At 60.4% G+C, this 213,332-nt stretch carries 210 protein-coding genes, 7 pseudogenes, 3 riboswitches and 1 other annotated feature; of the genes and pseudogenes, 94 read left to right on the forward strand and 123 right to left on the reverse strand.

The features are described 5' to 3' along the window. A pseudogene (locus HHL25_RS23775) lies at positions 1-173 on the reverse strand (MFS transporter); the annotation flags it as partial. Between the two features lie 234 nt (positions 174-407). Here HHL25_RS23775 and HHL25_RS18765 point away from each other — a divergent pair. Further along, positions 408-1,121, forward strand: coding sequence for a cyclic nucleotide-binding domain-containing protein (locus HHL25_RS18765; RefSeq protein WP_169594561.1), 714 nt, complete (start codon positions 408-410; stop codon positions 1,119-1,121). A gap of 480 nt (positions 1,122-1,601) precedes the next feature. On the opposite strand, the pseudogene HHL25_RS18775 reads toward HHL25_RS18765, so the two are convergent. Beyond that, a pseudogene (locus HHL25_RS18775) lies at positions 1,602-1,895 on the reverse strand (integrase core domain-containing protein); the annotation flags it as partial. A gap of 199 nt (positions 1,896-2,094) precedes the next feature. Further along, positions 2,095-3,057 carry a hypothetical protein gene (locus tag HHL25_RS18780; RefSeq protein WP_169594563.1) on the reverse strand — a complete coding sequence of 321 codons (963 nt, stop codon included), beginning with the start codon at positions 3,055-3,057 and terminating at the stop codon, positions 2,095-2,097. 896 nt (positions 3,058-3,953) lie between these two features. On the opposite strand from HHL25_RS18780, the gene HHL25_RS18785 reads away from it, so the two are divergent. The 9 genes from HHL25_RS18785 (at position 3,954) to HHL25_RS18825 (ending at position 12,941) form a co-directional block, all read left to right on the forward strand. Then, complete coding sequence (locus HHL25_RS18785; RefSeq protein WP_315853095.1) at positions 3,954-6,116, forward strand: TonB-dependent receptor family protein; 2,163 nt, start codon at positions 3,954-3,956, stop codon at positions 6,114-6,116. Between the two features lie 174 nt (positions 6,117-6,290). Next, entirely contained in the window at positions 6,291-6,764 is a 474-nt protein-coding gene (locus HHL25_RS18790) for a hemerythrin domain-containing protein (RefSeq protein WP_169594565.1), read from the forward strand. A 102-nt stretch (positions 6,765-6,866) separates the two neighbouring features. Further along, on the forward strand, positions 6,867-7,907 hold the full coding sequence (locus HHL25_RS18795; RefSeq protein ID WP_205927930.1) for an ABC transporter substrate-binding protein: 1,041 nt from the start codon (positions 6,867-6,869) through the stop codon (positions 7,905-7,907). 10 nt (positions 7,908-7,917) lie between these two features. Further along, on the forward strand, positions 7,918-8,727 hold the full coding sequence (locus tag HHL25_RS18800) for an ABC transporter permease (RefSeq protein ID WP_169594567.1): 810 nt from the start codon (positions 7,918-7,920) through the stop codon (positions 8,725-8,727). Next, positions 8,724-9,473 (forward strand): ABC transporter ATP-binding protein, encoded by a 750-nt coding sequence (locus HHL25_RS18805; RefSeq protein WP_169594569.1) that lies wholly within the window; start codon positions 8,724-8,726, stop codon positions 9,471-9,473. Before HHL25_RS18800 ends, HHL25_RS18805 begins: the two co-directional genes overlap by 4 nt. Further along, complete coding sequence (locus tag HHL25_RS18810) at positions 9,470-10,690, forward strand: NnrS family protein (RefSeq protein ID WP_315853096.1); 1,221 nt, start codon at positions 9,470-9,472, stop codon at positions 10,688-10,690. The genes HHL25_RS18805 and HHL25_RS18810 overlap by 4 nt, the downstream gene beginning before the upstream one ends. Positions 10,691-10,692: 2 nt before the next feature. Then, complete coding sequence (locus HHL25_RS18815; RefSeq protein WP_169594571.1) at positions 10,693-11,910, forward strand: NnrS family protein; 1,218 nt, start codon at positions 10,693-10,695, stop codon at positions 11,908-11,910. Between the two features lie 139 nt (positions 11,911-12,049). Beyond that, on the forward strand, positions 12,050-12,355 hold the full coding sequence (locus HHL25_RS18820) for a hypothetical protein (RefSeq protein WP_169594573.1): 306 nt from the start codon (positions 12,050-12,052) through the stop codon (positions 12,353-12,355). A gap of 103 nt (positions 12,356-12,458) precedes the next feature. Beyond that, positions 12,459-12,941, forward strand: a complete 483-nt coding sequence (locus HHL25_RS18825; protein ID WP_169594575.1) for an RrF2 family transcriptional regulator — start codon at positions 12,459-12,461, stop codon at positions 12,939-12,941. A gap of 181 nt (positions 12,942-13,122) precedes the next feature. Here HHL25_RS18825 and HHL25_RS18830 read toward each other — a convergent pair whose 3' ends face one another. Next, positions 13,123-13,785 (reverse strand): Crp/Fnr family transcriptional regulator, encoded by a 663-nt coding sequence (locus tag HHL25_RS18830; RefSeq protein WP_169594577.1) that lies wholly within the window; start codon positions 13,783-13,785, stop codon positions 13,123-13,125. A 234-nt stretch (positions 13,786-14,019) separates the two neighbouring features. After that, positions 14,020-14,149, forward strand: a riboswitch (cobalamin riboswitch). Positions 14,150-14,232: 83 nt separating this feature from the next. Between HHL25_RS18830 and cobT (HHL25_RS18835) the strand changes: the two genes are divergently transcribed. Then, the gene (gene cobT / locus HHL25_RS18835) at positions 14,233-15,294 is read left to right on the forward strand and encodes a nicotinate-nucleotide--dimethylbenzimidazole phosphoribosyltransferase (protein WP_169594871.1); all 1,062 of its coding nucleotides are present in this window, start codon (positions 14,233-14,235) and stop codon (positions 15,292-15,294) included. Between the two features lie 227 nt (positions 15,295-15,521). Here the strand turns inward: cobT (HHL25_RS18835) and HHL25_RS18840 are convergent. Then, a pseudogene (locus tag HHL25_RS18840) lies at positions 15,522-16,718 on the reverse strand (cytochrome P450). A gap of 138 nt (positions 16,719-16,856) precedes the next feature. Here HHL25_RS18840 and HHL25_RS18845 point away from each other — a divergent pair. Next, on the forward strand, positions 16,857-17,570 hold the full coding sequence (locus HHL25_RS18845; protein WP_246701894.1) for an MOSC domain-containing protein: 714 nt from the start codon (positions 16,857-16,859) through the stop codon (positions 17,568-17,570). Between the two features lie 204 nt (positions 17,571-17,774). Here HHL25_RS18845 and HHL25_RS18850 read toward each other — a convergent pair whose 3' ends face one another. From HHL25_RS18850 to metB, 4 genes are all read right to left on the reverse strand, one after another. After that, positions 17,775-18,218 (reverse strand): CBS domain-containing protein, encoded by a 444-nt coding sequence (locus HHL25_RS18850; RefSeq protein WP_169594581.1) that lies wholly within the window; start codon positions 18,216-18,218, stop codon positions 17,775-17,777. Between the two features lie 51 nt (positions 18,219-18,269). Beyond that, on the reverse strand, positions 18,270-18,653 hold the full coding sequence (locus HHL25_RS18855; RefSeq protein ID WP_169594583.1) for a hypothetical protein: 384 nt from the start codon (positions 18,651-18,653) through the stop codon (positions 18,270-18,272). Between the two features lie 140 nt (positions 18,654-18,793). Next, positions 18,794-19,465, reverse strand: a complete 672-nt coding sequence (locus HHL25_RS18860) for a 5-formyltetrahydrofolate cyclo-ligase (RefSeq protein ID WP_390624526.1) — start codon at positions 19,463-19,465, stop codon at positions 18,794-18,796. A gap of 14 nt (positions 19,466-19,479) precedes the next feature. Further along, positions 19,480-20,652, reverse strand: a complete 1,173-nt coding sequence (gene metB, locus HHL25_RS18865; protein WP_169594587.1) for a cystathionine gamma-synthase — start codon at positions 20,650-20,652, stop codon at positions 19,480-19,482. Positions 20,653-20,769: 117 nt separating this feature from the next. Here metB and HHL25_RS18870 point away from each other — a divergent pair, with 117 nt between their 5' ends. Further along, entirely contained in the window at positions 20,770-21,612 is an 843-nt protein-coding gene (locus tag HHL25_RS18870; protein WP_169594589.1) for a LysR family transcriptional regulator, read from the forward strand. Positions 21,613-21,641: 29 nt separating this feature from the next. Here the strand turns inward: HHL25_RS18870 and HHL25_RS18875 are convergent, their stop codons facing one another. The 3 genes from HHL25_RS18875 to HHL25_RS18885 all read right to left on the reverse strand — a co-directional run bounded on the left by HHL25_RS18875 (position 21,642) and on the right by HHL25_RS18885 (position 24,128). Beyond that, positions 21,642-22,724 carry a tellurite resistance/C4-dicarboxylate transporter family protein gene (locus HHL25_RS18875; RefSeq protein WP_169594590.1) on the reverse strand — a complete coding sequence of 361 codons (1,083 nt, stop codon included), beginning with the start codon at positions 22,722-22,724 and terminating at the stop codon, positions 21,642-21,644. Between the two features lie 462 nt (positions 22,725-23,186). Further along, complete coding sequence (locus tag HHL25_RS18880; protein ID WP_169594592.1) at positions 23,187-23,534, reverse strand: DUF488 domain-containing protein; 348 nt, start codon at positions 23,532-23,534, stop codon at positions 23,187-23,189. Between the two features lie 3 nt (positions 23,535-23,537). Next, the gene (locus HHL25_RS18885) at positions 23,538-24,128 is read right to left on the reverse strand and encodes a carbonic anhydrase (RefSeq protein WP_169594594.1); all 591 of its coding nucleotides are present in this window, start codon (positions 24,126-24,128) and stop codon (positions 23,538-23,540) included. A 237-nt stretch (positions 24,129-24,365) separates the two neighbouring features. On the opposite strand from HHL25_RS18885, the gene HHL25_RS18890 reads away from it, so the two are divergent. Genes HHL25_RS18890 through HHL25_RS18920 form a run of 7 tightly spaced genes read left to right on the forward strand, consistent with a single transcriptional unit; the run spans position 24,366 to position 29,286 of the window. Continuing rightward, positions 24,366-24,836 carry an RrF2 family transcriptional regulator gene (locus HHL25_RS18890; RefSeq protein WP_169594596.1) on the forward strand — a complete coding sequence of 157 codons (471 nt, stop codon included), beginning with the start codon at positions 24,366-24,368 and terminating at the stop codon, positions 24,834-24,836. Continuing rightward, positions 24,830-26,488, forward strand: a complete 1,659-nt coding sequence (gene ccoN, locus HHL25_RS18895) for a cytochrome-c oxidase, cbb3-type subunit I (protein ID WP_169594598.1) — start codon at positions 24,830-24,832, stop codon at positions 26,486-26,488. Before HHL25_RS18890 ends, ccoN begins: the two co-directional genes overlap by 7 nt. Positions 26,489-26,490: 2 nt before the next feature. Continuing rightward, positions 26,491-27,225, forward strand: a complete 735-nt coding sequence (gene ccoO / locus HHL25_RS18900; protein WP_169594600.1) for a cytochrome-c oxidase, cbb3-type subunit II — start codon at positions 26,491-26,493, stop codon at positions 27,223-27,225. 1 nt (position 27,226) lies between these two features. Then, positions 27,227-27,397, forward strand: a complete 171-nt coding sequence (locus HHL25_RS18905) for a cbb3-type cytochrome c oxidase subunit 3 (RefSeq protein WP_169594602.1) — start codon at positions 27,227-27,229, stop codon at positions 27,395-27,397. Positions 27,398-27,399: 2 nt separating this feature from the next. Next, the gene (ccoP, locus tag HHL25_RS18910) at positions 27,400-28,278 is read left to right on the forward strand and encodes a cytochrome-c oxidase, cbb3-type subunit III (protein ID WP_169594604.1); all 879 of its coding nucleotides are present in this window, start codon (positions 27,400-27,402) and stop codon (positions 28,276-28,278) included. Continuing rightward, entirely contained in the window at positions 28,275-28,484 is a 210-nt protein-coding gene (locus HHL25_RS18915) for a hypothetical protein (protein ID WP_169594606.1), read from the forward strand. Before ccoP ends, HHL25_RS18915 begins: the two co-directional genes overlap by 4 nt. Before the next feature lie 16 nt (positions 28,485-28,500). Next, positions 28,501-29,286 (forward strand): DUF2189 domain-containing protein, encoded by a 786-nt coding sequence (locus tag HHL25_RS18920; RefSeq protein WP_169594608.1) that lies wholly within the window; start codon positions 28,501-28,503, stop codon positions 29,284-29,286. A 37-nt stretch (positions 29,287-29,323) separates the two neighbouring features. Here the strand turns inward: HHL25_RS18920 and HHL25_RS18925 are convergent, their stop codons facing one another. The 5 genes from HHL25_RS18925 to HHL25_RS18945 form a co-directional block, all read right to left on the reverse strand. Continuing rightward, positions 29,324-30,697 carry an ATP-binding protein gene (locus tag HHL25_RS18925; RefSeq protein ID WP_169594610.1) on the reverse strand — a complete coding sequence of 458 codons (1,374 nt, stop codon included), beginning with the start codon at positions 30,695-30,697 and terminating at the stop codon, positions 29,324-29,326. After that, complete coding sequence (locus HHL25_RS18930) at positions 30,694-31,356, reverse strand: response regulator (RefSeq protein ID WP_169594612.1); 663 nt, start codon at positions 31,354-31,356, stop codon at positions 30,694-30,696. Before HHL25_RS18930 ends, HHL25_RS18925 begins: the two co-directional genes overlap by 4 nt. Before the next feature lie 122 nt (positions 31,357-31,478). After that, positions 31,479-31,952, reverse strand: coding sequence for a hypothetical protein (locus tag HHL25_RS18935; protein WP_169594614.1), 474 nt, complete (start codon positions 31,950-31,952; stop codon positions 31,479-31,481). Positions 31,953-32,316: 364 nt separating this feature from the next. After that, on the reverse strand, positions 32,317-33,846 hold the full coding sequence (locus HHL25_RS18940; RefSeq protein WP_169594616.1) for a class I adenylate-forming enzyme family protein: 1,530 nt from the start codon (positions 33,844-33,846) through the stop codon (positions 32,317-32,319). A gap of 71 nt (positions 33,847-33,917) precedes the next feature. Then, positions 33,918-35,564, reverse strand: coding sequence for an isovaleryl-CoA dehydrogenase (locus tag HHL25_RS18945; protein WP_169594618.1), 1,647 nt, complete (start codon positions 35,562-35,564; stop codon positions 33,918-33,920). A gap of 62 nt (positions 35,565-35,626) precedes the next feature. Between HHL25_RS18945 and HHL25_RS18950 the strand changes: the two genes are divergently transcribed. Further along, positions 35,627-36,472, forward strand: a complete 846-nt coding sequence (locus HHL25_RS18950; RefSeq protein ID WP_246701895.1) for a PaaX family transcriptional regulator C-terminal domain-containing protein — start codon at positions 35,627-35,629, stop codon at positions 36,470-36,472. Between the two features lie 113 nt (positions 36,473-36,585). On the opposite strand, the pseudogene HHL25_RS18955 reads toward HHL25_RS18950, so the two are convergent. Both HHL25_RS18955 and HHL25_RS18960 read right to left on the reverse strand, forming a co-directional pair. Further along, positions 36,586-36,858, reverse strand: a pseudogene (locus HHL25_RS18955) (DUF1419 domain-containing protein); the annotation flags it as partial. Between the two features lie 224 nt (positions 36,859-37,082). Then, positions 37,083-37,541, reverse strand: coding sequence for a DUF3991 and toprim domain-containing protein (locus HHL25_RS18960; RefSeq protein ID WP_390624527.1), 459 nt, complete (start codon positions 37,539-37,541; stop codon positions 37,083-37,085). Between the two features lie 160 nt (positions 37,542-37,701). After that, a riboswitch (cobalamin riboswitch) is annotated at positions 37,702-37,831 on the forward strand. 81 nt (positions 37,832-37,912) lie between these two features. Here HHL25_RS18960 and cobT (HHL25_RS18965) point away from each other — a divergent pair. Next, positions 37,913-38,965 carry a nicotinate-nucleotide--dimethylbenzimidazole phosphoribosyltransferase gene (gene cobT / locus HHL25_RS18965; protein WP_169594620.1) on the forward strand — a complete coding sequence of 351 codons (1,053 nt, stop codon included), beginning with the start codon at positions 37,913-37,915 and terminating at the stop codon, positions 38,963-38,965. Between the two features lie 78 nt (positions 38,966-39,043). Here cobT (HHL25_RS18965) and HHL25_RS23715 read toward each other — a convergent pair whose 3' ends face one another. From HHL25_RS23715 to hutW, 9 genes are all read right to left on the reverse strand, one after another. Further along, positions 39,044-41,359: an FTR1 family iron permease gene (locus HHL25_RS23715; RefSeq protein WP_169594622.1), complete on the reverse strand. Its 2,316-nt coding sequence runs from the start codon at positions 41,357-41,359 to the stop codon at positions 39,044-39,046. After that, entirely contained in the window at positions 41,356-42,906 is a 1,551-nt protein-coding gene (locus tag HHL25_RS18975) for a multiheme c-type cytochrome (RefSeq protein WP_169594624.1), read from the reverse strand. Before HHL25_RS18975 ends, HHL25_RS23715 begins: the two co-directional genes overlap by 4 nt. After that, positions 42,903-43,430 carry a hypothetical protein gene (locus HHL25_RS18980; RefSeq protein ID WP_169594626.1) on the reverse strand — a complete coding sequence of 176 codons (528 nt, stop codon included), beginning with the start codon at positions 43,428-43,430 and terminating at the stop codon, positions 42,903-42,905. Before HHL25_RS18980 ends, HHL25_RS18975 begins: the two co-directional genes overlap by 4 nt. A 58-nt stretch (positions 43,431-43,488) precedes the next feature. Further along, the gene (locus tag HHL25_RS18985; protein WP_169594628.1) at positions 43,489-44,544 is read right to left on the reverse strand and encodes an imelysin family protein; all 1,056 of its coding nucleotides are present in this window, start codon (positions 44,542-44,544) and stop codon (positions 43,489-43,491) included. 268 nt (positions 44,545-44,812) lie between these two features. Next, entirely contained in the window at positions 44,813-46,969 is a 2,157-nt protein-coding gene (locus HHL25_RS18990; RefSeq protein WP_169594630.1) for a TonB-dependent receptor plug domain-containing protein, read from the reverse strand. Between the two features lie 49 nt (positions 46,970-47,018). Beyond that, positions 47,019-47,393 (reverse strand): hypothetical protein, encoded by a 375-nt coding sequence (locus HHL25_RS18995; protein ID WP_169594632.1) that lies wholly within the window; start codon positions 47,391-47,393, stop codon positions 47,019-47,021. Between the two features lie 8 nt (positions 47,394-47,401). After that, positions 47,402-48,091 carry an NAD(P)H-binding protein gene (locus HHL25_RS19000; protein WP_169594634.1) on the reverse strand — a complete coding sequence of 230 codons (690 nt, stop codon included), beginning with the start codon at positions 48,089-48,091 and terminating at the stop codon, positions 47,402-47,404. Continuing rightward, entirely contained in the window at positions 48,081-48,614 is a 534-nt protein-coding gene (hutX, locus tag HHL25_RS19005; protein WP_169594636.1) for a heme utilization cystosolic carrier protein HutX, read from the reverse strand. Before hutX ends, HHL25_RS19000 begins: the two co-directional genes overlap by 11 nt. Before the next feature lie 29 nt (positions 48,615-48,643). Then, positions 48,644-49,918, reverse strand: a complete 1,275-nt coding sequence (hutW, locus tag HHL25_RS19010; protein WP_246701896.1) for a heme anaerobic degradation radical SAM methyltransferase ChuW/HutW — start codon at positions 49,916-49,918, stop codon at positions 48,644-48,646. Between hutW and HHL25_RS19015 the strand changes: the two genes are divergently transcribed. From HHL25_RS19015 to cobT (HHL25_RS19025), 3 genes are all read left to right on the forward strand, one after another. Next, positions 49,917-50,153, forward strand: coding sequence for a hypothetical protein (locus HHL25_RS19015; RefSeq protein ID WP_169594558.1), 237 nt, complete (start codon positions 49,917-49,919; stop codon positions 50,151-50,153). The two genes, hutW and HHL25_RS19015, sit on opposite strands and share 2 nt — an antisense overlap. A gap of 328 nt (positions 50,154-50,481) precedes the next feature. Further along, a complete protein-coding gene (gene ric / locus HHL25_RS19020; RefSeq protein WP_169594640.1) occupies positions 50,482-51,138 on the forward strand; it encodes an iron-sulfur cluster repair di-iron protein in 657 nt (218 codons plus the stop codon). 1,424 nt (positions 51,139-52,562) lie between these two features. Beyond that, positions 52,563-52,692, forward strand: a riboswitch (cobalamin riboswitch). An 83-nt stretch (positions 52,693-52,775) separates the two neighbouring features. Further along, complete coding sequence (cobT, locus tag HHL25_RS19025) at positions 52,776-53,837, forward strand: nicotinate-nucleotide--dimethylbenzimidazole phosphoribosyltransferase (RefSeq protein ID WP_169594642.1); 1,062 nt, start codon at positions 52,776-52,778, stop codon at positions 53,835-53,837. Positions 53,838-53,997: 160 nt separating this feature from the next. Here the strand turns inward: cobT (HHL25_RS19025) and HHL25_RS19030 are convergent, their stop codons facing one another. Continuing rightward, the gene (locus HHL25_RS19030; protein WP_169594644.1) at positions 53,998-55,194 is read right to left on the reverse strand and encodes a cytochrome P450; all 1,197 of its coding nucleotides are present in this window, start codon (positions 55,192-55,194) and stop codon (positions 53,998-54,000) included. A 307-nt stretch (positions 55,195-55,501) separates the two neighbouring features. On the opposite strand from HHL25_RS19030, the gene HHL25_RS19035 reads away from it, so the two are divergent. Next, positions 55,502-55,981 (forward strand): RrF2 family transcriptional regulator, encoded by a 480-nt coding sequence (locus HHL25_RS19035; RefSeq protein WP_169594646.1) that lies wholly within the window; start codon positions 55,502-55,504, stop codon positions 55,979-55,981. Between the two features lie 610 nt (positions 55,982-56,591). On the opposite strand, the gene HHL25_RS23785 is transcribed toward HHL25_RS19035, so the two are convergent. Continuing rightward, positions 56,592-56,849 carry a DUF6455 family protein gene (locus tag HHL25_RS23785; protein ID WP_390624528.1) on the reverse strand — a complete coding sequence of 86 codons (258 nt, stop codon included), beginning with the start codon at positions 56,847-56,849 and terminating at the stop codon, positions 56,592-56,594. A gap of 1,201 nt (positions 56,850-58,050) precedes the next feature. On the opposite strand from HHL25_RS23785, the gene HHL25_RS19040 reads away from it, so the two are divergent. Both HHL25_RS19040 and HHL25_RS19045 read left to right on the forward strand, forming a co-directional pair. Further along, on the forward strand, positions 58,051-59,031 hold the full coding sequence (locus tag HHL25_RS19040) for a sugar-binding transcriptional regulator (protein WP_169594648.1): 981 nt from the start codon (positions 58,051-58,053) through the stop codon (positions 59,029-59,031). Positions 59,032-59,089: 58 nt separating this feature from the next. Further along, positions 59,090-61,144, forward strand: a complete 2,055-nt coding sequence (locus HHL25_RS19045) for a bifunctional aldolase/short-chain dehydrogenase (RefSeq protein WP_169594650.1) — start codon at positions 59,090-59,092, stop codon at positions 61,142-61,144. A gap of 117 nt (positions 61,145-61,261) precedes the next feature. Here the strand turns inward: HHL25_RS19045 and HHL25_RS19050 are convergent, their stop codons facing one another. From HHL25_RS19050 to HHL25_RS19060, 3 genes are read right to left on the reverse strand one after another with little or no spacing between them, the layout of a single operon-like run. After that, complete coding sequence (locus HHL25_RS19050; protein WP_169594652.1) at positions 61,262-62,305, reverse strand: substrate-binding domain-containing protein; 1,044 nt, start codon at positions 62,303-62,305, stop codon at positions 61,262-61,264. 51 nt (positions 62,306-62,356) lie between these two features. Next, entirely contained in the window at positions 62,357-63,406 is a 1,050-nt protein-coding gene (locus HHL25_RS19055) for an ABC transporter permease (protein WP_205927931.1), read from the reverse strand. After that, positions 63,403-64,920: a sugar ABC transporter ATP-binding protein gene (locus HHL25_RS19060; protein WP_169594654.1), complete on the reverse strand. Its 1,518-nt coding sequence runs from the start codon at positions 64,918-64,920 to the stop codon at positions 63,403-63,405. The genes HHL25_RS19055 and HHL25_RS19060 overlap by 4 nt, the downstream gene beginning before the upstream one ends. Positions 64,921-65,066: 146 nt before the next feature. Between HHL25_RS19060 and mtnK the strand changes: the two genes are divergently transcribed. From mtnK to HHL25_RS19085, 5 genes are read left to right on the forward strand one after another with little or no spacing between them, the layout of a single operon-like run. After that, on the forward strand, positions 65,067-66,338 hold the full coding sequence (gene mtnK, locus HHL25_RS19065; RefSeq protein ID WP_169594656.1) for an S-methyl-5-thioribose kinase: 1,272 nt from the start codon (positions 65,067-65,069) through the stop codon (positions 66,336-66,338). Next, positions 66,335-67,429, forward strand: a complete 1,095-nt coding sequence (gene mtnA / locus HHL25_RS19070; protein ID WP_169594658.1) for an S-methyl-5-thioribose-1-phosphate isomerase — start codon at positions 66,335-66,337, stop codon at positions 67,427-67,429. The genes mtnK and mtnA overlap by 4 nt, the downstream gene beginning before the upstream one ends. A 4-nt stretch (positions 67,430-67,433) precedes the next feature. Beyond that, positions 67,434-68,369, forward strand: coding sequence for a transketolase (locus HHL25_RS19075; protein ID WP_169594660.1), 936 nt, complete (start codon positions 67,434-67,436; stop codon positions 68,367-68,369). 2 nt (positions 68,370-68,371) lie between these two features. Beyond that, complete coding sequence (locus HHL25_RS19080) at positions 68,372-69,373, forward strand: transketolase family protein (protein WP_169594661.1); 1,002 nt, start codon at positions 68,372-68,374, stop codon at positions 69,371-69,373. After that, positions 69,373-70,491 carry a RuBisCO large subunit C-terminal-like domain-containing protein gene (locus tag HHL25_RS19085; protein ID WP_169594663.1) on the forward strand — a complete coding sequence of 373 codons (1,119 nt, stop codon included), beginning with the start codon at positions 69,373-69,375 and terminating at the stop codon, positions 70,489-70,491. The genes HHL25_RS19080 and HHL25_RS19085 overlap by 1 nt, the downstream gene beginning before the upstream one ends. Before the next feature lie 360 nt (positions 70,492-70,851). Here the strand turns inward: HHL25_RS19085 and HHL25_RS19090 are convergent, their stop codons facing one another. The 3 genes from HHL25_RS19090 to HHL25_RS19100 all read right to left on the reverse strand — a co-directional run bounded on the left by HHL25_RS19090 (position 70,852) and on the right by HHL25_RS19100 (position 72,887). Then, a complete protein-coding gene (locus HHL25_RS19090) occupies positions 70,852-71,265 on the reverse strand; it encodes a hypothetical protein (RefSeq protein WP_246701897.1) in 414 nt (137 codons plus the stop codon). Positions 71,266-71,852: 587 nt separating this feature from the next. Beyond that, a complete protein-coding gene (locus tag HHL25_RS19095) occupies positions 71,853-72,473 on the reverse strand; it encodes a hypothetical protein (protein ID WP_169594665.1) in 621 nt (206 codons plus the stop codon). A 114-nt stretch (positions 72,474-72,587) separates the two neighbouring features. Continuing rightward, positions 72,588-72,887 carry a hypothetical protein gene (locus HHL25_RS19100; RefSeq protein ID WP_169594667.1) on the reverse strand — a complete coding sequence of 100 codons (300 nt, stop codon included), beginning with the start codon at positions 72,885-72,887 and terminating at the stop codon, positions 72,588-72,590. 328 nt (positions 72,888-73,215) lie between these two features. Here HHL25_RS19100 and HHL25_RS19105 point away from each other — a divergent pair, with 328 nt between their 5' ends. The 3 genes from HHL25_RS19105 to HHL25_RS19115 all read left to right on the forward strand — a co-directional run bounded on the left by HHL25_RS19105 (position 73,216) and on the right by HHL25_RS19115 (position 74,930). Next, complete coding sequence (locus HHL25_RS19105) at positions 73,216-73,707, forward strand: helix-turn-helix domain-containing protein (RefSeq protein WP_169594669.1); 492 nt, start codon at positions 73,216-73,218, stop codon at positions 73,705-73,707. Between the two features lie 172 nt (positions 73,708-73,879). Then, positions 73,880-74,524 carry a hypothetical protein gene (locus HHL25_RS19110; protein ID WP_169594671.1) on the forward strand — a complete coding sequence of 215 codons (645 nt, stop codon included), beginning with the start codon at positions 73,880-73,882 and terminating at the stop codon, positions 74,522-74,524. A 67-nt stretch (positions 74,525-74,591) separates the two neighbouring features. Next, complete coding sequence (locus HHL25_RS19115; RefSeq protein WP_169594673.1) at positions 74,592-74,930, forward strand: hypothetical protein; 339 nt, start codon at positions 74,592-74,594, stop codon at positions 74,928-74,930. On the opposite strand, the gene HHL25_RS19120 is transcribed toward HHL25_RS19115, so the two are convergent. Further along, positions 74,894-76,125, reverse strand: a protein-coding gene (locus tag HHL25_RS19120) for an IS3 family transposase (protein ID WP_112830825.1) whose coding sequence is annotated in 2 segments (ribosomal slippage) — positions 74,894-75,834 and positions 75,834-76,125 — 1,233 coding nt in all. Because the reading frame shifts where the segments join, the coding sequence is not laid out codon by codon here. The two genes, HHL25_RS19115 and HHL25_RS19120, sit on opposite strands and share 37 nt — an antisense overlap. Continuing rightward, positions 75,725-75,841: a sequence feature (AL1L pseudoknot), on the reverse strand. (Overlaps the previous gene by 117 nt.) Positions 76,126-76,347: 222 nt before the next feature. Between HHL25_RS19120 and HHL25_RS19125 the strand changes: the two genes are divergently transcribed. Continuing rightward, complete coding sequence (locus tag HHL25_RS19125; protein ID WP_169594675.1) at positions 76,348-76,821, forward strand: hypothetical protein; 474 nt, start codon at positions 76,348-76,350, stop codon at positions 76,819-76,821. 318 nt (positions 76,822-77,139) lie between these two features. On the opposite strand, the gene HHL25_RS19130 is transcribed toward HHL25_RS19125, so the two are convergent. Together HHL25_RS19130 and HHL25_RS19135 are read right to left on the reverse strand one after the other, a co-directional pair. After that, the gene (locus HHL25_RS19130) at positions 77,140-78,945 is read right to left on the reverse strand and encodes a ThiF family adenylyltransferase (protein ID WP_169594677.1); all 1,806 of its coding nucleotides are present in this window, start codon (positions 78,943-78,945) and stop codon (positions 77,140-77,142) included. Next, the gene (locus tag HHL25_RS19135; RefSeq protein ID WP_169594679.1) at positions 78,938-80,158 is read right to left on the reverse strand and encodes an adenylate/guanylate cyclase domain-containing protein; all 1,221 of its coding nucleotides are present in this window, start codon (positions 80,156-80,158) and stop codon (positions 78,938-78,940) included. The genes HHL25_RS19130 and HHL25_RS19135 overlap by 8 nt, the downstream gene beginning before the upstream one ends. A gap of 21 nt (positions 80,159-80,179) precedes the next feature. Between HHL25_RS19135 and HHL25_RS23565 the strand changes: the two genes are divergently transcribed. The 6 genes from HHL25_RS23565 to HHL25_RS19160 all read left to right on the forward strand — a co-directional run bounded on the left by HHL25_RS23565 (position 80,180) and on the right by HHL25_RS19160 (position 83,843). Further along, complete coding sequence (locus HHL25_RS23565; protein WP_246701898.1) at positions 80,180-80,389, forward strand: hypothetical protein; 210 nt, start codon at positions 80,180-80,182, stop codon at positions 80,387-80,389. A 17-nt stretch (positions 80,390-80,406) separates the two neighbouring features. Beyond that, entirely contained in the window at positions 80,407-80,940 is a 534-nt protein-coding gene (locus tag HHL25_RS19140; RefSeq protein WP_246701899.1) for a YfbU family protein, read from the forward strand. 109 nt (positions 80,941-81,049) lie between these two features. Continuing rightward, positions 81,050-81,757, forward strand: a complete 708-nt coding sequence (locus HHL25_RS19145) for a hypothetical protein (RefSeq protein WP_169594681.1) — start codon at positions 81,050-81,052, stop codon at positions 81,755-81,757. 123 nt (positions 81,758-81,880) lie between these two features. Then, positions 81,881-82,312, forward strand: a complete 432-nt coding sequence (locus HHL25_RS19150) for a LexA family protein (protein ID WP_246701900.1) — start codon at positions 81,881-81,883, stop codon at positions 82,310-82,312. Continuing rightward, positions 82,309-83,610: a Y-family DNA polymerase gene (locus HHL25_RS19155; RefSeq protein ID WP_169594683.1), complete on the forward strand. Its 1,302-nt coding sequence runs from the start codon at positions 82,309-82,311 to the stop codon at positions 83,608-83,610. Before HHL25_RS19150 ends, HHL25_RS19155 begins: the two co-directional genes overlap by 4 nt. Next, complete coding sequence (locus HHL25_RS19160; RefSeq protein ID WP_169594685.1) at positions 83,607-83,843, forward strand: hypothetical protein; 237 nt, start codon at positions 83,607-83,609, stop codon at positions 83,841-83,843. Before HHL25_RS19155 ends, HHL25_RS19160 begins: the two co-directional genes overlap by 4 nt. A 258-nt stretch (positions 83,844-84,101) precedes the next feature. On the opposite strand, the gene HHL25_RS19165 is transcribed toward HHL25_RS19160, so the two are convergent. From HHL25_RS19165 to HHL25_RS19185, 5 genes are all read right to left on the reverse strand, one after another. Continuing rightward, positions 84,102-84,266, reverse strand: a complete 165-nt coding sequence (locus HHL25_RS19165; protein WP_169594687.1) for a hypothetical protein — start codon at positions 84,264-84,266, stop codon at positions 84,102-84,104. 618 nt (positions 84,267-84,884) lie between these two features. Then, positions 84,885-85,187 (reverse strand): I78 family peptidase inhibitor, encoded by a 303-nt coding sequence (locus HHL25_RS19170; protein ID WP_169594689.1) that lies wholly within the window; start codon positions 85,185-85,187, stop codon positions 84,885-84,887. Beyond that, positions 85,187-85,519 (reverse strand): hypothetical protein, encoded by a 333-nt coding sequence (locus HHL25_RS19175; RefSeq protein ID WP_169594691.1) that lies wholly within the window; start codon positions 85,517-85,519, stop codon positions 85,187-85,189. The genes HHL25_RS19170 and HHL25_RS19175 overlap by 1 nt, the downstream gene beginning before the upstream one ends. Beyond that, positions 85,516-86,406: an abortive infection family protein gene (locus HHL25_RS19180; protein WP_169594693.1), complete on the reverse strand. Its 891-nt coding sequence runs from the start codon at positions 86,404-86,406 to the stop codon at positions 85,516-85,518. Before HHL25_RS19180 ends, HHL25_RS19175 begins: the two co-directional genes overlap by 4 nt. A 13-nt stretch (positions 86,407-86,419) precedes the next feature. Then, the gene (locus tag HHL25_RS19185; RefSeq protein WP_169594695.1) at positions 86,420-87,103 is read right to left on the reverse strand and encodes an SOS response-associated peptidase; all 684 of its coding nucleotides are present in this window, start codon (positions 87,101-87,103) and stop codon (positions 86,420-86,422) included. Between the two features lie 113 nt (positions 87,104-87,216). Between HHL25_RS19185 and HHL25_RS19190 the strand changes: the two genes are divergently transcribed. After that, the gene (locus HHL25_RS19190) at positions 87,217-88,107 is read left to right on the forward strand and encodes an SMODS domain-containing nucleotidyltransferase (RefSeq protein WP_152342079.1); all 891 of its coding nucleotides are present in this window, start codon (positions 87,217-87,219) and stop codon (positions 88,105-88,107) included. Here HHL25_RS19190 and HHL25_RS19195 read toward each other — a convergent pair. Continuing rightward, the gene (locus HHL25_RS19195; RefSeq protein WP_169594697.1) at positions 88,104-89,048 is read right to left on the reverse strand and encodes an IS481 family transposase; all 945 of its coding nucleotides are present in this window, start codon (positions 89,046-89,048) and stop codon (positions 88,104-88,106) included. The two genes, HHL25_RS19190 and HHL25_RS19195, sit on opposite strands and share 4 nt — an antisense overlap. Positions 89,049-89,078: 30 nt before the next feature. Here HHL25_RS19195 and HHL25_RS19200 point away from each other — a divergent pair, with 30 nt between their 5' ends. Next, positions 89,079-89,627 (forward strand): hypothetical protein, encoded by a 549-nt coding sequence (locus HHL25_RS19200; protein ID WP_169594699.1) that lies wholly within the window; start codon positions 89,079-89,081, stop codon positions 89,625-89,627. Between the two features lie 520 nt (positions 89,628-90,147). After that, on the forward strand, positions 90,148-92,133 hold the full coding sequence (locus HHL25_RS19205) for a heme lyase CcmF/NrfE family subunit (RefSeq protein WP_169594701.1): 1,986 nt from the start codon (positions 90,148-90,150) through the stop codon (positions 92,131-92,133). An 85-nt stretch (positions 92,134-92,218) separates the two neighbouring features. Here the strand turns inward: HHL25_RS19205 and HHL25_RS19210 are convergent, their stop codons facing one another. The 4 genes from HHL25_RS19210 to HHL25_RS19225 all read right to left on the reverse strand — a co-directional run bounded on the left by HHL25_RS19210 (position 92,219) and on the right by HHL25_RS19225 (position 95,801). Continuing rightward, positions 92,219-93,181 carry an arsenic resistance protein gene (locus tag HHL25_RS19210; RefSeq protein ID WP_246701901.1) on the reverse strand — a complete coding sequence of 321 codons (963 nt, stop codon included), beginning with the start codon at positions 93,179-93,181 and terminating at the stop codon, positions 92,219-92,221. A 370-nt stretch (positions 93,182-93,551) separates the two neighbouring features. Beyond that, positions 93,552-94,106 carry a DedA family protein gene (locus HHL25_RS19215; RefSeq protein ID WP_246701902.1) on the reverse strand — a complete coding sequence of 185 codons (555 nt, stop codon included), beginning with the start codon at positions 94,104-94,106 and terminating at the stop codon, positions 93,552-93,554. Between the two features lie 347 nt (positions 94,107-94,453). Next, complete coding sequence (locus tag HHL25_RS19220; RefSeq protein WP_169594708.1) at positions 94,454-95,155, reverse strand: L,D-transpeptidase; 702 nt, start codon at positions 95,153-95,155, stop codon at positions 94,454-94,456. A gap of 31 nt (positions 95,156-95,186) precedes the next feature. Beyond that, positions 95,187-95,801, reverse strand: a complete 615-nt coding sequence (locus HHL25_RS19225) for an SCO family protein (RefSeq protein WP_169594711.1) — start codon at positions 95,799-95,801, stop codon at positions 95,187-95,189. 79 nt (positions 95,802-95,880) lie between these two features. On the opposite strand from HHL25_RS19225, the gene HHL25_RS19230 reads away from it, so the two are divergent. From HHL25_RS19230 to HHL25_RS19240, 3 genes are all read left to right on the forward strand, one after another. Further along, complete coding sequence (locus HHL25_RS19230; RefSeq protein WP_244712779.1) at positions 95,881-96,441, forward strand: disulfide bond formation protein B; 561 nt, start codon at positions 95,881-95,883, stop codon at positions 96,439-96,441. Continuing rightward, complete coding sequence (locus HHL25_RS19235) at positions 96,438-97,100, forward strand: DsbA family protein (RefSeq protein ID WP_112590890.1); 663 nt, start codon at positions 96,438-96,440, stop codon at positions 97,098-97,100. The genes HHL25_RS19230 and HHL25_RS19235 overlap by 4 nt, the downstream gene beginning before the upstream one ends. Positions 97,101-97,194: 94 nt before the next feature. Then, positions 97,195-98,046 carry a cation diffusion facilitator family transporter gene (locus tag HHL25_RS19240; protein ID WP_315853097.1) on the forward strand — a complete coding sequence of 284 codons (852 nt, stop codon included), beginning with the start codon at positions 97,195-97,197 and terminating at the stop codon, positions 98,044-98,046. Between the two features lie 2 nt (positions 98,047-98,048). Here the strand turns inward: HHL25_RS19240 and HHL25_RS19245 are convergent, their stop codons facing one another. The 3 genes from HHL25_RS19245 to HHL25_RS19255 all read right to left on the reverse strand — a co-directional run bounded on the left by HHL25_RS19245 (position 98,049) and on the right by HHL25_RS19255 (position 101,137). After that, positions 98,049-99,107: a flavin-containing monooxygenase gene (locus HHL25_RS19245; RefSeq protein ID WP_169594714.1), complete on the reverse strand. Its 1,059-nt coding sequence runs from the start codon at positions 99,105-99,107 to the stop codon at positions 98,049-98,051. Between the two features lie 200 nt (positions 99,108-99,307). Beyond that, on the reverse strand, positions 99,308-100,390 hold the full coding sequence (locus HHL25_RS19250; protein ID WP_169594716.1) for a L,D-transpeptidase family protein: 1,083 nt from the start codon (positions 100,388-100,390) through the stop codon (positions 99,308-99,310). A 213-nt stretch (positions 100,391-100,603) separates the two neighbouring features. Next, the gene (locus HHL25_RS19255) at positions 100,604-101,137 is read right to left on the reverse strand and encodes a hypothetical protein (protein WP_169594718.1); all 534 of its coding nucleotides are present in this window, start codon (positions 101,135-101,137) and stop codon (positions 100,604-100,606) included. 679 nt (positions 101,138-101,816) lie between these two features. Here HHL25_RS19255 and HHL25_RS19260 point away from each other — a divergent pair. The 3 genes from HHL25_RS19260 to lspA (HHL25_RS19270) all read left to right on the forward strand — a co-directional run bounded on the left by HHL25_RS19260 (position 101,817) and on the right by lspA (HHL25_RS19270) (position 103,488). Next, positions 101,817-102,026 (forward strand): hypothetical protein, encoded by a 210-nt coding sequence (locus HHL25_RS19260; protein WP_169594721.1) that lies wholly within the window; start codon positions 101,817-101,819, stop codon positions 102,024-102,026. Between the two features lie 73 nt (positions 102,027-102,099). Further along, positions 102,100-102,705: a transglutaminase-like cysteine peptidase gene (locus HHL25_RS19265; RefSeq protein ID WP_244712790.1), complete on the forward strand. Its 606-nt coding sequence runs from the start codon at positions 102,100-102,102 to the stop codon at positions 102,703-102,705. A gap of 252 nt (positions 102,706-102,957) precedes the next feature. Further along, entirely contained in the window at positions 102,958-103,488 is a 531-nt protein-coding gene (gene lspA / locus HHL25_RS19270) for a signal peptidase II (RefSeq protein ID WP_315853098.1), read from the forward strand. A gap of 54 nt (positions 103,489-103,542) precedes the next feature. Here lspA (HHL25_RS19270) and HHL25_RS19275 read toward each other — a convergent pair whose 3' ends face one another. Then, positions 103,543-104,052 carry a hypothetical protein gene (locus HHL25_RS19275; RefSeq protein WP_169594725.1) on the reverse strand — a complete coding sequence of 170 codons (510 nt, stop codon included), beginning with the start codon at positions 104,050-104,052 and terminating at the stop codon, positions 103,543-103,545. Positions 104,053-104,175: 123 nt separating this feature from the next. Here HHL25_RS19275 and HHL25_RS19280 point away from each other — a divergent pair, with 123 nt between their 5' ends. Further along, on the forward strand, positions 104,176-104,592 hold the full coding sequence (locus HHL25_RS19280) for a MerR family transcriptional regulator (RefSeq protein WP_035228718.1): 417 nt from the start codon (positions 104,176-104,178) through the stop codon (positions 104,590-104,592). Positions 104,593-104,821: 229 nt separating this feature from the next. Here HHL25_RS19280 and HHL25_RS19285 read toward each other — a convergent pair whose 3' ends face one another. Then, the gene (locus HHL25_RS19285) at positions 104,822-106,147 is read right to left on the reverse strand and encodes an Nramp family divalent metal transporter (protein WP_169594728.1); all 1,326 of its coding nucleotides are present in this window, start codon (positions 106,145-106,147) and stop codon (positions 104,822-104,824) included. Positions 106,148-106,427: 280 nt separating this feature from the next. Between HHL25_RS19285 and HHL25_RS19290 the strand changes: the two genes are divergently transcribed. Next, positions 106,428-107,597, forward strand: a complete 1,170-nt coding sequence (locus HHL25_RS19290; protein ID WP_246701904.1) for a DUF882 domain-containing protein — start codon at positions 106,428-106,430, stop codon at positions 107,595-107,597. Positions 107,598-107,671: 74 nt separating this feature from the next. On the opposite strand, the gene HHL25_RS19295 is transcribed toward HHL25_RS19290, so the two are convergent. The 9 genes from HHL25_RS19295 to HHL25_RS19335 all read right to left on the reverse strand — a co-directional run bounded on the left by HHL25_RS19295 (position 107,672) and on the right by HHL25_RS19335 (position 118,613). Continuing rightward, positions 107,672-108,256 (reverse strand): hypothetical protein, encoded by a 585-nt coding sequence (locus HHL25_RS19295; RefSeq protein WP_169594730.1) that lies wholly within the window; start codon positions 108,254-108,256, stop codon positions 107,672-107,674. A 129-nt stretch (positions 108,257-108,385) separates the two neighbouring features. Then, positions 108,386-108,883 (reverse strand): copper chaperone PCu(A)C, encoded by a 498-nt coding sequence (locus HHL25_RS19300; protein WP_279874811.1) that lies wholly within the window; start codon positions 108,881-108,883, stop codon positions 108,386-108,388. Between the two features lie 119 nt (positions 108,884-109,002). After that, positions 109,003-111,609, reverse strand: coding sequence for a heavy metal translocating P-type ATPase (locus HHL25_RS19305; RefSeq protein ID WP_169594733.1), 2,607 nt, complete (start codon positions 111,607-111,609; stop codon positions 109,003-109,005). Positions 111,610-111,868: 259 nt separating this feature from the next. Then, positions 111,869-112,324 carry a DUF411 domain-containing protein gene (locus tag HHL25_RS19310; protein ID WP_113465185.1) on the reverse strand — a complete coding sequence of 152 codons (456 nt, stop codon included), beginning with the start codon at positions 112,322-112,324 and terminating at the stop codon, positions 111,869-111,871. Positions 112,325-112,338: 14 nt separating this feature from the next. Continuing rightward, positions 112,339-115,500: an efflux RND transporter permease subunit gene (locus HHL25_RS19315; RefSeq protein WP_169594736.1), complete on the reverse strand. Its 3,162-nt coding sequence runs from the start codon at positions 115,498-115,500 to the stop codon at positions 112,339-112,341. Then, positions 115,497-116,924 (reverse strand): efflux RND transporter periplasmic adaptor subunit, encoded by a 1,428-nt coding sequence (locus HHL25_RS19320; protein ID WP_169594738.1) that lies wholly within the window; start codon positions 116,922-116,924, stop codon positions 115,497-115,499. The genes HHL25_RS19315 and HHL25_RS19320 overlap by 4 nt, the downstream gene beginning before the upstream one ends. Beyond that, on the reverse strand, positions 116,921-117,277 hold the full coding sequence (locus HHL25_RS19325) for a FixH family protein (protein ID WP_246701905.1): 357 nt from the start codon (positions 117,275-117,277) through the stop codon (positions 116,921-116,923). Before HHL25_RS19325 ends, HHL25_RS19320 begins: the two co-directional genes overlap by 4 nt. Positions 117,278-118,053: 776 nt before the next feature. Continuing rightward, positions 118,054-118,365: a type II toxin-antitoxin system RelE/ParE family toxin gene (locus HHL25_RS19330; protein WP_080843318.1), complete on the reverse strand. Its 312-nt coding sequence runs from the start codon at positions 118,363-118,365 to the stop codon at positions 118,054-118,056. Continuing rightward, the gene (locus HHL25_RS19335) at positions 118,362-118,613 is read right to left on the reverse strand and encodes an antitoxin (protein ID WP_080843319.1); all 252 of its coding nucleotides are present in this window, start codon (positions 118,611-118,613) and stop codon (positions 118,362-118,364) included. The genes HHL25_RS19330 and HHL25_RS19335 overlap by 4 nt, the downstream gene beginning before the upstream one ends. A 50-nt stretch (positions 118,614-118,663) precedes the next feature. Here HHL25_RS19335 and HHL25_RS19340 point away from each other — a divergent pair, with 50 nt between their 5' ends. The 3 genes from HHL25_RS19340 to HHL25_RS19350 are packed head-to-tail and all read left to right on the forward strand — an operon-like array spanning position 118,664 to position 120,797. Then, the gene (locus HHL25_RS19340; RefSeq protein WP_169594740.1) at positions 118,664-119,986 is read left to right on the forward strand and encodes a multicopper oxidase family protein; all 1,323 of its coding nucleotides are present in this window, start codon (positions 118,664-118,666) and stop codon (positions 119,984-119,986) included. Between the two features lie 31 nt (positions 119,987-120,017). Then, on the forward strand, positions 120,018-120,494 hold the full coding sequence (locus HHL25_RS19345; RefSeq protein ID WP_169594742.1) for a cupredoxin domain-containing protein: 477 nt from the start codon (positions 120,018-120,020) through the stop codon (positions 120,492-120,494). 18 nt (positions 120,495-120,512) lie between these two features. Beyond that, complete coding sequence (locus HHL25_RS19350) at positions 120,513-120,797, forward strand: copper-binding protein (protein WP_169594893.1); 285 nt, start codon at positions 120,513-120,515, stop codon at positions 120,795-120,797. A 38-nt stretch (positions 120,798-120,835) separates the two neighbouring features. On the opposite strand, the gene HHL25_RS19355 is transcribed toward HHL25_RS19350, so the two are convergent. The 10 genes from HHL25_RS19355 to HHL25_RS19400 all read right to left on the reverse strand — a co-directional run bounded on the left by HHL25_RS19355 (position 120,836) and on the right by HHL25_RS19400 (position 128,492). Continuing rightward, the gene (locus HHL25_RS19355) at positions 120,836-121,204 is read right to left on the reverse strand and encodes a hypothetical protein (RefSeq protein ID WP_052821447.1); all 369 of its coding nucleotides are present in this window, start codon (positions 121,202-121,204) and stop codon (positions 120,836-120,838) included. A 125-nt stretch (positions 121,205-121,329) separates the two neighbouring features. Further along, positions 121,330-121,761, reverse strand: a complete 432-nt coding sequence (locus HHL25_RS19360) for a c-type cytochrome (RefSeq protein ID WP_037094849.1) — start codon at positions 121,759-121,761, stop codon at positions 121,330-121,332. Between the two features lie 141 nt (positions 121,762-121,902). Next, entirely contained in the window at positions 121,903-122,337 is a 435-nt protein-coding gene (locus HHL25_RS19365) for a c-type cytochrome (RefSeq protein ID WP_077546207.1), read from the reverse strand. Then, positions 122,334-123,818: a multicopper oxidase family protein gene (locus tag HHL25_RS19370; protein WP_037094843.1), complete on the reverse strand. Its 1,485-nt coding sequence runs from the start codon at positions 123,816-123,818 to the stop codon at positions 122,334-122,336. The genes HHL25_RS19365 and HHL25_RS19370 overlap by 4 nt, the downstream gene beginning before the upstream one ends. A 75-nt stretch (positions 123,819-123,893) precedes the next feature. Beyond that, positions 123,894-124,295, reverse strand: coding sequence for a hypothetical protein (locus HHL25_RS19375; RefSeq protein WP_115672697.1), 402 nt, complete (start codon positions 124,293-124,295; stop codon positions 123,894-123,896). Positions 124,296-124,365: 70 nt separating this feature from the next. Next, positions 124,366-125,505, reverse strand: coding sequence for a YVTN family beta-propeller repeat protein (locus HHL25_RS19380; RefSeq protein WP_225246839.1), 1,140 nt, complete (start codon positions 125,503-125,505; stop codon positions 124,366-124,368). Between the two features lie 1,001 nt (positions 125,506-126,506). Further along, positions 126,507-127,220: an IS6 family transposase gene (locus tag HHL25_RS19385; protein ID WP_037095196.1), complete on the reverse strand. Its 714-nt coding sequence runs from the start codon at positions 127,218-127,220 to the stop codon at positions 126,507-126,509. A 22-nt stretch (positions 127,221-127,242) separates the two neighbouring features. Next, positions 127,243-127,605 carry a hypothetical protein gene (locus HHL25_RS19390; protein ID WP_205927935.1) on the reverse strand — a complete coding sequence of 121 codons (363 nt, stop codon included), beginning with the start codon at positions 127,603-127,605 and terminating at the stop codon, positions 127,243-127,245. Beyond that, the gene (locus HHL25_RS19395; RefSeq protein ID WP_080843343.1) at positions 127,602-128,006 is read right to left on the reverse strand and encodes a FixH family protein; all 405 of its coding nucleotides are present in this window, start codon (positions 128,004-128,006) and stop codon (positions 127,602-127,604) included. The genes HHL25_RS19390 and HHL25_RS19395 overlap by 4 nt, the downstream gene beginning before the upstream one ends. A 123-nt stretch (positions 128,007-128,129) precedes the next feature. Then, positions 128,130-128,492, reverse strand: coding sequence for a hypothetical protein (locus HHL25_RS19400; RefSeq protein WP_225341520.1), 363 nt, complete (start codon positions 128,490-128,492; stop codon positions 128,130-128,132). Between the two features lie 204 nt (positions 128,493-128,696). Between HHL25_RS19400 and nadE the strand changes: the two genes are divergently transcribed. Then, positions 128,697-129,515, forward strand: coding sequence for an ammonia-dependent NAD(+) synthetase (gene nadE / locus HHL25_RS19405; protein WP_230175143.1), 819 nt, complete (start codon positions 128,697-128,699; stop codon positions 129,513-129,515). Positions 129,516-129,537: 22 nt separating this feature from the next. Here the strand turns inward: nadE and lspA (HHL25_RS19410) are convergent, their stop codons facing one another. After that, positions 129,538-130,029 (reverse strand): signal peptidase II, encoded by a 492-nt coding sequence (gene lspA, locus HHL25_RS19410; RefSeq protein WP_080843345.1) that lies wholly within the window; start codon positions 130,027-130,029, stop codon positions 129,538-129,540. Next, complete coding sequence (locus tag HHL25_RS19415) at positions 130,026-130,892, reverse strand: cation diffusion facilitator family transporter (RefSeq protein WP_225341519.1); 867 nt, start codon at positions 130,890-130,892, stop codon at positions 130,026-130,028. The genes lspA (HHL25_RS19410) and HHL25_RS19415 overlap by 4 nt, the downstream gene beginning before the upstream one ends. A 69-nt stretch (positions 130,893-130,961) precedes the next feature. On the opposite strand from HHL25_RS19415, the gene HHL25_RS19420 reads away from it, so the two are divergent. Next, positions 130,962-131,357, forward strand: a complete 396-nt coding sequence (locus tag HHL25_RS19420; protein ID WP_097143401.1) for a MerR family transcriptional regulator — start codon at positions 130,962-130,964, stop codon at positions 131,355-131,357. Between the two features lie 547 nt (positions 131,358-131,904). Here HHL25_RS19420 and HHL25_RS19425 read toward each other — a convergent pair. The 5 genes from HHL25_RS19425 to HHL25_RS19445 form a co-directional block, all read right to left on the reverse strand. Beyond that, the gene (locus tag HHL25_RS19425) at positions 131,905-134,376 is read right to left on the reverse strand and encodes a S8 family peptidase (protein WP_097143402.1); all 2,472 of its coding nucleotides are present in this window, start codon (positions 134,374-134,376) and stop codon (positions 131,905-131,907) included. Further along, the gene (locus HHL25_RS19430; protein ID WP_097143403.1) at positions 134,376-135,380 is read right to left on the reverse strand and encodes an AAA family ATPase; all 1,005 of its coding nucleotides are present in this window, start codon (positions 135,378-135,380) and stop codon (positions 134,376-134,378) included. Before HHL25_RS19430 ends, HHL25_RS19425 begins: the two co-directional genes overlap by 1 nt. Before the next feature lie 173 nt (positions 135,381-135,553). Further along, a complete protein-coding gene (locus tag HHL25_RS19435; protein WP_205927936.1) occupies positions 135,554-136,687 on the reverse strand; it encodes an RHE_PE00001 family protein in 1,134 nt (377 codons plus the stop codon). A gap of 252 nt (positions 136,688-136,939) precedes the next feature. Further along, positions 136,940-137,371, reverse strand: a complete 432-nt coding sequence (locus tag HHL25_RS19440; RefSeq protein ID WP_169594744.1) for a plasmid maintenance toxin (PemK-like) — start codon at positions 137,369-137,371, stop codon at positions 136,940-136,942. Then, entirely contained in the window at positions 137,358-137,636 is a 279-nt protein-coding gene (locus HHL25_RS19445) for a type II toxin-antitoxin system Phd/YefM family antitoxin (protein ID WP_148657803.1), read from the reverse strand. The genes HHL25_RS19440 and HHL25_RS19445 overlap by 14 nt, the downstream gene beginning before the upstream one ends. A gap of 77 nt (positions 137,637-137,713) precedes the next feature. Between HHL25_RS19445 and HHL25_RS19450 the strand changes: the two genes are divergently transcribed. The 3 genes from HHL25_RS19450 to HHL25_RS19460 all read left to right on the forward strand — a co-directional run bounded on the left by HHL25_RS19450 (position 137,714) and on the right by HHL25_RS19460 (position 141,333). After that, positions 137,714-138,877 carry a site-specific integrase gene (locus HHL25_RS19450; protein WP_169594746.1) on the forward strand — a complete coding sequence of 388 codons (1,164 nt, stop codon included), beginning with the start codon at positions 137,714-137,716 and terminating at the stop codon, positions 138,875-138,877. Between the two features lie 667 nt (positions 138,878-139,544). After that, positions 139,545-140,801: a hypothetical protein gene (locus HHL25_RS19455; protein WP_169594749.1), complete on the forward strand. Its 1,257-nt coding sequence runs from the start codon at positions 139,545-139,547 to the stop codon at positions 140,799-140,801. A 283-nt stretch (positions 140,802-141,084) separates the two neighbouring features. After that, positions 141,085-141,333 (forward strand): hypothetical protein, encoded by a 249-nt coding sequence (locus tag HHL25_RS19460; RefSeq protein WP_148657800.1) that lies wholly within the window; start codon positions 141,085-141,087, stop codon positions 141,331-141,333. A 261-nt stretch (positions 141,334-141,594) separates the two neighbouring features. Here HHL25_RS19460 and HHL25_RS19465 read toward each other — a convergent pair whose 3' ends face one another. Further along, positions 141,595-141,804, reverse strand: coding sequence for a LytS/YhcK type 5TM receptor domain-containing protein (locus tag HHL25_RS19465; protein ID WP_154722741.1), 210 nt, complete (start codon positions 141,802-141,804; stop codon positions 141,595-141,597). Positions 141,805-142,223: 419 nt separating this feature from the next. Between HHL25_RS19465 and HHL25_RS19470 the strand changes: the two genes are divergently transcribed. Next, the gene (locus HHL25_RS19470; protein ID WP_148658743.1) at positions 142,224-142,427 is read left to right on the forward strand and encodes a cold-shock protein; all 204 of its coding nucleotides are present in this window, start codon (positions 142,224-142,226) and stop codon (positions 142,425-142,427) included. A 249-nt stretch (positions 142,428-142,676) separates the two neighbouring features. Here HHL25_RS19470 and HHL25_RS19475 read toward each other — a convergent pair whose 3' ends face one another. Continuing rightward, entirely contained in the window at positions 142,677-142,907 is a 231-nt protein-coding gene (locus HHL25_RS19475; RefSeq protein ID WP_148658742.1) for a hypothetical protein, read from the reverse strand. 416 nt (positions 142,908-143,323) lie between these two features. On the opposite strand from HHL25_RS19475, the gene HHL25_RS19480 reads away from it, so the two are divergent. Next, positions 143,324-143,719, forward strand: a complete 396-nt coding sequence (locus tag HHL25_RS19480; protein WP_148658741.1) for a hypothetical protein — start codon at positions 143,324-143,326, stop codon at positions 143,717-143,719. 397 nt (positions 143,720-144,116) lie between these two features. Here the strand turns inward: HHL25_RS19480 and repC are convergent, their stop codons facing one another. From repC to repA, 3 genes are all read right to left on the reverse strand, one after another. Beyond that, complete coding sequence (gene repC / locus HHL25_RS19485) at positions 144,117-145,361, reverse strand: plasmid replication protein RepC (RefSeq protein ID WP_148658740.1); 1,245 nt, start codon at positions 145,359-145,361, stop codon at positions 144,117-144,119. 156 nt (positions 145,362-145,517) lie between these two features. Beyond that, entirely contained in the window at positions 145,518-146,513 is a 996-nt protein-coding gene (gene repB / locus HHL25_RS19490; RefSeq protein ID WP_169594753.1) for a plasmid partitioning protein RepB, read from the reverse strand. An 84-nt stretch (positions 146,514-146,597) separates the two neighbouring features. Continuing rightward, positions 146,598-147,788 carry a plasmid partitioning protein RepA gene (gene repA / locus HHL25_RS19495; RefSeq protein WP_169594756.1) on the reverse strand — a complete coding sequence of 397 codons (1,191 nt, stop codon included), beginning with the start codon at positions 147,786-147,788 and terminating at the stop codon, positions 146,598-146,600. Positions 147,789-148,178: 390 nt separating this feature from the next. On the opposite strand from repA, the gene traI reads away from it, so the two are divergent. The 14 genes from traI to HHL25_RS19565 all read left to right on the forward strand — a co-directional run bounded on the left by traI (position 148,179) and on the right by HHL25_RS19565 (position 159,741). After that, complete coding sequence (gene traI / locus HHL25_RS19500; RefSeq protein WP_169594758.1) at positions 148,179-148,802, forward strand: acyl-homoserine-lactone synthase; 624 nt, start codon at positions 148,179-148,181, stop codon at positions 148,800-148,802. Positions 148,803-148,814: 12 nt separating this feature from the next. Next, on the forward strand, positions 148,815-149,792 hold the full coding sequence (gene trbB, locus HHL25_RS19505; protein ID WP_037094120.1) for a P-type conjugative transfer ATPase TrbB: 978 nt from the start codon (positions 148,815-148,817) through the stop codon (positions 149,790-149,792). Then, on the forward strand, positions 149,782-150,165 hold the full coding sequence (locus HHL25_RS19510) for a TrbC/VirB2 family protein (RefSeq protein WP_037094119.1): 384 nt from the start codon (positions 149,782-149,784) through the stop codon (positions 150,163-150,165). Before trbB ends, HHL25_RS19510 begins: the two co-directional genes overlap by 11 nt. Then, positions 150,158-150,457: a conjugal transfer protein TrbD gene (locus HHL25_RS19515; RefSeq protein WP_037094117.1), complete on the forward strand. Its 300-nt coding sequence runs from the start codon at positions 150,158-150,160 to the stop codon at positions 150,455-150,457. The genes HHL25_RS19510 and HHL25_RS19515 overlap by 8 nt, the downstream gene beginning before the upstream one ends. A 9-nt stretch (positions 150,458-150,466) precedes the next feature. Beyond that, positions 150,467-152,923 (forward strand): conjugal transfer protein TrbE, encoded by a 2,457-nt coding sequence (locus HHL25_RS19520; protein WP_169594760.1) that lies wholly within the window; start codon positions 150,467-150,469, stop codon positions 152,921-152,923. After that, positions 152,895-153,698, forward strand: a complete 804-nt coding sequence (trbJ, locus tag HHL25_RS19525; RefSeq protein WP_148658733.1) for a P-type conjugative transfer protein TrbJ — start codon at positions 152,895-152,897, stop codon at positions 153,696-153,698. Before HHL25_RS19520 ends, trbJ begins: the two co-directional genes overlap by 29 nt. Continuing rightward, a complete protein-coding gene (gene trbK / locus HHL25_RS19530) occupies positions 153,692-153,868 on the forward strand; it encodes an entry exclusion protein TrbK (RefSeq protein ID WP_113134573.1) in 177 nt (58 codons plus the stop codon). The genes trbJ and trbK overlap by 7 nt, the downstream gene beginning before the upstream one ends. Positions 153,869-153,872: 4 nt before the next feature. Further along, entirely contained in the window at positions 153,873-155,054 is a 1,182-nt protein-coding gene (trbL, locus tag HHL25_RS19535; RefSeq protein WP_113134574.1) for a P-type conjugative transfer protein TrbL, read from the forward strand. A gap of 21 nt (positions 155,055-155,075) precedes the next feature. Further along, positions 155,076-155,738 carry a conjugal transfer protein TrbF gene (locus HHL25_RS19540; protein WP_113134575.1) on the forward strand — a complete coding sequence of 221 codons (663 nt, stop codon included), beginning with the start codon at positions 155,076-155,078 and terminating at the stop codon, positions 155,736-155,738. A 17-nt stretch (positions 155,739-155,755) separates the two neighbouring features. After that, on the forward strand, positions 155,756-156,568 hold the full coding sequence (gene trbG / locus HHL25_RS19545; RefSeq protein ID WP_169594762.1) for a P-type conjugative transfer protein TrbG: 813 nt from the start codon (positions 155,756-155,758) through the stop codon (positions 156,566-156,568). A gap of 3 nt (positions 156,569-156,571) precedes the next feature. Further along, a complete protein-coding gene (gene trbH, locus HHL25_RS19550; protein WP_169594765.1) occupies positions 156,572-157,009 on the forward strand; it encodes a conjugal transfer protein TrbH in 438 nt (145 codons plus the stop codon). Between the two features lie 12 nt (positions 157,010-157,021). After that, a complete protein-coding gene (gene trbI, locus HHL25_RS19555) occupies positions 157,022-158,323 on the forward strand; it encodes an IncP-type conjugal transfer protein TrbI (protein WP_169594767.1) in 1,302 nt (433 codons plus the stop codon). Between the two features lie 97 nt (positions 158,324-158,420). After that, complete coding sequence (locus HHL25_RS19560) at positions 158,421-158,642, forward strand: hypothetical protein (protein WP_143150183.1); 222 nt, start codon at positions 158,421-158,423, stop codon at positions 158,640-158,642. 385 nt (positions 158,643-159,027) lie between these two features. Further along, positions 159,028-159,741, forward strand: coding sequence for an autoinducer binding domain-containing protein (locus tag HHL25_RS19565; protein ID WP_169594769.1), 714 nt, complete (start codon positions 159,028-159,030; stop codon positions 159,739-159,741). Here HHL25_RS19565 and HHL25_RS19570 read toward each other — a convergent pair. Next, on the reverse strand, positions 159,734-160,051 hold the full coding sequence (locus HHL25_RS19570) for a transcriptional repressor TraM (protein ID WP_148658729.1): 318 nt from the start codon (positions 160,049-160,051) through the stop codon (positions 159,734-159,736). The genes HHL25_RS19565 and HHL25_RS19570 overlap by 8 nt on opposite strands. Positions 160,052-160,248: 197 nt before the next feature. Between HHL25_RS19570 and HHL25_RS19575 the strand changes: the two genes are divergently transcribed. From HHL25_RS19575 to HHL25_RS19585, 3 genes are all read left to right on the forward strand, one after another. Further along, entirely contained in the window at positions 160,249-160,461 is a 213-nt protein-coding gene (locus HHL25_RS19575) for a helix-turn-helix domain-containing protein (protein ID WP_037094533.1), read from the forward strand. Positions 160,462-160,633: 172 nt separating this feature from the next. Next, positions 160,634-161,266 carry a DUF433 domain-containing protein gene (locus HHL25_RS19580; protein ID WP_148658749.1) on the forward strand — a complete coding sequence of 211 codons (633 nt, stop codon included), beginning with the start codon at positions 160,634-160,636 and terminating at the stop codon, positions 161,264-161,266. Next, on the forward strand, positions 161,263-161,640 hold the full coding sequence (locus HHL25_RS19585) for a DUF5615 family PIN-like protein (RefSeq protein WP_037094536.1): 378 nt from the start codon (positions 161,263-161,265) through the stop codon (positions 161,638-161,640). The genes HHL25_RS19580 and HHL25_RS19585 overlap by 4 nt, the downstream gene beginning before the upstream one ends. A 17-nt stretch (positions 161,641-161,657) precedes the next feature. Here HHL25_RS19585 and HHL25_RS19590 read toward each other — a convergent pair whose 3' ends face one another. From HHL25_RS19590 to traA, 4 genes are read right to left on the reverse strand one after another with little or no spacing between them, the layout of a single operon-like run. Next, positions 161,658-162,272: a TraH family protein gene (locus HHL25_RS19590; RefSeq protein WP_037094537.1), complete on the reverse strand. Its 615-nt coding sequence runs from the start codon at positions 162,270-162,272 to the stop codon at positions 161,658-161,660. Positions 162,273-162,288: 16 nt separating this feature from the next. Then, positions 162,289-163,452, reverse strand: a complete 1,164-nt coding sequence (locus HHL25_RS19595) for a conjugal transfer protein TraB (RefSeq protein ID WP_169594771.1) — start codon at positions 163,450-163,452, stop codon at positions 162,289-162,291. Continuing rightward, positions 163,442-164,008, reverse strand: coding sequence for a conjugative transfer signal peptidase TraF (gene traF / locus HHL25_RS19600; protein WP_169594774.1), 567 nt, complete (start codon positions 164,006-164,008; stop codon positions 163,442-163,444). Before traF ends, HHL25_RS19595 begins: the two co-directional genes overlap by 11 nt. Further along, entirely contained in the window at positions 164,005-167,316 is a 3,312-nt protein-coding gene (gene traA / locus HHL25_RS19605) for a Ti-type conjugative transfer relaxase TraA (protein ID WP_169594776.1), read from the reverse strand. Before traA ends, traF begins: the two co-directional genes overlap by 4 nt. Before the next feature lie 256 nt (positions 167,317-167,572). On the opposite strand from traA, the gene traC reads away from it, so the two are divergent. From traC to HHL25_RS19640, 7 genes and pseudogenes are all read left to right on the forward strand, one after another. Beyond that, positions 167,573-167,869 carry a conjugal transfer protein TraC gene (gene traC, locus HHL25_RS19610; RefSeq protein ID WP_169594778.1) on the forward strand — a complete coding sequence of 99 codons (297 nt, stop codon included), beginning with the start codon at positions 167,573-167,575 and terminating at the stop codon, positions 167,867-167,869. Positions 167,870-167,873: 4 nt separating this feature from the next. Continuing rightward, positions 167,874-168,089 carry a type IV conjugative transfer system coupling protein TraD gene (traD, locus tag HHL25_RS19615; RefSeq protein WP_169594780.1) on the forward strand — a complete coding sequence of 72 codons (216 nt, stop codon included), beginning with the start codon at positions 167,874-167,876 and terminating at the stop codon, positions 168,087-168,089. Continuing rightward, a complete protein-coding gene (gene traG / locus HHL25_RS19620; protein ID WP_169594782.1) occupies positions 168,082-170,055 on the forward strand; it encodes a Ti-type conjugative transfer system protein TraG in 1,974 nt (657 codons plus the stop codon). The genes traD and traG overlap by 8 nt, the downstream gene beginning before the upstream one ends. A gap of 148 nt (positions 170,056-170,203) precedes the next feature. After that, positions 170,204-170,359: pseudogene (locus HHL25_RS19625) on the forward strand (IS110 family transposase); the annotation flags it as partial. Between the two features lie 2 nt (positions 170,360-170,361). After that, a pseudogene (locus HHL25_RS19630) lies at positions 170,362-170,649 on the forward strand (transposase); the annotation flags it as partial. A 663-nt stretch (positions 170,650-171,312) separates the two neighbouring features. Then, complete coding sequence (locus HHL25_RS19635; protein ID WP_169594784.1) at positions 171,313-171,894, forward strand: thermonuclease family protein; 582 nt, start codon at positions 171,313-171,315, stop codon at positions 171,892-171,894. Between the two features lie 196 nt (positions 171,895-172,090). Beyond that, positions 172,091-172,348: a WGR domain-containing protein gene (locus HHL25_RS19640; protein WP_169594786.1), complete on the forward strand. Its 258-nt coding sequence runs from the start codon at positions 172,091-172,093 to the stop codon at positions 172,346-172,348. 33 nt (positions 172,349-172,381) lie between these two features. On the opposite strand, the gene HHL25_RS19645 is transcribed toward HHL25_RS19640, so the two are convergent. The 6 genes from HHL25_RS19645 to HHL25_RS19670 all read right to left on the reverse strand — a co-directional run bounded on the left by HHL25_RS19645 (position 172,382) and on the right by HHL25_RS19670 (position 176,309). Beyond that, the gene (locus tag HHL25_RS19645; RefSeq protein ID WP_169594788.1) at positions 172,382-172,555 is read right to left on the reverse strand and encodes a hypothetical protein; all 174 of its coding nucleotides are present in this window, start codon (positions 172,553-172,555) and stop codon (positions 172,382-172,384) included. A 332-nt stretch (positions 172,556-172,887) separates the two neighbouring features. Beyond that, positions 172,888-173,298 carry a hypothetical protein gene (locus tag HHL25_RS19650; protein WP_169594790.1) on the reverse strand — a complete coding sequence of 137 codons (411 nt, stop codon included), beginning with the start codon at positions 173,296-173,298 and terminating at the stop codon, positions 172,888-172,890. A 354-nt stretch (positions 173,299-173,652) separates the two neighbouring features. After that, positions 173,653-173,817 carry a hypothetical protein gene (locus HHL25_RS19655; RefSeq protein WP_169594792.1) on the reverse strand — a complete coding sequence of 55 codons (165 nt, stop codon included), beginning with the start codon at positions 173,815-173,817 and terminating at the stop codon, positions 173,653-173,655. 323 nt (positions 173,818-174,140) lie between these two features. Then, entirely contained in the window at positions 174,141-174,449 is a 309-nt protein-coding gene (locus HHL25_RS19660) for a DUF736 domain-containing protein (RefSeq protein ID WP_169594794.1), read from the reverse strand. 347 nt (positions 174,450-174,796) lie between these two features. Next, positions 174,797-175,852, reverse strand: coding sequence for a Fic family protein (locus HHL25_RS19665; protein ID WP_169594796.1), 1,056 nt, complete (start codon positions 175,850-175,852; stop codon positions 174,797-174,799). 148 nt (positions 175,853-176,000) lie between these two features. Further along, complete coding sequence (locus tag HHL25_RS19670; protein ID WP_011427400.1) at positions 176,001-176,309, reverse strand: DUF736 domain-containing protein; 309 nt, start codon at positions 176,307-176,309, stop codon at positions 176,001-176,003. Between the two features lie 441 nt (positions 176,310-176,750). Here HHL25_RS19670 and HHL25_RS19675 point away from each other — a divergent pair, with 441 nt between their 5' ends. Then, positions 176,751-176,927: a hypothetical protein gene (locus HHL25_RS19675; protein WP_169594798.1), complete on the forward strand. Its 177-nt coding sequence runs from the start codon at positions 176,751-176,753 to the stop codon at positions 176,925-176,927. A gap of 6 nt (positions 176,928-176,933) precedes the next feature. Here the strand turns inward: HHL25_RS19675 and HHL25_RS19680 are convergent, their stop codons facing one another. From HHL25_RS19680 to HHL25_RS19710, 7 genes are all read right to left on the reverse strand, one after another. Further along, a complete protein-coding gene (locus HHL25_RS19680; RefSeq protein ID WP_205927937.1) occupies positions 176,934-177,857 on the reverse strand; it encodes an ArdC family protein in 924 nt (307 codons plus the stop codon). Positions 177,858-178,160: 303 nt separating this feature from the next. After that, positions 178,161-178,748, reverse strand: a complete 588-nt coding sequence (locus HHL25_RS19685; protein ID WP_169594802.1) for a hypothetical protein — start codon at positions 178,746-178,748, stop codon at positions 178,161-178,163. Positions 178,749-179,102: 354 nt separating this feature from the next. Next, complete coding sequence (locus tag HHL25_RS23425; RefSeq protein WP_246701906.1) at positions 179,103-179,522, reverse strand: hypothetical protein; 420 nt, start codon at positions 179,520-179,522, stop codon at positions 179,103-179,105. Next, the gene (locus HHL25_RS19695) at positions 179,519-179,875 is read right to left on the reverse strand and encodes a hypothetical protein (protein WP_169594805.1); all 357 of its coding nucleotides are present in this window, start codon (positions 179,873-179,875) and stop codon (positions 179,519-179,521) included. The genes HHL25_RS23425 and HHL25_RS19695 overlap by 4 nt, the downstream gene beginning before the upstream one ends. Continuing rightward, entirely contained in the window at positions 179,875-180,753 is an 879-nt protein-coding gene (locus tag HHL25_RS19700; protein ID WP_169594897.1) for a DUF7007 domain-containing protein, read from the reverse strand. Before HHL25_RS19700 ends, HHL25_RS19695 begins: the two co-directional genes overlap by 1 nt. A 2-nt stretch (positions 180,754-180,755) precedes the next feature. Then, positions 180,756-181,232, reverse strand: coding sequence for a hypothetical protein (locus HHL25_RS19705; protein ID WP_169594807.1), 477 nt, complete (start codon positions 181,230-181,232; stop codon positions 180,756-180,758). A 95-nt stretch (positions 181,233-181,327) separates the two neighbouring features. Further along, positions 181,328-183,070, reverse strand: a complete 1,743-nt coding sequence (locus HHL25_RS19710) for a ParB/RepB/Spo0J family partition protein (RefSeq protein ID WP_169594809.1) — start codon at positions 183,068-183,070, stop codon at positions 181,328-181,330. A gap of 374 nt (positions 183,071-183,444) precedes the next feature. Here HHL25_RS19710 and HHL25_RS19715 point away from each other — a divergent pair, with 374 nt between their 5' ends. Both HHL25_RS19715 and HHL25_RS19720 read left to right on the forward strand, forming a co-directional pair. After that, complete coding sequence (locus tag HHL25_RS19715; protein ID WP_169594811.1) at positions 183,445-183,711, forward strand: type II toxin-antitoxin system ParD family antitoxin; 267 nt, start codon at positions 183,445-183,447, stop codon at positions 183,709-183,711. Beyond that, complete coding sequence (locus HHL25_RS19720; protein ID WP_169594813.1) at positions 183,708-184,004, forward strand: type II toxin-antitoxin system RelE/ParE family toxin; 297 nt, start codon at positions 183,708-183,710, stop codon at positions 184,002-184,004. The genes HHL25_RS19715 and HHL25_RS19720 overlap by 4 nt, the downstream gene beginning before the upstream one ends. Before the next feature lie 39 nt (positions 184,005-184,043). On the opposite strand, the gene HHL25_RS19725 is transcribed toward HHL25_RS19720, so the two are convergent. From HHL25_RS19725 to HHL25_RS19770, 10 genes are all read right to left on the reverse strand, one after another. After that, positions 184,044-189,143, reverse strand: a complete 5,100-nt coding sequence (locus HHL25_RS19725; protein WP_169594815.1) for a helicase-related protein — start codon at positions 189,141-189,143, stop codon at positions 184,044-184,046. 144 nt (positions 189,144-189,287) lie between these two features. After that, positions 189,288-189,893, reverse strand: a complete 606-nt coding sequence (locus tag HHL25_RS19730; RefSeq protein ID WP_169594817.1) for a DUF1419 domain-containing protein — start codon at positions 189,891-189,893, stop codon at positions 189,288-189,290. Positions 189,894-189,957: 64 nt separating this feature from the next. Beyond that, a complete protein-coding gene (locus tag HHL25_RS19735; RefSeq protein ID WP_169594819.1) occupies positions 189,958-190,989 on the reverse strand; it encodes a DUF3991 and TOPRIM domain-containing protein in 1,032 nt (343 codons plus the stop codon). Positions 190,990-191,180: 191 nt separating this feature from the next. Next, the gene (locus HHL25_RS19740; protein ID WP_169594822.1) at positions 191,181-191,351 is read right to left on the reverse strand and encodes a hypothetical protein; all 171 of its coding nucleotides are present in this window, start codon (positions 191,349-191,351) and stop codon (positions 191,181-191,183) included. Between the two features lie 327 nt (positions 191,352-191,678). Further along, positions 191,679-191,879: a hypothetical protein gene (locus HHL25_RS19745; protein WP_169594824.1), complete on the reverse strand. Its 201-nt coding sequence runs from the start codon at positions 191,877-191,879 to the stop codon at positions 191,679-191,681. A gap of 100 nt (positions 191,880-191,979) precedes the next feature. Then, a complete protein-coding gene (locus HHL25_RS19750) occupies positions 191,980-192,681 on the reverse strand; it encodes an ATP-binding cassette domain-containing protein (protein WP_169594826.1) in 702 nt (233 codons plus the stop codon). 9 nt (positions 192,682-192,690) lie between these two features. Continuing rightward, on the reverse strand, positions 192,691-193,863 hold the full coding sequence (locus HHL25_RS19755) for an FtsX-like permease family protein (protein WP_169594828.1): 1,173 nt from the start codon (positions 193,861-193,863) through the stop codon (positions 192,691-192,693). After that, complete coding sequence (locus HHL25_RS19760; protein ID WP_169594830.1) at positions 193,860-195,074, reverse strand: HlyD family efflux transporter periplasmic adaptor subunit; 1,215 nt, start codon at positions 195,072-195,074, stop codon at positions 193,860-193,862. Before HHL25_RS19760 ends, HHL25_RS19755 begins: the two co-directional genes overlap by 4 nt. Before the next feature lie 186 nt (positions 195,075-195,260). Continuing rightward, positions 195,261-195,752, reverse strand: a complete 492-nt coding sequence (locus HHL25_RS19765; protein ID WP_169594832.1) for a cytochrome b — start codon at positions 195,750-195,752, stop codon at positions 195,261-195,263. Between the two features lie 60 nt (positions 195,753-195,812). Then, the gene (locus HHL25_RS19770; RefSeq protein WP_169594834.1) at positions 195,813-196,334 is read right to left on the reverse strand and encodes an EF-hand domain-containing protein; all 522 of its coding nucleotides are present in this window, start codon (positions 196,332-196,334) and stop codon (positions 195,813-195,815) included. Between the two features lie 173 nt (positions 196,335-196,507). Between HHL25_RS19770 and HHL25_RS19775 the strand changes: the two genes are divergently transcribed. The 3 genes and pseudogenes from HHL25_RS19775 to HHL25_RS23430 all read left to right on the forward strand — a co-directional run. Further along, a complete protein-coding gene (locus HHL25_RS19775) occupies positions 196,508-197,233 on the forward strand; it encodes a response regulator (protein ID WP_169594835.1) in 726 nt (241 codons plus the stop codon). After that, positions 197,233-198,636, forward strand: a complete 1,404-nt coding sequence (locus HHL25_RS19780) for an ATP-binding protein (protein WP_246701907.1) — start codon at positions 197,233-197,235, stop codon at positions 198,634-198,636. The genes HHL25_RS19775 and HHL25_RS19780 overlap by 1 nt, the downstream gene beginning before the upstream one ends. A 366-nt stretch (positions 198,637-199,002) precedes the next feature. Then, a pseudogene (locus tag HHL25_RS23430) lies at positions 199,003-199,206 on the forward strand (transposase); the annotation flags it as partial. A gap of 176 nt (positions 199,207-199,382) precedes the next feature. Here HHL25_RS23430 and moaA read toward each other — a convergent pair. The 10 genes from moaA to HHL25_RS19830 all read right to left on the reverse strand — a co-directional run. Then, entirely contained in the window at positions 199,383-200,420 is a 1,038-nt protein-coding gene (gene moaA / locus HHL25_RS19785; protein ID WP_169594839.1) for a GTP 3',8-cyclase MoaA, read from the reverse strand. Beyond that, positions 200,410-200,958, reverse strand: coding sequence for a DUF2478 domain-containing protein (locus HHL25_RS19790; RefSeq protein ID WP_169594841.1), 549 nt, complete (start codon positions 200,956-200,958; stop codon positions 200,410-200,412). The genes moaA and HHL25_RS19790 overlap by 11 nt, the downstream gene beginning before the upstream one ends. Further along, entirely contained in the window at positions 200,955-202,229 is a 1,275-nt protein-coding gene (locus tag HHL25_RS19795) for a molybdopterin molybdotransferase MoeA (protein ID WP_169594843.1), read from the reverse strand. Before HHL25_RS19795 ends, HHL25_RS19790 begins: the two co-directional genes overlap by 4 nt. Then, on the reverse strand, positions 202,226-202,882 hold the full coding sequence (can, locus tag HHL25_RS19800; RefSeq protein ID WP_169594845.1) for a carbonate dehydratase: 657 nt from the start codon (positions 202,880-202,882) through the stop codon (positions 202,226-202,228). Before can ends, HHL25_RS19795 begins: the two co-directional genes overlap by 4 nt. A gap of 79 nt (positions 202,883-202,961) precedes the next feature. Continuing rightward, positions 202,962-203,876, reverse strand: coding sequence for a peptidylprolyl isomerase (locus HHL25_RS19805; protein WP_169594847.1), 915 nt, complete (start codon positions 203,874-203,876; stop codon positions 202,962-202,964). 3 nt (positions 203,877-203,879) lie between these two features. Beyond that, on the reverse strand, positions 203,880-204,599 hold the full coding sequence (gene narI / locus HHL25_RS19810; protein WP_169594849.1) for a respiratory nitrate reductase subunit gamma: 720 nt from the start codon (positions 204,597-204,599) through the stop codon (positions 203,880-203,882). Between the two features lie 10 nt (positions 204,600-204,609). Continuing rightward, a complete protein-coding gene (gene narJ / locus HHL25_RS19815; RefSeq protein ID WP_169594852.1) occupies positions 204,610-205,323 on the reverse strand; it encodes a nitrate reductase molybdenum cofactor assembly chaperone in 714 nt (237 codons plus the stop codon). Continuing rightward, on the reverse strand, positions 205,323-206,861 hold the full coding sequence (gene narH / locus HHL25_RS19820; protein ID WP_169594855.1) for a nitrate reductase subunit beta: 1,539 nt from the start codon (positions 206,859-206,861) through the stop codon (positions 205,323-205,325). Before narH ends, narJ begins: the two co-directional genes overlap by 1 nt. Beyond that, positions 206,858-210,616: a nitrate reductase subunit alpha gene (locus tag HHL25_RS19825; RefSeq protein ID WP_169594857.1), complete on the reverse strand. Its 3,759-nt coding sequence runs from the start codon at positions 210,614-210,616 to the stop codon at positions 206,858-206,860. The genes narH and HHL25_RS19825 overlap by 4 nt, the downstream gene beginning before the upstream one ends. Before the next feature lie 17 nt (positions 210,617-210,633). Then, a partial coding sequence (locus HHL25_RS19830) for a nitrate/nitrite transporter (RefSeq protein WP_169594859.1) occupies positions 210,634-213,332 on the reverse strand: 2,699 nt, incomplete at its 5' end.

Below are 213,332 nucleotides of genomic sequence, written 5' to 3' on the forward strand. Positions count from 1 at the left end.
GGCGTGCCGACCAGCAGACCGAACTGGGTCTCTGTGAGATTCAACTCCTTGCGGATCTGGATGCCGATGATCGCGAAGATCGTCCAGACAGCGAAACAGACGGTGAAGGCGATTGTGCTCATCGCCAATGCGGTCTTCTGCCCCTGCGGATTGCCATCCAATGCGTTTGGCATAGCCATGCTCCTGGTTCGGATTACACGTATTTCGAAGCATAAAAGACCAGTCGCCGATTGTTTTTGTTGATCTGTGTCAAAGGCATTGCGTTTTTACAATATTTAACTCGATCGCTTCTGGGAAGCTCTTATTTTTTGCCTATTTCGGCTTCCAGATTTACTTATATCGCCTCCCTATTTGACATTTTTCGCTCCATGGATTGATATCCGCGGCAACAAGCCAGGACCCATGCAATGCGCGCCGAAGATACCGAAAAGCTGAAATGTCTGAACTTCTTCAGGGGGGTGAAGGAAAACACCTTCCGACGAGCAATAGCCCCCAGTTTCCTGCAATCATTCCCTGCCGGAACGATACTCCTCGAGGAGAATAGGCCCGCAGATTTTCTCTACATCGTCCTCGATGGACTGGTCGAAATGTCGTCGTCTGCAGCTGGTGACGAAACGGTAATTGAAATCCTCGGGCCTGTAAATCTGTTCATACTTGCGGCCGTGCTCAACAACGACATCTGTCTTCAATCCGCCAGAACCCTGACGCCCGCCCGGATCTTGATGATCCCCGCCAACCTCATTCGCGAGCTGCTCAGCGAGGATCACGATTTCATGAAGGCGGTGGTGTTCGAACTGGCAAGCGCCTATCGGCGTACGATCAAGGAACTGAAGAATCAAAAGCTGCGCAGCGGCACGGAACGGCTGGCCAACTGGCTGCTCCGCGAAGAGCGCGGCCAGGGCGGCGAAGGGCGTCTGACCATTCCGTACGAAAAGCGGATTCTGGCCGCCTATCTCGGCATGACGGCGGAAAACCTCTCGCGCGGGTTTTCGGCCCTGTCCGCGCATGGCGTCCAAATCAAGGGACTGCAGGTCGACATTGTCGATATCGGCAAGCTCTCAGACTATGCCCGGTCTTCGCCGCTGATCGATGACGGCGAACCGCCATTGCCGCGAAACTAACTTTCCGCCGCGAGCCTTCGGTTACGAACGCATTGACCGCCACGCAACAGCGGCGATGGTTGCCCACACCGCCGTGCGCAGCAGCATCGCTCCGACGGTGCGCATCTCATAGAGCCCACCGCCCGCGACATGCAGGCCGAAAGCCGCCAGTACCAGAGCCGTGGCGAGTGCAATTGCGATCGACAGCCGCACGGCCCAGCGCGCTTTCAGCAACAGCCCCAGGCCGGCAATGACATATAAGAAGCCGGCGATAAAATTGAACCACAACACGAACGGAACGGCATTGCCCACGGCCGCCCGTGCCGCCTCGCCGCCGAACAGCGCTGTACCTCCGGAAAAGACCGTCAAAAGGCCAAAGACCAAGCCGATGGCACCTGCCGTCTTCAGACCCCAGCCGCCGTGCTCAATCGTGTTCATGTCTTGCTCCCTTTGAACCGGCCCGGCTCTACCGGAGACCGTTTGGTTTAAATCATGCGGCCATGCTGGTGTGTCCAGCATGGCATAATATCGTTCTTTGGCTTCGGCGGGCGGCATATTTCCGATGGGCTCCAGAAGGCGACGTTTGTTGAACCATTCGACCCATTCCAGCTTGGCGAACTCTATAGCTTCGAAGTCACGCCACGGCCCCCGCCGATGGATGACCTTGGCCTTGTAAAAGCCGTTGATCGTTTCGGCGAGAGCGTTGTCGTAACTGTCGCCAACGCTTCCGACAGACGGCTCGATGCAAGCCTCCGCCAGCCGCTCGGAATAGCGAAGGGATACCTGACAAGCGCCCACCGCCATCGCCAATGACCACAAGCAGAGCCTGATTGGTAGTTACTTTCAAACTGCCATTGCGCTGGTCATGTTCAGGCGGCAGAAGCATTACCGTAATAACAGCAAAATATTCGGCTTAAAGAACAGTATAGCCATGGTTGGTCGTAATACCACGGCGCACTTGCCTAAACATTTCTCATGCCCTAACAATAATAGTCTATCGCAATCTTGTCCATTTGCTTTTCTGCCCTTCAGGATATCTGTTCGAACGAGCATAACCTGCAGCCACTTTACTATTTAGGCGGTCTCTACAGATCTCTATGGTAAGAGGTGCATACCCAGTAGACGAATAGCCACCGCAATCCAAATCGCAACCGTCAGCAAGAGTGAAGCCTTCCACCGCCAACAGGAACTCTCCCAAGAAGACGTTGAGCTGCATTCGAGCAAGAGCAGCCCGAGGGCAAGTCTCAATGCTGGCCCGTGAGATCAAGCGCCGCACGTCGGCATCAGAACCATCCGCATCTGAAAAGCCCAAGTCACGGATATCGCCGTCAGGCCAGCCAGCCCCCCCCGCTATCCCGTACCATTCTACCAAGCGCCGCCCACCAAGAGCCCCTGAAAGGGGGTCGGTTCGTCGGTCGCGAACCAGCTGGCCCTGCAGCCGAATTATCTCTGCTGTCGCTACGGGCAGCGACTGAAAATTCTGACGTAGCTCAGACTGCACAGCAAGATTGGTCGCAAGAAATTCGACGGTGATCCTAATGGCGGTTTCGATCGTTGCAATCTCTTCCGCCACCCAGTCGCTCAACACGCGACAAATCTGCGAATCATCCAATTGCAGTCCAAATGCTGACTGATGAATGAGTGTGGTGGTGAGATCCGCTGGGGCAGCCAAGCCTGAGCGCCTGCGCCATTCCAGTTGCGGCAGAATAAGATGATAGAAATCGCGCCTGAGCGAGTTCAAGACCTTGGCGTCCAGTCTGGGAGCCTCTGCACGGTATTTCAGAACCCAATCGAGAAGAGGCACCTGAAATGAGGCGGGCCAACCGAACTTGGCGCATTGGATGCGTGCAGCAAAGGGCAGCGCCAAGGCGCCAATGATCTCGATAGATTGGACCTTTTGCACACCTTCCACGAGATCGCATACAATTTTCCGGCAAGCGGGTTCAAGACGCTGCACGCACTGGGGTTCGAAGTGTGGCTCTATCATCGTCGACCAAGCCACACATTCTTACAGACAGAGACCCATTGAAGATAAGCGGTTGAATCAAGGCAACGCCAAATGGTTGCGTTTCTCAACAACCGTCGAAAGGCGGCATGATGGAAAGGCAATAGAGTGGGTATAGACCCTTTCGCCCTGCAGCAGGACGCAGCCCCTCGATCAATGTGCAAATCATGTCGAGGATGCCGGCCGGAACGTCGTTCGTAGATATCTGTTGCTTGCGCTTCTGCGGTGAGTTCCAACGCGGTCCATTTCCTTTTCTTGCCAACGACCATTCAAATTCCAGAATTTGTCATTGTTCTTTGTCGCCGATCAAAGAGTAGATCGGCGCTCAGGAGACACTTGGCTTGATGCGGCATACTGGCCACCGGCAGAGGCCTAGCTTCTGAGCGACGGCTGGGCAACACGTTCAGCTATCTACGATATTGGGAGAATGAGGGGGTCAATCCATCTCTGCCCCATGGAGTAACGAATTCCTTGCGTACGTTGATATCCATGCACGATTACTTTGTTCTAGCTCAAAGAAATAACGGCTATCCTCGGCTATGAGCGGGACATGTGTCCATCTGCCTCGCTGACCAAGCTGACCTCCCGGCTGTTCCGTTCGCTTTATCCCCTCTGTCGGCAGTCGACGGCACCGGGAAACGGCGGCCCGTTGGGCTGAACCATCTTATTTCCGGATGCCGGAACGACCTTGCCACCAAGCACCTTGGGGGAAAGGAATCAGCATGTCTCGGACACGGGAAATACAACAGCGCGGTTTCGCGCGCGCACGGCGATCGGTTGATCGCAACGACTTTCGGCACGGCATCTCGCTTGCCGTTCTCATGACATCGCCGGCGTTCGGCGGAGGCATGGCACTTGCCCAATCAGCGGCACCCGGCGCAGTGACCCTGCTCGACCCGATCGTGGTCGAAAGCGGCTGGGACACGTCGCTCGGCTATATCGGCGACCGCCTGAAGCGTTTGCCCGGTGGTGTCGCGCTGGTTTCCGAAGACGACTATGCCTCGAGCACGTCATCAACGGTATCCGACGCGCTTGCCGGCGTGCCCGGCGTGATCGTCCAGGACTTCTTTGGCGGCCATGACCAGCCGCGCATCCAGATCCGCGGCTCTGGCCTGCAACAGAACCCTGTCGAACGCGGCATCCTGATGATGCGCGACGGCCTGCCGATCAATCGCGCCGACGGCTCTTATATCGCCGGCTTTGCCGACCCGTCCAACGCCCAGGCCATCGAGGTCTATCGCGGCTACCTGGCCAACCGTCTCGGGGCAACCGTCATCGGCGGCGCCATCAACTTCATGTCGCCCACCGTGGCGACTGCGCCCGGCACCGAGATCACGGTGAGCGGCGGCAGCTTCGGCCAGGTGGGCACCTCCGGTCGCACCGGCTATGACGGTGAAGGCTTCGATGCGTCGCTGCATTTCGATCTCTCCCGGCGCGACGGTTTCCGCGACTACAACGGCTCCGAGCGCGTCTCCGTCGGCGGCAATATCGAAGCCGAGCTTTCGGACACGCTCACTACGCGGCTGTTCTTCGGCTACACCGATCTCGGCTTCGACGTTGCCGGCCCGATCAACAAAAACGCCTTGGAAGACGACCCGTCGCAGGTGTCGAGCGGCCCTGTCGTCACCCCGTCCGGCGTCATCAATCCCGGTCCTAATGTCGATCGCGACAAGCCGCGACGCGACGCCAGCCAATATCTGATCGGCTCGCGCTCGACCATCGACCTCGGCGAGCACCAGATCGACATAGGTCTCGGCTATACCTATACCGACGATACCTTCCGCTTCCCGATCTCCTCGGGCATCCGTGAAACGGTCGGCGGCGATGCGACGGCGCTTTTACGCTACGCCTACCAGCCCGATGCCGACAGCCTGCTGCCGCTGTTCGAGGCAAGCGCCCAATATGCCTTCGGCTCGGCCGAGCGGCGCTACTATCTCAACGAGTCCGGCCGGCGCGGCGCCCTGTTTGGCGAAAACGACCTGGACGCGACAACGCTCTCGCTCCATTCGGCCTTCAATATTCCACTCGCCAAGACCTGGACCATCTCGCCCGGCCTGTCCTTCGCCCACGCCACCCGCGCCAGCGACGACACCTATTCGGCAGCGACCCGTCCAACGATTGGCTATAATCCCGCCAACCCGACCGTGCGTTTGCCGAACGGCGTCGTGCCGACGGTGAGCACCGACTACGATCATAGCTACAATGCCTGGAGCCCCAGCCTCGGCATCACCTTCGAGCCGGCGCCTGAGCAGGTGCTGTTCGCAGCCGTCAGCCGCAGCTTCGAGCCGCCGACCCATGACGACCTGCTGGCCACGGTCAACGGCACGCCGAACAGCAGCCCCGGCCGCCCGGCGCCGGGCAATCCGGGGCTCGCCGCCGCCACTTTCTCGACACCCGATCTCGAGGCCCAGACGGCCACTACAATCGAATTCGGCTGGCGCGGAAACCATGGCGACCTCGGCTGGGACATGACGACCTATTATTCCTGGATCGACAACGAACTGCTCAGCCTGCGCGATGCGACCGGCGCTTCCCTCGGCGCGATCAATGCCGATGAGACGACCCACTTCGGCATCGAACTCGGCCTCAATGCGGAGATCCTCGACCGCCTCACCGGGCGTCTGGCCTATACTTACCAGGACTTCCGCTTCCGCGACGACCCGTTGCGCGGCAACAACCGGCTGGCGGGAGCACCGCATCATGTGATCAATGCCAGCCTTTCCTACCAGGCCACCGAGGACTGGTCGCTCGGCGCCAGCCTCAAATGGGTGCCGGACGAGACGCCCGTCGACAACATGAACACGCTCTGGGCTGATCCCTATGCCGTGGTCGACCTGAAGACCGAATACCGGATCAACGACCATGTTTCGCTGTTCGGCGAGATCACCAATCTGTTCGATGAGAAATACGCCTCATCGACCCTGGTCGTCGATCAGGCCACCGCCGACCAGGCGGCCTTCCTGCCCGGCGACGGCCGTGGCTTCTATGTCGGGGTCAAGAGCCGCTTCTGACGAACCGCCATGCGACGCGCCGCGAACCGGCGCGTCGCAAAATTCCTTGCGTCACGACAAAGAGAACCCGCGTGACATGACGCAGGGTGGGATTGCAGTCGCAGCAGTGCCGCGCGTCGGACCGGCCATCTGTTGACACCGTCAAGCCTCCGGCTGCTCCAGGGAGAAACGAACATGTCCTTGACCATTGATCTCGATGCCGCGGGGATCGTCGAACTCGAGCGCAGTCATGCCAGGCTGCTTGGCCTTTGCCTCACGCTCGAGGAGATTGCCGATTCCATTCCCTTCGACGTCGATAGCGCCACGTGCCGCGAGGTCAGCGAAACCCTCGGCCCACTGCTGACAGAGGCGCACAGGCGCGAAGAGCAGATCCTCTTTCCCGACTTCGACAAAAACGCCGGCTCCTGCTTTGCCGCCATGATGATCGAACGGCTGAAGGCCGAGCATCGCTGCGACGGATTGGCCTGTGAGGAGATGGCCAAGACGCTGGAAACCCTGGCCGAGGGAAAATGCCCGCTGCCGTCCGAGACGGTTCGCTACATGCTGCTCGGTTTCCTCGAAGGCCTGCGCCGGCACGTGTCTTCTGAGAGGCTGATGATCGAGACGCTGCTGGCCGCCAAGGCGGAGGGGCGGGAAGTCTTCGCCTAACTCTCAACGGGCCGCCGAGGTTGTTTGTCCTGGCACAAAGAAGAGCGATGCGGCACGCCCTATTACATGACTAATCTAATCATGTTTACGCGAGGCGCCCCGATGAATCCGAACAGCAAGCAAGTGCGCGAAATGGCGGTGACCGACATCAACACGGCGGCGCAACCGACCATGCTTTCGCGCCGCGCGGTCTGCGCCGGTCTGGCCGGCACACTCTCCCTGCCCTGGATCCGACGTGCCGAGGCGGCCTCTCTCGCCGAACTCATCCTGTACGGCCCGCCGGCCGGGCCTTCGATCACGCTCGCCTATGCCGTCGGCGCCGGCCTGTTGCGCGACGTTGCCGACAAGGCTTCGTTCAAGGTCTGGCGGACACCGGACGAAATGCGGGCAGGCCTCACCTCCGGCCAGATGCAGGCGGTGGTGATGCCGATCACGGCGGCGGCCAACCTCCACACCCGCGGGCTCGGCGTGAAGCTCGCCAATGTCATGACCGACGGCCTTCTCTACGTCATCACCACCGACGCATCGATCCGGCAGATCACCGATCTGAAGGGGCGTCGGATCACCGTCCCCTTCCCCAATAACACCCCGGAGCTTGTCTTCGATGCCGTCCTGGCACAGAACGGCATGGCCGAGGACGTCGAGGTCGACAGGGCCGGCACGCCGATCGAAGCGATTCAGATGCTTCTCGCCGGCCGCATCGACATCGCGCTTGTGCCGGAACCGGCGGCAACAGCCGCCATGGTCAAGGCAGCGACCTCCGGCAAGACCGTCTATCGCGCCATCGACATGCAGGTCGAATGGGGCAAGGTGACCGGGCTCGGGCCGTCCATGCCGCAGGCAGGCCTTGCCTTCGCGCAGAGCTTTCTGAACCAGCATGCGGACAAGGCCGCACCCCTGCTCGCCGCGCTCGAAAAGGCGACGGCCGCCGTGATCGCCAACCCCGCGGAGGCCGCCAGCCACGCGGCCTCCGCGCTCGAACTGCCCTGGCCGGTGATCGAGAGGGCAATCCCCTATTCCAATCTGGTTGCCACGCCGGCAAAGGCCGCCCGGCCCGCCATCGACGCCCTGCTCACGGCGATCGCCAAGGTCAATCCGCAGATGATCGGCGGCAGGATGCCAGACGACACGCTCTATCTCTGAGGACAGGTGGATGTTGTCGATAGCCGATCGCACCGGCCGGGCCGGACGGTTCCTGTGGTCTGCCTGGGCAGGCCTTGCCGGATTGTCCGTCTTTGCCGCCGCCTGGCAACTCGGCCACGAGGCCTATGGCAGCTTCATCCTGCCCTCGCCGGCAGAAACCTTCACAAGCCTCGTCGCCCTACTGACGAACGAGGAGAGTTGGGCGCTGGTCGGCGCAACTGCGATCCGGGCACTGGTCGGCTTCTCAGCCGCTGCCGGCATCGGAACGCTTGCCGGGGTTATCGCAGGCTACCATCCCGCCGTCATGCGGCTGGTTCGGCCGCAGATCACCCTGCTCCTCGGCGTGCCGCCGATCGCCTGGATCGTTCTCCTGATGATCTGGTTCGGCACCGGCACCGGCACCGTCATGGCAACGGCGACCATTGCCTGCTTGCCGATCGTCTACATCGGCGCAGCGGAAGGCGTGGCAACCCGTGACCGCGCCCTCGACGACATGGCGCGCGCCGCCGGCGCAGGGCCATTCACCCGTCTCTTCCGCGTCGTGCTGAGGCAGATGCTCCACACCCTGTTTCCCGCCCTGGTGATGGCGCTCGGCACCGCGTTCAAGGCCGCTGTCATGGCCGAACTGCTGGCCAATGCCGGCGGTGTCGGCGAAGAACTGGCCATTGCTCGCGCCAATCTCGACGTGGCCGCAGCGCTCGCCTGGATCCTGCTGTCGGTCGCCGCACTGATTACCGTCGAATACGGTCTGCTGCAGCCGCTGCGCGCCGAGTTCGAGACCTGGCGCGAGGCCGCAAGGCCTTGGGGAGTGAAGCGATGACCATGCTCCATCTCGAACGCATCGGTCATTCCTTCCTTGGCCGCACCGTATTGGACGGCATCGACCTTGAGATCGCCCCCGGCGAACTGGTGGCTCTAGTCGGCCCCTCCGGCTCCGGCAAGAGCACACTTGCCCATATCGCCGCCGGCCTCGTCGAGCCCCGCCAGGGCCGTGTCACCCGCGCCTATCGCCAGCATGCGGTGATCTTCCAGGAACCCCGGCTCCTCCCCTGGGCCACGACCGCCGACAACATCGCCTTCGGGCTCAAACGTCAGCGCTTATCGCGGACTGAGCGCCGCGAAAGGGTGCTGACCGTCGCAGCCCGCGTCGCTCTCGAGCCCGCCGACCTGAAGAAATACCCTGCCCAGCTCTCCGGCGGCATGCGCCAGCGCGCCGCGATCGCCCGGGCACTGGTGGCAAAACCGGATTTCCTGTTCTTCGACGAGCCCTTCACCGCCCTCGATGTCGCACTCAAGCGCCGGATGCAGGATATCGTCATCGACACGGTGGCCGCGTCCGGGCACTGCGGCCTGTTCATTACCCATGACCTGAGTGAAGCGGTGCGTATCGCCCACCGGATCGTCGTCCTCGACGGCAATGGACATGGTATTCTCGGCAGCCGCAGCGTGCCACTGGTCCCTGGAACCCGCGACGACGCCATGGTCTTTGAGACCGTGCAAGCCATGCTCGGGCATGACCGGCTGTTTGCCCATGTCAATGATTGCGACGAGCGGAGTGTGGCGTGACTACGATCCTCCTTGATCCCCCTGCAACGCGCAATCGCCTCATCGCCGCCATGACCGGCGAAGGACTGCGGCTGTTCTTCCCGCTTGCCGCGCTGCATGCGGCGCTCTGGCCTCTGCTCTGGGTTTTCCTATGGAGCTTCGGCCTGCCGCTGGCGAGCGTAACCACGCCGGGACAATGGCATGCCCAGGAAATGGTCATCGGCTCCTTCGGCGCGGCACTCATCGGCTTCCTCACCTCGGCGCTGCCCGAATGGACCGAGACGCCGCGCCTGCATGGCCGGCCGCTCTTCGTACTTGCTGGCCTCTGGGGCCTGGCCCGTATCGCCGGCCTTGTCGGCTTCGAGCCGACGATCGTCGTTGCGGCACTTACCGATCAGGCCTGGCTTCTTTTTCTGCTGGCCTATGTCCTTTTACTCTCATGGCGTCGCCGCACCACGGGTTTTCTCGGCTTCGCCGCGTTGCTCGGTGCGCTCGCGCTTTCCGCCGGCGGCATGCGACTGGCCATGCTCCAGGGCGACTTCGACGCCGGAGAGACGGCGATTCGCTTCGGCGCATTCGCATTTCTCGGTCTGCTCGGCCTCGCCTTGGCCCGCATCACGGTACCGGTCACCAATCTCATCCTTGATCCGAGCGAGACGACCTCCCCCTACCGCCCCCATCCCGGACGCGTCAATCTGGCGCCCGGCCTTGTCGGGCTGCTCTTGATCGCGGAGTTGGCCGGTTTGTCTGAACCGGTACGCGGCTATCTGATGATCGCCGCCGGCGCAGCCTTCCTTGATCGCGTCGCCGAAGGTTTCGTCGGGCGAGAGGCGTTCAGGGCCGAACTGGCCGCCCTTTGGCTGTCCAGCGCCCTTGCCGGCGCCGGGCTCCTGCTGGCCGGCCTGTCCCATATCGGCCTGCCTCTACCCTTTGTCGGCGCCCTGCATCTCATGCTCATGGGCGGGTTGGGTCTCGGCGTGCTCGCCGTCCTGTCGATCGCCGGCCTTCTCCACACCGGCCAGCCGCTTGTCTTCGCCGCATCGACCCGGATTGCTATTCTCCTCATGCTGGGCGCCGTCCTCCTGCGCGTCGCACCGGAATTCATCCCCGGGCTTTCGCTTCCTGGCGGTCAACACGGCCTTGCCGCGACAGGCTGGGCCCTTTCGCTGGCGCTCTGGCTGAAGACCTACCTCCCCTTGCTCTGGTCGAGCGCAACCCGTGCCTCCGAAAGCTGCTAAAAATGTCCCACACCATCGATAAACACTCTCCCTCGCTGATCGCCCATTTCTTCTCCGGTGGTTTTCGCCCCTTCTTTCTCGCCGGTGCCCTGCATGCCGCGCTGATGATCGCACTCTGGGTGCCGTGGTTTCTCGGCTTCATCCACGTTCCGACGGCCCTTTCGCCGGTCGTCTGGCATCAGCACGAACTGCTGTTCGGCTTCGTCCCCGCCGTGATCGCCGGTTTCCTCCTCACCGCCGTGCCCAACTGGACCGGTCGCAAGCCGCTTGGCGGCTGGCCCCTCGGCCTGCTGTTCGGGCTGTGGCTTGCGGGGCGCCTGGCGATCGCCGGCTCGGAGACGATCGGCCTTCATGCCGCCATGACCGTGGCCGGCGCCTTCCTTCCGGTGCTGGCAGGTCTGATCCTGAGAGAGCTCGTCGCCGCCCGCAACAGCCGCAACTACAAGGTCGTCGCCGTGATTGGCATACTCTTTGCCGCGCAGCTCGTCTTCTTCCACGAATTCGAACGCTACGGGCGCATCGATATGGCCGACCGGATGGCGATCGCCACGATCATCTTCCTGATCGCGCTCATCGGCGGCCGGATCATCCCGAGTTTTACCGGAAACTGGCTGCGCCAGAACAATCCGGGACCGATCCCTCCGGCCTTTAACCGCTTCGACCTTGCGGCCACGGTGCTTTCCGGCCTGGCGCTTGCCGCATGGCCGACCGCCACCGGCATCACCGCGCTGGTTCCTTTCGCCGGCCTTCTGCTGATCATCGCCGGGATCGCCCAGTTTCTCCGCCAGCTCCGCTGGAGGCCGGAACGAACGCTGGCCGAACCGCTGGTGACGATCCTGCACATCGCCTTCTTCTTCATTCCGCTCGGCTTCCTGATGACGGGAACCGCCCTGCTGCTCGATGATGCCGGACTTCGCACCGCCGGGGTCCATGCCTGGACATCCGGGACGATCGGGGCCATGACGCTCGCCGTGATGACCCGGGCCACGCGCGGCCATTCCGCCCAAGCGCTTCGCTCGCCCTCCTCAACCACGTTCGGCATCTACCTGCCGATCGTGCTGGCGACCCTGCTGCGCATCGGCGTGGCCCTTGCCCCTCAGTACACCATGTTCCTCTTGCCACTCACCGGCCTCTTATGGATCGTCGCCTTCCTCGGGTTTCTTGTTCTTTACGCCCCATTCGCGTTGCAACGAAAATTCCGTCCAAATCCGTCAGTCTAGGCACAGGGCTTTGTTCCGCGCAGCTGGTCTGACGAGCTCGTTATCCCGTGCTGCGGCCGGAAGGTGGAGGCAGTATCCGAGGTTATTGCCGCTTGCGTTTACTTCCCGCGATCCGCGGCTACTATTGTGAGGTAAATTGTTGAAACCGTACCTGCTATCTCTAACCATCGCGATGGGCTTCAGCTGGGCCGACTTTGCCTCCGCTTACGCCGAGACAAGAGGCCTTTCGACCGGAAAAGCAATCCGGACAACCATTGCTTCGGGACTGTTCCTGAGCTCGCTAGCGTTTATTTTTATTGAATGCGGACCTGTTGATGCCGCGCTTCTGCTATCTATGGGGTTTGGTATCGCGTTACTGCGGCGCAGCGTGATTTCATCAAATATCGCACTACCCACAGCTACTTTGAGCTTTGCATTCTATCTGGACGAACGGTTGTTGTCGTGAGTTCCCTTAGCTCAAGAGGCGAACCGATTGTAGACCGACGCATCTGGGTCATAGCGCTCAGGCAGATCGTAGCAGCGCACCCGGCTTAGCGGAACCTTGAATAATGCGGCTCACTACACGGACTAATCTGGCCATAAGGACCTTGATGTTTTGCGCAGTCAATGCCCACATCGTTGTGCGCAAGAGCGATATCGCTGCAGCCTACAACGCCTCGGAAAATCATCTGGGCCAGGTGATCCGCATCCTTGGCCAGCACGATCTCATCGCCACGATACGCGGCCGCCACGGCGGGCTCCAGCTAATGCGCGCCCCTGCTGACATCAATATCGGCTCGGTATTCCGGCTTTTTGAAGCCGATGTACCCTTCGCAGAGTGCTTCAGCCCAGCCAATACATGTCCGCTGGTCCAGGCCTGCAGGTTACGCAATGCCATCCGCGACGCGGTGGAAGCCTTCTATGCCTCACTCGACAAGGTGCGACTGTCCGATCTGGTCGAGTGCAATGACCGCCTTACAGCACTATTACACTTCCCTGCCGCGCAGGTATGCACTCTTCCGAGACGCAATAGCCGATTGCCCAGCAGATAGCATCGTTTACAGAGGGCCGGAGTCGGCCAGTCTTAAGTGCCAGCAAGCCACTACGCCAAAACGTAACGCTGATTGTAGAACTAAATTCAGAGCACGAATAGCAGCGGAACAGAAAGCCCCTACAAGTCATCTACGACTCGTCATCCGAATCAACGAGTCAAAGATCGTGCACCCGCTATAGCTAGATTGCCATCGCCCTGCCAATGCATCGGTCAACACCATCGGCGATGCAGGAAAGTGTTTGCCAGTTCTTGACGCAAAGGCGGCGATTCGTGTCGAGGGATATCGCCCTCTGCCGGATCAACTCACTGAAAACGCGTGAAACGGTCTCGCCTCTCAAACCGAGCCAATCGCCGATTTCGGTCCGCGTGAGAGGTAGAGTCAGTGTAGCGCTTGTAATCGGATCAGCACCGAACTGTAACGCGAGATCGATTAGGACCGTCGCGATCCTCTGAACAGCCGTTTTTCCGCACAAGAGCGCGACATGCCGGTGAGCACGGTCAATGTTCTCCACGAGAGACTCATGAATCATCCGGGCGTGTCTGCGAAGGCTTAGCACTTCGTAGCGGCATTCCATTCGCACTTCGGCCAAGCTCGGCGCACTGGGATGGACGAAGACGTCGCCGGGACCATAAACGTCAACAAGTTGGGCGATGCCGTTCGTCGCCAGCCGGCTATATACGATGCATCCCTCATGAATCAGATAGATCGGGCAGCCAGAAGGATCCGACGCACAGAGGACGGTACCGACTGGGAAGAGCTCCAATACTGCTGTGCCTATCCGCCGTTTTTCCGCGAATGGACGGGAAACAGTGCGGCGTTCCGGGGTTACCATCAAGTTCATCGTCGAAGACCTTCAGTGACCGCAAAGTAGCGTCGTTAAGAGGAGGCTGGAATTACCAGTCCAAGCCAGCGGCCTCAAACTTCGTTCATAGGAGGCGGACTTGACAGCCGCTTCTTTGAGCCAGCGCAAGCACTCACGAGATTTCGCCGGAAAAGGTCGTCTGCCGCCTGATCAAAATCACCCTTCGGATTGTCGGTCGGGAGTGCATGCCCTACGAAACCTGTTGCAACTAACGGAACCCGGTGAGAATCCGGGGCGGTCCCGCCGCTGTAACCAGATACGTGTGTCAGGAGGCATTGGCCGCCACTGTCCGCTTGCCGGATGGGAAGGTGCCTGCACCCGGTCAAGCTGGAAGTCAGAAGACGCGTTGCCACATCCTGAAACCGTCCGATGGCAAAGGGCGGGGCAATTGCTCATGCGAGCTTCGGTGTCACGTGGAGGACCCGTATGTCTGACCCAAACAGCCTTCCGACAAGGCAAAAGTCCCTTGCACCCATAAAAGACCTCTCAGCCTTGCGCAGAACGCTGCAGGCACTGCCGGCCGGAGACGAAAACGCGGCAAGCACGGCGACAGCGCGGGAGGAGATCCTGACCAAACCGCCAGGCAGCCTCGGCAGGCTCGAGGAAATCGTCGCCTGGCTGGCCCGCTGGCAAGGACGCTATCCCCCTGTCATGGATGATCCGCAAGTATGTGTCTTTGCGGGCAATCACGGCGTGGCGGAAACCGGTGTGTCGGCCTATCCTCCGGTTGTCACCGAGCAAATGGTGCAGAACTTCGAGCGCGGCGGAGCGGCTATCAATCAGTTGAGTGCCGAACTCGGCGCCAAGGTGACCGTCGTGCCGCTCGAGCTGGCTCGTCCCGTCAACAACTTCCTACATGCCCCGGCCATGACCGAGGGCGAGTTCCTCGAAGCATTCCAGTCCGGGATGCATGCGGTTCGACCGGGCGCCAGCGTGCTTTGCCCCGGCGAGATGGGCATCGGCAACACCACTGCTGCCTCGGCCATATGCTTCGCCCTTCTGGGCGGCAACCCAGCGGACTGGTGCGGGCGAGGGTCCGGGATCTCGATCGGAACGGTAGAGCGCAAGATCGAGGTTGTCTCCGAGGCAGTTAGACTGCATGGAAACGCCATAAGCGATGGGCTGGACGCCTTGCGCATCCTGGGCGGACGCGAAATCGCCGCGATGGCCGGATCGATTGTCGCGGCGCGCCTGCTTGCCATACCGGTCATGCTCGATGGTTTCATCTGTTCGGCAGCCGCACTCGCGCTCCACTGCAGCGGACCTGGAGGCCTAGCGCACTGCATGGTTGGTCACAGCTCGATGGAGACCGGGCATCGGCGGCTTCTCGCCCAACTCGGATTGCGGCCGCTTCTCGATCTTGATTTACGATTGGGCGAAGGAACCGGCGCGGTGTTGGCCGCCCTTATGGCAAGGGCAGCGCTGAGATGCCACCTCGGCATGGCAACTTTCGCCGAGGCCGGTGTAAATAGCGGCATCGCGCGGTAACAGAACCCCGGCGGGACGCGAGAGAAATCAGTTAGCCGACTCGCGTCCCCGTTTCGGGTCAGCGGTGCGAGGTTCGTGGCGAGCACTGCCGAGAACCCGACCGGGGATCGCATTTCTGCTCTCCCGGTCGACATCCAACCACGCCGTCATATCTCCAATCAGATGCAATCGGGGCCCGGCTTGGTGGCTCCCTCCGACGATTCCCATCTCCTCTTCGTCGCAAGCCCCTAAATGTCGACCTGCAGGAAAACTGACGCGAAGCCGCTTGCGGGATAGACGGCTGGCAATGGCTCGGCTCCCGTCACCAGCGAAAAGGGCCCGATCGTATCAAGCAGTTCATTGATCATCACTTTCAGCTGCATTCTCGCCAGGGCAGCGCCCGGGCAAATGTGGATGCCCGCGCCGTAGAGCAGGTTTGGCATCTGGTCGCGGTCGGGACGATACGCATCAGCAGCCTCGAAGGCTTCGGCGTCTCGGTTGGCCGATGCCCAGATCACTGTCATCCTTTCCCCAGCCTCGATCCGACGCCCGCCTATCTCCACGGACCGCACTGCCGTTCGCCGATTGGATATCAGCGGTCCGTGCAGACGCAGGATTTCCTCGATCGCCGGCGAAAGGCCTGACCGGTCGAGGCGTAGCCGCCTCTGGATCTCGGGATTCTCGGCAAGAAAATGCACGATGATGCCGACGCAGGCCGCAATCGTACCCAACTCCCCCACCGTCCAGTTGCGCAAGATGCTGACGATTTCGCCGTGACCGAGCTGCTTGCCGTCCACCGTCTGGCGAACGAGGCTGGTGGTGATGTCGTCCGGCGCGGCGTCACCGGCCTCTTCTCGCCATTGGAGCTGGGAGCGGATATGCCCGTCGAACTCGAGCGCAATGGCGGCCATGGCGTCAGTATCACGGGCAAGCGTCGCTTTTCGATTCTTGCGCACCCATTGAAGCAATGGCTCATGCAGCGACGTCGGCCAGCCGAGAAAACTGCACTGGATTCTGACGGCATAGGGCTCGGCAAGGCAGGCCATGACTTCGAAGGACGGGGCATTGCTGAGCGCCTTGAGAAGATCGCCGGCGATCTGTCGACACTCGGGCTCGAAGGCCTCGACCCGTTCCTGGGTGAAATAGGGATCGATCATCCGTCGATAGACGGTGTGTTGCGGCGGATCCATGCCGTTGGGCACCGCCGGGTGCCGTCAGACAATATTGCTGAACGTCTCGTGATCGGTGAGAACCCGCAGAATGTCGGCGTGGCGGAAAAGGGACCACCCGAGATAGTCGCTGTAGGCAACCGGACAGGTTTGGCGCATATGATCATAGGCCCGGATCTGGTCGTTCTGGACCTCGCCGCTACGGGGATCCCAGTCAGGGCAGCGCTCTGCCAAGCTTGCGTCCACGTCCGATTTCTTCCCATTTGCCGAGAGCATATGTCCTATTTCCCCTTCCACAGGCTAGCGGCTACAATGCAGCACTCGGGAGCAGGGTCTTTGTCTTCACGCAAAGAACTCAAATGCCGGTTCCTGCAATAATCGACTGTGTGTTCACAAATGACCGGAGGGACTGAATTGCCCGACCAGATAAGGCAGTTTGCGATTGCTGAAGTCAGATTAGGTCGGGCGAAGCCCTTTGGTCCGGGTACGGCACGGTCGGCGATTGACAAACACCCCGTCACAACCTCGCTTCTGGCCACTGCACTTGGCCTGGAGGGTGACGAACAGGCAGATCTTCGCCACCACGGCGGTGCGGATAAGGCAATCCATGCCTATAGCGCGGAGCATTATCCGAAATGGGCGCATGATCTTCCCGAAGCCGCAACGCAATTCCGAACCGGCGGCTTCGGAGAGAACCTGGTGGTCGAAGGCGCAACCGAAGCTGACCTTTGCCTGGGAGATCGATGGCGGGTTGGAAACGCATTGTTGGAAGTCTCCCAAGGCAGGCAGCCGTGCTGGAAGTTGAATATCCGCTTTGACGTGCCCGACATGGCACGTCGGGTACAGGCGACCGGTCGCTCCGGTTGGTATTTCCGTGTGATAGAACCGGGCCACATCAAGGCGGGCGACCATGCTTCACTTGAAGAGCGTCCCGCACCTGACTGGCCTCTGACGAGGGTCACCGAGCTATTCTACAAGGACAGGCTCAATCGTCCGGCTCTTATCGCTTTCGTCGCCCTTCCCGGGCTACCGGAAAGCTGGCGCACGCTGGCCGAGCGCCGTCTGCGAAGCGGTGAGGTGGAAAACTGGGATAGCCGCCTGAACGCGCCGAGGGAAGCGCTTGCCTGAACAGCCGCAGACATGTCCTGCCGAACAGCCACGATCACGATATCGCCGGCACCATTGATCCTTGCGCGGCACTGAAGGCCAACACCAGGCAATGGAATCTGGCGGCGACCAAGACGGCCAGATAAGCATTCGGACGCGGCTATATGGCCGGCTCCGATCTGGGAGTGAGTTCGGCGTCGAAACCGGTTACGCGGCTCATATTCCCTATCTATAACCGACGCCCATCACGTAATCATGAAGCATCTTCTCTTCATGTTCGACATCTTGCAGCAGCGACTGAAGCACATCTCTCGCATTGGCAACACCGATCGGGGCCGACTGCTGATCCAGGACCGGAACGTTCTTCAAGCCACGCACCTTGAGTGCAGACCATACCTCGCTCAACAGGTCACTTGGTCGGCAAGACACAATGTCCGTCGTCATCACCTGGGTCGCCGGCATTGAGCAACTGCATCCAGTGCAATAGCTGATCCTGCTGACCACGTCGGTCTTTGTGATTACCCCGACGGCCTTGCCGCTGCCATCGCATACGACAACGAGATTGAACTGCGGGCCGTTCAACAGTCTGGCGGCGTCTATCAGCAGGGCGTTGTCCGCGACGGTAGCGAGCCGTCGCTGCGCTACCTCCAGTATGCCTTCGACTCTCATTGCACCCTCCCTTCTTCCGGTTTCACGGATTTCAGCCAGAGAAGCTCCTGCCTACCCTTGCGCATAGCGCAACAGCAGATCGAACTGCAAAAACAGCAGGATGAACGCGGTGTTCAACCCCCAAGCCACATTCAACCACCTGACCATGGTGGCCCAGAAGGGAGAAGCAATGTCCGCGCAGCGCCAGATCGCAACGAGAACCCAGGGCGTATAGAATCCGAACGCAAGGATAAGGGTTTGCTGAACCCATATCTGGTCGAGGTAGAGGGCGATCACATACAGCATTGCGAGCTCTGCGCTCACGAAAACGCCATAGACCCAGAAGACCCCGGCCAAGGACATCTCTCCCCGCCAGGCCTTGCGCTCCGGGAGGAGATGGCGCTCGATGAACAGCTCGCTGATGGGACCCAAAATCCTGGCCTCTCTCGTCTGCATCCGGACTTGTTGAACTAGCGAGCCGGGTGTTGTTCGCCGGAGCAACATCTTGATCAGCCGGTCGCGTCATCGGTCTGATCCGCGCCAATCTTCGCATCGCGAGAACGGGTGGCAATCGCACGATCGAAAAGATCGAACGGTTAGCGCCGCGCTATTGCGGCCTCTGTCACGACCAGATCCATCGGGATGTCATGCTCTTGCGGATAGATTGTCGAAAGCTTCGCCGCACTATAGCCGACGCCGATGACCTTGGGCCTGGGCTGCATCGCAGCAAGCGTTCGATCGAAATAACCGCCGCCATAGCCCAGCCGATAACACCCATGATCGAACCCAACGACCGGCGCGATCACCACGTCCAGAATGCAGAGTTGCTTTTCAGCCGGGACCGGGATGCCCCAGATCCCTCGCGACAATGGCTGTCCGGCCTGCCACAAATGAAATTCCAGAGGCCGTCCTTTTTCCACCACCACGGGCAACGCGGTGCTGCCGCCCAACCGGGCGATCTCCTCCATCAGCGGGCGAAGGTCCGGCTCCCCCCGGAACGGCCAATAGGCGCTGACGATGCGACCCTCTACATCACCGATCTCGGCCAGGACACGGGCGGCGATCGCTTCCCCCGCCGCAATGCGAACCTCGGCGGGGACAGAAAGTCGCCCCGCGATCAGGCGCTCACGCTCCTTCGTGCGCCAAGGTTTGATATCGGCCCACGTGGTCATGTCCGATGGAGCGGCCAATCCCGCGTAAACGGGGTCGATCTCGTGCAGAAAGCAGGCCGGTGAAGCGAAGGAGCGTGTAGCATCATCGTCAACCATCAAGCGCCCTCCGATCAGCCGTCTATCGCCTGCAGGCCGGCTTCGAGGCCCGCCAGAAGGTCATCGATGTGTTCCAGACCGACCGAAAGCCGCAGAAGCCCGTCGCCAATGCCGGCATTGGCCCGTGCCTGCGGCCCCATGTCGGCATGGGTCATCGTCGCCGGGTGGGCAACCAGGCTCTCGACACCGCCGAGAGATTCGGCGAGCGTGAAAGCGCGCACCGCCGCCACAAAGCGCCGCACGGCGGGAACGCCGCCAGCAAGCTCGAAGCTCATCATTGCGCCAAAGCCGCGCTGCTGCCGACAAGCCAGAGCATGGTCCGGATGATCGGCGAGACCTGGATAGTGCACGCGGGCGACCGCGGGATGGCCTCGCAGCCGTTCTGCGACCGCCATGGCATTGCGTTCCTGCCCTGCCATGCGCGCAAAGAGTGTTCGAAGGCCTCGCAACGTCAGCCAGCAATCGAAGGGTGCCGCGATCGCGCCGGTCACGTTGGCCCAATGCTTGAGCTTTTTCGCCTCCTCCGGGTCTGCGGCGATGACGGCGCCGGCGATCACGTCGGAGTGGCCGTTGAGGAATTTCGTCGTCGAGTGCAGCACATAATCGGCGCCGAGCGAAAGCGGTTGCTGCAACGCAGGAGACAGGAAGGTATTGTCAACCACCACCCGCGCGCCTGCATTCTTCGCAAGCGTCGACAGCGCCGCGATATCGACAACCCGAAGGAGAGGGTTGCTGGGTGTCTCGATCAGCACCAGCGCCGGGTGGTCGCGGAGTTGCCCCTCGAAGACCTCCGTGTCGGACTGGTCGACCAGCGCGAGCCGGATCTGGCCAAGCTCGGCCCGCGCCTTCAGGAGCCGCATCGTTCCGCCATAGCAATCGTGCGGGGCGAGAACCAGGCTGCCGGCCGGGAGGCGGCCTATGAGAAGATCAAGCGCCGCCATGCCGCTCGGTGTCATCACCGCACCGGCGCCACCTTCCAGCCTGGCGATCGCCTCGGCCACGAGGTCCCGGGTGGGATTGCCGACCCGGCCATAATCGTAGGCACGGGGCGCATCGAAACCGGCAAATTCGTAGGTGCTGGAAAGGTAGAGCGGCGGCGCAACCGCGCCAAAGGCGGTATCGCTGGCAACGCCATATGCCGCGGCGACGGTTTCCGGGTGGAATTCAGCCGGCGTTCGCTCGGACATTCTTGGCTCTCCTCATGTTGCAGTCGCAAAAATGGCCGGATTGATTAATTGTGACAAATGAAATTTATTGCTGTTTATCCGCAATTTTCTTGCAGTCATTCTGGTGGACGGCAGCTGATGGACCACGCAATCGCTCGAACATTCCTCGAAGTGGTGAAAGCTGGCAGCTTCGTCGGCGCCGCGGAGGCACTCAACATTTCGCAGACGGCGGTGAGCGCGCGCATCCGCGTGCTGGAGGAGCAACTGGAGCGCCCCGTCTTCGTGCGCAACAAGGCCGGCGCCAGGCTAACGCCGGCCGGCGAGAAATTCCTCCCCTTCGCCTCGAGCCTGGTGCGGGTCTGGGAAACGGCTCGCAATGTCGTGGCGCTGCCGCCCGGCCGGTCCCTGCTGGTCAGCCTGGGCGCCGAGCTCAGCCTGTGGAGCCCGCTGCTCTCACGCTGGCTGCTCTGGATGCACCGGGAATGCCCGGAGATTGCGGTGCGCACCACGATCGACACTGGTGAACATCTGCTGGCGCAAATGCAGGAAGGCGGGCTCGATGCCGCCGTCATCTACGGCGCCCAGCGACGACCCGGACTGGTCGCCGAACTGCTGTTCGAGGAGCGCCTGGTATTTGCCCGAACGCCGGCGCACACAGGTTCAAATGAGATCATCGGAATAGACTGGGGTGCCGATTTCGCCGCGAGCCTCCGTGCCACATTTCCCGAGAACGCAAGCCCGGCCGTCTCGATCGGCTACGGCCCGCTCGCCCTCGACTACATCCTTGCAATCGGCGGCGCCGGCTACTTTCGAGAGGGATTTATCCGGCCCTACCTGGAGGATGGCCGGCTGCAAATCGTGCCTAACAGCCCAACCTTTGCCTATCCCGCCTATCTGGTCTTGTCCGAGAAGACGGATCCGGCCCTTGTTCTGCGCCTACGGGAGGGCTTGCGCGCGGCAGCAGCTGGAGCGCGACCCTAGCCGTTCGCAAGCCGCAGAGGCTCCGGAGACTAGCAACGAAAGAGCGACCGGCCGATACGTCGCAACAGTCCACCCATGCCAAGGAGCCATACAGCCAGCGCAACAAAAACCAGCACCCTCGGAACCGGATCGAGGAACCCGTAACCCATGGCGCGGCCGAACTGGTAGGTGCTCGTGCAGTACATGCCCATTGGGAACACCATTCCCCACACCGCAGGTTCGTAGGTGAACCGGTCCTTCATCCAGATATAGCGCCAAGCCATTAGTGCAAAGAGGAAGGGGATCCACCAGCTCGCGACAGCCCAGAAGAAGAAGGTAAAACCTTTCAGGAACGGCAAGAGCGGGGTGATCATCGGCCATGTTTCACCGCGAAGGACCAGAATGGAGCCGGCCAGAGCCGTGATCGCCACAGCGCCCATGTTGATCCAATAGGGCGGACTGAAGTCCTCGCGACTAAGCGATATGAAAGTGAGACGGTAGAAGATCAGCGGGATGATCGCGAGATAGAGCATGCACCCGATCAGGAACATGGTGAGGACCTGGAACTGAATGAGCTCCGCCGGTGCCCCTGCAACATCGATTACGCCCCTCAGAACGACCACGGACTGGGTGGAAACCGCGGCGATCAGCCAGGCGCCGTTGATGCCGCGTGCAAGTGTCGGCTTACCTTTTCGCACCGTGACGGCCGTGAAGAAGGTGTACATAACGACGAACCACAAAAGCAGTCCGAACCACCACAGCACGGTCGCGATCCCGGTCGCGCCGACGACGATCATGTTCTGCGTTCCCAGAACACACGTGCTGGCCACGATCGTGAAGAAACCGGGCGCTCTCTGGTGGTCCGAAATATCACGCAGCAGCAGGTCGCGAAACCGCAACGCTCGAACGAGCGTCAACGCCCAGAGTACTGGATAGGCAATCCAGTTGACCGTCACCAGCGCGAGCGCAAGGCCGTGCATCCCCAGGAGATGGCAGGCGATGGAAACCACGCCGGTCGCCATGACCAATGCGAAATAGCCAGGAAACAGCGTGGCTGCCGCTTCGAGGATCGGATGCTGCGGGACGCTTGTCGCAACGCTGCGGCGAGCCTCCTCCGTCCGGTGTCTATCCATGTCCATATTGCACCAGCAGATCGATTTGTAAAAAGTGCAGAATAATAAGGTATTGACCACAAACCATGGTCAGCCGTCCGGCCATCGTCCCCCAGAACGCGTCGGCGAGCGACGGTTTCGCTCAGCATACCCCTTCCCGTGACAATAATCCCGGCAAAATCGCGCGTTTGGGGCCAACCTCCTTCGCAATGACCCGGATGACCAGCCCGTCGATGCCCTTGCTTGTTTGTCTTGACTGGAGTGGGCGGCACCTCTCCTTGAGTTGCTGGAAACAACTGAGACCAGCAGGCGTGCGGTCAAGGCGTCTGTCCTGCGTGTCTTACCTGGAGGATGGCCGGTTGCAGATCGTGCCCAACAGCCCAACCTTTGCCTACCCGCCTATCTGGTCTTGTCCGAGAAGACGGATCCGGCCCTTGTTCTGCGGCTGCGGGAAAGCTTGCGCGCGGCAGCAGCTGGATCACGTTAAGACGGATCGGACAACAGCTCGGCAAGAACGACGGCCTGGTTGAGCTTTCGGTCTCGCGCGCCGTAGAGCAAGGTGACGGTTCTGGTCGCGCTCCGTTCTCTCAGGTCGTTGACGGCCGCGTTGCCTTTCAGCTCCAGAAGGTAGCGCTCCCTGAACTGCGCCCACCGCTCCGGCTTGTGGCCGAACCATCGGCGCAGGCCCGTCGACGGAGCGACATCCTTCATCCATTCATCCAGTTTGGCCTGCTCTTTCGTACAGCCGCGCGGCCAGACGCGGTCGACGAGAATGCGGTCGCCATCTTCAGCTTCCGGGTCGTCATAGATCCGTTTGATCCGCACAGGCATTGTCTAGCCTCCCTGGCTTACCGTGCAACCGAGGTTCGAAAGCAATCCGTCCTGCAGGCCGTAGATCCAGCCGTGAATGGACACCTCCTTGCCCGAGGCCCAGGCCGTTTGCAAAGTCGGGGTTCGGGCAAGGCGCTCCACCTGTGCGGCAACTGAAGCCTCGCAGAGACGATCGAGTTCCGGCTCGCTCCAGCATTCGCGGCACTCAAACTGACTGCGCGCCAATTCACGGACTGGTTGCAGCCAGTGGTCTATCAGCCCGAAGGACCGGCCGCTGACCGCAGCCCGAATACCGCCGCAGCCGTAGTGCCCGCAAACGATGATATGCTTCACGCCCAGCTGGTGCACCGCATATTCAACCACGGAAAGCATGTTGAGATCGGTCGGGTGAATGAGGTTGGCGACGTTGCGATGCACGAACACTTCCCCCGGCTCCAGCCCCGCGATCACATTCGCCGGCACACGGCTGTCGGAGCAGCCGATCCAAAGATATTCCGGCTCCTGCAAGGTTGCCAGGCGCTCGAAATAGTCTGCCTTTTCGGCCTTGCGCTCGCTGGACCAAGCCTTGTTCCGGGTGAAGAGCTCTTTGATCATGGCTATCTCCGCTTCCTGGGGTTCTGCAGGCCTCTCGATCAATAGTTGGCTTTTGTCAACTCAGCGGCCTGTCACAGCACCGGCAATGAGCCCTCGCCGGACGCCTCCTCCCGGCAACTTGGCCCTCGGTGAGGACCTGCGACATTTTTACATCTTCAAGCGAGATCATAATGGAGTCAAAGTGGCATTTAATATACCTCTTTATTTTAAGCCTTTGACCAGTTGCAGGGATCTCGCATGCGAATGACGCTTCACACCGACTATGCACTGCGAATGCTGATCTATCTGGCAACGCGATCAGACGGGGTCTGCACGGTCAACGACGTCGCCGAGGCCTATCAGCTGCCCCGCAACCACCTTCTCAAGGTGGCCCAGACGCTGCGCGACCTCGGTTTTGTCGAAACGACCCGCGGCCGGGCGGGCGGTATCCGATTGGCGAAGCCACCAGCGGCGATTGGCGTGGGCGCACTGGTCCGCGCGACCGAGGAGGAGTTCTCACTCGCCGAATGCATGCAGGCTCAAGGTCGGCCCTGCGCCATTTCGCCGGCCTGCAATCTCAAGGGCATGCTGCACGAGGCGCTCGCTGCCTTCCTGGCGGTCCTCGACAAATACACGCTCGCCGACATCGTGAAGAACCGGACCATCCTTGGCTCGTTTCTCGGGATCGGCGGCCCCGTCAAATTGGAAGAAGGAACGCAACCATGGTGACAGGATTGACGCTGGCCGAGCGCCAGCTTGCGCTGGTCGTGCTGGGTATTCTGGCGCTCGCCGGCCTTGCGATGGCGGTCGCCGGCCGCGGCGATCCGCTGGCCGTACATGGCTACATCGTGCTTTTCTTCAGCCTGGGTCTCGGCTTTTTCGTGCTTTCGGCCGTCTTTGCACCGGAACCGCCGGAAAGTCGTCATGCCGAATACTATGACGACCCCACGCGCGTCGGCATCATCCTGGCGCTCGCATGGGCTGTCGTCGGCATGTTTGTCGGGGTATGGGTGGCATCATTGCTGGCCTGGCCGGAATTGACCTTCGTGGACTCGGCCTGGGCAAGCTTCGGACGGCTCCGGCCGGTCCACACCAGTGGAGTGATCTTCGGCTTCGGCGGTAATGCGCTGATCGCAACCTCGTTCCATGTTCTCCAGCGCACCTGTCGCGCCCGGCTTCCGGATCAGTTCAGTCCCTGGTTCGTGCTGATCGGCTACAACCTCTTCTGCCTCGTCGCCGCCACCGGGTACCTGATGGGCATGACGCAATCCAAGGAATATGCCGAGCCGGAATGGTACGTCGACATCTGGCTGGTGGTCGTGTGGGTGGTCTATTTCGTGACTTACATCCGCACGCTCCAGCGCCGCAAGGAGCCGCATATCTATGTGGCCAATTGGTACTACCTGGCGTTCATTCTCGTCGTTGCCGTGCTGCACATCGTCAACAATCTTGCCATTCCCGTAACCCTCGGTCACGCCAAGAGCTACTCGCTGTTTGCCGGTGTGCAGGACGCAATGACGCAATGGTGGTACGGTCACAATGCCGTCGCCTTCTTCCTGACCGCGGGCTTCCTCGGCATGATGTATTACTACCTGCCGAAGCGCGCCGAGCGGCCGATCTTCTCCTATCGGCTCTCCATCATCAGCTTCTGGGGCATCACATTCATGTACATGTGGGCCGGTGCGCACCACCTGCACTACACGGCCCTTCCGCATTGGGTGCAAACACTCGCGATGACGTTCTCCATCGTGCTGCTGGTTCCCTCCTGGGCATCCGCCGGCAATGCGCTCGCGACCCTCAACGGCGCCTGGCACCGGGTGCGCGACGACGCGACCCTGCGCTTCATGATGGTCGCCGCCGTGTTCTACGGCCTTTCCACCTTCGAGGGCTCGTTCATGGCGATCCGTGCCGTCAACTCGCTCTCCCACTACACCGACTGGACCGTGGGCCACGTTCATGCCGGAGCCCTTGGCTGGGTCGCCATGATCACCTTCGGCTCTTTCTACGCCCTGGTGCCGTGGATGTGGAAACAGGAGCGGATGTATTCGCCCAGGCTCGTCGAGTTGCACTTCTGGCTCGCGCTCGCCGGCACCGTTGTCTACGTCTTTGCCATGTGGAACTCCGGCGTCATCCAGGGTCTGATGTGGCGAACCTATAACGACAGCGGAACCCTCGCCTATTCGTTCATCGACAGCCTGGTCGCCATGCACCCCTACTACATCGCCCGCGCTTTCGGGGGGCTGCTTTTCCTGGCGGGTGCCGTCGTCTGCTCGTTCAATGTCGCCATGACCATCCGCATGGCCCGCAATGCGCGCAAGGCCGAAGTCGGTAGCGATGTGCCTCTGGGCGGCAGAACCGGCGCGGTTCAGGCAGGAGAGTGATCATGAAGGAATTCTTCCACCGCAAGATCGAACGCAATGCCATCGGCTTCGTGTTGGCGATCATCGGCGTGGCATCCATTGGCGGCTTCGTCGAAATCGCTCCGCTGTTCACCATCCACGAGACGGTCGAAGAGGCGCCCGACATGCGCCTTTATACGCCGCTGGAGCTTGCCGGTCGCAATCTTTACATCCGCGAGGGTTGCTACGCCTGCCATTCGCAGATGATCCGCACGCTTCGCGACGAAGTGGAGCGCTACGGCCCCTTCTCGCTTGCGGTGGAATCGAAATACGACCACCCGATGCTGTGGGGCTCCAAGCGCACCGGACCGGACCTTGCCCGCCTCGGCGGCAAGTATTCCGACGCCTGGCACGTCGCCCATCTCGTCAATCCGCGTGACGTCGTGCCGGAATCGGTGATGCCGCGCTACGGATGGCTGAACAAGAATGCGCTCCGGGTTGACGATCTCGGCGAACATCTGAGCGCTCAACGCGCCGTCGGCGTCCCGTATACGGACGCGATGATCGACAACGCGACCGCCGACGCCCGCGGCCAGGCCGCGCCCGACAGCCCCGAATCGTCCGGCGTCACGGAGCGCTACGGCGAGGCAACCAATGTGCGCGCCTTCGACGGAAATCAGCGTGCACTGACCGAGATGGACGCGCTGGTTGCCTATCTGCAGATCGTCGGTCAGCTGACGCAAGCTGCTCGACAGGAAACCGCAGCGAAGGAGGAGTGACGTGGAGATCGACCACAACAGTGTCGTCGCCTTTGCCAAGAGCTGGGGGCTTTTCTACCTCGTCGCAATGGCGCTCGGCGTCGTGATTTACGCGCTCTGGCCCGGCAACCGAAAGCGCTTCGACCGCGCAAAGACAAGCATTCTCGACAAAGACGATCGGCCCGGAGATTGAGCATGGCCGAGGAAAGACACGATCCCGCCACCGGGCGCAGCACTACGGGACACGAGTGGAACGGCATCGAGGAGCTTGAAACGCCGATCCCGCGTGTGGTGCTGTTCTTCCTTGCCGCAACCACGCTGATTGCCATCGGCTACTGGATCCTCATGCCGGCTTGGCCCATAGGCGTGACCTACACCAAGGGCCTGCTCGGTCTCGACCAGCGCGCCATCGTGACGAAGCAGGTCGAAGACGCGGCAGCCGCCCGGGCTTCCTGGACCGACCGCATTGCCGAGGCGAGCCTCGAGGAGATCGCTGCCGATCCGGACCTGATGCAGCGCGTGCGCGAAACGGGCCGCACGCTCTTCATCGACAATTGCGCCGCCTGTCACGGCACGCGAGGCACGGGTGGCCCCGGTTTCCCGAACCTTGCCGCCAAGGCCTGGCTTTGGGGCGGAGAGCCTGAAACGATCCTCGAGACGATCCGCGTCGGCATCAACTCCACCCATGCGGAGACGCGTGTCTCGCAGATGATGGCCTTCGGCCGGGACGGGACACTCGAGCGAGAGCAGGTCCGCGCTGTTGCGGCTTACGTTCGCTCTCTTTCCGACCTGCCGATGAGCGCTGACCACAAAGCCCTGATCGAAACCGGCAAGGAGGTCTTTTCGGCCAATTGCGCCGCCTGCCACGGAGAGGACGCACGTGGCAGCACCGACATGGGCGCACCGAACCTGACCGACAAGACCTGGATCTACGGCGGCGATGCGCAGACCGTCTTCGATACCATCTATTCCGGAAGACAGGGCCTGATGCCAACCTGGGAAGGGCGGCTCTCTGCGGTCGATATGAAATTGCTGGCACTTTATGTCGGCACGCTCGGAGAGGAGGCCAAGTGAGTACGACGATGGAAAAGACCAACCTGCGGAAAGGCCTCAACTGGCGGGTCGTGTCCTGGCTGCTTGCGGGCATGACTGCGCTCACGGTTATCGGCGCGAATGTCCATCTCGTCCACGTCGCAACGGGCAGCCAGCCCGAATGCGTCAATCACCTGAAGGCGGAAGGTCGCGACGGCACCTATCGCGCCGCGGCATCGTCCTGCTGAGAGGAGCAAGGTCACAATGAGAACGACCGAGAAATCCGGCGATACGAACATACCTCTGGCCGAACGGCGTCGACGTCACTTGCCCGCCAGCGCGGCCTTCGGCTGGCTTTCCGCCGGTTGGCGCGACCTCTGGCACAATCCGCTGCCGAGCCTGCTTTACGGGCTTGCCGTCTTCCTGCTCTCGCTCGCCGTCGTCTGGTTCCTCTTTCGCCTCCAGCTCGACTACATCCTGTTTCCGGCGCTTGCCGGCTTCATGGTGGTGGGGCCACTGGTCGCGATCGGGCTCTATCGCAAGAGCCGGGACATTGAAGAGGGTATTCGGCCAAGCCTCTCACGCATGATCCTGGTAAAGGCTGCATCCGGCGCCCAGGTCTGGTTTACGGGTGCGATCCTCTGCCTGCTGATGCTGGTCTGGATGCGCGCGGCGGTGATAATCTATGCACTTTTCATGGGCTTGAGACCGTTTCCAGGGCTGGACCGCATCGTGGCAATTCTCTTCACCACGACCGAGGGCTGGGGCATGATCATCGTCGGCACGGCGGTCGGTGGGCTCTTCGCCGCCTTCTCCTTCGCCGTCAGCACCTTTGCCATCCCGATGCTCCTTGCGGAAAGAACGGACGCCTTCACAGCCATGGGCACCAGTATCTCGCTCGTCTTCCGCAACCTGCCGGTCATGCTGGCCTGGGGCGCGATCGTGCTTGCGCTGACCGTCATCGGCATCGCGACGGGGTTCCTCGGCCTCATCGTCATCTTCCCGCTGCTCGGCCACGGCACCTGGCACAGCTACAAGGCGATCCGATGACCAGCGGGTACCGGATCACCCAGAGGCCGCCATCGGATCAGGCATGGGGGTCCGGACTGTTCTGACTGCTTGCGCTGCGCATCTTCCACAATGGCAGAGAAACGTCGGCAATCAGTCCCGACCCATCGGCTCGTTCTGCGAGCACAAAGCTTCCACGATGGCTTTCGACGATCTCCGCAACGATTGCCAATTCCAGGCCGCTTCCGGAGGTGCCGCTGCCGCCAGCCCGGACGAAGCGATGCAGGACCCGTGCGCGCAGCTCCGGTGGAATGCCGGGCCCCGAATCCTCGACACGCAGGAGCAAATTCCCCTCGCTTCTTGCGAGGCGAACAGACACCCAGGCCCCCTCGGGAATGTAACGCAACGCATTGTCGACGAGGTTCCGCAACATCGCCGCGAGAAGATCGGCATTGCCGCCGACCCTTGCATCGAGGCCCGGCTCCACCTCCAGCCCCAGATCGATATTGCGCGCGACGGCCTGCGGCGCCATGAGTGCGATCGTCTCGCGTGCGAGTTCCGCCAGATCGACCGGCTGTGCCTCTTCTTCTATGGCGTCATGCTCGACCCTTGCCAGCGCCAGGAGTTGTTCGACGACGCGGGTGCCACGCTCGACGCCGACGAGGACATCCGAGATCGCCTGATTGCGTTCGGCGGCATCCTTGGCGTGACTTGCCACCTGCGCATGCGCGCGTATCGCCGCAAGCGGCGTGCGCAGTTCATGCGCGGCGTCCGCGGCAAAGCGGCGGTCCCGTTCGCGGGCAAGCGCGATCCGCTCGAAGAGGCCGTTGAGCGCGCCCACCAGCGGCAGAACCTCGGTCGGCGCAGATTGCGGACTGAGTGGCGAAAGATCTGCCGGCGACCGCTGCTTCACGCCTGCCGTCAGTCGCTCGAGAGGTCCAAGCCCCCATCGCACCAGACCCCAGATGAGGGCGGCGAGCAACGGTGCGGCAATCCATACAGGGTGAAGCATATGGGCCGCGACGCGAGCGGCAAAACTCGTGCGCACCTCCTGTCGAACTGCCACCTCGACCCAGGTGCCGGTCGCGTTCGACGCGCCATAGACGCGCCAGCCCTCGCCCTTGTCGATGACGTCGCGATATCCGGCCCGCCATTCCTCAACCGAAGGGTTGAAATCGCCTGAGCGTCCGGATACGGCGGCCGGGGTCAGGATGCGGTAGGAAAGGCGCTGATCCGGCTGGCGTTCCCGCAGCAGGTCGGCAGGCAGCGCATCCGCTGGCAGTTGTCCCACGAGCCCGAGTACTATCTCGGCGGATTGCTGCAGGTGTTCATCAGTCACCTCGTCAATCAGGCTTCTCGTATCGAAATAGGTAAAATAGGCTGTCGCGAGCCAGGCCGTAACCATGCTTCCGCAGAGCGATAGGACGAGACGGCGGCGCAGCGAACCGGTCATGGCTGGGCCGGTACGATGTAACCCACGCCGCGCAGGGTTCGGATGACATCCGGAAAGAGCTTGCGGCGCAGGTTGTGCACATGCACTTCGACGGCATTGCTGTCGATTTCCTCACCCCAGCCATAGAGTTGTTCCTCCAACTGGCTTCGGCTCAGCACCCGTCCGGCATGCATCATCAAGCCCTGCAGCACCGCGAATTCACGGTTCGAAAGGGTAACAGGCACTCCGTCCAGCGTTACGCTATGGGAGGCAGGATCAAGGGTGACACGACCACTGTGGAGGACCGGCACCGCTTCGCCCCTGGAGCGACGCAGCAGTGCCCGCAGCCGAGCCTGCAATTCCTCCAGATCGAAAGGCTTGATCATGTAATCGTCGCTTCCCGCATCCAGACCCGATACGCGCTCGGCAATCGTGTCGCGTGCGGTCAGCACCAGAACCGGCGTCTTGTCTCCCGCGGCACGCCTGTGCTTCAGGAGGCTGATCCCATCCATGCCGGGCAGGCCGAGGTCCAGCACGACGGCATCATAGGTCGTGGTCGCAAGCGCGGAATCGGCATCTTCGCCATCACGCACCCAATCCACCGCAAAGCCCGACTGGCCCAGTCCCGCAACTAGGCCACGACCCAACAATGTGTCGTCCTCGACCAGCAGAAGTCTCATCGCAGCCGCCCATCGGCAATCTTGGGAACGCAGGGAATACACGCCCGGCGAAGCCGCCGGGCAGGTATCATGTCAGTCTGGCATCTTCGGTGAGCAGGAACAATCCCGCGCAAACCGCCGGTCTACTCGAGCGGCTGCCAGTTGGCGTGTTCGAAATGGGTGCCGTAGGCGTTCAGTGCCTCGACGACCAACACTGCCCCGGCGCGCGGATCGGTCTCGCCCTCGAGCCCAGACACACCATCGAGCACATGGCCGAGCACGATGTGGAATTGCTCGTCCACCTCCGGAGTGAGCTTGCAGTTCTCGACCATGAAATCGACCTGCGTCTGGACTTCCCCGGCAAGCGCCTTGTAGTCCGACAAGGGCAGCGTGCCGTCGTGGATAGCGGAAAGCCGTGTGGCGAGCGCACCGCGGATGGCGTCCATGCCCTTCAGCATGTTTTCATCGCCTTGCCACTTCGCCTGGCCATTAAGCGTCAGTTCGATTGCGGCACCCTGGTGCTCTTCATGGCCTGCCGTCTCTGCCCAGGAGACGCCGGTCGAGAGACCAAGACCGAGGACGAGAACAGGAAAAATAAGGCTTCTACGGATGTGCATTTTCGTCATTCCCTTTCAAGACGAGAGGAATTTCTCTTCGCCCGGTGGGATTAGCCTCCCCACCTTATGGCTCGCTTAAGTGCCGAAAGAAAATTGAACAGCAAGATCGACGATACGCCCTCGACGCAGGAGCGTAGATCACAATTGATACCTCACCCACTTTGGGCAATCCAAACGCCCAACCGATCGTAACTGCCTGGCGATGACCGCACAGGAGTCTCAGGCTTGTGAGCGTGGTTGCAGCTCTCCTTCGGTCGACCCATCAGACGCGAAATGAACCGCTCCGAGTTTACCGGAGGATGTTTGGTTCAAGTCATTGAGGCCGGCCCGGGAAACCGGATCGACCAATTTTTGTTATACTCCGTCAGACATTTACCACCAATTCGGCGACCATCTTTCGCAGTTCAGGTTTGAGAATCTTGCCGATGCCACTGCGCGGCAGGGCGTCGAGAAAGATCACAGCCTTGGGGCATTTGAAGTGGGCAAGGTGGCTACGGCAATCGTCGATGATGTCCTGTTCGGCAACAGCGACGTCCGACTTGCGCACGGCGAAGGCGACCGGCACTTCGCCCCAACGCGCATCGGGCCGGCCGACGACCGAGACCTCGGCAATACCGCCATGGGCAAGGATGATCGCTTCAACCTCGACCGGGTAGATGTTCTCGCCGCCACTGATGATCAGATCCTTCAGGCGGTCGACCAGATAGAGGAAGCCTTCATCATCGAGATAGCCGACATCGCCAGTGGCGAACCAGCCGTCGCGCAGGGCGGAGTTGGTGGCGTTGGGGTTGTTCCAGTAACCGGCGAAGACTACCGCCCCCTGGCACATGACTTCTCCTGCGACCCCGCGCGGCACCGGCTTACCGGTCTCGATGTCGACAATCCTCACGCGATTGAGGAAAGCGGGTTTTCCATGCGAGGTGCCCTTCGACGCATCCATTCCGGCCTTCCAGAAGGAAAGTGCTCCGGTGACTTCGGTGAGACCGTAGACCTGCTGGATGCTGACGCCCATTGCCGCCCAGGCCTCGATCAATGGCTTCGGTACGACCGAGGCGCCACAGGTGATATTGACAAGGCTCGAAGCGTCGGCTTCGACCCTCGGCGCGATCGCCAGCAACGCGTTCAGCATCGCCGGCACCGACATCATGGTGGTGATCTTCTCGTGCCGGATGACACCCCACACCGCGACGGGATCGAAATCCGGCAGGAAATAGACGGTGGAGCCCTTCTGCACGCTGGTGGTGAGCGGCATCAGCCCGCCGATGTGGAAGATCGGCGCCACCAGCAGAAAGCGATGGCTGTCGTACCAGTCAATGGTGCTCGATGTGCCATGGCCGGCGGCGAGGAAATTGTCATGGGTCAACATAGCCCCCTTCGGCTTGCCGGTGGTGCCGGAGGTATACATGATGATGGCGGTGTCGCCGCCTCGGCGCACGGCCGGAGGTCCAGGCGGCAGGCTTTCATCGGCCACGATGCCGGCATAATCCGGGTCTGTGGCCGAGACTCCGTTGCAGATGAAAATCTCAAGCCCGGTGCGGTGGCGCAATTCCTCCACAATCGGGGCAAAGGCGGCGTCATAAAACAGGGCCCGGGCGCCGCTGTCGTTGAGGATATAGACGAGTTCCTCCACCTGCAGGCGCCAGTTCAGGACGACAGCGATGCCATCAGCCTTGGCGGCGGCGAAGATGGTGGTGGCAAGGGCTTCGGTGTTCTTGCCGCACACGGCGATCCGGTCGCCGGGCTGAAGACCCGCTTGCCGCAGCCACGAGGCAAGCCGCTCGCAGCGCCGGTCGACCTCGGCATAGCAGTAGCGATAGTCCGGGCCGATGAAGCCTTCGTGGCGTGGGGCCAGATAGGCCCGGTGTGCGAGCATTTCGCCGAGATTATAGGTCAAGCGACTCCTCCCAAAGCGTCAAGACTGGATGTGAATGAAGGGGTCGTCGTCCGCAGACGACGGCCTCAGGATCAGGCCGCCACGCTGGCGCGATCGATCAACCGCGCAACCGGCGCATCGGGGCCGAGCGTACCAAAGGCAAGCCCGTGCTCGCCTCCCAGCCGCGAGCGGCCGAAACAAGCCGCAATCGGCGCCTCGGCCGATTTGATCAGGATCGAGGCCTGCAACATCAGCGCCGTGCGTTCGACGATGAAGCGGCTGCGATATTCGACCGTTTCCATGTCGTCGAAGGCATGGCCCAGACGGGCGAGTTCGGCGTCGTAATGCTTGTCCTGACCTCTGGCGCTGGCCAGTTCGGCAAACAGCGCGTCTCGCGAGGCGGGCTCCTTGCGCAGTGCACGCAGCACGTCCAGGCACTGCACATTGCCGCTGCCTTCCCAGATCGAATTGAGCGGAGCCTGCCGGTAGAGCCGCGGCATCATGGTCTCTTCCACATAGCCGATGCCGCCCAGGCACTCCTGTGCCTCATTGACCTGCGATGGTGTACGCTTGCAGATCCAGTATTTGCCGATCGCGGTGGCGATGCGGGCAAAGGCGGCTTCGTTCTCGTCGTGGCCTGAAGAATCGATGGCACGGGCGATGCGCATGGTCAGCGCGATGGCCGCCTCGCTTTCCAGCGCAAGATCGGCGAGCACATTGCGCATCAGTGGCTGGTCTATCAGGTGTCTGCCGAAGGTCTGGCGCTGGCGGGTGTGATTGAGGGCCTGCACTGTCGCCTGGCGCATTTGCGAGGACGAGCCAATCATGCAGTCGAGCCTCGTCAGCGCAACCATCTCGATGATGGTGGCAACGCCGCGCCCTTCGCCGCCGACCAGTTCGCCGAAAGCGCCCTGGAACTCGACTTCGGAGGAGGCGTTGGCCCAGTCGCCGAGCTTGTCCTTCAGCCGCTGTACTTCGACTGCATTGCGGCTGCCGTCGGGACGGAAGCGCGGCACGAGGAAGCAGCTCAGGCCCGCTTCAGTCTGGGCGAGCACCAGATGCGCATCGCACATGGGTGCGGAGAAGAACCACTTGTGGCCGACCAGTTCATAGCTGCCGTCCGGCTGACGGATAGCCCGGGTGGTATTGGAGCGCACGTCCGAGCCGCCCTGCTTTTCCGTCATGCCCATGCCAATGGTGCAACCGGTCTTGTGCTCCATCGGCAGGCTGCGCGGATCGTATTGGGTGGAAATGAGTTTCGGGATCCATTTTTCGGCAAGCACCGGGGCGTGGCGCAGTGCCGGAATGGCCGCATAGGTCATCGACATCGGGCAGCCGATACCGGCTTCCGCCTGCGAGCCGATATACATCACCGCCGCGCGCGCCACATGGGCGCCTTCCCGGTTGGCGTTGCGCCAGGCAAAGCCGTTCATGCCATATTCCATCGCCGCGCTCATCAGCGCGTGATAGGCCGGGTGGAATTCCACTTCGTCGATGCGGTGGCCGTAGCGGTCGAAGCTTCGTAGCTTCGGCTTGTTCTCGTTGGCGGCAAAACCAAGGTCGATCAGGTCGCCGCCGGCACGCGCGCCATACTCGCCCAGATGCTCGCCCGCCCAGGCCGCCCCCTCGCGCGTCACCGCCTCCCGCAGCGCGGTATCCGTCGCCCAGACATTGTAGTTCTTCAGCGGTTCCGGCTGATTTTGCACTTCGTGGGTCGAGAATTGGCTGGTAAGTGACATTTTTCCTCCTCGTGCCGGCTGCCGCCTTGTGCGGTGGGGCACATGCCACGAGAACATTACGTATGACGTCAAAAATTGTCAAACGGAGTAATTTTGAAGATTCGCCGACTGTGACGACGGAGATGCCCAATGCGCGGCGGCTCGTTCTCAACCTGCTGGGCGCCGCCGAAAGTGGCCGGCTAACCGTTGGGGAAGCGCTCGCAGCCTGCGCTTTGTTCGACATTTCGGAGAACAGCGTCCGTGTCACGCTGGCACGTCTGGCGCAGGCCGGATTGGTGGAGCTCGCCGAGCGGGGCGTCTACCAGCTGGGGCCGGAACGGCGGCGGATCCAGGATGAGATCGCAGGCTGGCGAGGGATCGAAGAACGGCTGATCGTCTGGACAGGCCAGTGGATTGCCGCCTCGACCGGTGGGCTGCCACGCAGTGATCGCAAGCAGCTTCGAGCGCGCGAGCGCGCATTGTCGATGATGGGCATGCGTGAGCTGGACCACGGGCTCTATATCCGCCCCGACAATCTGGCCGGCGGAGCGGAAGACGTGCGGCAGCGATTGACGGCGCTTGGCCTCATCGAGGCGGCGGCGGTGTTCCGCGCAACCGACTTCGACAGCGCACGAGAAAAGCAGGCGCATCGCCTTTGGGAAGGGGCCGCTCTGGTCGAGGGCTATCGACAGGGAGAAGAGCGCCTGGAAGCCTGGCGCAGGAGCGCGGGCGGCTTGCCTCTTGATATCGCCGCCCGCGAGAGCTTCCTGCTGGGCGACGCGGCGATCCGCCAGATCGTATTCGACCCTATGCTGCCGGCGCCGCTGGTGGACGAGGCGGCGCGCCATCTGTTTGTCGAGGCTGTGAAGCGGTTTGACGACGAAGGCCGGAGAATCTGGATGACTTTTCTCGGAAAGGTCGGTGACTGATCATCCCTGCGGTCGCGGGACGCGACCCTGGCGCAAGCGGACCGGGGCGCGGCTTTGCCGTGACGAGTAGGTCGGCCAGCCGGAATAAGGATGCGCGCTCGTAGAGGATTATGCCCATCGATCCTCAGGGCGAAGAAGATGGAGGTGATCGTACCGGTCAGGAATTCGCGCATGGCGAACATCTCACCCCGCATCCAGAGCGGCGGCAGGTTCTCGAACATGTAATCGTGCGCGGCCTCCGATATCTCGAACCATTCGCCGCGATAGAGCGCGCTGTCGTCGCCCTCCCATCGGTTCGGGCGCTGGGCATGGCGGTCGAACATGCGGAACATCTGCCGGCGATCGGCGATGCCCTGATAGACCTTGCGTATTGCAGAGAGGGTCATGGGCGGGGCTCCTTGTGGCTTCGTCGGACCGAAGCGCGGCTCATCCCTCGCGGACAGCCATCTTCTCTTCAGCCCTTCCTGACCCCTCCCCCGCGGCCGCCTCTCCGTCCGGCCGGGTCAAGGGCAGGCGAAAGCCTGGCGAAGCTTCAGCCTTGACGCGGCCGGCGGGCATGCGGCAGGTCTCTTCTCCCTCCCCTTCTTTCCTTCTCCTTCAATACCTTTGCCTACCAGGCATCGTTCCAGTCCTCGGCCGGCGGCGTGAGGCGGAACCAGTCGCAACCCGCCTGATCGGCGATGTCACGCAGACGACCGGCGAACGTCTCGCCCCGGCTGTTGGCATCGGTGGCGGCAACGAGCTCAGCGCCCGGTCGCCCGACAAGAGCACGAAACGCTGCCTCGGTCGTCGGAGACCAGCCACCGCCCGTGCTGAGATAGAGGCTCCCCTCCCGCAAGCCCTCGAAGGCTGCAAGGCTCATGGCGCCGATCGCGGCTTCGGTGACGCAGAGCCGGAAAGCCTCGGTCGAGCCGAGACGAAAAAGAACCTTGGTGCCACCTGTCGAAAAACCGCGCCAGTCGGGGCCGCGTTCTTCCCAGCCAGTGACCGAACCGCTGTCATCGACGTGGGCTGCCCACTGCCATATCTTGATCGCGATCCCAGTAATTCGCTCATGAACATAAATCACCGTGCAAGCCTGAAGAAACCGATATTTCCTCCCTTGTCATTTGCGCCAGAACAAACAGATGACCGTCTCGTTGTTGATGACCCCGTCGTCGAGATCGTTCGACCGAGCGCGGCCGATTGCGGACGTCGCGGTACGCCGCTAGCTTGTCCGGGCAACAAACGGAACCCGGTGGAAATCCGGGGCGGTCCCGCCGCTGTAACCAGATACGAGTGTCAGGAGGCATAGTCCGCCACTGTCCGTCAGACGGATGGGAAGGTGCCTGCACCCGGCCAGGCTGGAAGCCAGAAGACGAGTTGCTCCAGATTGAAACCGCCCGATGGCAAAGGGCGGGGCAATGGCCATTGCGCCCCGGTGTCACGTGGAGGACCCGTATGACCGATATGACTGACCTGCCTGCCGCGCAGGCGGAGAGACCGCGCTTTGACAGCATGACCGCCCTTCGCGGTTCGCTGCGCCACCTTCCCGAAGGCGATGAGGATACCGGACGCGCGGCCGCCGCGCGCGAGGCGATGTTGACGAAACCGCCCGGCAGTCTCGGCCGGCTTGAAGAGATCGTGGCCTGGCTCGCCCGCTGGCAGGGGATCTACCCACCGCGGATGGACAGGCCGCAGGTTTGTGTCTTTGCCGGCAATCACGGGATCGCGCAGGCCGGCGTGTCCGCCTATCCGCCGGTTGTCACCGAACAGATGGTGAGGAACTTCGAACGGGGTGGCGCCGCGATCAACCAGCTCAGCGTCGCGCTGGGCGCGCGCCTGGCCGTCGTGCCGATCGAGCTCTCCCGACCCGTCGCGAATTTTCTTGACGGGCCCGCCATGGATGAAGGGGAATTCGTCGACGCCTTCAACATCGGAATGGCGGCGGTTCGACCGGGATCGAGCCTTCTGTGCCCTGGAGAAATGGGCATTGGCAACACCACGGCGGCGGCGGCGATCTGCCATGCGCTTCTGGGAGGTTCGCCGATCGAGTGGTGCGGTCGAGGCTCGGGGATCGAGACGGAGGGCGTGGCACGCAAGGCGGAGGTCATCCGCCTCGGCGTGACGCGCCACCGCGCCGACATCGGCGACGGACTGGACGCGCTTCGCATTCTCGGCGGGCGCGAGATCGTCGCGATGGCCGGCTCCATCCTCGCCGCGCGCCTGCAGCGCATCCCCGTCATGCTGGACGGCTTCATCTGCACCGCCGCGGCACTGGCCCTTCATGCCTCGGCGCCGGGCGCGCTGGCGCACTGCATGGTCGGCCATGTCTCGATGGAACCGGGCCATCAAAGGCTTCTCGCCCATCTCGAAAAGCGGCCGCTGCTGAGCCTTGATCTACGCCTTGGAGAAGGAACCGGTGGCGTCATTGCCGCGATCCTCGCCCGAACGGCCCTGCAATGCCACCTCGGCATGGCGACCTTCGAAGAAGCCGGCGTCTCGACGAGCTGATCGGCCAACGGCTTGGGCCGGAGCGGCAAAACGTTCCGGCCCAGGCAAGCATGTTCGGGTCATTCCTGCCCCTTGTCTTCACCTGGCCACAGACGCCGCGTGGGAGCGGACGGCCAGCAGCCAGATGATGGAACCCAGCAGAAGCAGGGCGATCACGAACTGCGCGAGCAGGGCTTCCGCGACGGGGTAGAGGCCCAGATAGAGCTGCAGCCAGGTCTGGTCGGGAAACCACGACACAGGGGTCGCGGGCAAAACGGCCGCGGTTTGCAGCCCCCGGATGCCGCTGCCGACAAGTGTGACGCTCATCAGGGCCAGCAAGGCGCCCGTCACCCGGAAAAATGCCTTCACCGGCAATCGGGCCTCAAGGCCGAGCATGAGGTAGGCGACCGCGACGGCCAGGACGGAGCCGGCCACAAGGCCGCCCAGAACAGGCATGGCCGGGGCGTCCGCCAAAAGGGCTTCGTAGAACAGAACGGTCTCGAAACCTTCGCGAAAGACCACGAGAAAGGCCAGTCCGAAGACCGTCAGACCACCGAACATGGTTGCGATTTCCCTCGGCCCGGACGCCATCTCCGCCTTGCGCCGGATGTGCGCCAACCAGTCGCCGACATAGGCCTTGCGGAACATCCAGTGGGTCACATAAAGCAGCACGCCCGCCGCAAGCAGGGCGGTCGCGCCCTCCAGCAATTCACGCTGCAGCGTGCTCATGTCGAACAGTTGACCAACCGCCAGCCAGAGGGCGAACGAGGCAAGCAGGGCGGCCGAAACGCCGCCCGACACCGGCAGGCGCCAGCCTCGCAAACCGCCGGCCGGTGTTCCTCCGGCCTTCAGGGCGCCGATCATGCAGGCCAGGACCAGAACGGCCTCCAGCCCCTCGCGCACGAGAATCGCGAGCGATTGCAGGAAGGCCCCGAGAGACGAGAGCTGACTGTCGAGGATCGTATGCGCCTGCGCGGTCGCGGCCTTCATGCGCTCGACCACCTGCCGCAGCGCCTCTGGCGGACCCTTGTCGGCGATCAGGCGTCCAAGACCCGCTTCCGATGCGCTGCCCTCCCAGAAGCCGGCCTCCATCTTCAGGGCCAGCGCCGGCGCTCGCGGCATCAGCCTCTGTTCGATGTCGGGATCGAACAGCGCATAGGCCTCAAGCCGCTTTAGTTCGGCCTCTTCCCAATCGCCGGCTTCGGCCACCAGAAGGATTTCGTCGAAAAGATCCGGCAGCATGCCGAGGGCAAGCCTGTAGCCGCCTTCGTTCGACAGGCCATAGGTGTCCGCGATGGTCTTTGTCGCGGCTTCCGACAATGCCCGGACGCGTTTCTCATCGCCCTTTGCGTCAATCACCGTTTCTATCTCGGCCAGGATGGCACCGAGCCGTTCGAAGGCCTGCGGCGAACGGGCGGCGAGATCCGCGCCGAGGTCGCCGAACAACATCGCCGCCCGATCGCGAAATAGGCCGGCCTCGAAATACTCGAACGGAATGGTGACCGCGCCATCCCGCACACCCTTTTCGTACTCCACCGGAACCAGGCCGATGAAGCGCGACAGCAGCCTCACGCGGCGCTCGCGGTCCTCGGGCGACAGGCTGGTCGGGGAATAGATCGCAAGACTTGTCTCCAGCCGTGCCAGAACCGAATCCGCGCTGCCGGATGGCCGGGATCCCGCCTCGGCGAGGGCGGTTTTGATCGCTTCAGCATGCTGGTGCCCGATCCGGGCGGCGATGTTGTCGGACAGAAGGTCGCGCAATCCACTCGCCCGCGCCAGGGCATGGGCAAACTGCACGGGATATCCCGAGGCGAGATGCGACCGGCTCTCGGCGATCGAGCGGCGCAACTCGCCGGCATAAACTCCGAGAAGTTCCGCCTCTATCACCTCCCGCGCCTTCGCCGGATCCAGGCGCCGGGCCAGGACTTCCCGCATGGCGATGGTGGCGGCGGTATCGCGAGACGTGCGCGCATATTCGCGAATGTTCAGCCACTGAGCCGCGTCTTCGGATCGCCCTTCGTCGAGCGCGGTGAGCGTGGCATCCATGGCTCCGTCGAGCAGGGTCGTCCACAGCCGTGCACGCGCCGCCGCCGCCGCCGCGGCATTCCAGCCGGAAAGAGCGGCCGCGAAGTCGTCGACGGCGGCGTCGATCGGCGCGACGGCATCCGCCGCGCCAAGCCGATAGGCGGCTTGCAGCCGGTCTGCCCACAAGTGGCGTACCCGCTCGATGCGCGCCGACATGTCCCGCCGGGCCAGGTCGTCCGGCGCGCGGAACAACAGGCGCTGGGTGGCCGCGGACTCGCTTCTGAGCGCCTCGGCATCCTGCCAAGGCACCGCCGCCGCGCATGGCGGGGCGAAAGCACCGACGAGTGCCAGCAGCATGATCACGAACGCGGGGCATCGGCCAATCTTCACGGGCGCACCTCTTCTGTCGCGGGCAGGACGAACCGTTCCGCCGCCAGTTCGAATGGAGGAATGACGAGGTCTGTCTTCAGCGTGTTGTAGGCAAATTCCTGGGTGGCAACGCGGTACCAGAGCCTGGCCTCCAGGCTGAACGGGCCTTCCGCGTCGGGCGGGACATCTGTCTCGTAGGAAACCACATCCTCGCCCTTGGCCGGAACGCCGGCGCGCACATGCGAAATCTCGGCGGTGATGAAGGTAAGGTGATCGGGGATGCGTTTGCCCTTTGCGTCGATGAAATCCTCGCGCCAGACCACCGCGTCGGGATCGGTTTCTCCGCGCACGGGGTCGAACGCGCCGGAATGAAAGATCTTCCGGCCCGCGCCATCCCTGACGACCACCTCCAGCCACATGTATTTCTGATCGATCACGCCGGTCGGCAGATTGTGGCCAGCCCCCAGATTCTGGACGGCGACGGCAAAGCTCAGGCGATCCTTGTCGAGCGAGCTGCGCCGGAGCGAAAGTCCGGCGGCCGAGCGTAACAGCGCCCGCGTCGCCTCGCCCTGCCGGGCGATCAGTTCGGTGTTCCTGGCATCCGACAGGCCCGGGACGATGCCTCCACGCAGGAAGGTGAGATTGCCACCGAGACCGGTATCGAACATCAGATAATTCGATCCGACGAAGTTGTGGGCATAGCGCTCCGGCTTCGCGAGGTTGCCTTCCCGGATCTGCCGAACATAGGCAGCGGGATCCGGCGCCATGTGGCAATCCTGGCAGGTGACGTCATTGCGGCCGTACCAGCTGTTCTTCCACTCACGGAAGGTCGTCTGAACATGCTGCCGGCTTTGCGCTTTCGACATCGACGTGTCGTAACCTTCGGTGTGGCAGGCGCCGCAGAAATCGCCGCTGGCGATCAGCGCGTTCGTCTTCGCCCCGCCATAGGCGCGAGCATGATCGCGCGGCGCGGCAAGAAGCATGGCATTGGAGAGCTGGTCCACGCCGGTATTGACCGCGAGTGTCAGCGCGCCATTGCCCTCCTCCGGATCGGCATGCGTGGCCGTGTGGCACATGACGCAGGTAATACCTTCGGTTTCGGCCGCCGATGGCATCACCGACTTGAAGCGATTGGTCCTCCCGGCCAGCACCTCGCCGGGCGCGTGACAGCCCTCGCAGAAACGGGCCTTTTCGACACCGTCCTTGTGCAGGTCCTCGTTCGCCTCGACCGCCTTCTCGTAGACAGTGTCACGCCCGGCGATGGCGTGCAGGGAGGGCGCCCATTCCTCGAATTCGCGCTGGTGACAGGTGGCGCATTGCGCCGCCGACGGAATGACGGCGGGATCGACCATCCTGCCATTCTCGGTGTTCAGCCGCGAGGGCCAGAATGGCCTTGGCCGGCCCGCTTCGTCCGGACCGAACGGCAGTTGGTAGAACGGAATATCGGCGAGCGGAACGCCGGGTTCGGCGGCTTTCTGCCCGAACAGCTCGGCGCCGACGATGACCAGAAGTCCGCTCAGCATGCCGAGCGCCAGAAGCGGGAGATGGGCCTTGAACTGGTATTTCATGACGAAGCCCCGCGCCTCACGGAGGCCGGCTTGCGCCAGTGCCGAAGAAGGAGATGCAAGAAGAGGCCAGCGGCGGCCGCGAAAGCGCTCCAGAGATGCAGGAAGGTCAGCACACCCGTCGTATCAAATTGAAAGAACCAGACCCTTCCAGCGAGATATGATGCCAGGGGAATGATCATCACCAGGCCGGTTCCAAACACCAGCAGGTAGCTGGCCAAGAGCAGCCAGCTTAGCCATGTGAACAGGGGGCGCTGGCTCTTCGGCAAACCATGAAGCACATGCGGGCCGATCCAGGAGGCGAACACGGCGACGCAGACCAGCCCCAGAACGATGTGCAGCACGAGCACCGCCTCTCCGGCATTCCAGTTCCGCGCGGCGAGGAATTCGATGTAGATTCCCGTGCCCAACAGAACCGCGAACAGGATCGTCAGGAGGGAGGTCCGGCGAACGGCCAGCCTGGTTGGGCCGCGAACCGTGACGGCGTACGGCATCTGCGCATGTGTCGGGGATTGAAGGCTCGTCATCGATGTCCGGTCCCGGCGGCCGACGCAAATGGTCGGCCGCACTCTGCCAATCGCCTGGTCAACCGTTGATCGTCACGCCGGACTTCGCTGCCGCCTGCAGGATCATGGCGACGATCCTGTCGGCGATATCCTGCGCCTCGTTGCCGAGCGCGTCCGCTTCCTCAACTCCGAATTTGGCCCCGGCGGCCTCGCGCGCATGCGTGTCGTCGACCAGCGTCAGCAGTTCCTTGAAACCGGCCGTGATCCGCTGATCGAGGTCCGCGTCGGCGGCCGCCACCACCGGCGAGATCGCCTCGGAATACATCTTGCGGCAACCGTTCATGATGCCTTGCACGTCGGTGAGCCGGCTCTGGGCGACGAAGGCGCCGATCTCGCCGGTGATGAATTGCGATTCCTTCCACTCGCCGAAATAGTCGCCGACCGTCGGCGTCATGACGACGACCGAGGTGAAGGCATCCTGGCGATTGGGAGCCCAGGCCGACATGTCGGTCTCGAGCGCCTTTGCCCATTGGACGAGCGCCTGGGCGGCACCCTGGCCGAGATTGGCGTCGAACAGCATTTCGCCCCGAATGATCTTGCCGTCCGCGTCGAGATCGACCGGCAGCTTCACACCCTTCTCGTCCATGCCCCAGAACAGCGGTTCGGTGATGCCGTGGAACAGATTGCCCGGACGCTGAAGCACCGTTCCGTCAGGCAGCTTCAGGTCGTATTCCGCGACATCCTCGGCTTCCGAACCTGAATTGCCGGCATCGAGGATCAGATCGTATTTTGCCGTCGAAGGAATGCCGGCGACGATGCCCTCGATCGTCTCGTACTGGTTCGAGGTCTCCAGCCACAGAGTGCGAATTGCGGCGATCTGACGGGAGAGGCGCGCGCCATCGGCCTCCCAGGCTTTCTCGTAGTCACCGCCGTGACCGGCGATCACGCCGGCATAGTCAGCGACGGCGGCCTCCAGCAGTTCGGCCTGGGCCACCAGCCGGCGATTGTGATCCAGCGTGAACTGTTTGACATTCGCAAGCCCCCGGCTTTCCGCATCGTCCGCTGCACTGGCCGCGCACGGCGCCAGGAAGGTCGAGGAAAGCAGAAGGATGAGGACCGGCTTGCGCATGTTCATGGCGGTTTCCTTTTGTGAAAGTTCTCTTGCGTTGAATGGAGTAGCAGTGACGCGTCAGGCGCGAAGCGTCAGTTGCGAATGCCTATCAGTTGCGACACTCCAGATCTTTGCGTCAGCGCAAATCTGGACAATTATTGGAAGGTATACCTGTTGGTACGGCACATTGCCCCGTGAGCAATCGAGTGTGCCGTGGAGCGCCAGCTCCTGGCGCGCGAAAGGATCATCCCGAGCCCGCTTATACTCGGGATGCCGAAGTTCCGTATGTGTGTCAGAAGGCCACGCGCGCCGACACCTCAATGCTCCGACCGTAGCCGGGCAATTCTCCGAACGAAGGGCGGTACTCCTCGTTGAAGATGTTGTTGAAGCGAACAGCATAGGTCACGTTGTTGTCCTCGCCGAGGTTACCGCCGAATGCAAAGTTCAGCGTTCCCCAGCCGGGAAGCGTTTCGGTCACCAGGCTCGTTCCACTCTGGTAGGTCTGCTTGTCTTCGCTGGCGACGCGGACAAAAAGATCGGCCCAGATCGGGTGATCCTGCCACGCGCCTTCGTAACGAAGGCCTACGCGGCCGGACAGTGCCGGCGTGTCGCTGTTATAGGTCGTGAAGTCGGCGTATTCGAGTTCTCGTCGGATCCAGGTACCGCTGACGTACGGGGTAAAACCACTGTCTTGGAGCTCATACTCGGCAAGCAATTCAATGCCGAATGTATTGGCCTCGTCCGCGTTGACATAGATCGATGATGGAGACGAGGCGGTTCCAGTAGTCAAGCAATAGGTCGTCACCGCCACGCACCGCGTCGTCGTGATGTAATCCTTGGCCATCGAATAGAAGGCCGCCGCATCAAGTGCAAAGCCAGCATTCTCATAGCGTGCGCCGATCTCGAAATTCTGTGACTGCTCCGGGTCCAGTTCTGGATTGCCGTAGGTCGTGCCCTGTCCGCCAGCAGTTGTCGAACTGAACATCTGCAGAAGCGTCGGTGTGATGTAGCCTTGCGAATAGCTGGCGCGAAGCGTCGTAGTCTCGACCGGCTTCCAGGTCGCGCCGAGCGAAGACAACAGCCGTGTGTCGGTCTGGTCATCGAAATCGCTGCGAGCCGCCACGGTGGTTTCATCCAGACCAATCTGACTGTGATAAAGACGGGTACCGGCAGTCAGCATTACCGTATCTGTCAATTGCCACTCGTCCTGCAGATAGACGGAATAGGTATTGATGTGGGCCTCATCGAAGGAACTGCTGCTTACCGTGACCGGGAAGGGAGCATATCCCGTCATCGTAATGTCGGAAGTCTTGTCCGTCTCAAGGTTGTCAGAGAGATACTGCAACCCTACAATTGTGTGATGGCCGTCGCTGACGTCGAGATCAATCTGTGCGTTCAGACCATAGTCCGTGATCGTATCTTCGGACGTCGATGTCACAGCTACTGTCCGGCCCGTGCCTGCCGACGTGGTGACATCGTTGACAAACAGCCGGTCAATGGTCTGATAGAAGATGTCAGCATGGATCTTGGCGATCGTGTCGCTGATCTCATCACCATCATAGTAAAGCCCGACCTTGCGCCTGTCTCTCTTGGGCAGGTCGATCTTGAAGGCCTCGACAGAGGACGACAATTCGCCCGGCCACCCCTCGCTCTCCAATCGATGCTGCTCGAATTTCAAGGCGAGATAATGGTTCTCTTTCTCTCCGAAGCGATAGCCGAGATGGCCGTAGAGATTGTCGCTACTGTAGGACGTGCCGTCCAGTTCCCCGGTGGAGGAATACTGCCCGTTGGGGACCGTGCGGTCACCGTTTTCATCGAAGGAACCAGACAATCGGTAGTCAACGCTGTTCTTGCTTCCCGACACCGCAGCCCAGCTCTGCCAACCATCGGAAGCCGAGGAATAAGAACCTCCGGCCTCGACTTCTATCGGCTTCTCAGCGCCGCCCTTGGTGGTGATGTTGACCACGCCTCCGATTGCCTTTGCGCCGTAGAGGACCGACGAGGGACCACGAACCACCTCGATGCGCTCGACGGTCGCCGGGTCGATCAGAAGGGGCGTGCCATAAGTGCTGTGATCGGTGATTTCCTGGCCGTCCACGAGGATTGTCACCCGCCGAGAACTCTCACCACGAATCCGCAACCGCTTCATCCCGGCAACGGAGTCGTCCGCAACCTCAACACCTGGGACATCCCTGAGCAGTTCGGCAATTCCGCTGGTGGTTTCACGTTCGATATCTTTGGCGGTGACAACTGTTACGGATCGCGGATTGTCTTTGACGGATCGCGCAGTCTTCGTACCCACCACGGTGATGGTGTCGAGCCAAGTCGTGCCGTCCTCATCGGCCAGAGCCGGCTCCAACGCCAGAAGAGAGCAGGTTAAGAAGAAGCAGGCCCGCCATCCGCCTCTACCTCCGGGCCCAGAGTCTAGATTCGTCCTTGAAGAATTCATGAAATGTCTCCCTGATGAAAAACGAGGATTAAAGTCGCCAGCGTCCCGGCTATTGCCCGGTTGAGATGAGTTCCTGCGTGGAGGTGGCGCAAAGCGCGAAAGCCATCTCACCTCGGTTCGCGCCCGAGCTATCGCAATCATCACCCTCCGCGAGTCGCCGGACCTCTGCGGATGCACCCTTGATCGTGATCTCGTAAGGGAATCGCGGCGCATCGACCGGTGGATCGTGATCGAACAACGAGAATTGGGCCGTGCTCAAATGGCAGCCAGCATGCAAAAGCGTGTCGCTCGCCTGTTCGAGGACAGGTCTAATCCGCCCCAAACGCGACTCGCATTCTTCAAGAGCGTCGACATTGACGAAACTGGCCGACACACCGCCTTGAGGCAGTGCGATCAGGATAACCATCAGGATATTGGCTGGCATGGCACGCCTTACGAAAGTTGGAGTGGAAATGGGTCAAGAGGATTGACGCTGTGCGCGGCGTCCTGATCGACTGCGGCGAAAGCCCTGCCGATCGTGGCGGGATCCCGCAGGATGCGTTGCGACAACTGCGCGACGTCGAACCGGTTGATGAATCCGTGTAGTGCGGGATCCGTCGAGAGAACACCTCGGCCGGTGCCCGGCTCCGATCTCAGACCGCCGGGACGCAGGATCGTCCACGAAAGGCCGCTCACGCGCAGATAGTCTTCTGCCCGGGTCTTCGCATCAACTGCAGCCCCGAATGCTGCGATTGCCCGCTCTGAGCGGAAGGGCGCCATATCCCCGCAACCGATCGATGTGACGAGCAAGAACCGTCCGCGTATCCCCGCCTTAACCGCTGCATTGATGAGATTGATGTTTCCCTCGTCGTCCGCCCTGCGTCCGTCGGCAGAGATACCACCGATCATGGACACGACGTCGCAATCGCTACGGCACTCCTCAAAGAGACGGGCCGCGTCATCCGGTGACAACGCGTCTCCTGGTACGATTGCAATGCCGGCCTCCCGCAATTGGGCGACGTCGGACGAAGGGCGCACCAAAGCCACGACCGGACGCCTGATTGTGCTTTCCTGTTGGGCAAGCATGAATCCGACCCCCCGGCTTGCCCCGGCAATGATCAATGGCGACGTTTCATGACGCATCAGTGGTCACCATCTCTGCACGCAGCCGCACGAAACGGTCCACCTGATCGGCTCGCAGCTGACGCTGCTCGTCACGACCGACATAGATCTTGAACATGGCCTGGCCATCAGCGTTGAAGAACTGGATCGACATTGTTTCGAGGCCCATGAACGGTCGACGAACGAAGTAGATCGCGGCGCAACGCTCCGGCCGCAGATGACCGCTCAGGCCGGTCTTGGCACCCTGAAGATTATACATGCCATGGCCCATGCCCCCCTTCGGAAACGGGCCGCAGAATTCGACGACGGCATCCTTCGAATGGCAGATGAAGGTGATGTCGCCCCAGTCGGCAACATCACTCAGGATGTCGATGAAGCGAGAGCCGGCTACCGCCGTGGCGCTATCGTCGGGCAGGCAATCAATGACCGCCCTGAGCGAAACACCATGCTCCTCCGCCAGATGCTCCAGAATCCCGTCAGGTTTAGCCAGGATCGCATCCCTTATCGTTTCCGTCGTATGCGTTGTATGTTGTGTCAGGCTCATGGCCTATCCTCTCCTTGCTGGGACAAACGTCAGGCGGCTGCGCTTTCCGGCAGTACCCTTGCTTCGATGAAGTCGTGGAGTGCGGTGATAAGGTTGGCGTACCAAAAGCGGCCGGCGACGGTGAGATCGATCGCCGACCCCGATCGGGTCAGCAGGCCGGCAGAGGACCACTGCTCCAGCAATGGGTGCAAGTCTGAGCTAAAGGCTTGCCCTGCGGCTTGATCAAGGGCCGGCAGGTCGAGCCTGCCCATCTCAAGGTCTCCGATAATCAGATTTCTCAGAGGGCGCAGGCTATCCGACGAGGCAAGCATGCCGATGGGCTTCTGACCCGCCAAGACAGCTTCCGAGAATTTCGACAACTCCCCCATCAGTCCGAAACTCAGATTGCCCAGTGTTCCACCGGCACCCGAGCCGTAAGCCAGGCAATCCGCTCCCTCCTTGATCATCCGGTTGTAGCGATTGCGCTCCAACGGCGTTCGTGCCCAGTGATTGTTGCTAACCTGCCGCCATGATCGTTCGTTCAGGAAGTCGCTGCCGATGCGGTAATATCGTCCGAGATCGGCAAGGCTGGGCGCGGTTACGAATTTGCCAGCCTGGATCGCGGCGAAGAGCGGCGTGCCGGGAATGAGGTTGAGACCATAGAGATCGATTCCGTCCGGCGCGATGGCTGCTGCGGTGGCGAGGTCACGCTGCCAGACATCGAGCGACTGGCCGGGCAGGCCATATATTAGGTCGATCACAACCGCCGCGCCGTCATGCCGCTTCAGCCGCTCAAGGAAGGTGATCGCTTCCTCCCGGCTCGCGCGCCGCCCCTGACGGCGACGAACCTCGGTATCGAAGCTTTGGACGCCAATCGAGAAGCGGTTCGCCCCCGCCTCCAGGCACGCGACGACCTTCTCGTCGTCGAAATGGATGATCCGGCCCTCGACCGTTATCTCGCAGCCGTCCGCTACAGGCAGATGGCGGCGCAGCGTCAGCAACAATCGTGACAATTCGGCTGCCGTGAGCGCACTTGGGGTGCCACCACCGAGATAGATCGCAGTGATCTCCTCACTCTGCGTCGCCGCATACTGCGCTTCCCGCTCGATATCTCGCATTAGCAAATCAACATATTCGCCGACCGCAAGTGCTGTATAAGCGTTGCGATAGAAGCCGCAGAACAGGCAGTGATTGGCGCAGAAGGGTATGTGGACATAAGCGAGCCGACCTCTCCCAAATGACCCGTCGACATGATTCGCGAGCATCTCCTGCCAACGAGACGGGACCATATCGGATTCCACCCGCCTTTTGCCCCGAAACGGCATGACCGCCCTTCTCGCGGTGAAGGCCCTCGACAGGGGGTCATTGGTGACGTTTGCAAAATACGGTGCGAAGTCTATTGTCATGAAACCGACAAGCCCTGCTTGGCTGCAAATGGGGATAGTTGGCTTTTTGGTTTATCGGCGCGATAAGTTGACTTATTTGCTCCACATCAAACATGAATCATTTTATCAACTTTTATCTCTTTATAATCATTATAGAAAGTTTATTGGGCCTTGATGCAAGGCTGTCCCGGACAACGGCCCTGCCAACGTTAGAATGGTCATGAGAATGCTCCCCGCCGCCGTTCTGGGCAAAAGGGGACATAGCTCAACCTGCCGGCCTGCCTCACGGCTTTCACCAAAGGTAGATAGTCGTAGAAGGGAACTTGCCGCTGACAGACCTCGAGTTCTCGCGCGCCGACCGTTGTCGATCCGCATCGCGCTGGTGACGTCCGGCCGTTGCGCCGTGTTTGCGACGGCGCAACGACCAGACGAGGAAACGCCCGCAAGTTCACCGACATGATCCAGCCTGAAGGCTCGATAAGTCCATGAACAAAGGAACGGCCATGACGGATATCGATTTCAGCCAGACAGTCGGAAAGGTCGCAACGACAGTGCCAGGAGCAGCCGACCTGTTCCGTCGCCACGGGATAAGCTTCTGCTGCGGCGGCGCTGAACGGATCGACACAGCCGCAGAAAAAGCCGGCCTCTCGCCCGACGCGCTGCTGACGGAGTTGAAGACGCTGATGCTTGCCAGTCATCGAGAGGCTCCGGAGGGAACGGTGGAACTGATCAACCACCTGCGCAGCCGCTACCACGAAACACATCGCAGTGAACTGGCATGGCTGATCCCGCTTGCACAGAAAGTCGAGCGTGTTCATGGTGCCCATCCTCAAGCCCCTGTAGGCCTCGCCGATCTTCTGGAGCACATCCACGCCGATCTCGAGGGCCATATGAGCCGCGAAGAGGCTGTTCTATTCCCCTTGATGGAGCGGAACGACAAGGCGGTGCTGACACAACCGATCGCGCAGATGCGCCATGAGCATGACGTGGAGGCCCGGCATGTGGCCGCACTCGAACATGTCACAGGCGGTTATACTTTGCCGGATGGCGCCTGCAATTCGTGGCGTGCTCTTTACACCAGCGCGAAGAAGTTCTCGGAAGATCTCGTGGAGCATATGCATCTGGAGAACAACGTGCTTTTTCCTCGTTTCGCCGGCTGACGGCCACGCGATCGTGCAAGGAGAGAATAATCGTGAAGAGCAGTGGAGAATACGCCCCTTCAGCCGAGGGCCTGCGCCGAACCCGTCCGCATAGCACGCGTCCTTCTAAGAGAAGTATCCTCGATTGCCGACAGGATGACCCGGACTGCAACTGGTTGTGCGACGCCTTCGAATGCATGGCGGTGTGCTGCGGCAGTGACGTTGTCGGTTATGTGATGGACCGTTTTTCCACCTTGGGCGATGCGCGACACGAAGGTTTGCGCCAAGGGTGGGGCCCGGCCGAATAAGGCTTGCGTCCCAGCCGAAGAGATAGATGCGCCAGCAGACCCACAACGATGCCACTGCGACCCCGAGATGGAGCAGGCAAGCAAATGCCTGCCAGCGTGTAAGAGCCGAATCCGACCGCGACGCGGGAAGGCGACGTGAAGCATCCCCAGACCTGTCACGACGATGATCGTATGACGACGGAGGACCTCCACATCTTGTTGACCTGTGGAATTGGGCGAACCAAACATGTCCGTCACATGACCCATAGGGCACTCGCCCTGCCAATGCACCGGTCGACACCATCGGCGATGAAGGAAAGCGTTTGCCAGTTCTTGGCGCAAAGGCGGCGATGGCTATCAAGGGAGATAGCCTTCCGCCGGATCTAAAGGCTGAAGACGAGGGAGACGGTCTTACCTCTCAACCCGAGCCAATCGCCGATCTCGGTCCGCGTGAGTGGCAGACTGAGCGTCCTGCGTGAAATCGGGTCAGCACCGAGTTGCAGGCAAGATCCATAAGAACCTGGCGATCCTTAGAACGGCCGTCTTTCCGCATAAGAGTGCGGCATGCCGGTGGGAACGGTCAAGGTTTTCGACGAGAGCTTCGTGAATCATGCGGGCGCGCTTGCGAAGGCTGAGCACCTCGCACCGGCATTCTATGCGCACTTCGGCTAAGCTCCGCCTACTGGGATGGACAAAGATACGGCCCAGACCATAGACTTCAACGACCTGTGCAATGCCGTTGGCCGTAAGCCGGCTATGCACAATGCATCCCTGGTGGATATGGTAGACTGGTTCATCGGCGCAATCAGAAGCCGTGAGGATCGTGCCGATTGGGAAGATTTCCATCGCTGCCGCGTTTTTCCGCCGATTGTCCTCGATTGGCCAGGATACCACACGGTGTTCTGGGGACACCATCAGGTTCATCGTCGAAGACCTTCAGTGACCGCAAAGTAGCGTCGTTAAGAGGAGGCTGGAATTACCAGTCCAAGCCAGCGGCCTCAAACTTCGTTCATAGGAGGCGGACTTGACAGCCGCTTCTTTGAGCCAGCGCAAGCACTCACGAGATTTCGCCGGAAAAGGTCGTCTGCCGCCTGATCAAAATCACCCTTCGGATTGTCGGTCGGGAGTGCATGCCCTACGAAACCTGTTGCAACTAACGGAACCCGGTGAGAATCCGGGGCGGTCCCGCCGCTGTAACCAGATACGTGTGTCAGGAGGCATTGGCCGCCACTGTCCGCTTGCCGGATGGGAAGGTGCCTGCACCCGGTCAAGCTGGAAGTCAGAAGACGCGTTGCCACATCCTGAAACCGTCCGATGGCAAAGGGCGGGGCAATTGCTCATGCGAGCTTCGGTGTCACGTGGAGGACCCGTATGTCTGACCCAAACAGCCTTCCGACAAGGCAACAGTCCCTTGCACCCATAAAAGACCTCTCAGCCCTGCGCCGAATGCTGCAGGACCTGCCGCCCGGAAACGAACACGCAGCAGGCGCAGCGGCAGCGCGAGAGGAGATATTGACAAAGCCGCCGGGAAGCCTCGGCAGGCTCGAAGAAATCGTCGCGTGGCTGGCCCGCTGGCAAGGACGCTATCCCCCTGTCATGGATGATCCGCAAGTGTGCGTTTTCGCGGGCAATCACGGCGTGGCAGAAACCGGTGTGTCGGCCTATCCTCCGGTTGTCACCGAGCAGATGGTGCAGAACTTCGAGCGCGGCGGAGCGGCTATCAATCAGTTGAGTGCCGAACTCGGCGCCAAGGTGACCGTCGTGCCGCTCGAGCTGGCTCGTCCCGTCAACAACTTCCTACATGCCCCGGCCATGACCGAGGGCGAGTTCCTCGAAGCATTCCAGTCCGGGATGCATGCGGTTCGACCGGGCGCCAGCGTGCTTTGCCCCGGCGAGATGGGCATCGGCAACACCACTGCTGCCTCGGCCATATGCTTCGCCCTTCTGGGCGGCAACCCGGCGGACTGGTGCGGGCGAGGGTCCGGGATCTCGACCGGAACGGTAGAGCGCAAGATCGAGGTTGTCTCCGAGGCCGTTAGACTGCATGGAAACGCCATAAGCGACGGGCTGGACGCCTTGCGCATCCTGGGCGGACGCGAGATCGCCGCGATGGCCGGATCGATTGTCGCGGCGCGCCTGCTTGCCATACCCGTCATGCTCGATGGTTTCATCTGTTCGGCAGCCGCCCTCGCGCTACACTGCAGCGGACCAGGAAGCCTGGCGCACTGCATGGTCGGTCACAGCTCGATGGAGCCCGGGCATCGGCGGCTTCTCGCCCATCTTGGATTGCGACCGCTTCTCGATCTTGATTTGCGATTGGGCGAGGGAACCGGGGGAGTCTTGGCCACCCTCTTGGGAAGAGCCGCGCTGAGATGCCACCTTGGCATGGCAACATTTACCGAAGCCGGCGTGCATAGCGGCATAGAGCGGTAACAGAACCCTGCGGGACGCGAGAGAAAGCGGTCTGCCCTCTCGCGTCCCCGTTTCGGTCAGCGGTGCTAAGGTTTGGGGCCATTGCGGCCGAGAACCCGACGCGCGCTCGGTGGCGTGGCTTTCCCTCCGACAATTCCTATCTGCTCTTGCCCAAATGCCCCTATCGGTCGATCTGCAGAGAGACCGAGGCGAAGCCGCTTGCGGGATAGACCGCACGCAATGGCTCCGTGCCCGTCAGGAGCGCGAACGGCCCGATCCTATTCAGCACTTCATCGATCATCACTCTTAACTGCATCCTGGCCAAGGCAGCACCCGGACAAATGTGGATGCCCGCGCCGTAAAGCAGATTTGGCCCTTGGTCGCGCATGGGACAATACCGTTCAGCAGCCTCGAATGCCAGGGCGTCGCGATTGGCCGACGTCCAGATTACCGTTATCCGTTCCCCAGCCTCGATCCGACGCCCGCCGATCACTACGGGCCTTAGCGCCGTTCGCCGATTCGATATCAGCGGTCCGTGCAGACGCAGGATCTCCTCGATTGCCGGTGAAAGGCCCGTCCGGTCGAGGCGTAGCCGCCTTTGAACCTCGGGGTTTTCGGCAAGAAAATGCACGATGATGCCGACGCAGGCCGCAATCGTACCCAGTTCCCCCACCGTCCAGTTACGCAGGATGCTCACGATCTCGCCGTGATCGATCCGCTTGCCGTCCACCGTCTTGCGGACTAGGCTGGAGGTGATATCGTCCGGCGCGGCGTCACCGGCCTCTTCTCGCCATTTGAGCTCGGAGCGGATATGCCAGTCGAACTCAAGCGCTATGGCTGCCATGGCGTCGGTATCGCGCGCAAGCGTGGCTTCGCGATTCTTCCGCACCCACAGAAGTAATGGCTCATGCAGGGACGCCGGCCAGCCGAGAAAACCGCACTGGATTCTGACCGCATAGGGCTCGGCGAGACCAGCCATGACCTCGAAGGAGGGGGTATTCCCGAGCGCCCCTAGAAGATCGCCGACGATCCGCCGACATTCGGGTTCGAAGGCTTCGACCCGTTCCCGGGTAAAATAGGGATCGATCATCCGTCGATAGACTGTGTGTTGCGGAGGATCCATGCCGTTGGGCAGCGAAGGATGCCGTGACACGACATTGCTGAACGTTTCGTGATCAGTGAGAATTTGCAGAATATCGGCATGGCGGAAAAGGGACCAACCGAGATATTCGCTGTAGGCAACCGGACAGGCTTCGCGCATCTGGTCATAGGCACGGATCTGGTCGATCTGGACCTCAGCGCTGCGAGGATCCCAGTCAGGGCAGATCTCACCCGAAGACGCGTCCACGACGGAGTTCTTTCCATTTGCCGATTTCATATGCTTGGTTCCCCTTCCATGGATCAGCAGCTACAATGCGGCAGTTGAGAGCTGGGTCTTTGTCTTCACGCAAAGAACTCAAATCCCGTCTCCAGCAAAATCGACTACCACTGGCGACACCGAGAATGCGATGGGCACCACGATCGAAACCGGCGAGCATCTGCTGGCACTGATGCAGGAAGGCGGACACGATGCCGCGGTCATATGCGGCGTGTTGATAGCCACTGAGAACTGACCTGGCGGTTCAGTTCTCAGTGGCTATCACAATTAAGGCCTGTGTCCTATTTGCGATGGATGTTGCATGCGAATGACGCTTCACACCGACTACGCGTTGCGAATGCTGATCTATCTGGCAACGCGACTGGATCGGGTATGCACGGTCAACGAAGTCGCCGAAGCTTGTAAGCTACCTTGCAATCACTGTCTCACGGTAGTCCAGATCTTACGCGATCTCGGTTTCATCGATACGACCCATGGCCACGCGGGCGGCATCCAGCTGGCCAGACCACCTGGAGAGATTGGCCTCGGTACGCTGGTTCGCGCGATCGAGGAGACATCTTCACTCGGCGAATTCATTCACAACCAAGGCCGACCGTGCTCAACGGCACGGACTCGCCATCTCAAAAACTTGCTGCACGAGGCGCTCGCTGCGTTCCTGGCCGTTCTTGACAAATACACGCTCGCCGACATCGTGACGAATCGGTCGATACTCGACCCATTTCTCGGGATCGACACGACGGTCAAGCTTGAAAAAGGGGCACAGAAATGGCGACGAGATCAACGCTGATGGGGCAGCCAATGCGCTGAAGACACGTATTCCACAGTTCTCCCCTTTGAAGAGCTGGGGAATATGCCTCGCCCGGCGTGGCGGCTATCTAAAAGTTGGGTGGCTGTCGCCCGAAAGCATGCCGTGATCTTTCACGCGATGTGGATCTCCGGCGCACCGTTCCACTGGTCATCGCAAGAGCCGAGTGAGATCGCGTGATTACGCCGATACCTTGGTTAAATCAGATCAGCGATGATCGTCCGGTAAGGACGATGGTACGGTCAAGGCCGGTTCCAGGAATGCGATGCTGCCTAATAGAGCAACCGCGAACACCACATTGGTCGACCGCGCCTATTCAACGCCATGATAGGGCGGTCAAAGCGCCGTCCTAACAGAGAGCCATGGGCCTGACCCATGGCGTCCTCAGCGAACAACTTACCAACCGAGACTAGAGAATCGCTACGGGATGCGATCGCAGATTTGGCAATCCCGAATGTCGTCCTAACCCTACCGAACGTGGTAGAATTCGAACCTCCGCAATATCGTCTCTCCGCCCAAGGGGGCGGCCCGCCTCTGCCCCAGATAGAGCGGCGGGGCTCGAAGCAGGCTGCACTCGTCCAGACCGAGGCCATTAGCTGTGGTTGCCGAAGAAGTGCCTGTTGTCGCAGAACTCAGGTCCGGCAGCAGGTTGGCCATTGCACTCCGACAACCATGCCTCGCATAAGTCGCTTTGGCGACAAAAGATGCAGCTTCTCACCGCCCGCGCCATGCTCTGCCCGAACTGTTCCTTCGCTGCCAACTCCTGTTTGACACCTAGCCGATCCATCATCATACTCATTAGTTGCGACTGGCGCTCCAGCCTCGTGGCAATCTTCCCGATGGCAGTCATACTGCTACTCCCCTTTTGGCTCGATACCTAGAGCACATGTACTGTTCTGCTTCCGGTCTTCCGTACACCGAGCCAACCTAACCCCACCTTGTTTTCAAATTCCACCGGACTGAGATAGCCCAGCGTCGAATACAGGCCCTTCGGCTTGCAGAAGCGTTCTAAGCGAACCTATTCGCCCCGGTCCGGCTAGTTCCGACAATCAAGAAACGACTTAGATCTTCGTTTCAACAGGCCTATTGCATCCGCGTTGTTACAATAGGCATGATAATCCCGCGCTATTGTATCATTGCGAATACTGGCGCGACAGGTCGGCTTCCTATTACAATCTGCGCAGGTAACCTTCATGCGATTCAGTATGCTCTGCCCTCCGAAACGTGATGGGACATACTTGACACCAAGCGACTTCATCACAATCGCAAGTTCGTCAGCAGCATTTGGGCCACGGCTCACAACTTCGATGAAATGCTCGGCGGAAAGCTCGCAGCTGGCGGCAATGGCGTCGAGTTCACTCGTGGGCAGATTCAACAGCTCATGTCGAGCCCGGGCCCCGGCTTGGCAACGTCGCCACCGTGCGGTTATCCATTCAAAAGCGGTCGTAACAGTAGCCTTAGCAAACATGAACTTATCTCCTCCCCACTTCTAGGTTATCCTTAAGAAGGGGTGAGCTACTTTGTTTCGGCGCAAACAGCACGCGCATTTGCCGCAGACTTGGCCTCCGGAATCAAGCGACAGCACCGGCCGCCAGGCACGGTCGGTGACCAGCTGCACTAGGAGATCGCCGAGAAACAGGCTCGCTCAATTACATACCAGATGACCGCCGCCAAACTAACGCTCGCCAAGGACATAGACGACTTCGCCGATACGTCGGTCAACGTAAGACTGGAGCGCCAGCTTGCGATAGGAGCCCTCATCAAGAGGTTATACCCGGTCAGGCCGAGGCGGCTGATTGGTGTTTTGAATTTTGGGCTGCCGTAGGGCCGAAACCAATTGTTGCGGTAAGGCTAGGATGACAGTTCGCGTAACGCGATCTATTGCTGCCCCAATTGATCGGCGCGACTAACCATCCCCCTTCAGTAAAGTGCGACAGAACCCATTCTTGCTGACTACTGTTTCCTGACAATTAACATGCGAACCGAGAGCATTTCGTTGACTTTTGTCAGCGCTGGTGAATTATGTCAGAAACCACCCGCAAAGGAACCTCATGCCGATCCGCGCCGCCGATCAGATCATTCACAAGGCCGCCTGGCTCTACTACACGCACGGCTTGCGCCAGGACGAGGTGGCCCAAAGGCTGGAAATTTCCCGCGCATCGGTTGCCATGTATCTGCGCCGCGCGCGCGAGATGGGCATTGTCACCATCACCACATCCTCGGAACTTTTCTCAGATGACGTGCTTGCCAGGGAACTGGAGGACGCAACCGGGTTGACGACGGCATGGATCGTGCCGGAGGACCGGCAGGCCATGGATCCCACCGCCGAAATGCCGGTCGTTGCCGCCTCCGTCTTCCTCGAACTGATCAACAAGGGCGAGCGGGTGGGCGTGGCCTGGGGCCGCACCGTCTACCACATCGCCGACGTAATGCCCTTCGCGGATCTGCGCGGCGTCACCGTCGTCCAGCTCTGCGGCAATCTCGGCGCACCCTACTCCTATCGTCCCGATCAATGCACGACGGAAATCGCCCGCCGGCTCAATGCGGAAGGCATCAACTTCTACGCACCGCTCGTGCTGTCGTCGGAGCGCCTGGCCGAAGAGCTCCGCGGCGAGCCCGTCATCCGGGAGCAGCTCGCCGCCATTTCCGATTGCCAGTTGGCCCTCTACTCCGTCGGCGGCATCGAGGAAGACAGCCACCTGGTCAAATGCGGAGCCCTGTCGGCGCAGGACATGCACGAAATGGGCGAAATGGGAGCGGCCGGCGTCATAGCCGGACAACTCATCGACCGCGACGGCCGTTGGATGGATTGCGCGCACAATCGACGCTGCATCTCCGCCGATCTCGATTCCATCCGGGCGATCAAGAAGCGGATGCTCGTCGTTCAGGAAGACAACAAGTTCGAGCCGCTGATCGCGGCGCTGAAAGGGGGCTTTGCCTCGCATCTGGTCATCACCACCTCGATGGCGCGAAGGGTTCTGGAACACTGGAACCGCGAGGGGCTCGGAAAGGGCGGTTCGAGCGAGGCTTGAACCCAAGGATTTGGTCCGCCGATGCCGGCCGGGCCGGTATATCGGGAGGCAAAACACAATGGAAAATCTCTGGCGCGACGACGAGGCGGAAAAGGTCGTTGCAAGCTATGCCGCGAAAGGCGTCAACCGCGACCTGGCGCTGCGCACCTACACCACGCGCCTGCTCGGCGGTGAGCCGCGCCTTGTGCTGCATGGCGGCGGCAATACCTCCGTCAAGACCGAGATGACCGACCTGGTCGGCGACACGCATGCGGTTCTCTGCGTCAAGGGCAGCGGCTGGGACATGGGCACGATCGAGCCGGCGGGTCTACCCGCGGTCAAGATCGGTTCGCTGCTGAAGAGCCGCAGGCTCGACAAGCTCTCCGACGAGGACATGGTGGCGCTGTTGCGCGCCAATCTGATCGACCCGGCCGCGCCGAACCCGTCCGTGGAGGCGCTGCTGCACGCTTTCCTGCCGCACAAGTTCGTCGACCACACCCATTCGACCGCCATTCTCGCCATCGCCGACCAGGCGAAGAGCCGTGAAATGAGCGCCGGACTCTTCGGCACCAAAATGGGCTTCGTACCCTACATCATGCCCGGCTTCGCCCTCGCCAAGGCGGCGGCGGAAGTGTTCGAACAGGATCCGACGGTCGAAGGGCTGATCCTCGACAAACACGGCATCTTTACCTTCGGCGACACCGCCAAGGAGGCCTATGACCGGATGATCCACTACGTCACGGTTGCGGAGGATCACGTCAGGAACAACGGCCGCAATCCCTTCACTCCAGTCACGCTTCCGAAGGAACTCGCCAGCGTGATCGAGATTGCCCCGCTGCTGCGGGGCGCGGTTGCCGTCGACAAGGGCGAAGGCCGCTACGATCGCATGGTCAGCGTGTTCCGCTCCTCACCGGCCATTCTCGACTTCGTCAACGCGGCCGAAGTCAAGGACATGGCGGCTCGCGGCGTGTCCACGCCCGATCTCTCGATTCGCATCAAGACGGGTCCGATGGTCCTGCCGGCACCGGCCAAGGACGACCTCGCCGGCTACCGCGCCGTCATCGATGAACAGGTCGCAACCTTCGCCGCCGATTATACCGAGTATTTCCGCAGCAATGATGCCCGTGACGACGTCAAGCGCATCATGCTCGATCCCATGCCCCGCCTCACCCTGATGCCGGGTCTCGGCATGTTTGGTCATGGCCGGACCGTCAAGGATGCCACCATCGCGGTCGATGTCGGCGAAATGTGGATCGAGGCGGCACGTGATGCCGAATCGATCGGTCGCTTCGAGCCGGTGAGCCGGCCCGACCTTTTCGATCTCGAATACTGGTCACTGGAACAGGCAAAGCTGGCCGGTGCGAAGCCGAAGCCGTTCACCGGCCAGGTTGCCATCGTCACCGGTGGAGCCGGTGCCATCGGCGCGGCCATCGTCAAGGCATTCGCGGCGGAGGGCGCGCATGTCGTGGCGCTGGATCTCGATGGCGACAAGGCGGCGGCTGTCGCCAAATCGGCCGGCAACAGTTCGATCGGCATCGCCTGCGACATCACCGATCCTACCTCCGTGCGCGCGGCCTTCGACAAGACGATTGCCACGTTCGGCGGCGTCGACATTGTCGTCTCCAATGCCGGCGCAGCCTGGGAGAGCCCGATCGCCACGATGGACGACGCGCTGCTGCGCAAGAGCTTCGAACTCAATTTCTTCGCCCACCAGACGGTGGCGCAGAATGCGGTGCGCGTGATGAAGGCGCAGAAGACCGGCGGCGTGCTTTTGTTCAACGCCTCGAAGCAGGCGGTCAATCCCGGCGCGAAATTCGGCGCCTATGGCCTGCCGAAGGCAGCGACGCTGTTCCTGTCGCGCCAGTATGCGCTTGAACATGGCGCGGACCATATCCGGGTCAATGCCGTCAATGCCGACCGGATCCGCTCCGGCCTGCTCAACGACGAGATGATTGCCAACCGTGCGGCCGCCCGCGGCCTTTCCGTCAAGGAGTACATGGGCGGCAACCTGCTCGGCCTCGAGGTGACGGCCGAGGACGTGGCCCGCGCCTTCGTGCATCACGCGCTCGCCGAACGCACGACCGCCGATGTCACCACCGTCGACGGCGGCAATATCGCCGCGGCACTGCGCTGATCTTCAAACGGGGCGGCAAACCGCCCCGTTTTTGTCCAGGCCGCAAATGCCGAACTGACCAGACATGCAAAAAGGGGCGGCCCGATGGACCGCCCCTTCTTCATTCCCAATGCAAGATCAGGGCTTCGGCATCCATGCCGGCATGGCGACATCGGCATGGGCAAACTGCGGCAGCTTCACGCCGAGCTCTTCCATGTTCTTGATGTCCTGATCGTTGAGATCCTTCTGGGTGATCAGCGTCGGGGGCACGATGACCTGCTTGCCCGGATCTTCGCCGGCCAGCAGCATGGCGAGCGAGCGCACGGAAACCTGGCCGACAACCGCCGGGTTCGTCGCCGCCGTGGCTACCCAGGCGGAACCGGGTTCGCGCATGGCAGCAATGTCGGAGGTCGAGATGTCGGCCGAGTAGATCTTGACGCTGGACGACAGGCCGGCTTCGTCGACGGCGATCTTCACGCCCTTGGCGAACTCGTCATAGGGCGCGAACATCACGGTGATGTCCGGGTTGGCGGAGATGACCGAACGCGCCTGGTTGGCGACGGAGTTGGCGATCGGATTGTCCATCGTGCCGAACTGGGCGGCCTCGTTGATGCCGGAATACTTGGCCTTGAACTCCTTCCAGGTCTCGTCGCGGCGGTCGAGAGGCGCGATGCCTGCCACGTAGACATAGCCGGCCTTGAAGCTCTCGCCATTGTCCTTGACGGCCTGCTCGAGGGCTAGGCGGGCGAGGTCGCGGTCGGACTGCTCGACCTGCGGGATCTTGTCGTTCTCGACATTGACGTCGAAGGCGACGACCTTGATGCCGGCGTCGACGGCGCGCTGGGCCGCTTCCTTCATGGATTCCGTCAGGCCGTGCTGGATGATGATGCCCTGAACGCCGAGCGCGATGGCCTGGTCGACCATGTCGGCCTGCAGGGCTGCGTCCTGACGGCTGTCGAAGACCTGAAGCTGGACGCCGAGCGCCTTGGCCTGCGCCTCCACGCCGGCGAGATAGGACTGGAAGAAGTCGCCGGTCGACAGATAGCGCACGAGCGCGATCTTCACGTCGCCGGGCTTGTCGAACGGCTTCGGCATATCGGCGGCAAGGGACGGTCCGGCAAATGCCGTCGCCGCCATCAGCCCAAGCGTCATCTTGCCCAGGGTTCTACGCGTAATATTCATGGTCTATCTCCTCCACTGGTGAACTTTCGTTATCCGCCGAGGCCTCCCGCCTCAGCGTTTGCCTCTTTTCGAGAGTGCAAAGGTGAATATCAGGGCGATGACGAGCACGGCGCCCTTGACGAAATCCTGTGTGTAGTAAGGTGCGTTCATCATCGTCAGGCCCTGCAGCAGGATGCCGACAAACAGCGCGCCGATGGCCGTTCCGAAGGCATTCGGCTTAGCGGCGCCAAGCACCGCGAAACCGATGAGGGCCGCCGCGACGGCATCGAGAAGCAGGTTGTTGCCTGAGGCGATGTCACCGCGACCGAGACGGGCGGCCAGCAGGATGCCGCCAATCGAGGCGAAGACGCCGGAGATGATGTAGGCCGCGATCTTGTAGGCATTGACCGGCGCACCGGCGAGGCTGGCGGCGCGCTCGTTGGAGCCGACGGCATACATCATGCGGCCGAACCTCGTATATTCGAGGAAGAACCAGATGACGATGGCCAGAACGATCAGCACGACCACCGAAACCGGCACGAGGTTAGGCAGGATCAGATCGAAACGGTGGCGGCCGAGCGCCAGGAAGGCCGGGCTGAAGGCGCCGGTGGCCGTCGAGCCATCGGGCAGCGTCATGCCCGCCGCGATCGAGCGCCCCTCGGTCGGAATACGCTGCAGGCCGAGCAGCAGGAACATCATGCCGAGCGTCGCCAGAAGGTCCGGCACGCGCATATAGACAATGATGATGCCATTGATCAGGCCTACGAGCACGCCGACGGCAAGGCAGACGAGTGTCGCCGTCAGCGCATCGCCACCCATCACCACCATCACATAGGACGAGGCCATCATGGCCGTGGTGGCGACCGAGCCGATGGAAAGGTCGAAGCCGCCGACGACCAGCGTTGCCGTGACGCCGAGCGCCAGGATGCCGGTGATCGACACGGATTGCAGGATGAAGACCGCGCTCTGCGGCGAGGCGAAGCCGCCGGTCACAGCCGAGAAATAGAGCACCATGCCGGCAAGCAGTACGAGAAAGCCGTATTTGATCGCGGCTTCCCGGATATTCAAAGAGGCTGGCGGGACAATGCCATTGGCGGCGGATTTGCTCTGTTCACTCATCATCGTGCGCTGACCTGTTGATAGAATTGCCCGGCGATCTCGGCGAGCAGCCGCTCGACATCGATGTCCGCATTGCGGTGCTCACCGACAATGGTCTGTTCCGACATCACCAGGATGCGGTCCGCGACCTCGAAGGCTTCGTCGAGTTCCGTCAGGAAAAGAATGGTGGAGCGCCCGGCGACGGAAGCACGCAACTTCTCGCCAATATCGCGACGGGCGGCGATGTCGACCCCCTGGAAGGGTTCGTCGAGGATCAGCAGGCGCGACGGCTCGGACAGCCAGCGGCCCACCATGACCTTCTGCTGATTGCCGCCCGACAGCGTCTGCATCTCATCGCGTTCGCCACGGCAGACGACGCCAAGGTCGGCAATCTGCCGGCGCGCCTTCGCCCTCTCCGCCCGGCGGCTGGCAATGCCGAGGGATGAAAGGCGCCGCAGGAATGGCAGGCTGATGTTTTCGTAGATATTGAAATCCGGCACGATGCCGCTGATCATGCGGTCCTTGGCAACGAGAAACACGCCGCGCGAGATCGCGTGTCTTGTGGTCTTTGGCGCGTAGCGCTGACCGTCGAGCATCATTTCGCCGGCAGCCGGCGCGCGGGCACCGAACAGCGTTTCGGCGAGCGCGGTCTTGCCCACGCCGACGAGGCCGGTAACGGCGACGATCTCTCCGTCACCCAGCTCGAAATCGAAAGGACGCGTGTGTTCGGACAATTTCAGTCCACGCACGCCAAATACCGGACGACCCGCAGCACGCACGGCAACCTCGCCGGCGGAAACCTTTCGACCGAGCATCGCGTTGACCGCGCCTTCATAGTCGAGCTCGGGTCCTTCAAACCGGCCGGTAATGCGCCCATCGCGCAGCGCGAGAATGCTGTCGGCAAGGCGGCGGATATCGGACATGCGGTGCGAGATATAGAGAATGGCGACGCCCCGCGCCTTCAGGCGATCGACGAGATCGAACAGGCGCTCGGCCTCCGCACTCGACAAGGACGAGGTCGGTTCATCGAGGATCAAGACCCTCGGTTCATGCGCCATGGCGCGCGCGATCGCCACCATCTGTCGGTCGGCCAGCGTCAGGTCGTTGATATTGGCGGCAAGATCGATGGAGAGACCCATGCGCGCGGCCACGGCGGCGGCCTCGCGGCGCACCCGGCGCGGACTGAAGAACAGCCTAGCGCCACGCCCATTGAGACGGTCGAGCGTGAGATTGGTCGCGACATCGAGGTCGGCGACGACGCCGTCGTTGATGTTCTGGTGCACGGTCACGACACCTGCGCGGATCGCCTCGGCGGGCGTTGCGGGTTCGAACGTCGTGCCGGCCAGCGTGATCGTGCCGGCGTCGCGGGTGTAAACACCGGAGAGTATGCGCACGAGCGTGGATTTGCCGGCGCCGTTGGCACCCATCAAAACCGTCACTGCGCCTGCCTTGAGATCGAGGTCCAAACCCTGCAGCACCGTTACCGGCCCAAAGGATTTGCGCACGCCCTCAATGCGAAACACTGCCTGTTCGCTCATGTATTCCTCCCAATGACCTCAGGTTAGGATAGGCTTTCATCAAATGTCAAGGCCGTTGACATTTGACAGAATGTTGCCTTAGCTTTGCTCAAGGACGGCATGGCGGCACGCGGTGGAGGCGGCCCCGTGCACAGGAGGAAAACATCATGGACTGCCAAGTCTTCGAGGCTTTGAGCGCAGAGACATTGCCGGCGCGGCTCGGCGGAAAAGCCGCCGTAAAAGGAAAGATCGGCGATGATTATTCCCGTTGGACCATCAAGGAAGTTGGCGACGGAAACCTCAATCTGGTCTTCATCGTGACGGGCGACACGGGAGCCGTGATCGTCAAGCAGGCGCTGCCCTACGTGCGCCTTGTCGGTGAAAGCTGGCCGCTGCCGCTCAAGCGCTCCTTCTTCGAGTATCACGCGCTGAAGCGCCAGAACGCGCGCGACCCCGGCATGGTACCGGAGGTCCTGTTCTTTGACGAAGCACAGGCGATTGTCGTCATGGAGTTCCTGACGCCGCACGTCATCCTGAGGCGCGCATTGATCGACGGCCGAAAACTGCCGAGGATCGGTCGCGACCTTGGCTTGTTTGTCGCCCGCACGCTGTTTCGTGGCTCGGACCTGTCGATGGTCACGCGAGAGAAGAAGGCGGATGTCGCGCTGTTCTCCGACAATGTCGAGCTTTGCGACATCACCGAAAACCTCGTCTTTTCCGATCCCTATTTCGAGGCGTCGCTCAACCGCCACACAGCGCCGCAGCTTGATCCGCTTGTCGCCGAACTGCGCGCCGACCGTGACCTCAAGGTTGAAGCGCAGCGCCTGAAGCACCTTTTCTCCTCGAAGGCCGAAACGCTGTGCCATGGCGACCTGCACACCGGCTCCGTCATGGTCACAGACGAGGAGACTCGCGTCATCGATCCGGAATTTGCCTTCTACGGCCCGATCAGCTTCGACGTCGGCATGTTGCTCGCCAATTTCTGGATGAGCTATTTCTCCCAGGCCGGCCATGAGGCCTCGCCCGGCGCGCGCGACAGCATGCGCGCCTATCTGCTCGATACGATCGACACGCTGTGGGAGACGTTTCGCGCCGAGTTTGCCCATCTCTGGCGCACGGAGCGCAAGGGCATCCTCTACCAGGCGAGCCTGTTCGAAGACTGCAAGGACCCGCTCGCGTCCGAGCAGGCGCTCAACATCGTCATCGACGAAATCTGGCACGAAATGCTTGGCTTTGCCGGCGTAGAGATCCATCGCCGCATCCTCGGCCTTGCCCACAACGCCGATTTCGAAACCATCGCCGACCCCGACCGCCGCGCGCCCTGCGAAAGCAAGGCCCTGAAGTTCGGGCGTCACCTCGCCGTCAACCGGCAGCGCATCCACGGTCTCCGCGACATTCGCGAGACGGCGGAGCGGCTTGACAAGGAGATCCTCGCGTGAAAGTCGGAGAACGCCACTACCACACGATCTGGCTGAACGAGGACGGCCGCGCCGTCGACATCATCGACCAGCGCTGGCTGCCGCACGAATTCCGCATCGTCACCCTGAACACGGTTGGCGACATTGCCGTCGCCATTCGCGACATGTGGGTGCGCGGCGCACCGCTGATCGGTGTAACCGCGGCCTATGGTGTCGCCATCGCCATGGCGAAGGATCCCTCCGATGCCCATCTCGATGCCGTCTGGGAAGAACTGAACGAGACACGGCCGACCGCCATCAACCTGAGATGGGCGTTGAACGCGATGCGTGATCATCTCGGCCCATTGCCGGAAGACGAACGCGCCGCCGCCGCCTACAAGCGCGCCGCCGAAATCGCGGAAGAGGATGTCGAGCTCAATCGTGCCATCGGCGCCAACGGCCTCGAAGTCATTCGAAAGATCGCGTCCGGCAAGAAGCCGGGCGAACCCGTGCGTATTCTCACCCACTGCAATGCCGGCTGGCTTGCCACGGTCGACTATGGGACCGCGACCGCACCGATCTACATGGCCGTTGAAGCCGGTATTCCGGTCCACGTCTATGTCGACGAGACGCGTCCGCGCAACCAAGGCGCCTATCTTACCGCCTGGGAGATGAACGGTCATGGCGTGCCGCACACCCTGATCGTCGACAATGCCGGCGGCCACCTGATGCAGCATGGCGATATCGACATGGTGATCGTCGGCACGGACCGCACGACGGCAAACGGCGACGTCTGCAACAAGATCGGTACTTATCTCAAGGCGCTCGCCGCGCGCGACAACGGCGTTCCCTTCTATGTCGCACTCCCCTCGCCGACCATCGACTGGACCGTGCACGACGGTGTCAAGGACATCCCGATCGAAGAGCGCGCCGCCGATGAGGTGAGCTTCGTGCAGGGCCGCGCCACCGACGGCTCGATTGCAAGCGTGCGCATCTCGCCCGAAGGCAGCCCAGCCGCGAACCCCGCCTTCGACGTGACGCCAGCACGCCTGATCACCGGCCTGATTACCGAACGCGGCATCGCCACGCCGTCACCCGAGGGCCTCAAGGCGCTCTTCCCGGAACGGAGCTGAGACGATGAGCCTGCCCAACGAAAAGTCCACCGAGGAGATCGCGCTCGGCATCCGCCGCCGCGTGTTCTTCCACACGATGAAGCACAATGGCGGTTATCTCAGCCAGGCCTGCTCGGCGGCCGAGAGCCTCGCCCTGCTCTATAACGAGTTGTTGAAACTCGGCGAACCAACGCTGCCGAAGGTGCCGCTGCCCTTTCGCGGTGTACCCTCAGCACACAATCCCGATGCCTTTACCGGGGCCGGTTATCACGGTTCTGTCGGCCCGCAATACGACCGCTTCTTCATTTCGCCGGCGCACTATGCGCTGGTGATCTATTCCGCGCTGATCGAGACCGGCCGCATGGACGAACATGCGCTCGACCATTTCAACAAGGACGGCGGTTCGGTCGAGATGATCGGGGCGGAGCACAGCCCCGGCATGGAAGTGACGACCGGTTCGCTGGCGCAGGGCCTTTCCATGGCCTCGGGCGTCGCCTGGGCACGGCTTCGGAAAAAAGAGCCCGGCAAGGTCTGGGTCTATATGTCAGACGGCGAATTCCAGGAAGGACAAACCTGGGAGTGCCTGGCGGCGATGAGCTATCACGGCATCGACAATATCCGCGTCATCGTCGACGTGAACCGCCAGCAATGCGACGGCGCCATGTCCTCGGTGCTCGATCTCGGCGACCTGGCATCCCGTGTCGCATCCTTCGGCGTGGCCTGCCGCTCGGTGAACGGCCATGACCTCGACGCTCTCCGCAGCGCCGCTGAAAGTGCCGAGCCCGGCAAGCCGCTCGTCATCCTCGCCAATACCTCGCCCTATCAAGGCATGGATTTCCTCAAGAAACGTTTCCCACGCCTGCACTATGTGCGCTTCAAGAGCGCGGAGGAGCGGCTGGAAATGCAGGCAGCACTTGCCGTCGAACTCGGCATCGATCTCACCGCGATGGAAGGGGCCTGACCATGGTCGAAATCGTCAACCGCCCCTATGCCAAGGCCTTCGAAGCCTTTGCCACGGCCCGGCCCGAAGTGCTCTGCCTCTCGGCCGACCTCACCTCGTCCTGCGAGGTCGATGGTTTCCGGGACCGACATCCCGAGCAGTTCCTCTCGCTCGGCATGGCCGAGCAGAACATGCTCTCCTTCGCCGGCGGCCTCGCCATGCAGGGGTTCCGGCCGTTCATCCATACCTTCTCGGTCTTTCTCTATCGCCGTCCCTACGACCAGCTGATCAACTCGATCGCCTATTCCAATCGCAAGGTCAGGCTGATGGGCTTCCTACCGGGCATCACGACGCCGGGCGGCATCACACACCAGGCGATCGAGGACATCGCGGTGCTGCGTGCCGTGCCGAACATGACGATCCTTGAAACGGGCGACGCGACCGAAGTGGAAACCGTGCTGGAGGTGGCGGACAGCATTGACGGGCCGGTCTATGTGCGCGTCCTGCGCGGCGAAGTGCCTCGCCTGTTTTCGACCCCCTTCGAATTCAACAAGCTGCGCACGCTGTCGGAAGGGGACGACATTCTCGTCGTGTCCTCCGGCGTCTGCACCGAGGAGGCGCTGCGCGCCACGGGGCCCATCGCAGCGCGCGGCATCGGCATCCACCACCTGCACGCCTCGACGCTCAAACCCTTCGACCGGGACGGCCTGCTGAAAGCCGCGCGTGGCAAGAAGGGCATCGTCACGCTGGAGAACCACACGATCGTCGGCGGCCTCGGCTCGCTGGTCGCGGAAATCCTCGCGGAGGAAGGGCTCGGCATCCGCCTCAAGCGCCTCGGCCTCAACGACACGTTCGCACACGGCGCTTCGAAACCATATCTCATGAAAAAGTACGGGCTCGACGCCGGCGCGCTGGTCGCGGCGATCGCCGAGCTTGTCGGCGCGCCTCTGGCGATCGGCGAGGATGAACTCGCGCAGGTCCGTCTCGACCATGTCCATTCCGCGCAAAAGGCGGAGGCGCTCTGATGGCTTCACGCTTCACCGTGACCTATTTCATCCGCGCGGGAGACGCTGAGGAGGCGAAAGGCCGCGCGCTCGACATCGCCCTGGAACAGACCGTCGAAATCCCCCGAAACGCCGTGCCGAAGGGCTATGTCGAGGACGAGATCCTCGGCCGACTGGAGGCGCTCGACAAGGACCCTGCCGGCAGGTCGGGCTATCTGGCCAATATCTCCTATTCGGACGACGACATGGGGGAGGATTTCCTGCAGTTTCTCAATATTGTCTTCGGCAACAGTTCCATCAAGCCAGGCCTGAAGGTGGAAGACATCAGCCCGTCACCCGGCGTCCTCGCGCTTTGCAAAGGCCCGCGTCACGGCATTGCCGGACTTCGCGCCAGGGCGGGCATAGGTGACACTCCCCTTCTGATGTCCGCCATCAAGCCCGTGGGTCTGTCGACAGCACAGCTGGCTCGCCTCGCCCATGACTTCGCGCTCGGCGGCATGCATTTCGTGAAGGACGATCACGGCCTCGTCGATCAGAAGACGTCTCCGTTCGAGGAGCGGTTGCGAGCCTGCGTCGAGGCCGTCGGTGAGGCGAACGCGAAATCCGGCGGCCAGACAAGCTTTGTCCCCAACATTACCGGCCCAACGACATCACTCGTCGAGCGTGCGAGACAAGCACAGGAAGCTGGCGCGGGTGCCGTGATGATTGCCCCGGCACTGGCCGGCTACGACGCGATCCGGGCGCTGACGCAGGATTCGGACTTCTCGCTTCCCATCATCTCCCACCCCGCCTTCTCGGGTGCGAATGTTGTCTCGCCCGATTGCGGTTTTTCGCATCGCAGCTTCTTCGGCACACTGCATCGGCTGATGGGTGCAGACGCCGTCATCTATCCGAACTTCGGAGGCCGGTTTGGCTTCACTCGGCAAGAGTGCCTGTCGATCGCCCGATCCTGTGCAGATGAACTGGGAGGACCGAAGGCGATCGCCCCCGCGCCAGGCGGCGGTATGACTTTCGCACGGATACCTGAGATGCGCGCAGCTTACGGCAAGGACGTCATCTACCTGCTCGGCGGAGCGCTGCTTCAGGAATCGGATCTGGTCGATGCCTGCCGCCGTCTGGTTGCCGCCGTTCGCTCCTGACGGAGCATATCACCCTGCTTATCCTGGAACGATGTCGCCTTGAAAGGATTCGAACCAAAGGTCGGTCGGCAACAAAACTTAAGCGTCTGAAGCAACAGAATTTTTGACTCTCTACTCAGTCCGCCATACTCACTAGAGATAGCCCATTCGCAAATGCTTATCAGAATGAAAGTCGCCTTCCGTTCACCGCTCTCGACGAACACTTCCAATTGGATCCACGAACGCAGTGTAATGCACCCAAGCTTGCCAATTCACGAGCGGCATCCGAAACTCTGATCGAAGGCTAGGCCTCGGCAAACTGCTACTGGCGTAACGAGATGAGCTTGGTCGGTTTCCTACTCGATACTCTGGGCACCACGGCTAGCAATAGTCGTCGATTGACTCTCCGCCTTCCCAAGGCAGTCCCTGCGCCAAGGTAAATTGCTTGTCAGCTCCATCGCGCTCGAAGAACGTCCCTTTACTCTCGTGAACGAAGTACCCATCTTCGAACGTAATTTTCATCAGTGACCAGCGTTTGATCGCACCTTCGCCGAAATCGCCGAGGATTAAGATGCTGTTGCCGTCAGGGTGCAAAGTGACGTCATCTATCATCGTTTCGCCGTACGGCCCGTCTACCGCAATGTCTCCAATATACAGCGCTTCAAAATAGGTTTTGATAGGCGCCTCCACCGACGTCGAAGGGCATAGGGGGAACAGGGCGGGAACCTTCCAGTTCCGCTGTAACGCTCCGGGCGTATGAGACATAACGAGGGGCCGTGTGTCGGCGGAATCCATGCAACATCCTTTCGAGCATGCCTCGGAATCGTCGATGCTTCGCCCTGAAAAGTAAAGCCCGAGATCGGTCGCATCTGCCCACTACTCGGTTTTGGCGTCCTGAAGCCCGCACCACACGCCGCTTGCCGGAAAATATGGTTGGAGGTAGGAAGCACCTTGTAGCGCTCACATAGGCCGCGTGTGATGCGAGCCGCGATGGCGTGGCGGGCATCGTTGCGCGTGGTTGCATCATTCCGGCACAGGCCCTTGCCTGGGCATCCAGTAAGTCCTGAAAAACCGCCTCGATGCGCCGGGCAAAGCGCGTGAGGATGACGGTGGCGCCATCTTTCCGAAGTCAGTGGAACGGTGATATCGCTGGCCACAGCGAGGCTTTGCGCAGGCTTGTGCGCCCACCACCTGATACCCTTACCCTTACTACCCCCAGACCTCGCCGGTCTGGCAGGGTTGCAGGAGGCCTACACGCTAGAGACACAGCAGATTCGTTTTCAATCGGGCATGGTTTGTGCCATAGTAACCACGTAAGCCTCCGCTTGTCCCTGCATTGCATACGGCGGAGGCGGGTTGCTTCAATACAGTCGATAGGGCGGCTAACGTTGCTGAGAGTGTTTGCGCCTTTCCTGAATGGATCGGTTCAGAGAGGCAACATACGAGACTTTACCGTCGATCGTCGCCTCCAATTCCCTGAGAACTTCAGCATCGACGGGATAGAGCACCGGTAGGGTCTGGGGCCAATCCAGTTTCTCAGCATGTCCGTGCCGAACTCGAAGTTTGGCAGGATCACCGGAAATTCTATCCAGAAGGGCGGCGACCTGAGACAGAGCCATTTCATCGTTGGTGAGCAGCACGGCGCCATGTGGCACCCCTTGCTCATCCGCCGGTGCGCCGTAGCGATTGAAATGGGTGAAGTGCGCCTCTCGCATGTTGAGGATGCAGGAGGCCTCGTTTGGAGCTATTTCCAGGCCAGCACGGATGCATTCACGCAGAAGCGCCCGTAAGTCGTGCCCAATCTTCTTTGACGCAAGCGCTTTTTCAGTTACTCCGGTGTCGAGAAGGTACGCCTTCAGCGCCAGTTCCGTTGCCATGCCCAGCAGAAAACCAAGGGGTTCGAGAAATTCTGACTGTCGGATCTGATTGGCGAGGATGATGCGCGCGCTGTGCCAATACCGCATTGCAATCGAGAGCCGATATCCGGCGACAGATGTTTTCACGCTATCTCCTTTAATGGCGGTGCATGCGGGGCCTCATTCACTTTGGCGGAAAGTCCCGATTTGCATAGGTGATGTAATAGTTAACGTTGGCCCAACCGGTGTTCGAGCCATCAGTCAGCAGAAGCTCATTAGGAACGAACTGAACTGTACGGGGCGCAGCGTGGCACTGGCGAAAAAAGGACAGCCAAGTTTTTTCGCGACCTCGGAGGCAATCTTCCGGTCAACCTGGACGCCGGTCTCCTGAATCTGCATTAACCCGCGCCATAGGTCTCCGGAGAACGACGGTGAGCCACAGAGGAACATTCCAGGTTCGTTCGCTGTTGCCGTGCCGGTGCTACCTACGAGCAACGGCATGGTCAGCAGCAAAGCCGCGAAGAAGCGGTTAGAGGATTTTTCGTAGTGATCAATGCTCATTAGACCACTTCCTAGCTGACGCTTTGTCGTCGGTACCCGCGACTACCAACGGTTTCGAGCGAAAATTATCCTTACCCGGGTGAACGGTGAGACAGTCCCCTTCTAGGTCCTATTGCTCTTCTGCCGTTTCGTCCTATTCACTGAAGTCCTGATTCACGGTTAGTCATTATTTGGGTGATCCCCGCTTCATCGGCCCCCTGATCCTTAAGACGGGGGCTGGGCGAACTCATGGACGCCCCAGACCGAAGCTGGGTTCACCCCCGCTGTCCTTGCTGAGTGCCTGTGAGAGGCTGATATAGGACGCATGCACGATCACGGGAGCATGAAGATGGAAGAAGTTCTAAAGGCCAAAACACCAGACGTCCAGGCGCTCAAACAAAACGAGAAGAAGTGGTCTCCCACCTTGATGAAAGCTGGCTGGAGCGCTTTTCCTAACATTATCATCGAGAAGCAGCGAGCGCTGGGGCTGGACGCGCTCGATATGAATATTCTTTTGCATCTGGTGCAGTACTGGTGGCTTGAAGAAAACGTGCCGCACCCGTCTGTGGCAACCATTGCCGATGCGATCGGTGTGACTACTCGCACGATCCAAAAGCGTGTCTCGGCACTACAGGCGGCAGGCCTTATCACGCGCGAAGAACGCCGACACGCAAAGTTCGGCAGTCAGACGAACCTTTACCGCTTTGACGGGCTCATCAAGGCTTGTATGCCGTTCGCTCAAGAGAAGGTCGAGGCTGCTAAGAAGAAGGCCGAAGAGAACAAGGAGCGCGTGAAGCGCAAAAAGCCGAAGCTGGTCGTAAACAACGACGATCTCGGTTAGGTCAGCGGCCTCAAAGGGGATGGTTAAAGGGTTGGCATTGCCACGCGATAAGGGTGGGACAAGCCTATCTATCTTGTGGCAGCTTAGAAAAAGCAATGCCCCGGGCGCTTGCATGCAGAGGCGCTACCGGGGCTCACATAAACAAGATGGAATAATTTGGAGGGTTTTTCAAGTGGTATTTGCCTACACGCCCACGAATATCGCGAACCTGGAATCATCCCACTCCCCTGAACGGCTAGCACCTTACTATGCCCTGGCGGGCGGCGATAAGGCGCTCGGGATCAAGCTTTACGCCTGGAACAGCGCGTTGTCTCAGGCACTATACACACCCTTACAGGGGCTGGAAGTGACGCTGCGCAACGGAATTAGTGCCCAACTCAGGGCTGCCTACGGACCCACCTGGTTCGAGCTGAATCCAGGCCCCCCCTTGCAATACCCACTGCCCGATATGTTGCTTAAGGTCCGGACCGACCTGGGGCGCCATGGCAATGTGCCAGATCACGGTCGGGTCGTGGCGGAGCTGAACTGGGGGTTTTGGACTGGGGTCCTCGCAAAGCGATATGAACAGCTTTGGCGTACCCATTTCCGTCAGGTTTTCCACGCGGACGGTCCCCTTACCCGCGCGCAGATCTTCCAGCCTCTTGATGATCTCCGGCGCCTTCGGAATCGCATCGCGCACCACGAGCCAATTCTCAACCGCAACATTGCTGCCGATTATGCGTCGATTTTGGATTTGATCAGGTACATTTCTCCCACAACGGCGTCGTGGGTAGATGACCAAAGTTCGGTCATGGCGGTATTGGCGTCGAAACCGTGAGAAGTTGCCAATTGTTCGGTAGGGAAATTCACATCGGACGAGATCGCATGGCTCAAATGGTGGGAAGATGACCGTCGTAATCGCGCAGATTAGAAACGAAGAGATATTGGTTCTCGCTGATACAAAGGTTCAGGACCGTCAGGAAACGGGACCGGACACGATGCCAGGACGGTTGAAGATCGTGACCTTAGGTCATCGCTTTACCGTGGCATTCGCGGGTGCCGCCGATCCAGCCCACCTCGCCGTGAAGGAAGCGGCCAAGCTGGTCGCACTCAAACAATTTGAGCACGCCATCGAGTGCCTTAAAAGCTGGTCCAATAAGCATGATATTGAACCGCCCCGGCTTTGCCGGAGACCATTTGGTTTAAGTTATGCGGCCATGGCTGGCGCGTCCAGCGTGGCGTAGTAGCGTTGTTCGGCTTCGGCTGGCGGCATGTTACCGATGGGTTCCAGAAGGCGTCGGTGGTTGAACCAGTCGACCCATTCGAGCGTGGCGAACTCCACGGCTTCGAAGTTGCGCCATGGTCCTCGTCGATGGATGACCTCGGCCTTGTAAAGACCGTTGATCGTTTCGGCCAGAGCATTGTCGTAACTGTCGCCAACACTTCCGACAGACGGCTCGATGCCCGCCTCTGCCAATCGTTCGGAATAGCGAATGGACACATATTGCGAGCCGCGGTCGGAATGATGAACCAGTCCGCCACGTTTGACGGGCCGTCTGTCATGAAGCGCCTGCTCGAGAGCATCGAGCACAAAGCCCGCATGAGCCGTCCGGCTTGCCCGCCAACCGACGATACGGCGGGCGAAGGCGTCAATGACGAAGGCCACGTAAACGAAGCCCTGCCAGGTCGCGACATAGGTGAAATCGGATAACCACAGCATGTTCGGCGCGGGAGCCTTAAAATGGCGATTGACGCGGTCAAGCGGGCATGGAGCACGCTTGTCGAACACGGTGGTTTTGACAGGCTTGCCGCGAAAGATGCCTTGAAGTCCCATCGTTCTCATGAGCCGTGCGACAGTGCATCGAGCGATATCAAAGCCTTCTCGCTGCAACTGTCGCCACACTTTCCGCACGCCATAGACCTGGAAGTTCTCGTTGAACACCCGGCGTATCTCGACCTTCATGACCATGTCGCTCCGGGCGCGGGCCGACAGGCGGTCCACGTCCGTGCGTTTGGCGACGACCTCATAATAGGTGGACGGGGCAATCGGCAGCAGCCTGCAGATCGGCTCGACCCCGAGCACCGAGCGGTGTTCGTCGATGAAGGAAATCATCGCTTCAGTGGGCGGTCGAGCTCCGCCTGGGCAAAATATGCAGAAGCCTTGCGCAAAATCTCATTCGCCTGACGAAGCTCGCGGTTCTCCCGCTCCAGAGCCTTCATCTTCTCAGCCACGTCACTCGGCAAACCTGCACGCTTGCCGCTGTCGACCTCGGCCTTCTTCACCCATTCATGCAGGGTATGCGCCGAGCAGCCGATCTTGGCGGCAATCGAAGAAACCGCCGCCCACCGTGAGGGATGCTCGGCTTCATGTTCCATCACCATTCGAACGGCGCGGGCACGGACTTCAGGAGAAAATTTGTTCGTCGTTTTGCTCGTCATAGACCCTACTTCTCACGAGTTGGGGTCTCCGGCAAAGCCGGGGCGGTTCATATTGACTTCATCACTGCCTCCCACCAGCCACGCGCTCGATTGTGTCGTATCCGTCGAGGGGTTGCTCTAGACATACCGGACATCTGTTCAATTGGTGACACCAGCCCGTTTCATAGCCAGGTTGAGGCAGCCCGAATTTCAACAGAAGACGGCCCTCTCAGACAAAGCAACTTGCGCTCCAGGTTCATTGACAGGCTACTGACCAACAAAAACCTGGGTGACGTTATTGGTGGCTTCCCCACGGCTGTCGAAGCGACATCGGCGGGACACCGCTACCTCACTTGTTCGGGTTTCTACACCTACAAATTCCCAACCATGAAATCGGGGCAGGAGATACATCAATCTGTAGAGGAGGTTTATTCTGGTGAGGGTCATTTTCAGCTGTCGGTGATGCCAATCATTAAAAGCGATATTCCGGTCATGGGGGTTTGCCTACTCCAGGCGCGAACTGGATACGTCTACTCGCCACTGCTCCGGCCTTCGGGGCGAAGCATCAAGCTACTCGATCGGACTGAGTGGGAGGGGTATGAGACGGAGATGTACAGGACGCTACAGAAGGCCATGGATGAGGAGGTTGAGACGCTAAGCCGGATGTTTCCAAAACAGTTTGTTATCACGGAGAAAACGCAGGCTGATCGCATCTGACATCATAGCGTCCAGTAAACGACCATTTACCGGACATAGAAATATTCCTCTGTCACCGCCATGGTTCAGGAAGCGACTTGTCTGTAAAGTATGTACGGAAATCAAATGGTGGGAAATCGGTCAGGTTTGCGCACGCTTCATGCGCCTTGAGCGGAAACGAAGACCGGCCTATTAGTTGGATTATCAAGCCACTGAAAATTTCCTTTTGGTCTTCCAATTCGCCCCGTTCCGAACCTCGCAACACCAACGACATACACCGGCGAAAGGGGTTGTAAAAAGCCCCAGTTGGCAGATTGGCGTCACGCTGGTTCTTTCAGACTAAAGCCCTCCGCCTGAACAGCATGAACACGATGGGAGCCGCCGGTCGAGAACCGTTTCCCCGCGAGGGTCACCCTTCATGAGGGCCAAAGCCTGTTCCGTCCAAACTCCACCAAATTCCTGAAGATGACGCTTACGCGCCGCCCATATCCGATGAGAGGATTCCTTCTCGCGACCAAGCAAGCAATCCAGTGCAAGTTCGCAGACAAGACTGGTGACGTGATTTAGCTCGATCGGTCCATAAGGAGCAAAATGCACACCACACGCTGGCTCTTCAAGCACGCCTCCCTCCGTCCAGGTGACCATGTTGAAGTTCGAGCGACCAAGATTGTCGACGGTCGATGACAAACATGGTCCGTTTTCAAGGACTGCCAGCGCATGACCGGCACCCGCGAACGGCTCAGTCCATCCATAGACGACGGGAATTCGGCGATCGTTCGTGTTCTGCCATTCATTCAGCAGTTTATCGGCATGCCCGCTGCCCGTTGTGGAGATGATCAGATCTGCCCCGCTGAACCAGTCTGGAGCTTCCGCAACAACTGACTCCGCAGTCCGTTCATGACCCACGATGTCAAGGTGAGGGTATTCGGCGCTTGAACGAGCCGCGAATTCGCTGGCCTTATTGAGCCCCACGGACTGCCCACCGAGATGATGTCGGCCGACGTTAGACCATTCCAGTGTGTCGCAATCTACGACATGCAACTTGCCAACCCCCGCACGCAGAAGCGATGCCGCCACAAAACTTCCCACCGAGCCGCAGCCGAACAGGACGACGGTCGAATTCAGCAAGCGACTGGCCCTTGGATCACGGCCGCGGCCGTGAATCCATTCAGCCTCCGCTCTGATGACGCGGCTTCGGGATATAGTCTGCGAGCCAAAAACGCGATCCATCAGGATGTCTGTCGGCACTGCGCCGCTCCTGAAGCCGTCGGAAGGAAGCCGACCTCTGCCGCGGGAGGTCTCAGCGACAGGCATGTCAACGGTCGCCGCGACAAGTCCCGGCCCGCCTCTACCTGGCGCACCAATTACAATTGTCTTTGCTCGGTTTAAGTCTGACAAGGTCGAGCGTACAGCTCCGAGGCCGTCGCCCTGGGCACGGCGCGCAAGATCAACGATGTGGCGCGCACGCTGTGGATACTCCGTTGGGAGCGGCGGCGCTTCGAACCACAGCAATGCTGCTGGCAGTGTCGCGTGGACCTTGGTCAATCCGGTATATTTCCGAACCCAATCGCGAACATCCTCCTCGGTTTCAGCGAGCAGGGTGAAAGCCGGTCCATTCCAAGACCATATCTCCCGCGACGGGCCCGCTGCGCGCAGAAGGCTATAATGTCGACGTGGTCTGCAAAGATCATATGCCCAGTACGTCAGGAACTCTTCCTGAAAATCGCGTTCAATGATTTCACCGCTAAGAAGCTCTTCAATGAGACGACAGGAGCGGGAAAGCAGGTTCTCTACGACAGCAGGGGGATCATCCTGGTCCAACTCAAAGCCGTTTCCGAGCAGACAAAGCACGCCATCATCCTCAACATGTGGCCACGTCAGCCGAGGAGGATGTTCCACCAGTGCTATGCGTGCTGATATGCTCGGGAACCAGCGTGTGATGAGAACATCAAGGTGTTTAATCCCGTCGGAGAACTGGAGGGACAATCGCCAGCCGCCTTCGAACTTTCGACCCTCATAACGCAGGAGATCGCGCCTTTCGAGGCGCCGCCATTCTGTCCCTTCAACGGCGGAGAAACGTTGTTCCACTGCCGCTGCAACTGCCTCATCCACGTGGTCAAACGCATCATCATTCAACTCAAGCATGGCGAGTGCCACCGCTGCTGTGCACGGCATTTTCACTCGCGGCAGCACGGCTAACCCAGCCACCCGACGTGGCGAGCGCTGGGGCGGCGAGAGGCGGCGTCTTGCTGGCGTTCTCAGAACCGAGGGCGAGCGCCCGTGAATAGGTGAGATCTTGCACGCGGCCGGTGTGCCCGAAGAGATCTCGTATGTCACGAGGCGCAACCGCAAGGGCTCGGTCGCCGAGCGCGCTCTCTCTACCGCCGCAGATCGACTGCAGGTCCTCGGAGTTGGAGACTGCCTTACTGGTCGCGCATCGAACCGAGAAATCACCTCGAATGCCCAGACGAGTTATCGGCGTTGGCCCCAACTCTACCCCGATCGCCAATCCAAGCTGCTGGATCCCGGGTAGCAATGTCTTGCAAAGATCGAAGCTCGATCGCATGGCAGCGGCACACATAACGGCATTACGAACGGTCTCCCGCTCATCTATGTCGAAGGCTGTCCCGGTAGCCATGACGCCATGCAGGCAATCACCAATGAAACGGACCTTCTTTCCGTCGAAATCCCTCTTCAACACAGCTGCCAGCTCGTGTCGGATGGCATGTAGATTTGAGACCATCTCGGCGATCTTTCCGCCGATGGTGCAGTCGTCAACATACTTCGTGAAGCCGTCTATATCGGCGAAAATCGAAACAAGCGGCATGTGAATGCTGTTGCTGGGCGACAAGAGAGAATAGTCGATCGTTCGCAGGGGAGGGGTATGTTGGTGAAACCTAAAATTCACGTCGCGAATCGCAGGTTCAACGCGCAGACGCACATCTGCTGACAAGGTGCGGATGCGAGCATCTGTCACTCCAGTGACGGCGCTTGGTAGCGCTGCTCTGCTACGTAAATTAAAGGAGCTACTCTTCTCCAACACCAATGAACCCGCCGGCGTGTAGCCAAGGGTTGAGCGAGCGCGGTCACTCAGATAGATGCCCTCCTCATCTCCGTCGGCGAGCTTTGCCGCATAGTTCGCTGGACGACCCAAAAACAGCGGCTCAGGCTCATCGCCTCTGCCAGAATTCACGGCGATGGCTTTCCCGGTGTCTATTCCGATCCTGGTGCGTGTCTGAAACTCTCCGTTTGACACCGAACGACCCGTCTCCTCGACCATCCTGGCGAGGGCATTGGCGAATTCCATCGCACGCTCAAGACGCAACCGTTCATTCGCCTTGCCGGGCGGCGTGGCCATGACCGCGTGAAGGCGCGGTCCGTGGAAATCCACGCGTTGCGCGCCGAATTCGCGGACGATCTGATCGCACGCGCTGTAGTGGATATGCAGGAACTGAAGCGCACGGCGATGGCGCGCTTCGGATTGACGCATGGCGGGCACGCCAAGATGACGTACCTTCTCGATCCGAAGCGCTACGCCGCCTTATCGATGGGGCGTTGCAAGACGATAAGCCGGAATACTTCCGGCTGAATAACAGGGAAAAGCTGATGACTTGGCTTCTGACCGAGATTCTGAAAAACCAGATCGAGGAGCGGAAAGACAAGACCAACAACAAGTATGATTTGAAGAAGACGAAGCTCATTCAGGAAGCGATCTATGGCGGGCACTATTGGTCGCTGAACTGGGAGCTGCAAGGTGTGATGCACAACCATGTCGATGACCCCAAGGATGTGACAACCGTCGTCAATATCTTGGATATGTGGTCATTCATCGAACGAGCTTACCAAGGGTTCAGTAACGCTGATAAGGTTCGAGTGCAGCAGGAATCTGGATACGGAGCCTATGACCCCAAATTTGCAGGTTTTGATGGAAACAACGAAAGTACTCACCTGAGCATCGCACGGTTTTTGGTGGAAGAGCTTGGACGGTTCGAGAGCTTCAAGGGCCGCGACTTCAACTCTCACTTCCCCACGGTTGCCCGATATTCTCAAATGGCAACAGTCTTCGAGAGGATGCGTCCATCGCTTATTATGCGCGAACTCTCGCCGGATCAGGTTATTGAGCTGCTGAAACGGGTATGAAGGTAGTGACCGCTTGACCCCACCAATTGATGTTTGGAACCTAGCCACCTTTGACAAGGAACTGTTGGCGCTCTTGCAGTCGCACGGGGATGTGTTGCGAAACTATGAGATGACCGAGCAGAAGAATTACAAGGAACAGCAGGCTGCGGATCGGTGGGTACCACTTCGAGAAAACCCCTATGCAGCAGAGCGGATGCACGTTCTCGAAAACGTTATCATGCCAGCAATGGAGCAGCGCACTATCCGCGCATGGCATTACACACGGCTTACCGACGAGGAGGCGGCGTCTATCCGGGCAAACGGCGTCGTCATGTCAGATGTGGCAGGTATTCGCCGGAGACTTGATGCGCAAGTGGCTGCGGGCACTCTTACGAGCGATGTAGCCACTGCGATCTACTGGGAAAGTCCCTTCCACACGCAAGCGGATTCCCGTTCCGGCAAATTTTGGATGGTGTCACATCCCTTAGCTACCACGGATGGCGGGGTGGAGCTCCTTCTGCAGCATTGGGGCGGGGAGGGGGTCTATTTCTGGCTGAAAGACCCAGCCCACATCGAGCTAGTTCAGGGTATTGGCCGACCACGTATCATCGAGATTGCTGTACCACTGTCAGTTACCATAAGCAGTTACTCGTCCGCCAAGGCTGTTGTCGCAACCTATGTTACCTCACTGGGTGGGAAGCCGGACTATGCTGCTTTCGACCTTTACGCGACGAGGGCGCTCGCCCAAGCCGCCGTGCTTAATCTCCATTCGGAAGGGGATTTGAATTTCGCAGCCATGGCACAAGGCTATCCTGCCGGTTTCGTAGGTCGCGACTGACATCCTGGCGATCGTTCGCGATCGAAAAGGGCGAGCCAGCTTCTAGCCTAGCTATTGATTTTTGGCTCCCGATGTGTTCCCTGTTTGTTCCTTTCGCTACCAGTCGTGAAAGGATCGAATTGAATGCTCGCCGGCCTGAAAATCGAGGCAGAAGTCTATGTGCCTCTCATGCTCCACAGGTTATGCGCCGGCTTTCCGTCCCCCGCAGATGACTACGTTGAAGAGTCTATCGACCTCACCAAGCTCCTGATCCGGAACCCGCCGGCAACCTTCTTATGGAAGGTCGACGGCAATTCGATGCGAGACGCCGGTATTTTCCATGGGGATCTGATCGTGGTCGACCGAAGCCTGCGGCCGGTCGACGGCGATATCGTCGTGGCGACGGTTCATGGCGAGCGATCATTGAAGCGGCTGCGCATGACGGGTGGTCGTCCGCGGCTGATGTTTGAGAATTCGGACATGCCGCGGTTCGACCTTCCCGAGATCGCGGAAGTGGAGATCTGGGGTGTCGCACTCTGCAACGTACATTGGCTGCGACCGAGGAAGCAGGGATGACCTCATTCGCACTGATTGACGGCAACTCATTCTATTGCTCCTGCGAGCGCGTCTTTGACCCTGCCCTCGCAAAGCGGCCGGTCATTGTTCTGTCCAACAACGACGGATGCGCCGTTGCCAGAACGGCGGAGGCCAAGGCGCTCGGCATCGGCATGGGCGAACCCTACTTCAAGATCCGCGATCTCTGTCGTGACAATGATGTGGCGGTCTATTCCAGCAACTACACCCTTTATGGCGACATGAGCGCCAGGCTCAATGCGATCTATCGGCAATGGTCTCCAGATGTTGAGGTCTATTCGATCGATGAAAGCTTTTTGGATATGACCGACATCAGGCCTGCCGATCGCGTCGCCTTCGGCGGCGATCTTCGGTCCACGGTGCAGCAATGGACAGGGATCCCGACCTGTGTCGGCATTGGCCCGAGCAAGACACTGGCGAAGTTCGCAAACCACGTCGCGAAAAAGAACCCGGAGCTTGGCGGCGTCTGCGACCTGACAGATGCAGCCGTTCGGCAACGCTGGCTTGATCGCGTCGAGGTTGGGGAGGTTTGGGGCGTTGGCTCGGCATCAGAGCGAAAACTATTCGGCCTGGGCATTGAGACGGCCGGCGACTTGGCTCGCGTTGATGCGCGGCTTGCCCGCAATCTCCTGAGCGTGGTCGGCGAGAGGACCGTTCTGGAGCTGCAGGGCATTTCATGCCTGCCGCTCGAAGACGTGCCGCCACAACGGAAGGGATGCGCCGTAACGCGATCCTTTGGAACGCCGGTTACAGATTTGGCCGGAATGCTCGAGGCAGTCGCGGCCTATGCGATGAGGGCGGGGGAGAAGCTGCGCCGGCATGGTCTCGAGGCGACACATATGGCGGTCTTCATGCATACGTCGCGCTTCAACTCGAAGGACAAACCGCACTCGGCTCAAACAACAGTCCATTTTCCCGAGGCTTCGAACGACACTTTCGACCTGATCCGGGCTGCTCAGAGCGGAGCGCGCAAGATCTTCAGGGACGGCCATCGCTACGCGAAGGCCGGCATCATCATGAATGATCTGGTGAGGGCGGCGTCACAGCCGCGACCCCTCTTCGATGCGCGAGACCGTGACCAGTCGGAACGACTGATGACAGCGTTAGATGCGGTCAATGGGAAGTTTGGGCGTGGCTCGCTTATCCCGGCCTCGGCCGGCATCAAGCGCGACTGGCAAACCAAGTTTGACCGTCGATCGCCGCGCTACACCACGAATATCAAAGAACTGCCCGTCGCTGTGGCGCGCGAAAAAACAAGAAGAAGCGAGGGATTTGGATGAGCCTGCCTCGGCTGAAGGACTACCGGGCGGAAAAGATCGACATCGAGTGCCGGCGCTGCGACCGTTACGCCGTGCTCGATCGGAAAGCATTGGTGAAGAAATACGGCGCCAGCTGTCAGTTCGTCGACCTCAAGCGCGCCCTCGCGATTGGCTGCGACCGTAAGGGGGCAGATTATTGTGAGGCGCGGTTTCCCTGCCTCCTTCGGATCGGCGTTCTGATAGAACGTGGTTAGTCTCTGAAGCGGCGGCTCGCCAGGATAAACACCAAGCCTAAGCCTAAGAACGGCAGAGAGTAGGCGAGGGCATCCGGATACTTCCATGGCGCCGGGGGAAGGTTGCTACATCCGCCCGCGCCGTCCAGGCCACAACTGAGGCTCTACAAAGTACCAGAAGCCGACTGCAAACAGGCAGACGGCTATTCCTGAGAATAGAAAGACGCGCTTGACCATAGCGCGACAATACCCAAGGCGCCGGCATTGAAAAGAGCCGCCCTAGTGGGGCGGCTCGGCGCTGATCAGCGCATCGAATGCGGCCTCTTCTTCGGCAAGCTTCGCTTCGGCCGCCGCCAGCTCGGCTGCGATCTGCTGACGCTCGGCCTGGTCGATTGACGCTGCAAGTTCGGCGCGCAGTTCGTTGATGCGGTCGTAAGTGGTCATCGTCGGCTCCTTTGAATGAAAACAAAGGTGCGGGACCGACAAGGGAGGGTTTGGGTCAACGACCGCCGTAGGCGGCCTGCGGGGCGTGGGGGAGCCGATTTCGTTGCGCAGCGGGGAAATTGGGGGAACCGCGCATCATTGACGCGGATCCTCCCTTGTCGGTTTAATGGTTGATGTTGAGAGAGATTTTACCTCTCCGTATTGCTCCATCACTTCAGTTCGGAACCTGAGACCCCTCACGGCGTTCTGGCGGCGGAGGGGCAGCGATGACAGATAGATATCACATGTTCAGGCAGCTCGCCTGTAGTGACATGATGCGTAAGGCAGCGCAGGCCCATGTGAAGCATCAGCCGATACAGAATGATGATCGGATCAATTCCCTCCTGGAACGGTTGTCTCAGGCTGAAGCTCGCAGCACTGCACCAGAAGAGAAAGACCCTTAGAACCGTAATGCAAATAGAGTAGCTTGCAGGCCGCCTATCGCATCCCCATATGGAATCTTGATCGACAAGCGGATCCTCCCAGCCGCCGCGTCGATCGTTCCCCTCTGGAGGCTTAGACCTTCACACCTCAAGGGCCGCGGCTACCGCTGGCCCTTTTTCTTTGGCGACGGACAAATCAGCCGCAGGTGGCCCGCGTGACCCGACCCGACGCCGGATTAGTCTCGATCGTCACCCGATCCTCTCTAAAGTCCTGGGTCACCATATCGCCAGGTTGGATCTGGCGAACCGTCTTGGCGCCGGTCCGCTGCATAGCCGCTTCGTCTGCCGGTTTGGGTTTGCCCACCAAACTTCGTGCGGCCTCGGCGTCACATAATGCTGTGACAGACGGCGCGATGGTAAGATTGCCATTGCAGCCGCTTAGGGTCACGAGAACCGCAATAAGCACGAGCTGCGTGTAGCCTTTTCTTCGAAGATCCATCAGCGACGCTCCCATACCTTCAAAAAGGGCAGGCCGCCTAGATCCGCAACTGCTTCTGCGGCAGCCTGACACGAAAGCGCAGAAAGGCTTCTTGCCATTTTCGGACGAAGGTCCTCAACTGCATCGGATGCTCGCTTGTACTCGTCGGCTGTCAAATGACCGCCCATGGTGGCATCAGTGATCGAATAGAAATCATCGCAACGATCTTCTACGGCTAAAACAGCAGCCCAAAACCGAGCGAAATCATGAGCTTGATCTGCATGAGCCTGCTGTGTCGAAAAGATAGACATCAATTGCCCGGCAAAACATAGCGTCACAGTTCGAGTGATCATGATGTTCCCTTCAGCAACAAAGTGCGGTGCTGTTTCAATTCCCACGTCTCGATCAAGAAGAGAGCGAGCGAGCTTGCCGCATTGATCGCCAACCGAGCAATCCTTGCATCGATCCGCCGGTGTCCCCTCTCCCGGCCATGTGCGTCGCCGGCGTGTGTGCGCAAGGCGCCGATGCCCTTTGCGACAGAAGTCAGTCCGCTCAGGATTTGGCGAATGTCGTTCTCGATCTCAGGCGGCAGGCCCGACCGGCCCGGCGACAGTCCCAACGGCTCCTGAACGGCACGAATGAGCCCGTCGATATCTTTTTTAGCGGGGAGCGGTAGGCCCAACTCAATCAGGATAGATCGGCAGACTGCTTCCACGAGGGAACATGCTGAAGTAACCGCATCCTCCGGATCCTCGGTAGCGCTCTTAAGGGCACGGCTGATGTCCAGTTGCACCGTGTCAAAATCCAGTCGCGTGACAGTTTCCGTGAAAGCAGTAACAACCACTCCTGCGGTTCCTCGCGGCAGGACCTCGGCTTTCCCGTTTACGGTCGTGACCGCAAGGCCATCGGCTGCAAGAGCCGCGTTCAAGTGCTCCTGTACTGCGATCGCCCTCGTCGGATCGCTAAGGTATTCACGCGGATCCGAGACCTTCTGAATAACTCGCTTCAGCTTTTCGTCAGCGTCCCATTGACCGGCGATTTGGCGGAGGAAGTCCATCGTTGCCGGCAACCTCGAACTAGCGCCGATACGCATATCCAAGCCGCAATCCATAAAAAAGCGCTCGATATTTGGACCCGAGCGGTAGATTCCGATCGGTTCAGCTATGTCGGGGCCTTGGCCGACGCCCCCGGTGATGACATCCGTCAGGGCTTTGATCACGTAAGGCGAAAACTGAGCCATCAGGCCTTGCCCCCTAGAGAGAGTTGAGTATGGGCTTCTTGGTGTCCATCCCGTCATAGCGAGATGAATTCACCTCACGGCCGACACGATAAAACTCAAGCTGGCTGTCGATCTGGTTTTCAAGAAGGAAGGCTTTCGCGTCAGCACCCTGAACAGAGGCATCCAACCAGGCGTCATAGGCCGATGGATCCAGCATGACGGGCATTCGCGTATGAATGTGCGCAATGTGGTCGACGGCTGGCGCTGTGATGATCGTGCAGCTGGTGACGCCTAGCTTGTCGTTACGCGCCCATAGTCCGGCAAATGAGAAAGGCTTTCCCTCAGGGAGCTGCAACAGCCATGGGTCTTTCTTGCCGTCCTCTTCGCTTGTGGTCCATTCGAAATAGCCATCAGCCGGGATGAGGCAGCGCTTCGACTTGAAGGGTTCGCGGAATGCCCCAGATGTGTCGACGGTCTCGATCCTCGCGTTGAACATTGCGGCCTTCGGCAATTCCTTGGCGAAAAAGGGGACAAGCCACCATCGCCCGTAGTCAATTTCTAGCTCGCCGGCTTTGTCCTTATGGGCGAAATTGACGCTCTGTGTCGGCGCGATGTTGTAGCGCGGCGGCATGTTGGACGGGGGTGGGTTCTCTGCATGAATATTGTAGAGGGCATGGATTTCGGCCCAAGTCATCGTGTTGGTAAACCGGCCACACATACTCTACTCCGTCATGTTTCTTGGGGAGAATAGCCCAAAACTCCCTCAATCGCAGAATGGAAATAGCGAGGCCGGTGCCAGAACACTTATAGTTCTGACGCGGGAGGCCTTCAATGTGGATTGCAGTACGACAGCGCTTTAGTCGCTTCCATGAAAATCTGAGCCTGACGACCGATCAACTTGAGGACGGCCTTCGGAAGCAGCTGGGCGTCAGAAAATCCCTCCACGCAGCCTATTGGGGAGAATCAACGGAGACTCCGCACGGCTTTATCGTCGGCTCCTGGGGCAAGGGTACGGCAATAGGTCCGCCAAACGATGTCGATATCTTCTTTGAGCTTCCTATCGAAGTATACACTCGGTTCGAAGGGTACCAAGGAAACAAGCAGTCCTCCCTTCTTCAAGAAGTGCGCCAGGTGCTCGTAGATCGGTACTATCAAACAGACATCCGTGGTGACGGCCAAGTGGTAGTCGCCGGGTTCAATACGATCGCTGTCGAGGTGGTTCCGGTGTTCCGGTATGACGATCAAGGTCGCTTTCTGATGCCGGACACCAATAATGGCGGTCGATGGAAGCTAGTCGATCCGCGAGCTGAGCTTCAATTCATCGAAACGGCCGACATCCTCTCGTACCGAAACGGGCGGCCAATGGCGAAGATGATGAAGACGTGGAAGAGACATTGTAATGTCCCCCTCAAGTCGTATCAAATCGAGATGTTGGCCGCCGAATTTATGTCGGCCTATGCACATCGCGATCAGGACTACTTCTATTACGACTGGTTTGTCCGTGATTTCTTGATCTTTCTGTGCGGCAAGGCGAATTCCTATCTCGTCATCCCTGGCACCCAAGAGGTAATCAACCTTGGTGACGGGTGGCTTTCGCGAGCCCAGACCGCAAGAGATCGAGCAATTCTTGCATGTGAATATGAGCGCGACGATTTCACGGTGTTGGCGGGGGAAGAATGGCAGAAGATATTCGGAAATCGCATCTCGATCTCGGTGACCTAGATGTGAGTTCTCAGGAGGTTGTTCACGTGGTCGGCTGGCGTTCGGCCGTTAATTGCTGAGTGTGGTCTTGCGTGGTTGAACCAGTCAAGCCATCTGGTGAGGTCTGCGTTTCGGGCTTGAGACGACGGGTAGGCCAGACCATAAGCCCATTCGCACATGAGGGTTTGAATGAACCTCTCTGCCTTTCCGTTGGTCTTCGGCGTGTAGGGTCTGGTGAAGATGTGGCGGATTTTGAGAAGCCGCAGAGCCGTGGCAAAGCGACCGGATCGATAGGCCGATCCGTTGTCGGTCATTACCCGTTCGACCCGGATGCCTTGGCTACGGAACCAGCGTAGCGCCCGCAGCAAGAAACCGGTCGTGGTTGCCTTGCGTTCGTCGCCGAGGACTTCAACATAGGCCAGCCGCGTTGCATCGTCGATCGCGACATGCACGAAGTCCCAACCGGCTCCCTTGTTGCGGCATCCGGTCCGAGTTCCGGTGATGCGGTGCCCCGGACGGTCGAACCGCCCTAACTTCTTGATGTCTAGGTGGATCAACTCGCCCGGTCGCTCGCGTTGATAGCGGCGCACGGGTTCGGGCGGATCAAGGCGCGAGAGCCGTCCCACTCCCGCGCGCTTGAGCCATCGCGACACGGTCGATCGCGCCAGCCCGAGCTTGTGCGCAATCGCCGCGCCGGTCATCCGCATCGACCGCCGCAAGTGCAGGACCAGAGCAATCAACGGCTCCGGCAAGCGGGCGCTGACGCGGGCGGGCGCACTTGCCCGGTTTGAGAGCGCAGCACTCCCACCCGCTCGAAACCGCGCGAGCCATTTGCGCACCGTACGGACGGAGACGGCAAAGGCCTCGGCGACATCGGAGGCAGACTGGCCCGACGAGATACGTCTGACGATCTGCTCTCGACTGTGAACTGTAAGACGGGCACCATGGTGCGGGTTGTTCATCCTTCGGGGTCCTCGGCTGGAGTTTGGCGATTGCAGCCTAAACCCTTTCCGGATGAACAACCTCCTGAGACTTCACACCTAGAGAAGCGCAGAGCGGCAATTATTGCAGAGTGCCGGCGGCAGGAAGAATCCTGCCTATACACTTCGACCACGCTCTTTATATGGCTGCGCGCCGTGCGAATTCAGAAGCAGATTTTTGTCGCCGCTCCGATCGTCATCGGCGGCATCGCCAGCTTGTCGATATTGCAGGATTGGGGATACGAATGGGTGATCGCAATTCTGGCTCTTGTCGCGAGCCTGTTCCCCGCCTTGGCCGACGCCCTGAAGATTGAAACAAGTGTCGATGAGATTTCCCGGCTGGGTGCTGAATTCAAATCGTTGCAAGACCGATTCCGACGCATTGCAACCATTACGGCGTTGGGCGACGTGCAGGCGGCCGAACAGGGGCTTGCTGAGCTGATGGATCGAATGGATATCGCGAGAAGCCACAGCATCACGCCTCCTGAGTCAGCATTCACTAAAGCGCAGAAGAAGATCGAAGCGGGTCACTACAGCTTTCAAGCGGACAAGGCTCATTGAGTGTTCGGGATGACGGGCAGCCTGTCTATTTCGGGTATACGTGCTGAGACAGCATCCGTGAGACATATTCAGTGTGTCATTTGGACGATCTTCGCGTTTTGAGACGCGGCGTCCCGAGCGTCTAGAAGTAAATGAGACGAAATTCGGCAAGAGCAGCCCTAGGCGGGTAGGGGCGGCTAAACTGCAAGCTGACCAGGAGATTCTAGCACAAACCGTCTTGAAATTATCTATGATTTCAGAAGCTTAACAAAAATCAGATAAGCTAAATTATGGAACTTCACTGAAGCCTCGAGACGATTAAGCGTGTCGCAGTCGCCGAGCTCGATGACACCGCCGGGAATGAACACTGCTGTTGCTCGCAGGGCAAGTCTTGGGCTAGGCTGGTCGCTGATCTTGGATCGTGGTTGAAACCCTTGTCCCGATACAGTGCCTACCAGCATGACGAGACTTGAATGTCAAGGGACGCGGCCGCTCGTCTGGAGGCGCAAGGGGTGGAACTCAGCGGCAAGGGAGAGATCCAATGATCATTGAGCTTGGCCACTATGCCCTGGTGCTGGCACTCGCCACCTGTCTTGTCGTTTCCATTTTGCCCGTGATCGGCGCACGGCGCGGTGACGCAGCAATGATGGCGGTGGGTACCACCGGCACCTATGCAATGTTCGTGCTCGTCGCCTTCTCCTTCGCGGCCCTCACCTACGGCTACGTCTTCTCCGACTTCTCGGTGCAGAACGTCTTTGAGAACTCTCACTCCCTCAAACCGATGATCTACAAGGTATCCGGCGTCTGGGGGAACCATGAAGGCTCGATGCTGCTCTGGGTGCTGATCCTGACGCTGTTCAGCGCCATGGTCGCCTTTTTCGGCACCAATCTCCCGGACCGGCTGAAAGCGAATGTGCTGGCCGTACAGGCCTGGATCACGACGGCCTTCACGCTCTTCATTCTTCTGACGTCCAACCCCTTTATTCGCCTGTCGCCGATCCCGGCCGAGGGTCGGGATCTGAACCCGGTTCTGCAGGATATCGGCCTCGCGATCCATCCGCCTCTGCTCTATCTCGGCTATGTTGGCTTCTCTGTCTGCTTCTCCTTTGCGATCGCCGCTCTTATGGATGGCCGCATCGATGCCGCCTGGGCCCGCTGGGTTAGGCCCTGGACGCTAGCTGCCTGGGTGTTCCTGACGGCCGGCATCGCCATGGGCTCCTACTGGGCGTATTACGAGCTCGGCTGGGGAGGCTGGTGGTTCTGGGATCCGGTCGAAAACGCCTCCTTCATGCCATGGCTGGCGGGCACGGCCCTTCTGCATTCGGCTTTGGTCATGGAAAAGCGTGATGCCTTGAAGATCTGGACGGTACTGCTCGGCATCATCGCCTTCTCGCTGTCGCTGCTCGGCACCTTCCTCGTGCGGTCGGGCGTGCTAACCTCGGTGCACGCCTTTGCGAACGACCCGACGCGCGGCGTCTTCATTCTCGGCATTCTCGTGATCTTCATTGGTGGGGCCTTCACGCTCTTTGCACTGCGCGCGCCGATGCTGAAGGCCGGCGGCTTGTTCCAGCCGATCTCGCGTGAAGGTGCGCTGGTTCTCAACAACCTAATTCTCACCGTCTCCACCGCGTCTGTTCTAATCGGCACGCTTTATCCGCTGCTTTTGGAGACGCTGACGGGCGAGAAGATCTCGGTCGGTCCGCCCTTCTTCAACATCACCTTTGGGTTGCTCATAATACCCCTCCTGCTCGCGATGCCCTTCGGGCCATTCCTCGCCTGGAAGCGCGGCGATCTACTTGGTGCGCTGCAGCGGCTTTACGTGGCGGCGGCGGTCTCGCTCATGCTTGGCCTCGGTTTCTGGTACGCCCAAAATGGCGGTCCCGTCATGGCGGTGGCAGGCCTTGCGCTCGCCTTTTTCGTCATGGGCGGCGCGGTATCCGATCTCTGGTATCGGGCAGGCTTTGGCAAGCATCCGCTGTCCACCGCCTGGAGTCGACTGAAAGGCCTGCCGCGGTCGGCATTCGGCACGTCACTTGCGCATTTCGGCATGGGTGTGACCGTGCTCGGCGTCGTGGCCGTCACCACCTTCGAGACGGAAACGGTGGTCGAGATGAAGCCGGGCATGACGGTGGAGGCCGGCGGTTATGTCATCACCTTCGACGGTATTCGCGCCGCGACGGGACCTAACTATAGCGAAGACCGGGGGCATTTCACGATCCGCGAAGATGGTGTCGAGGTGGCCGATGTCTGGTCGTCGAAGCGGCTCTACACGGCCCGCCAGATGCCGACGACGGAAGCCGGCATCGTCACCTTCGGCTTCAGCCAGCTCTACATCTCGCTGGGTGACCCAATGGCCGCCGGGGGCATTGTCGTACGTGTCTGGTGGAAGCCCTGGATCCTCTGTATCTGGTCCGGTGCCATCGTGATGATGGCTGGTGGCATCGTCTCGCTCTCTGATCGCCGTTTGCGAGTCGGAGCGCCTAAGCGAACCAAGGCCTCGATAAGGCCGTCGTTAGGGGTCAGCTGAGTGCACGAACAGACAGCCCCCTCCGCTTCCTGCGCGAATTAGACGAAGGCGCCATCCCGGCCCGGCACAAAGCGGCTTACATTCTTCAGGCAGCCTTGTTCGACCCAAACTTTGGTGCCAGACGAATGTAAGCCAACTGGCTCAGCAGTTCGATCAGTGTCTGCGTGACAATTATTGCCGGAAGGATCGGTACAGCACCCGGGACAGCGAAAGCCAGCGGCAGGACGACCAGAGAGTTGCGCGTGGCGGCACTGAATGCGACGGCACGGCCCGCTGACGCATCAAGCCGGAACAACTTACTCATACCCCACCCCGCCAAGGGCGCAGCAACCGCGTATGCCACGTATATTGGCACAACACGGAAAGTGGCATCGAGTGCGGGGCCGAGTTGCGGTACGACGGCAGCAACCACGACGAAGAGTACGAACGCTGTCGCAGGAACCGGAAGCAGCCCCAAAACCGCCGACGCACGCTGCCCTGCCACACTTCGGCCGGCCGAGAACTGGATGAGGACGGCGAAGACAAGCGGGACTGCGATCAGCCAGACGAACGCGTGGAAAAATGGTCCGGCTTTGATAAGAGACCCAGCCTCGGGACCGAGGAAAACGCTCAAATAGACGGGCAACAGTAGCATTTGGACGATCAAGAGCGTGGGTGTTGCTGCCAGCAGGAGACGGGCGTCGGCGCGGCCAAGATGCGAGAACGTAACGACATAGTCGATGCATGGGGCGAGAAGGACCAGCAATACGCCAAGCCGTATCATCGGATCAGGTGGAAGAAACGGGACGAGAACTCCCACCAGCATAGGCATGACGACAAAATTCGCCAGCAGCAGGACGCCAAGGAAGCGGAATTGCGCGAGGGCCATCCGAAGTTCGGCAAGCGGAACCTGAAGGAAGGTCACAAACAACATGAACGCTAGCGACGGATTTATGCCGATCTCAAGTGCGGTTGTTCCAGAGATCGAGAGAGCCGCCAGAGCGCCAAGGATAACTGCGCCAAAATAGATCTGGACCTGATGATTTTCGAGGGTGTCACGGAGGGTCAACGGAGCGCTTTCAGTTTTCATTTCAGGCCGACGAAGCTAGCCAGGTCCGAGAACAATGGCCGCCGTTGCTATCCGGTGGTTTAGTCTTCGAACGCCTTTGGTGCCAGCTCGTTGCAGACAAGAAAAGCGCTGCGGGGCTGGAGAACTGGACAGGGAGGCGGACAGAAAAGTCCGATTTCCAGCATCACCTGAAAGCTTCCCCTATATGCCGCAAGTCGCTGAATTTGAGCATGTCGACCTGCGCCGTAGATCAGCGTGACAGTTTGAAAGGTCTGGGGATAGGTCGGTCCGGGTGCGTGTCAGGCTTTGCGGTATACATGCGCTGTTCTCTGCCTTTCCATGTTGACCAGGCATGAAACTGCTGATGACTTCAATTGGATTGTTCTCCAATTTTCGGGATTCGGACAGCTATCCGATTTATCCGCCACCATGCGAAGACCGACAGGAGGAGCATTGCGGCAAGTAAGACAATACTTGCAAAGCCCCAGCCGGTTTCCACCGCCTCCTCTATCTGTGCGCCGAAAACAAAGCCCGTTGAAACCAGGCAGGCGGTCCAAACTATTGCGGATGCTGCATTCAGAACTGTAAACTTTGCCCATGACATTGATCCGAGACCAACCGGAAGCGCGCCGATGGTCCGCATACCCTTGGGATATCTGTAAAGAAAGATGTAGGCCCAGCCGTACTTTGCAACTAGGATTTTCGCGGCCGCATAGGCCTTTTCGGCAAAAGGCCACCTCGTTAACCACGCATCCCCGTATCGTCTCGCGATAAAGAACCGTGCTTCGTCCCCGAGATAGCCGCCGGCAAAGGTCACCGCTAAAACAAGGGACAAGTCCAAAGCTTGTGTTTGAGCCGCATAGCCCGCGAACAACGGGAGACTACCGCTTTTCAGCATGCAGTATGCGAAAAGCAGGATGTACATCCATGTCCCGTATTCTCGTACTAGATCAGACAAACCGTCCATATCGCTTCACCAAATCAAATCGCAGGCACAAACAGAAACTCTTTTGTGTACGATCTACACGATCTATCGGATGTTTTCCGTCGCATGGCCTGCCTGGTGAGTGCACGACCATCGGACATCTGGTTCAGTTTGGCATAGCCCGGGCACGAGCTGAGGCTTCCGGTGTTTTCCGACAGCCTCTACATGACAGCGCCAGGGGAATGCGGATAATCGGAGTCAGCTCCTACAGGGCACAGGCCTCGCATGCCTGGCCTCACGACTTCAGGCCGCTGAACTGTCGGTGGGGACTTCACGGTTTTCTCCGCCTATGCCTCAGAGAAGCGAGGCAGGCTGGTAACGACGATGGGGGTTTTGCCTGGCACTCGACCATACAAGTCGACCACGTCCTGATTGATCATCCGGACACACCCTGAGGATACCGACTTGCCGATCGTCCACCATTCTGGCGATCCATGGATGCGGTAAAGCGTGTCTTCGCCATTCTGGAAAATGTAAAGCGCACGCGCGCCCAATGGATTCTTGAGGCCAGGTGGCATACCGCCATTGGCAATGCTGTAGGGCGCAAGTTCCGGCTGTCGAACGACCATCTCGTCAGGTGGCGTCCAGCGCGGCCACTGACGTTTGTACTGAATGACCCCCTTGCCCGACCATTCGAACCCCTGCCGGCCGAGACCGACCCCGTATCGCATCGCCTGTCCGCCCTCGTAAGTCAGGTAGAGAAAATAGTTGGCCGTATCCACGACCAATGTGCCTGGCCGCTCTCCAGTCGGATCACTCACCATCTGCCGGTAATAGCGCTTGGCGATCTTCTGGTAGGGTATAGCAGGCAGCGGGAACTGTTCGTTCAGTATCGGTCCATAGGTGGCTTCCAGAACTGGATGGGATATGGGTACGATTTCAGACTGTGTCGTCTCTGCGGTCGTTGCCGAGCAGCCAGTCAATACAGCCGCCGCTGCCCCAGCCCCCCCGATAACGAAGCCTCGTCGTGTCAATTTGCCAGACTGCAATGTATTTCCTCTCGACGGTTGAAGTTCTGGCTTACGAGCCGGTCATCAGATTTCGGATTTTCTTCATGCGAACCTCGCGGGATTCATGCATGTCGAGCGTTCCTTTGAAGCTACCATTGGCGTCCATCATGTATACGCCAGCCGTATGGTCCATTGTGTAGCTTCCATCTTCGGTCGGAACCTTGCGTGCGTAGGCGGAGAAAGCTTTGACAGCCGTCGCTGTTTGCTCCGGCGTTCCCCGAAGGGCAAGGATTCGACGGTCGAAGGATGTCATGTACTCGTTGAGCAACTGCTGAGTATCTCTCTCTGGGTCAACGCTGATGAAAACAACGTTGAAACCGCTCGCAGCGGGCCCGAGTTCATTCATCAGGTCATTCAGCTCGAACAGCGTTGTGGGGCAGATGTCAGGGCAGTGGGTAAAGCCAAAGAACGCCAAATACGGCTTTCCCTTGAGGACAGCGTTATCGATCACTTGGCCCCGGTGCGAAACCAACTCAAATGGGCGACCGATCGAAGGGGTAGAGGACGTGTCTGGCTCACCACGTTTGCCGCCACTCGATTGGAGCAAGTAACCTATAATCAGTAGCAATGTGACGATCGCAACCACACACCACGCCACAAGTCGAAACGCTCTGAGAGCTTTCATCTAATTCCCTGCCGACATTCACCCTGAAGAACCTCTTAGAGTAGTCCTAATCCCTCTAGTAGCTTGAGGTTCAAGGCAAGTGGCGAAGAAAATCGCAATTCTCCTCAGTCATGTCGCTGTCATCCACATCGGACAGAAAGCGCCCTTGACCCTCAAGCTACTAGAGGTTTCATACTGGCAAGCATCAATGAACGACGGGAATGGCAGAGCAGTGGTGAAATCTAACGACGGGGCATGGCTTGCGATCTTTAGCGCGTGGATGATTGCCATGAGTTCGACGCTCGGCGCATTGTTCATCGGTGAGGTCATGGGACAAATGCCATGCGATCTCTGTTGGCACCAACGAGCCTTCATGTTTCCACTGGCAGTCCTGCTCGCCGTCGCCGCCTTCCGCTCTGATGCCCGTGCCTGGATCTATGCAGTTCCGCTGGCAGCGGTGGGATGGTTGATCGCGGCATTTCACAACCTGCTCTACTTCAATATCATCCCCACGGCCATCAAGCCTTGCGGCCAAGGGCCATCCTGCTCGGGCGCGGGTATGCTCCTCTTCGGAACCCTCCCCATTCCGCTCCTGTCGCTTGGCGCGTTTACCGTCATCATCGCCCTACTTCTAATCGTGCGCCGGAGAACACCAGCATGAACAGACGCACTTTCGTCATCGCTTCGGCTTCAGCTGCGATCGCAGTTTTCGCAGGAGGTGCCGCCCTCTATAGTGGGCTCACTCCAGAAGCTGAGCCAGCGCCCTCCCCAATGCCGGGGAACAATACCCTTGTCAGAATGCACTCGCCGGTCATGGGGCCGGTTTCGGCGCCTGTGACAATTGTCGAATTCTTTGATCCGTCATGTGAGGCGTGCCGGGCATTTTATCCGCTCGTAAAGCAGATGATGGCGCAGACCGGAACCGACGTGCGGCTCGTCCTGCGATACACCGTATTCCACGAGGGTTCCGACGATGCCGTGCGCATATTGGAGGCCGCGCGCAAACAGAACCTGTTTGAACCGGTCCTAGAAGCGATACTGGAACAGCAGCCGGTCTGGGCCGACCATGGCAAGCCAGATCTGGAAAAGGCATGGCAGATTGCGGCAATGGCCGGACTTGATGTCGAGCAGGGCAAGAAAGATGCGGTGTCCCCCGCGATCGACAATATTCTTGCCCAGGATATGGCGGACGTTCAGGCCAACAATGTGAAACAGACCCCGACATTTTTCGTCAACGAAAAGCCTCTGACAGAGTTCAGTCCGCAAGGTCTTTTCACACTGGTGAAGGCTGAGATCGATGCCAGCAAGGCAGGATCCTGACCTCGGAGACAGGACCGGAATTCATGAGTGGACATCACCACGATCATGGAGCGGATGCAGGAGACAAGCGTATAGGGGAGCAATTCTCGTAAACGTGCTCCTTACCTTTGCGCAGATTGCCGGCGGCATCTTGTCCGGCAGTCTTTCCCTGATCGCGGATGCGCTCCACAACTTCAGTGACGCTGCATCACTTGTGATTGCGTATGGCGCACGCCGAATCTCGCGCCGCCCTTCCGACAAAGGGATGACGTTCGGCTATGTTCGTGCCGAAATCGTCGCATCGCTGATCAACTATACGACTTTGATCGTCGTTGGGCTCTATCTCGTGTATGAAGCGGTCATGCGGTTCATCACACCGGAGCCTATAGAAGGGTGGACGGTCGTGATCGTCGCAGGCATCGCGCTCGTCATCGATTTGATCACAGCGATGCTCACCTACACCCTTTCAAAAACCAGCATGAATATCCGCGCCGCTTTCTTGCGCAATGTGTCGGACGCCCTTGGATCGGTGGGTGTTATCATTGCCGGCACGCTTGTGCTGATATTCGGCTGGACATGGATTGACCCGGCGATCACCCTCATGATCGCAGGCTACATACTCTGGCAGGCCTTCACTGAGATCGGAGGATCGATCAGGATTCTGATGATGGCGGCGCCTGAGGACGTGGATGTGAACAAACTTGTTTCAGACATGCGTTCCGTCGAAGGCGTCCAGGAGGTGCACCATGTGCATGTGTGGCGGATCGATGAAGATCACAAGGCATTGCAAGCGCATCTCGTTGTGACGGAGTCATCTCTGCGCAGTGTTGCTGAAGTGAAAGGCGCAGTGCGAAAAATCCTGCGGGACAGGCACGGTATCGACCACAGCACTCTGGAGATCGAAACGCCAGAGGACGGTTTAGAAGACGGCGTACAGGTCATCGGTCATAATGTTATAGAGACCTGAGACTAGAGGCTTTGCAGGCACCGTTGACGGATATGCTCGACGATGAAAGCCGCATCGTCAGCGGCACCTGCGATCAGACCAGAGGCACGGTTCCGCTGCCAAGGTCGGCCAACATAGTAGAGACCGGCAACAGGCGAAATCCCGTTGGAGTGAATTGGGGCAGCCCGAGCATCCACCGCACCTTCGACTTCAATCCAAGGGAGCTCATCGGCATAGCCTGTCGCCCAAACTATGGATCTGATGTTCTCGCTCGATCCGTCGGCGAAACTTACCCTGCGATCATGGATCGCAGCCAGTCTCGGCTTCAGGATTACCCCCGACCGCCTGAGTGAAGCATCGTCATTGCCGCGAGCAGGAAATGGATCCTCACGCCTCATCCTTCGTCCGATGATCCCCTGCGCGGATGCCTGGAGAAGGCCGAGCTGCCCCAGCCATACCCACAAACTGCGTCCGAGGACCTTCTCCGGTAAAAGTCTGCGCTTTCGCCCGCGTGCAAGCAGCACCTTTTGAAACCCAGCCATCGCGATTGCCACGTCCCTGCCACTCGCGCCATCTCCTACTACAAGAACAGGGCCTTCCGCCACCGAGCCCGGATTGCGGAACTCGGTTACGTGCATCTGCTGAATGTCAGCAGGTAGCAATTTCGACAATCCAGGAATTCGCGGTGTTGAAAATGCCCCCGTGGCAACGATGACAATATGACTTGTGAGACGATTGCCGTCTTGCGTTGACGCCACAAAGAGACTGCCTGCCTTCTCAAGTCGGACGACCTTCTTCGAACTGCTGACCGGAATTTTATGGAAGGAAGCATACCGCCGCAGATAGTCAGCAAACTCATCCTTTCCAGCATAGCCATTTGCATCACCAACCAGGGGCATACCCGAGAGCGCGCTGATGCAGCGAGGTGTAAAAAGTGTGAGGCTGTCATATCTGTTGCGCCAGCTGTCGCCGATTTTTGTGCCAGCATCAACAATCAAGAAGCTCAGGCCCTGCCTCTTCAAGGCGTATGCCGCAGCGAGCCCGGCTTGCCCCGCCCCTATAATCAGGATGTTGGTCCGCATTGTATTCTCCTCAAGCAAGATCGTCGTTACCCATCAACGGCTGGGGAGGTTACGGTTCCGTTGGGTTCAGGCCTTGCCTCTCGACCAATATGCGAGAAGCTCAAGAAAAACACCGCCACAACAAAAATCGTGAGCACTGCCAACACAATCCAGTTATTGCGTCGTATCTTCTTAATCCGCTCATCGGGCTGGGCCATAATTCAATCTCCCGCACTTGGGGTAGTCACCCCGTCGCCGGACCTGGCCTTCTTTTTCTCGAAGGGGTCAGCCAGCGCCGCATCTGGTCTGCTAACCGGATATTTTGTGCCCGAGATGCGAGCCGCAAGTCGGGCCGGACCCTCTTTCTTAAGGAGTGCGCGGAAACTTGGATGCATCCCGCCATCCACATAGGACGACACCGTGGAGCCGCCGGCCTGTTGAAGCGCAGCCTCAAGCCTTTGGGTTTCTTCGGCCATGCGGGCTATCAGAGCAGGATCAGGAGAAGCGGCGCTTGCGGGGCAAGCCTCCAGTGGGTCAAGGGGCTCTCCGCCCACGAACTCTTTGTTGAACATGTAGCGGCGACCACACACCGAGACTTTTGGTTGCTGACGGGTCAGTTCGAAATAGTCGTATCCCTCCTTCAGAGTCCGCCAGAACGACAGGTTTTGATTGTCTTTGTGCAGCGCCATGTTTTCCGTCGTCATCCGGAAAGGATAGGCCTGAACCTGGAACCGCTCCTGTCCCGATGAAAGTGCCTTGGCGACGATTGCATATATCTCACCAACGCCCTGGTCTGTCAGCGCAAAGCAACCGGAAGAGGAGCAAGCACCGTGGACCATCAGCGCCTCGCCGGTATAGCCGAGTGCCGTCTCAAGCCTGTTTGGATAGCCCAGGTTGAAAGATACATAGTACTGCGATTTAGGATTCAGCATGCCTTTTGAAACGTGGTAAAATCCCTCTGGCGCTTGGCGGTCACCTTCCTTGACCTTGGGACCTAGCTTCCCGGACCACCTGCACATCGGATATGTCTTGAGCAACGCGTAGCGCCCACTTCGGTCGATCTTCCAGACCTCGAGCTCGCTTTCCTGCTTGAAGATCCTGATCAGGACGGGGCTTTCTGCTGCCATCCCCTTCTTTGACATCTCTGCCAGCATCTTGCTCGACAGTTCGGGGGCCATGCTGGACAGGTCGTCTAGCCCCATGTCTGAAACACATCCGGATAGGGGGATAGCTATAAGGGCTCCAAGGCAGGCATTCCGCGCGATCAGAAGTGCTCGCCGATTCAAATTCTGAAACCAATTCATTTCGTCACTCTTCGCGCTTTCAATGAAACCCTGCCGAAATCACCCGGAAGATGCCGAGCCCACCACGGCAGCCGGCAGTCCAAGAAGGGGGGACGACCGCACGACGCCGCATCGAACAAATCCTTAGCCGCCGGTATAAATATAGGACCTCAAGTAACTAGAGCTACAAGGGGTCGCCCTCGGAAAAGCTGAACGCTTCTCCCACCCAATCATCTACCCATCTTTGGGCACCGGACCAGGCACGACATCGAGCAGAGATTTATCAACCAGGGGAGTTACCTTCATCGGGCTTGCCCCGGAGGTGCGCATCCGGTCCATGTCTGCTGCAGTGAGGTAATCGAGCTTGGTGATCAGAGTTTTATAGTAGGCTTGCCGACCAGTCCGCTTGTTCATCCGCTCCACCAGATCTAACCTCAGGGTGTCAGCTGCGAATTCGGGATCGGTAAGAACCGGTCTGGACACCAGTGTCGCGATCAATTCGTCCGTCAGTTCTACCTCCGGACTGGGACTAGCGCGGAGTGCCCCGTCATTTGCGGTCATTGTCACTTCCGCGACGACGTAACCGTCAACCTTGTTCTCCCGAATGATCGGTACGGTCACCATCGCCGACTTAACCACCTCATGTTCGGTCAGCCTAGGAGACTGCGCCTCAACCTGTTTGGGCGCCGGTGCCCACTGGAAACCAGCGTAGACAGCAACCAAACACACTACGACACACCACACCCCGGAGAATGCAATCTTCCACATTTACTGATCTCCATGAGGACCAACCGGTGCTACGCCGGGATCCTTCGACGGATCGCTGTCTTGTCATCGCATTCAGGCGTGATTGGACAGTGCTCGATCCTTTATTCGATGAGAGCCGCTTTCAAGCCGCGTGTTGGACCCAATCCAACATCTACGGAAACTCGTCGACGATCCGTGCGCTTTAATCGGGAAGGTCAGGCTCGGGGAGGAGGATCAAGGAGATAGATGCCGGCGAAGATGCGGAACCGATTTGCTGAGACTCTATAGGCAGAGCTCATTCGCTCCGAAATTGGAGCGCTTTTCTGTATGCAAGCCAGAAGCTCGTGGGAATGTTCGACCAGATGGTGGCATTTCGCATGGGTACCGCCAGACCCAGTCCCTTGATGGACGTTCATGCATATCGTCGGCCCGGAGCTGCTGTCTCTTGCGACTGAGCCACGCGGACCCATGATGACAACTGCCAAAAGCAGTGCCACACACAAAATCCGAATCGATTTTCTAAGCCGCAACATCATCACACATTACATTCAACCTGTTTGACATTGCGTGAAGCTGGTGTGCTGACCTTGCCGCAGAACGGTTCATGCAGACAATAAGAATTGATTTCCCCGTGTAAGACCGTCGCCTCTAAACTTGGGATATGATCGCGTCAATTACACAAATCTCAAAGAACCTTGGAATGATCGTTGCGTTTTCGCTGGCGGGATTTGTGTCCGTTAAGATTGCTTTTGCCGTCGTTTGCTGGGGCATAGGACATGACTCCTTCGAGGCCATCGCGGGAATGGTCGCATCCATTGGTCTTGGGGGCTGGATCGGCATAGAGGCCTATCTGTCGTTCACAAGCTGGCGATCTCATAAAAAAGTGCCTGAATTCGACACAAGCCGATAAAATTGCACTGAATATCTTTGCGTGATGGTCGTGTTCGATCCTCATAAATCGTCCAAGCACACAGGGACGACTTATGACCGCTAGATTTCTGCTCGCAATTTTCGCCATAACGATCATTTCGACCGGCGCCGCCTGGAAACCGGAAGCGGCAACGTGGGATTCCATGCCTGTCGCCGGGGCGACGTCACAACCGATCGGCCACTTCGAATTCTGCAAACGATATCAAAAAGAATGCCAGCCTAACGCTGCAGATCGCGCACGCCTAAAGCTCACAGAGGAGATCTGGAATAGCCTCGTTGAGGTCAACCAGGTCGTCAATACAATCCCGGCCATCGAGGATATCGAGATCTATGGCGTCGAGGAATTTTGGAACTATCCTACCACCGCAGCCGACTGCGAGGACTTTGCTCTTCTGAAGCGCAAGCTTTTGATGAGACGCGGGATCGCGGTCTCCAATCTGCTGATCACAGTTGTACTCCAGCCGGACGGATCCGGGCATGCTGTTTTGACGGTGCGATCACAGATGGGCGATTTCATCCTCGACAACCTGCGTGGTGAAATCAGAAATTGGTCAGAAACTGAATATACCTACCTCAAGCGTCAGGATTCACGCAATCCGGGGAAATGGGTGAAGATCAGGGACGGTCGAGACACAACGGCGGTCAGCGGCATTCACTAACCCGACTAACCAGGTAGACCGGCCGACCCTGCGGCAGTCAGCCGGGGATGCCTGACGAGGCGAAACCTCGCAGTAACTGGTGACCCAGCTCGGATGATGAGCTCCGGCCGCCACTACACGTTTCCTTGATGCAATAGCTGACGCCCAAGTTTACGCTTGAAGCTCTAGTTCCTGGAGGTCGTATGGCAAGAACCCTGTGAGCATGAAATCCCGCTCGCGGCCAATCTTGCAAATCTTCGCGCATGTCAGAGCGTGCTCAGCCTGGAACTGAAAATGTTATTCTCGAATAAAGGCCTGTTCAGGCTTACCCTTATCGTCCTCGGGGTTGTCGCAATCTGCGGTATCGATCTGTCCGTCAAATCCGTCATGGCCGAGCTTCTGGAAGCCCCAACGGGGGCCATTGAGTTGACCCCCTTTTTCAACCTGACGCTCACCTACAACACGGGTGTCAGCTTCGGACTATTTTCCGACACCATCGTGTCAGCACCCCGGATGTTCGCCACAGTTCAAGGGGGCATCGTTGTCGGACTGGTGATCTGGGCAGTATTCGCCAACAGTGTGCTGGAAGGAATGGCCATCACGGCAATGGCTGGGGGTGCGAGCGGAAATGTCGTCGATCGTTTGATGAACTTGAGAGTTACCGACTATCTAGATTTTCACGCGTTCGGCTGGTCATGGCCTGCCTTCAATATTGCGGATGTGTTCATCGTCTCCGGTGCCATTGTCCTTGTGGCGGCCTCGGTAGTTCAGACTAAAGACGAACATTCGTCGACGAATTCCTGACGACGTGCGGCGCGAGGACAAAGCAAAGCACCAACTTCCAGTTTTTGGTGGCTTTCATTCGCGATTTGGTTCTCCATGGTGATGATTGGTTTCCGCAGAATCTGGAGCAATAATCTCAAGCGGGACAGCACGCGAGGTTCCGTCATCAAATTTCAGCGTCATTGTTGCTGCTTTGGGAGGACCCGAGTTACGCACCAGTGAAATGAAAACCGTATCCTGTCCCATGTCCAGTTCCGCTTTTCGGGGGATCACGACGTAGGTGTCCGACAGCGGCACTTGTTCGAAGCCCTTGGATTTGGCCATCGGGCTCACGAGTGTTGCAGTCGAGTACCCTGTGACGTTGACAGAGACAATCGCCATGTCATCGGGCGTACCATTGTAGACAGTGACATATGCTTTATCCGTGACCCCGTCCGGCGCTAAGACCAGTTCGGCATGTTCGATAGTCAAGGCGTCGTAGTCGATTTGATGAGGTTCATTTGTCACGTTAGCCCAGGCGCCGCTCTGACCGGCGAAAAGAAATGCAGTGGCTGCCACACACCAACGTTTTGCTTGATTTGCCATTTATAAATCCTCACATGTTCCGAGCCATTGCTTACATACCTCTCGGTTGTTCGAGGGTTCAGGTTCGCGTGATGGGCTAATTTGTCGCGGCCTGCACCTGCCGCATTTGGAGAGGGAGGTAGCATGCTCACCATTGGAGATCTGTCCAGGACCACGGGTGTCAAGGTACCAACGATCAGATATTATGAACAGATGGGGCTGCTCTCACCGCCGGAACGTTCTGAGGGCAATCAGCGACGTTACTCGAAGACCGAGCAGGAACGCCTCTCATTCATTCGACATGCCCGCGACCTTGGATTGACGATCGAAGCTATTCGCGAGCTTATAGAGCTGAGCCAACATCCCGAAAAGCCGTGTGCAGAGGCCGACAAGATAGCTGCCGAACAGCTTGTGACAATCCGACAGAAGATCGAGAGATTGAAGAAGCTGGAAGCCGAGCTGGAACGGATCTCAACACACTGCCATTCGAATCAAGTGCGCGATTGCTATGTGATCAGGGCCTTGGCAAACCACGATATGTGCACCACCGAGCACGACTGACTACAGCATTTCACTGCCCAAATACTGAGTACACGGCGATCCCACTTGGTACCGATCTGAATGATCGGGGCGATTGGTGGCGAGCTCCAAGTCGCACAGATCGTCCAGACCAAGAGACTGCATCAGGGGTCGCAATCGCCAAGTTCGTGAGGGTCACATCAGGCTGCCCGCCAGCTCGCGGAGTGCGTGAAAGTCCTCCGGAAGTGATGGGCAGCTCGGTGCGAACGCATCAGGAAACGAAATCGACCAACAGCTTCAGGTTCAGCAAAGCGATCACGATTGCGATGATCCAGGCCAAAGCCGAAAGCCATAGAGGTGCCTTCATCTCTCCCATCTTATCTGCGTCGGCTGTGAACATCACCAGTGGGAAAACCGCAAAGGATAGTTGGAGGCTAAGCACGACCTGGGTCAAGATCAGAAGCTGGGCAGTGCCGCTGTCTCCGAAAGCTATCGTGACCCCTGCTGCGGGTATGATGGCGATCCCCCGGGTGATCAGACGGCGGAGCCAAGGTGCAAGCTGGATCTTCAGGAACCCTTCCATCACGATCTGACCCGCAAGCGTTGCCGTCACCGTTGAATTGATACCGCAGCACAAAAGGGCGATTCCGAACAATGTCGGTGCGACGGCCAAACCGAGCAACGGGGCTAGCAGACTATGAGCCTCACCCAGTTCTGCGACCGAAGTCCGCCCCTTTTCGTGGAACGTAGCGGCCGCCAGAATGAGGATCGAAGCATTGACGAGCAGAGCGAACATCAATGCGACGGTAGAGTCGATCGTCGCGAATTTCAGAGCCTCGCGCTTTTCAGGCAACGTATCGCCAAAGTCCCGCGTCTGCACGATACCGGAGTGGAGGTAGAGATTGTGCGGCATAACGGTCGCACCGAGTATGCCAAGCGCCAGATAGAGCATGTCGGGATTGGTGATAATCTCTGTCGTTGGAGCAAAGCCGAGGATCACCTGACCCCAATCCGGATCGGCAAGAGCGATCTGAACCGCAAAGCAGACGGCGATAACGCCGAGCAAAGTTATGACCAGCGCTTCGACCCAACGGAAGCCAAGCTTTTGCAGGTAAAGGATCAAGAATACGTCCAGAGCAGTGATGACCACTCCCAGCTCGAGCGGAATACCGAAAAGAAGGTTCAAGCCGATTGCAGTGCCGATTACCTCAGCGATGTCAGTAGCTATGATCGCAATTTCGGCCAGCAGCCAGAGCACCATGGCAACCGGTTTGGGGTAAGCATCACGACAGGCCTGCGCCAGGTCGCGCCCCGAGGCGATGGCAAGGCGCGCGCATAGCGACTGAAGGACGATCGCCATTATGTTTGAGATCAGGGCCACCGTGAGCAGCGCGTAGCCGAAGCGTGATCCCCCAGCCAGAGATGTCGCCCAATTGCCTGGGTCCATGTACCCGACCGCGACGAGATAGCCGGGCCCGAAGAAAGCCATTGCCCTTCGGAAAGTGCCCGCTCGTGTCGCGACCTTGATCGACCGGTGCACATCCGAAAGGGACGCCTCTCCCACCGTTCGCTGCCATCCCCTCACCGGTCTGTCCATCGTCCACCCCGCTTTCAAAGCCCACGACTATTGCAATTGCAAATCATTCTCATAAAGAGGCAGCGGACACAAGTCAGATCGATCAGATCTCCACCAATTGGAAACCATTAGGGCTTTATTGACCATAATCGGCTTTACTGATCGTGATCCGAGCGTGGCCGCAATGTTCGCCAGGCCCGAGTTCGGACAGCCGTCAAGTGTGGAGTACCCAGTGAGCGAGTTGCCAGCTTGCGTTAGGCCCTATTCAACCGCAGCCTTCCTATCCGAATGCCTCCGCGGCATGGCGACGGTTGCAATTGCCGTGCTGCTCGCAGTGGCAATGGCGGCGGGTTCGTCCTCACCTGCGACAGCCGCGACGGACAGATCGCTGAAGCTGTTTTTCACACACACTGGGGAACGTGCGACGATAACATTCAAACGGGACGGGAAGTTCGATGCCCGTGGACTAGTTCAGATCAATCGCTTTTTGCGCGATTGGCGCAAGAACGAACCCGCGAACATCGATCCCCGTCTACTCGATCTCGTATGGGAAGTGTACCAGCGCAGCGGATCAAACAACTATATTCATATAGTCTCTGCCTATCGCTCACCGGCGACAAACAAGATGCTCAGAGGGCGATCGAGGGATAGTGGTGTCGCGAAAAACAGCCAACACACCCTCGGCAAGGCAATGGATTTTTACATTCCGGGCGTCAAACTGGCCAAGTTGCGATCACTTGCGATGCAGATGCAAGTCGGCGGAGTGGGATACTATCCCGCATCGGGATCTCCTTTCGTCCATCTTGATGTTGGAAATGTGCGTGCATGGCCCCGCATGACGCGCAAGGAACTGGCTCGGATCTTTCCCGATGGAAAGACCATGCACCTCCCCTCCGATGGCCGCCCGCTCCCCGGCTACGATTTGGCAGTCGCCGACTATCGTCGTCGCGTCGGCGCAAAATCGATCGAGATTGCTTCCAGTGCTGGAGATAAAGACAGTAGTTTCGCTCCCGCTTCGTCAAACAGGAGCAGCCTGCTCACCGCAATGCTACCGACTGAACGGAGCCGAGCAGAGGACGCGCTCGATCTTCAGACAAACCGACAGACCATGGTCGGCGAGGCTAGGTCGGAGTTCACCGATTTAAGCGCTTTGGCAATTCCTGTACCGGTTGCACGCCCTACTTCCGAAATGGAAATACCTAGGGTCGAGGTTGCCTCACTCGGTCCGTCTACCGATCGCACACAGATTGAGAGTTTCCGCCCTTCCGCCATTCTTGATCTGCCGGAGCCGGTTGCCTTGATCGCGCTATTTCCGATTCCTGCAGCAGACAGAGATGCTGAGGAGGAGGCTGATGGTCAGGAAACGCTCATGACATGGGCGCTATCGGCTCCAGGCGCCACAACGGGATTGAAAGCGCCCCTCATGTCTGCACGACTCTTTGCAATCAGGACTACCCAGATCGCCCCCTAAATCAAGGGTCGGAGCCGTTGTGCCAGGCTGCAACAAACGTCTCGCACGTCGATGCTCGAATCTTCGGCTGTGCTTCAGCTTTTAGCAGGGGCCGGCATTTCCAAATCGTTTGAACAGCCTGTCGCGTCATCAATGCCGGCGGCGATTGCTGCCAGATCTTCCGGTTTGGCATTGAAGCGTAGACCGTGAAACTCGCCGTCTGACCCAGCTCCACCTTCTATAGAAAACCCGGAGAATTCGCCTTTTTGCTTTTCTGCGTCACTAACTGGACTGGGAATGAGGATCACCTGGGCGCCGATTGCCCGACCGCGCATTCCGGAGACCGTGGTTGGCCCTTTGCTGTCCAGAACGGAAATCTGGATGAGATGACCCGCCTCGACCTTGCGAAGAGATTCGGCAACACGCAGGGCGGTTTGAAGACGGACCTGCTCATCCACGGGCTCTGTGACGATGAACTGCCGGATCCAGATGCCGTCGCGATCCCGCGCCTTGGCGGTGGCGACTGTCTGACAATCCGCACCGCTCTTCTCAGCCGATAAACCCAAAAGCTCTTCCGGACCATAATAAACTGCCGCCGCACCACCGGCACTGCCAACGCAAAGTGCTCCGAATAAGACCGCCAAGCTAATCCTTAAGATGCGCCGTCTTCGTTCCTGCATGGAGAGAACCTTCGGTGGGAGCCTATGACCAGATCTAACCACCGAAGTCTTGAAACCGAATGAAGCAAAAAGGTTAATCGAGGCCACCTACAGAACACCGTCCTACAGCCGACCCGCGTTTACTGAGGATCATGGAGTGTGCCCAGCATGGTCCTCCGAATTTGCTGTCGCACCCTTTTGGACGACGAACTCCACTTCGACGGGCCCTGCTTTCTCGAACTGCAGCGTTGCCTTGAATTTTTCGCCCTCCGCTGGGTACCATGTAGGCTTCTCGAACATGATGTGCATGGCACGGGGCTCCAGCTTCACAGTGGAGCCAGCGCTGATTGTGATGCCATCCTTGACAGGTCGCATACGCGCCACCCCGTCGATGACAGATGATACGTGGATTTCAAAGCGCTCGGCGACCGGACTGCTTCCTCCAAGAAGGCGATCATCCGTCGTGCCCGTGTTGACGATCGTCAAATACCCGCCGAGAACCGGCGCAACCGCAGGAGCTTTCTGGGACCATGGATGCTTTATCTCCAAGCTACCGACCGTGAAATCATGAGACGATGCGGGACCGGAAGACGCAGTCACGAACGTCAAAGCAAATAGACCAAAAGCCAGCAGTTTTTGAAATGGCACTGTAAATTCTCCGTATCGTTTGCGGGACACAATTATCAGATTCGAAACAGACCTAGACGCGATAGATCTGACCGGGTTGGCATCACGACAAGTTCAAGGACACACGACACACCGGCGGTTCAGCGAATAGGACGCAACAACCGCAGGGCATTCATGGTCACAAGGACTGTCGCACCCGTATCGGCAAGGATCGCGGGCCAAAGGCCCGTGATGCCCAGGATAGTCGTCACCAAGAATACCGCTTTCAAACCCAGGGCGATGGTGATGTTCTGGAAAATGTTGCGCATGGTCCGTTTCGAGAGATCGATCATAAGGGCGACATCAGCCACCCTGCCGTGGAGAACGGCGGCGTCAGCCGTCTCCAAAGCCACGTCTGTTCCACCACCCATCGCGATCCCGACATCAGCAGCCGCTAACGCTGGCGCGTCGTTGATCCCATCGCCGATCTTGCCGACAACATAGCCCTCTTTCTTCAGTTCGCCCACGATCCGCTGCTTGTCTTCAGGCATCAGCTCCGCACGGACCTCAATGCCGAGTTGCGCACCAATGGCCGTGGCGGTCCGCTTATTGTCGCCTGTCAGCATAACCGTCCGTATGCCTGCATCCGTCAGAGCCTTGAGGCCCGCAACGGCATCACCTCTCGGCTCGTCACGCATGGCAATGGCACCAGCGAGAACATCGCCAATGACCAGTACAGAGACGGTCTTTCCTTCATCGTTGAAAGACGTGATCTTCTCCAAGTGAGCAACTGGAACCGGAACTCGCTCTGCTGCAGCCCTGGGCGAGCCAAAAAAGACCTCAACGCCGTCCACGATGGCGGAAACACCCTTGCCGCCGAGAGCCTTCGCATCGGTCCCCGTGGGCGGTACGATGCCTTCCTCCTTGGCTTTGCTTAAGATCGCAAGGGCGAGAGGATGGCTGGATCCCACTTCAAGCGCTGCGGCAAACCGAAGGACGTCCTCACTTTCCCGGCCGAACGCGACCACATCAGTCACCTGCGGTTTGCCTTCGGTGAGCGTGCCAGTCTTGTCGAAAGCAATCGCCGTAAGCTCGCCAAGACCTTCTAGAACGGCGCCGCCTTTGAGGAGCAGGCCGCGGCGCGCGCCCGACGACAGTGATGCAGCGATCGCAGCCGGGGTGGAAATGACAAGTGCGCATGGGCAGCCGATCAGCAGCACGGCAAGCCCCTTGTAAACCCACTCACTCCATATTCCACCCGCAAACAGCGGAGGAATGACTGCCACCAAAGCGGCAACGACAACCACGCCAGGAGTGTAGTATTTGGAGAAACGGTCAATAAAGCGCTCAGTCGGAGCCTTGGATTCCTGCGCTTCCTCGACGAGACGAACGACACGGGCGATCGTATTGTCTGCGGCTGCGGCCGTGACCCTGACACGCAGAACCGCATCACCATTTACGGTGCCCGCAAAAACAATGTCGTCGACGGCCTTGAGAACAGGCACACTTTCCCCGGTCACGGGCGCCTCGTCGATCGAACTTTCGCCTGCAACGATGACACCATCGGCGGAGATCCGATCACCAGGGCGGACCAGTATGATTGAACCAACCGCAAGAGTTTCGGCTGGCACCTCGCGGGTCTCGCCGCCTTCCTCCAATAACGCCGTCTTGGGAACGAGCGCCGTAAGGGACTTGATGCTGTCGCGCGCCCTTCCCGCGGCAACGCCTTCAAGCAGTTCGCCAACCAGGAAAAGGAAGACGACCGCAGCGGCCTCTTCGGTCGCGTTAATGACCAGTGCGCCAGCAGCGGCGATCGTCATCAGCATCTCGATGGAGAATGGCGTGCCAGCCAGTGCGGCCATGATAGCCCTTCGGGCGATCGGCACGAGGCCGACAAGCATTGCAATCGTGTAGGCATATGTTTCGATCGCTGGGAACATGTACCCAATGCCATAAGCGAGAGCTAGTGATCCACCCGCGAAGATCGTCAGACGCCCCTTTTTAGTCCCCCACCAAGGACCTTCGGAAGAACCTTGATCGTGACCGTGGAGTCCTTCAACTTTGCCGAGCGCCGCGCTTTTCGATCCATGGTCGTGTCCAGCGTGGGCGTTGTCAGATCCCTCTTGGGTCGTAGACGATGCGCGCCCGTCCGTTCCTGGCATGGGAACGATCGTGTAACCGAGACCGGAGACCCGTTTTTCGATCGCTTTGATATCCGCTGACTGCCGATGTTTGACCGTCATGGTTCCGGCCGTGACCGACACGGAGACGTCATCGACAGCGTCCATCCGTCTGATGGCCGTGTCAATCTTGGAAGCACATGACGCGCAATCCATTCCGCCGATACGGAAACGTGCCTGCAGGATCAGGGGAGCCACATCATCTGAAGGCGCGACGCGATCGGCCTCATGATCATGCCCAGTGCAATGGGTGCCATGACACGAATGATCGTCATGACTGGACTGTCCGTCCGGCTCTCCATGTAGGTGATCGCGCATGCAATCCGGTCCGTGTTCATGGACGGGTTTCCCAACGGTTTTGGAAATTGTTGAGATCAGGAAGGCCTGATAGCCTAGGCCCGACAGCTTGTTGCGAATCGTGTCCAGAACGCTGATCTCATCGTGCTCGACTGTCATTGTGCCGGCGGTGACAGATACAGACACCTCTTGAATGCCCGGAATACGTTTTACGGCGGTGTCGATCTTGTTTGCACACGAGGCGCAATCCATTCCGGTTACCCGGAAACGAGTGTGTAACGAGTTGCTCACGGGAAATCCTCACAATGTGAAAAATCAACCGTACGACCTCTAGCTACTAGAGATACAAGAAAAATCTCTCAATCGAGAGACGGATCAATTCAGCCGGCAAGCTCAAACTGCCTTGTAGCCTGAAGAGATTCGAACCTTCTGCCCATCAACCAGACCTGCGGGTAGGGTCACACCGATCGTGGCCACTAACCACCGCGATGACTTCGATGGCAGACGCACCCAAAAGCGCTGCTACCTGAAACGTCATCCCATCCTACGGTTAGATCTTAGGCCTCACCGCTTGGTAGAGGGTACGAATGCCGTCCCTTCCAACGGACATGACGTCGTACGAAGCGCTGGGGCTGTCTCCCATGCCCAACGAACCGACAGGCATGCCCGGAACAGACAGACCTGCCAAGTCCGGTTTTTCGGCCAACAACCTCGTCACCGCCTGTAGTGGCACATGTCCCTCCAGGTAGTAGCCTGCGACTACGGCGGTGTGGCAGCCACGCAGGTCGGCCGGAACGTTGTAACGGTCTTTGACCACGTCGATGTCGGCCACGTCTTCGGTCTTCACCGAAAACCCCGCTTCTGCCAATGCGTCGGCCCAGGCATGGCAGCAGCCGCAGTTGGGGTCTTTGTAGACGACCATGCTTTCGCCTGCCGCCAGCGCCGTTCCGGTGACGGACAACGCTGCGACGGCGACCATGGTGCAGAGGAATTCTCTTCTTTTCATTTTCGTTCTCCTTCTCAAACAGGTTCTGCCGCCAAGGAAGCCGGAAACTGGCTCTCCTCGCGTGCTCGCTTCAACCCGTAGCCCTTGACCACGCCGTAGACGGCGGGGATCACGATCAGCGTCAGCAGTGTCGATGATACCATGCCGCCGATCATCGGCACGGCGATCCGCTGCATGATTTCCGATCCCGCTCCCGTGCTCCACAGGATAGGCACGAGACCCGCCATGATCGCGACGACGGTCATCATCTTCGGTCGAACACGCTCGACCGCCCCGACCATGATCGCCCTGTCGAGGTCCTGTTTTCCGAACTCTCTGCCCGCGGCCACGCATTTCACCTGCTCGTCCTTCAGGGCGTGGTCGAGATAGATCAGCATGATCACCCCGGTCTCGGCGGCGACGCCTGCAAGCGCGATGAACCCGACCGCGACGGCGACGGAAGCGTTGAAGCCCAGCCACCACATCATCCAGATGCCGCCGACCAAAGCGAACGGCAGAGACAGCATGACGATCAGTGTTTCGGTCAATGCCTTAAAGTTCAGGTAGAGCAACAGGAAGATCAGCGCCAGCGTCAGCGGGACGACGATCATTAGCCGGTCCTTTGCCCGTTCCAGATATTCGAATTGCCCGCTCCATGCGACGGAATAGCCCGCGGGCATCTCGACGCTCGCCGCGACGGCTTCTTGGGCTTCGGCAACGTAGCCCCCAAGGTCGCGGTTGGCGATGTCTACGAAGATGTAGACGGCGAGCTGGCCGTTCTCCGTCCTTATGGTCGTGGCACCGCGCGTGAGCTTGACTTCGGCGACCTCGCCCAACGGAACCGTGCCGCCACCGGGCAATGATACCTGGACGTCCCTCGCGATGGACTGGGGATCGCTTCGGAAAGCCCTTGGGTAACGGATGGCGACGCCATACCGCTCTCTGCCCTCCACCGTCGAGGTCACGACCTCGGACCCCAGGGCCATTCCGATGACATCCTGGACATCGTCGATCGAAAGCCCATAGCGCCCGAGCGCCATGCGATCAGGGATGATATCGAGATAGTATCCACCGATGACGCGCTCGGCGTAGGCACTCGACGTTCCCGGCACCGCCTTGAGAACGGTCTCTATATCGCGAGCGACCTTCTCCATCTCGTTCAGGTTGGTCCCGTAGACCTTGACGCCGACGGGCGTGCGTATTCCGGTCGAAAGCATGTCGATGCGGGCGCGGATGGGCATCGTCCAGGCGTTGGAGACACCGGGAAACTGAAGTGCCGCGTCCATCTCCTGTTTCAGACTGTCAGACGTGACGCCCGGCCGCCATTCGGACTTGGGTTTCAGGGTGATGATGGTCTCAAACATTTCCGTCGGAGCCGGATCGGTTGCCGTCAACGCCCTACCCGCCTTGCCGAACACCGACTCGACCTCGGGGAAAGATTTGATGATGCGATCCTGCGTTTGCATGAGCTCCGCCGCTTTTGTCACCGAGAGGCCGGGTAGCGTTGTCGGCATGTACATCAGCGTGCCCTCGTCGAGATCAGGCATGAACTCACTCCCGATATGCTGCACGGGCCAGACGGTCACCCCGAGGATCACGATGGCTACCAGGATTGTCAGGCTCTTGGCCTTAAGGACGCCCGCGATGACCGGACGGTATATCCAGATCAGCAGTCTGTTCAGCGGATTCTTGTGTTCTGGGACAATGCGGCCGCGGACGAACAGGATCATCAGTGCCGGAACAAGTGTGATGGACAGCAGCGCTGCCGCCGCCATCGCGAAGGTCTTGGTGAAGGCGAGCGGTCCGAACAGACGGCCCTCTTGCGATTCGAGCGTAAAAATCGGCAGGAACGACACCGTGATGATCAGCAGGCTGAAGAAAAGCGCCGGGCCGACCTCGCTTGCCGCCTCGATCAGCACTTCGGCTCGAGGCTTGTCAGGAGGCGCGCGTTCCAGATGCTTGTGGGCGTTCTCGATCATGACGATGGCCGCGTCGATCATCGCACCGATAGCGATAGCTATCCCGCCGAGGCTCATGATGTTCGCTCCCAGACCTAGCGCCCGCATGGCCATGAAGGCGATGAGAATGCCGATCGGCAGCATGATGATGGCCACGAGCGCGCTTCGGATATGCAAAAGGAAGGCGATAGTCACCAGTGCAACCACGATCGATTCCTCGATCAACGTGACTTTCAAGGTCTCGATTGCCGCTTCGATGAGTTTCGAACGATCATAGACGGGCAGGATTTCGGTACCAGCCGGAAGACTGCTCTGCACCGCCGCCAAGCTTTCCTTCGCATTTTCGATGACGGTCAGCGCATTCGCGCCGTCGCGCTGGAGAACGATGCCGCTGGCGACCTCGCCTTCACCGTTCAACTCGGTGATGCCGCGCCGCTCGTCCGGCACCAGCTCGACCCTTGCGACGTCCGAGAGACGCAGCGGGACGCCGGCATTCGATTTCAGGACAATGTTCTCGATGTCATTGATGCCCTGCAGGTAGCCCTTGCCGCGCACCATGAATTCGAACTCGGATAGTTCGATTGTGCGACCGCCGACGTCGCGGTTGCTGGAACGCACCGCGTCGGCGATATCCGACAGCGACACGTTCTGAGCCTTCAGGCGGGCGGGATCGACGACGATGGAATACTGCTTAACGAAGCCGCCGACGCTGGCCACCTCGGCGACGCCTTCGGATTTTGAGACGGCGAACCGCACCACCCAGTCCTGAAGTGACCGAAGTTCGGCCAGCGACAGTTCCTTGGCGATGACGGCGTATTGGTAAACCCAGCCCACACCCGTCGCATCGGGACCGAGGCTCGGTGACACCCCGTCCGGCAGGCGGCTCGCGGCGGCGTTCAGATATTCGAGCACTCGGCTGCGCGCCCAGTAGGGGTCGGTTCCGTCCTCGAAAATCACGTAGACGAACGAAACGCCGAAGAACGAAAACCCACGGACGACCTTAGACTTCGGCACGGTCAGCATCGAGGTCGTCAGCGGATAGGTGACCTGATCCTCGACTACCTGCGGAGCCTGGCCGGGATAGTCGGTGAACACGATGACCTGGACGTCTGAGAGGTCGGGGATGGCATCGAGCGGAAGCGTGCGCAACGCATAGACGCCGCCCGCGATGGAAAGAGCAGCGCCGACGAAGATGAGGACGAGGTTGCGGGCCGACCATGCGATGACGTTGGCAATCATGGATTTGCCTCGTCCTGCGTGAGGGCACTCAGTGCCGCGTTGAGGTTGCTTTCGGCGTCCAGTAGGAAGTTAGCGGAAACAACGACGCGGTCGCCTGCTGCGATGCCTTTGGTGACCTCAGTCATGTCTTCGCCTCGGACACCCAGCGCGACGTCCATCGGTTCGAACCTGCCCTCGCCCTTGTCGAGAAAGACAATCTGGCGGTCGCCCGTGTCGATGATCGAACTGTTGGGAACGGCGACGACCGGGTTTCCCGCTCCCGCTTCAATCTCCACCTCCGCATACATGTTGGCTATCAGCTGTCCCTCGGGATTAGGAAGCTCAATCCGGATCTTTGCCGTGCGGGTCTGCATCTGCACCTCGGGATAGATGAGGTCGACCGTTCCCCGGAAGATCATGCCGGATACGTTTCGGACGCTGACGGAAACGTTGGCACCCATACGAACGGAGCCCAGTTCGTATTCGGGGACGTCGGCAATCACCCAGACCTTGGACACGTCGGCGATCCTGAACAGGATGTCGCCTGCCTCCGCCATCATGCCGCTTACTGCCATGCGCTCAAGCACGACGCCGTCACGCGGTGACGTGTAAATAATGCTCTGCGGCACCTTCCGCTCGGCGGCGATGCTGGTGATGGTTGCTGCCGGTACGCCAAGATTTTTCAAGCGAAGCGACGCGCCGGAGTTAGGGTCAGATTTTGCCCCGTTGCGCATCTCGGCTGCGTATTCCGCTCCGGCCGTTGCAATTTCTTTAGAATAGAAATGAAAGAGTCCTTCGCCCTTCGTTATCCTATCCCCTGTCGTGACGTCGGCGACGTCCTCGACGAATGCGTCGGCCCGCATCGAGATGATGCTGACCATGCGTTCATCGAGCGTGACAGTTCCCGGTACCCGGATCTTCCGGGTGACGGTCGTCACCTGCGCCAACGCCGTCTTCACACCCGTGCGCTGAAGCTTGCCGGGCGAAACCTTGACGGTTGAGCTGTCGCTGACGTCCCCGTCGTAGACAGGCAGGTAGTCCATGCCCATTGAATCCTTCTTCGGCACTTTGGAGGTGTCGGGAAGTCCCATGGGGTTCCGGTAGAACAGAACCTTGCGTTCCGTGGCTCCGTCCCCGCCTTCAGCCATCGGCGTTCCGGCTTCGGTTCCGTCGAAGCTGACGTCTTCGCTCGCCCGGACGGCCGTGAACGGCCGTCCGTCATCGGTGTTCTTCGGCTTGGCGGAATATTCGGCCAGGGCGTCGGGGTGGCTGTAGTAAATCACCGCCCCCGTTCCTTCGGGTTGAGGCACGGCTTCGGCCGCCATGCGCGTGTTGGCGATTAAGCGCTGCAACGCAGCCCCGACGTCATTCTTCCCCGCCCAGTAACCTGCCCCGCCGACGATCGCGGCGAGGGAGATTGCGGCAATGGTGCGCGAGGCGCTCACGGGACGGCCTTCAGGACGATTTCGCCCTTCACAGTCTCAGGCTCGCCCTGAACCTTGGCAGCGACCTGGAAGCGCCACCCGCCTTCCATCGAAAGGTTGGTTATGAAAGCGTAGACGCCAGGTTCCGTCGACGCCAACGGTTCAACGGTCGTGGTCATCATTTCCATTCCATCCGGAGCCATGTCCATGCGGGTGGTGAAGATGACGGCATCAGGAACTGTTTTGCCCGTCCGCTTGTCGACCAGCCGGACCAAGACTGCCGAACCCGGACCTTTTTTAATCTCGGTCTCGACGGCTTGAAATTCGTAGTCGTCGGCTCCGGCAACCAAAGCGGTGGCGGTGCCAAACAGCATAACGCCTGCGAGGACAACGGCCCTCGCGTCGAAAGTAAACTTGTTCATGTTCGATGTCTCGTCCTGACGGGTCTGCGACCTCGTCTTCAGTCAATATGGATCGCCGTCGGTACCGCGAAGACGTAAGGCTACGACTGTGCAGAACCGATAACGTGTTGAATGACCTGCAATCAGACTCGTGGAGGGCGGACGGGCGGGTAGACTAGCGAAGAGACAAGCTCCGCATGCGGATGGACGAGATAGCGATGGGCGCTCCATCCAACTCTCAGCGACGCAGGATGCGTGCTGGCGACCTGGCCGACGATTACGGTCGTGCATAAAAGCACAAGAGGACAGGATTTGGTGCCGCATCCGGGCTTGGCGGGCATCTCATCAGGGCAGCAGGGCATATCCCCGGACATCTCCGTACCCGCCACCTTGTCAGCCTCGGCGGAAACTGATGCCGCCATGACGCTATCAGCCGCACCGATGCTCATTGGACCGACAACGATCCCGAGCAACGCGGTCACGAACAGCAGACGGTGGACTATAGCCAGGAACCTCATTGTTTTACTGTGACACGTCAACGCTGAATCGAGAATAGGCTCACAAAGATTTGCGATGGAGCGCGATGCCCGATTGGGAGTTGAGAGGCGGAGAGTGCAGCGATTTAATTTCAACTTGGTTCGGCAGTCTTTTCGCTCTTGAAGGGATCCGAACCGACGACACCTTTTTGATCGCTCGAAGACAAGGGCTTATCTAGCACGCGCGCAGGAGTTCCTCCCGTCGTGAAAACATCACTCGTTTAGACGGTCAGCCAAACGCCTCATGAGATCCATTCGTTCGTGAAGAATCGCTACGATGAGAGCGGGCGCATGTTCTCGAGGCAGACAGAAGAAGTAGTGGTGCTGGCATCGCGCCATCCGCAGCGCCGGATAGAGTGCGCTCAGATCCTTGAAGGGAACTTTGCCCGCGGCAATGTCCTCCATTCCTCGCTCCAAAGCCGAGACGTATTGACGTACCTGGGCGGCACCCCATTGTGCCCGTGTGTAACGGATTACCGAGCGAAGATCGGATTCTGCCTCTGCGGTCAGGATGTAAGCCGTCAAGCGCGACCTTCGGCAATCTCCTCGTCGAGGATCTCACCTACGGTTTTGGTCGACAGTTTTCCGGCGAGCCCCTCACTGATGCGCGTATTCATCAACGTCTTTAACTCTTCCCAGGCCCGTTCTCCCTCGACGTCGCCGGGAAACAGGCGCTCAAGTGCGTACTGCTTGATTGTCTTGCCCTGCAGAGCGGCTAGCGCTTTGAGGCTTTGATGTTGTTTGTCCGTTATGTCGATCGTCAAGCGGCTCATTTCACATACTCCCGAAGTGACGGACCCACATTAGCACATATGTGGTTTAGTTGCCACCATTGCAGCGTTATCGTAAGACCTGGGCGCAAACGTCCAACATGGGCTTGCCGGAAGCCGCTCTCATGGACTCGGCGGCCACGCAAACCCCGTTAAAGCCGACGGTCGGCCCAGATTACAATCCGGTCGTCACCCTCAACGGTTGGACCTTGCCGTTCCGAATGAACAACGGGGTGAAGGAATTCCACCTCGTTGCCGAGCCGGTGGAGCGGGAGATGGCCGAAGGCATGACAGCCTATCTCTGGGGGTACAACGGCCAGTCACCGGGTCCGACCATCGAAGCAGTCGAAGGCGACCGGGTTCGCATTTTCGTGACCAACAAGCTGCCGGAGCACACGACCATTCATTGGCACGGTATGATCCTGCCGTCGGGGATGGATGGTGTTGGCGGGCTGTCGCAGCCTCACATCCCCTCTGGCAAGACCTTCGTTTACGAGTTCGATCTCGTGAAATCCGGCACCTTCATGTACCACCCGCACTCGGACGAGATGGTACAGATGGCGATGGGGATGATGGGCTTCTTCGTCATCCATCCCCGGGACCCGAAGTTCATGCCGGTGGATCGGGATTTCGTCTTCCTGCTCAGCGCCTATGACATCGATCCGGGAACATACGTGCCCCGGATCATGGAAATGACCGACTTCAACCTCTGGACGTTCAACACGCGCGTCTTTCCAGGGATCGATCCGCTCGTCGTTTCCAAGAACGACAGGGTTCGTGTTCGCGTCGGTAACCTGACGATGACGAACCATCCAATCCACATGCACGGCTACGATTTCGAGGTGACCTGCACCGATGGCGGCTGGGTCAGGCCGGAGGCGCGCTGGCCCGAGGTCAGCATCGACATCCCTGTCGGTGCGATGCGCGCCTACGAGTTCGACGCGAAGTACGTCGGCGACTGGGCGATCCATTGCCACAAGTCGCATCACACCATGAATGCCATGGGTCACGAGATCCCGACATTCATCGGGGTCGACAAGAAGGAGGTTGCAAAAAAGATCAGGCAGATCCGTCCCGAATACATGCCCATGGGGACGGCCGGCATGGCGGATATGGGCGAAATGTCGATGGAAATACCGGAGAACACCGTCCCCATGATGACCGGGTGGGGTCCCCACGGCCCGATCGAAATGGGCGGCATGTTCTCCGTGGTGAAGGTCCGCGAGGGTATCTCAGCGGGCGACTACAGCGATCCGGGTTGGTACGAGAACCCTCCCGGCACGCAGGCGTGGGAATGGACCGGGAGCTTGCCCGAGCCTGTCAAAGCGAAAGATGCCAAGACACAACTTCCGTCTGGCCATTCCAATCACGGTTAACTTCCTCCCAGAAACGACAAAGGAAACGATTATGAAACGCATTCTAGTTGGTCTGCTACTCTCAACGTTTGCCACCGCTGCTTTTGCATCCGGTTCGCATGAGGGCGGTCATGGCGAAATGGCCGTTGGCGAACCCGGTGAAAAGGCCAAGGCGTCCCAGACCATCCCTGTCACGATGAAGGAAACGGATGACGGCAAGATGATCTTCACACCAAGCACCTTCAAGGTCCGCCAGGGCCAGACCGTTCGCTTCGCGATCAAGAATGCGGGCGAGGTCGATCATGAATTCGTGCTCGACCAGGAAGACAAGATCATGGAGCACAAAGCCGTGATGGAGAAATTCCCGGAAATGGAACACGAGGATCCGAACGCCATTCGCCTCGCGCCCGGAAAATCCGGCGAGATCGTCTGGAAGTTCACCAACGACGGCGTGTTCAAGATCGCCTGCCTCGTTCCCGGTCACTACGATACCGGCATGCACGGCGACGTCACGGTCGCGAAGAAATAAGGAGCAACAGAAATGACGATGAAAGCTATCACAAGAATCACACTCGCCTTCGCCGTCGCCTTCGCCTTCGGCACCGCCGCCTTCGCGCAGGAATTCACCAGCGGCACGGTCAAGAAGCTGGACGAGAAGGCGAAGAAGGTCACGCTCATCCATGAAGAGCTGAAGAACCTCGAGATGCCGGCCATGACGATGGTATTCCAGGTCGCTGATGACGCGATGCTAGAAAAGCTCAAGGTCGGCGCAAAGGTCCAGTTCGTTGCCGAGCGCGTCAACGGAAAGCTGACTGTCACCCAGGTCAAGTGAAGCACAGGGCCGCGCTGGATGCAGCGCGGCCCCGTTCCTCATGAGACCGGCAGGAGGCAGAAGGTGCGCCAGAGATCCTGCTTCCAATCCCCCGGCTCGGGCGAATCCGACAGCATAAACTCTGATTGGCCGATCATGACGGCCTTCGGCGCGGCGCATCGTACCTTTGCAAGGTGGGCGCTGTGGTCGATGAATCTGATCTGACCCTCGGGTCCGCGCTCTGTGAGCGCGACTTGCACATCGAAATTATATTCCGGGTCAAGAGAGGTTGCCGCGACGGTCACGGACAGGCTGATGGTCGTTTCATCCGCGAAATAAGACGTATGAAACGGCTGATCCTCTTGGGCATTTGACGCCGACACCAGCAAAGCCAGAACGACAAATGCGCATGTTATGCCAGTTCGCATTGCACACCCCTCCCATAGGCGACTTGGCCGCCTCATCCTATCACACCACAACTCCACTCGCAGCCGCCCGATTTCCTCAAACCCGCCTCGACAGGTCTGGCAGGGTATCTCGCCGCCAATGCTCCTCAATTGATGCCGTTCGCCCGCTGAAGCTCGCGCACATAGGCCACGATCGTAGCGACGTCGGCCCTCGTCAGACCCGGCTGAGGAGGCATGTTTCCGAATTTCCAGTGATGCGCGCGCACGCCGTTGGCGACGGCCATTTCAAAGGCGTAGTCTCCGTGGTGAGAAGGTTCGTATATCCGATGGATGAGCGGCGGGCCGGCATCGGTTCCGGCCGCGTTCTTGCCGTGGCACGCTGCACAGACGGCGTTGAAAGCTCGTTCTCCCATCTTTGCGGTGTCGGACAATGACGAAGGCACGACAACCGACAATGCCGTCCCCTGGCCCGATACTCCTCTTCTGGCTTCGTCTTCCGATCCGGTTCGATTCCAAAGCGCAAAGCCCGCAACCGCTGCCGCGGCGACGAGCAGAGCGAAGACGTTTCTCTTGTTCATTTGTGAATCCTTATGTCTTTAGGCCGCCGAACACCCTCTCTGCCGCCATCAACTGCCGAACCCGTCGGCATGAATGTGGTGGTGGGGCGGCGCGCGATGGCGATGTGGGGCCACGAAATTGTTTTCGTGGCCTCCGGCGTGTCAGCCGTTCGAGATGCGGCGTTGGTAGTCTGCCTCTCGCTGCGGCCAGGTACTCTTGATGTAGTCGAGGACAGCCTCGATCTCGGCGGAGGTCAGAGCCTCCCGAAAGCCGGGCATGTCACTCTCGTAGCCACCGCCAACCACCGCGGCGGTCCCATCGGTGATGATTGCGAGGAGCTGCCTGTCCGAATGATGCCAGGTGTGACCGGTCTCGTCATGCGGCGGCGCCGGAAGGCGGCCGCTCGTGCCCGGGCTGCGCCAGTCGGGCTGGCCTTCGAGTTTCGTGCCGTGACAGCTCGCACAGTTCGCTAGATAGACTGCCCGGCCAAGGGCGATGCGATCGCTCGCCTCCTGACCGGACCGTCCCTTTCCGACCAAGATCGCACCGGCCGCCGCCAGGAGAGTTGCGGCGACCGCGATCCAGAGCGGTTTCATGCAGCGATCCTGAACTCGGTCATCATCCCGGTGGCCAGATGCGGCATATGATGGCAATGCAACATCCAGCTCGCGGCCTCGCCGGCATCAAGGGCAACAGTGACCATCGACATCGGCGGTATGTACACGGTATCGCGGCGCGCACCTTCGAAGCGTCGCCTGTTGATGCCAACAACCTGGAATGCATGCCCATGCAGATGCATCGGGTGCCCCATCATCGACATATTGTGGAACATCAGTTCCACCCGATCGCCGCTCGTTGCGGCAACCGGCCGATGCTTGCCCCATGTTGCTCCGTCGATGGTCCAGACATAGGGCTGCATCGAGCCGCCGAGCATGATCATGTGGCTTCGATCCACCGGACGGGCGGCAAGCGTGTCGACAGCGACCAGCCGTGACTCCTGAGACAAGTCCGTGTCGAAGGCCGGGGCGTCATTCGCTGAAAGGGAATCGATCCTGTCGATCGTGGCGCCCGCGGGGGCGAGAATAATGCCGGTCCTTTCACGTTCGCCCTCCCTGAGCGCCAGAATCGGCCATGCGCGGGTCTCATTTGGAAGGTCGATCTCCAGGTCGAGACGCTGCCCCATGGCCAGCCCGAACCGCGAACCCGCGACCGGCTGGACCTCATGCCCGTCGACGGCGACGAGCCGGGCTTGTGCTTCGCCCGTGTCGATCCAGAAAACGGTGGCTGCGGCTGCGTTGATGACACGGAGCCGAACCCGGCCGCCGCGTTCGACCTGAACGACATCGGGATCGGACAGGGTTCGGTCATTGGCGAGATAGGCATCCCAGTCGTAGTCGTTGAGATCCATCGCCATGTTACCCATATCCATGGCCATCGAGCCCATTCCCCCGGCCTCGCCCTGGTTCATTCCAGGCATGCCGCCATGGTTCATGCCTTGCATCGCGCGTGACATGCCGGCAGCGCCATGTCCATCAGCGCTTGCGCTGGTGATCTCTTCCAGCACTTCTTCCGGTGTCTTGAACGCGAAGTCGTGCAGGAACAGGACGACTTCCTGCCGATCGGCGGATAGGTCTTCTGCCCTCCGGACGATCAGCGGCGCGGCGAGCAATCGCATTTCCTGGATCGGCACATGGCTGTGCATCCAGTGCGTTCCGGGCTGGGGCGCGAAATCGAAGCTGCGCGTTTCACTGGGCTGAAGAAGCGGCTGCGGCATATCCGGGACGCCGTCCTGAGCGTTCGGGGGAATCTGGCCGTGCCAATGAATGATCGTGGACTCGGCGAGATCGTTGGTCAGATCCACCCGAAATCGCTCGCCCGGATCGAGGAGCAGCCCCTGCCCGTTGGGACCAGCAAGTCCGAAAACGGTGGCCGGTCGATTGTCTATATCGAGCGTGCGGCTGGTGGCGGCCAGGCGGATCGCAGCCGCGTCCTGGCCGTAGGCCCTGATGGGGAAATGGGATGCAGCAAGCATGGCTGCGCTGGCGGCGAGGAAGCCGCGTCGTGAAAAGGTCGTCATATTCGTCACCTCGGGACGATCTGTCCCGCCTGAAAGGTCCAAATGGATCGCAGCGGGATCAGCCCCGCCGCAGGCTCAGAGGAGGCGCGATATAGGAGGGCGATCATTCCGGCCGGGAGCTGCCGCAACGAAGACGGCATCCGGCGGGAAGGGATATTTTTGCCGCGAGCTGATTTGCTTTGCCGAAGTACGCACAACCGGAAGCCAGGCCGATATTCCGGCGCAGGCGAAGGCGCACAATCCGGCATCTGCTTTGCAGGATTTCCCTTCGCTGCAAGCGGCCATCGAAGAAGAGGCTTGCTCCATGTGCTGCGTCAGCGCGGCGCGTTCCAACATCCCGGACATGCGGGTCTCGTGTGCTTGAACGGCAAAAGAAGCAGCGGCAAGCGAGATGGTTGTAACAATGATAAGCAACGCGCGAAGCATGGGCAAAGAATAGAGCCTCGCCGACCCTTTGTCCATTGATGAAGCCTGCATGCCGGCCGTCCTGCTCCTAGGTTTGAGGCTTAGGTCGTGCGGGGCGGCGAAGCGCCGCCCCGACGTTGCATCACTGCGCCTGATAGGTGACGCCGTTCGGTCCCTTGCCGACAGCATATGTCTTGACCACGGACTGGCTGCCGACGTCGATCTGGGAAACGGTCCCGGCCACGATGTTGGTGACGAAGACAAAGGCTCCGTCGGCAACGACCGTCACGCCGTGAGCGCCCTTGTCCGTCTGGATGGTCTTCACGACATTCCCGCCTACGACATCGATAACCGAGACCGTCTCATCCGGCTCCGTTTCGGTTCCCTGGTTCGCGACGTAAACCAGCCGGCCATCAGGCGTGGCGTAAACCTGGATGGGCGAACGGCCGACATTGATGCGTGCGATCACCTCGCGCGACTGCGTGTCGATAACGGCGACCTTGTTTTCATCGCGCAGCGAGACATAGACCCGCTTTCCGTCAGGTGTGAAGCCGACCTGGACGGGCGCAACGCCTACCTTGATCCTGGCAACTTCCGAAAGCGCCGTTGTGTCGATAACCGAAACAGTACCGTCCTGGACATTCGCGACATAGATGGCGCTTCCATCCGGGCTCATCCGCAGGCCGTGGGGGTAGTCGCCGGTGCCGACCGTGGCGACGACCTCGCCCTTGGCAAGATCAACGACCGACAAGCTGTCGTCTTCGGAATTCGAGACGTAGGCGCGATTGCCTTGCGCGTCTGCGATCACATGCGCAGGATGCCCACCCACGGGGATCGACGCCTTCACGCCGGAGGAAATATCGGCCGCGTCGAGGACGATCAATTGGCCTGCGACAGCGGCATCACCATGTCCGTCGCCGCCATGGCCAGCCCCATTGGACGCATGAGCGTCTTCAGCTTTGCCGGCGACCGGCAGGCCCACCGCCAGCACCAAATCTTTTCCCGATACGAACTGCACGTTGTGGGGCGTGATCGGGACCGGAACGATGTCGATCTTTTCCGTGGTAAGGTCGATGCGGCTAACGGTGTTGCCAAATTCATCGGCCGTATAGACGAAGCCGGTTGCAGCAGGCTCCGCTCGGACGGTGGCGGCGAACGGAATAGCAAGCACCAGGGCCGATGCCGTCGCGAAGGCCAGCATGGCCGCACGTCTGCGAATCGCGGTTGCTGTCAGGACTGCCGCGGTGATGGAAATCGAACGGGTCGAGTGGGTCTTTAACATGGTATTCAGCTCCTCGGCTCGCAGCCTTGCGGGCTGCTCGAGCACATCTTGAGGTGAGTTTGAAAAGTGGCCCGGCGTGCGGATACCGAAGACTTCCTCGCGTGCCGCTGCCTACCGATTTCGGCAAGGTCCGTGCATGGCCCTTTCTGGCTCGCCGGCAGCCGACGATTGGAGGCTATGTCACGTCGGCGTCACGCAGAACGGCTCGTCTCCTCGGCCGTATCGTTGGGCGGCCTGGGACGCGCACGGTCGGAAGACTAAGGCATTGTGCCAGTCCTCGGGTCGGCTGGAGCACACGGACAGAACAGGCCGAAGGTGCTCAGATGACCAAGATGGATCGCGGAGGTCGCTTCTGACGACGCAACTCCGCGGATGAGGGCACGGGCGATGCAGCCGGCGAGACTGTCTCGCCGTTCAACGTGCGCCAGCTCCAGGCCGTGTTCAGCGGAGCGCAGAGGAAGCACCCGAGGCTCGACAGGCAGTGACCGCTGTCGCACGGGTGCTCGGCGCCGCGTTGGGTATCGTTGTCGCAGGGCATGCGCACGAGGAGGTCGGCACAATCCCCAGCTTGAGTCATGAGCGCCGGGATGCCCTCCCTTGAAGCAGCACGCGCTTGATGCCCGCCATCTGTGAGAAACGCCGTAAGCCCGAACGCGATGGCGAGGAAAAGGATAAACCCGCGCCGCAAGGCGGTCGCCCAATTATGCGACCTTCTGAACGCCTTGACCATTGTCACGCCGGCGGCCACCACGGCTCATCCTTCGGTTTGCTTGAATGTAGAAACTGGGGGCAAATCTAGCGCAGATCCAGAATGATCACTTTGCGCTGCATCAAACACGTAGGGATCAATGCTTGCGAGGCCGCTCACCGAAACGACCTGCGCGCCAATCTCCGCAAATGAGTGTGCTGCTCGCGCGGAGAAGCGCGCTCGACTAGATAGAATTTACCGGTGGCGTCGCCTTAACCGAGTTTGGGATGCGGTAGTCTCTTCGACCTGAACTTCACGCATCAATCGACAAAGCGATTTCCCGCCAGGTCGAGATGGCGTGAGTGCGAAGCTGGCGATGGTCTGCGGCGGTCAAGTCTTTGCGGTGAAGAAGGAAGAGATTGGCGATCTGGCCGTGAGTGGAGACGAAACGCTGACATTGCCGCGCGGACTTGAAGCGCATCATGCGCCGCTCTCGTCGTCGCACAGCAAGATGGGAATTTTCAGCCTGGTTGTTCAATCCCTTGTGCGAGCGATGTTCGACCTTCGGCATCAAATCCGCCTTCGCAGCCGAATAGGAACGCAGCTTGTCGGTCAGCATCACGCGCGGGGCGATGCCTTGACCCTTGAGCAGTTTGCGCATCAGACGCAAGGCTGCTGCCTTGTTCCTTCGGCTTTGCAAGAGGGCGTCGAGAACGTAGCCGTTGGCATCGACGGCGCGCCACAGCCAGTATTTCTTTCCCTTGATCGTCACCACCATCTCATCGAGCTGCCACTTGTCGGCAAACTGGCCTCGTGAGCGGCGTCGGAGCTGATTGGCGAACTTCAAGCCAAATTTCGCCGCCCATTCCGAGACGGTCTGGAATGAGACGTTGATGCCGCGCTCGGCCAACAGATCTTCGACGTCGCGTAAACTGAGCGGAAATCGGAAATACAGCCAGACCGCATGGGTGATGATCTCGGCAGGAAAGCGGTGGCGTCTGAAGTGGGCGGCAGGGAATTCGGTCATGACAATCCGAATATCAAGTCGGCTAAAACAGGCGGTTAAGGCGACGCCACCCCTTCCGTTCCGGTGTGACTGATGACGTGTCGGCCGCAGGCAGGACCGCCCCGCTCGCGCCGAGGCTGATGTCCTCGCTTGCCCGGACAGGTGTGAATGGCCGCCCGTCATCCGTGTTCGTCGGTTTGGCAGAGTATTCGGCCATACCGTCCGGGTGACGGTAGTAGATCACCGCTCCCGTTCCTTCGTGTCGCGGTTCAGCCTCGGTGGCCATCCCGGTGCCTTCAACGTATCGCCGCAGGTACGCACCGACATCGTTCTTTCCCGCCCAATAGCCTCCCCCGCCGACGATCGCGGCGAGGGAGAGCGTGACAATGATGCGCGAGGTGCTCACGGGACAGCCTTGAAGACGACTTCGCCTTTGACCGTCTCAGGCTCGCCCTGAACCTTGGCGGCGACCTGGAACCGCCATCCGCCTTCCATGGAAAGGTTTGTCGTGAAGGCGTAGACGCCCGGCTCGGTGGAGGGTGAGGGTTCCACGGTGGTGGTCATCATCTCCATGCCGTCGGGAGCCATGTCCATCCGCGTTGTGAAGATGACGGCGTCGGGGACTGCCTTGCCCGTCCGCTTGTCGATCAGCCGTACCGACACGGTCGAGCCTCGTCCCTGTTTGATGTCCGTGTTCACGGCTTGGAATTCGTAGTCCTGCGCTCCGGCGAAGGAAGCGGTGGCGGTGCTGAACAGCATCGCGCCAGCGAGGAGCGCGGTCCTCGCGTTGAAGGTGGTATTTTCCATGATTCAATGTCTCATCCGGACGGGTCCGTGACCGCGTCCTCAGTCAAAATGGATCGCCGTCGGTACCGCACGGACGCAAGACCTGCGACCGCGCCGATCGACGACGTGTTCACTGACGTGGGATCAGACTCGCGGAGGACGTACTGGCGGATCGACCAGTGAGGAGGCAAGCTCCGCATGAAGGGCAATGAGGAACCGATGGGCGACCCAACCGAGATTCAACGACCAGGAATGCGGGTTAGCCACCTGGCCGACGATCACCGTCGTACACACCAAGGCCAGAGGACATGACTTGCCGCTGCAGTCGGGCTTGGCCGGCATTTCGTCAGGGCAACACGGCATGTCGCCTGACATCTCCATGCCGGACATGCCGTGCATCGCGGGTCCGGAGGCCGCCATTACGCTGTCCGCCGCCCCGATGCTCAAGGGACCGACCACAATCCCCAGCAGGGCGGTCACGAACAGCAGTCGATGGATGACCTTCATGAACCTCACCCGCATAGTCTGGCACGAAGACATCGGGGTTGGAAGAGGTCTCACGGAAAAGTGCGTTATCGACAGCGACGCACTTCGCGCCTGCTCCGGTTACGTGTCGATCTGCAGCCATGTAAGTTTACGAGACAGTCGGGATTCGGCAGGTTGCAACTTTCTCGCCTGGTTTGGATTTCACAGCTGTTATGGAGGATTGTCGTGCGTGACCAACATTTGCAGATTATCGAGGCGCTCGGAGTAGCGAAGGAATTCGACGCGTCCGCGGAAGCCGAGCGCAGAACGGCCTTCCTCGCGGATTACATGCAAGCCTCGTCGTGCGGAGCGCTCGTCCTTGGCATCAGCGGGGGAGTGGATTCGCTCACCGCGGGACTGCTTGCCCAGACTGCGGTGAACCGCCTCCGGGGCAGAGGGCATAAGGCGGAGTTCATCGCGGTCAGACTGCCTTATGGCACGCAGGCCGACGAGGCCGACGCTCAGAGAGGGCTCGCGTCCATCGGCCCCGACCGCGTAGTCACCATCGACATAAAGCCCGCAGCCGACGCGATGATGGCCGAGGTCTGCGGGGACGCAGGCGACCTGTTCGAAACCGTTCGGCTGGACTTCCACCTTGGCAACATCAAGGCGCGCCAGCGGATGATCGCCCAGTACGCGCTCGCCGGCGCGGTTCGTGGCCTGGTGATCGGGACTGACCATGCGGCGGAGGCATTGATGGGCTTCTTCACGAAATTCGGCGACGGCGCTGCGGACGTCCTGCCGCTTTCCGGACTGACCAAGCGGCGCGTGCGGGCGCTCGCCGAATATCTCGGAGCGCCGAGGGACCTGGTGTTCAAGGTGCCGACCGCCGATCTGGAGTCCGACGCTCCGCTGCGGCCCGATGAAGACGTCTACGGGGTCACGTATGATGACATCGACGACTTCCTGGAAGGAAAGCCGATCGGAGAACCCGCGTTTCAGCGCATCCTCGCGACGCACGTCGCGACGGCCCACAAGCGCGCCCTGCCACTCTCGCCGCAATGACAGGAATGGCCCTTAGGCCCCGTTACCGTGCTGACGTACCGTCGCCCACCTCGGCGGTTCCGCTTTGCGTGGTCTGCAGGACCAACAGAAGGGCCACGCCTGAAGAAATCCAGACATCGGCCGGATTGAACACGAACGGCTCCCATTCACCAAAGCGGAGGCTCAGGAAGTCAGTCACGGCGCCCCTCATGCTGCGGTCGATCAGGTTTCCGAGCGCGCCAGCCAGGATCATCGACAGGGCTGCCCGTTGCCAGCCGCGCGAACGATACGCCCATATAGCGATGACAAGTGTTATAATGCCCGTAACCCCGATCAGGACTGCTTTGCCGATTTCGCCGTCGACAGCGAACATGCTGAACGACACGCCTTTGTTGAAGGTCAGTCGCAACGGTACCAAAGGCAGAAAGTCCGTGGGGGGGCCGTAAGGTTCAAGGCTCGCCCGCGCCCACGCCTTCGCTCCCAGGTCAAGTGCCGCGCCGACCAGGACCACGGCAATTGAAGCAACCGCCCTCATCTGTCCCTCGCCGCAGAGAGGTCCTGTCTTGCGTCCCGGATGATCGACCACGCCGATTGAAGGAAGAGGCCTGCAACTGCGAACGCGACCACGAGGTCAGGCCATTGTGTTCCCGTCCACCAGACCAAGCCCGCGGCGGCCACGACCGCGAGATTGCCGATCGCGTCGTTTCGCGAAAACAACCACACCGCCCGCATGTTCGCGTCGCCCTTGCGGTGCGGGATGAGCACCACGGCCGCCAGAACGTTGACGACGAAGGCGACAAGCGCGAAGCCGCCCATGAGCACGGATTCCGGCTGATGCTCGATAAACACCCTGTAGATGGTGGACGCGACGACGCCAAGTCCGAGCAGGCCGAGGAAAACACCCTGTAGAAGAGCCGCCTTGGCGCGAGCGGCGAGGCCCCATCCGACCGCGACCAGCCCCAGGAATGAGATCATGCCGTCCCCCAGGAAGTCGAGGGCGTCCGCCTGTAGCGCCTGGGAGCCGGCGAGGAAGCTTCCGACGATCTCAACGACTCCGTAGCCAACGTTCAGCAGCACGACGATCCAGAGCGCCCTCTTATATGCCGGGGTGACATGCGACAGGTCCGGAATCCTGTCGTCGTCATCGCCGTCTGCCGTGTCGCTGGATGGGCCGATGCGGTCAAGCTGATAACCCAGACCCGTGATGGCGCTTTCCAGCAGAGGCAGGCGGTTCGCCGGCTCGTCAACTTGCAGTGTCATAATCTGCGATGCGATCGATACCTTCACGTCGGCCACGCCTTCGACCTTGCGCGCGGCCCCCTCGATCTTGGCGGCGCAGGAGGAACAATCCATCCCCGTCACCTGATAGCGGATCGTGTCGGTTGCAGCTGCTGCCATTTCGTCGGTCCTCGATATTCGAATTCGACCATGGTACTACCTGTAGTGACTACAGGAGCAAGACGAAAAATGCAGATCGGCGACTTATCCGAGAAATCGGGCGTGAACATAGAGACTATTCGCTATTACGAGCGCATCGGGGTCCTCCCAATCCCAGCCAGGATGTCCAACGGCCGTCGCACCTATGGCGAAGCAGACGCGCAACGACTGTGCTTTATCCGGAATGCCCGGGAACTTGGTTTCGATCTGGCATCGGTGCGCGTTCTTCTGGCTCTCCAGGAACAACCGGAAGCATCGTGTGAGGATGCAAGCCGCATCGCCCAAAGCCAACTCGACGCCGTGGAAGATCGTATCGCCCGTCTTACGAACCTGAAAACGGAACTGCGGCGGATGATAGCCGAATGCCGTCTCGGTCAGGTGGCCGATTGCCGGATCATCGACGCCATGGCGGGAGGAAGACCCTGAGGCTGACATCAAAACTGTGTTGGCAGACTTCAACCGACAGTTCCGGCGGACGAGGCCCGGCAAGTGGATGTTGCCCAGCGTCTCGGTGTCGCGCAGCCGACTGTCGCAAAGCGTCGGCCAGTGTTTTAAGCGGCCCGTCATTGTTGTTGGAACTGGACATTGAGGAGCACGGCCTTCGAGGAGAAACTCACGCAATCTCGGTACCAGACGCAGTCGCACAAAGACAGGCCGTCGGCGTGGTTGGGCTGCTTGCGTGGCTCAACTGAGGATCAGGCTCGCCATTTGCAGCTCAACCGGCTGATCGGCACATCAAATCTTCAACGCCTCGACAATAACCTTGAAGGCTGGCGAGTTCTGCCGTCTGCCGGGATAGAACAGATAAGCATGGACGGCTGTTGGCATCGAACGCCTTGAAGGGATACGAACCATCGCCCCTATTATCACCAGAGCCTACCGACCATCTCGTCCAAACACTTGGACAAGTCTCGCACCAAATCGGAAGGAGTGCGGGCCTATTGTGGCCGGCCGCCAATTAATCAAAGGAATCCTACACCTGTGCGACGATCTCTGTCTTCAGAATCGTCTCGACCGCCGCATAAAGATCAACCGCGGCACCAGGCGCGCGAATGGTCACGATCAGCGAATAGCGCGCCTTCTCGTTGTATCGGTCCAGATACGGCTTTTCCTTCCACCAACCGCCAACTGGATAAATACCGATGGCGTCACGCTCGGCAAGATCAGCCGCCGTTCCCCGCCAGAAATCCGAATGCAGCGATCCGCTGTCGCGGAATGTACCCAATAACCAGCTTTCGCCGACGTTGACGGGTGTACCTTCTTCCTCGTTTCGGGCAGCCTGGTTGATGCGGGCACGGAACTCGTCGACGGATTCCGTGGCTGTTTTCATCTGGAAGCGCAATCCGTGAGAAGCGTATCTGTGACGCCTAGTCCAGCCTCGCTCGCCGGGGTTCGGCTCGATGAAATAGGACAGCGTGACCCGGACCTCGACAGGCTCAGCGCCCAAGGCCAGCAGATTGTCCTTCGGCCAAGGAAGCAGATGAAGCTTCATATCTCTCATTTTGACTGATCCGCTCCCTTCTCGCTGGAAGGGTCGAATGTCGTCCTCGATCATCAAAGTCAGATCGTTATTGGCGGAAAGCAGCGCTCTGCCGAGATTTGGCACGCCGTAACCGTAGCGGCGCAAAATCGATTGCAATTGCGTTTTGTTGCCGTGGCAGGCCGTGACGCGGGCGGCCATCGCAGGTGTCCATTCGGCAGAATGAACCAATAAAGCACGGACAGTCTCGGGCCAGAGCCCCGGCCGGCTGACCATGATCTCTGCCGCGAGCTTGGCAGCTTGCGCGGTTGCGGAACTGGTGTCGCCAATCGTAGAGAAGTAGCGGTTTTCGGGCCGGAAGTGCGTCGTCAGAATGCGCAGGTCATCAATCGGCTCACCAGGATTGACGCCGTCATGCGCCAGGTTCCCGCCCTCCATGACGATGTCCGGCTTGACCGGCCACTGACGATCCCAGGTGACGGAGGTCCTGCTCGCCGGAGACAGTTCTCCAGCGGGCGCGATCGGGGCGTAGCCGGCAAAAGGCGCATCGATAACGTCAACTTTGTTGGTGAAAGCCCCGACGGTGATTGCGTTCCAAGCTTGCGCTGGATCATCTAGCGGTTCGATATCGTTGCGAACCAGGTGATCCGCAGGGCTTAAGTCAACCCGTATGTTTCCAGCAGCTATCAGGATCAACCGCTGCGCATCCGTCTCGAAGCAGAGTTGGTCGATCGAAGCAGACCAGGATGAGGCTCGCCCCCGCGAAGGAGCCGTGCTTGTTATAGCAGTCGCTACGACCCGACTTCTGTGCGGCGCCTGAATCTCGGCTCGAGCAATCGCCTCACCGGTAATCGCGCCGTAGAGATCAGGTCGGTTTTCATCCGCGTCGCCAGGTGGCAGAATTCTAACACTTTCCAGCCGATATTGCAGTTCGACAGCGTCCTCAGAAGCAAGCGGATCAATCAGATCGTTATAAAGTGCTACTCCGGCCATTCGCGTGCCGTGACCCTGCCAAGCTGGCGTGTCGTCGGCGCCCCAAGCCGGATTGATCGTATGCCAATCATCGATCGACAACACCGGCTCGATCAAAGGATGAGTGCGGCGGACCCCGCTGTCCAAAAGGCATATAGCAACGTCACCGGCAGTCTGCGAGACCTGAACGCGACCAGCGAGATCGTCTGTCCAAGCTCTTTGTTCTGCACCTCCAAGACCTTTGAAAAACGCTGGCGTATCTTTTGCCCGGCGCAACTCAGCGATGGTATCGCTGCGAGCAACGACGCGATCCATGGTCACGGTGCTTGCCAACGCCAAGACGACTTCGCGCTCGGGGAACCGGATGGCGTGCTGGCGCAGCTCTATTTCCAAAGCGGCCGCTATGGCTTCAAACTTCTCACGCCTGCCTTCGCGCAACCAGATTTCCCACCACACCGCGAGTTGCTGGTCGGGTGGAAACAGCGCTGCGTCATCCGTGAAGAGAGAACGCGCGGATGCCAGCTGTGCGGTTTCGATCCTTGAAATTAGAGGCTCATTTCGAGGACGCCCTTTGTCGGTGTCCGTCGATCGATACTGCTCAATCTTGTTTAGGAAGTAGTTTTTTGCACGCTCGGGCACAAATACCGAGGCCTTGACGATACCGCCGTCGCCTTCCGGCTCGCGGACTGCGACAACCTCCATTTTTTGTTGTCTGTTCGCGAGCTGGTCGATTGCGGCCCCCTCGGAGGCAGGAAGATCGAACTCGAGATAGAAACCGCGCGTCTCAAAGGCTGTTACCCCGGTTTCGGCAAGCTGCTGCTCTGCCGCCGCGACAGCTCCTCCGACTGCCAACGCCAGCGCCTGGGCATGAGCCTGCCTATTGCGTTGAGGTAGCGCCGGTGGGTCAATTTTCCGGTTTGGGCGCCGGTATGGCTCTGCCGCGCCGTTATCTCTCAGCAGGAAATGCGGGCGATCGCGTGGTCCGGTTGCCATTATGGCCTGTTGCTCGCATCCATAGCTTGGGCAGCCAAGCGGCGCTCGGCAAGCGCGTCAAATATGCTTGCAGCAGTGACCGTGCCCGAATTATCCAGAATGACGGACTTGGCGGCGTCGTCAGCCACACGAGTAATATCTGCCGGCGAAAGGCCGTGTGCCGCGTTCGCGACATCTACCCACGACAGTTCGGGTGTTGCGAAGCGATCAAGCCTGTTACGAAGGATCGCTTCGATGAGTGACACATCCGGAAGCGTGTATTCGATAACGTCGTCGAAACGACGCAAAAGCGCCCGGTCCAGTAGTTCGGGATGGTTCGTCGCAGCGACGATTAAGGCCTGGCTTTCATCCTGTTCTACGAATTGAAGGAAGGAATTGAGCACACGCCGGATTTCTCCGACGTCCTGCCGGTCTCCCCTCTTCGCTCCGATCGCATCAAACTCATCAAAGAGATACACGCCGCGGGTCGCGGTCATGGCATCGAAAACCAAGCGCAACTTCGACGCGGTCTCGCCCATAAACTTTGTGATGAGGCCGTCCAAGAGAATGGTGAACAAGGGAAGATGCAGTTCTCCCGCCAAGGCGCTCGCCGTCATCGTCTTGCCGGCGCCCGGCGGACCGACGAGCAAGATCTTGCGGCGCGGCTGAAGTCCGTGGCTTTGGAGGCTCGCCTGCTGCCGCTGCTCGGCTAAAATACGATCGAGACGTTGGCGAAGGGGTTGTGCCAGAACCATGTCTGTTAGGCGGATGTCGGGGTAACGGGCACTCAGCAGACCGGCGAGTTCACCCTTCGGCTGCACAAGTACGATCGCCCCGCCCGCCCGGCGCATGCTCGGCTGGCGCGTCTTTGCTGTATCAACGAGATCTTTAACCTCCTGCGCCAGCTTACCATGCCCCTGCCGCGCCTCATGGGCGGCCAACTGGAGAGCCGTCGACAGGAAACGGTCCTCATCGCCGGCGATGTGGCTTTTCAGAAGAGTCACAATGTGGCGAGCGGTGGTCATCGTAATCTGCCGTTTCGTTCTGTTTTTGGACTATCAGCTGCAGCGCAATTTGCAACGCAATTCCCCCAAGGTTAACAACCAATCCCTTACTATACCGTTCCGCGGAACTAAGTGACGGTCTAGCGGCCCCGCCCCGAAGTTAGCATAACCTTTTTATGTCTGCCGGTCAGAACTCATAAAATCCCCCACGCCCGAAACCTCCCCCTGCCCGTCATCTCCCTCAAGCCCAGTTCCTGCACGATGCGCCGCGCGCCTTGCGGCGTCACCTCCAGCGTCTTCGCCACCATGCCGGCGGAGATGAGCGGCCGCGCCATGACGAGCTCGACGAGCTCCGGCAGCCTGGACGACGTCCGGCGTCCCTCGAGCTTGCGCATCATCATCTGCCGCGCCAGCACCAGGCGATCATGTTCTTTAAGCCCCGTCTCGGCGGAGATTGTCAGCGCCCTTGCTATCGCCAGCAATCGTGTCCCGCGATCACGATGCCTGCGGCGATCGACAGGGATCACTTTAAGCCCAAGATTGATCGCCGCGAGATGCCCGCTTGTGGTAACGCCGCCCTCGCGCAGGACCGAGGCGGAAAGCAGTCGACCGAGCCAGGGCGCATGCTGCAGGACGGCAATCTCGTTCCAGGCATCGAGGGCGATGATCGCCTTCAAGACCGGCGGCAAATCATCAGCTCGGCCGAGGGCGGTCTCCCACTCCGCCAGCCGCTCGTCCTCATCCCAGTCGAGATCGTAGACGAAGGGATCCTTATCAGGAGCGTTCTTCGGGCGACCCCGCTTTTTCGCCTCTTCAATCGCGGCCCCAGACCGGGCGAGCACAGCATCGATCGCGGCCAACGCACCACCCAGACCATCATTGTCAGGATCTTCGGCCTGCCCTACCCCAGCCCCAATGCTGCCCACATCAACACTCCCATCCGGCACCCCCTCTCCGTCTCCACCCCATGGTGCCGCAGACCACGCCTGCCCGCGGAGGGAGGCGAGGCCGGGGCCCGAGAGCGCCCAGGCGGCGGGATGGGCAGCGATGCGGCGTCGGGTTTTCAGGATGTCGCGGGCGATTGTGAGTTCGTGGGTGGGTGCGCGGATGTCTCGAAGCGCGTCATGCAGGACGAGGTCCTCGAGATGAACGAGTTCACCGTCGACCCAGAGCGAGGCATGCGCGTCGAGGAAATGCGAGCGCTCGAGAAAGCCCTCGCCGACGGGAGAACGGGCGATGCGCTCGTCGAGACGGGTGAGCGCGACGGCGGCCTCGGAGATCGGCCGCAGCAGGCTCTGGATGGGCAATCTGGCGATATCATAAGACATTGAATCTATGGTAAATGATTCCTTAAGCGAAAGCTATAGCACCCATACGGTTCCGTACATCATATGAATGAGCCCGGGCTCGCTGACCCCCGATAAGTAACCCTTATCGAAAGTGATTGATTTGGCGGCTCTGAAGGCCTAAATCAACCTAGCCGACATGTCCGGTGAAATGGGGTGCACTCCAGCAAATCACGGCGAAGATCACAGCGGGATGCGTAGATCTTGATGACGAACAACAGGATGAAGAGCAGCTCAGTCGCTGCGGATGGTCGCCTTGTGACGCTGGCTTCTCGCAAGATCGATAAACCGGCGCTTTACCTCTTCGAAGAGTGCCGGAGGCAGTGGCCCATGATATCCGCTCTCGCTGTCAACAGGGCGAACATCAGGCCCCGGCCAGACGAAACGATTGCTTTCGGTCAGCACGATCCAGGATCGTTCGTCATCGAGACCCAGGCGGCGCTTAGTGGCAGGCGGGATTTCGATTGCTTCGCTAGGATCGGACGGTGGGGAATGCGTGATTGGCAGGACACGTACTGCCGGCGTCCCGTCCTCGAGCGTCGCAACAATGGCCAGCACCAGAGCGGGGCGGTCCTTGTCACCCTCTTCCCGTCCGTCCAGATGCTGCCAATGCCAGAGATAGGAATAGCGAAAGACCCAGCCGACCTTAGGTTCAATCGGCAGCATTCTTGTCCATCAGCAGTTCGGCATTGAGATGATCAAGGCCCGTTTCCATCGTCGAAGCCTCGATCGTGGCAAGCTCGTCGTCACTGATCGCAGCCGTCAGATCGACCCTCCGATCGCGCTTTGCCAGCCGGAGATAATCTTCATAAGCCATGAGCACCGTGCGCGGCCGGCCGTTCTTGGTGATGATCACTGGCTCTCGCACGGCCGCATCCTGGTAGGCACCAAAGTTCTTCGAAACCGCAGCTGCTGTCACAGTCGACGTCATGGCAAATCTCCTTTGTTCCGGAATATACGGGCTTTCCGGAAATTTTGCAAATGTGCTCCTGAAAGTGACGGAATACGATGACGCGAAAGCCACTAACATCCAAATCGACCGACGATGTGGTTACGCGACGTGTGGAAGAACTCGATACCATCGCTGCCGTACTCCCAATGGAACGCCGTGACGAATTGGCTGAGCTCCTGACGGACCAGGATGTCGAGACGCTCCGTCATCTCGTCAACGAAGGCATGGGCGCAAATACACTGCGCGCGCTCACCTCCGATCTCGCCTACCTGCAGGCCTGGTCGCTGGCGGCATCAGGACGGTCCCTGCCCTGGCCGGCGCCCGAGGCGCTTCTGCTGAAATTTGTCGCCCATCACCTGTGGGATGCGCAAAAGCGCCTGACCGATCCGCACCACGGCATGCCGCCCGAGGTCGAAGATGCGCTGCGCCTCCAGGGCTTCCTGCGCACGTCGGGGCCCCATGCCGCCGACACCGTGCGGCGTCGGCTGTCGACCTGGTCGACGCTGACGAAATGGCGCGGGCTTCAGGGGTGCTTCGCCTCCCCTGCCCTCAAGTCGGCGATCCGCCTTGCTGTGCGCGCCGTACCGCGGACAAGGAAACGCAAGAGCGCCAAGGCCGTGACCGGCGATGTCCTGGCAGACCTCGTTGCCACCTGCAGGACCGACAGCCTGCGGGACGTCCGGGACCGGGCGATCCTGATGGTGGCCTTCGCCTCCGGCGGGCGGCGGCGCAGCGAAATCGCGGCCCTGAGGACAGAGCAGTTGCAGCCGGAAGATCCCCTCCGCACCGAGGACGGTTCCGCACTTGCCTCGCTCTCCATCGATCTCGGCCGCACCAAGACCAGCAGTGCCGAAAGCGGCGAGCGGGTCTATCTCACGGGCCGCCCCGTCGATGCGCTGAACGCGTGGCTGACGGCGGCGAAGATCGAGACGGGAAGCGTGTTTCGAGCCATCGATCGCTGGGGCAATGTCTCGCGCCGACCGCTCGATCCCAAGGCCATCAACGATATCGTCAAGAGCCGCGCCAGGCTGGCGGGGCTCGACCCGGCCGATTACTCCGCCCACGGCCTCAGATCCGGCTATCTCACCGAAGCCGCCAATCGCGGCATACCGCTGCCCGAGGCCATGGAACAGTCGCGGCATCGCTCGGTGCAGCAGGCGTCGCGCTACTATAATCCCGCTAACCGCCGGGTCGGCCGGGCGGCCCGCCTGCTGGACTGAGCGAGCGCACTGGGTTTTCCGATGGCGCCAACCTCTGAGAAAGCAGAGCCGCTATGAGCAAGCAACGAACAAGTTTTCGCCTCGAGTCTGCGACGGTTCAATCCGCATAGTTTTGGTCATAAAACAGAACATCCTTTCCGGTGGACTGCCGTTTCATCTATCACGGCCAAGAAAAAGCTGATCGTTGACCCGCATGGAGTGAAATTCACCGTAGGCCTGTAGAACCGCAAAGGGTTAGCCGGGGCCTACTCCGTAGAGTTACGCGGCCACAGTCGGGCCTTCCATGCCCTGGTGGTGCTCTGAGTTGCGGCTGGCGAGGGTGGCAGCGGACGACCGCGCAGTGGTCCGACTGGAAACCGTGCACCCGCAACCAGTTTTTCCCGTGCCGGGGCGGGCCATGCGCGTAGTAGTCATCTCCGGGCAAGATGGGGGCCAGCCAAAAAATCGGCCGCATAGTTGACGCTAATCAAGACCGGTCGAAAATATTGAGGAAGATTTAACGAAATTTCACCAGATCTCGCACCCCGAAAGGAGGGGGTCGATGGCCTTATCGCGGTTCGTTCCGTCTGGGTGTGAGGGTGTGCGAGGGCGCCCGGGCGCCCGCGGAGCACGCGGCAAGGCATGCAATGATGCTGGCCCCGCCTCCTGGTGAATGAGGAATTTGAGAATGTCGATGATTGTTGAGCCGGGCCTTGTTTCAGGTCATGCGGCACAGGCGGTGTCTGCCGTCCCCTTCCATCCTTCGGAGATCTTCTTCTCCCGCACCGACGGGCGGGGCAAGATCGTCGCCGGCAATTCCGTCTTCCAGCGCATCAGCCAGTATGACTGGGACGAGCTCCTGGGGCAGCCGCACAATGTCATCCGCCATGCCGACATGCCGCGCGGCATCTTCTGGCTGCTCTGGGACCGCATCCGGCGCGGCCTTCTGACCGGCGCCTATGTGAAGAACCGCGCGCGCGACGGCCGGCACTACTGGGTCTTTGCCATCGTGGCGCCTGCCGAGAATGGTTATCTCTCGGTCCGGATCAAGCCCGGCAGCGAAACGTTCGGGCTGGTTGCCCGGGAATATGCCCAGCTGCTGACGCTGGAGACGGAGCGGAGCCTGACGCCCGCCCAAAGCGGCGCGCTCATGACCGAGCGGCTGGCCGAACTCGGCTTTTCCGACTACGACGCCTTCATGGCCCATGCGCTCACCGACGAGGTGGCGGCGCGCAACGCCATGATCGAGCGCCCCGAGGATCGCATGATGGCGCATTTCCGCAAGCTGATGGACGGTGCGCGCTCGATCATGCAGACCACGGCGCAGTTGGTCAGCGGCTACGCGCAACACCAGTTCGTGCCGCTTAATCTGTTCGTGCAGGCGGGCCGGCTGGGACAGGCGGGGTCGGCCATCGGCACGATCTCCGGCAATTACAGCCTGCTCTCCGAGGAGATCCGATCCGGGCTTGCAAGCTTCAGCGTCGCCGCCGTCCGGGTCTCCTCCAATATCTGCGAGGGTGCCTTCATGCTGGGTACCGCCCGCATCCAGCAGGAAACCATCAGTCTGTTTGCGAGCGAACCGCCGCAGGCCGCTGTCGATCACGCCCGTGAAATGTGCCATCTGACGGCCCAGGAACAGTCCTACCGGCGCAATGCCCGCGATAAGCTCTGCGGCATTCGCGATGACGTCGAGCAGTTTCATCGCCAGACGCTCGATCTCAAGCGCCTGGCCTCGGGCCTGTCGGCGATCCGGGTCATGGGCAAGGTCGAAAGCGGGCGTCTTGCCGTTGCCGTGCTGGCCGATCTGATCGCCGATCTCGAGGCCTTCCAGGCGGTCATCGCGGCCGGTCTCACCGAGATCGCCCTCGTGAACCAGGATCTGCGCCAGAAGGTGGCGGCTCTCGTCGAGGCTTATGGCAGTAAGAGAAACACCGATGAGATTTAGCTATCCTTGCAAGCGATGAGCGGGATGGACGTCTCATATGCTCCAATAGGAGACGTGAACTCCTTTGAAGTTCGAGGCGGGAACTGAGCCGTTCGAGCAGACTACGCCAAGCAGACTGTGCCAAGCAGCCGCTACGGCTGCTGCCCTCGTTTAGCGGCCGCGGAGTGGACTCCCTCGCGAGGAGCGCGTACGTTAGGCCCATCGTCAGCATCCGATGATGGTAGGGGCTGACGGTTGAGGGTTACCACGTGCTGCCGCCTGTGATCTTCGAGGAGGAGCCGAGATGTCTTCGGATGCAACTAGCGATTCACCTGATAAGTATTTTCTTATGCGGCACCTTTCGTGGTGGGCAGCCCGTCTGACGACCGATCCTGATGAACAGCGCCAGCTGATCGATCAAACGATTGCTGTGGCGATTTATGATTCAGAAGTCTTAGATGCGGAGGATGTTGATGCCGCGCTGGAGCGCGTCATGCAACGCCTGACATCGTGGGATTTGCCTGCAGGCTGCTCCGGCTCGCCGCTCGAGTAAGTGCTGATAAAATACCTAATCTTGGCCTGGCTTTTTGGATACACGTCGGTTGTGTGATTAACCGGAAGGAAGGACGAAAGCTGCGCCACGCATTCCGCTACCGATGACCGGTCTCGGCCCAAAGCCGCCATCAACGTGTTGCGGGAAGATGGGAAAGAGTACGGCCATCGTGTCTGGAGATGCCCTACCCGGTACTTTCACTTCCGGCACTTCATGGCTCAATGGCTCAGGCCGAGACGAGACTGATCTGGCCAATTTTTGTCACCAGCTTGCACCTCGCGGCCAAGCCAGCACCGCCCCTGCCCAACCAAGGTAAAAGCGGAAGCCCGCGGCCATGATGGCGGTGATCAGCGCAGCGCCCGGCCCGCCGAATACAGCAGCGGACTCAATGATCGCAAGGCGGAGGTCAAAGATGCCCCCTACATCGAAGCGGACCGAGAGTACCATTGAGGCGATCGCCGCCAAGCCCATTGTGATTCCAAAGCCAGCACATCGCAGCTTGGGTGGCAATTGGTAAAAGCGATAGGAGAGATGTCTCCAGATCGCGACAATCAAAGCTACGCGGAAAGATTGCCAGGAAGAACTTTCCAGACGTCAACCATTCTCAAGCACCGTCACGCCACGCCCCGAACACTCAGCCGGAAGAGACGACCCTGCGCTTTTGATCGCGCCGCGGAACGCAGTCACAAGCCCAAACCGCCAACACATTTCATTCCCAATATCTGCCAAAAACCTAAAGCATCGGTTTATGAACAGCGATCATCGCCTAAGGTCTGGGTCCGGCCGATCATCGCATTTTCAAGCCTTTCCCCAGTGACTTGGCAGGATGTAGCTTGTTACTCGGTCGCGTGGCGGCTAGGGTCTGCCTCTCAATCACCAAAGAGGTAAATATGGCGACCGGAACAGTAAAATTCTTTGCTCAGGACAAGGGCTTCGGCTTCATCACCCCAGATGACGGCGGTCAGGACGTCTTTGTGCATATCTCTGCAATCGGCTTCGGCGAGGCGTTGAAGGATGGCCAGAAGGTTCGCTACGAAGTAGGCCAGGACCGCAAGACGGGCAAATCTAAGGCCGAAAACGTTTCGGTGATTTGAGCCGTCACATAGGAAATTCCGCGCGGCGATCCGATCGTACATCGGTCGTCGCGCAGCTCGCACATGCCCAAAGGTTTTCTCCAGCAGTGACAGATCGTCAGCTGTCAGTACTGAACTCTTTTTTTGGCAACGTCGTGGAACATGAATAGGAATTAGTAGTTCCTGCGCTCCTATCAAGTCCTTTAAATCGTGCTGATGGCTCTCGATTGTCATTGCAATAACGTACTGTAAGGCAAAGCACGGCCGTTCCTAGGAGTTGTGATGGTTGAGAAAGCTGCTGCCCCTGGCCATCGCTTTCAACTCTTCCTCGCTCCGAAAACCCGACTTGAACAGGGCTACCAGCTCCTTTGCCAGCCCAAGCTCTTCATCCGTATTTGAGTCGCCAGATTGGTCTCGAAATAGATCGGCGAGCACATTGCGTAACAATGCCAACCCTTGCGGGCCTATCTCCTGTTCGTCATCGAAATAGGTTCCACCCATCAGCCGGCCCTCTTTGCCTCATCACATAGTGACATGACATCACGTCCATAAGCTTGGCAACACACATTCTCTAAAGAACTCAACGTCTATCCCGCCTCTTTTCCATCGAGGCGACTTTTGGTTCCGTCATCCATTCTATGCGACTACCCTGCCGCCTTCCTTTATCGGTTACAAAGGCCGTGCTGCTTGTGGGGGAGAAAGGCGCTCTGCCCTCTCCCCCACAAGCACTACACCGGTCTCCCCATGCTTCAGCCTTCAGCCTTCGGCCTGCAGCATCGGCCGAATTTTCATGAAATCCGTCTCGGCCCTCCGGGTGGGTGGTTCCCCTCCGGTTTAGGAGCCGGAGCGGGACTCCTTCCCTCCCTTCAACTTCGGGAGGTCTAGGAGTGATCGCGTGCGCTTGTGGAGAGGGAAAGATGACAGAAAAGCTCGAGCCGCAACCCGATGAGCCCCTGTGCGTGAAGGTCGAACGTCACGGGGCGGTTTACGTGGCGGCCGTCAGCAGCACGGGCGGCGTTGACTTGGATCGGGAAGTGAAGGCACGCTTGAAGATCATCAGGCACGCACCACTGGTTTCGGAAGAGAGAAATCAGAAGCTGATCTTCGTAGCAGGATATCTGGTCGTCTCGAAGGGCAGCTTGCAACCGGAGGAGATAGAGCTTCTTCTTTTAGCTCCGTCAACTACCGGTACATTGACGGGAAACGGGCATCTGACTTTGAGCTTCAATAGTTGGTCGCAACCCACTCGCCGGATACTGAGTTGGCAAATCCAACGACATGATCTAGAGGCGCTGCGCTCGGCTTCCTCTTGATGGCCGCGACGCATGACACGCCCGGATCGCTGGCGTTCCCGTCACCTTCTACCAAGCCGAAGGTTAGATCCTCTTCCTCCGCCGGTTCTGAGAGGATTGCGGGCATAAGCCTTACGGCATGCGGCTAGAGCTTCCTCCTCTGTCGGAAGCCGATGGACAGGAGCCGGAGGGCTGGGAACCAACGAAGGATTGGCTGCGATAATGGACGCGATCTCCGCATCAGTAGGAGCCCCAACAATCGGCTCTGGCTCCGGCATAATGAGAAATGTGCCGCATGCCCCCTTCTCAACCCATGTAACGCACTGATTATTAGGAAGAATCTCCAGAAAAAAACGGCTGACAATTTACCCTCCTCTCCGAATGACCGAGAAAACGGCCCATTAACAGGTTTCCCGCACTAGGCTGTCTTGCGCGCAGATTCCGCATTGACCTTGAGAAGAGCCATCAACATTGGCCCAAGTGAAAACTCTCCTCGCTCTGAGCGGCGCGTCAGATCCCGAAGATAACCGCCTGCCGACGTTATGAAATTCGATCGCTCCAGAATGCAGGCCACAGCCACCGCGGCATTTTCTGGCCCCATGGCATTGCACGCCTTCTCGTAGGCAGAGGGGCTGACGCCGAGCATCGAGCGCACAACGACTGCCGCCTTCATGAGGTCGCGCCAATTTTCAATTCGTCCGCCGGGACCATAATCCGCTATCTGCGGGCAGGCCCGGAGAACCATTCCAAGCGGGAAAGCCTTGATTGGCTCAGGCTTCGCCTTCTCCCGCTCGATCGGCGCACTCTTGGTTTCTGGCTTGCCTCCGAGGCCTCCGCCCTGCTCTTCTCTAGAGCTAGGTTCAAGTTCATTGATGGATTCGGTGTTTGAATTCTGTATGTGCCGCTCATAGAGGTTGGCATTGCCATGCATATTTTCGGGTTTTAGCTGCATTTCCAGGATGTTGAGTATCTCTGCCCGAAGAAGCTGCATCTCGTCGAGCGCCCGATCTATCTGGGCCAGGTTCGGGTGACGAGGGAGCCTTCCAAGGATGGCGACGTAGAGCTCCTCAACCTGCCCCCAGTTTCCAGAGGCGCCCTCTTCGACAGCCGCGGAAAGAAGCTTGCGAACGTCGCGCCGGCAGATCGTGAGAGCTTCCTTTGCCCGACGAAAGCGTGTGCGCTCTGCAGCAACGTCCTGCGCAATGGCGGCAAGTTCGCCGGCGCGAGCCAAGAGAGGAGTGAGGTCGAATCCGTAGGCCTGTTCCACGTCACCGTCACGGTTGCGGTGCGCGTATCGCTTCCCGTTGGGGCTATCGCGGCGCGAGATGAGGCCTGCCTCAACGAGGGCCGCAAGTTGCCGCCGAAGTGTGCTTTCGGTGATCCCGTGAGCGCGAACCGATAGCTGCGCATTGGACGGGAAAACAACAAGGCCCTGCCTCGGGTTCAGCTCCCCGTGGGGATAGAAGGTCAGGAGCGCATCGAGAACGGCCAAGGCCCGATCCTGAAGGCCAAAACGTTCTCGCGCCTCGCAGACGTCGCGAAACACCTTCCACTTCTCAATGCGAGCATTTTGATCCGAACTGTCTACTGCCATCTGGGTTCGTACCAGGGCGAGCGACATCGGCCGCCGCCCAAAGGGCGTCGTCACATGTCCTGTCTGCATTTTTCTTTCACCTTGCTTCAGGCAAAGAAAATCCGCTCACCAAATCGGCGCCAAGACTCTTGACTGTGATTCCGGGAAATGCGATTCTCGATCCTGCTAGAGATGACGAGAGAGGCTTCCACGGTTCGCCGTTTGGGGGCCTTTTTCTTTTGCGGTTCAGTCTCCGTTTGTTTCAGTTTTCGATCCTTTGTACTCCTCGTACAAACGACCCATCTGTGAAGACAGCCATTCGCTGAACGGCCTGGCTTCAACATTGGTAAGCTCGATGGCAACCTTCTTTGCCTTCGAATTCATCACCACGTTCAACGCGCGATCGGCCGAGGTCCAGTCCCGGACAGGCACTTCAGCCTTCGGCTTCTTGGCGGCTGACTTGGCCTTGTATCGCCTCAGGTGATCATGGAGTTTGTCGAAGCGGTCGCCTTCAGGGAGCGCCTGAAAGTCGGCGGACCCGACGTGCTCAATCGCAACTTTGGACAGGGCAGGGGCAAGGACAAGCTGGCGGAGGCTCAGCCACCGGTCACGCCCTATCTTCTTGGACGCACCCAAGGCCGTGATAACTGATGCCGGCACTGCCTCGACGACCGCGAGCATCTTTGAGAGCATCGCTTCATCGATGGCAAGCGAGGAGCGAACGGTTTCCTTGGTCATGCCTGAGGCAATCAGGTTCTGGGCGAAGTAGGCGCGTTCTATGAACGACAGATTCGAGCGGGCCGCGTTTTCCTGGCCCTGTACGATGGCCGATGTGGTGTCGTCGAGCTGCTTGACGATTGCCTTGACTGGAACTCCAAGCTCGCGCGCGACCCTGAGGCGACGATGGCCGAACACGACCATATATCGCTTGGCGTCTGTCGAACTCGGACGAACCAGAATAGGCGTCGTCTGACCTGATCCCCTGATCGCCTGGAGCAGCTCCTGAAACTCTTCCCCATCGTCCGACAGACGGTCGGCAACGAAGGAATCATCGATCAGCCGCGGATCAAGATCGACGATCACCTCGCCTTCCATGAGCTTCTTAGTGTTCTCGGCCATGTCCTCGATGGAGCGTACGACCGTCTTGGCGGCTCCCGTCATGCCGTAGCCGGGCTTCGTCGGAGTCTGGTTTGCCGCGATGGATGCCATATCCAGCTTGGCAAACGGATTTTCACGCGACATAACTACCCTCCAAACCTGCTGTCAACGCCAACAAGCTGTTGAAGACGTTTAGCAAAACGTAAAAAAAAACGGCTGACAACCCCTTCATTTTCGCCCCCAGACGCCGTGAATGAGCTCGACGATCTCCGCATTGGCTGCGTTCAGGCTATCGATGGCCCGGTCGTAGGTCGCTCTAACGAACTCTCCCCGCTCGACCTCATACAAAGTCTGCTTCTTGATCGACGCATCGGAAATCGCTGTTGATTTCAGGACGTGGTTTTTCAGCATCTGCTGCGCGAACATTGACTGCATGAAGCCGACCATTTGGGCCTGCGGTATGTCCGTGGGCTCGAATCGCGTGATCAAGTACCGAAACCACTGGACACGCATTTCAGCACCGGCCTCGGCGACAGGCCCCATGATCCCGCCGAGCATCATCAGAAACTGGCTCATCGACATGATGTCCAGCATCTGCGGATGAATGGTGATGAGTATCCCCGTCGATGCCATGAGTGCAGTGATCGTCAGGTAACCGAGCTGGGGGGGGCAGTCGATGACGACCACGTCATACTTGTCATCGACTTCTTTCAGGGCGCTGGCGATACGCATGTAGAACAGTCGACCGTCCTCACCCCTCTTAGAAGAGATCGCGAGCGGAACGTCATACTCATATTCCTGGAGTACCAGGTTGGCTGGGATCACATCCAGCCCCGGAATGTTAGTCGGTTGGATCACATCGCCAATCGACTTACGCTCGTCATCGAAGCGAAGAGCCTCATACAGAGACGCTGTGTCATCGAGCTCCGGCTGAATCCCGAAGAGGGAGGTAAGGGAAGCCTGCGGATCAAGATCAATCGCGAGCACGCGATGGCCGGTAAGGGCAAGATATTGCGCCAGATGCGCGGCAGTCGTGGTCTTGCCGCTTCCACCTTTGAAGTTGACGACCGACACAACCTGCATCGCGTCGCCATCTCTTCGCTTGGGCACATAGTATCTCTTGTCCGACTTCTTGTTGGACTCAAGATACTCACGTAGTTCCAGCATCTGATGAGCCGTGTAGTATCGCCGTCCACCGATCGATTCTATTTCTGGTCCCTTGCCATCGGCGTGGAGCTGCCTGAGATGGGTTTGGGTTACTCCCATGAAATCAGCGACTTCCGAAAGCTGGAACTTGCGCAGTCCCTTGCGGGCATCCGGTGGGTACTGTTGGCTGCGCAGCATGTGCAACGCACTTGAGATCTTCGCCCCTTGCTGGGCGATCTCGACATCAAATCGGTTCGGCAACATATTGCTCATTTTGCGAACTATTTCCGAGAAGAAGACAATTTCGAAAAAATGGCTCTATGGCCAAAATTTTCGCAACTATCTCCCGATTCCCGCCGAGCCGCAAGGGATTTAAGGTTAACGAAAGATTAAAGCAACGGCCGTGAAAAGGGACGACCTCGTACTCTTTTCCCTTTGTTTTCACGCATATAGCGCGATGGACGGCATCCTTGTTCTAGGTTTGTTTTACTGTGAATCCTACAATCCGACCTGCAGTCACGCGCTCGGAAATGGCATTCCGACAACCTCTGAGTTCGTGCAACACCCGCGACTCAGCCCAATCGACCTTGTAGGATCCTACAACTACCGCCCGAATCCATTCCGTGTTGATTTCCCCGCCGACCAACGACGACGGAGAAATTCATGCAGATTCTCGCGATTTCCCAGCCGCGAAATGTTTACGAAGCTCAGCTCCTCCACCGCCATCATCAGCTACGTGCGCGCGTTTTCGCCGAACGCTTGGGCTGGGAGGTTGACGTTATCGACGGTCAAGAGGCGGACGCCTTTGACGCTCTTATGCCGACCTACATCCTCGCGATCTCCGACAGTGGCGCCGTGACCGGTTGCGCGAGGCTACTGCCTGCTGTTGGCGCGACGATGGTGACGAGCATCTTTCCGACGCTGCTTCCGGATGGCCAGCTGAATGCACACGCCGCGATGATCGAGAGCTCCCGCTTCTGCGTCGATACGACCCTCGGGGAGGGCAGGGGAGACGGCTCGATCCATGACGCAACCCTGACCATGTTCGCGGGCATCATCGAGTGGTGCATGGCGAATGGCTACACGGAGATTGTCACGGTAACCGACCTCCGGTTCGAGCGGATCCTCGCGCGCGTCGGCTGGCGCCTGCAGCGGCTGGCAGAGCCGAGGAAGATCGGGGTGACCATGGCTGTCGCTGGGATCCTTCCCGCGAATGCCGACACATTCCAACGGCTCCGGCCTGCCAACTACCGTTCCGAACTCAGCACTGTCAGCCAAGCAGCGTAAGGAAGAAACGCGGTGAACCAGCTTCGCTCTCATCCTCGACTTGTCCGCAAACTCCAAGAGGCGCTCGGCGATCAGCTTTGCGTCGCGTTGGACGACTCAACGGTCGTCGAAATCATGCTCAATCCGGATGGAAAGCTCTTTATCGAACGGCTCGGCCACGGCGTGGCGCCGGCGGGTGAGATGTCCTCCGCGGCCGCCGAAATGGTGATCGGAACGGTGGCGCACGCGCTCCAGTCCGAGGTCGATACCGAACAGCCAATCATCTCCGGCGAGTTGCCGATCGGTGGTCACCGCTTCGAAGGATTGTTGCCGCCGGTCGTCGCCAAGCCAGCCTTCACCATTCGCCGTCGTGCCTCGCGCCTGATCCCGCTCGACGACTACGTGCGCTCCGGCGTGATGACCGAACACCAGGCCTCGACCATCCGCAGCGCGATTTCAGCGCGGCTCAACATCATCATCTCCGGGGGCACCGGATCGGGCAAGACGACGCTCGCGAACGCCGTCATCGATGAAATCGTCAAGTCTGCCCCGGACGACCGCCTCGTCATCCTGGAAGACACCGCCGAGATCCAGTGCGCCGCCGAAAACGCCGTTCTTCTCCATACCAGCGATACCGTCGACATGGCGCGGCTCCTCAAGAGTACCATGCGCCTGCGTCCGGACCGGATCGTGGTCGGCGAGGTCCGCGACGGCGCTGCGCTCACGTTGCTGAAAGCATGGAACACGGGCCATCCCGGAGGGGTGGCCACCATCCATTCCAACACCGCAATGTCGGCGCTACGCCGCCTCGAGCAGCTAACCGCCGAAGCCAGCCAGCAGCCGATGCATGAAGTGATCGGGGAAGCGGTCGATCTCGTCGTCTCGATCGAGCGGACCCCACGTGGGCGGCGTGTTCGCGACGTCATCCAGGTCGAGCGCTTTGCGGGCGGCCAATACGAAATCGAATCCGACCAGCTTACGGAAGAACAGGAGGCGCGCCATGTCGCGTAGAAACGCATTCATCGCCGTCACACTCCTTGCGGCACCCATCGCTCTTGCCTCAGTCTCGCCGGCGCTCGCCAGTTCCGGCGGCAGTCTTCCCTGGGAAGGGCCACTGCAGCAGATCCAGGAATCGATCACCGGACCAGTCGCCGGCGCCATTGCGCTTGCAGCCGTCGCGATCGCCGGCGGCATGCTAATCTTCGGCGGCGAACTGAACGATTTCGCGCGGCGGCTCATGTACATCGTGCTCGTCGCTGGCATCCTGCTTGGCGCCACCAACATCGTCGGTCTTTTTGGCGCGACCGGTGCCTCGATCGGACTGCCCGACGAGCAGACCACCTCAATCAATCAAAGCGGGGAAGGGGAGGGGGCTCATGGCTGAGTCTCTGTCTGGCCTGCAACGCAACCGCATTCATCGGGCGCTGTCGCGTCCGAACCTGCTGATGGGCGCGGACCGGGAGTTGGTGCTGATCACCGGTCTTGCTGCAGTCATCCTCATCTTCGTCGTTCTGACGATCTATTCCGCGCTCTTCGGCGTTGCCGTCTGGATCGTCGTCGTCGGCCTCCTGAGAATGATGGCAAAGGCGGACCCGCTGATGCGACAGGTCTATATCCGCCATGTCTCGTACAAGCATTACTACAAGGCGACCTCCTCGCCATGGCGCCGGTATTGAGGGCAAGCCATGGTTGCTCTGAAACGCTTCCGGGCCACCGGCCCATCCTTTGCGGATCTCGTCCCCTATGCCGGCCTCGTCGACAATGGCGTCCTTCTGTTGAAAGACGGAAGCCTGATGGCCGGCTGGTATTTTGCCGGGCCGGACTCGGAGAGCGCCACGGACCTCGAGCGCAACGAACTGTCGCGGCAGATCAATACGATCCTGTCACGGCTCGGGAGCGGCTGGATGATCCAGGTCGAAGCCGTTCGCATCCCGACATTCGACTATCCGTCCGACGATCGCTGCCACTTTCCCGATGCCGTCACGCGCGCGATCGACGCCGAGCGGCGGGCGCATTTCGGGCGCGAGCAGGGGCATTTCGAGAGCAAGCACGCGCTCGTCCTCACATATCAGCCACTCGAATCCAAGAAGACAGCGCTCAGCAAATACATTTATTCGGACGAGGAGAGCCGCAAGAAGACCTATGCGGACACGGTCCTCTTCATCTTCAAGAACGCCATCCGGGAGATCGAGCAGTATTTTGCCAACACCCTGTCAATCCGGCGCATGGAGACACGCGAGGTCGCCGAGAGGAGAGGGGAGCGGCTCGCCCGCTATGACGAACTGCTGCAATTCGTTCGCTTCTGCATCACCGGCGAAAACCATCCCATCAGATTGCCGGATGCCCCAATGTATCTCGACTGGATTGCGACGGCGGAGCTCGAACATGGTCTGACGCCAAAGGTCGAGAATCGTTTTCTCGCGGTTGTAGCGATCGACGGTCTGCCGGCCGAAAGCTGGCCGGGGATTCTCAACAGCCTGGACCTGATGCCGCTCACCTATCGCTGGTCATCGCGCTTCATCTTCCTCGACGCGGAAGAGGCACGGCAGAAACTCGAACGCACCCGCAAAAAATGGCAGCAGAAGGTCCGGCCATTCTTCGATCAGCTCTTCCAGACGCAAAGCCGGTCGGTCGATCAGGACGCCATCACGATGGTCGCCGAGACCGAAGACGCGATCGCGCAAGCATCGTCGCAACTTGTCGCCTACGGCTATTACACGCCCGTCATCGTTCTCTTTGATCACGATCGCGAAGCGCTGCAGGAGAAGGCTGAGGCGATCCGCCGGCTGATACAGGCCGAAGGATTTGGCGCAAGGATCGAGACACTCAACGCCACCGACGCCTATCTCGGCAGCCTGCCAGGCAACTGGTACTGCAATATCCGCGAGCCGCTGATCAACACCAGCAATCTCGCCGATCTGGTCCCGCTCAACTCGGTCTGGTCGGGCAACCCGATCGCGCCATGCCCATTCTATCCGCCGAACTCGCCACCCCTCATGCAGGTGGCGAGTGGCTCGACGCCGTTCCGGCTGAACCTACATGTCGATGACGTCGGTCACACGCTGATTTTCGGGCCAACTGGCTCCGGCAAATCCACGCTTCTTGCTCTGATCGCAGCACAGTTCCGGCGCTACGAACGCGCCCAGATCTTCGCATTCGATAAGGGGAACTCGCTCCTGCCGCTGACGCTCGCCGCCGGCGGCGATCACTATGAGATTGGTGGCGACGCCCAAGAAGAGGCAAGGGCGCTGGCCTTCTGCCCACTATCGGACCTCGCGAGTGATGCGGATCGCGCCTGGGCAACGGAATGGATCGAAATGCTGGTCGCTCTTCAGGGTGTTGTCATCACCCCTGATCATCGCAACGCGATCTCTCGCCAGATCGGATTGATGGGCAGCGCGGCCGGACGGTCCCTGTCGGACTTCGTCAGCGGCGTCCAGATGCGCGAGATCAAGGACGCGCTTCATCACTACACGGTCGACGGCCCGATGGGCCAGCTTCTCGACGCGGAACAGGACGGTCTCTCGCTCGGTGCGTTCCAGACCTTCGAGATAGAGCACTTGATGAACATGGGCGAGCGCAATCTTGTGCCCGTGCTGACCTACTTGTTCCGGCGGATCGAGAAGCGTCTCGACGGTTCCCCGAGCCTGATCGTGCTAGACGAGGCCTGGCTGATGCTCGGTCATCCGGTATTCCGCAGCAAGATGCGCGAGTGGCTCAAGGTGCTGCGCAAGGCAAATTGCGCCGTTGTACTCGCCACGCAGTCGATCTCCGACGCCGAACGCTCGGGTATTATCGACGTGCTGAAAGAATCCTGCCCGACGAAAATCTGCCTGCCGAACGGTGCTGCCCGGGAGCCCGGAACGCGCGAGTTCTATGAGCGGATCGGCTTCAACGAGCGGCAGATCGAGATCGTTTCGAACGCAATCCCCAAGCGCGAATATTACGTGGTCACCCCTGAAGGCCGACGGCTGTTCGATATGGCGCTCGGCCCCGTGGCGCTGAGCTTCGTCGGCGCATCCGGCAAGGAAGACCTGAAGCGCATTCGCGCGCTCAGTTCAGAACACGGCCGCGACTGGCCGATCCACTGGCTTCAAACGAGAGGGGTTCACGATGCCGCATCGCTGCTCAACTTCGAATAGATTCGTCGTCAGTCTGGTAGCTGTAAGCGTTGCACTAAGTGCAGCCGTGCCAGCGCGTGCCGGCACCGCCACGGGTGCTGCGACCGAATGGACGCAGGTTCTCAACAATGGCGAGCTCGTCGCGCTGGTCGGGAAATCCGGCGAGCAAATCCAGAACCAGCTCACCCAGATCAGTCAGCTCGCGCAACAGATCGAAACGCAGCTCAATATCTACCAGAACCTTCTGCAGAACACGGCGACCCTTCCGTCGCATATGTGGGGGCAGGTCGAAAGCGACCTCAATCAGTTGCGCAGCATCGTCGACCAGGGCCAGGGCATTTCGTTTTCAATGGGAAATGCAGACGATGTGCTGCAGCAGCGCTTCCAGAGCTATTCAAGCCTCAGGACCAATCTCCCGAACGCCGAAAGCTTTTCCTCCAGCTACCAGACGTGGTCCGATACCAACCGGGACACGATCGCCAGCACACTGAAGGCGGCGAGCCTGACGGCCGATCAGTTCGACAGCGAGGAAGGCACGATGTCCTCTCTGCGATCGATGTCCGAGACCGCCGATGGGCAGATGAAGGCCCTCCAGGTCGGGCACGAGATCGCGGCGCAACAGGTGGCGCAGATGCAGAAGCTCCGCGGTCTCGTATCTCAGCAGATGACCATGATGGGAACCTGGCTTCAGACCGAACAAACAGACAAGGACCTGGCCCAAGCCCGGCGGGAGAAATTCTTCAGCGCGACGGCCCCGTCCACGTCCGGCGGCGAGAAAATGAAGGTGGAATGGTGAGAACGAAACTGATCCTCCTCACGATCGCAGCGTTCATGGCGGCCGGCAGCACCGGCATCTGGCTGCTCATCTCCGAAAAGCGGGCTGCCCAGGAGCGCCGCGAGCAGTTCTTCGGCACCTCGAAGAAATATCCGACTTCTGGCGGCGAAAAAATGAAGGTCGAGTGGTGAGCAGATGACGGGGATATCTTTTCGACGGTTCAGGGCAGCGATGCTGCTTGCGACCTTCTGCGCACTGGCGGCCCAGCCAGCCTTCGCCCAGGAAGGCTCAGTGCTGACCTCATTGCAGAGCCAGATCACCACGGCCGCGAAGGGGTGGGAAACCACGGTCATGGATGCGGCGAAATCGTTGTTCTGGATCCTGGCGACGATCGAAATTGGTATCGCCGCCGTCTGGCTGGCACTACAGGCCGCATCGCTCGACAGCTGGTTCGCCGAGCTTGTCCGGCGGATCATGTTCATTGGATTCTTCGCCTTCGTGTTGGCACAGGGCCCCACCTTCGCGAAGGCGGTGGTCGACAGTCTGTTCCAGATTGGCGCCGGAGGCGGCACCGCCTCACCGGCCGACGTCTTCAATGCCGGGCTCGCAGTCGCCACGAAGATGTCGGAAAAGATTCAGTTCGGTCTATTCGAAGACAATGCTCTGGCGATCTCGGCTGCGTTTGCCATGGTCGTCGTGGTCATCTCGTTCTCGCTTGTCGCAGCGATTTTCGTCTCGGTCATGGTGGAGATGTATATCGGCCTGCTCGCCGGCATGATCATGCTCGGCCTGGGAGGTTCGTCCTACACCAAGGACTTCGCCATCAGATATCTGGTCTACGCGTTCTCGGTCGGAATGAAGCTCATGGCGCTTGTGATGATCTCGCGCATCGGATCAGAAGTGCTTATCGGATTAGCAAACGAACCTGACATTGGCGACCAATTCCAGACGGCCCTCGCGATCGCCGGCATTGCGGTCGTCGTCTTCATTGTCGCTATCTACGTGCCGAACATCATGCAAGGCGTCGTCCAGGGGGCATCGGTCTCGGGCGGGATGGAAGCGATCCGCCACGGTGGCCAGGCCGCCTCCTTCGCCACCGGCGCCGGTTTCCTCGCGGCGGGTGCGGCAGGCGCGGGGTTCGCGGCAGCTCAAAGCGCACGCGCCGCGGGGTCGTCTGTCGCCGGCGCAATGCTTCGCGGGATCGGAGCAGGCATCGGATCGGCCGGACATGCGGCAGGCTCGGCCGCCAAGGAGAAGGCCATCGGTTCTCCCGGTGCCTATGCAGGATCGATCCTTGGCCTCGCCAACGCCAAGCTGGATGAGGCGCGCAGCGGTCACAGAGGACCAAAGCCATCTCCCGAACGCAAAGACCAATAGCAATCAGAAAGTGATGGATCGATGGCAGCGAACCGCGCCCCCGAAAACCCGTATCTCGCCGCACGCCAGGAATGGAATGAGCGATATGGCTCTTATGTAAAGGCCGCCGACGCATGGCGCATTGTCGGCATTCTGGGCCTTACCATGGCTGTCATCGGCTTTGGCTATTCGATGTATCTGAGCACTCAGGTCAAGCTGGTTCCCTATATTGTCCAGGTCGACAAACTGGGAACGTCGGTGACATCGGGTTTTCCCGAACAGATCGAATATGCCGATGTCCGGGTGGTGCGCGCCACGCTCGGCAATTTCGTGACCAGCTTCCGTTCGATTACGCCGGATGCGGTGGTGCAGAAACAATATATCGATCGGACCTATGCGCTGCTTCGGACCTCCGATCCGTCGACGCAGAAGATCAATGACTGGTTCCGGAGCAACTCACCGTTCGAGAAAGCGAAGTCGTCGACCGTTGCCATCGAGGTCAACAACATCGTGGCTCTCTCAAACCAGACCTATCAGATCGACTGGACCGAATACGAACGCGACCGGAAGGGCAAGGAAATCGGCACGCGCCGGTTCCGCGGCATCGCGACGGTCACGCTCACCGCACCGCAGGATGAGGCCACCATCCGCCTCAATCCGATCGGTCTCTATGTCCGGGATTTCGACTGGACAGCGCAGCTTTAAGGGCAGGGGATTTCTCAATGAACAGAACACGATTGATCGCAGCCGCCGGCTGCCTGGCCACGCTCGTCCTCGCGAGCGGCGCCGAAGCACAGAGCATGACAAACAATGAGGTGAAGGGAACGAACATCTCGAGGAAATGGCGCGGGACGCCAGGACTGGTGACGACCGGCCCCGATGGCAAGGTCGTCTTCCTCTTCGGCGAAACACAGCCGTCCGTCGTCTGCTCGCCCCTGCAGGTCTGCGATATCGAACTGCAGGGTGGCGAGATTGTCCGCGACGTTCTGGTCGGCGACACTGTCAGATGGAAAGTCGAACCGGCGACCTCGGGCGCCACGGGCGGGCAGGCAATCCATCTGATCGTCAAGCCATCGGAGCCGGGTCTCGTCACTTCGATGGTGGTCACGACATCACGCCGCACCTATCACATCCAGCTCAAGTCTCATCCGAGCCAGTATATGGCCCGCGTCGGCTTCGAGTACCCGGAGGATGTGTCGACCAAGCTCGCCGATATCTATTCCCGGCTCGAGACAGGCGGAACTCCCGGGACGGCACCCGACAAACTGAACTTCTCCTACTCGGTGAGCGGGAGCGCGCCCTGGAAGCCGAAGCGGGTCTATTCAGACGGCGTGAAAACCTACATTCAATTCTCGAAATCAGTATCGAGCCAGGATGCGCCCGTGCTTTTCGTCGTTTCAGGCGGCCAGAATCGTATCGTCAACTATCGGATGCAGCGCGACATGATGATCGTCGACTATGCGGTCGACAAGGCAATCCTCGTCTCCGGCGTCGGCTGGCGCCAGCAGAAAATTACCATTCGGCGGGGAGGCTGAACCATGCGCAAGCTTCTCATCATCATGATCACCGCCACCCTGCTTTCAGGCTGCCAGACGGCCGAGGACGGATTGACCACCAGTTCGACCCCGGTCGCCGTCACCGGCACAGCCGCAAGCGCCATCGCCGGCGACATGGCGAGCCGGCTTGCCGAGCAGATCGGTCCAGCCGCCACGACAACGCTCAAAATGGAAAAGGACTCGTCCGACTTTGCTGCGGCGCTCGAGGCGGCGCTGAAAGGATGGGGCTACACGGTCATAACCGACGGCAAGGCTGGAAAGGATGTCAAACCGGTCGAGCTCGCCTATTCGGTCGATGGCGTCGACGGTCAGGTGCTCGCACAGCTCTCGACGCCGTCCGTCGCCCTTGGGCGGGCCTATTCGACATCGGCGGCCGGCGCGACGCCGGCAAGCCCGCTCTCGATCATGCAGCGGAATTGAGGGGAGGCGAGTATGGTCCAATCGCTCCAGCTCGGCGCATCCAATCAAGCTGACGATCAGAAGGGCATGCGCCGTCTCAATCGGCTGCCGATCATCATCGCCATCGTCATCATCGCGCTGTTCGTCGGCGTGGTCGTGATCGGACTGTCGTGGCGCGGGCTCCCCTTCAATCGGAACACCGATCTCCACAGCGCTTCGAATACGCCTGCAACCAACTTCGGAGACCAACTCAAACGCGGCATCACCGACGGCATTATCGGCGAACCGGTGGAACGTGAAGCGTTTCAGCCAACGCCCGCCGACGAACGGAAGGTCGAGAAGGAAACACCTGTTGTCGAGCGCCGGCCCACGGAGAGGGAAGAACGGCGGCCGAAGCTCGAATCCGAGGAGGAATGGAAAGCCCGTCTGAAGCGCGAGCAGGATGAACAATATATCCGCGAGGCCCAACGCCAGCGCATGGCCCGGCTGCAGGCGCGGGCAACGGCTTTGGACTCACCATTGAAGGTGGATATTTCCGATGTCGAGAAGGCCGCCAACAACTCCACGGACACTGGCCGGCAGACGACGGCTGCGACGGCCAACAATGCCTCTGACCTCTACGCCGCTGCCATGAAATCCGGGCTCATGGGCCAGAACGTCGATCCGAATACCCAAACCTCGAAGGAGGATTTTTTCAATCAGGACATCAAGGATCTCGGCTATCTGCCGAACCAAGTGGTGCCGCAGATGTCGCCCTTTGAACTGAAGCGTGGCTCGGTCATTCCCGCCACCTTGATCACCGGCCTCAACTCCGACCTGCCGGGGCGCATCAGCGCACAGGTCAGCCAGAACGTCTATGACAGCGCCACCGGCTATCGGCTCCTCATCCCGCAGGGGGCCAAGCTCTTTGGTCGTTACGATTCCAATGTGTCGTTTGGCCAGGAGCGCGTCCTCGTCGTCTGGACCGACCTCATCTTTCCGAATGGATCGACCCTGCAGATCGGCGGCATGGCCGGCACGGATGCCGAAGGATATGGCGGCTTCAAGGACAAGGTCGATCGGCATCTCTGGCGCACCTGGAGCTCGGCAGCTCTTGTCGCGCTGATCGGAACCGGGATCGACATGTCGATGCCGGAGAGTTCGACGCTTGCGACGCAGGACACGGCGTCCGATGCAGCCAGACGGAATTTTGCCGAAAGCTTCGGTCGAGTCGCAGAGCAGACGATCTCGAAGAACCTGAATGTGCAGCCGACGATCCAGATCAGGCCCGGCTATAAATTTAACGTGCTCGTCGACCAGGACATCATTTTTCCGTCTGCTTACCGCAAGAACTAAAGGAAACGCCAAGCCCGCAGGAGGTGCAAATCTGCGAGTTGCGCTGGCTGTAGAAATGGTGCCGGATGGTCCTGTTCAACGCACGAAAGGATAGGCGATGACAGTAATGGATTTTGGCGATTTGCCGGATGACGACCCGGACCTTCTCGAAAACACCGCTTTGCCGAAGCAGTTTATCTCGCGCCTTCGAAAGGCGTTTTTCACCCGGCTTTCGGATTTCGACGAAATGGACGATATCCAGATGCTACGTGAACCGGGAATTAACTGGCGTATAATCAAAGCCGTCAGATCCGAGCGGGCGCGTATCGACGGCAGGTGATCTTGCGCCTTGAAAAGCGCTAGGGGGTTTTAAGTTTGGGCCTCTGCGAGTGCGAGGGCCAGGCCTATATCGCGTTGATTTCAGCAAATAGCACTTGCGTCAGAACACTGTTTCCATTGCGACTGGTTCCCTGGCCCGCGAAAACTTTTCTTGATTTGTCATCTTTTTGAGGCGGGGAGCCTTGAAAGCTCCCCCTTTATGGGTAGTGCTAACATACACGGCAAGAGGGACTGATTTGCGTTAACCCAGCACTGTCGGTTGCATAGTTATCGTCAGTTGGAAATTAGCGGGCCTGCCCGCTGCCAAATTACGATGCCCATCACCCAGCGTCTCGGCTGGCAAATAAAGGACCGCTTTACGGGTCAAGAACATAGGAGAAGCGTTCGTGGACGGAGAATTTCGCTCGCTCGTTGACATGCTGGAAGTCGCGCAAGACGAGGCCATGATCAAGGGAGCCCTCAGGCAATTCACGCGTTCCTGCGGATACGAACGGTTTGCCTATCTCGAAAAAGAAGGCGCCCAGATCAGGACATTCAACTCCTATCCCAAACCATGGGAGGGTCTTTACCTCTCGGCTGACTATTCCAGCATCGATCCCGTGGTGACGGAAGCGAAGCGCAAACGCGACGTTTTCTTCTGGACCGCGGAGGATTGGCCGGCACGCGGTTCTTCACCGCTCAGAAAGTTTCGCGACGAGGCGATCGACCACGGGATCCGCTGCGGCATGACAATCCCTGTGGAGGGTGGTTACGGTGCGTCGATGATGCTGACCTTTGCATCCTCCGAAAGAGAAGTGGACGTCCCGGCCGCTTTCGACTCGAGGAGAGCAGTCCAATTGGTGATGATGGTCCATTATCGATTGAAGATGATTGCTGCCAAAACCGCCATCAATCCAAAGCAGGTGCTCTCGCCACGCGAGATGTTGTGCTTGACGTGGGCGATGAAAGGAAAGAACACACTCGAAACTGCCGCTGTGACTGGCATCAATTCGAGGACCGTGCAGCACTACCTTGATAAAGCCCGTGCCAAGCTGGGCGCTGAATCAGTGCCGCAGCTTGTGGGAATCGCGAAAGATCGCGGGTTGCTAAGCTCTAATTAGCGTCGTCCAATGGGACGTCGGGGATGTAGCCAAGGGCGTCGATGATCTGCGACAGCTCTTCCTGCTGCGCTTCGGATTTCTTCTGACGGGCAATGTATTCGTCCTGCAGGTTTGCCAGGACATCGCTGGAAACCGAGGGGTCGCCGCTAGCACGAGTCCACTCTTCGTAGACAGCCTCATCCGCGGCGAGCAGCCGGCGGTGTTCGTGTATTGCCGACACCGCCAGTTCCTCCAACGCTTCCTTCGGCATGGAACAGAACCGCGGATCCCGCTCGCTTCTTTCGGTCTCAGAGGCGTCTGCATCGTTCATTCGTTTTTCCTCGAAACTCATTCCTTCACCACTTGAAACGATGCTCTGGTCCCGCACTGTGCGGCCGCGCTACAGACTATCATACGACCAACATTGCAAGTCAGTCGAAGAACGATTGACGCCCAATATCACAGGTCACGTCGAATCGGAACTATAGTTCCTAGAACAATAGTTCCGATTCAGGTTCCGCTGCCGTCATGGATCTCAACGAGGTCATGGCGGTCAATTTGCGTCGAATACGTCATGGCAAGAAACTGACGCAGGAGGAACTGGCGCACCGCACGGGCCTGAGCGCACGTCATATCGGTGCCATCGAGCGCGCAGAGATGTCTGCAACCCTCACGGTTCTTGGCCAGATTTCCGAAGCACTGGGCGTCGAACCCGCCGAGCTTGTGACCAAATCGAACTGATCTGTAAATCGCGCCCGTGGTCGACTGGATTTTTAGGGTTCGGGGGCGGTTTCCGCTTCGAAGCCAATGTGCATCGATCGATTGGGACAGCTCGACCACTGAGATCGAGCATGGGTCAAGGCTTTACACGAGCGGCGGGCCGCATTATATATTCTCCACAAGGAGAATGATTATGACCAGCACATCACACGCCTACACGCCCGCCGAGGCGGCGGCTGTCAGCGAGATCGCTGTGAAATCGGTGCACAATGCGATCGACAAGCGCATCATCGAGACTCATCTCGTTGGTAGCAGGGGTCGAGCACTCACCGATGAGGATCTACTTCGGTTGAAGCTCTGGTACGGCGTCGGATCGATCTTGTCTGCGGAGCGCCGCAAGCGCTTATTCGATACGATCGACCAGAACCCCGATGCCGAAACTGTTAGGGCAGACGACTATCTCATTATCGACGTTGCGCGGGCACGAGAACAACTGGCCGCGCGGGCCGAGGCGCTTCGAGAAGCCGAACGAATGATTGAAAGCGTGAAAGGGGTCGTGGGTGGCGAGCCGGTTTTCAAGCGAACCCGTGTTCCCGTGCGAACGATTGCCGCGATGAAGACCCAAGGCGCAAGTACAGCGGAAATCGTCGAGGGCTATCCTTCGCTCACCGAGCGCATGGTGGAACTTGCCGAGATCTGGGTTGCGGCCCATCCCGCCAGAGGACGTCCGCGGAAGCTTTCGGAGCACGGCCTGAAGGTGAAATCCGTGAAGCACCTGAGCCTTCGGAACGAGAACGTCTCCAAACCGTCTGGCTCGACCTCGTGAAGTTTCTTATCGATGAATGCCTTCACACGTCTCTCGTGGCCGTGGCTCAAGCGCACGGCCACGATTGCTTCCATGTGAACTGGCTGGGACTGAGCGGCGAAACCGACTGGGATCTGATGCCTCGGATCATCGAGGAGGATTTTACGTTCGTAACGAACAATGCCCGCGACTTCCGGAAGCTGTACGCGAAAGAGGAATTGCATGCGGGCCTAGTGATCATTGTCCCGCAGGTGCTTCCCGCGCAGCAACGAGAATTGTTTGCCCTCATACTGCAGGATTTGGCAGGAGCGCAGGATATGGTCAACGAAGTCATCGAAGTGACCCTCGATGGCGAAGACACCGTTCTCACGCGCTATTCGCTTCCGGAGGCATAGCGGCCTTCCCGAGGGGATCATTTTCCTCCGATCCTCGAAAGATCGATCCGCATCTCCGCCGATCCAACTTGCTTCTCGTTCTGAGGGTCGGCGTCGGTCGGTGGGGAAGCTTCCTCAGCCGCTGCATCAGTTCCCTCGGTGTCGATCGGCTCGCGCTGATTGACGACTGAGCCACCCGGATCCTCCGCCTGGAATACGCTCACGCCTTCGAACTCGCCCGTCTTCCAGGCGTAGACGGCGTCCTCGAAGATCTGCGCGAAGACGTCATCGCTCTTCGGGTTGCCATACCATTTGGCGACAATCCGCAGAACCTTTGCGAACATCGCCGTTCCCTTGCGAAGGTTTTCGCAAGCATCGACGAGATCAGGCGTCAGATCGGCCGGCTCCTTGACACCGACGCCCGCCGGGAACTGCGTTAGGCCGACACGAACCACCGCTTGGCCGACATACTGCCGGACGATTGCTAAAGCCTCGTCCGGCGCCGTCGGCTTCGGGATGAGGATCAATCGGCCACCTGATTTGACGGTAACGGCAAGTGGATCATTCGCGCCCGCGGCGGTCACGAACTGCTCGACGATCGCGGGTTTCAATGAAGGGTCGGCGCATTGTTGGATCAGGGCAGCGTCGAGCATGAGGTCTCCTCGGGCTTCAGGTGTTGAAGGAAATCAGGAGCGGCTTATCGAACAGACGCGCCCACGCCTCTGCGCTGGCGCGCTGGATGGCGACGATGGAAGTCCCCTTGGTCCACCAGCCGTTGCCGACGGCGACGATGAAGTCCGGCTCCTGCAGCATGGACTGCAGGACGGGCCAGACGATCAGTTGCTCGTAGCAGATCAGAGGTGCGACCCGAGCGTCGGCAATGGTCACAACGGGGTTCGAAAAGAAGTGCGCCCGCGCACCACCACTTACCCCAAGCAAGGACCGCCACGGCTGCCACATCGAGCCCGGGACCGGCATCCGCTCGCGATAGAGGATTTGGGCACCGGTGGCCGAGATGGCGACCAGCACATTGTCGTATCCGCCCGCATCGATGATGGCGGCGCCGGCGATGACGGTGGCGTTAGTTCCCAGCAATTCTTTTACCCAGAGCCGTTCAACGGTTGGCGTCCAGAACCCCAGTGTGCTCTCCGGAAGAACAATAGTGCGGGCGCCGCCGGATGCTTGATCCTTCACCGTCGCAATCAGATCACGGTGGCGCCGCATGCTGGAGTCGCGCCCCAGCGATGCGCCCAATTCGAGGTCGACCCCTTGCCAGGTTTCCGGTAGCTTCGGCTCGTTCCAGGTTGCGGCGGACACGATCCAAAAGCCTGCCAGGACAATCGCGACAGCCGGCCAAATGCGGGTTACGAGGCCCATGAGGCCGGCTGTCGCAGCAACGAGCCCCCACCATCCCCATCCCGGAAACAGCACGCCCGCGGCCGTGATCGGATGCGCCCAGCCGGTGATACCGATTGGCGGAACAGCCATGAGCACGGCTGCCGCGAAATAGCGAAACGGTCGCGCCGGTTCGCATCGCGTCCACAGCATTGCGTGGACAGCGACAAAGCCGAGCGATGCGCTGAGCCAGAGAAGCAAGCCCGGCCAGAGGTCCGACGAATAGAAGGTGGCAACGCCCTGCGGCAGACCGCGCGAGGCAGCGAGGAAATAACCGGCCGAAATAATCGCCGCCGTCAGTCTCATTCGCGCATGTGCCCAAAGGATCGGAAACACAAATGCGATCGGAAGATGCAGAACATGGCCGCTCCACGCAGCCGTTCCGGCGATGATGGATACGGCAATCAACAGGACCGGCCGACCGAGCTCACGGCGCATAAGTAAGCACCGTTTGCGCCAGGCCGACAATGCCGGATGCGGGCAGGGGACCGAAATAGCGGGAGTCATAGGAGCTCCTGAACGGTGAATGGAGAAAGACGTTTTCGTCAGGCACGACGCCGCCGGGAAATGGCTTCATCGCCCGGCCATTGCCGTCCCGTTCTGCCAGATCGGAAAATGGGACCGGGCGTCCATCGATCGTCACGCCCGCGCCGATTTCGACACGCTGCCCGGCGACGCCGATGACGGTCTTGATGAGCGGCGCCACGCCGCCCGGGCAGGTGCCGGAGCGAAAATAACCACGCTTTCTCGCCTCCCGCATTACTGTCGTTTGCGGGGGGCAAATGAAGATGAGATCGCCGCGAGTTGCCGGGCGGTCAAGGGGCACGATACGCCACACACCGAGCGGTTCGCTCGGTGTGAGATTGATGCGAAAGCCGCCGACGACTGCGGTAGCAACACCAGCGCAAACGATGGATGCCGCCAAGGCCAAGAGCACGACTGCATGCGCCCGTTGAGCGCGACGCGTCCCAAACGCAGAAGCGTGTGTCTTCATTTGAGCGACAGCCCCTGGCTCTTCGTCTGACGCAGGGTCTCCGCTTGCTTCAGCGCCTCGGTCGTGCGCTCATGGGCGGCGAGTTGCTGCACCGTGCGCATCGAATTCCAAGCACCTTGGACCTCTGCCTTCTGTCCGGCTGTCATTCCCGAGCTCAGGGTGTTGAAGGTCTGTCCATTGGGGTCCTTGGCCGCAAGCGACAGGAAGGTCCGCTCGCCGAAACGCTCGGACACCGCCTTGGCAAAGCCCTCCAGTTCCGCCTTCACCATTTTGTCGGCGAGCGCATATTCGAGGCCGGCGGGCAGGTCGTTTCGGTCGATCGCATCGCGAACGCGTTCGAGGGTCTGCTTAGCGTTAGCCGAGAGCGCTGGAATATCGATCGACACCTTCAGGCGGACGGCACGTTCCTCGGTCTCATATTTGCGCTCAGCGTCCGCGCGCTGACGCAGATAGCGCTCAAGATTGCGGGCCAGGGCCGGCGCATTGGTCTCAGCCTTCTCGCGCTCCTGTCTGTCGGCGCGGCTGGCGAACATCCCGGTTTTGCCCTTCAGCGCACCGAAGTGTTCAGGGTTCGATCCGATCGTCGCCAGCGTGGATTTCGCGGCAGTCACGTCTTTCAGCATCGCGTCGACATTGACTGCCTTGAACGCGCTTTCCGGCTGGACATAGACGAGATGGAAGCGGGTCGAGACCTCCTCCCATTGCTTCTTCAATCCTGGATCGGCGGCGACCTTGTCCTCGATAGCCTGGTCGACGGACTTGGCGAAGGTTGTGATGCCCGAGACCATCGGCTTTGCCTCCTTGGTGCTGGGTTGGGTTGGGGACTGCGCGGCGCCACGGACGAGCCCGAGCCTGCCGGCAACGGCCGCAAGGCGGACACCAAGATTGGCAAGTTTTTGCTTCTGACCAACGAGCCATTCCAGCCGGTCGCGAACCAGGGTCTGGGCCACGTTGACGAGATTGAGGCCGCGTACTTCGGCAAACCGAAGCGCCTCGCGATAGAAGGCGCTCTTCTCGTAATCGAGAGTCGTTTCCTTCGCGTTCCTTCGCGACAGGATCGCGACCAACCCGCCGTTCTTTGCGAAGGACCGGCGGCCGTAAAAGACGGCCAGGTCCTCACGATGACGGGTCATGGCGACATAGGTCAGATGGCGATCGAGCGAAAGCGAAGCGAGCACCTTCACCTTGTCGACCGTCGCACCCTGGCTCTTGTGGATGGTCGTGGCATAGCCGTGATCCAGGTTATTGTAGAAGCGCTGTTCGACCAGCACCTGTCGGGCATTCTCCCCATCGCCGATCCGCGCGGTGATGCGTCCCGGCCCCACTTCCACGACCTTTGCCAGCATGCCGTTCTTGACGCCGAGCGATCCTTCGTTCTTCAGGAACACAATCTGGTCGCCGACGGCGAAGTTGCGTTCGCCATCGGCAGTCTTGAACATGGTTCCCTGATCGAGAACCCCGCGTTCAATGAGTTTGATACGCGCCATCTGGTTGAGCATGCGCACGTCGCGGCGCAGATGAGCCAAAATGAGCGACGTCTTCGCCGGATCGTAATCGCGGTCCCAGGCGACGATGAGATTGTCGACGGCGTCGGCCTTCAGATCCCAGCCGATCACCTTGCCATTGGCACGGTAGGCATCGACCGCCTTGCCGACCTTGCCACGTGCGAGATCAAGTGAGGCATCGCGCATCCATTGCTGACGCTGGCGATAGATGGTTTCGAGTTCGGCATAGCCGATGCGATCGGCAATGGCGCGGAAGGCAGCCCCAGCCTCGATCGGTTGAAGCTGTTCGGGATCGCCGACGAGAACGAGCTTGGCGCCGGCCTTCGTCACCGCTTCGACGAACAGCGCCATCTGCCGCGACGACACCATGCCGGCCTCGTCGAGGACGAACACCGTCTTGCTATCGAGCTGATCACGGCCTTGGTTCCAGCGAAGCTCCCACGACGCAAGCGTGCGCGAGACGATGCCCGCTTCCTTCTCCAGCCCCTCGGCCGCCTTGCCGGCAAGCGCGCCCCCGACAACCCGATAGCCGGCCGCTTCCCAGGCCTCACGCGCGGCCTTCATCATCGTCGTCTTACCGGCGCCGGCGCGGCCGATCACCGCCGCGATCCGCTCGGTTCCAGCCACATGTTCGATCGCGGTTTTCTGCTCGTCCGATAGACGCTCGTGGCGCTTGAACGTCGCGGCGAGTGCCGCGTCGCGAACGCCATGCGAAGTCCGCTGAGACAGCCAGACCGCTCGATTCGCCATCTCGGCTTCGAGCCGGATCATGTCGCGGGTCGTGTACTTGGCCGGCACTCGAATACCGCTGGCAAGGTCGATCCGCTCGCGCTCGAGGCGGAACGTGTCGGGGTGCAGAATGATCCGGACCATAAGGCTTTGGAACAGATCCGCGTCGTCGACATAGCGGTGGAGGATCTTCGCCACGTCGCGCTCGTCGAAGACGCTCTTCTCACGCGTGATCAGGTCGAGCACGAGTTTCGGATTATGGTCGATTCGTCTCGCGTTCTCGGCCCTGCGAGCGTCCTGCAGTTCGAGGCGCTCGAGCTCCAACGGCTTGGAAGTGCTATCGGCTTTGCGCTCGATCGCCTTCGTGCCGACGCCGAGATGGATGGTCGGTTCCAGGTCAATTCCTTGCCTCTCGAAGGACCGGCCATCGACGCGAATGTCGAGACCGGCGAGCGCCAGATGCCTGTTCTGGCAGGCAAACCAGCCGTCCCGAAACGCGTTGAAATCGTCGATGCTTCCGGCCCAAAGCTCGTAGACGATCTTGCCGGCGTCGTTGCGGATCGGATTGCCGTCCGGTCCGGTTACCGCGACCTTCTTGGCGCCGAAGCCGTCCTCGGTCAGCGGCCGCAAGGTCGTCATGAGATGGACATGCGGATTGCCGGGCGCGTCGTGGTAGACCCAGTCCGCTACCATGCCTTTTGCCGTGATGTGCTGCTCGACGAAATCCCGCACCAGCGCGATATTTTGCTCGGCGGTCAAATCGATCGGCAAGGCGATCGTCACATCCTTGGCGAGCTGCGCGTCGGAGCGCTTCTCGAAATCTTCGACTGTGTTCCAGAAGGCCTCGGAGGCGCCGGAGACCGAACGGTTCGAGACCATCGAGCGCAGCCACGCCGGCGCATCGGCGGGGATGACGAACTCTTCATGCAGCAATCCCTGCTTGTGCGTGTAGTCGATTGTCCGCGCCTCGCGCTCGAATTCCATCTTGGCGCAGTGCCGGTAGGCCGCCGACAGGACGGCGCTGCGGCCTGAGCCGCGGGCGACGACGCTGACGGAGAAATGGGGGACGGCCACGGCGGAGTTCTCTCCCGATTGCGAACGAAATCAACGGGTTCATCGAGAGCGGCGGGCCCGCCAGGGGCCTCAAGCAAGGGCGTCGCGTCAGCGACGTATAATTGCGCCCTTCGGATCCGCTCCTTCGGAACGGCCGGGATCATTCACCAAAGCTCGCGCTTTGGCGATTGTAGGATTCACAGTAGTGCGTTCCGCACTCGGCTCCCTAAAACTGGGTTCGAAAGACACGCTTTCTAACCCAAGGGAGTCAGACGGAATGAAAAAACCCTCCTCCAAGATCCGCGACGAAATCGCCAAACTCCAGGAGCAGCTCAAGGTCGCCGAAACCCGCGAGGCCGAGCGCATCGGCCGGATCGCGCTCAAGGCAGGACTTGGCGAGATCGAGGTCGACGAGGCAGAGCTTCAGGCAGCCTTCGAGGACCTGGCCAAACGGTTTCGCGGGGGAAAGGCCGCGACGACCGGAGGGAAGAAGGGAGGTAACGCCGGCGAAAGCAGCTCATCGTCCACGCAGGACGCGGCTGGCGCGGCTGCGGGCGGGACTGCTGAGGCTTGAGCGGATGGCACGCACAACAACATCCGACGCCCGCAAGAAGGACACGCGGGAAAAGATCGAGCTTGGCGGCTTGGTCGTCAAAGCGGGTCTTCGCTACGAGAAACGCGCGCTTCTACTGGGGGCGCTGATCGATTTGCGCCAACGGCTCAAAGTCGATGAGATGGAACGAGCGCGACTGATGGCGATCGGCGCGGAGGCCTTCGGGAAAGCCGATGAATAGGATCATGCTCTTCATCGTACCCGCCGCGCTGATGTTCCTGGTCACGATCGGATTGACCGGGATCGAGCACTGGCTGTCCGCCTTCGGAAAGACGGAAGCTGCACGGCAGACGCTTGGCCGAGCCGGGATCGCGCTGCCCTATGTCAGTGCAGGGCTCGTCGGAATCGTCTTCCTGTTTGCGAGCGCCGGCGCGATCAGGATCAAGACGGCAGGTTGGGGAGTCGTCGCCGGCGGTGTGGCGACGATCCTGATCGCCGCAATTCGCGAAACGATAAGGTTGTCCGCGCTAGCCGATAAGGTTCCAGCGAGCAAGTCCATTCTCTCTTATGCCGACCCGGCGACTCTGATCGGAGCCGGGGCGGCGGCGATGGCCTCATGCTTTGCTTTGCGCGTCGCGTTGGCCGGCAATGCGGCATTCGCCAGCGCCGAGCCGAAGCGCATTCGCGGCAAGCGAGCGTTGCATGGCGAGGCCGACTGGATGAAACTCGCCGACGCCGAAAGGCTGTTTTCTGACGCGGGCGGTATTGTCATCGGCGAACGATATCGTGTCGACAAGGACAGCAGCGCAGCGCGCGCGTTTCGGGCCGACGACCCGGAGACATGGGGCGCGGGTGGAAAGTCACCGCTGCTCTGCTTCGACGGCTCCTTCGGTTCGTCACATGGCATCGTCTTTGCCGGCTCCGGCGGTTTCAAAACGACGTCGGTGACGATCCCGACGGCACTCAAATGGGGTGGATCGCTGATCGTTCTCGATCCGTCGAACGAGGTGGCGCCGATGGTCTCAGCCCACCGTACGAGCGCCAACCGGGATCTGTTTATCCTCGACCCGAAGAACCCGGCGACAGGCTTCAATGCGCTTGACTGGATCGGGCAATTCGGAGGCACGAAGGAGGAGGATATCGCGTCCGTCGCCTCGTGGATTATGAGCGATAGTGGCGGCACGCGCGGTGTGCGCGACGATTTCTTCCGGGCTTCGGCATTGCAATTGTTGACGGCGATGATTGCCGACGTTTGTCTCTCCGGCCATACGGAGAAGGAAAGCCAGACGCTTCGCCAGGTTCGCGCCAATCTCTCCGAGCCGGAGCCGCAACTGCGCCAACGCCTGCAGGAGATCTACGACAAATCGGAGTCGGATTTCGTGAAGGAGAATGTCGCAGCCTTCGTGAACATGACGCCCGAAACCTTCTCCGGCGTCTACGCCAATGCGATCAAGGAAACCCACTGGCTGTCCTATCCGAACTATGCCGCGCTGGTTTCGGGCAAGTCGTTTTCGACGAACGATCTTGCCGATGGAAACACCGACGTCTTTATCAACATCGATCTGAAAACATTGGAGACGCATGCCGGCCTCGCGCGCGTCATCATCGGCTCGTTTCTCAACGGCATTTACAATCGTGATGGCTCGACGAAGGGTCGGGCGCTGTTCTTTCTCGATGAAGTGGCGCGCCTCGGCTACATGCGGATCCTGGAAACCGCGAGAGATGCCGGCCGCAAGTACGGCATCACCCTTGTCATGATCTATCAGTCGATCGGCCAGCTGCGTGAAACCTATGGCGGTCGCGATGCGGCCAGCAAATGGTTCGAGAGCGCGAGCTGGATCAGTTTCGCAGCGATCAACGATCCCGAAACCGCCGACTACATTTCGCGCCGTTGCGGCATGACGACGGTCGAGATCGACCAGATCAGCCGCAGTTCGCAGATGAAAGGATCGTCGCGGACGCGATCGAAGCAGCTGGCCGCACGGCCGTTGATCCAGCCGCACGAGGTGCTTCGCATGCGCGCGGACGAGCAGATCGTATTTACGGCAGGGAACGCGCCGCTCAGATGCGGCCGCGCCATCTGGTTCCGGCGCGACGACATGAAGGCTTGCCTCGGAACGAACCGGTTTCACAAGCCCAGAGACGCGTCTAAAGACCAGCCGATCAAGTCGGCGCGCAGTGCAACGAGCAAGGCCGATCGAGGATGATGAAGAGTATCGGAGAAATCAGCATAGATGGGCTAATCGGCTTCGTGCCCCACCCCATCCGCCCGCAAGATGGAGCCGCACTGCACTGCCGATGATACAAGTGGCCTGTCGGAAACCAGGTACCACCATCATGCAGAGGAGCGCAGCCATGAAACACTATGCCGGCCTCGATGTCTCGGTCAAAGAAACGAGCGTCTGTATCGTCGATGAAAGCGGGAAACTATGCCGCGAACGGAAGGTGGCATCTCACCCGGAGGACCTTGTCGCGATCCTCAGCGATCCGGCATTCAGCTTGGAAAGGGTACCCTGATGGATAGTGCCGAACAGGATGTGCTCGCCTACATGACCTTTCCCAAGGCACACTGGACAAAGCTTCACAGCACAAACCCCATCGAACGGCTCAACGGCGAGATCAAGCGACGGACAGAGGTCGTCGGCATCTTTCCCAACGACGATGCCATCGTCAGGCTGGTCGGTGCCTTGCTGCTCGAACAGAATGACGAGTGGGCAGTCCAGCGCTCCCGCTACATGACACTTGAGACTATCGCCACGATGAGCGATGATCCGCTCATCAGCCTGCCAGCCGCAAGCTGATCCTTTCCCGGCTCTGTCCGGAAGGCACGGCGACCGCCGAAGCTACACCACGCGGCGGGACACGATCTCAGTAAATCATATGGATCGTCGACCAAAGTGGCATGCCACGCTTCCCGTTGATCGAATCGTAGCAACCTAAGCCTGATAACATCATTCCATCGTCTTTTCGAAATCTCCGGAAATGCCTGTTGCAATGCTTCAGGAAGCCAACCCTGAGGATTGCTTCTGCGCAACTCAACAGCTTTGGTGTCGGAACCAAGCGAGAACACGTATCGGAACAAAGGCATTGATATGTTCGCCGTCAATAGCTGAATAATGGGTAGGTTGCTTGAGCGTCTTGACAGATTAGGCACCGATCCGAATGACCGCAATGGGCCGACTGCGGACGAACCCTTGCTTTCTTGGCTAACGGATAGACGGGATAGAGCTTGACCTCACCCCGCCGATTAGAGAAGCGGCCACCCAGGGGGTGGGATTTCGGGAATTCTCGTCGTGCGAGGAGCGGGAAACAGCGCAGCCGCAGGAGCCTAAACATAGTGGCCCGAAGGGGAGGCGGGACCGACTGCACCCCGCTCCCGCACACTGCATGGAGGCACCTTGTCCTTAAACGCATATGAAACCGAGTCCGAGATAGGTTGAGGAAAGCAGGAGAGGAGCGGGCAAGTGGTGAAATCGAATGTGGTTCCTTTCAGAAAGCCGCGGAAGTTCGGTAGCAGGAATGATCGACATCGCCTGCAGGAAAAATCACCGCGATCTGGAGGGAGCATCTCGCGCAGATCGCTGGCGGGCATCCTCGTGGCCATGATCATTGCTGTGGGAGGCTGGCTTGTCTTCGGCGGCGCCGGCAGCCTCCCCGGACTGCCGGCTGTGGCCAAGATCCCCGTAGCGGACTCATCGTCGGCCGCGTTTTCAATCTGCGGCGACGGCCGACATGTCAATTGTGTCGTCGACGGCGACACGTTCTGGTTCCAGGGTGAGAAAATCCGCATTGCGGATATCGATACACCTGAGCTCAGCCCGCCTCGCTGCGAAGCGGAACGGGTCAAAGGAGAGGCGGCGAAAGCACGCCTGCTGGCGCTCCTCAATGCCGGCGCGTTTTCGCTTTCGGCCGGCTGGCACGACGAAGACAAGTATGGCCGCAAGCTCCGGACCGTATTGCGATCGGGACACTCGCTCGGAGACACTCTCGTCAACGAGGGCCTTGCCAGGCGCTGGGACGGTGCAAGACACGGATGGTGCGGCTGAGGATCCGCGAGAGGATCGTTGCCGGATGGCCGAAACCGCCCCGCGGGTTCGGGGAGCGTAAGCGAGTAGAGCCGTGCGCCGAAGGCGTCTCGCCCAAGCCCACCACTCGCGTTTCATAACAGATCTGAATCAATCCATACCGACCGATTCATAAGTGTCGTTGGACGGGATTCCCGAGATCAGGGATTCTGACCTCATGATCGCGCAGCCCTATCACCTCTATGTCGAACGCTCGGACGCCTCGAAGAACATGGCCCGCTACTATGCCATGTCGATCGAACCCAACCTGTTCGGGGACGTCTGTCTCCTGCGCAAATGGGGCCGCATCGGAAGCAAGGGGCAGATGATGGTCCATCGTTTCGGACGGGAAGAGGAAGCTGTCGAACTGTTTCTCGATCTGCTCCTACAAAAGCGTAAACGCGGTTACCGCCCGCGCGCCTCTGTGCTGAGTTGAGAAAGGCCCGCCGAAGCGGGCCAAGAAGGCGCCTCATTGGCGCCGGTTCCAGTCGGTCTCGAAGGACACCTCGATCTCGACGAAGAACGGGATCTTGATCGCAAGCTTCAGGCCGAGCTTGCCCTTGCGGAAGAAGTGGCTGATCACCTTACCGAGAGTCCGGAGCCGGCGGCCGGTGGCGGCGAGGAATTGGGCGAGTTGTTGCATGGCGTTTCTCCTTTCGAAATGCGGTCATCGCAGGGGATAAGCGGCAGACCGGAAAGGAGGGACGCACCCAAAGGGCCGGAACGGAGGTGGAGGACCTGCCGGCGACCGAATTTTGATCCGCGAGGAGCCGCAGAAAGCGGCGGGGAAAATTCTGGCGGTGGCAGGTTGCGTCGTGACGAACGGGCTGCAACATCCCCGATGACAGATGACGGCAGGTCGAAAGGAAGAGGCTCAGCTGGTCGTTCTCGCCATCATTGCGATGGTCTCGCCGGCATCTCAACGAAGGGCCGCTCTCGCCGCCCCTCGGATAGTCGAACTCGCCGCAGGATCGGTTATGATGCTGGGCACCTGATGTAGCTGACACGGGAGGCACTTACCGCGATACCGGTTTCCCGTGTGATATCCTTGAGGATCGGTGCCAGCGAGCCGAGATCCTGTTCAGTAAGCGGAACCAGCTCCGGATAGTCGATGTCGAGCTCATCCAGCAGGATGATCGTGAAGCGCCCGAAGATCTCGGTCTCACCCTCCAGCCGGTACGCGGCATATTCGTCGTCGCCGGCAAGAACGCTCCGCTCCAATGCCATGGTGGTCCGGATACGACCGGCAGCCGCCTCAAGCCCTTCGAGCAGTCGATCATGGAGATTTCGCGAGACGTCAGTATCGCAGTCGAAGCGGTTTGCGAGGACGACGAGCCGGAAGCCGGCAAGCTTGGTGTAAAGCATGAGGTTCTGATTGGTTGTCATATGTGATCTCCTTCATCTTGATGACGGAGATCGGCCACTCCGTGGCAAAGAGGGGTCAAGGACCGCGGCACGCGGCTCGCCAGCGGGGGAACCGATTTTTTCGGGAAGCGAAGTGCAACGCAGCGGCGGAAAAATTGGGGGAGACCGCGCCGTCCTTGACGCCGGATTTGCTGGAGTAAACTGGGACGTCAGAGAGAGAGAGAGAGAGAGAGAGAGAAGAGACCCGCGGGCCCGGGGGGACCGCGACCGTTTCCGGCGCGAGCCGGCGGGGAGGGTCGTGGGGTGAAATCCCTGACAGCCGAGAGGCCGGTCGATCCGGCGGACCGGCTCACATAACAGGAGGAAAAAGCCGCCTCAGAAGGGCGGCTCGGCTTCGATAGTGCCGTCCTGTTCGGCAAGCGCCACGGCCAGATCAGCCTGGGCGAGCTGCAGCTCCGCTTCGATCTGGCGCCGCTCGACGGCGTCGCAGGCGTTCCTCAACTCGCGGCGCAGTTCCTCGATGTGCTGTTCAATGGTCATCGTCTCATCTCCTTGAGTTCGTGAAAGACGAGACGGCGGGGCGGGAAGAGATGACGGGGTCAAGGAGCGCGGAAGCGACCGCCGGCGGCGGCGAGTGGGGGAGCCGATTTTGTTGGAGTGGAGGAAACCGGAGCGGAGGCAAAATTGGGGGAAACCGCTCGTCCTCGAGGCCGGCATTTCTTCCCGGCACGATAGCATCCACTGAGCAGACATATTCCGGTTCCGTATCGCACCGAAAAAGCCGGCGGCAGGCTCGATGCCTGCCGCCGGCTTGGTCTTTGTGGCCGGTTGGCCCCGCCTCGCGGGCGGGGCCTGTCCGGATCTCAGTCCCGGTTGGGGCGGGACCAGATCAGCTGGTAGCCGTCCTCGCCCTCGACCTCGGTGAGCGTCGCGTAGATCGGAGCGGGGAAGCTCGGGTCGTCGAGCTTGACCGAGAGGTAGTCGCGGTCCTGCTCGGAGCGCTTCTGCCAGGCCGCACCCAGCTCGACGTTGCCGGCGTAGATGCGGTAGTGCGGGCCCTTGTCGGAGGGGTTTTCGATGCGGGCGATGCGGGCCTTGACGTTGAGGGCGAGCGTGCGGATCGAGCCGTTGAAGCCGGTTTCGGAGGTGGTGAAGGTGCCGATGGTTGCCATTGTCGTATTCCTTTGCTGTTTCGGGCCGCGCCCATCGCGGCCTCGATGGCTGTCGCAAGGATCGGGGACGATCGGACCGCACCCGGAGGGCCGGAATGGAATGGAGGGCGGCCAGGAGAAACTTTGTTGTTCCGCGAGGAATGGGCGCACCGCGCTCAGGGGAAGAAAGTTTCGGAAGGCCGTTGCGGGAGGACGATCGAGGCGAAGCCGGTTTTCGATCAGACATGCCTCATCGAGCCCGCGAATGGAGCGCCGCTGACTCTGGCAAAGGGGCGTGGCAATGGCGGCCGCGCACAGTTGGGCCATAACTCCGATCTCGGCGCATCGGCGGACCAATCACTCCGGCTTTAGTTCAGGCCGTACCAAGTCCCGCGACCCGCTCCATGAAGGGTCAGATGCCCCTGTTCGGTCAACGCCCGAAGATGATCCTTGACGGTGTTGCGGCTTGCGCCTGTGGCCTTGGCCGCGTCCATCACCGTAACGCGCCCGCGCTCACGCGCCAGTTCGAGGATCGAGACCGACAACTCCGGCAGGTCGCCCAGCAGGATGCGTTCACGCTCGATCTTGCGCTCGAGCCGCTGCTTCTGGCGCTGCAGGCTCCGGAGGAAAAACTCGACCCACGGATTCCAGTCCTGTTGATCTGTCCGGATCGTGCCCTGCGTTCGACGAAGCGCGAGGTAGTAGGCTTCCTTGTTCTGCTCGACAACGCTTTCGAGGGAGCTGTATGGCACGTAGGTATAGCCCGCCCGAAGGAGCAGCAAAGTGGTCAAGGCTCGCGACAGGCGGCCATTGCCGTCCTGGAAAGGATGGATTTCCAGAAAGACCACCACGACGACAGCGACGATGAGCAGAGGGTGAAACTTCCCATCCTTCTCCTGGGCCTGTTGCCAGGACACCAGTTCCGACATCCGGCGCGGCGTATCAAAGGGGGATGCTGTCGCGAAGACGACGCCCAGGCTTCGTCCATCTTCGTCGAAGGCTTCGACGTTGTTGGCAAGGGTTTTCCAGTTTCCCCTGTGTCGCTCATCCTTGGTCGAGTGAGCGAGTAGATCGTGATGGAGTTGTCGGATGTGATTTTCGTCAAGCGGGATCGCGTCGAAGGCGGAAAAGATCGTTTCCATTACCTCGGCATAGCCTGCGACCTCCTGTTCGTCTCGGCTGGTGAACGAGCCGATTCGGAGGTTCGAGAGCAGCCTTTCGACTTCTCGGTCGCTCAGTTTTGCGCCTTCGATACGGGTCGAAGAGCCGATGCTTTCGATCGTCGCGACCCGGCGCAAGCTGGAGAGCCGGTCTGGCGCGATACGACCGAGCGCTCGCCATGCACCTTTGAATTCGTCGATCTCGGCGATCAACGACAGGATCTCAGGCGTGATACGCAGTTTCGCCAGATCAAGGGCTGTCATCCATTACCCCATCCGTTTCCATCCGAATGGGATATGACATACCGGACTCCATTTTTCCATCCATTTTCATCCAATAAGGAAGAACGGCGGAAAAAAGTCAGAGCGCGGGAGAGGCCCCGCCCGATGGGCGGAGCCTGGAGGGGGGACCTCAGTCGCGGTTGGGGCGCGACCAGATCAGCTGGTAACCGTCCTCGCCCTCGACTTCGGTGAGCGTTGCGTAGATCGGGGCGGGGAAGCTCGGGTCGTCGAGCTTGACCGAGAGGTAGTCGCGGTCCTGCTCGGAGCGCTTCTGCCAGGCCGCACCCAGCTCGACGTTGCCGGCGTAGATGCGGAAGTGCGGGCCCTTGTCGGAGGGGTTTTCGACGCGGGCGATGCGGGCCTTGACGTTGAGGGCGAGCGTGCGGATCGAGCCGTTGAAGCCGGTTTCGGAGGTGGTGAAGGTGCCGATGGTTGCCATTGTCGTATTCCTTTGCTGTTTCGGGCCGCGCCCATCGCGGCCTCGATGGCTGTCGCAAGGATCGGGGACGATCGGACCGCACCCGGAGGGCCGGAATGGAATGGAGGGCGGCCAGGAGAAACTTTGTTGTTCCGCGAGGAATGGGCGCACCGCGCTCAGGGGAAGAAAGTTTGGGAAGGCCGTTGCGGGAGGACGATCGAGGCGAAGCCGGTTTTCGATCAGACACGCCTCATCGAGCCCGCGAAGGACGTGGCCTGGCTCAGGGGCATAAGGAATACGGCGATGGCAGCTGTGCCCCGACGGCTAGCCGGATCCCGCAACGGTGCGTCCGCTGCCTTGCCACATGTCAAAATCAAACGTCCGGGAACAACCGAACAAGGGCGTTGCGTTGGCCGTTCTTCGGGCTATCGTCGTGCTCGCGAATCGTCGCCCGGAGGATCTATGCGTCAGCAGACAAAGCCGTTTATCGTCGAAATCAAGCCGTCCCGGAAGCTCAAGCCGATCGACCGGAACACCTCGATCTGGGGCAAACTGGACCTTACGGCTGATCCTGACACGGTCTCCGCGTTGAAGCCTGAACAGGCACCGGCCGCTGGCGAGACCAACGACCGACGCTGATGGTTCTCAGGCAGCGAGCCGCTCGTCGGCGGCTTCGGGCTGCAGGCCATGCAGGAAGCTAACGGCCCGCTGCGCATGCGCCGCCGCCTGGAAGATCGCCCGTCTGTCGTCGGTCAGGACCTTGAGCCAGGAGCCAAGGTACGAGGCGTGATCAGGGCGGGGCTCGAGCTCGGGAACAATGCCGAGGTCGGCGCAAAGAAAGCAGCTGCCGAGTTCGGCGATCAGTTCCTCTCGCGCCCGCTCTGATTTGTCCTTGGCATAGCGGCTGAGGTCGCGGCCGAGGCGATGCGCCGGCGCCGTCCAGTGCGTAACCTCGTGGCTCAAGGTCGCATAATAGCTTGCCGCATCCTTGAAGCTCTCAAACGGCGGCATCTGGATGATGTCGGCGGCCGGAGCAAAGAAGGCCTGGTTGCCACCGTGGCGGATCACAGCGCCCGTGTTGCGAAAGAACCGGTCGGCATGTTCGATACGCTCGACCGGATCGAGAACCGGAGCCGACTGGTGACGATACTGGTCGGGAAGTCCGTCGATCTGTTCGACGTTGAAAACACTGTAGGCCTTCAGGAAGGGGATTTCCCGCTCGACCTCGCCGCCATTTCCATCGGTTTCGGACTTGGTAAAACGGCTGGCGAAGACGACCGTGGCACCCGTCTCGCCCTTGCGGACGGCAGCACCCAGTTCGAGGGCCTGCTTGAACGTCATCCACGTGGATGACGTATATCCCCGGGCGCTGCCCTCCGACCAGAGAAGCAGCACGTTGACGCCCGAATATGGCTGCCCGTTATGACGTAGCGGCCGGGTAATGCGGCCGGTCGTGTTCTCGGAGTTCCATGGTTTCATCCACGGCCGCACGCCCTTCGCCAGATCCTCTACGATTCTATCCGTGATGCGGGTATAAAGATCCACCCGTTGTTTCTCCGTACTGCTCATCTTCAAGCCTCCGTTTTGAGGCCGCGCCCGTCGCGGCCCGTTGCGGAGGGCAGAAGGCAGGAGCCGATCAGCCGGCCGATGCACCGGAACGGCCGGAACTTAAGTGGAGGACGGCGGAGCCGTTGCATCTGCCGGCAGCTCCTGCAGACCCGACAAGCGGGACGGGCCGCGACGGGCGTGCCATCTGCCTGACTTCCGTTCCCTATTGGCTGCGTCAGCGACATGAAAACTGGCCGGCTCCGTCAGGGAACCGGCCGTTCTCGCTGTTGTCCAAAGGCGGGGCCGAAGCCCCGCCGGCAGGGCCTAGTCGAAGGCCGAGATCTGCGCTTCGGCGGCCTTGCGGCCCAGCGAGGGACCCGGCTGCTCGACCGGCCGGTCGAATGGTTTCCAGGTCTCGCCGATCACCTGGGCATAGGCGGCGACGGCGCCTTCGGCCGCCATTCTGAGCGAATGGGCCTGGATGCCCATGTCGGCGGCGAATTCGCGCTTGCGCTGGGCGGTGCTGTCATAGCCGACGGGGCCGTCGAGGTCCTCGTCGCGGGCGTCGTTGGCGGCCTTGGCCGTGGCATCGCGCGCCTCGGTGACGGCGCGGCTATAGAACTGGCCGGCGCCGTGGGCCGAGCCGACGAAGGCGCCGACGATGCGCTGCAGGTGGATCTGCATGGCCTTGTCGCCAAGTCCGTCGCCGAGCGCATCGGCGGTCTCGATGACGAGCCGTTCGTGAAGGTCGCGGATGCCGTCGCTGTCAATGACCGCGGTGCCGAAACTCTCGGCGATTTTCAGCGCCTGGCTGGCGTCGGGGCATGTCAGCCGGACCATGTCGATGGTGGCGCCCTTGCGCAGTTGCACGACGCGGGCGGATTGGCGAGAGGAGGGTGCGGACTTGGCCATGATCGTTTCCTTTCGAGGTCGTCCGAAGCGGTTCCGGCCCTTGCCGGCTTGCCCTTCGGTGCGGTCACCCCGAACCGGCGGAGGACGGGTGTTTCAGGGTCCGGTCCTGCCTGGACGAGCGGAGCCGGTTTGCGGGCGAAGAGGGCACACTGCCCTCGAAAGAGCACGCGAGCCTGCTCGGTGAAGGACGGCGGGGTCCGGCCGCCCCGCGGCGCGACAGCGGCCTTGAAGCGCACGGCCGCCGGTTCAGACCGCAGCAAAACCGAAGGGCGATCCGGCAGGGGAGGGATCATGAAGTCCTCGAACGAAACGACAGGCCCGCCCGCTTGCCTGAGCCTTTCCAGCTCACCGACGTCAAGCGCTCTGCCTATCGCTTGGCCGGCTTCGGCAACCGGTAGGATTGCAGCCAGGTCGGGCCGTGCGAGTTGCGAAGTCCGCGCAGCAGACCGCCGTCATTATACGGCGGCCGCCCATCCAGGCGTTGTTGAGGATCGATTTCCAGCACCGTCCATGCCTGGCGGCATAGGCCTGAAGTGCTGCTTCCTGTTCCGGCGTCAAAGGCGGCAGCGTTTCGCGTGTGCGACGAACGGTGCGCGTTTTTGGTCTGGGATCCGCCGGTGCTTCCCTTAGAGCGATCAACCGCCTGAGTTCCGCGACACCGGCATTGAGGCAGGCTTCGCCTTCGAGGTGATGGAACTGCAGCCAGAAAGCGGTTCGCTCCGCCGGTGATGCGCCGATGCCTGCTCTTCGCTCCAGGTCTCCGATCGTGCTCATGGCGTCCAGCCTCCACGACCCGAGTTTGCGACGACCTTGCCGTCGGAACCGGCTCGCGCCCGCAGCGACGCGAGTGCCGCATCCTGTCGGGCGAGTTTTCTCGAAAGCGCATCGATTTCCGGCTGACGCTCGGCGGTGATCGCGGCCAGATTGGCCCGGTAGCGTTCGAGGAAGACGCCCGGCTCTGGCGCCTTGCCGCGACGATATCCGGACTGACGGCGACCAAGCTGGGGAATGATCGTGGTCATGCGTCGCGTGATCTGGCGGTCGATCAGATCGAGCTGGTGCTGTGTCTGCCGCCGTGCCGCTTCCATTCTGGTAAACTGAGCGGCGCGTTGCTCGGAACTGGACATTACGCCGCCCTCCCGCGCCAAGCGGCGAAGCTGGAGGGACCCTCATAGATGGAATGCCGTGTCTCATCGATGATGAATCCGAAGCGGCCGATCGCATACTCGTCGCTGGGCACCAGAAACCGGCGCTCTTCCACTCGCTCGCCGCGCGTGCCGCCGATGGTGGCGATCACCTCGGTCATACCAGGATGATGGTCCGAACGAAGTGCCGCGATGACGATCCAGTCGCCGGCATGTTCCCGTGCGAAAGCCTGGGCGTCCTTCTCGTAAGACTCACCGGGTGCGAGCGGCCGACCGAAAATCGTTTCCCAGGCATCCGGCCAGCTGTCGCGGATCGTCTTGTCGGCGCATTTGCGCTCATAGCTCGTGAACAGGTCCGGAAAGGTCAGCGCAACGATTGCCCAGGCGGCGTCCTCTTCATACCAGCCGCCATCTGTCCTAAGCATCGAGTGGACCTTGGCATTGCGGGCGTCGGAGAGCCTGAAGCCGCCATGACCTGCCGTCGTATGGCAGACAATTCCGTCCGCGTAGACGGTGGCGCCCTGCGACGGACCCCATGGCGTGCTGCAGGTCACCCGGACGGTCTGGCGGGATAGGAGCCTGAGTTCGCCGCTGTGTCCCGCCTGTTCGATCATGCGGTTGCGGAAAGCGGCTTCGCCCTCGACAGAGCCGTGGTGCGAATAGAAATCATCGCGCTTCAGTTCGGCAAGCGGCCGGGACACGCGCCAGGCGCTAGCAAGAAAATACTGCCCATCCCGGGCCGGAACCATCGCGAAGACGAGATCGCCGACACGCGCAACAGCCATGTCGTCGGCGCTTCTGCCGAACTCCACCCCTGACGCGTCAGGGGCGGAGACTTCGGAGCATTGCGAAGGAAGCATACTCACGCTGCAGTCCTCCCCTCGATATGATCGGCGGCGACTTCGTCGGCAGTCACCTCCTCGAGAACGGCATGCGGATATCCATGCCGGGTGAGCCATTCCGCGGCCGCCTGCCGATTGTTCGCCAGGTGGACGAGTTCTGCATTGGCGCCGGGGCGATCGAAGACGTGAACAGATCCAAGCGCGGGACGCTCGACGACTTTGAACGTCAGGCCGCTATCGAGCGAAAAGGTCCGGTGGATACGGACGGTGATGACGCCATTTGCGCCGAGATCGCCTTCATGCAGCGTGAAGCACGGTGTCAGGCTGGAATTGCCGAGGCCGCGTTTGCCTTCCTTGCGGATCAGCCGACCCTGGCTGTTGCGCGTTTGCCAAGCTGACAGTTTCTTCTTGTGGCGCTCGGGCGGTCGTGGGGTACCGTCCGACCAGGCGACGGTGGAGCCGATCGGGGCGAGGTCATAAATCAGAGACGCGGACATCGCATCCTCCTTCAAGTTTTTGCGGGTGGTGGAAACGAAACCGCCGCCGGGAGGACCGGCGGCGGAAGATCAAGGGGAGCAGGACTGGGCGGCGGCTATTCCGCCGCGATCCCGTAGGCGGTTTCCTCCTCGTCGGAGGCGGCATCACTCACCGGGTCGGCGAGGTGATCGTCATCTCCCGTCGCCGTTGGATCGAACCCGTCGACACCGATGCTCTCGCCCTCAGCACCATCGCCGTCGTCGCCGACGAGATCATCGGCGTGCTTCATGAGATCTGCGATGTCCTTCGGGTCAGGCGCAAACAGCGCCGCCGGAAGGACGAAGGCAGCATCGGTCGCGAAGTGATCGACGAGTGCCGCGCGGGTTTCGCGGACCCGTGCCCGCGGGACGAGATTGACCGATTTTGCTGCGGCTTCCAGCGCCTGACGCGACAGGCACAAGAGGAAATCCTCGGTCCCCATGTTCGGAAGGAACCCGTCCGCACCGATTGCGTCGCCGGCAATGCGCGAGACGACGCCACTGTTCGACATCCCGCGCCGGCACGAGAGCACGTCGATGAGCACGGAGCGAGCGGCGACACGCACGCTGTCCATATCGAACGACAAGCGTCCGTCCGCGGAATAGAGGCGCGCGACATGACGCTGGAAACGCTTCGGGCCGAACACGGTGTCGTTGGCGCCGGAATCGACCCGAATATTGGTGCCGGCGAAGGCAATGACCAGGAGCGCCATCAGCATGTCGTCCTCGATCGGCGCCCGGGCGAGCGCCTCATGCAGCGCATCGGTACGGAAATCACCGATCATGTCCTGGCCCTTTTGCGTGACCTCGGGCCTGGTCTTCCCGACGGCATCAGTGTCATCGTCGGCCTCCGTCGTAGCGCCACCGGCGGGACCGGATCGCCCATCGGTTTTCCTTGCCTCCGGCATCCGGTAGTGGACGCTCTGCACCTTGCCGTCGCGATCGAGATACATCGCCGTGCAATCGCCCTTGGCCGGCTTGCCGTAGACGCGTTCGGCCTTCTTGGGCAGGTCCGGCTGGCCCCAATTGTTGACCTCGACGATTGCGCCCTTCTTCGGAAGGTTGCTCGCCATCCACTCCTGCTGAGCGCCGAGGAAAGCTTCAACATTGGTGGTGTAGCGATTGTCCTGATCGGCCGGGCCGAACAGGTCCTCGGCCCACTCGATACCGTAAGCGAGGCGAAGATCGTCGCCGAAGCTTGCATCGCGAGCATACATGCGGGTTTTCGAGAGGCCGTTGGCGATTTGCCACCAGGCTGCCGTATCGCCCTTCTTCGGCTTGTGGGCTTTCCAAACCTCTTTCTGCTCCTCGGACGATGCGGCCGCGATCGTCCTCAGTTGCTGCTCGTTGGGCATATCGCCCTTTGCCATCTGGTCGAGCATGGAGGGCAGCACGTTGGCGAGCAGACGGAGCTTGCGGATCTGGCGGACGGGAAGCGCGAGCGCCACGGCGATCGCCTCCTCGGTCCAGCCGAGCGCGACCAGCCGCTCGATGCCCCTCCATTGGTCGACCGGATTGAGCGGCTCGCGCGCGATGTTCTCGACCATCGAGCGCATGGCGCCGTTATCGTTGGCCGCCTCGACGACGATCACGTCGATTTCCTCGAGACCAGCGGCGATCGCCATGCGGGTGCGCCGGTGACCGGCTTCGATGACGTAGCCGTTACCGCCGGCTTCCGGGAAAATGACCGGCGGCTGGATCACGCCGACGGCCTTGATCGTCGCCAAAAGCAGGGCGTCGGCCTGCGGCGTCGACTTCGACTGGCGCGTGTTATCCGGGTTGTCCTTCAGTGCACGCGGATCGACCTTCATCAGTTGCATGGGATGCTCCTTCTCGGGGGATTTGGACACGGCCCTCTGCCTGCCCTTCTCGCGTCTTCATTCTTTCCTGAAGACACCTTCCGGACCGCGGAGCGGGCGGCCGGGTGCAACTGCGGTCGAGCATCGCTGCCGCGAAGGACCAGCGGGGCCAGAGCCCTGCGAAGGACGAGTGGCCGGGATGCGGAGACGGCAGTTGAGCGCAAGCGGCGACCGGCGGACCGATCTGCGAGAGGGGTTTCTCTCGCCTTTTTCATCATCCATTCCTTTTTCCTGTTTCACCGCACACCTTCGGGAATGCGGATGATTGCGAGGAGGATTGATAATAGTTGATAAGGAGCCTATCTTGTCTTCCATCACATCAGATGGAGAACAGCATGATCAGTGCCGATCTGGGAAAGCAGCTCGAAAGCTATATCCAGCAACTCGTCGAAACCGGTCGTTATGGCTCAAAAAGCGAAGTTCTGCGGGAAGGTGTGCGACTGGTCCAGGACCGCGAGTCCCGGCTTGCCGCGTTGGATGCTTCCATCAAACGCGGCATTGCCGATGCGGACACTGGCCGAACGAAGCCAGCGAGCGATGTCTTCGATCGACTCGAGGCCAAATACAGTGCGATGGCTGACAAGGCCGAAAAATCGGCATGATCCTCGAGTTTTCCTACGAGGCGGAAAACGATCTCGAGCAAATCGCCGACTATATCGCTCAGGATAATCCCCGACGCGCCCTCTCATTCGTTCGGGAACTGCGCAGCAAGTGTGAGGATCTCGTCGATACTCCAAACGGCTTCACTCTCGTTCCCCGCTACGAGCACCACGGTATCCGCCGGCGCGTTCACGGCAACTACCTGATCTTCTACCGCGTAGAGAGCGTGAAGGTGGTCATCATCCATGTGCTGCATGGCGCCACCGACTATGGCGCCATTCTGTTCGGCGATTGATCTGAGCCGCTGAGACGGGCGCCCGCTCGAACAGCGGAGCTAGGCGGCTGCCTTCTGCGTTGCGTTATCGTCAGGGGCTGATTGCGCCAGCGCCTCCTCGACCTCCCGCAACTGCCGGCGCTTCTCGGCAAGCTCGTCCGCAAATGCAAACGCGCCGCCGTCCCGCGAGCGATACGAAGCAAGACGCTTGTGCGCGTCTTGCAATCGATAGCGATAGCGTTCCCGCTCGTTTTCAAAACCATCCAGCGCGTTTTCGAGGCGGGAGATGGCGCCAAGTGGCGTTACGGTTACCGCCAAATCGACCTCGTAATCCGCTCCGGTGCGCTGGAGGAGGGTCGTGTAACGATATCCATCGTCCCTACCGAACCGCTCGCCGGAATAGATGAGATCGAAGCCTCCGATCGAGGCGATGACGCTCTCGTCTTCCTGCTGGAGCTGAACGAGAGTGAGGATTTCCTTCATCAGGGCGCGACCGGCGGCCTTCCGCTCGTCGAAAGGCTCGCCGACGACGCTCATGGCGAAGGCGTCGGCCGTGGTCGGGACAAGGCGTTCCATATCCTTGCCGATTTCCGCAATCCGCCGCTCCGAGGTCCCGATATCGCGTTCCGCGTCACGGATCTGCCGCCGCACGGCATACTGATCGTCGTCATGGGCGGCGCGCAGCCGTTCGAGACGGGCAATGTCCGCCTCGAGCCCCGCCTTCTGCATCAGACGTTCGTCACCGCTCGCAATCGCCTTGGCCATGGCGAACTGGTTTGCAGCCCCTTCGCCGAGGTCTTCAAGCCGTCGGATCGAGGTATCGCCGGAGAGTGCCGCGGCAATGAAGCGGGCCTTGCGTTCGTTGTTCTGCCACATCGCAGCGTCGAGCGAGCCCTGGGTGGCATAGGCGAAGATATCGACCTCATCATGCTGATTGCCCTGGCGCACGAGCCGGCCCTCGCGCTGTTCGATCTGCGAGGGCAGCCAGGGGACGTCGAGATGATGCAGCGCCTTCAGGCGAAGCTGCGCATTGACGCCGGTCCCCATTGTGTCCGACGAGCCGATCAGGAAGCGGATCTTGCCGGCGCGGACGTCGGCGAAGAGGCGCTGCTTCGCCTCGGTCTTCTTGTAGTCCTGCATAAAGGCGATTTCGGATGCCGGAACACCCATGCGGATCAGTTCATCCCGGATCCAGCGGTAAGCGGAAAATCCTCTGCTCTTTTCGACGTTGATGGTGCCGAGATCGGAGAAGATCATCTGCGCCGCGCCGGCTAGATCAAAGGGCTTGCCGTCCGGTCGCACAAACGTGTTTTGCGACGTCTCCTGCCAAATTCGGAAGGCGTTCTGGACGAGCAGGTTGAGCTTATTGTCCGGCTCGTTGTCATTGTCCGCGTCGACCAGGCGGAGATCGATGGCGGCATGGCGACCGTCGGTGATGACGGAGAGCAGGATGTCGTCGCCGGGCTTTGCCGGCCCCTCGCGCATCTCGATCGCCTTGATGCGGGCATCGAGGATCATCTGGTAATTCTTGAAGGCCTGGGTCGGCTTGGCCGTCAGGATGTGCCGACGGCCGGTCGAGATCTCGGGCACCTTGACGTATCTGCGGAGATCCCCGGGCATCACCACGTCGGCGAAGGACCGGAACATCGCGATCAGTTCCGGCACGTTGACGAATGAGGCGAAGCGGCTGACCGGCTTGTATTTGCCTGATGGTTGGATCTCCAGTTCCGTCGTCGTGTCACCGAAGGTCGAGGCCCACGCGTCGAATTCATGCAGCCCGCGTTCGGCCAGCGCCGCGTGCCCAAGCAGACGTTGGACCGAGAACATCTCGCCGAGCGTGTTGGTAATCGGCGTACCGGACGCGAGAACCAAAGCCCGGCCGGGGTTCTTCGTCTCGATGAAGCGGGACTTGACGTAGAGGTCCCAGGCGCGCTGCGAACCGTTCGGATCGATGCCTTTCAAGGTCGACATGTTGGTGGCGAAGGAAAGCTTGCGGAATTCCTGCGCCTCATCGACGATAATCTGGTCGACGCCGATTTCGGAAATGGTCAACAGGTCGTCTTTGCGGGTGGACAGCGCCTCGAGCCGTTCCTTGAGGCCTTCCTTGAGCCGCTCGAGACGCTTGCGGGAGACACGGTCCTCGCTGTCGACCTTGGTCAGCAGTTCCTCATAGAGCTGCAGTTCATCCTGGACCATCTGTTGCTCGAAATTCGACGGCACGGCGATAAACCGGAATGCCGAGTGGGTGATGATGATTGCATCCCAGGTCGCGGTCGCCGCCCGCGACAGGAAACGAGCGCGTTTGTCCTTGGTGAAGTTGGTCTCGTCGGCGACAAGAATGCGGGCGTTCGGATAGAGGGCGAGAAACTCGCGGGCGGCCTGGGCGAGGCAATGGCCCGGAACCACCAGCATCGCCTTGGCGATCAGCCCGAGCCGGCGCTGCTCCATGATCGCGGCCGCCATCGTCATCGTCTTGCCGGCGCCGACGGCGTGCGCGAGATAGGTCGAGCCGGACGAGATGATGCGCCAGATGCCACGCTTCTGGTGGCCGTAAAGAACCAAGGCGCCGGAGGCGCCGGGGAGTTTCAGATGTGAACCATCGAACTTTCTTGGCGCGATGTTGTTGAAGCGATCGTTATAGACCCGCGCCAGACGGTCGGTGCGATCGGGGTCGGTCCACACCCAGTTCTGGAAGGCCGTCTTGACCTTCTGCAGCTTGTCGCGGGCGGCTTCCGTGTCGACGACGTTCAGCACCCGCCGCTCCCCGTCCGCATCCTTGAAGACGTCGAAGATCTGCGGCACGCGGCTGTTTAGCGCATCGGCGAGCAATTCGCCGGCGTGGCGGCGGTCGGTGCCCCATTCGGATGTGCCGGCAGCCGTCCATCCAAGTTGTCGCGCCTCGACTGTCCATGAACCGAGTTCCGGCATGTGATAGATCCTGATCTCGGCGCCCATCGTCTCGTGGATGAAGTCGACGATGTCTGCGGCCGGAATCCAGGGTGCGCCCAGCCGGGCGGTGATATCAGACGGGCGGAGATCAGCCGGCTGCACCGCCTGAAGCGCACGGACATTGCGCTCATAAGCGGGATCGAGCTCGGCCGCAGCTGCCGCGGCAGCAAGTTTGGTGCGCACCGCCCCGGAGAGATAAGCATCGGAGGTTTGCCAGGACCCGTCGGCCGGATCGCGAAAGATCGCGTCACCGAGCGCGTCGAGCGCCGCCTTCGTGTCGCAATGCAGAAGTTCCGCGATATGATCGAGGTCGATGCGTCCGCGGTCGTTGAGGACGACGGCCAAGGCATCGGCGGCGGAGGTGATGGCGGGCGGGTTAGGGGGCGCGATGACGCGTTCGGAGAAAATCGGCCCGGGCCTGGCGGTGTCGGTTTCGAGGTCATAATCCTCGATGGAGGCGACCAGCCAGCAATCGGGGTCATCGCGGAAGGGCATAAGGTTCGGCTGGCGATGGGTCTCACGAACCTCGCCCGTCGTCTCATCCTCGATGATCGACACCGTGGTGTGGTTGATTGGGCCGAAATCGCGCACAAAGCTCGACCAGGCGATGCGCAGCCGCACTTGGCAGTCCCGCCACGGCCGGTCCAGTTCCTGGGCCTTCAGGACGTCGCGCACGGCATCGCGGATCGGGATCAGTTTGCGAATGATTCGGACGTGTTTTTCCGAAATTCCCTCGCCGCTGCGGGCCTTGCGCACTTGAACCGGAACCGGCTCGCCGTCGACGACCTGCATGAGACCATGTCTGACGTCGACAAAATAGCTGCCTTCGCGCACCTTGGCATTGTCGGACCTGAGATCCACGATCTCGGCAAGCTCATCTTCCAGATCGATGTCGATGGCGATCGGCTCGCCGTCATAAAGGTCTTCCGGAAGAAGCGCGACGGCTGCCGTCAGCGCCGCATCTAGTTCCTCGCCGGTGCGTGACCGGCACGTATAGGTCTCCCCGAAGGGACCGGAAGTCAGGGCATGATCGCCGAGCACGAACTCCGGATGCTGCGCGAACCACCTGTTCACGCGGATCGCGCCCTCGTCCTCGGCAGCCGGCCGGACTTCCTCCAGGTCGAGCCACGAAAGGTCACCTTCCGGTTCACCTGGTTTGCGCTTGCGGAAGAAGAGGATGTCGACCACGACGTCGGTCCCTGCGTCGCGCCGAAAACTGCCTTCGGGCAGTCGGATCGCGGCAATCAGGTCGGCGGACTTGGCGATATGCTCGCGGGCAGTGCCATCCACCTTGTCCATGGTGCCGGCGCTGGTGACGAAGGCGGCCAGGGCACCGGGTTTCAGGAGATCGATCGATCGGGCGATGAAGTAATCGTGCAGCCGAAGACCAAGCGAACGATATTGCCGGTCGGAGCGAACCGTCCGATCAGAAAAAGGCGGGTTGCCGATTGCAAGATCGTAGATCGCATTGAGGTCGGTACGCGCGAAATCCCCGTTGATGATGCGCGCCCTCGGCTGCAGCAGGCGCGCGATGCGGGCCGTGACGGGATCGAGCTCGATGCCGGTGACGTAGCTCAGTTCGCGATACTGTTTCGGCATCAGCGCCGGAAACAGGCCCGTTCCGATCCCCGGCTCCAGCACGCGACCGCCGCGCCAGCCAAGGCGCTGCAATCCCTTCCAGATTGCCCGGATAATGAATTCGGGGGTGAAGTGGGCATATTGGGTGCAACGGGCAAGGGACGCATATTCGCCATCGCTGACCGCTGTTTCCAGTGAGCTACCGAGATCGTCCCAACCCGTTCGGAAATCGGTTTCTCCCGGCCGCCGGAACATGCCATTCGTAAGCTCGCCGGCGCCGAAACCAGTGAAGCGGATCAGCCTCGCCTGCGCGGCCGGGGTCGCCGGCAGGTTCATCTTCTCGATTTCATTGGCGGTGAGGATGGCCGCGACATTGATGCGTGCCCGCTCCTTCCAGGTCGCGGCGAGATCGCGGTCGCCGTCGTCGAGATAGAAGTTGGCGCGCTGCCCTTGCTTTCGCGGGACCGGCCGGTTGGTCGCCGGCAGAGCCCGCGCCGGCGCAGGAGAGGGCGGGGTCGGGTCGGGCTCGTCGTCGTTGGCGGCAAAACCGCCGAACGCGGTGACGCCAAGACCAAGTCCTGATGACAAAGCGCTGCTGCCAAACATATCAAGGGAGAAGGGATCGGTGCTCATCGAAAGCTCCTTGTGAGCGAGCGTCATCGATCTGCCGCAAGCGACAGTCAGGAACGCGAAGGGGTGGAGGGGCCGCCTGCCTGGGCTGCGCGGCTATCGTGGGCCGAGCGCGATTGCTTCGCGCACGGATGCAATCGGAAACTCTCAAGCCGCGATCGGCGAGGGGAGGTGGCGCAGTTGTACTGGCAGCTTGGCGGCGATCTCGTCGTCGCTGAGGTCTTCCAGCAGCTTCAGAACAGTGCCGCCTTTACCGCCGTAGAGCATCACCGTGCACTTGCCGCGTGAGGCCTCTGGCCAGCGCTCGCCCGCATAGCCGCGATAGTCGTCCGCCGTACTGCTCCAGATGTGCTCGAGGCGTTCCGCGCGCGTCATGGCCCGGACCGGGCGGCTCTCGCGCTCGATGATCGCAAGGCGCATGGTCTCGACGGACGCTTTATCGGAAAGGTCGCAATAGCCGTGAAAATAGCGGATCGCCTCGTCGATCCGGAGAGCGAAGAACACGGATGTCACCGAGCCGGTCAGGAACTCGCGCATTGCGAACATCGAACCGCGGATCCAGAGCGGCGGCAGGATTTCGAACATATAGTCGTGCTCGGCCCCGCCGATCTCGAACCATTCGCCAGCGTAGAGCGGCATTGCTTCGTCTTCCCAGCGGTCGGGCCTCTGGAGATGACGGTCGAACATGCGGAACATCTGCGCTCGGCTTGCGACGCCCTGGAAGACTTTTCGGATTGCGGGAGAGGGGTTCATCTGCAGCTCCTTCGGAGGTTTCGGACCGAAGCGCGGCACTGTCCTCTCGACCTTGCCGTCCTCTTCAGTCCTTCATGACCCCTTTGCTGCCGCCGGCATCGCGACCGTTCGGGTCAAGGGCCGGCTCCGCCGGGCGAAGCCTCCCTTGACGCGGGCGGCGCGCATGCGGCACGCCTTCTCCTTCCATCCTTTTCCTCTTTTCCTTTCCTCTGATCTTCAGGACCTCGTTCCAATCCTCCTCGGGCGACCGAAGTCGCGTCCAGTCGCAATCTGCATCGTCGGCAAGCGTCCGCAGCCGTTCGGCAAACATGTCGCCCTGCGGATTGGCGTCCGTTGCAGCAACCATCTGGACACCAGGCTTGGCCGCCAACGCCCGCAACGCTGCCTCAGCGGTCGGCGACCATCCACCGCCTGTGCTGAGATAAAGCGTACCCTCACGCAAACCTTCGATCGCCGCGAGGCTCATGGCATCGATTGCGGCTTCCGTGACAGCCAGACGCAATGCGCTGTCCAAACCGAAACGGAAAAGAACCTTCATTCCTCCGGATGCAAAACCCCGGTATTGCGGACCGCGCGCCTCCCAACCGGTCAATACCCCGGCATGGTCTCTATGCGCCGCCCACATGCTTCCTTGCGGACCTTCCCGCAGAAGGTCCGCTTTGATCGCCGTTTTGAGCACAAAGGCAGGCAGGCAACGCTCGGCATTGAGGTAGCGCCATGTCGCCGAACCGGGCCAGGGACGGCGGCGAGCCTGCCAACGATCGGGAAGCGAGAGGTAACCTCTCTCGCCATCCTTTGCCGGTTGCCACTCCGGCTCCGTGATCTGAAACCCGACCAGACCCGCGACCCGCTCGGCCCCCTCGAGAAAACCAACCCGATCGAGATGCTCGACGAGCCGGAACACATCGCCTTTCGCGTCGGACAAAGGATCAAACCACCCGCGCCCCTCATATGTGACGATGATGATGTCGCCGCCACGGCGGAACTTGACCGCCCGCCGTGTGCTTTCCTTCGCGTCTATCGCAAACCCGGCATGCTCAAGCACCGCCGCACAGCTGACCTGCTCGCGCAGCGCTTCTATCTCTCTTCTCTCCATTTTTCTTCCGATCGCGAGAGCGATCGCCTCTGATTTATCAGCTTTAGCAATTCGCCGCTTCAGCGGCCGCGAAGAGCAAAGGCCGCAAGGGCGCGGCTGGCAATTTGGTGAATCATGCAATGTCGGCCGCGGCGCAGCCTCCCTTGCGGCCTGCCGCTCGCAAGCGGCAAGCCGAAGGCCATGCCGTCGACTCAATGCCAAGGCGTGTATTCGTGGACGATCTCAAGATCGTCGTCGGCGTCGATCTCGTCGGAAGGAAGGACGCCGTATTCGCCGTCAACCGCGAAGAGGGTGACCGGGACCATCAGGTCACGGGAGAGCTGGAAGGCGTGGGACTGAGCGAGAGAGAGATCGTGCGACATTTGAGAGTCTCCTTCGGGAGCGGGCCAATTCCCGCTCGATGGCTCCTCAAAAGGCACGGGGTCCGGGCGCGATCACCGCGACGCGAAGCGGAAGCGGCCGCAGCTTGGCTAGCGGACCCTTTATGGGTTGATCGTGGAAGATCCGGCACCGGGCCAGGACGCCATCAAAAGAGAGCGGGATTGGCTTGCTTCCGTTTGGGAACCAAAATTTTCCGCACGATTTATTGTCCTTGGTACCAAGTCCTCACCTTCGCTCAGCGGCCGATCACGCGGTGTCTTCGAACCAGCGGGTAAGTTGCTGGCCTCCCGCTGGGTTATGCTCACTGCTCAATGTCGATCGGAATGAGACCCGTTCGCCTTCAAAATGGCGTCCTCGACTGACGTCGCATCGAGCATGACGACCGCACGTTCCAGGCAAAGCTCGATCTCGGTGACGCTTTTTCCCTCCAACAGGGCGGTTTCGGCGTGGGTTTTGCCCAGAAGCACCCAGCGCAGGCACCTCATCTCGAGTGGTGGCAGCATTTTCATATGTAACTCGGTTTATGTTACGTTATAACATATCGCATAAGACTATTTATGGAACATTCCGAGGTCGTTGGGATACCTCGACTCTCGTGTTCCATTGATTCTAACTCTTTGCTCGCTCCTCAATCTTGACGATGCGGCCATCCTCCAGCGTAAGGATGCGGTCCGCGCGATCGAGGATGCGATTGTCGTGGGTAACGAGTAAGGTCGTGGTACCTCGTGCGGCGGCCATGCGTTTCAGGAGATCGACAACGTCAGCCGCACTTTCCTTGTCCAGGGCCGCAGTGGGCTCGTCGGCGAGAACGAGCGCCGGGCTGGAGACCAGAGCACGGGCTACAGCCACGCGCTGCTTTTGCCCGCCGGATAAATTCGCCGGCAAATAGGTCGTACGGTCCGTCAAGCCTACGAGATCCAGTGCATGTGCGGCCGCGCTTTGCGCCACGCCGTCGGGCACGCCACCATGCACCTGCACCCCCATCATCACGTTCTGCACAGCCGTCAAGCTTTCATGCAGATTGTGGGCCTGGAATATGAAACCCAGACGCCGGCGCAGCGCGACAAGCTGTGTCTGGGGTGCGCCGTTCAGTTCGTGGTCCAGAAGCCGTACCGACCCGTCTTGTACGGCGCGAAGGCAGCCGATCAGTGTGAGGACCGTGGTCTTGCCGGAGCCAGAGGGGCCCATCAACACGGTGAAGCTGCCGCGTTTCAACGCCAGATTCACGTCGAACAGGGCTTGTTTCCGAACCTCGCCGCTGCCGAACCAGTGATTCAGGGCCCGTACTTCAACGATTGTGTCGCTGTCCATGGCAGCCTCCTAGAAGAGATCGGCAGGGTCGGCAGCGGCAAGCCGACGGGTGGCAATGGCGCCGGACAGGGCGGAAAACACGATGGTGCCGAGGAAGACCGTCGCCGCCATCGAGGGTGTCATGCCCAGTGGCAGGGTGGTTATCTTGCCCATGACTGTCAAAATGGTCGTGCCGACAACCAGACCGGGGATAAATCCCATGATCCCCAGCACCAGCGCCTCTTCGAAGACGATGCCTAGAAAGAACTGGGGGCCATAACCCATGGCCTTGAAGGTTGCGTATTCGCGCAGGTGGTCGGCCACGTCGGTGGACAGCACCTGATAGACGATCACGATGCCGACCAGAACGCCTATCAGCACGCCGAAGCCGAAGATGATACCCGTGGGCCGCTTGGTCTGCTGGTAGCGCAGGTCCTCCTGCGCGGCCTGTTCATAACTGCGGATGCGCAGGGATGGATCGGAGATCAGGGATTTCAGGCGCGCGATCACGGCCTCCGTCTGCGCGCCAGGGCGCAGGGTCAAAAGGATATGGTCGGGCGCTGTGGAACTGCGTGTCGGGAACAGCGACAGGAAGGTCTGATCCGAGACCAGCATATAGCCATCGCCACCGAACCCGCCTCCGCCGGCGAAGGTGGCGTAAGCGGTGACAGTACGGCCCTGCGTTTCAAAGGAGAGCGGCGATTGCGGACGGATCGCGGAAGCTTCATCCGTGCTCAGTCCACGGGCCAGCCGGTCGAGTATGGCGGCATCTTGCACCTGCAAGAGGTTCAAATCGCTTGCGATATCGGCGGCCAGGAACTCCTTCTTGACCGGGTCCACGCCAAAGGTCGTCAGACTGATATCCTTCTCGCCCCGGTCCCAGGGAACATTGGCGATCAGGAGACCCATGCCCGTGGAGACATCCGGATCCCCCATCGCCTGCAGCAACCATTGCCTTGCCACGTTGCCGCCATCGGTCAGGGTGCTCGCGTCGCTGGCCGAAATCATGATATCTGCCTGGAAGAAATCATAGGGTCGCAATGTTGCCGCACCCATCGAATTCATGATCCCAAGCTGAACGAAGACCAGCACATTGGCAAAGGCCACCCCGGCCAGTGCCGCCGCAAAGCGGGTGCGGTTATGGGTCAATTGCAGCCAGCCGATCGGCAGCCGCCCGAACAGGCGTTGCAGCAGGTAGCTCATGGATTGACCCGCGCAGTGGTGTCAATGCGGGCTATGACTTCTAGATTCGTGAAGCGTGCGGCAAGTTCAGAGGAGGCCTTGTCCAGCACCACCAGGACCTGGATCACGCGCGCATCCTTGTTTTCCGCGGCGTCGTCCGAAATCAGTCCCTGCCGCCCCACGGTCAACCCGATACTGTCCACCCGGCCTTGCAGCGTGACTCCCAGTGCCGGGGTGGCCAATTCCACTGGCTGGCCAACCAGGACAGTGCTGATACGGTCCTGCCAGATCTCCACCTCGGCCATCATCTGATCCGTGTCGCCCATGTCCATGATGCCATCGGTAGGAGGGCGCTGTCCGGGCGTAACATGGATGTCGAGGATTGTACCGGTGATCGGGGCCACAACCTCGGCGCGCGCAAGATCAAGCTGCGCACGGGCGAGATCTGATCGGGCGGCGTCCACATTCCGGCTCCCCACGATCACGTCGGGCTGTTCGTCGAGCGTCACCGCCGAATAGCGCTTCAACGTCGCCTCGGCGCGTATAACTGAAAGCTTCGCACCCTCCGCCGCCGAGCGGGAGGCATCAAGCGTGGCCTGCGTGCCCACATCGTGCGAAACCAGCTCTTCTGTGCGAGCCAGAGTGGTTGCGGCTTCCGCCGCCGTGGCCACAGCCTGATCAAGTGCTGCTTGTGCCTCTTCGCGGCTTGCCTCTATCGCGGCACGGGTTTGAATGAGGTTTGCTTCGCGCACGGCAAGGTTTGCCTCGGCCGTCAGTACCGCCCCGGCCAGGGCAGAGTGATTGTCGAGCTGCGCCAGCACGGTTCCCTTTGTCACGTGGTCACCCACGGATACGAGAATTTCGGCGACACGCGCATCCCCCGCACCGTAGGGCGCCGCTACAACCGAGACATCGCCACGCGGCATCACCCGCGCCAACCCCACCACATCGGTGGGCAGCAGCGTTTCCGCCATCTTCGGCGGCAGCTCGATCTCGGGTGGCAGAGCAATGGGTGCATCCGAGCCGCCACCGGGTGTAAGGCCCGTCAGCGCGTAGAACTTCTGCAAGCCCGTCGGCTGAAAATACAATCCCAGCACCGCGCCCGAGAACATGAACACCGGAACCAGGAGAACCAGCAGATACCGCTTGCGAAACCAGCGGCGCCGGCGAAACGCCTTTGGATCGGACAGGTTCAGATCAATCGGAAGGCGTTGTTCTTCAGACGCAGACATGGCGGTTCTCTCTTTCTGTCGATGTTAGTATATCGGATTGACGCCCAACCCGATTGAACCCGTCACATCGAGACGTTGTCCAGCATGATGACCCATCGGTGTTCTTGTCCAACCCACTCGCCGAAAGGCTTGTCCTGTCGGCGACGTTTGGCATCCAAACCCGCATGCTCCTACCGGTGATGGCCACTACCTTGCGGGACGAAGCATCCGCACCATCACGTTGTTTTTCAGGACAATGCGGTGGAAGGGAATGGCCAGGACATGCAGAGCGACAAGCGCCAGAAGCACGACCTTAAAGATGTTGTGGACCTGTGCGGCAATGGTCAGATCGGCGAACCACGCCAATGCGCCCGAGACGGACATGATCGCCAGTACCACATAGAAGGCCCAGTGGGCGACATGGCTCAGCACCTTTAGCGGCGCGGGTTCATTCTCGGGCGGTGGTGGCGCACCATGCGTCAGACGCAGAGCCAGACGCCACAGGATGAAGACGAGGATCAGCCCGCCGCCCGCGACATGGGCCGGGATCAGTGGGTCGAAGGCATAGTCCGTGCCCTGCCGGATCGCATCCCACGCGGAGGCGATGGAGTCCTTGAAGATATATTGGCCGGCGACCAGCAGGGCGACGATCCAGTGAAGCGCGATCTGCGCTCCGGAATAACCTGTGGGATGTGTCATGGCTCTGTCCCCTTGAATGATTGGGCGGGCGCCTTTCAGCACCCGCTATTCTCTGTCGAATTACGGTTTGGTCGGGGTTTCGGCATTGATGTCAGTCAAGCGTCCCATCCGGGCCATCATCTTCACGGGAAAGGTGATTTCCTCGGCGCTGATTTCCTTGTTGCCATCATCGTCGAGCATGGCGAAGGGGCGTGCGGCCATGCCTTTGGTTACCTCGGAAAAGAGTGCGGCAAATTCCGCCTCGGACAGGGCACCGCTGTTGTCGGCATCATGGGTGGCGAGCAAGGCGGATACACCGGCCTCGCCTTCCGCAGCCGTGACCTTGCCGTCCTTGTCGGCGTCGAAGGCCTGGAAGACCGGATTTTCGGCCAAGCCGTTGATACCCATCGGCCCATGGCCGGCGCGCTGGCCCATCCGGCCGGGTCCCCATCCCGCACCATCGCCGCTCTGCATCATCATGCCCGGCGCATGGCCTCCCATCATGCTCCAGGGACCGCCGCCCGCGATGGCCGGAATGGCAGCGCCGCCAATGACCGCGGCGGCGGCGATGGCACCAAGAGTTAGGATCGTCTTGCGTTTCATGGTCTCACCTCTTCGGGTCTGTGTTTCGAATGAGACCAGGATGGAGGGGTTTTGTCGCAGAAGGATGCCGGGACGGAGCCTGAATTGTATCGGTCTGTCGCAAGGGCAGGGATTGCGACAGACGGATACGCAAAATTCCTCCCGCTTGCTGCAACGGCAGGCTATGTAAGGGCATGACTGATCTATCGCCCCATATCTTGGTCGTGGACGACCATCGCGAAATCCGCGATGCGGTGACGCGCTATCTGGAAAAGAACGGGATGCGCGCAACCCCTGCCCGTGATGCGGCGGAAATGGACGTGGCTCTGAAGGCCGGACGGTTCGATCTGATCGTTCTCGATGTGATGATGCCGGGCGAGGATGGGCTTTCCGCTGCGCGGCGCGTTTCTGCCAGCGGCGGCCCGCCGATCCTGATGCTCAGCGCCTTGGGCGAGGAGACCGACCGCATCGTCGGTCTGGAAATCGGGGCTGACGACTATCTGGTGAAGCCTTTCAATCCGCGCGAACTCCTGGCGCGGATCAAGTCCATCTTGCGACGTTCTGACCGGCCCGAGCCCCTGGCCGGTACTCTTGGTGGCCGTAAGCTGGCCTTCGCAGGTTGGGTGCTCGACACCGATACCCGCGCCCTCACGCATCAGGACGGACGTGAAGTCAGCCTGACAAGCGCCGAATTCAAGTTGCTGACCATCTTTCTGGAACGCCCGCGCTTCGTGCTGTCGCGCGATCAGCTATTGGACCTTACGTCCGGCCGGGTGGCCGAAGTTTTCGACCGCACCATCGACAACCAGGTCAGCCGTCTGCGCCGCAAGATCGAAGACGATGCGGCAAGCCCCAGGATCATCGCCACGATCCGGGCGGGTGGCTACAGCCTTGCCACCGATGTCCGAGAGGTGAGTTGATGCGGCTTTCCCCTCGCAGCCTGACCGGGCAGTTGGCACTGTTGATCCTGATCGCCTTCCTGGCGGCCCAGTTCATAAGCCTCTGGCTTTTCACGGGTGAACGCGGGACCGCCTTGCAAGCCAGCCTCAGAGTCGAAACCGCCGAGCGAGCGGCGGCAGTCGTAATCGCGCTGGAAGAGGCCGCACCGGACAATCGCCCGGGCATCCTTGCCGCGGCCCGCTCGCATCATGCGCAATTCGATGTCGGCGAGAGCGCGATCAGTTCGAAGGAAATTGGGCTATCTGCGGTTCGATCCAGGGTGACAGATGTGCTGGGAAGCCCGCGCGAGATTCGTGCAGAAGAAGTCGGGATCTCCCCACGCGACGGCCGTCCCATGACACCTCCTGCCGCGCTTGCCTGGTTGCGTGACCGACTGCTGGCCGCAGGCATAGCTCCAACCGAACTTCGCCTGTCCGTGCTGTTGAAGGACGGGTCCTGGCTCAATGTCCGCTCCCGCAACGACCTCCGGGATTTCCAGCTTCCTCCAGCTATCCTCGGCACGATTATGCTCTCGTTGGTGCTGATCATGGCCGCGCTCTGGCTTGGAATGCGGCGGATCACCGGCCCGCTGAGACACCTTGTGCAGGCTGCGGAGGAGATGGGGATCGACGGTCCCGCATTTTCCATGCCGCGGGGCGGACCCGACGAGGTGCGCGCGCTGTCCGACGCGATGGAGCGGATGCAGGCACGCATATCCGGCATGGTTACCGACCGCACGCGAATGCTGGCGGCGCTTGGTCACGACCTTCGCTCGCCCATCACGGCACTGCGTCTGCGTGCGGAGATGGTCGACGATGACGAGACGCGGGAGCGCATCGCGGCGACGTTGGACGAAATGCAGGAAATGGTCGAGTCGACGCTGGCCTATGCCCGTGGCGTCTCGCCTGACCAGCCGATGGAACCGACAGACATTCCGCGACTGCTTTCCGAGCTCGCCTCGGAACTTAGCGAAACCGGTCAGCAGGTGACTCTCGGGACCATGGAACCTGTCACGTTGCCGGTTCGACGGACACCAATGCGGCGCGCCTTGCGCAATCTGATAGAGAATGCGCAGCGTTATGGCGCCGGTGCGGTCATTGGTCTTAGTCGAATGGGAAGCGATGTCGTCATTTACATCGACGATACAGGACCTGGCATACCCGATGCGGAACTCTCCCGCGTCTTTGAGCCGTTTACACGGCTTGAACAATCCCGCTCGCGCGAGACCGGGGGTGTCGGCTTGGGTCTTCCCATAGCCCGGGCCATACTGAACGCCCATGGCGGCTCGGTAGAGCTAAAGAACCGGGAAGAAGGCGGCCTACGGGCGATCGTTACGATGCGAAGCGCAGTCGGTCGCGAGGAATATAGGTCCTGGACACGGTAAGGCAATCGAGTGAGCCCCACTCTGCCATGAGAAGCCACCGATGCTATGTAGAGCGCTCAATTCTAGCGGATCAAGAAACTTTCGCGTTCTCATCGAATACTCGGAAACGCAATAATTGACGCGGCGGCCGCTCACTCGGTTTTGGCTTTCTGCTCTGATCCTCGAAAACTGGTGGGAAAGTGGATGGCTTAGCAGGACCAGACTTCAGCCACCCCCGAGGCAGATCCAGACAATGGCCAAAGTGCCGTCGGACCTGCCGTCATCCTCACTCGCCGGCGCGATCGATCGCCTTGGTATGACCAGGCTGATTGTAAGAGGCCGACCACCGTAGGGCCTGCCGCCGAGGAAGTCGCGGCGGCAGCTCCATTCCGGGCCCATGTCGAGCAGGTTCTCATTCCAACCTTGGCACCGGGCGACATCGTCATCATGGACAATCTGCCCGCAAACAAGGCGGAAGGCGTGCGTCACGCGATCGAAACTGCGGGACGCCGGCTACTTTAGCATCCGCCCTACAGCCCGGACTTCAACCCCATCGAGAAGGCGTTCTACAAGTTCAAAGCTGCCTTAAGAATGTGCCACCTACTTCAGATCGTGCGGACATGACCCAGAGTAAAGCGGACGCACTGCAGAGTAGCCGTCGATGCGCGATACGCAACTAAATTCCACACCGATATGGCCCACGAGGCCGACCAACTCATAACGCCTCAACGTATTCAGGGCTCGCCAGCAACGGGCACCTGCTGCTCTTATCCTCCGAGAACCGACATGTGGCGGGCAATACCCGAGTGGCTGTGGCGCGTGATTTCGAAGGCGTGGCCCTTCGGCTTCAGCGCGAGCGCATCGCGGATGCGGTTGCAGACCGCCTCTTCCGGATCCTCGCCCCGAAGTGCCTGCCTCAGCCCGATTGCCCCCTCCTTGCCCATGCAGGCGTAGAGATCCCCGGTACAACTGACACGTATCCGGTTGCAACTCGAACAGAAATCACAGGACAGAGGCGTGATGAAGCCAAGCCGGCCGCCGGTCTCGGCAAGGCGGACATAGCGGGCCGGGCCGCCCGTCCGGTCATCGATCGGCATGAGCGTCCAGCGCTCTGCAAGAGATCGGCGCAGCGTATCGAGCGGGAGGAAACTCGATGAGCGGTCAAGCCCCGTCTCCCCGAGCGGCATTTCCTCGATCAGCGTGAGATCCATGCCGCGCCCATGCGCGAAGCGGATGAGTTCGTCGACCTCCCGTTCAAAGGGACCGGACATTGCCACGGCGTTAAGCTTGACCTTCAGGCCCACCGCAAGGGCCGCGTCGATACCGTTCAGCACCGGCTGGAGCCGGCCCCACCGCGTGATCTGCGCGTAGCGCCCCGCATCAAGGGTATCCAGCGAGACGTTGACGCGACGAACGCCGGCGGCAAACAGCGCCTCAGCATAGCGCGCCAGAAGCGTTCCATTGGTGGTCAAGGTCACTTCGTCCAGGTCGCCGTTTTCGAGATGCGGCGCCAGCAGGTTGAACAATTGCATGACGTTCTTGCGCACCAGCGGCTCGCCGCCCGTCAGCCGGATCTTGCGCACGCCTCCACGCATGAAGATGGTTGCCAGACGATAGAGCTCTTCCAGTGTCAGGACATCCTGTCGCGGCAGGAACGTCATGTGCTCGCTCATGCAATAGGTGCAGCGCAGATCACAGCGATCCGTCACCGACAGCCGCAGATAGGTGACCTGCCGTCCGAAGCTGTCGATCAGGGGAGCATGTACCGGATCAGCCGGAACCTCGAAGCGTCGTTCAAGCTGCATCACGGGAGTTCCTTGCCGCGACGGTCGCGCGACGTGACCAGGTAAGGACTGCTTCCGGATCAGGCTTGAGGAGACAGCCAAATTCGCCGGAAAACTGCTCCCATGCCTGGACATATTCATCCCTGACGACGGTCAGCACAGGAACGCCGCGAATGCAGGCCTCCTCGATGACAGCGCGGAATCCCTGCCCCTCGGATTCGCCCTTTCCGAAGCGATTGAGGATCATCAGGTCGGTATCGTCATCGAGCCTGGCAAGCAGGGAGCCGGCGACACCCACAAGGGCCTGCGGGTCGAGCCTGCAACCCCGCGCGCCCGAGCCCAGTGCCTGCGAGATCGTGACGAGTTCACCAGTGGCGATGTCCTCGAGTGCAATCTCGCCGCAGCACTCTCCCTCGCCTGCGCCTTCCCTCTGCAGGTAGCCGACGACTTTCCGCCCGTCGGCGACAAGGGAACGAGCGGTCGCTTCAAGGATACTATCCACCGGGTGGTCCCTGGTGACGCGAATGGCGGCCTGAAGGGGGAAAGCGAAGTCCGTCATGTGATCCTCCAAGAAACATCCGTCCTGTAGAATGGCATCCATTCGACGAGGTCGCCGCGCGCACCGTGTGTCGCGCTTGCATCAAGAACAATAATACCATCGGCCGAAGCCAACGGAACGAGAGCTGCGGAACTGCCGTGACCCAGCCGTTGCAGAACCGGCAGGCCATCGGCATTGCGGCCAATCTCCTTCGCCGGCACATACTCCCGGCGTCCGGACTTACGGGTCCAGCCGAAATCGGCTTCGGCAGTCTCGATCCTGTCCTCCGGCGAACGGACACCGAGCATTGCACTGATCTGTCGCTTGACGAAGAGCTGGAAGCCGACATAGGCAGCGAAGGGATTGCCCGGCAGTCCGGTCACCAGCGTTCGGGTCATGCGACCGAAGAATACCGGCTTGCCGGGCTTGAGGGCGACGCGGCAAGCCTCGACAGCCCCGCCGGCGGCAAGGAGCGCGGGCCGCATGAAATCCCTGCCGCCCATCGAGGCAGCACCCGACGTCAGGATCATGTCGAAGGGACCGGCCTCAGCGGTCAGGAACTCAGTCATCCTCGCCCTGTCGTCAGGGCAGATACCGAGATCGATGACCTCTGCTCCGGCCCCCTCACAAAGGGCAAGCAGCATGGGACGATTGACGTCGTGGATGTTCGCGGCCCCTCCGGCCAGTTCGTCACCGGTCGACAGGATGCCGATGCGCGGGCGGCGCATCACCGGTAGGCTGCCAAATCCATTGCCCGCCAGGACGCCGATATGACGTGCGTCGATGATGGTGCCGGCTGCCGCGAGCAGATCGCCGACCGCGACGTCCTCGCCCCTGCGACGAATATTGTCGCCGCTTGCCGGGCGCATAGTCACCAGAACGCTGTCGCCCCGGTCCTCGCAGGCCTCCTGCACGATCACGGCATCGCTGGCCGCCGGCACCGGCGCACCGGTGAAGATGCGCAGCGCCGTGCCGGGTTCGAGGACAGGCGCCAAGCCACCGGCCGCAACCGTGCCCGCAACCGGCAGACACCAAGGGCCTTGACCGGGCAAATCCCCGACCATCAGCGCAAAGCCGTCCATGGCCGAATTGTCGAAGAACGGCATGGCATTCACGGCGTGCAGGTCGCGAGCAAGGACGCGGCCACGCGCTCTGGCGAGAGCGACTTCCTCCGTCTCGGTCAACGGCTGGACCATCGCCACCGCGACATCGATCGCCTCCTCGACCGTGATCAGGCGCTCACGGCTTTCGGTGAGCTCGGCCCAGTGGCCCTTTTCAGGCAGGACGTTCATTGCATGCTCTCCCGGTCCGCGGTCGGCATGAGGTCCCCGCCGTCGCAGCGGAATCGGGCCATGCTCCTGTCGCAACCACAGCCGAGATCACGCAGTAAGCCGTCGCGCAGGCCATAGATCCAGCCGTGGATCGCAAGGTCCCGACCGCGTTTCCATGCGGACTGCATGATGGGGGTGTGAGACAGGCTTTCCACCTGCGCGGCAACCGTCAATTCGCAGAGCCGGTTCAAGCGACCTTCTCCATCGGCGATCGCCTGGAGTTCAGAGAGATTGGCCTCGGCGACGTCACGGATCGGCTGGAGCCAGTGGTCGATGATGCCGTGGCGATGACCATCCATCGCCGCACGCACGCCACCGCAGCCATAGTGTCCGCAGACGATGATGTGCTTGACCTCCAGCGTCTCGACCGCGAATTCCAGCACCGACAACAGGTTCAGATCGGCCCGGTGGACGAGATTGGCGACGTTGCGGTGGACGAAGACCTCGCCGGGTTGCAGCCCGGTGATGACATTGGCCGGCACCCGGCTGTCGGAACAGCCGATCCAGAGATATTCGGGTCGCTGCAATGCCGACAGCCTGTCGAAGTAGAGGGGGTCTTTCGCGCGCTTGGCCGCCGCCCAGCGGACATTGTGGTCGAAGAGATCTGAAAGCATCATCTACTCCGGACGCCTACCAACCCGCCCGTGAGGCACGACAGGTCGCCCTGCCGCACCTCAGCGTGCAGGCACGACGTCATTGCATCAATGGACCATCGGCAGCGAGAAGGTCGATGCCGGTGACGGTCGCGTCCGCGGCAAGGATCGCGATATATTGCGACACAGCCTTCGACCAGGTGGAAGCCTCGAGCCAGCCGGCGATCCGCTGCTGGACGAAATCGAACGGCAGTTGCTCGCCATCGATCCGACGCTCCAGTCGGATGATGTGATACCCGAACCGGCTTTCGACAGGCCGTGGGGTGATCTCACCCTCTGCCATCCGCGCCAGCGCCCGCTCGAACTCCGCGACCGTGCTGCCTCGGGTCAATTGCCCGAGATTGCCGCCCTGCTCTGCCGACGGACAGGCCGAATGGGTCCGCGCCATGGTGGCGAACTCGCTCGGATGTTCAGCGAGAACCGCGGCCAGCCTCTCGGCATCTGTGCGCGCCGCGGCGCGAGTCCTCTCATCCGCCGGATCGGCGGCTATCAGGATATGGCTCGCCTCGAAGATCGGCTCGCTGCGAAACTTCCCGCGGTTGTTTTCGTAGAAGCGCAGGCACTCTTCCGCCGTCGCGGAGGGAACGGTAACTTCTTCCTCGATCAGCCGGCGAATGGCGGCATCGTCGTCCGTTTCGCTGCGGCCTTCGGCGTCGCTCTCTGGCGAGACCGCAATCTGCCGTTCGCGGGCCCGCTGCAGCAGAAGCTCCCTGACGGCGAGCGCCCTTGCAGCGGAAAGAAGGGCCGCCCCCGGATTCTCCGCCGGATGGTTCTGCGCCTCGGCGAGGATATCGCTTTCGGCGATCGCCACCCCGTTGACGGAGACGGCGTCGAGCACCGGTCGCGCCTTGGGAGGAACCCGGGTGTCGGGCTCCTGGTAGGTTGAGTAGCTGTCCTTCATTCCCGCACTGGACGGTGCCGGACCATTCGAAGCCTTGTCAAAAAGCGTGACCATGGTTCACTCCGCAGGGACATGGTTGACGGAGGCGCTGCGGTTGCGCTGGCGAACGACCTGGTAGCCCGGTCTCCAGATGTAGCGGATCGGTGCGCTCAGCATGTGCACGAGCCGGGTGAACGGGAAGAGCAGGAAGATCGTCAGCCCGAGGAAGAGATGCAGCTTGAATACCAGGGCCGCGTCGGCGACGTAGGATGCCGCATCCGGGTTGAAGGTGAAAATGCCCTGAGCCCAGCTCATGAACTTCACCATTTCATGGCCGTCGAGGTGAGCGAGCGATGTCGGAATGGTCGAGAGGCCGAGGAAGAGCTGGATCCAGAGCAGGATGATGATCAGCGTGTCGGTGGTGCTCGACGATGCCCGCACGCGCGGATCAAAAAGCCGGCGATGCACGAGAAGCGTGGCGCCGATGATGGCCATTGTACCGGCAATGCCGCCTGCGACCACTGCCAGCGTCTGCTTGGCGCTGTGACTGATGCCGAGCGTGTCGAAGATCACGATCGGGGTCAGCAGACCAACGAGGTGGCCGGCAAAGATGAAGAGCACCCCGAGATGGAACAGCACCGAGCCCCAGATCAGCTGTTTGCGGCGCAGCAGCTGGCTGGAACCAGAGCGCCAGGTATAGGGCTCGCGATCATAGCGAATGATCGAGCCGAGGATCAGCACCACGAGCGCGATATAGGGGTAGATGCCGAACAAGAGTGAATTGAGAAAATCAGACATGTCCTGCCTCCTAGACCAGTATCGTGTTCAAGGGATCATTCGGCTTGCGTGCAGCCGCCCGCATCTGGGTGCGCAGCCGATCCGGGCCACAGCTGTTGTCACCCGAATTGCCGCCAAAGGTGACCGCCTCGTCCTCCCAGATGCGGTCGAGCGCAGCGAGGTCGTTCGGATCGTCCTCGGCTCCCTCGAGCAGTTGCTTGAGAAGCTTCTGGTCGGGCTTGGCGCTGGACAGCAGGCGAAGTGCCGAAAAGGCGTTGGCGTAGATCGAGTCGCGCTTCTTCAGTCGCTCGCCGAGCGCGGCCGTGATGTGGGCCGTCTGGGCAAGCAGGTCATTCACTTCCTCGACGGAGCGGGTCGACAGGAATTCGAGGAAGAGCGGCAGGTAATCCGGCAGTTCCTTCGCATCGATGACGAAGCCGCTGTCCTCATACATCGTCATCAGGTCGACCATGGCCTGACCGCGGTCGCGGCTTTCGCCGTGAACGTGCTCGAACAGATGCAGTGACAATGAACGGCTGCGGTCGAACAGGTAGACATAGCGCTCCTGGGCGTCATAGAGGTCCTGGCCGGCGAGATCGTCGATCAGGCGGCCAAGCAGCAGCTTGACCTCCCGGGCGATCGTATCGTCGCCGTCGAGCGCCGCCTTGAGTTCCGGCGCCCCGGCCAAAAGCTCGGCGCTCGGATAGCTCAGCAGCAGCGAGATGATTTTCAAAGCCTTGTGCATCAGACGCGCTCCTTGAAGAGGTCGGTCGGGGTCTGGACAACCTTGCGACGCTTCGCGCCGAAGAGATCGCTGTCCGAGGTGCCGCCCGAACAGCCATTGCCGAAGGAGAAGCCGCAGGAACCACGGACGTCATAGGCGTCTTCGGTCACCTCGCGATGCGTCGTCGGGATGACGAAGCGATCCTCGTAATTGGCGATCGCCATGATGTGATACATTTCCTCGATCATCTCGGCGCTCATGCCGACCTTGGCGGCGATCGAGGCGTCGATGACGCCGTCGACCGTCTTGGAGCGCATGTAGGCGCGCATGGCGAGCATGCGTTCCAGCGCCGAGATGACGGGAGCTTCCTTGCCGGCCGTCAAAAGGTTGGCGAGATAGCGCACCGGAATGCGCAGCGACCGCACATCCGGCAGCGGGCCGTCCATGCCGAGCTTGCCGGACTGGGCAGCCGACTGCAGCGGCGAAAGCGGCGGGATGTACCAGACCATCGGCAGCGTGCGGTATTCCGGGTGGAGCGGGAAGGCGATCTTCCACTCCATCGCCATCTTGTAGACCGGCGAACGCTTGGCTGCTTCCAACCATGCATCCGGAACGCCGTCCTTGCGTGCCTGCTCGATGACCGCAGGATCGTTCGGATCGAGGAAGATCTTCAGCTGTTCCTCGTAGAGATCCTGCTCGTTGGCGGTGGATGCGGCTTCCGAAATCCGGTCGGCATCGTAGAGGATGACGCCGAGATAGCGGATGCGCCCGACGCAGGTTTCCGAACAGACCGTCGGATGGCCGGCTTCGATGCGCGGATAGCAGAAGATGCACTTCTCGGATTTTCCCGAGTTCCAGTTGTAGTAGATCTTCTTGTAGGGGCAGCCGGAGACGCACATGCGCCAGCCGCGGCATTTTTCCTGGTCGATCAGGACGATGCCGTCATCTTCGCGCTTGTAGATCGCTCCCGACGGACAGGCCGCAGCACAGGTCGGGTTGAGACAGTGCTCGCACAGCCTCGGCAGATACATCATGAAGGTGTTCTCGAACTGGCCGTAGATCTCCTTCTGCACGCCCTCGAAATTATAGTCCTTCGAGCGCTTCTCGAATTCGCCGCCGAGGATTTCCTCCCAGTTCGGACCCCATTCGATCTTTTCCATCCGCTCGCCTGAAATCAGCGAACGGGGCCGTGCCGTCGGCATGGCACGGCTTTCTCCGGCAGTCTGCAGGTGGCCGTAGTCGAAGTCGAACGGCTCGTAATAGTCGTCGATTTCCGGCAGGTCGGGATTGGCGAAGATCTTGGCGAGGATACGCCACTTGGCGCCCATCTTCGGTTCGATCTTGCCGTTCGACTTGCGAACCCAGCCGCCGTTCCACTTCTTCTGGTTTTCCCATTCCTTCGGGAAGCCGATGCCGGGCTTGGATTCGACATTGTTGAACCAGGCGTATTCGACGCCCTCGCGGTTGGTCCAGACGTTCTTGCAGGTGATCGAGCAGGTATGGCACCCGATGCACTTGTCGAGGTTGAGGACCATGCCGATTTGCGCGCGAATTTTCATTCTGCCGCCTCCTTGTTGTATGCGACGCTTTCGGTGTGCGGGCCTTCCAGCCAGTCCACCTTGTCGAGTTTGCGCACCACGACGAACTCGTCGCGGTTGGCGCCGACCGTGCCGTAGTAGTTGAAGCCGTAGGCCTGGTGGGCGTAGCCGCCGATCATGTGCGTCGGCTTGGTGATGACGCGCGTCACCGAGTTGTGAATGCCGCCGCGTTGGCCGGTGATCGGCGAGCCGGGCGTGTTCACGATCTTTTCCTGGGCGTGGTACATGAAGACCGTTCCGTCCTTCATGCGCTGCGAGACCACCGCACGGGCGACGATCGCGCCGTTGGTGTTGTAGACCTCGACCCAGTCATTATCGACAATCCCGGCCCGCTTGGCGTCGGGTTCGGAGATCCACACGACCGGACCGCCGCGGTTGAGCGTCAGCATCATCAGGTTGTCGCTGTAGGTGGAGTGGATGCCCCACTTCTGGTGCGGCGTGATGAAGTTGAGCACGAGATGCGGCTTGCCGTCAGCCTTCGAGCGGATCGCCGGGTTGACCGTCTTGGTGTCGATCGGCGGCCGGTAGACGCAGAAGCCTTCGCCGAAGGCGCGCATCCAGAGGTGATCCTGGTAGAGCTGCTGGCGGCCGGTCAGCGTGCGCCACGGGATCAGTTCGTGCACATTGGTATAACCGGCATTGTAGCAGACCTTTTCCGATTCCAGACCGGACCAGGTTGGCGACGAGATGATCTTGCGCGGCTGGGCGACCACGTCGCGGTAGCGAATCTTCTCGTCCTCCTTCGGGATGGCGAGATGGGTATGGTCGCGGCCGGTGAACTTCGACAGCGCCTCCCAGGCCTTGACCGCCACTTCGCCGTTGGTTTCCGGCGCCAGCGACAGGATGACCTCGGTCGCGTCGATGTCGCTCTCGATGCGCGGACGCCCCTTGGTGACACCTTCCTCCTGCACGACGCCGTTCAGGCGGGCGAGCAGATCGACTTCATGCTCGGTGTTCCAGGCGATGCCCTTGCCGCCGTTACCCACCGTGTCGAGCAGCGTGCCGACGGAGGTGAACTTCTTGTAGAGGTTCGGATAGTCGCGTTCTACCACCGCGACCGTCGGCATGGTCCGACCCGGAATAGGCTCTATCTCGCCCTTCTTCCAGTCCTTGACGTCGAAGGCTTGAGCAAGCTCGCCTGCCGTGTCGTGGAGGGTCGGCACAAGCACGACATCCTTCTCGACGCCGAGGATCTCCGGAGCGACTTCCGAGAACTTGCGGGCAATGCCCTTGAAGATGTCCCAGTCGCTGCGCGCATCCCAGGCCGGGTCCGCGGCACTCGACAGCGGATGGATGAACGGGTGCATGTCCGATGTATTGAGGTCGTTCTTCTCGTACCAGGTGGCGGTCGGAAGCACGATGTCGGAATAGACGCAAGTCGTCGACATGCGGAAGTCGAGGGTCACCAGCAGATCGAGCTTTCCTTCCGGCGCCTCGTCATGCCAGACGGCTTCCTTGCTGATCTGCCGGCCTTCTTCGCCGAGATCCTTGCCGAGCACGCCATGTTTGGTGCCGAGCAGGTGCTTGAGGAAGTACTCATGCCCCTTGCCCGACGAACCGAGCAGGTTGGAGCGCCAAACGAACATGTTGCGCGGCCAGTTGGCCTTGTCGTCGGGGTCCTCGCAGGACATGGACAGGGCGCCGGCCTTCAACTGCTCGGCAACGAAGTCCTTGGCCTCCTTGCCGGCAGCCGCGGCCTGTTTCGACACATCGAGCGGATTGGTCTTCAACTGGGGAGCCGACGGCAGCCAGCCCATGCGCTCGGCGCGGATATTGTAGTCGATCAGCGAGGCATCCCACGGGCCCTCCGGCGCGGTCGGCGAGAGGATCTCGTCGACCTTCAACGTCTCGTAGCGCCATTGGTCGGTGTGCGCATAGAAGAAGGACGTGCCGTTCATGTGGCGCGGCGGACGGTTCCAGTCGAGCGCGAAGGCAAGCGCTGTCCAGCCGGTCTGGGGCCTCAATTTTTCCTGCCCGACATAATGGCTCCAGCCGCCGCCGGACTGGCCCACGCAACCGCACATCACCAGCATGTTGATGATGCCGCGATAGTTCATGTCCATGTGGTACCAGTGGTTCAGACCGGCCCCGAGAATGACCATGGAGCGACCATTGGTCTTTTCGGCGTTGCTGGCGAATTCGCGGGCGACTGCGATGATCTGGTCGCGCGGAACACCGGTGATCTTCTCGGCCCAGGCGGGCGTGTAGGGCAGGTTTTCCTGGTAGGACTTGGCGGAATTCGGATCATTGAGGCCGCGGTCGAGACCGTAATTGGCAACGAACAGATCGAAGACCGTGGCGACCAGGGCTTCGCCATCGGCGAACTTGACCTTGCGGGCCGGAACCTTGCGCACAAGCACGCTGTCATGGTCCGTGCCTTCGAAGTAGTCGTGCTCGCGATTGCCGAAATAGGGGAAGCCGACATTGGCAATCGTGTCGTGCTCGCCGTCGAGGATGAAGCTCATGGCGAGATCGACGTCTGCGCCCTTGCCGTCCTTGGCCTCGAGGTTCCACTTGCCCTGTTCGCCCCAGCGATATCCGATCGAACCGCCCGGCGAGACGAACTGCTTCGTCTTCGAATCAACGGCGACCGTCTTCCATTCCGGATTGTTGGTCTCGTCGAGCGCTCCGGTGAAGTCGGAGGCACGCACGAAGCGGTCGGGGATGAAATGCCCGTCCTTGCCGGTGAGCTTCACCAGCATCGGCATGTCGGTATAGCGACGACAATAGTCCTCGAAATAGTCTGCCTGCCGGTCGAGATGGAATTCGCGGAGGATGACGTGACCCATCGCCATCGCGAGCGCGGCATCGGTGCCCTGTTTCGGATGGAGCCAGAGATCGGAGAACTTCGCTGCTTCCGAATAGTCGGGTGACACCACGACCGACTTCGCGCCCTTGTAGCGCGCCTCAGTGTAGAAATGGGCGTCGGGCGTGCGCGTCTGCGGAACGTTCGAACCCCACAGGATGAGGAAGCCGGCATTGTACCAGTCGGCCGATTCCGGAACGTCCGTCTGCTCGCCCCAGGTTTGCGGCGAGGCCGGCGGCAGGTCGCAGTACCAGTCGTAGAACGACAGACAGACCCCGCCGAGCAGCGAGAGATAGCGCGAGCCGGCCGCATAGGAGACCATGGACATGGCCGGGATCGGCGAAAAGCCGATGACACGGTCGGGACCGTAGGTCTTCACCGTGTAGGCATTCGCCGCCGCGATGATCTCGTTGACCTCCTCCCAGGTGGCGCGCACGAAACCGCCGAGGCCGCGCATCTTCATGTAGTCGGCGCGCTTTTCCGGATTCTCCTGGATCGCCGCCCAGGCGCCGACCGGCGTCTTGATAGTCCGCTCCTTGCGCCAGAGCTTGAGCAGGCGCGAGCGGACCAGGGGATGCTTCACCCGGTTGGCCGAATACATGTACCAGCTGTAGCTGGCGCCGCGCGCGCAGCCGCGCGGCTCGTGATTGGGCAGATCCGGCCGCGTGCGGGGATAGTCGGTCTGCTGGGTTTCCCAGGTGACGATCCCGCCCTTGACATAGATCTTCCACGAGCAGGAGCCCGTGCAGTTTACCCCGTGGGTCGAGCGTACGATCTTGTCGTGCTGCCAGCGCTTGCGGTAGGCGTCCTCCCAATCCCGGCTCTCGGTCGTGGTGACGCCGTGGCCATCCGAAAATGTGCCGGCATTCTTGTGCGCCAGGAAGTTCAGGCGATCGAGCAAATGGCTCATGGTATTTTCCTCCGGGTTCAGGCGGTTGCTGCGACCGGGCCGGTCCGGCCGCGCTCGATGTCGTAGAGCAGCCCGCCCTTGCGGGTGTAGACGGCCCAGGTGATGACAAGGCAGGTGACGTAGAAGGCCAGGAAGGCCCAGAGTGCGGCTTCAGGCCCACCGGTCATGGCAATCGAGGTCCCGTAACCCTTGGGGATGAAGAAGGCGCCGAAGGCAGCGATCGCGGACGTGAAGCCGGTGATCGCGGCCGATTCCTTCTCGGCCTGCAGCCGGCGCTCTTCTGCCGTGGCCTGCGGCATCAACCGGCCCATTTCCTTGCGCATGATCGCCGGGATCATCTGGAAGGTGGAGGCGTTACCGACGCCGGTCGCGAAGAACAGCAGCAGGAAGGAGGCGAAGAACCCCCAGAAGGCATTCGGCTGATCCTTGATGCCGATGAACCACAGCACGCCAGAGACACCGATCATCATCAGGACGAAGGCCCAGAAGGTGACGCGTGCGCCGCCGAACTTGTCGGCAAGCCAACCCGTGCCGGAGCGCGACAGGGCCCCGACCAACGGACCGAGGAAGGCGAACTGCAGCACGTTGACGTCCGGGAAGAGCGTCTTGGTCAGAAGCGGGAAGCCTGCCGAATAGCCGATGAAGGAACCGAAGGTGCCGGTGTAGAGCCAGCACATGATCCAGTTGTGCTTGCGCTGAAAGATCACGGCCTGCTCGGCAAAGGATGCCTTTGCCGACGCGATGTCGTTCATGCCGAACCAGTTGCCGAGTGCGGCAAGAATGATGAACGGCACGAAGATAAAGCCGGCATTCTGCAGCCAGAGCGGTGCCTCTCCCGTCGGCGAGGCAACCATGGCGGGGTCACCGCCCAGCCCGCCGAACACCCCCGCGGTGATGACCAGCGGCACGACGAACTGCACGACGGAGACGCCGAGATTGCCGAGGCCGGCATTGAGTGCAAGCGCATTGCCCTTCTCTGCCTTAGGGAAGAAGAACGAGATGTTCGACATCGAGGACGCGAAATTGCCGCCGCCGAAGCCGCACAGCAGCGCCAGCAACAGAAGAATGGCGTAGGGCGTATCCGGATTCTGGACCGCATAGCCGATACCGAGCGCCGGAATGATCAGCGACCAGGTGGTGAGCGTCGTCCACAGCCGTCCGCCGAATACCGGCACCATGAAGGAGTAGAAGATGCGCAGCGTCGCGCCGGACAGGCCCGGCAGCGCCGCCAGCCAGAAGAGCTGGTCGGTGGTGAAGGTGAACCCGACCAGAGGCAACTTGGCGACGACGACCGACCAGACCTGCCAGATGGCGAAGGACAGAAGCAGTGCCGGGATCGAGAGCCAGAGATTGCGGCGCGCGATCTTGCGGCCCTTGTCTTCCCAGAAGATGAGATCTTCCGGGCGCCAGTCGGTCAGCACGGCAGCGCTTTCCTGGATCGGCTTGCGCCCGGCCTTGCCCATGCCCTGCATTTCCGGGAAAGCCGGCAGTTCGGCGAGCTTCTCGCCCTCGGTTTCCTTTTCCATCTGGCGGATGGCAAAATGCATCCAGGTAAGCGAGCCGAGCGCGACGAGGAAGAGCAGCATGAAACAGCTCGTCCAGAGGCCGGTCAGATCGAGCAGCATACCGAAAACGATCGGCAGGATGAAGCCGCCCAAGCCGCCGATCATGCCGACAAGACCACCGACCGAACCTACGCTCTGGGGATAGTAGACCGGAATGTGCTTGAAGACGGCTGCCTTGCCCAGCGCCATGAAGAAGCCGAGGATGAAGACCGTGACGGTGAACCCGATCAGACCCATCTCGGCGTGGAAGGCGATCGGCCCGTTGACCCCTTGCACGACATAGTCGGTCGGCGGGTAGGAGAGCACGAAGGTGGCTGCGACGGAGACCAGGAAGGTCCAGTACATGACGCGGCGCGCACCGTAGACATCGGAGAGATGGCCGCCATAGGCCCGGAAGAGACTGGCCGGGACCGAGAAGAAGGCGGCGATCATGCCTGCGGCGCGAATATCGACGCCATAGACCTTGATCAGGTATTGCGGCAGCCACAGCGCCAACGCGACGAAGGCGCCGAAGACGAAGAAGTAGTAGAGCGAGAAGCGCCAGACCTGCACGTTCTTCAGCGGCTCGAGTTCGAGCCAGGTGCTCTTTGGTTTCTCTCCCGTGCGGCGGCGCTCGACGAGCACCGGGTCATCCTTGGTGGTGAACCAGTAGATGATCGCCATGACGACGAGAGCTGCGGCCCAGACCTGGGCGACGGTCTGCCAGCCGAAGGCAACGAGAACCAGGGGAGCGAGGAACTTGGTCACGGCCGAACCGACATTGCCGGCGCCGAAGATGCCGAGCGCCGTGCCCTGCTTTTCCGGCGGATACCAGCGGGAGACATAGGCCACACCGACGGCAAACGACCCACCGGCAATACCGACGCCGAGCGCAGCAACCAGCATTTGCGGATAGGTCGTGGCATAGGTCAGGAAGAAGGTCGCGACGGCAGCGGCAAGCATCGTGGCGGTAAAGACGACCCGGCCGCCATAGCGGTCGGTCCAGATGCCGAGCACCACGCGGATCAGTGAGCCGGTGAGGATCGGCGTGCCGACCAGCAGACCGAACTGGGTCTCTGTGAGATTCAACTCCTTGCGGATCTGGATGCCGATGATCGCGAAGATCGTCCAGACAGCGAAACAGACGGTGAAGGCGATTGTGCTCATCGCCA

This window comes from Rhizobium terricola, assembly GCF_012927355.1.
GTDB classification, from domain to species: Bacteria; Pseudomonadota; Alphaproteobacteria; order Rhizobiales; family Rhizobiaceae; genus Allorhizobium; species Allorhizobium terricola.

Bases quoted from the DNA above. Each gene is read 5' to 3' on its own strand.
- HHL25_RS18830 (WP_169594577.1), bottom strand. From the start codon at position 13,785: ATGAACTTGATGGTAACCCCGGAACGCCGCACTGTTTCCCGTCCATTC.
- HHL25_RS18920 (WP_169594608.1), top strand. From the start codon at position 28,501: ATGAGAACGACCGAGAAATCCGGCGATACGAACATACCTCTGGCCGAA.
- HHL25_RS19150 (WP_246701900.1), top strand. From the start codon at position 81,881: ATGCTCGCCGGCCTGAAAATCGAGGCAGAAGTCTATGTGCCTCTCATG.
- cobT (WP_169594642.1), top strand. From the start codon at position 52,776: ATGTCTGACCCAAACAGCCTTCCGACAAGGCAACAGTCCCTTGCACCC.
- HHL25_RS19165 (WP_169594687.1), bottom strand. From the start codon at position 84,266: ATGACCACTTACGACCGCATCAACGAACTGCGCGCCGAACTTGCAGCG.
- HHL25_RS19805 (WP_169594847.1), bottom strand. From the start codon at position 203,876: ATGGTCACGCTTTTTGACAAGGCTTCGAATGGTCCGGCACCGTCCAGT.
- HHL25_RS19250 (WP_169594716.1), bottom strand. From the start codon at position 100,390: ATGAATTGGTTTCAGAATTTGAATCGGCGAGCACTTCTGATCGCGCGG.
- HHL25_RS18805 (WP_169594569.1), top strand. From the start codon at position 8,724: ATGACCATGCTCCATCTCGAACGCATCGGTCATTCCTTCCTTGGCCGC.
- HHL25_RS19035 (WP_169594646.1), top strand. From the start codon at position 55,502: ATGACGCTTCACACCGACTACGCGTTGCGAATGCTGATCTATCTGGCA.
- HHL25_RS19570 (WP_148658729.1), bottom strand. From the start codon at position 160,051: ATGAACGATGCAGACGCCTCTGAGACCGAAAGAAGCGAGCGGGATCCG.
- HHL25_RS19445 (WP_148657803.1), bottom strand. From the start codon at position 137,636: ATGACGTCGACTGTGACAGCAGCTGCGGTTTCGAAGAACTTTGGTGCC.
- HHL25_RS19665 (WP_169594796.1), bottom strand. From the start codon at position 175,852: ATGACAGCCCTTGATCTGGCGAAACTGCGTATCACGCCTGAGATCCTG.
- HHL25_RS19030 (WP_169594644.1), bottom strand. From the start codon at position 55,194: ATGAAATCGGCAAATGGAAAGAACTCCGTCGTGGACGCGTCTTCGGGT.
- HHL25_RS19105 (WP_169594669.1), top strand. From the start codon at position 73,216: ATGGAAGAAGTTCTAAAGGCCAAAACACCAGACGTCCAGGCGCTCAAA.
- HHL25_RS18930 (WP_169594612.1), bottom strand. From the start codon at position 31,356: ATGAGACTTCTGCTGGTCGAGGACGACACATTGTTGGGTCGTGGCCTA.
- HHL25_RS19715 (WP_169594811.1), top strand. From the start codon at position 183,445: ATGATCAGTGCCGATCTGGGAAAGCAGCTCGAAAGCTATATCCAGCAA.
- HHL25_RS19695 (WP_169594805.1), bottom strand. From the start codon at position 179,875: ATGTCCAGTTCCGAGCAACGCGCCGCTCAGTTTACCAGAATGGAAGCG.
- HHL25_RS19750 (WP_169594826.1), bottom strand. From the start codon at position 192,681: ATGGACAGCGACACAATCGTTGAAGTACGGGCCCTGAATCACTGGTTC.
- HHL25_RS19100 (WP_169594667.1), bottom strand. From the start codon at position 72,887: ATGAGCATTGATCACTACGAAAAATCCTCTAACCGCTTCTTCGCGGCT.
- HHL25_RS19705 (WP_169594807.1), bottom strand. From the start codon at position 181,232: ATGTCCGCGTCTCTGATTTATGACCTCGCCCCGATCGGCTCCACCGTC.
- HHL25_RS18945 (WP_169594618.1), bottom strand. From the start codon at position 35,564: ATGTCACTTACCAGCCAATTCTCGACCCACGAAGTGCAAAATCAGCCG.
- HHL25_RS19680 (WP_205927937.1), bottom strand. From the start codon at position 177,857: ATGAGCAGTACGGAGAAACAACGGGTGGATCTTTATACCCGCATCACG.
- HHL25_RS19675 (WP_169594798.1), top strand. From the start codon at position 176,751: ATGCGTCAGCAGACAAAGCCGTTTATCGTCGAAATCAAGCCGTCCCGG.
- HHL25_RS19160 (WP_169594685.1), top strand. From the start codon at position 83,607: ATGAGCCTGCCTCGGCTGAAGGACTACCGGGCGGAAAAGATCGACATC.
- HHL25_RS19140 (WP_246701899.1), top strand. From the start codon at position 80,407: ATGACTTGGCTTCTGACCGAGATTCTGAAAAACCAGATCGAGGAGCGG.
- repC (WP_148658740.1), bottom strand. From the start codon at position 145,361: ATGCAGACAGGACATGTGACGACGCCCTTTGGGCGGCGGCCGATGTCG.
- cobT (WP_169594871.1), top strand. From the start codon at position 14,233: ATGTCTGACCCAAACAGCCTTCCGACAAGGCAAAAGTCCCTTGCACCC.
- HHL25_RS18785 (WP_315853095.1), top strand. From the start codon at position 3,954: ATGGCACTTGCCCAATCAGCGGCACCCGGCGCAGTGACCCTGCTCGAC.
- hutW (WP_246701896.1), bottom strand. From the start codon at position 49,918: ATGCCGTTTCGGGGCAAAAGGCGGGTGGAATCCGATATGGTCCCGTCT.
- trbI (WP_169594767.1), top strand. From the start codon at position 157,022: ATGGTCCAATCGCTCCAGCTCGGCGCATCCAATCAAGCTGACGATCAG.
- HHL25_RS19425 (WP_097143402.1), bottom strand. From the start codon at position 134,376: ATGGCAACCGGACCACGCGATCGCCCGCATTTCCTGCTGAGAGATAAC.
- HHL25_RS19415 (WP_225341519.1), bottom strand. From the start codon at position 130,892: ATGGCAGCAGCTGCAACCGACACGATCCGCTATCAGGTGACGGGGATG.
- trbJ (WP_148658733.1), top strand. From the start codon at position 152,895: ATGCCGCATCGCTGCTCAACTTCGAATAGATTCGTCGTCAGTCTGGTA.
- HHL25_RS19720 (WP_169594813.1), top strand. From the start codon at position 183,708: ATGATCCTCGAGTTTTCCTACGAGGCGGAAAACGATCTCGAGCAAATC.
- HHL25_RS19540 (WP_113134575.1), top strand. From the start codon at position 155,076: ATGGCAGCGAACCGCGCCCCCGAAAACCCGTATCTCGCCGCACGCCAG.
- HHL25_RS19510 (WP_037094119.1), top strand. From the start codon at position 149,782: ATGTCGCGTAGAAACGCATTCATCGCCGTCACACTCCTTGCGGCACCC.
- HHL25_RS23425 (WP_246701906.1), bottom strand. From the start codon at position 179,522: ATGAGCACGATCGGAGACCTGGAGCGAAGAGCAGGCATCGGCGCATCA.
- HHL25_RS19380 (WP_225246839.1), bottom strand. From the start codon at position 125,505: ATGTTAAAGACCCACTCGACCCGTTCGATTTCCATCACCGCGGCAGTC.
- moaA (WP_169594839.1), bottom strand. From the start codon at position 200,420: ATGCAGCTTGAACGACGCTTCGAGGTTCCGGCTGATCCGGTACATGCT.
- HHL25_RS19205 (WP_169594701.1), top strand. From the start codon at position 90,148: ATGATCATTGAGCTTGGCCACTATGCCCTGGTGCTGGCACTCGCCACC.
- HHL25_RS19195 (WP_169594697.1), bottom strand. From the start codon at position 89,048: ATGAACAACCCGCACCATGGTGCCCGTCTTACAGTTCACAGTCGAGAG.
- HHL25_RS18790 (WP_169594565.1), top strand. From the start codon at position 6,291: ATGTCCTTGACCATTGATCTCGATGCCGCGGGGATCGTCGAACTCGAG.
- HHL25_RS19040 (WP_169594648.1), top strand. From the start codon at position 58,051: ATGCCGATCCGCGCCGCCGATCAGATCATTCACAAGGCCGCCTGGCTC.
- HHL25_RS19345 (WP_169594742.1), top strand. From the start codon at position 120,018: ATGAAACGCATTCTAGTTGGTCTGCTACTCTCAACGTTTGCCACCGCT.
- HHL25_RS19130 (WP_169594677.1), bottom strand. From the start codon at position 78,945: ATGCTTGAGTTGAATGATGATGCGTTTGACCACGTGGATGAGGCAGTT.
- cobT (WP_169594620.1), top strand. From the start codon at position 37,913: ATGACCGATATGACTGACCTGCCTGCCGCGCAGGCGGAGAGACCGCGC.
- HHL25_RS19115 (WP_169594673.1), top strand. From the start codon at position 74,592: ATGACCGTCGTAATCGCGCAGATTAGAAACGAAGAGATATTGGTTCTC.
- HHL25_RS19795 (WP_169594843.1), bottom strand. From the start codon at position 202,229: ATGAACGTCCTGCCTGAAAAGGGCCACTGGGCCGAGCTCACCGAAAGC.
- HHL25_RS18890 (WP_169594596.1), top strand. From the start codon at position 24,366: ATGCGAATGACGCTTCACACCGACTATGCACTGCGAATGCTGATCTAT.
- HHL25_RS19710 (WP_169594809.1), bottom strand. From the start codon at position 183,070: ATGCAACTGATGAAGGTCGATCCGCGTGCACTGAAGGACAACCCGGAT.
- HHL25_RS19325 (WP_246701905.1), bottom strand. From the start codon at position 117,277: ATGCTGTTTGGCACCGCCACCGCTTTGGTTGCCGGAGCCGACGACTAC.
- traC (WP_169594778.1), top strand. From the start codon at position 167,573: ATGAAAAAACCCTCCTCCAAGATCCGCGACGAAATCGCCAAACTCCAG.
- HHL25_RS19560 (WP_143150183.1), top strand. From the start codon at position 158,421: ATGACAGTAATGGATTTTGGCGATTTGCCGGATGACGACCCGGACCTT.
- HHL25_RS19725 (WP_169594815.1), bottom strand. From the start codon at position 189,143: ATGAGCACCGATCCCTTCTCCCTTGATATGTTTGGCAGCAGCGCTTTG.
- HHL25_RS19790 (WP_169594841.1), bottom strand. From the start codon at position 200,958: ATGACGGACTTCGCTTTCCCCCTTCAGGCCGCCATTCGCGTCACCAGG.
- HHL25_RS19235 (WP_112590890.1), top strand. From the start codon at position 96,438: ATGAACAGACGCACTTTCGTCATCGCTTCGGCTTCAGCTGCGATCGCA.
- HHL25_RS19175 (WP_169594691.1), bottom strand. From the start codon at position 85,519: ATGATCACTCGAACTGTGACGCTATGTTTTGCCGGGCAATTGATGTCT.
- HHL25_RS19295 (WP_169594730.1), bottom strand. From the start codon at position 108,256: ATGCAGGAACGAAGACGGCGCATCTTAAGGATTAGCTTGGCGGTCTTA.
- traD (WP_169594780.1), top strand. From the start codon at position 167,874: ATGGCACGCACAACAACATCCGACGCCCGCAAGAAGGACACGCGGGAA.
- HHL25_RS19765 (WP_169594832.1), bottom strand. From the start codon at position 195,752: ATGACACATCCCACAGGTTATTCCGGAGCGCAGATCGCGCTTCACTGG.
- HHL25_RS19290 (WP_246701904.1), top strand. From the start codon at position 106,428: ATGGCGACGGTTGCAATTGCCGTGCTGCTCGCAGTGGCAATGGCGGCG.
- HHL25_RS19590 (WP_037094537.1), bottom strand. From the start codon at position 162,272: ATGCTCGACGCTGCCCTGATCCAACAATGCGCCGACCCTTCATTGAAA.
- HHL25_RS19755 (WP_169594828.1), bottom strand. From the start codon at position 193,863: ATGAGCTACCTGCTGCAACGCCTGTTCGGGCGGCTGCCGATCGGCTGG.
- HHL25_RS19465 (WP_154722741.1), bottom strand. From the start codon at position 141,804: ATGGGCTTGGCGGCGATCGCCTCAATGGTACTCTCGGTCCGCTTCGAT.
- HHL25_RS19660 (WP_169594794.1), bottom strand. From the start codon at position 174,449: ATGGCAACCATCGGCACCTTCACCACCTCCGAAACCGGCTTCAACGGC.
- HHL25_RS18935 (WP_169594614.1), bottom strand. From the start codon at position 31,952: ATGCACATCCGTAGAAGCCTTATTTTTCCTGTTCTCGTCCTCGGTCTT.
- HHL25_RS19420 (WP_097143401.1), top strand. From the start codon at position 130,962: ATGCAGATCGGCGACTTATCCGAGAAATCGGGCGTGAACATAGAGACT.
- narJ (WP_169594852.1), bottom strand. From the start codon at position 205,323: ATGCACAAGGCTTTGAAAATCATCTCGCTGCTGCTGAGCTATCCGAGC.
- HHL25_RS19515 (WP_037094117.1), top strand. From the start codon at position 150,158: ATGGCTGAGTCTCTGTCTGGCCTGCAACGCAACCGCATTCATCGGGCG.
- HHL25_RS19430 (WP_097143403.1), bottom strand. From the start codon at position 135,380: ATGACCACCGCTCGCCACATTGTGACTCTTCTGAAAAGCCACATCGCC.
- HHL25_RS19315 (WP_169594736.1), bottom strand. From the start codon at position 115,500: ATGATTGCCAACGTCATCGCATGGTCGGCCCGCAACCTCGTCCTCATC.
- HHL25_RS19350 (WP_169594893.1), top strand. From the start codon at position 120,513: ATGAAAGCTATCACAAGAATCACACTCGCCTTCGCCGTCGCCTTCGCC.
- HHL25_RS19595 (WP_169594771.1), bottom strand. From the start codon at position 163,452: ATGCGCCGTGAGCTCGGTCGGCCGGTCCTGTTGATTGCCGTATCCATC.
- HHL25_RS18825 (WP_169594575.1), top strand. From the start codon at position 12,459: ATGCGGCTCACTACACGGACTAATCTGGCCATAAGGACCTTGATGTTT.
- HHL25_RS19740 (WP_169594822.1), bottom strand. From the start codon at position 191,351: ATGTCGCACGATCTCTCTCTCGCTCAGTCCCACGCCTTCCAGCTCTCC.
- mtnK (WP_169594656.1), top strand. From the start codon at position 65,067: ATGGACTGCCAAGTCTTCGAGGCTTTGAGCGCAGAGACATTGCCGGCG.
- HHL25_RS18795 (WP_205927930.1), top strand. From the start codon at position 6,867: ATGAATCCGAACAGCAAGCAAGTGCGCGAAATGGCGGTGACCGACATC.
- HHL25_RS18990 (WP_169594630.1), bottom strand. From the start codon at position 46,969: ATGAATTCTTCAAGGACGAATCTAGACTCTGGGCCCGGAGGTAGAGGC.
- HHL25_RS19170 (WP_169594689.1), bottom strand. From the start codon at position 85,187: ATGGATCTTCGAAGAAAAGGCTACACGCAGCTCGTGCTTATTGCGGTT.
- ccoP (WP_169594604.1), top strand. From the start codon at position 27,400: ATGGCCGAGGAAAGACACGATCCCGCCACCGGGCGCAGCACTACGGGA.
- HHL25_RS19255 (WP_169594718.1), bottom strand. From the start codon at position 101,137: ATGTGGAAGATTGCATTCTCCGGGGTGTGGTGTGTCGTAGTGTGTTTG.
- HHL25_RS19335 (WP_080843319.1), bottom strand. From the start codon at position 118,613: ATGAGCCGCTTGACGATCGACATAACGGACAAACAACATCAAAGCCTC.
- HHL25_RS19045 (WP_169594650.1), top strand. From the start codon at position 59,090: ATGGAAAATCTCTGGCGCGACGACGAGGCGGAAAAGGTCGTTGCAAGC.
- HHL25_RS19360 (WP_037094849.1), bottom strand. From the start codon at position 121,761: ATGAACAAGAGAAACGTCTTCGCTCTGCTCGTCGCCGCGGCAGCGGTT.
- hutX (WP_169594636.1), bottom strand. From the start codon at position 48,614: ATGAGCCTGACACAACATACAACGCATACGACGGAAACGATAAGGGAT.
- HHL25_RS19655 (WP_169594792.1), bottom strand. From the start codon at position 173,817: ATGACCATTGAACAGCACATCGAGGAACTGCGCCGCGAGTTGAGGAAC.
- HHL25_RS18880 (WP_169594592.1), bottom strand. From the start codon at position 23,534: ATGCCTGTGCGGATCAAACGGATCTATGACGACCCGGAAGCTGAAGAT.
- HHL25_RS19260 (WP_169594721.1), top strand. From the start codon at position 101,817: ATGATCGTTGCGTTTTCGCTGGCGGGATTTGTGTCCGTTAAGATTGCT.
- HHL25_RS19440 (WP_169594744.1), bottom strand. From the start codon at position 137,371: ATGCTGCCGATTGAACCTAAGGTCGGCTGGGTCTTTCGCTATTCCTAT.
- HHL25_RS19015 (WP_169594558.1), top strand. From the start codon at position 49,917: ATGACCGCCCTTCTCGCGGTGAAGGCCCTCGACAGGGGGTCATTGGTG.
- HHL25_RS19180 (WP_169594693.1), bottom strand. From the start codon at position 86,406: ATGGCTCAGTTTTCGCCTTACGTGATCAAAGCCCTGACGGATGTCATC.
- HHL25_RS19780 (WP_246701907.1), top strand. From the start codon at position 197,233: ATGCGGCTTTCCCCTCGCAGCCTGACCGGGCAGTTGGCACTGTTGATC.
- HHL25_RS19645 (WP_169594788.1), bottom strand. From the start codon at position 172,555: ATGCAACAACTCGCCCAATTCCTCGCCGCCACCGGCCGCCGGCTCCGG.
- HHL25_RS19215 (WP_246701902.1), bottom strand. From the start codon at position 94,106: ATGTACATCCTGCTTTTCGCATACTGCATGCTGAAAAGCGGTAGTCTC.
- HHL25_RS18860 (WP_390624526.1), bottom strand. From the start codon at position 19,465: ATGGTTGACGATGATGCTACACGCTCCTTCGCTTCACCGGCCTGCTTT.
- HHL25_RS19435 (WP_205927936.1), bottom strand. From the start codon at position 136,687: ATGTCTTATGATATCGCCAGATTGCCCATCCAGAGCCTGCTGCGGCCG.
- HHL25_RS19370 (WP_037094843.1), bottom strand. From the start codon at position 123,818: ATGACGACCTTTTCACGACGCGGCTTCCTCGCCGCCAGCGCAGCCATG.
- traF (WP_169594774.1), bottom strand. From the start codon at position 164,008: ATGAAGACACACGCTTCTGCGTTTGGGACGCGTCGCGCTCAACGGGCG.
- ccoO (WP_169594600.1), top strand. From the start codon at position 26,491: ATGAAGGAATTCTTCCACCGCAAGATCGAACGCAATGCCATCGGCTTC.
- HHL25_RS19265 (WP_244712790.1), top strand. From the start codon at position 102,100: ATGACCGCTAGATTTCTGCTCGCAATTTTCGCCATAACGATCATTTCG.
- HHL25_RS19450 (WP_169594746.1), top strand. From the start codon at position 137,714: ATGACGCGAAAGCCACTAACATCCAAATCGACCGACGATGTGGTTACG.
- HHL25_RS19085 (WP_169594663.1), top strand. From the start codon at position 69,373: ATGGCTTCACGCTTCACCGTGACCTATTTCATCCGCGCGGGAGACGCT.
- HHL25_RS18855 (WP_169594583.1), bottom strand. From the start codon at position 18,653: ATGCAGACGAGAGAGGCCAGGATTTTGGGTCCCATCAGCGAGCTGTTC.
- HHL25_RS19685 (WP_169594802.1), bottom strand. From the start codon at position 178,748: ATGGCCAAGTCCGCACCCTCCTCTCGCCAATCCGCCCGCGTCGTGCAA.
- HHL25_RS23785 (WP_390624528.1), bottom strand. From the start codon at position 56,849: ATGACTGCCATCGGGAAGATTGCCACGAGGCTGGAGCGCCAGTCGCAA.
- HHL25_RS19355 (WP_052821447.1), bottom strand. From the start codon at position 121,204: ATGCGAACTGGCATAACATGCGCATTTGTCGTTCTGGCTTTGCTGGTG.
- narI (WP_169594849.1), bottom strand. From the start codon at position 204,599: ATGTCTGATTTTCTCAATTCACTCTTGTTCGGCATCTACCCCTATATC.
- HHL25_RS19280 (WP_035228718.1), top strand. From the start codon at position 104,176: ATGCTCACCATTGGAGATCTGTCCAGGACCACGGGTGTCAAGGTACCA.
- HHL25_RS19275 (WP_169594725.1), bottom strand. From the start codon at position 104,052: ATGGCAAATCAAGCAAAACGTTGGTGTGTGGCAGCCACTGCATTTCTT.
- HHL25_RS19730 (WP_169594817.1), bottom strand. From the start codon at position 189,893: ATGAACCCCTCTCCCGCAATCCGAAAAGTCTTCCAGGGCGTCGCAAGC.
- HHL25_RS19650 (WP_169594790.1), bottom strand. From the start codon at position 173,298: ATGACAACCAATCAGAACCTCATGCTTTACACCAAGCTTGCCGGCTTC.
- HHL25_RS19310 (WP_113465185.1), bottom strand. From the start codon at position 112,324: ATGAAAAGAAGAGAATTCCTCTGCACCATGGTCGCCGTCGCAGCGTTG.
- HHL25_RS18800 (WP_169594567.1), top strand. From the start codon at position 7,918: ATGTTGTCGATAGCCGATCGCACCGGCCGGGCCGGACGGTTCCTGTGG.
- can (WP_169594845.1), bottom strand. From the start codon at position 202,882: ATGCTTTCAGATCTCTTCGACCACAATGTCCGCTGGGCGGCGGCCAAG.
- HHL25_RS19455 (WP_169594749.1), top strand. From the start codon at position 139,545: ATGTCGATGATTGTTGAGCCGGGCCTTGTTTCAGGTCATGCGGCACAG.
- HHL25_RS19080 (WP_169594661.1), top strand. From the start codon at position 68,372: ATGGTCGAAATCGTCAACCGCCCCTATGCCAAGGCCTTCGAAGCCTTT.
- HHL25_RS19060 (WP_169594654.1), bottom strand. From the start codon at position 64,920: ATGAGCGAACAGGCAGTGTTTCGCATTGAGGGCGTGCGCAAATCCTTT.
- HHL25_RS19775 (WP_169594835.1), top strand. From the start codon at position 196,508: ATGACTGATCTATCGCCCCATATCTTGGTCGTGGACGACCATCGCGAA.
- narH (WP_169594855.1), bottom strand. From the start codon at position 206,861: ATGAAAATTCGCGCGCAAATCGGCATGGTCCTCAACCTCGACAAGTGC.
- HHL25_RS19285 (WP_169594728.1), bottom strand. From the start codon at position 106,147: ATGGACAGACCGGTGAGGGGATGGCAGCGAACGGTGGGAGAGGCGTCC.
- HHL25_RS19760 (WP_169594830.1), bottom strand. From the start codon at position 195,074: ATGTCTGCGTCTGAAGAACAACGCCTTCCGATTGATCTGAACCTGTCC.
- HHL25_RS19050 (WP_169594652.1), bottom strand. From the start codon at position 62,305: ATGAATATTACGCGTAGAACCCTGGGCAAGATGACGCTTGGGCTGATG.
- HHL25_RS19400 (WP_225341520.1), bottom strand. From the start codon at position 128,492: ATGAAGGTCATCCATCGACTGCTGTTCGTGACCGCCCTGCTGGGGATT.
- HHL25_RS19375 (WP_115672697.1), bottom strand. From the start codon at position 124,295: ATGCAGGCTTCATCAATGGACAAAGGGTCGGCGAGGCTCTATTCTTTG.
- metB (WP_169594587.1), bottom strand. From the start codon at position 20,652: ATGTCCGAGCGAACGCCGGCTGAATTCCACCCGGAAACCGTCGCCGCG.
- traI (WP_169594758.1), top strand. From the start codon at position 148,179: ATGCAGATTCTCGCGATTTCCCAGCCGCGAAATGTTTACGAAGCTCAG.
- HHL25_RS19090 (WP_246701897.1), bottom strand. From the start codon at position 71,265: ATGGATTCCGCCGACACACGGCCCCTCGTTATGTCTCATACGCCCGGA.
- HHL25_RS18995 (WP_169594632.1), bottom strand. From the start codon at position 47,393: ATGCCAGCCAATATCCTGATGGTTATCCTGATCGCACTGCCTCAAGGC.
- HHL25_RS19735 (WP_169594819.1), bottom strand. From the start codon at position 190,989: ATGGAGAGAAGAGAGATAGAAGCGCTGCGCGAGCAGGTCAGCTGTGCG.
- repB (WP_169594753.1), bottom strand. From the start codon at position 146,513: ATGTCGCGTGAAAATCCGTTTGCCAAGCTGGATATGGCATCCATCGCG.
- HHL25_RS19055 (WP_205927931.1), bottom strand. From the start codon at position 63,406: ATGATGAGTGAACAGAGCAAATCCGCCGCCAATGGCATTGTCCCGCCA.
- trbL (WP_113134574.1), top strand. From the start codon at position 153,873: ATGACGGGGATATCTTTTCGACGGTTCAGGGCAGCGATGCTGCTTGCG.
- HHL25_RS18925 (WP_169594610.1), bottom strand. From the start codon at position 30,697: ATGACCGGTTCGCTGCGCCGCCGTCTCGTCCTATCGCTCTGCGGAAGC.
- HHL25_RS19190 (WP_152342079.1), top strand. From the start codon at position 87,217: ATGTGGATTGCAGTACGACAGCGCTTTAGTCGCTTCCATGAAAATCTG.
- HHL25_RS19520 (WP_169594760.1), top strand. From the start codon at position 150,467: ATGGTTGCTCTGAAACGCTTCCGGGCCACCGGCCCATCCTTTGCGGAT.
- HHL25_RS19670 (WP_011427400.1), bottom strand. From the start codon at position 176,309: ATGGCAACCATCGGCACCTTCACCACCTCCGAAACCGGCTTCAACGGC.
- HHL25_RS19075 (WP_169594660.1), top strand. From the start codon at position 67,434: ATGAGCCTGCCCAACGAAAAGTCCACCGAGGAGATCGCGCTCGGCATC.
- HHL25_RS19745 (WP_169594824.1), bottom strand. From the start codon at position 191,879: ATGAAAATGCTGCCACCACTCGAGATGAGGTGCCTGCGCTGGGTGCTT.
- HHL25_RS18980 (WP_169594626.1), bottom strand. From the start codon at position 43,430: ATGACGAGCCTTCAATCCCCGACACATGCGCAGATGCCGTACGCCGTC.
- HHL25_RS19460 (WP_148657800.1), top strand. From the start codon at position 141,085: ATGTCTTCGGATGCAACTAGCGATTCACCTGATAAGTATTTTCTTATG.
- ric (WP_169594640.1), top strand. From the start codon at position 50,482: ATGACGGATATCGATTTCAGCCAGACAGTCGGAAAGGTCGCAACGACA.
- HHL25_RS19580 (WP_148658749.1), top strand. From the start codon at position 160,634: ATGACCAGCACATCACACGCCTACACGCCCGCCGAGGCGGCGGCTGTC.
- HHL25_RS19145 (WP_169594681.1), top strand. From the start codon at position 81,050: ATGACCGAGCAGAAGAATTACAAGGAACAGCAGGCTGCGGATCGGTGG.
- HHL25_RS19245 (WP_169594714.1), bottom strand. From the start codon at position 99,107: ATGCGGACCAACATCCTGATTATAGGGGCGGGGCAAGCCGGGCTCGCT.
- HHL25_RS19135 (WP_169594679.1), bottom strand. From the start codon at position 80,158: ATGGCCACGCCGCCCGGCAAGGCGAATGAACGGTTGCGTCTTGAGCGT.
- repA (WP_169594756.1), bottom strand. From the start codon at position 147,788: ATGAGCAATATGTTGCCGAACCGATTTGATGTCGAGATCGCCCAGCAA.
- HHL25_RS19770 (WP_169594834.1), bottom strand. From the start codon at position 196,334: ATGAAACGCAAGACGATCCTAACTCTTGGTGCCATCGCCGCCGCCGCG.
- HHL25_RS19480 (WP_148658741.1), top strand. From the start codon at position 143,324: ATGACAGAAAAGCTCGAGCCGCAACCCGATGAGCCCCTGTGCGTGAAG.
- trbG (WP_169594762.1), top strand. From the start codon at position 155,756: ATGAACAGAACACGATTGATCGCAGCCGCCGGCTGCCTGGCCACGCTC.
- HHL25_RS18985 (WP_169594628.1), bottom strand. From the start codon at position 44,544: ATGAACATGCGCAAGCCGGTCCTCATCCTTCTGCTTTCCTCGACCTTC.
- HHL25_RS19385 (WP_037095196.1), bottom strand. From the start codon at position 127,220: ATGACCGAATTCCCTGCCGCCCACTTCAGACGCCACCGCTTTCCTGCC.
- HHL25_RS18850 (WP_169594581.1), bottom strand. From the start codon at position 18,218: ATGAGAGTCGAAGGCATACTGGAGGTAGCGCAGCGACGGCTCGCTACC.
- HHL25_RS19475 (WP_148658742.1), bottom strand. From the start codon at position 142,907: ATGGGTGGAACCTATTTCGATGACGAACAGGAGATAGGCCCGCAAGGG.
- HHL25_RS19000 (WP_169594634.1), bottom strand. From the start codon at position 48,091: ATGCGTCATGAAACGTCGCCATTGATCATTGCCGGGGCAAGCCGGGGG.
- traG (WP_169594782.1), top strand. From the start codon at position 168,082: ATGAATAGGATCATGCTCTTCATCGTACCCGCCGCGCTGATGTTCCTG.
- HHL25_RS19225 (WP_169594711.1), bottom strand. From the start codon at position 95,801: ATGAAAGCTCTCAGAGCGTTTCGACTTGTGGCGTGGTGTGTGGTTGCG.
- HHL25_RS19575 (WP_037094533.1), top strand. From the start codon at position 160,249: ATGGATCTCAACGAGGTCATGGCGGTCAATTTGCGTCGAATACGTCAT.
- HHL25_RS19825 (WP_169594857.1), bottom strand. From the start codon at position 210,616: ATGAGCCATTTGCTCGATCGCCTGAACTTCCTGGCGCACAAGAATGCC.
- HHL25_RS18950 (WP_246701895.1), top strand. From the start codon at position 35,627: ATGACGTCAAAAATTGTCAAACGGAGTAATTTTGAAGATTCGCCGACT.
- HHL25_RS18870 (WP_169594589.1), top strand. From the start codon at position 20,770: ATGGACCACGCAATCGCTCGAACATTCCTCGAAGTGGTGAAAGCTGGC.
- trbK (WP_113134573.1), top strand. From the start codon at position 153,692: ATGGTGAGAACGAAACTGATCCTCCTCACGATCGCAGCGTTCATGGCG.
- HHL25_RS19395 (WP_080843343.1), bottom strand. From the start codon at position 128,006: ATGGAAAATACCACCTTCAACGCGAGGACCGCGCTCCTCGCTGGCGCG.
- ccoN (WP_169594598.1), top strand. From the start codon at position 24,830: ATGGTGACAGGATTGACGCTGGCCGAGCGCCAGCTTGCGCTGGTCGTG.
- HHL25_RS19700 (WP_169594897.1), bottom strand. From the start codon at position 180,753: ATGCTTCCTTCGCAATGCTCCGAAGTCTCCGCCCCTGACGCGTCAGGG.
- HHL25_RS18765 (WP_169594561.1), top strand. From the start codon at position 408: ATGCGCGCCGAAGATACCGAAAAGCTGAAATGTCTGAACTTCTTCAGG.
- lspA (WP_080843345.1), bottom strand. From the start codon at position 130,029: ATGAGGGCGGTTGCTTCAATTGCCGTGGTCCTGGTCGGCGCGGCACTT.
- HHL25_RS19185 (WP_169594695.1), bottom strand. From the start codon at position 87,103: ATGTGTGGCCGGTTTACCAACACGATGACTTGGGCCGAAATCCATGCC.
- HHL25_RS19470 (WP_148658743.1), top strand. From the start codon at position 142,224: ATGGCGACCGGAACAGTAAAATTCTTTGCTCAGGACAAGGGCTTCGGC.
- HHL25_RS18875 (WP_169594590.1), bottom strand. From the start codon at position 22,724: ATGGATAGACACCGGACGGAGGAGGCTCGCCGCAGCGTTGCGACAAGC.
- HHL25_RS19155 (WP_169594683.1), top strand. From the start codon at position 82,309: ATGACCTCATTCGCACTGATTGACGGCAACTCATTCTATTGCTCCTGC.
- HHL25_RS19365 (WP_077546207.1), bottom strand. From the start codon at position 122,337: ATGAAACCGCTCTGGATCGCGGTCGCCGCAACTCTCCTGGCGGCGGCC.
- trbH (WP_169594765.1), top strand. From the start codon at position 156,572: ATGCGCAAGCTTCTCATCATCATGATCACCGCCACCCTGCTTTCAGGC.
- HHL25_RS18975 (WP_169594624.1), bottom strand. From the start codon at position 42,906: ATGAAATACCAGTTCAAGGCCCATCTCCCGCTTCTGGCGCTCGGCATG.
- HHL25_RS18815 (WP_169594571.1), top strand. From the start codon at position 10,693: ATGTCCCACACCATCGATAAACACTCTCCCTCGCTGATCGCCCATTTC.
- HHL25_RS18885 (WP_169594594.1), bottom strand. From the start codon at position 24,128: ATGATCAAAGAGCTCTTCACCCGGAACAAGGCTTGGTCCAGCGAGCGC.
- HHL25_RS19640 (WP_169594786.1), top strand. From the start codon at position 172,091: ATGATCGCGCAGCCCTATCACCTCTATGTCGAACGCTCGGACGCCTCG.